The sequence below is a fragment of the Mesorhizobium kowhaii genome (assembly GCF_003253745.1).
Taxonomy (GTDB): domain Bacteria; phylum Pseudomonadota; class Alphaproteobacteria; order Rhizobiales; family Rhizobiaceae; genus Mesorhizobium; species Mesorhizobium kowhaii.
Genome location: NZ_MZXV01000062.1, coordinates 230,687 through 445,753, shown reverse-complemented (window position 1 = coordinate 445,753; position 215,067 = coordinate 230,687). Strand labels below are relative to the sequence as shown.

Annotated in this window: 208 protein-coding genes, 2 tRNA genes and 2 riboswitches (1 of these 212 running past the window's edge); of the genes, 119 read left to right on the top strand and 91 right to left on the bottom strand. The window is 63.2% G+C overall.

Going from position 1 to position 215,067, the window contains the following annotated elements:
* Positions 1-512: class I SAM-dependent methyltransferase (locus tag B5V02_RS30170; RefSeq protein ID WP_111547623.1), on the top strand; the 512-nt coding region annotated here is incomplete at its 5' end.
* Between the two features lie 43 nt (positions 513-555).
* Here B5V02_RS30170 and cobF read toward each other — a convergent pair.
* The gene (gene cobF / locus B5V02_RS30165) at positions 556-1,335 is read right to left on the bottom strand and encodes a precorrin-6A synthase (deacetylating) (RefSeq protein WP_111547622.1); all 780 of its coding nucleotides are present in this window, start codon (positions 1,333-1,335) and stop codon (positions 556-558) included.
* A 131-nt stretch (positions 1,336-1,466) separates the two neighbouring features.
* Between cobF and B5V02_RS30160 the strand changes: the two genes are divergently transcribed.
* The 6 genes from B5V02_RS30160 (at position 1,467) to B5V02_RS30135 (ending at position 7,160) form a co-directional block, all read left to right on the top strand.
* The gene (locus tag B5V02_RS30160) at positions 1,467-2,483 is read left to right on the top strand and encodes a DUF4424 domain-containing protein (RefSeq protein ID WP_111547621.1); all 1,017 of its coding nucleotides are present in this window, start codon (positions 1,467-1,469) and stop codon (positions 2,481-2,483) included.
* Positions 2,483-3,001, top strand: coding sequence for a dihydrofolate reductase (locus B5V02_RS30155; RefSeq protein WP_111547620.1), 519 nt, complete (start codon positions 2,483-2,485; stop codon positions 2,999-3,001). The genes B5V02_RS30160 and B5V02_RS30155 overlap by 1 nt, the downstream gene beginning before the upstream one ends.
* 150 nt (positions 3,002-3,151) lie before the next feature.
* Positions 3,152-4,267 carry an FtsH protease activity modulator HflK gene (gene hflK / locus B5V02_RS30150; RefSeq protein ID WP_111547619.1) on the top strand — a complete coding sequence of 372 codons (1,116 nt, stop codon included), beginning with the start codon at positions 3,152-3,154 and terminating at the stop codon, positions 4,265-4,267.
* Positions 4,267-5,235, top strand: coding sequence for a protease modulator HflC (gene hflC, locus B5V02_RS30145; RefSeq protein WP_111547618.1), 969 nt, complete (start codon positions 4,267-4,269; stop codon positions 5,233-5,235). The genes hflK and hflC overlap by 1 nt, the downstream gene beginning before the upstream one ends.
* A gap of 6 nt (positions 5,236-5,241) precedes the next feature.
* A complete protein-coding gene (locus tag B5V02_RS30140; protein WP_095087125.1) occupies positions 5,242-5,430 on the top strand; it encodes a DUF2065 domain-containing protein in 189 nt (62 codons plus the stop codon).
* Between the two features lie 212 nt (positions 5,431-5,642).
* The gene (locus B5V02_RS30135; protein WP_111547684.1) at positions 5,643-7,160 is read left to right on the top strand and encodes a DegQ family serine endoprotease; all 1,518 of its coding nucleotides are present in this window, start codon (positions 5,643-5,645) and stop codon (positions 7,158-7,160) included.
* A gap of 46 nt (positions 7,161-7,206) precedes the next feature.
* On the opposite strand, the gene B5V02_RS30130 is transcribed toward B5V02_RS30135, so the two are convergent.
* Together B5V02_RS30130 and serB are read right to left on the bottom strand one after the other, a co-directional pair.
* Positions 7,207-7,779, bottom strand: a complete 573-nt coding sequence (locus B5V02_RS30130; protein ID WP_111547617.1) for a GNAT family N-acetyltransferase — start codon at positions 7,777-7,779, stop codon at positions 7,207-7,209.
* Positions 7,776-8,663 (bottom strand): phosphoserine phosphatase SerB, encoded by an 888-nt coding sequence (gene serB / locus B5V02_RS30125; protein ID WP_111547682.1) that lies wholly within the window; start codon positions 8,661-8,663, stop codon positions 7,776-7,778. The genes B5V02_RS30130 and serB overlap by 4 nt, the downstream gene beginning before the upstream one ends.
* Here serB and miaA point away from each other — a divergent pair.
* Both miaA and B5V02_RS30115 read left to right on the top strand, forming a co-directional pair.
* The gene (gene miaA, locus B5V02_RS30120; RefSeq protein ID WP_111547683.1) at positions 8,653-9,621 is read left to right on the top strand and encodes a tRNA (adenosine(37)-N6)-dimethylallyltransferase MiaA; all 969 of its coding nucleotides are present in this window, start codon (positions 8,653-8,655) and stop codon (positions 9,619-9,621) included. The two genes, serB and miaA, sit on opposite strands and share 11 nt — an antisense overlap.
* A 129-nt stretch (positions 9,622-9,750) precedes the next feature.
* Positions 9,751-10,542, top strand: a complete 792-nt coding sequence (locus tag B5V02_RS30115) for a GGDEF domain-containing protein (protein WP_111547616.1) — start codon at positions 9,751-9,753, stop codon at positions 10,540-10,542.
* Positions 10,543-10,753: 211 nt separating this feature from the next.
* Here B5V02_RS30115 and B5V02_RS30110 read toward each other — a convergent pair whose 3' ends face one another.
* The gene (locus B5V02_RS30110; RefSeq protein WP_111547615.1) at positions 10,754-12,589 is read right to left on the bottom strand and encodes an ATP-binding protein; all 1,836 of its coding nucleotides are present in this window, start codon (positions 12,587-12,589) and stop codon (positions 10,754-10,756) included.
* Positions 12,590-12,744: 155 nt separating this feature from the next.
* Here B5V02_RS30110 and B5V02_RS30105 point away from each other — a divergent pair, with 155 nt between their 5' ends.
* The 3 genes from B5V02_RS30105 to B5V02_RS30095 are packed head-to-tail and all read left to right on the top strand — an operon-like array spanning position 12,745 to position 14,201.
* The gene (locus B5V02_RS30105) at positions 12,745-13,308 is read left to right on the top strand and encodes an XRE family transcriptional regulator (RefSeq protein ID WP_111547614.1); all 564 of its coding nucleotides are present in this window, start codon (positions 12,745-12,747) and stop codon (positions 13,306-13,308) included.
* A gap of 4 nt (positions 13,309-13,312) precedes the next feature.
* Positions 13,313-13,621, top strand: coding sequence for a hypothetical protein (locus B5V02_RS30100; RefSeq protein ID WP_111547613.1), 309 nt, complete (start codon positions 13,313-13,315; stop codon positions 13,619-13,621).
* A gap of 52 nt (positions 13,622-13,673) precedes the next feature.
* Positions 13,674-14,201 (top strand): GNAT family N-acetyltransferase, encoded by a 528-nt coding sequence (locus B5V02_RS30095; RefSeq protein ID WP_111547612.1) that lies wholly within the window; start codon positions 13,674-13,676, stop codon positions 14,199-14,201.
* A 4-nt stretch (positions 14,202-14,205) separates the two neighbouring features.
* Here the strand turns inward: B5V02_RS30095 and B5V02_RS30090 are convergent, their stop codons facing one another.
* A complete protein-coding gene (locus tag B5V02_RS30090; RefSeq protein ID WP_111547611.1) occupies positions 14,206-15,090 on the bottom strand; it encodes a LysR family transcriptional regulator in 885 nt (294 codons plus the stop codon).
* A gap of 120 nt (positions 15,091-15,210) precedes the next feature.
* Between B5V02_RS30090 and tmpA the strand changes: the two genes are divergently transcribed.
* The gene (tmpA, locus tag B5V02_RS30085) at positions 15,211-16,362 is read left to right on the top strand and encodes a 2-trimethylaminoethylphosphonate dioxygenase (RefSeq protein ID WP_111547610.1); all 1,152 of its coding nucleotides are present in this window, start codon (positions 15,211-15,213) and stop codon (positions 16,360-16,362) included.
* The gene (gene tmpB / locus B5V02_RS30080) at positions 16,359-16,943 is read left to right on the top strand and encodes a (R)-1-hydroxy-2-trimethylaminoethylphosphonate oxygenase (protein WP_111547609.1); all 585 of its coding nucleotides are present in this window, start codon (positions 16,359-16,361) and stop codon (positions 16,941-16,943) included. The genes tmpA and tmpB overlap by 4 nt, the downstream gene beginning before the upstream one ends.
* Before the next feature lie 259 nt (positions 16,944-17,202).
* Here the strand turns inward: tmpB and B5V02_RS30075 are convergent, their stop codons facing one another.
* Positions 17,203-19,005: an NAD(P)/FAD-dependent oxidoreductase gene (locus B5V02_RS30075; protein ID WP_111547681.1), complete on the bottom strand. Its 1,803-nt coding sequence runs from the start codon at positions 19,003-19,005 to the stop codon at positions 17,203-17,205.
* Between the two features lie 353 nt (positions 19,006-19,358).
* Between B5V02_RS30075 and B5V02_RS30070 the strand changes: the two genes are divergently transcribed.
* From B5V02_RS30070 to B5V02_RS30025, 10 genes are all read left to right on the top strand, one after another.
* Complete coding sequence (locus B5V02_RS30070) at positions 19,359-20,597, top strand: DUF6600 domain-containing protein (protein ID WP_245446267.1); 1,239 nt, start codon at positions 19,359-19,361, stop codon at positions 20,595-20,597.
* 256 nt (positions 20,598-20,853) lie between these two features.
* Complete coding sequence (locus B5V02_RS30065; RefSeq protein ID WP_111547607.1) at positions 20,854-22,635, top strand: acetolactate synthase 3 large subunit; 1,782 nt, start codon at positions 20,854-20,856, stop codon at positions 22,633-22,635.
* An 83-nt stretch (positions 22,636-22,718) separates the two neighbouring features.
* Positions 22,719-23,291, top strand: a complete 573-nt coding sequence (ilvN, locus tag B5V02_RS30060; protein WP_111547606.1) for an acetolactate synthase small subunit — start codon at positions 22,719-22,721, stop codon at positions 23,289-23,291.
* A 166-nt stretch (positions 23,292-23,457) separates the two neighbouring features.
* On the top strand, positions 23,458-24,054 hold the full coding sequence (locus B5V02_RS30055; RefSeq protein ID WP_111547605.1) for a LysE family translocator: 597 nt from the start codon (positions 23,458-23,460) through the stop codon (positions 24,052-24,054).
* Positions 24,055-24,278: 224 nt separating this feature from the next.
* Positions 24,279-25,562, top strand: a complete 1,284-nt coding sequence (locus tag B5V02_RS30050; RefSeq protein WP_111547680.1) for an efflux RND transporter periplasmic adaptor subunit — start codon at positions 24,279-24,281, stop codon at positions 25,560-25,562.
* On the top strand, positions 25,559-28,717 hold the full coding sequence (locus B5V02_RS30045) for an efflux RND transporter permease subunit (protein WP_111547604.1): 3,159 nt from the start codon (positions 25,559-25,561) through the stop codon (positions 28,715-28,717). Before B5V02_RS30050 ends, B5V02_RS30045 begins: the two co-directional genes overlap by 4 nt.
* A gap of 74 nt (positions 28,718-28,791) precedes the next feature.
* Entirely contained in the window at positions 28,792-29,397 is a 606-nt protein-coding gene (gene nthA / locus B5V02_RS30040) for a nitrile hydratase subunit alpha (protein ID WP_111547603.1), read from the top strand.
* Complete coding sequence (nthB, locus tag B5V02_RS30035) at positions 29,394-30,053, top strand: nitrile hydratase subunit beta (protein ID WP_111547602.1); 660 nt, start codon at positions 29,394-29,396, stop codon at positions 30,051-30,053. Before nthA ends, nthB begins: the two co-directional genes overlap by 4 nt.
* Positions 30,040-30,405 carry a nitrile hydratase accessory protein gene (locus tag B5V02_RS30030; RefSeq protein WP_167458724.1) on the top strand — a complete coding sequence of 122 codons (366 nt, stop codon included), beginning with the start codon at positions 30,040-30,042 and terminating at the stop codon, positions 30,403-30,405. The genes nthB and B5V02_RS30030 overlap by 14 nt, the downstream gene beginning before the upstream one ends.
* 144 nt (positions 30,406-30,549) lie before the next feature.
* Entirely contained in the window at positions 30,550-31,677 is a 1,128-nt protein-coding gene (locus B5V02_RS30025) for an ATP-dependent DNA helicase (RefSeq protein WP_111547600.1), read from the top strand.
* Between the two features lie 30 nt (positions 31,678-31,707).
* Here B5V02_RS30025 and B5V02_RS30020 read toward each other — a convergent pair whose 3' ends face one another.
* Positions 31,708-32,124, bottom strand: a complete 417-nt coding sequence (locus tag B5V02_RS30020; protein ID WP_111547599.1) for a SpoIIAA family protein — start codon at positions 32,122-32,124, stop codon at positions 31,708-31,710.
* A 113-nt stretch (positions 32,125-32,237) separates the two neighbouring features.
* Here B5V02_RS30020 and B5V02_RS30015 point away from each other — a divergent pair, with 113 nt between their 5' ends.
* From B5V02_RS30015 to B5V02_RS30005, 3 genes are all read left to right on the top strand, one after another.
* Positions 32,238-32,978 (top strand): pyridoxine 5'-phosphate synthase, encoded by a 741-nt coding sequence (locus B5V02_RS30015; protein WP_111547679.1) that lies wholly within the window; start codon positions 32,238-32,240, stop codon positions 32,976-32,978.
* A gap of 103 nt (positions 32,979-33,081) precedes the next feature.
* The gene (locus B5V02_RS30010) at positions 33,082-35,001 is read left to right on the top strand and encodes a potassium transporter Kup (RefSeq protein ID WP_111547598.1); all 1,920 of its coding nucleotides are present in this window, start codon (positions 33,082-33,084) and stop codon (positions 34,999-35,001) included.
* Between the two features lie 35 nt (positions 35,002-35,036).
* Positions 35,037-36,077 (top strand): SDR family oxidoreductase, encoded by a 1,041-nt coding sequence (locus tag B5V02_RS30005; protein ID WP_111547597.1) that lies wholly within the window; start codon positions 35,037-35,039, stop codon positions 36,075-36,077.
* 41 nt (positions 36,078-36,118) lie between these two features.
* Here the strand turns inward: B5V02_RS30005 and B5V02_RS30000 are convergent, their stop codons facing one another.
* Positions 36,119-37,012, bottom strand: coding sequence for an SDR family oxidoreductase (locus B5V02_RS30000; protein WP_111547596.1), 894 nt, complete (start codon positions 37,010-37,012; stop codon positions 36,119-36,121).
* 133 nt (positions 37,013-37,145) lie between these two features.
* Here B5V02_RS30000 and B5V02_RS29995 point away from each other — a divergent pair, with 133 nt between their 5' ends.
* Complete coding sequence (locus B5V02_RS29995; RefSeq protein WP_111547595.1) at positions 37,146-37,556, top strand: winged helix-turn-helix transcriptional regulator; 411 nt, start codon at positions 37,146-37,148, stop codon at positions 37,554-37,556.
* Positions 37,557-37,678: 122 nt separating this feature from the next.
* Positions 37,679-38,884 carry an FAD-dependent oxidoreductase gene (locus B5V02_RS29990; RefSeq protein ID WP_245446278.1) on the top strand — a complete coding sequence of 402 codons (1,206 nt, stop codon included), beginning with the start codon at positions 37,679-37,681 and terminating at the stop codon, positions 38,882-38,884.
* A gap of 827 nt (positions 38,885-39,711) precedes the next feature.
* On the opposite strand, the gene B5V02_RS29980 is transcribed toward B5V02_RS29990, so the two are convergent.
* Positions 39,712-40,440, bottom strand: coding sequence for a glutathione S-transferase family protein (locus B5V02_RS29980; RefSeq protein ID WP_111547593.1), 729 nt, complete (start codon positions 40,438-40,440; stop codon positions 39,712-39,714).
* A gap of 1 nt (position 40,441) precedes the next feature.
* Entirely contained in the window at positions 40,442-40,747 is a 306-nt protein-coding gene (locus B5V02_RS29975) for a Rieske (2Fe-2S) protein (protein WP_111547592.1), read from the bottom strand.
* 100 nt (positions 40,748-40,847) lie between these two features.
* Between B5V02_RS29975 and B5V02_RS29970 the strand changes: the two genes are divergently transcribed.
* The gene (locus B5V02_RS29970; RefSeq protein ID WP_111547677.1) at positions 40,848-41,309 is read left to right on the top strand and encodes a MarR family winged helix-turn-helix transcriptional regulator; all 462 of its coding nucleotides are present in this window, start codon (positions 40,848-40,850) and stop codon (positions 41,307-41,309) included.
* A 23-nt stretch (positions 41,310-41,332) separates the two neighbouring features.
* Here the strand turns inward: B5V02_RS29970 and B5V02_RS29965 are convergent, their stop codons facing one another.
* Positions 41,333-41,764 carry an anthrone oxygenase family protein gene (locus B5V02_RS29965; protein WP_111547591.1) on the bottom strand — a complete coding sequence of 144 codons (432 nt, stop codon included), beginning with the start codon at positions 41,762-41,764 and terminating at the stop codon, positions 41,333-41,335.
* Positions 41,765-41,935: 171 nt separating this feature from the next.
* Between B5V02_RS29965 and B5V02_RS29960 the strand changes: the two genes are divergently transcribed.
* On the top strand, positions 41,936-42,589 hold the full coding sequence (locus tag B5V02_RS29960; protein WP_111547590.1) for a TetR/AcrR family transcriptional regulator: 654 nt from the start codon (positions 41,936-41,938) through the stop codon (positions 42,587-42,589).
* 25 nt (positions 42,590-42,614) lie between these two features.
* Positions 42,615-43,634 (top strand): ketol-acid reductoisomerase, encoded by a 1,020-nt coding sequence (ilvC, locus tag B5V02_RS29955; protein WP_111547589.1) that lies wholly within the window; start codon positions 42,615-42,617, stop codon positions 43,632-43,634.
* A gap of 101 nt (positions 43,635-43,735) precedes the next feature.
* Here the strand turns inward: ilvC and B5V02_RS29950 are convergent, their stop codons facing one another.
* A complete protein-coding gene (locus tag B5V02_RS29950) occupies positions 43,736-44,320 on the bottom strand; it encodes a BA14K family protein (protein ID WP_111547588.1) in 585 nt (194 codons plus the stop codon).
* 185 nt (positions 44,321-44,505) lie between these two features.
* Here B5V02_RS29950 and B5V02_RS29945 point away from each other — a divergent pair, with 185 nt between their 5' ends.
* Positions 44,506-45,618 (top strand): endonuclease/exonuclease/phosphatase family protein, encoded by a 1,113-nt coding sequence (locus tag B5V02_RS29945; protein WP_111547587.1) that lies wholly within the window; start codon positions 44,506-44,508, stop codon positions 45,616-45,618.
* A gap of 7 nt (positions 45,619-45,625) precedes the next feature.
* A complete protein-coding gene (locus B5V02_RS29940) occupies positions 45,626-46,342 on the top strand; it encodes a hypothetical protein (RefSeq protein WP_111547586.1) in 717 nt (238 codons plus the stop codon).
* A 125-nt stretch (positions 46,343-46,467) separates the two neighbouring features.
* Here the strand turns inward: B5V02_RS29940 and B5V02_RS29935 are convergent, their stop codons facing one another.
* Positions 46,468-46,710 (bottom strand): hypothetical protein, encoded by a 243-nt coding sequence (locus tag B5V02_RS29935; RefSeq protein WP_111547585.1) that lies wholly within the window; start codon positions 46,708-46,710, stop codon positions 46,468-46,470.
* 167 nt (positions 46,711-46,877) lie between these two features.
* On the opposite strand from B5V02_RS29935, the gene B5V02_RS29930 reads away from it, so the two are divergent.
* Together B5V02_RS29930 and B5V02_RS29925 are read left to right on the top strand one after the other, a co-directional pair.
* Positions 46,878-47,240: an ArsR/SmtB family transcription factor gene (locus B5V02_RS29930; RefSeq protein ID WP_111547675.1), complete on the top strand. Its 363-nt coding sequence runs from the start codon at positions 46,878-46,880 to the stop codon at positions 47,238-47,240.
* The gene (locus tag B5V02_RS29925) at positions 47,221-47,739 is read left to right on the top strand and encodes an SRPBCC family protein (protein WP_208647157.1); all 519 of its coding nucleotides are present in this window, start codon (positions 47,221-47,223) and stop codon (positions 47,737-47,739) included. The genes B5V02_RS29930 and B5V02_RS29925 overlap by 20 nt, the downstream gene beginning before the upstream one ends.
* Before the next feature lie 358 nt (positions 47,740-48,097).
* On the opposite strand, the gene B5V02_RS29920 is transcribed toward B5V02_RS29925, so the two are convergent.
* The 3 genes from B5V02_RS29920 to B5V02_RS29910 are packed head-to-tail and all read right to left on the bottom strand — an operon-like array spanning position 48,098 to position 51,322.
* The gene (locus B5V02_RS29920; RefSeq protein WP_111547584.1) at positions 48,098-49,315 is read right to left on the bottom strand and encodes an ABC transporter permease; all 1,218 of its coding nucleotides are present in this window, start codon (positions 49,313-49,315) and stop codon (positions 48,098-48,100) included.
* 2 nt (positions 49,316-49,317) lie between these two features.
* A complete protein-coding gene (locus B5V02_RS29915) occupies positions 49,318-50,025 on the bottom strand; it encodes an ABC transporter ATP-binding protein (RefSeq protein ID WP_111547583.1) in 708 nt (235 codons plus the stop codon).
* A gap of 4 nt (positions 50,026-50,029) precedes the next feature.
* Positions 50,030-51,322 carry an efflux RND transporter periplasmic adaptor subunit gene (locus B5V02_RS29910; RefSeq protein ID WP_111547582.1) on the bottom strand — a complete coding sequence of 431 codons (1,293 nt, stop codon included), beginning with the start codon at positions 51,320-51,322 and terminating at the stop codon, positions 50,030-50,032.
* Between the two features lie 101 nt (positions 51,323-51,423).
* Here B5V02_RS29910 and B5V02_RS29905 point away from each other — a divergent pair, with 101 nt between their 5' ends.
* Both B5V02_RS29905 and B5V02_RS29900 read left to right on the top strand, forming a co-directional pair.
* A complete protein-coding gene (locus tag B5V02_RS29905; RefSeq protein WP_111547581.1) occupies positions 51,424-52,332 on the top strand; it encodes a PhzF family phenazine biosynthesis protein in 909 nt (302 codons plus the stop codon).
* Positions 52,333-52,438: 106 nt separating this feature from the next.
* Positions 52,439-52,514: transfer RNA gene (locus B5V02_RS29900), tRNA-Lys, on the top strand.
* A gap of 399 nt (positions 52,515-52,913) precedes the next feature.
* Here B5V02_RS29900 and B5V02_RS40245 read toward each other — a convergent pair.
* From B5V02_RS40245 to cbiE, 8 genes are read right to left on the bottom strand one after another with little or no spacing between them, the layout of a single operon-like run.
* A complete protein-coding gene (locus B5V02_RS40245; protein WP_146606174.1) occupies positions 52,914-53,333 on the bottom strand; it encodes a hypothetical protein in 420 nt (139 codons plus the stop codon).
* Positions 53,334-53,356: 23 nt separating this feature from the next.
* The gene (gene cobT, locus B5V02_RS29890; protein ID WP_111547579.1) at positions 53,357-54,367 is read right to left on the bottom strand and encodes a nicotinate-nucleotide--dimethylbenzimidazole phosphoribosyltransferase; all 1,011 of its coding nucleotides are present in this window, start codon (positions 54,365-54,367) and stop codon (positions 53,357-53,359) included.
* A 39-nt stretch (positions 54,368-54,406) separates the two neighbouring features.
* Positions 54,407-55,225: an adenosylcobinamide-GDP ribazoletransferase gene (gene cobS / locus B5V02_RS29885; RefSeq protein ID WP_111547578.1), complete on the bottom strand. Its 819-nt coding sequence runs from the start codon at positions 55,223-55,225 to the stop codon at positions 54,407-54,409.
* A 3-nt stretch (positions 55,226-55,228) separates the two neighbouring features.
* On the bottom strand, positions 55,229-56,542 hold the full coding sequence (locus B5V02_RS29880; RefSeq protein ID WP_111547577.1) for a cobyrinic acid a,c-diamide synthase CobB: 1,314 nt from the start codon (positions 56,540-56,542) through the stop codon (positions 55,229-55,231).
* Entirely contained in the window at positions 56,539-57,357 is an 819-nt protein-coding gene (cobA, locus tag B5V02_RS29875; protein ID WP_111547576.1) for a uroporphyrinogen-III C-methyltransferase, read from the bottom strand. Before cobA ends, B5V02_RS29880 begins: the two co-directional genes overlap by 4 nt.
* Positions 57,354-58,118 carry a precorrin-4 C(11)-methyltransferase gene (gene cobM / locus B5V02_RS29870; RefSeq protein ID WP_111547575.1) on the bottom strand — a complete coding sequence of 255 codons (765 nt, stop codon included), beginning with the start codon at positions 58,116-58,118 and terminating at the stop codon, positions 57,354-57,356. The genes cobA and cobM overlap by 4 nt, the downstream gene beginning before the upstream one ends.
* Positions 58,115-58,501, bottom strand: a complete 387-nt coding sequence (locus tag B5V02_RS29865; protein WP_111547674.1) for a cobalamin biosynthesis protein — start codon at positions 58,499-58,501, stop codon at positions 58,115-58,117. The genes cobM and B5V02_RS29865 overlap by 4 nt, the downstream gene beginning before the upstream one ends.
* On the bottom strand, positions 58,498-59,739 hold the full coding sequence (cbiE, locus tag B5V02_RS29860) for a precorrin-6y C5,15-methyltransferase (decarboxylating) subunit CbiE (protein ID WP_111547574.1): 1,242 nt from the start codon (positions 59,737-59,739) through the stop codon (positions 58,498-58,500). Before cbiE ends, B5V02_RS29865 begins: the two co-directional genes overlap by 4 nt.
* 1 nt (position 59,740) lies before the next feature.
* On the opposite strand from cbiE, the gene B5V02_RS29855 reads away from it, so the two are divergent.
* Entirely contained in the window at positions 59,741-60,499 is a 759-nt protein-coding gene (locus B5V02_RS29855; protein ID WP_111547673.1) for a cobalt-precorrin-6A reductase, read from the top strand.
* Here the strand turns inward: B5V02_RS29855 and B5V02_RS29850 are convergent.
* The 8 genes from B5V02_RS29850 to B5V02_RS29815 all read right to left on the bottom strand — a co-directional run bounded on the left by B5V02_RS29850 (position 60,487) and on the right by B5V02_RS29815 (position 70,302).
* Positions 60,487-61,251: a precorrin-3B C(17)-methyltransferase gene (locus tag B5V02_RS29850; protein ID WP_111547573.1), complete on the bottom strand. Its 765-nt coding sequence runs from the start codon at positions 61,249-61,251 to the stop codon at positions 60,487-60,489. The two genes, B5V02_RS29855 and B5V02_RS29850, sit on opposite strands and share 13 nt — an antisense overlap.
* Positions 61,248-62,006, bottom strand: coding sequence for a precorrin-2 C(20)-methyltransferase (locus B5V02_RS29845; protein WP_111547572.1), 759 nt, complete (start codon positions 62,004-62,006; stop codon positions 61,248-61,250). The genes B5V02_RS29850 and B5V02_RS29845 overlap by 4 nt, the downstream gene beginning before the upstream one ends.
* Complete coding sequence (locus B5V02_RS29840; RefSeq protein WP_111547571.1) at positions 62,003-62,635, bottom strand: precorrin-8X methylmutase; 633 nt, start codon at positions 62,633-62,635, stop codon at positions 62,003-62,005. The genes B5V02_RS29845 and B5V02_RS29840 overlap by 4 nt, the downstream gene beginning before the upstream one ends.
* Before the next feature lie 2 nt (positions 62,636-62,637).
* The gene (cobG, locus tag B5V02_RS29835) at positions 62,638-63,987 is read right to left on the bottom strand and encodes a precorrin-3B synthase (RefSeq protein WP_111547570.1); all 1,350 of its coding nucleotides are present in this window, start codon (positions 63,985-63,987) and stop codon (positions 62,638-62,640) included.
* Complete coding sequence (cobN, locus tag B5V02_RS29830) at positions 63,984-67,343, bottom strand: cobaltochelatase subunit CobN (RefSeq protein WP_111547569.1); 3,360 nt, start codon at positions 67,341-67,343, stop codon at positions 63,984-63,986. The genes cobG and cobN overlap by 4 nt, the downstream gene beginning before the upstream one ends.
* A gap of 18 nt (positions 67,344-67,361) precedes the next feature.
* Positions 67,362-68,399, bottom strand: coding sequence for a cobalamin biosynthesis protein CobW (gene cobW, locus B5V02_RS29825; protein ID WP_111547568.1), 1,038 nt, complete (start codon positions 68,397-68,399; stop codon positions 67,362-67,364).
* Positions 68,400-68,401: 2 nt separating this feature from the next.
* Complete coding sequence (locus B5V02_RS29820; protein WP_111547567.1) at positions 68,402-68,830, bottom strand: DUF1636 family protein; 429 nt, start codon at positions 68,828-68,830, stop codon at positions 68,402-68,404.
* Between the two features lie 39 nt (positions 68,831-68,869).
* Positions 68,870-69,073, bottom strand: a riboswitch (cobalamin riboswitch).
* A gap of 29 nt (positions 69,074-69,102) precedes the next feature.
* A complete protein-coding gene (locus tag B5V02_RS29815; RefSeq protein WP_111547566.1) occupies positions 69,103-70,302 on the bottom strand; it encodes a winged helix-turn-helix domain-containing protein in 1,200 nt (399 codons plus the stop codon).
* Between the two features lie 331 nt (positions 70,303-70,633).
* Between B5V02_RS29815 and B5V02_RS29810 the strand changes: the two genes are divergently transcribed.
* The 17 genes from B5V02_RS29810 to B5V02_RS29730 all read left to right on the top strand — a co-directional run bounded on the left by B5V02_RS29810 (position 70,634) and on the right by B5V02_RS29730 (position 88,972).
* Entirely contained in the window at positions 70,634-70,999 is a 366-nt protein-coding gene (locus tag B5V02_RS29810) for an NADH-quinone oxidoreductase subunit A (RefSeq protein WP_095087214.1), read from the top strand.
* Complete coding sequence (locus tag B5V02_RS29805; protein WP_023670824.1) at positions 70,990-71,571, top strand: NuoB/complex I 20 kDa subunit family protein; 582 nt, start codon at positions 70,990-70,992, stop codon at positions 71,569-71,571. The genes B5V02_RS29810 and B5V02_RS29805 overlap by 10 nt, the downstream gene beginning before the upstream one ends.
* 4 nt (positions 71,572-71,575) lie before the next feature.
* Positions 71,576-72,181, top strand: coding sequence for an NADH-quinone oxidoreductase subunit C (locus B5V02_RS29800; protein WP_111547565.1), 606 nt, complete (start codon positions 71,576-71,578; stop codon positions 72,179-72,181).
* 9 nt (positions 72,182-72,190) lie between these two features.
* Positions 72,191-73,381, top strand: coding sequence for an NADH-quinone oxidoreductase subunit D (locus B5V02_RS29795; protein ID WP_111547564.1), 1,191 nt, complete (start codon positions 72,191-72,193; stop codon positions 73,379-73,381).
* On the top strand, positions 73,382-74,656 hold the full coding sequence (locus B5V02_RS29790; protein WP_111547563.1) for an NADH-quinone oxidoreductase subunit E: 1,275 nt from the start codon (positions 73,382-73,384) through the stop codon (positions 74,654-74,656).
* A 10-nt stretch (positions 74,657-74,666) separates the two neighbouring features.
* Complete coding sequence (gene nuoF / locus B5V02_RS29785; protein ID WP_111547562.1) at positions 74,667-75,971, top strand: NADH-quinone oxidoreductase subunit NuoF; 1,305 nt, start codon at positions 74,667-74,669, stop codon at positions 75,969-75,971.
* 77 nt (positions 75,972-76,048) lie between these two features.
* Entirely contained in the window at positions 76,049-76,744 is a 696-nt protein-coding gene (locus tag B5V02_RS29780; protein ID WP_111547561.1) for an NADH-quinone oxidoreductase subunit E, read from the top strand.
* A 73-nt stretch (positions 76,745-76,817) separates the two neighbouring features.
* Entirely contained in the window at positions 76,818-78,899 is a 2,082-nt protein-coding gene (nuoG, locus tag B5V02_RS29775) for an NADH-quinone oxidoreductase subunit NuoG (RefSeq protein ID WP_111547560.1), read from the top strand.
* A gap of 2 nt (positions 78,900-78,901) precedes the next feature.
* Positions 78,902-79,945, top strand: coding sequence for an NADH-quinone oxidoreductase subunit NuoH (gene nuoH, locus B5V02_RS29770; protein ID WP_111547559.1), 1,044 nt, complete (start codon positions 78,902-78,904; stop codon positions 79,943-79,945).
* Positions 79,945-80,436, top strand: coding sequence for an NADH-quinone oxidoreductase subunit NuoI (nuoI, locus tag B5V02_RS29765; RefSeq protein ID WP_023812382.1), 492 nt, complete (start codon positions 79,945-79,947; stop codon positions 80,434-80,436). Before nuoH ends, nuoI begins: the two co-directional genes overlap by 1 nt.
* Positions 80,437-80,565: 129 nt before the next feature.
* Positions 80,566-81,186 (top strand): NADH-quinone oxidoreductase subunit J, encoded by a 621-nt coding sequence (locus B5V02_RS29760; protein ID WP_111547558.1) that lies wholly within the window; start codon positions 80,566-80,568, stop codon positions 81,184-81,186.
* A gap of 1 nt (position 81,187) precedes the next feature.
* Positions 81,188-81,496: an NADH-quinone oxidoreductase subunit NuoK gene (gene nuoK, locus B5V02_RS29755; protein WP_023676620.1), complete on the top strand. Its 309-nt coding sequence runs from the start codon at positions 81,188-81,190 to the stop codon at positions 81,494-81,496.
* Positions 81,497-81,506: 10 nt separating this feature from the next.
* Positions 81,507-83,480, top strand: a complete 1,974-nt coding sequence (gene nuoL / locus B5V02_RS29750; RefSeq protein ID WP_111547557.1) for an NADH-quinone oxidoreductase subunit L — start codon at positions 81,507-81,509, stop codon at positions 83,478-83,480.
* Positions 83,480-84,985 (top strand): NADH-quinone oxidoreductase subunit M, encoded by a 1,506-nt coding sequence (locus B5V02_RS29745; RefSeq protein ID WP_111547556.1) that lies wholly within the window; start codon positions 83,480-83,482, stop codon positions 84,983-84,985. Before nuoL ends, B5V02_RS29745 begins: the two co-directional genes overlap by 1 nt.
* Before the next feature lie 18 nt (positions 84,986-85,003).
* On the top strand, positions 85,004-86,440 hold the full coding sequence (gene nuoN, locus B5V02_RS29740; RefSeq protein ID WP_111547555.1) for an NADH-quinone oxidoreductase subunit NuoN: 1,437 nt from the start codon (positions 85,004-85,006) through the stop codon (positions 86,438-86,440).
* A gap of 5 nt (positions 86,441-86,445) precedes the next feature.
* Entirely contained in the window at positions 86,446-87,267 is an 822-nt protein-coding gene (locus tag B5V02_RS29735; protein WP_111547554.1) for a biotin--[acetyl-CoA-carboxylase] ligase, read from the top strand.
* A 34-nt stretch (positions 87,268-87,301) separates the two neighbouring features.
* A complete protein-coding gene (locus tag B5V02_RS29730; RefSeq protein WP_111547553.1) occupies positions 87,302-88,972 on the top strand; it encodes a ribonuclease J in 1,671 nt (556 codons plus the stop codon).
* 16 nt (positions 88,973-88,988) lie between these two features.
* Here B5V02_RS29730 and B5V02_RS29725 read toward each other — a convergent pair whose 3' ends face one another.
* On the bottom strand, positions 88,989-89,858 hold the full coding sequence (locus B5V02_RS29725; protein ID WP_245446263.1) for an MBL fold metallo-hydrolase: 870 nt from the start codon (positions 89,856-89,858) through the stop codon (positions 88,989-88,991).
* Positions 89,859-90,040: 182 nt separating this feature from the next.
* Between B5V02_RS29725 and mce the strand changes: the two genes are divergently transcribed.
* The 6 genes from mce (at position 90,041) to B5V02_RS29695 (ending at position 96,432) form a co-directional block, all read left to right on the top strand.
* Positions 90,041-90,445 (top strand): methylmalonyl-CoA epimerase, encoded by a 405-nt coding sequence (gene mce / locus B5V02_RS29720; RefSeq protein ID WP_111547552.1) that lies wholly within the window; start codon positions 90,041-90,043, stop codon positions 90,443-90,445.
* Entirely contained in the window at positions 90,442-90,726 is a 285-nt protein-coding gene (locus B5V02_RS29715; RefSeq protein WP_111547551.1) for a DUF1467 family protein, read from the top strand. The genes mce and B5V02_RS29715 overlap by 4 nt, the downstream gene beginning before the upstream one ends.
* Before the next feature lie 633 nt (positions 90,727-91,359).
* Positions 91,360-92,688 carry a proline--tRNA ligase gene (gene proS, locus B5V02_RS29710; protein ID WP_111547550.1) on the top strand — a complete coding sequence of 443 codons (1,329 nt, stop codon included), beginning with the start codon at positions 91,360-91,362 and terminating at the stop codon, positions 92,686-92,688.
* Positions 92,685-93,971: a lipoprotein-releasing ABC transporter permease subunit gene (locus tag B5V02_RS29705; protein ID WP_111547549.1), complete on the top strand. Its 1,287-nt coding sequence runs from the start codon at positions 92,685-92,687 to the stop codon at positions 93,969-93,971. Before proS ends, B5V02_RS29705 begins: the two co-directional genes overlap by 4 nt.
* Positions 93,968-94,660: an ABC transporter ATP-binding protein gene (locus B5V02_RS29700; protein ID WP_208647156.1), complete on the top strand. Its 693-nt coding sequence runs from the start codon at positions 93,968-93,970 to the stop codon at positions 94,658-94,660. The genes B5V02_RS29705 and B5V02_RS29700 overlap by 4 nt, the downstream gene beginning before the upstream one ends.
* Before the next feature lie 521 nt (positions 94,661-95,181).
* On the top strand, positions 95,182-96,432 hold the full coding sequence (locus B5V02_RS29695) for a site-2 protease family protein (protein ID WP_111547548.1): 1,251 nt from the start codon (positions 95,182-95,184) through the stop codon (positions 96,430-96,432).
* A gap of 157 nt (positions 96,433-96,589) precedes the next feature.
* Here B5V02_RS29695 and lipB read toward each other — a convergent pair whose 3' ends face one another.
* Positions 96,590-97,333: a lipoyl(octanoyl) transferase LipB gene (lipB, locus tag B5V02_RS29690; protein ID WP_111547547.1), complete on the bottom strand. Its 744-nt coding sequence runs from the start codon at positions 97,331-97,333 to the stop codon at positions 96,590-96,592.
* A gap of 237 nt (positions 97,334-97,570) precedes the next feature.
* On the opposite strand from lipB, the gene B5V02_RS29685 reads away from it, so the two are divergent.
* Positions 97,571-97,655 (top strand) — tRNA-Leu (locus tag B5V02_RS29685).
* Between the two features lie 308 nt (positions 97,656-97,963).
* On the opposite strand, the gene B5V02_RS29680 is transcribed toward B5V02_RS29685, so the two are convergent.
* The 7 genes from B5V02_RS29680 to B5V02_RS29650 form a co-directional block, all read right to left on the bottom strand.
* On the bottom strand, positions 97,964-100,648 hold the full coding sequence (locus tag B5V02_RS29680; protein ID WP_111547670.1) for a phosphoenolpyruvate carboxylase: 2,685 nt from the start codon (positions 100,646-100,648) through the stop codon (positions 97,964-97,966).
* Between the two features lie 69 nt (positions 100,649-100,717).
* Positions 100,718-101,686 carry a 2-hydroxyacid dehydrogenase gene (locus B5V02_RS29675; RefSeq protein ID WP_111547546.1) on the bottom strand — a complete coding sequence of 323 codons (969 nt, stop codon included), beginning with the start codon at positions 101,684-101,686 and terminating at the stop codon, positions 100,718-100,720.
* Positions 101,687-101,779: 93 nt separating this feature from the next.
* The gene (gene sucD / locus B5V02_RS29670; protein ID WP_111547545.1) at positions 101,780-102,679 is read right to left on the bottom strand and encodes a succinate--CoA ligase subunit alpha; all 900 of its coding nucleotides are present in this window, start codon (positions 102,677-102,679) and stop codon (positions 101,780-101,782) included.
* 13 nt (positions 102,680-102,692) lie between these two features.
* Positions 102,693-103,877, bottom strand: a complete 1,185-nt coding sequence (locus tag B5V02_RS29665) for a malate--CoA ligase subunit beta (RefSeq protein ID WP_111547544.1) — start codon at positions 103,875-103,877, stop codon at positions 102,693-102,695.
* A 46-nt stretch (positions 103,878-103,923) separates the two neighbouring features.
* The gene (locus B5V02_RS29660) at positions 103,924-104,877 is read right to left on the bottom strand and encodes an HpcH/HpaI aldolase/citrate lyase family protein (RefSeq protein ID WP_111547543.1); all 954 of its coding nucleotides are present in this window, start codon (positions 104,875-104,877) and stop codon (positions 103,924-103,926) included.
* Between the two features lie 13 nt (positions 104,878-104,890).
* A complete protein-coding gene (locus tag B5V02_RS29655) occupies positions 104,891-106,081 on the bottom strand; it encodes an aminotransferase class V-fold PLP-dependent enzyme (protein WP_111547542.1) in 1,191 nt (396 codons plus the stop codon).
* A gap of 148 nt (positions 106,082-106,229) precedes the next feature.
* Complete coding sequence (locus B5V02_RS29650) at positions 106,230-106,934, bottom strand: LuxR C-terminal-related transcriptional regulator (protein ID WP_245446261.1); 705 nt, start codon at positions 106,932-106,934, stop codon at positions 106,230-106,232.
* A gap of 364 nt (positions 106,935-107,298) precedes the next feature.
* Between B5V02_RS29650 and mgtE the strand changes: the two genes are divergently transcribed.
* Both mgtE and B5V02_RS29640 read left to right on the top strand, forming a co-directional pair.
* The gene (mgtE, locus tag B5V02_RS29645; protein ID WP_111547540.1) at positions 107,299-108,717 is read left to right on the top strand and encodes a magnesium transporter; all 1,419 of its coding nucleotides are present in this window, start codon (positions 107,299-107,301) and stop codon (positions 108,715-108,717) included.
* Between the two features lie 141 nt (positions 108,718-108,858).
* Positions 108,859-109,245 (top strand): MerR family transcriptional regulator, encoded by a 387-nt coding sequence (locus B5V02_RS29640; protein ID WP_006203215.1) that lies wholly within the window; start codon positions 108,859-108,861, stop codon positions 109,243-109,245.
* A gap of 6 nt (positions 109,246-109,251) precedes the next feature.
* On the opposite strand, the gene B5V02_RS29635 is transcribed toward B5V02_RS29640, so the two are convergent.
* Positions 109,252-109,728: a methyltransferase family protein gene (locus B5V02_RS29635; protein ID WP_111547539.1), complete on the bottom strand. Its 477-nt coding sequence runs from the start codon at positions 109,726-109,728 to the stop codon at positions 109,252-109,254.
* Positions 109,725-110,723: a heparan-alpha-glucosaminide N-acetyltransferase gene (locus B5V02_RS29630; RefSeq protein WP_111547538.1), complete on the bottom strand. Its 999-nt coding sequence runs from the start codon at positions 110,721-110,723 to the stop codon at positions 109,725-109,727. The genes B5V02_RS29635 and B5V02_RS29630 overlap by 4 nt, the downstream gene beginning before the upstream one ends.
* 235 nt (positions 110,724-110,958) lie before the next feature.
* On the opposite strand from B5V02_RS29630, the gene B5V02_RS29625 reads away from it, so the two are divergent.
* Positions 110,959-112,158, top strand: coding sequence for an MFS transporter (locus B5V02_RS29625; protein ID WP_111547537.1), 1,200 nt, complete (start codon positions 110,959-110,961; stop codon positions 112,156-112,158).
* Between the two features lie 3 nt (positions 112,159-112,161).
* Here the strand turns inward: B5V02_RS29625 and B5V02_RS29620 are convergent, their stop codons facing one another.
* Positions 112,162-113,337, bottom strand: a complete 1,176-nt coding sequence (locus tag B5V02_RS29620; protein ID WP_111547536.1) for an aromatic ring-hydroxylating oxygenase subunit alpha — start codon at positions 113,335-113,337, stop codon at positions 112,162-112,164.
* 192 nt (positions 113,338-113,529) lie between these two features.
* A riboswitch (cobalamin riboswitch) is annotated at positions 113,530-113,726 on the top strand.
* A gap of 36 nt (positions 113,727-113,762) precedes the next feature.
* Between B5V02_RS29620 and B5V02_RS29615 the strand changes: the two genes are divergently transcribed.
* From B5V02_RS29615 to cobO, 4 genes are read left to right on the top strand one after another with little or no spacing between them, the layout of a single operon-like run.
* Positions 113,763-113,942 carry a CbtB domain-containing protein gene (locus B5V02_RS29615; protein ID WP_095087280.1) on the top strand — a complete coding sequence of 60 codons (180 nt, stop codon included), beginning with the start codon at positions 113,763-113,765 and terminating at the stop codon, positions 113,940-113,942.
* Positions 113,943-113,957: 15 nt separating this feature from the next.
* Complete coding sequence (locus B5V02_RS29610; protein WP_111547535.1) at positions 113,958-114,761, top strand: CbtA family protein; 804 nt, start codon at positions 113,958-113,960, stop codon at positions 114,759-114,761.
* Positions 114,754-115,269, top strand: coding sequence for a bifunctional adenosylcobinamide kinase/adenosylcobinamide-phosphate guanylyltransferase (gene cobU / locus B5V02_RS29605; RefSeq protein ID WP_111547534.1), 516 nt, complete (start codon positions 114,754-114,756; stop codon positions 115,267-115,269). The genes B5V02_RS29610 and cobU overlap by 8 nt, the downstream gene beginning before the upstream one ends.
* A gap of 1 nt (position 115,270) precedes the next feature.
* On the top strand, positions 115,271-115,900 hold the full coding sequence (gene cobO, locus B5V02_RS29600) for a cob(I)yrinic acid a,c-diamide adenosyltransferase (RefSeq protein WP_111547533.1): 630 nt from the start codon (positions 115,271-115,273) through the stop codon (positions 115,898-115,900).
* 39 nt (positions 115,901-115,939) lie between these two features.
* Here the strand turns inward: cobO and cbiB are convergent, their stop codons facing one another.
* Positions 115,940-116,908, bottom strand: coding sequence for an adenosylcobinamide-phosphate synthase CbiB (gene cbiB, locus B5V02_RS29595; protein ID WP_111547532.1), 969 nt, complete (start codon positions 116,906-116,908; stop codon positions 115,940-115,942).
* On the opposite strand from cbiB, the gene cobD reads away from it, so the two are divergent.
* Both cobD and B5V02_RS29585 read left to right on the top strand, forming a co-directional pair.
* Positions 116,907-117,956 (top strand): threonine-phosphate decarboxylase CobD, encoded by a 1,050-nt coding sequence (cobD, locus tag B5V02_RS29590; protein WP_111547531.1) that lies wholly within the window; start codon positions 116,907-116,909, stop codon positions 117,954-117,956. The two genes, cbiB and cobD, sit on opposite strands and share 2 nt — an antisense overlap.
* A complete protein-coding gene (locus B5V02_RS29585; RefSeq protein ID WP_111547530.1) occupies positions 117,953-118,462 on the top strand; it encodes a tyrosine phosphatase family protein in 510 nt (169 codons plus the stop codon). The genes cobD and B5V02_RS29585 overlap by 4 nt, the downstream gene beginning before the upstream one ends.
* A 6-nt stretch (positions 118,463-118,468) precedes the next feature.
* Here the strand turns inward: B5V02_RS29585 and B5V02_RS29580 are convergent, their stop codons facing one another.
* Both B5V02_RS29580 and B5V02_RS29575 read right to left on the bottom strand, forming a co-directional pair.
* Complete coding sequence (locus B5V02_RS29580; protein WP_111547529.1) at positions 118,469-119,272, bottom strand: creatininase family protein; 804 nt, start codon at positions 119,270-119,272, stop codon at positions 118,469-118,471.
* 157 nt (positions 119,273-119,429) lie between these two features.
* On the bottom strand, positions 119,430-119,813 hold the full coding sequence (locus tag B5V02_RS29575) for a RidA family protein (protein WP_111547528.1): 384 nt from the start codon (positions 119,811-119,813) through the stop codon (positions 119,430-119,432).
* A gap of 265 nt (positions 119,814-120,078) precedes the next feature.
* Between B5V02_RS29575 and B5V02_RS29570 the strand changes: the two genes are divergently transcribed.
* The 7 genes from B5V02_RS29570 to B5V02_RS29540 are packed head-to-tail and all read left to right on the top strand — an operon-like array spanning position 120,079 to position 126,641.
* Positions 120,079-121,083 carry an ABC transporter substrate-binding protein gene (locus tag B5V02_RS29570; protein WP_111547669.1) on the top strand — a complete coding sequence of 335 codons (1,005 nt, stop codon included), beginning with the start codon at positions 120,079-120,081 and terminating at the stop codon, positions 121,081-121,083.
* A gap of 12 nt (positions 121,084-121,095) precedes the next feature.
* Positions 121,096-121,926, top strand: a complete 831-nt coding sequence (locus B5V02_RS29565) for an ABC transporter ATP-binding protein (protein WP_111547527.1) — start codon at positions 121,096-121,098, stop codon at positions 121,924-121,926.
* Complete coding sequence (locus B5V02_RS29560; RefSeq protein ID WP_111547526.1) at positions 121,913-122,764, top strand: ABC transporter permease; 852 nt, start codon at positions 121,913-121,915, stop codon at positions 122,762-122,764. The genes B5V02_RS29565 and B5V02_RS29560 overlap by 14 nt, the downstream gene beginning before the upstream one ends.
* A gap of 4 nt (positions 122,765-122,768) precedes the next feature.
* Entirely contained in the window at positions 122,769-124,070 is a 1,302-nt protein-coding gene (locus B5V02_RS29555; RefSeq protein WP_111547525.1) for a cytosine deaminase, read from the top strand.
* Positions 124,070-125,473 (top strand): FAD-binding oxidoreductase, encoded by a 1,404-nt coding sequence (locus B5V02_RS29550; RefSeq protein ID WP_111547668.1) that lies wholly within the window; start codon positions 124,070-124,072, stop codon positions 125,471-125,473. The genes B5V02_RS29555 and B5V02_RS29550 overlap by 1 nt, the downstream gene beginning before the upstream one ends.
* Positions 125,473-126,054, top strand: a complete 582-nt coding sequence (locus tag B5V02_RS29545; protein WP_167458723.1) for an NAD(P)H-dependent oxidoreductase — start codon at positions 125,473-125,475, stop codon at positions 126,052-126,054. The genes B5V02_RS29550 and B5V02_RS29545 overlap by 1 nt, the downstream gene beginning before the upstream one ends.
* On the top strand, positions 126,054-126,641 hold the full coding sequence (locus B5V02_RS29540; RefSeq protein WP_111547523.1) for an NAD(P)H-dependent oxidoreductase: 588 nt from the start codon (positions 126,054-126,056) through the stop codon (positions 126,639-126,641). The genes B5V02_RS29545 and B5V02_RS29540 overlap by 1 nt, the downstream gene beginning before the upstream one ends.
* A 151-nt stretch (positions 126,642-126,792) precedes the next feature.
* Here B5V02_RS29540 and B5V02_RS29535 read toward each other — a convergent pair whose 3' ends face one another.
* The 5 genes from B5V02_RS29535 to B5V02_RS29515 form a co-directional block, all read right to left on the bottom strand.
* Positions 126,793-129,243 carry a GcvT family protein gene (locus tag B5V02_RS29535; RefSeq protein ID WP_111547522.1) on the bottom strand — a complete coding sequence of 817 codons (2,451 nt, stop codon included), beginning with the start codon at positions 129,241-129,243 and terminating at the stop codon, positions 126,793-126,795.
* Entirely contained in the window at positions 129,240-130,421 is a 1,182-nt protein-coding gene (locus B5V02_RS29530; RefSeq protein ID WP_111547521.1) for a pyridoxal phosphate-dependent aminotransferase, read from the bottom strand. Before B5V02_RS29530 ends, B5V02_RS29535 begins: the two co-directional genes overlap by 4 nt.
* The gene (locus B5V02_RS29525; RefSeq protein ID WP_111547520.1) at positions 130,414-131,319 is read right to left on the bottom strand and encodes a homocysteine S-methyltransferase family protein; all 906 of its coding nucleotides are present in this window, start codon (positions 131,317-131,319) and stop codon (positions 130,414-130,416) included. Before B5V02_RS29525 ends, B5V02_RS29530 begins: the two co-directional genes overlap by 8 nt.
* Positions 131,316-133,769 carry a GcvT family protein gene (locus B5V02_RS29520; protein WP_111547519.1) on the bottom strand — a complete coding sequence of 818 codons (2,454 nt, stop codon included), beginning with the start codon at positions 133,767-133,769 and terminating at the stop codon, positions 131,316-131,318. The genes B5V02_RS29525 and B5V02_RS29520 overlap by 4 nt, the downstream gene beginning before the upstream one ends.
* 104 nt (positions 133,770-133,873) lie before the next feature.
* Positions 133,874-134,416: a helix-turn-helix domain-containing protein gene (locus tag B5V02_RS29515; protein ID WP_167458726.1), complete on the bottom strand. Its 543-nt coding sequence runs from the start codon at positions 134,414-134,416 to the stop codon at positions 133,874-133,876.
* A 224-nt stretch (positions 134,417-134,640) separates the two neighbouring features.
* Between B5V02_RS29515 and B5V02_RS29510 the strand changes: the two genes are divergently transcribed.
* Positions 134,641-135,345, top strand: a complete 705-nt coding sequence (locus tag B5V02_RS29510; protein WP_111547517.1) for a nitroreductase — start codon at positions 134,641-134,643, stop codon at positions 135,343-135,345.
* A gap of 43 nt (positions 135,346-135,388) precedes the next feature.
* Here B5V02_RS29510 and B5V02_RS29505 read toward each other — a convergent pair whose 3' ends face one another.
* The 5 genes from B5V02_RS29505 to B5V02_RS29485 form a co-directional block, all read right to left on the bottom strand.
* Positions 135,389-136,831, bottom strand: a complete 1,443-nt coding sequence (locus B5V02_RS29505) for an MFS transporter (protein WP_111547516.1) — start codon at positions 136,829-136,831, stop codon at positions 135,389-135,391.
* Positions 136,832-137,006: 175 nt separating this feature from the next.
* Positions 137,007-137,594: a sarcosine oxidase subunit gamma gene (locus B5V02_RS29500; protein ID WP_111547515.1), complete on the bottom strand. Its 588-nt coding sequence runs from the start codon at positions 137,592-137,594 to the stop codon at positions 137,007-137,009.
* Positions 137,587-140,595 carry a sarcosine oxidase subunit alpha gene (locus B5V02_RS29495; RefSeq protein ID WP_111547514.1) on the bottom strand — a complete coding sequence of 1,003 codons (3,009 nt, stop codon included), beginning with the start codon at positions 140,593-140,595 and terminating at the stop codon, positions 137,587-137,589. The genes B5V02_RS29500 and B5V02_RS29495 overlap by 8 nt, the downstream gene beginning before the upstream one ends.
* Complete coding sequence (locus B5V02_RS29490) at positions 140,592-140,888, bottom strand: sarcosine oxidase subunit delta (protein ID WP_111547513.1); 297 nt, start codon at positions 140,886-140,888, stop codon at positions 140,592-140,594. The genes B5V02_RS29495 and B5V02_RS29490 overlap by 4 nt, the downstream gene beginning before the upstream one ends.
* Positions 140,889-140,976: 88 nt before the next feature.
* A complete protein-coding gene (locus tag B5V02_RS29485) occupies positions 140,977-142,236 on the bottom strand; it encodes a sarcosine oxidase subunit beta (protein WP_111547667.1) in 1,260 nt (419 codons plus the stop codon).
* Positions 142,237-142,443: 207 nt separating this feature from the next.
* Here B5V02_RS29485 and B5V02_RS29480 point away from each other — a divergent pair, with 207 nt between their 5' ends.
* The 15 genes from B5V02_RS29480 to B5V02_RS29410 all read left to right on the top strand — a co-directional run bounded on the left by B5V02_RS29480 (position 142,444) and on the right by B5V02_RS29410 (position 160,359).
* Positions 142,444-144,933 carry a mechanosensitive ion channel family protein gene (locus B5V02_RS29480; protein WP_111547512.1) on the top strand — a complete coding sequence of 830 codons (2,490 nt, stop codon included), beginning with the start codon at positions 142,444-142,446 and terminating at the stop codon, positions 144,931-144,933.
* 177 nt (positions 144,934-145,110) lie between these two features.
* Complete coding sequence (locus B5V02_RS29475) at positions 145,111-145,374, top strand: hypothetical protein (RefSeq protein ID WP_167392187.1); 264 nt, start codon at positions 145,111-145,113, stop codon at positions 145,372-145,374.
* A gap of 227 nt (positions 145,375-145,601) precedes the next feature.
* Positions 145,602-147,035, top strand: coding sequence for a UbiA family prenyltransferase (locus B5V02_RS29470; protein ID WP_111547511.1), 1,434 nt, complete (start codon positions 145,602-145,604; stop codon positions 147,033-147,035).
* Position 147,036: 1 nt separating this feature from the next.
* On the top strand, positions 147,037-148,389 hold the full coding sequence (locus B5V02_RS29465) for an FAD-binding oxidoreductase (protein WP_111547510.1): 1,353 nt from the start codon (positions 147,037-147,039) through the stop codon (positions 148,387-148,389).
* A gap of 124 nt (positions 148,390-148,513) precedes the next feature.
* Positions 148,514-148,945, top strand: coding sequence for an EamA family transporter (locus tag B5V02_RS29460; RefSeq protein WP_111547509.1), 432 nt, complete (start codon positions 148,514-148,516; stop codon positions 148,943-148,945).
* Complete coding sequence (locus B5V02_RS29455) at positions 148,942-149,949, top strand: NAD-dependent epimerase/dehydratase family protein (RefSeq protein ID WP_111547508.1); 1,008 nt, start codon at positions 148,942-148,944, stop codon at positions 149,947-149,949. Before B5V02_RS29460 ends, B5V02_RS29455 begins: the two co-directional genes overlap by 4 nt.
* Positions 149,950-150,055: 106 nt before the next feature.
* On the top strand, positions 150,056-151,486 hold the full coding sequence (locus tag B5V02_RS29450) for an aspartate aminotransferase family protein (protein ID WP_245446277.1): 1,431 nt from the start codon (positions 150,056-150,058) through the stop codon (positions 151,484-151,486).
* A gap of 22 nt (positions 151,487-151,508) precedes the next feature.
* Positions 151,509-152,741: a hypothetical protein gene (locus B5V02_RS29445; RefSeq protein WP_111547506.1), complete on the top strand. Its 1,233-nt coding sequence runs from the start codon at positions 151,509-151,511 to the stop codon at positions 152,739-152,741.
* Complete coding sequence (locus B5V02_RS29440; protein ID WP_111547505.1) at positions 152,738-153,496, top strand: FkbM family methyltransferase; 759 nt, start codon at positions 152,738-152,740, stop codon at positions 153,494-153,496. Before B5V02_RS29445 ends, B5V02_RS29440 begins: the two co-directional genes overlap by 4 nt.
* Before the next feature lie 160 nt (positions 153,497-153,656).
* On the top strand, positions 153,657-156,218 hold the full coding sequence (locus B5V02_RS29435) for a GcvT family protein (RefSeq protein WP_111547504.1): 2,562 nt from the start codon (positions 153,657-153,659) through the stop codon (positions 156,216-156,218).
* A gap of 93 nt (positions 156,219-156,311) precedes the next feature.
* A complete protein-coding gene (locus B5V02_RS29430) occupies positions 156,312-157,160 on the top strand; it encodes a DUF1194 domain-containing protein (protein ID WP_167458722.1) in 849 nt (282 codons plus the stop codon).
* 88 nt (positions 157,161-157,248) lie between these two features.
* On the top strand, positions 157,249-157,593 hold the full coding sequence (locus B5V02_RS29425; protein WP_111547666.1) for a peptidase inhibitor family I36 protein: 345 nt from the start codon (positions 157,249-157,251) through the stop codon (positions 157,591-157,593).
* Positions 157,594-157,757: 164 nt separating this feature from the next.
* The gene (locus B5V02_RS29420) at positions 157,758-158,708 is read left to right on the top strand and encodes an ABC transporter substrate-binding protein (protein ID WP_111547502.1); all 951 of its coding nucleotides are present in this window, start codon (positions 157,758-157,760) and stop codon (positions 158,706-158,708) included.
* Positions 158,709-158,797: 89 nt separating this feature from the next.
* Positions 158,798-159,571 (top strand): ABC transporter permease, encoded by a 774-nt coding sequence (locus B5V02_RS29415; RefSeq protein ID WP_111547501.1) that lies wholly within the window; start codon positions 158,798-158,800, stop codon positions 159,569-159,571.
* Positions 159,568-160,359, top strand: a complete 792-nt coding sequence (locus tag B5V02_RS29410) for an ABC transporter ATP-binding protein (protein ID WP_111547665.1) — start codon at positions 159,568-159,570, stop codon at positions 160,357-160,359. The genes B5V02_RS29415 and B5V02_RS29410 overlap by 4 nt, the downstream gene beginning before the upstream one ends.
* Positions 160,360-160,378: 19 nt before the next feature.
* On the opposite strand, the gene B5V02_RS29405 is transcribed toward B5V02_RS29410, so the two are convergent.
* The 3 genes from B5V02_RS29405 to B5V02_RS29390 form a co-directional block, all read right to left on the bottom strand.
* Positions 160,379-161,317 (bottom strand): GlxA family transcriptional regulator, encoded by a 939-nt coding sequence (locus B5V02_RS29405; protein ID WP_378915622.1) that lies wholly within the window; start codon positions 161,315-161,317, stop codon positions 160,379-160,381.
* Positions 161,318-161,664: 347 nt separating this feature from the next.
* Positions 161,665-161,799 carry a hypothetical protein gene (locus tag B5V02_RS42320; RefSeq protein WP_013894968.1) on the bottom strand — a complete coding sequence of 45 codons (135 nt, stop codon included), beginning with the start codon at positions 161,797-161,799 and terminating at the stop codon, positions 161,665-161,667.
* A gap of 339 nt (positions 161,800-162,138) precedes the next feature.
* Positions 162,139-162,309, bottom strand: a complete 171-nt coding sequence (locus tag B5V02_RS29390) for a hypothetical protein (protein ID WP_111547499.1) — start codon at positions 162,307-162,309, stop codon at positions 162,139-162,141.
* A 223-nt stretch (positions 162,310-162,532) separates the two neighbouring features.
* Here B5V02_RS29390 and B5V02_RS29385 point away from each other — a divergent pair, with 223 nt between their 5' ends.
* On the top strand, positions 162,533-163,432 hold the full coding sequence (locus B5V02_RS29385; protein ID WP_111547498.1) for a LysR substrate-binding domain-containing protein: 900 nt from the start codon (positions 162,533-162,535) through the stop codon (positions 163,430-163,432).
* 267 nt (positions 163,433-163,699) lie between these two features.
* Here the strand turns inward: B5V02_RS29385 and B5V02_RS29380 are convergent, their stop codons facing one another.
* Positions 163,700-164,680, bottom strand: coding sequence for an alpha/beta hydrolase fold domain-containing protein (locus B5V02_RS29380; protein ID WP_111547497.1), 981 nt, complete (start codon positions 164,678-164,680; stop codon positions 163,700-163,702).
* Between the two features lie 244 nt (positions 164,681-164,924).
* Entirely contained in the window at positions 164,925-165,110 is a 186-nt protein-coding gene (locus B5V02_RS29375) for a hypothetical protein (protein WP_111547664.1), read from the bottom strand.
* A 323-nt stretch (positions 165,111-165,433) separates the two neighbouring features.
* On the opposite strand from B5V02_RS29375, the gene B5V02_RS29370 reads away from it, so the two are divergent.
* The gene (locus tag B5V02_RS29370) at positions 165,434-166,438 is read left to right on the top strand and encodes an acyltransferase family protein (RefSeq protein WP_167458721.1); all 1,005 of its coding nucleotides are present in this window, start codon (positions 165,434-165,436) and stop codon (positions 166,436-166,438) included.
* Between the two features lie 70 nt (positions 166,439-166,508).
* Here the strand turns inward: B5V02_RS29370 and B5V02_RS29365 are convergent, their stop codons facing one another.
* Complete coding sequence (locus tag B5V02_RS29365) at positions 166,509-168,578, bottom strand: ASKHA domain-containing protein (protein WP_111547495.1); 2,070 nt, start codon at positions 168,576-168,578, stop codon at positions 166,509-166,511.
* Positions 168,579-168,667: 89 nt separating this feature from the next.
* Here B5V02_RS29365 and B5V02_RS29360 point away from each other — a divergent pair, with 89 nt between their 5' ends.
* A complete protein-coding gene (locus B5V02_RS29360) occupies positions 168,668-168,910 on the top strand; it encodes a hypothetical protein (RefSeq protein WP_245446259.1) in 243 nt (80 codons plus the stop codon).
* Positions 168,911-168,989: 79 nt separating this feature from the next.
* On the opposite strand, the gene B5V02_RS29355 is transcribed toward B5V02_RS29360, so the two are convergent.
* The 6 genes from B5V02_RS29355 to B5V02_RS29330 form a co-directional block, all read right to left on the bottom strand.
* Positions 168,990-169,964 (bottom strand): methyltetrahydrofolate cobalamin methyltransferase, encoded by a 975-nt coding sequence (locus B5V02_RS29355; protein WP_111547493.1) that lies wholly within the window; start codon positions 169,962-169,964, stop codon positions 168,990-168,992.
* Positions 169,965-170,045: 81 nt separating this feature from the next.
* Positions 170,046-171,137, bottom strand: coding sequence for a methylenetetrahydrofolate reductase (locus B5V02_RS29350; protein ID WP_111547492.1), 1,092 nt, complete (start codon positions 171,135-171,137; stop codon positions 170,046-170,048).
* Positions 171,134-171,745, bottom strand: coding sequence for a methylenetetrahydrofolate reductase C-terminal domain-containing protein (locus B5V02_RS29345; protein ID WP_111547491.1), 612 nt, complete (start codon positions 171,743-171,745; stop codon positions 171,134-171,136). The genes B5V02_RS29350 and B5V02_RS29345 overlap by 4 nt, the downstream gene beginning before the upstream one ends.
* Entirely contained in the window at positions 171,738-172,040 is a 303-nt protein-coding gene (locus B5V02_RS29340) for a virulence factor (RefSeq protein ID WP_111547490.1), read from the bottom strand. The genes B5V02_RS29345 and B5V02_RS29340 overlap by 8 nt, the downstream gene beginning before the upstream one ends.
* A gap of 204 nt (positions 172,041-172,244) precedes the next feature.
* Positions 172,245-173,018: a formyl transferase gene (locus B5V02_RS29335; protein ID WP_111547663.1), complete on the bottom strand. Its 774-nt coding sequence runs from the start codon at positions 173,016-173,018 to the stop codon at positions 172,245-172,247.
* A gap of 99 nt (positions 173,019-173,117) precedes the next feature.
* A complete protein-coding gene (locus B5V02_RS29330) occupies positions 173,118-173,693 on the bottom strand; it encodes a DUF4893 domain-containing protein (RefSeq protein WP_111547489.1) in 576 nt (191 codons plus the stop codon).
* A gap of 122 nt (positions 173,694-173,815) precedes the next feature.
* Between B5V02_RS29330 and B5V02_RS29325 the strand changes: the two genes are divergently transcribed.
* The gene (locus tag B5V02_RS29325) at positions 173,816-174,739 is read left to right on the top strand and encodes an NAD-dependent epimerase/dehydratase family protein (RefSeq protein ID WP_111547488.1); all 924 of its coding nucleotides are present in this window, start codon (positions 173,816-173,818) and stop codon (positions 174,737-174,739) included.
* Here B5V02_RS29325 and B5V02_RS29320 read toward each other — a convergent pair.
* On the bottom strand, positions 174,736-175,368 hold the full coding sequence (locus B5V02_RS29320; RefSeq protein ID WP_111547487.1) for a DUF1638 domain-containing protein: 633 nt from the start codon (positions 175,366-175,368) through the stop codon (positions 174,736-174,738). The genes B5V02_RS29325 and B5V02_RS29320 overlap by 4 nt on opposite strands.
* 64 nt (positions 175,369-175,432) lie before the next feature.
* Between B5V02_RS29320 and B5V02_RS29315 the strand changes: the two genes are divergently transcribed.
* Positions 175,433-175,588 (top strand): entericidin domain-containing protein, encoded by a 156-nt coding sequence (locus tag B5V02_RS29315; RefSeq protein WP_111547486.1) that lies wholly within the window; start codon positions 175,433-175,435, stop codon positions 175,586-175,588.
* A gap of 62 nt (positions 175,589-175,650) precedes the next feature.
* On the opposite strand, the gene B5V02_RS29310 is transcribed toward B5V02_RS29315, so the two are convergent.
* Positions 175,651-176,349: a corrinoid protein gene (locus B5V02_RS29310; RefSeq protein WP_027029468.1), complete on the bottom strand. Its 699-nt coding sequence runs from the start codon at positions 176,347-176,349 to the stop codon at positions 175,651-175,653.
* 275 nt (positions 176,350-176,624) lie between these two features.
* Between B5V02_RS29310 and B5V02_RS29305 the strand changes: the two genes are divergently transcribed.
* From B5V02_RS29305 to B5V02_RS29290, 4 genes are all read left to right on the top strand, one after another.
* A complete protein-coding gene (locus B5V02_RS29305) occupies positions 176,625-178,199 on the top strand; it encodes a trimethylamine methyltransferase family protein (RefSeq protein WP_111547485.1) in 1,575 nt (524 codons plus the stop codon).
* 89 nt (positions 178,200-178,288) lie between these two features.
* A complete protein-coding gene (locus B5V02_RS29300; protein WP_111547484.1) occupies positions 178,289-178,978 on the top strand; it encodes a hypothetical protein in 690 nt (229 codons plus the stop codon).
* Positions 178,979-179,083: 105 nt separating this feature from the next.
* Complete coding sequence (locus tag B5V02_RS29295) at positions 179,084-179,821, top strand: dienelactone hydrolase family protein (protein WP_111547483.1); 738 nt, start codon at positions 179,084-179,086, stop codon at positions 179,819-179,821.
* A 202-nt stretch (positions 179,822-180,023) separates the two neighbouring features.
* A complete protein-coding gene (locus B5V02_RS29290; RefSeq protein ID WP_111547482.1) occupies positions 180,024-181,202 on the top strand; it encodes a BaiN/RdsA family NAD(P)/FAD-dependent oxidoreductase in 1,179 nt (392 codons plus the stop codon).
* 6 nt (positions 181,203-181,208) lie between these two features.
* On the opposite strand, the gene B5V02_RS29285 is transcribed toward B5V02_RS29290, so the two are convergent.
* The 6 genes from B5V02_RS29285 to B5V02_RS29260 form a co-directional block, all read right to left on the bottom strand.
* The gene (locus tag B5V02_RS29285) at positions 181,209-181,601 is read right to left on the bottom strand and encodes a DUF1801 domain-containing protein (RefSeq protein WP_111547481.1); all 393 of its coding nucleotides are present in this window, start codon (positions 181,599-181,601) and stop codon (positions 181,209-181,211) included.
* 42 nt (positions 181,602-181,643) lie between these two features.
* Positions 181,644-182,036 carry a VOC family protein gene (locus tag B5V02_RS29280; RefSeq protein WP_111547480.1) on the bottom strand — a complete coding sequence of 131 codons (393 nt, stop codon included), beginning with the start codon at positions 182,034-182,036 and terminating at the stop codon, positions 181,644-181,646.
* 88 nt (positions 182,037-182,124) lie between these two features.
* Entirely contained in the window at positions 182,125-182,574 is a 450-nt protein-coding gene (locus B5V02_RS29275; RefSeq protein WP_111547479.1) for a DUF1801 domain-containing protein, read from the bottom strand.
* A gap of 10 nt (positions 182,575-182,584) precedes the next feature.
* Positions 182,585-182,806, bottom strand: a complete 222-nt coding sequence (locus B5V02_RS29270) for a hypothetical protein (RefSeq protein ID WP_111547478.1) — start codon at positions 182,804-182,806, stop codon at positions 182,585-182,587.
* A gap of 48 nt (positions 182,807-182,854) precedes the next feature.
* The gene (locus tag B5V02_RS29265) at positions 182,855-183,280 is read right to left on the bottom strand and encodes an SRPBCC family protein (protein WP_111547477.1); all 426 of its coding nucleotides are present in this window, start codon (positions 183,278-183,280) and stop codon (positions 182,855-182,857) included.
* The gene (locus tag B5V02_RS29260; RefSeq protein ID WP_111547476.1) at positions 183,277-183,600 is read right to left on the bottom strand and encodes an ArsR/SmtB family transcription factor; all 324 of its coding nucleotides are present in this window, start codon (positions 183,598-183,600) and stop codon (positions 183,277-183,279) included. The genes B5V02_RS29265 and B5V02_RS29260 overlap by 4 nt, the downstream gene beginning before the upstream one ends.
* Positions 183,601-183,757: 157 nt before the next feature.
* On the opposite strand from B5V02_RS29260, the gene B5V02_RS29255 reads away from it, so the two are divergent.
* The 3 genes from B5V02_RS29255 to B5V02_RS40870 all read left to right on the top strand — a co-directional run bounded on the left by B5V02_RS29255 (position 183,758) and on the right by B5V02_RS40870 (position 186,937).
* A complete protein-coding gene (locus B5V02_RS29255; protein WP_111547662.1) occupies positions 183,758-184,318 on the top strand; it encodes an RNA polymerase sigma factor in 561 nt (186 codons plus the stop codon).
* A gap of 2 nt (positions 184,319-184,320) precedes the next feature.
* A complete protein-coding gene (locus B5V02_RS29250; RefSeq protein ID WP_111547475.1) occupies positions 184,321-186,447 on the top strand; it encodes a VWA domain-containing protein in 2,127 nt (708 codons plus the stop codon).
* Between the two features lie 241 nt (positions 186,448-186,688).
* Entirely contained in the window at positions 186,689-186,937 is a 249-nt protein-coding gene (locus tag B5V02_RS40870; protein WP_167458720.1) for a hypothetical protein, read from the top strand.
* A 15-nt stretch (positions 186,938-186,952) separates the two neighbouring features.
* Here B5V02_RS40870 and bmt read toward each other — a convergent pair whose 3' ends face one another.
* Complete coding sequence (gene bmt / locus B5V02_RS29240) at positions 186,953-187,975, bottom strand: betaine--homocysteine S-methyltransferase (RefSeq protein WP_167458725.1); 1,023 nt, start codon at positions 187,973-187,975, stop codon at positions 186,953-186,955.
* A 132-nt stretch (positions 187,976-188,107) separates the two neighbouring features.
* Positions 188,108-188,965, bottom strand: coding sequence for a helix-turn-helix domain-containing protein (locus B5V02_RS29235; RefSeq protein WP_111547473.1), 858 nt, complete (start codon positions 188,963-188,965; stop codon positions 188,108-188,110).
* A 228-nt stretch (positions 188,966-189,193) separates the two neighbouring features.
* Here B5V02_RS29235 and B5V02_RS29230 point away from each other — a divergent pair, with 228 nt between their 5' ends.
* Together B5V02_RS29230 and B5V02_RS29225 are read left to right on the top strand one after the other, a co-directional pair.
* Positions 189,194-190,204: a fatty acid desaturase gene (locus tag B5V02_RS29230; protein WP_167458719.1), complete on the top strand. Its 1,011-nt coding sequence runs from the start codon at positions 189,194-189,196 to the stop codon at positions 190,202-190,204.
* A gap of 82 nt (positions 190,205-190,286) precedes the next feature.
* The gene (locus B5V02_RS29225) at positions 190,287-191,114 is read left to right on the top strand and encodes a phosphate/phosphite/phosphonate ABC transporter substrate-binding protein (RefSeq protein ID WP_111547472.1); all 828 of its coding nucleotides are present in this window, start codon (positions 190,287-190,289) and stop codon (positions 191,112-191,114) included.
* Here the strand turns inward: B5V02_RS29225 and B5V02_RS29220 are convergent.
* The 3 genes from B5V02_RS29220 to B5V02_RS29210 all read right to left on the bottom strand — a co-directional run bounded on the left by B5V02_RS29220 (position 191,079) and on the right by B5V02_RS29210 (position 196,685).
* On the bottom strand, positions 191,079-192,434 hold the full coding sequence (locus tag B5V02_RS29220; RefSeq protein WP_111547471.1) for a M24 family metallopeptidase: 1,356 nt from the start codon (positions 192,432-192,434) through the stop codon (positions 191,079-191,081). The two genes, B5V02_RS29225 and B5V02_RS29220, sit on opposite strands and share 36 nt — an antisense overlap.
* Positions 192,435-192,438: 4 nt before the next feature.
* Positions 192,439-195,009: a GcvT family protein gene (locus B5V02_RS29215; protein WP_111547470.1), complete on the bottom strand. Its 2,571-nt coding sequence runs from the start codon at positions 195,007-195,009 to the stop codon at positions 192,439-192,441.
* Positions 195,010-195,107: 98 nt separating this feature from the next.
* Complete coding sequence (locus B5V02_RS29210) at positions 195,108-196,685, bottom strand: trimethylamine methyltransferase family protein (RefSeq protein WP_111547469.1); 1,578 nt, start codon at positions 196,683-196,685, stop codon at positions 195,108-195,110.
* 259 nt (positions 196,686-196,944) lie between these two features.
* On the opposite strand from B5V02_RS29210, the gene B5V02_RS29205 reads away from it, so the two are divergent.
* The 6 genes from B5V02_RS29205 to B5V02_RS29175 all read left to right on the top strand — a co-directional run bounded on the left by B5V02_RS29205 (position 196,945) and on the right by B5V02_RS29175 (position 204,385).
* Entirely contained in the window at positions 196,945-198,126 is a 1,182-nt protein-coding gene (locus tag B5V02_RS29205; RefSeq protein ID WP_111547659.1) for an MFS transporter, read from the top strand.
* Positions 198,123-199,298, top strand: a complete 1,176-nt coding sequence (locus B5V02_RS29200; RefSeq protein ID WP_245446257.1) for an MFS transporter — start codon at positions 198,123-198,125, stop codon at positions 199,296-199,298. Before B5V02_RS29205 ends, B5V02_RS29200 begins: the two co-directional genes overlap by 4 nt.
* Positions 199,299-199,366: 68 nt before the next feature.
* Positions 199,367-201,439, top strand: coding sequence for a prolyl oligopeptidase family serine peptidase (locus B5V02_RS29195; protein ID WP_111547468.1), 2,073 nt, complete (start codon positions 199,367-199,369; stop codon positions 201,437-201,439).
* A gap of 332 nt (positions 201,440-201,771) precedes the next feature.
* On the top strand, positions 201,772-203,151 hold the full coding sequence (locus B5V02_RS29185; protein WP_111547467.1) for an aspartate aminotransferase family protein: 1,380 nt from the start codon (positions 201,772-201,774) through the stop codon (positions 203,149-203,151).
* 141 nt (positions 203,152-203,292) lie between these two features.
* The gene (locus B5V02_RS29180; protein WP_111547466.1) at positions 203,293-203,658 is read left to right on the top strand and encodes a hypothetical protein; all 366 of its coding nucleotides are present in this window, start codon (positions 203,293-203,295) and stop codon (positions 203,656-203,658) included.
* A gap of 82 nt (positions 203,659-203,740) precedes the next feature.
* Complete coding sequence (locus B5V02_RS29175; RefSeq protein ID WP_111547656.1) at positions 203,741-204,385, top strand: cytochrome c oxidase assembly factor Coa1 family protein; 645 nt, start codon at positions 203,741-203,743, stop codon at positions 204,383-204,385.
* A gap of 284 nt (positions 204,386-204,669) precedes the next feature.
* On the opposite strand, the gene mmsB is transcribed toward B5V02_RS29175, so the two are convergent.
* The 3 genes from mmsB to B5V02_RS29155 form a co-directional block, all read right to left on the bottom strand.
* The gene (gene mmsB, locus B5V02_RS29165; protein WP_111547465.1) at positions 204,670-205,554 is read right to left on the bottom strand and encodes a 3-hydroxyisobutyrate dehydrogenase; all 885 of its coding nucleotides are present in this window, start codon (positions 205,552-205,554) and stop codon (positions 204,670-204,672) included.
* 94 nt (positions 205,555-205,648) lie between these two features.
* Positions 205,649-206,017 (bottom strand): four helix bundle protein, encoded by a 369-nt coding sequence (locus B5V02_RS29160; RefSeq protein ID WP_111547464.1) that lies wholly within the window; start codon positions 206,015-206,017, stop codon positions 205,649-205,651.
* A 21-nt stretch (positions 206,018-206,038) separates the two neighbouring features.
* Positions 206,039-207,208, bottom strand: a complete 1,170-nt coding sequence (locus B5V02_RS29155) for an isobutyryl-CoA dehydrogenase (RefSeq protein WP_111547463.1) — start codon at positions 207,206-207,208, stop codon at positions 206,039-206,041.
* A gap of 302 nt (positions 207,209-207,510) precedes the next feature.
* On the opposite strand from B5V02_RS29155, the gene B5V02_RS29150 reads away from it, so the two are divergent.
* Positions 207,511-208,125, top strand: coding sequence for a dimethylsulfonioproprionate lyase family protein (locus tag B5V02_RS29150; protein WP_111547462.1), 615 nt, complete (start codon positions 207,511-207,513; stop codon positions 208,123-208,125).
* The gene (locus tag B5V02_RS29145) at positions 208,125-209,600 is read left to right on the top strand and encodes a cobyric acid synthase (RefSeq protein WP_111547461.1); all 1,476 of its coding nucleotides are present in this window, start codon (positions 208,125-208,127) and stop codon (positions 209,598-209,600) included. Before B5V02_RS29150 ends, B5V02_RS29145 begins: the two co-directional genes overlap by 1 nt.
* 7 nt (positions 209,601-209,607) lie before the next feature.
* Here the strand turns inward: B5V02_RS29145 and B5V02_RS29140 are convergent, their stop codons facing one another.
* From B5V02_RS29140 to B5V02_RS29125, 4 genes are all read right to left on the bottom strand, one after another.
* Entirely contained in the window at positions 209,608-210,027 is a 420-nt protein-coding gene (locus B5V02_RS29140; protein WP_111547460.1) for a VOC family protein, read from the bottom strand.
* A 71-nt stretch (positions 210,028-210,098) separates the two neighbouring features.
* On the bottom strand, positions 210,099-210,929 hold the full coding sequence (locus tag B5V02_RS29135) for a helix-turn-helix transcriptional regulator (protein ID WP_111547459.1): 831 nt from the start codon (positions 210,927-210,929) through the stop codon (positions 210,099-210,101).
* Positions 210,930-211,032: 103 nt separating this feature from the next.
* Positions 211,033-211,203 carry a hypothetical protein gene (locus B5V02_RS29130; RefSeq protein WP_023812274.1) on the bottom strand — a complete coding sequence of 57 codons (171 nt, stop codon included), beginning with the start codon at positions 211,201-211,203 and terminating at the stop codon, positions 211,033-211,035.
* A 53-nt stretch (positions 211,204-211,256) separates the two neighbouring features.
* A complete protein-coding gene (locus B5V02_RS29125) occupies positions 211,257-212,042 on the bottom strand; it encodes a TSUP family transporter (RefSeq protein ID WP_111547458.1) in 786 nt (261 codons plus the stop codon).
* Between the two features lie 127 nt (positions 212,043-212,169).
* On the opposite strand from B5V02_RS29125, the gene B5V02_RS29120 reads away from it, so the two are divergent.
* Complete coding sequence (locus B5V02_RS29120) at positions 212,170-212,601, top strand: TerB family tellurite resistance protein (protein WP_111547457.1); 432 nt, start codon at positions 212,170-212,172, stop codon at positions 212,599-212,601.
* 46 nt (positions 212,602-212,647) lie between these two features.
* Positions 212,648-213,133: an NUDIX domain-containing protein gene (locus tag B5V02_RS29115; protein ID WP_111547456.1), complete on the top strand. Its 486-nt coding sequence runs from the start codon at positions 212,648-212,650 to the stop codon at positions 213,131-213,133.
* Positions 213,134-213,293: 160 nt separating this feature from the next.
* Here B5V02_RS29115 and B5V02_RS29110 read toward each other — a convergent pair whose 3' ends face one another.
* Positions 213,294-214,916 (bottom strand): ABC transporter ATP-binding protein, encoded by a 1,623-nt coding sequence (locus B5V02_RS29110; RefSeq protein WP_111547455.1) that lies wholly within the window; start codon positions 214,914-214,916, stop codon positions 213,294-213,296.
* Positions 214,913-215,067, bottom strand: the 3' end of a protein-coding gene (locus B5V02_RS29105) for an ABC transporter permease (protein WP_111547454.1). The gene runs 715 nt beyond the window's last position; 155 of the gene's 870 nt are visible here — the last part of the coding sequence; the start codon falls outside the window, past its right edge; its stop codon occupies positions 214,913-214,915. Before B5V02_RS29105 ends, B5V02_RS29110 begins: the two co-directional genes overlap by 4 nt.

Sequence of the window (215,067 nt, the reverse complement as noted above, 5' to 3'; positions counted from 1 at the left end):
TTGATTGTTGCCTGAGCAGTCACTGTATCGAGCATCAACCAGACCTGATCCGCCATCTGAACCAGGTCGCGAGGATTCTTGTGCCGACGGGCAGATACCTCCTGATTATCCCGGACAAGCGCTACTGCTTCGATCATTTCATTCCAGAGAGTTCAATTGCAGATTTCATCAACGCTCGGGGCAACAGGGTTCACAGCGCAAAGAGCGTCATCGAACACATAGCTCTAACCACGCATAATGACCCGGTTCGCCATTGGATCGGCGATCACGGGGTACCAAAATTTCGGCATGACCTGACCACTGTTTCCTCGGCCATGAGTGCGCATGACAATTCCGGCGGAGCCTATATCGATGTTCACGCATGGCAATTTACACCCCAAAGTTTCCGCTCGGGAATAGAGGCACTTTCCAATCTCGGCCTCATTGGGCTGGACGTGGAGCAAGTCTATTCCACGCCGCACAACACCTTTGAATTCTGCGCGATCTTGAAGCGACGGACTTCTGCAGGCTGAGACTTTAGTGCGGATCGAGATTCGGCGCAGCGATTCTTAGAATTCACCGATCATCCTCAGGCTCGCCAGGCTTGCGCAGCAGATACGTATCCATGATCCAGCCCTTATGCCGGCGGGCTTCCTCGCGGACCCTCTCAATCTCCGGGCCGATATCACCGATCCGGCCCGAGAAAATAATTTCGTCCGGCGTGCCGAGATAAGCGCCCCAATGGATAACGACTTCCTTGTCGGCAAGCGTGTTGAAGGCGCATTTCCCGTCCAGCATGACGACGGTGCTGCCGGCATTGTTGGCCAAGCCCTCCTGGGTGAGGCGGCGGCCGGTGGTGATCAGGACGGAATCGCCGATGCGGTTCAACGCCATGGCATGGCTGGCGGCAAGCGCCTGGATAGCGGTGATGCCTGGAATGACCTCCAGTTCGAACGCGACATTGCCTCTCAGGCGCACGCGCTCGAGGATGCGCAGCGCACTGTCGTAGAGCGAGGGATCGCCCCAGATCAGAAAGGCGCCGCAGCCATTTTGCGCAATCTCGTCGCGGATCAGGGCTTCGTAGATGGCGGCGATGGCCTCGTGCCAGTCGTCGACCGTCGAGCGGTAGGAGGGCGCCGGCTCGGCGCGCACCGGCACGTCGAATTCGACGCGGCGCGACTTCGGGTTGGTGACAAAGCGGTCGCAGATCTGGCGGCGCAAGTCGGCAAGGTCGTTCTTCTTCGCGCCCTTGTCGGGGATGAATAGCACGTCGGCGCGGTTGAGGCCGTTTATGGCCTGAACGGTCATATGGTCGGGATTGCCGGCGCCGATGCCGATGACGAGAAGCTTGCGCATGGTGCAAACTCCTGCCCGATCGGAACCTGTTAGTCCAGACCGCTTGGGCGCGCCCGCGGATGCGGAAGGGCTTTGAAACGCCACATTGAAACGGCTAGGGTCACGTGGGCATTCTAGCCGAGGGGGCTTCCATGTTGCGATATGTTCTGACCGCCGTGCTGGCCCTGTCGGCCGCGCCTGCATTCGCCAATGATTCAGTTGCCGAGCTCGGCACTGGCGGCCTGATCCTGTCGCGCAGCGACGCCGTGTCGATGCAAAGCGAGGACCTCTTCATCTCGCCGGAAAAGGTGACGGTCGACTACGTCTTCCACAACAACATCGACAAGGACGTCGACGCGATCGTCGCCTTCCCGATGCCCGATATTTCTGGCGATCCCGAAGAAATGCCGGCGATCCCGGAAGATCAGAGCGACAATTTTCTCGGCTTCGAGGTGACCATCGACGGTGTGGCCGCCAAGCCGCAGCTCGAGCAGAGGGTGTTCGCGCTCGGCATCGACATCGGTGCCGACCTCAAGGCGCAGAATGTGCCGTTCAACCCGTTCGGCGACGCGGCAAAGGCCGCATTGGCACAGCTGCCGCAAGCGGTGGCCGATGACTGGGTCAACCGCGGCATCATCATCGAGGACACGATTGACGACAGCGGCGGCGCGAAACCCAACTATGCGCCGTTCTGGCAGTTGCGCTCGACCTATTGGTGGCGCTCGACCTTTCCGGCCAACAAGGACGTTCATGTCTCGCACCGCTACAAGCCAAGCGTCGGCGGCACGTCTTCGGTCAGCTTTTTCTTTGACGGCAAGTTCCAGGGCCAATACGCCACCTACAAGACCCGCTACTGCATGGACGACACGTTCGAGAACGCGGTGCGCAAGGCGGCGAAGGACGATCCCGACGGCTACCCGAGGTACAACGAAAGCCGCATCGCCTATATCCTGACCACCGGCGGTAATTGGGCGGCGGGCACCATCGGCAAGTTCAAGCTGACGGTCGACAAGGGCAATCCGAAAGCCCTGGTCTCGTTCTGCGGCGACAATGTCAAAAAGGTCGGACCGACGACTTTCGAGATGACGGCGGACGATTTCTATCCCGAGCACGACATCGATATCCTGTTGCTCGAACCGTTAGACAGCAATGGTGGAGCCGCTAACTGATGCACGTCGCAATCTATGTCGCTATTGCCGAGAACGGCGTGATCGGACGGGATGGCGGGCTGCCCTGGCGGCTGTCCACCGATCTCAAGCGCTTCAAGGCCGACACGATGGGCAAGCCGATCATCATGGGGCGCAAGACCTATGAAGGCATTGGCCGGCCGCTGCCGGGCAGGCTGAACATCGTGGTCACCCGCGACAAGGCCTGGCGCGCCGAGGGCGTCGAGGTCGCGCATTCGCTCGAAGCGGCGATTCAGCTGGCGACGGTGCGCGGGCGCTGCATGGCCGGTGTGGACGAGGTCTGCGTCATCGGCGGCGGCGAAATCTACGCCCAGGCGCTGCCGCTGGCCGACCGGCTGCACGTCACCCATGTGCTGGCAACGGTCGACGGCGATGCGCATTTCCTGCCGATCGATCCCAATTCCTGGCGTATGGTCAGCTCACAGGAGGTTCCAGCCGGGGAAAAGGATAGCCACGCGACGCGCTATTCGGTTTACGAGCGCCGCCGCGACGTGCATTGAAAGACGACAAAGGGTCGCGACCGGACCAAATCGGACGAAGTCGGCAACGCATCGCGTTGAAAGCGCCTCGCGGCGTCCCTATAGAAGTAACACACTGGATTTCGCGCCGTAATACCGGCGCTTGAGGGAATTCCAAGCGAAAGGACATTCATGCCCTGGAACGACAAGAGCGGCGGTGGCGGCGGCCCATGGGGCGGCGGCGGCAACAATCAGGGACCCTGGGGGCAGGGGCCAAAGGGACCGAGCGGCCCGCAGGGCTCGCCTCCCGATCTTGAAGACATCATTCGCCGCGGCCAGGACAGGCTGCGGCGCGCACTGCCGGGTGGCGGTGGCGCAAGCCCGGCTGTTTTCGCGCTGATCGCGGCAGCACTCGTGGTGCTGTGGGCGTTCCAGGCGGTTTACACCGTGCAGCCCGACGAGGTTGCGGTTGAACTGCGCTTCGGCAAGCCGAAGGCCGAACTGTCGCAGCCCGGCCTGCATTTCCATTGGTGGCCGCTCGAAACCGTCGAGACCGCCAAGATTTCCGAACAGCTCGTCGACATTGGCGGCGGCAATACCAGCGGCAACGGCCTGATGCTTTCGGGCGACCAGAACATCGTCAACGTCCAGTTCTCGGTGGCCTATCAGGTCTCCGACCCCCGGGCCTATCTGTTCGACGTCTCCGATCCTGACGGCATGCTGCGACAGGTTGCCGAAAGCGCCATGCGTGAAGCCGTCGGCCGCCGGCCGGCGCAGGACATCTTCCGCGATGACCGCCAGGGCATCGCTGCCTCGGTTCGCGAAATCATCCAGACGACGCTGGACGGCTACAAGGCCGGCCTCAACGTCAACGCCGTTTCGATCGAGGATGCAGCACCGCCACGCGAGGTGGCCGATGCGTTCGACGAGGTGCAGCGCGCCGAGCAGGACGAGGACAAGTTCGTCGAGCAGGCCAACCAGTACTCCAACCAGAAGCTCGGCCAGGCACGCGGCGAGGCCGCACAGGTCCGCGAAGACGCGGCCGCCTACAAGAACCGGGTCGTGCAGGAAGCCGAAGGTGAGGCGCAGCGCTTCATCTCGGTCTATGACGAATATGCCAAGGCGCCGGATGTGACACGCAAGCGCCTCTATCTGGAAACCATGGAGAGGGTTCTGAAAGATTCGAACAAGGTGATCGTCGAGCAGGGCAACGGGCAAGGGGTCGTCCCCTATCTGCCGCTGCCGGCATTGCAGCCGAAAGCGGCGGCGCCGGCCGCCCCTGCTGCGGTTACGGGAGGTAACCAGTGATGGCCAACCGTCTTCCCATCATCGTCGTCGCAGCGGCCGTCATCCTGTTCCTGCTCTATTCGTCGGTCTTCGTGGTCAATGCGCGCCAGCAAGCTCTTGTGCTCAGGTTCGGCGAGATCGTCGACGTCAAGAGCGAGCCCGGCATCTACTTCAAGGCGCCGTTCTCGTTCTTCGACGCCGATACGGTGCAACTGATCGAGAACCGGGTGCTGCGCTTCGACCTCGACAACATCCGCGTCCAGGTGTCGGGCGGCAAGTTCTACGAGGTCGATGCCTTCATCGCCTATCGCATCTCGGATCCGCGCGTCTTCCGTGCCGCCGTGTCCGGCCAGATCGAACTGGCCGAAGCGCGGCTCAGGACGCGTCTCGACGCTGCCTTGCGCCGTGTCTACGGTCTGCGCGATTTCGAGGCCGCACTCTCCGAACAGCGCGCCGTGATGATGCGCGAAGTCCGCGATCAGCTCCGGCCCGACGCTACGTCGCTCGGCCTGCAGATCGAGGATGTCCGCATCCGCCGCACGGACCTCACGGCCGAGGTCTCGCAGCAGACCTTCGACCGCATGAAGGCGGAACGCCTGGCAGAGGCTGCCCGGCTGAGGGCACGCGGCAACGAAGCGGCACAGCGCATCACGGCTCGCGCCGATCGTGAAGTGGTCGAGATTGTCGCGGAAGCGCAGAAAGAGTCGGAAATCCTGCGAGGCGAGGGCGAAGCCCAGCGCAGTGCCACCTTCGCGGAAGCGTATCAGCGCGATCCGGCCTTCTTCGACTTCTACCGGTCGATGAACGCTTACGGTACGGCGCTGGACAACTCCGGGACGACCATGGTGCTGTCGCCGAACTCGGAGTTCTTCCGCTTCTTCCGCGACCCCGACGGCAAGGAGGGGCCTGCTAAGCCGGTTTCGCCTGCGCCAACCGCTCCGGCGACGGCACCTGCCGCGCCGGCGGCACAGCCCAGCACCGGCCAGTAGCGGTCGGTGCAGGATTTTCTCGCCGCCATGGGCCTCGTCCTTGTGATAGAAGGTCTGGTCTATGGCGGCTTTCCCGGCCTTGCCAGGAAGCTGGCCACTGAAGTGCTGTCGCTGCCCGAGAATGCGTTGCGGATCGCCGGGCTGGCGGCGATTGCCATCGGTGTCGGCATCGTCTGGCTGGTACGAAGCGGGTGAGGACGGCGAGCTTCGGCTTTCGGAATACGAGCTTCGATCCACGGGATACGAGGTTCGATCCCTGGATACGAGGTTCGATCCTCGGGATAACGGATGATTTATCCTCTGCCGATAGTCATAGCCGCAAACGTGCCGTATTTTTTGCCAACATGGCGCGACGCGGCGTTTTCGTCGAAGCGCTTTTCTTTTCAGGAATACCGGGAGGCTTCTCGATGACATCCAATATCCTTTTGCGCGCGGCGCGGCGAACGTTCATCGCCGGCGCGGCAGCACTTCTTGTCAGCGCCGCCGCTGTCCCATCCTCCATGACGCCGACATTTGCTGCCGACGGGCCTGCTTCGGTCGCCGATCTGGCGGAAGGCCTGCTTGGCGCGGTGGTCAACATCTCGACCTCGCAGACCGTGAAGGGTACCGAAGGTCCAGGCGCGGTGCCGATGCCGCAGTTGCCCGAGGGTTCGCCCTTCCAGGATTTCTTCGACGATTTCTTCAAGAACCGTGGCGGCGACAAGGATAATGGCGGGCAGAAAGTGCAGTCGCTGGGTTCCGGCTTCGTCATCGACGCGGAGCAAGGCATCGTCGTCACCAACAACCACGTGATCGCTGATGCCGACGACATCGAGGTCAATTTCTCCGACGGCATCACCTTGAAGGCGACGCTGGTCGGCACCGACACCAAGACCGATGTCGCGGTGCTGAAGGTCGACCCGAAGGGCCACAAGCTGACGGCGGTGAAGTTCGGCGATTCCACCAAGATGCGCGTCGGCGACTGGGTGATGGCGATCGGCAATCCGTTCGGCCTCGGCGGCACGGTGACGGTCGGCATCGTTTCGGCCCGCAACCGCGACATCAATTCCGGTCCCTATGACGACTTCATCCAGACCGACGCCGCGATCAACCGCGGCAATTCCGGCGGCCCGCTGTTCAACAGCGCCGGCGAGGTCATCGGCATCAACACCGCGATCATTTCGCCGTCAGGCGGTTCGATCGGCATCGGCTTCTCCATTCCCTCGCAGCTGGCCTCCGGCGTCGTCGACCAGTTGCGCCAGTTCGGCGAGACGCGGCGCGGCTGGCTCGGCGTGCGCATCCAGCCGGTGACCGATGACATTGCCGAGAGCCTCGGCATGGCCACCGCCAAGGGCGCGCTGGTCGCCGGCGTCATCAAGGGCGGTCCTGTCGACAACGGCACCATCCAGGCCGGCGATGTCATCATCAAATTCGACGGCAAGGACATCCATGAAATGCGTGACCTGCCGCGCGTGGTCGCCGAAAGCCCGGTCGGCAAGGCGGTCGATGTGCTGATCGTGCGCAAGGGCGTCGAGCAGACCGTGAAGGTGACGCTCGGCCGGCTCGAGGATGGCGAAAAGCTCGCCAGCGGCGAGGACGGCAGCAACACCGACCAGGATAAGGGTGACAAGGCTCCGGCTGTCTCGACGGCTTCGGTGCTCGGCATGACCGTCGGGGAGCTGAACGACGAGACGCGCAAGAAGTTCAGCATTGCCGCCGACGTCTCCGGTGTCGTCATCACCGATGTCACCAAGGACTCGGCTGCCGCCGAACGCGGCATCCAGCCGGGCGAGGTGATCACCGAGATCGCACAGGAATCGGTCGCAACGCCCAAGGACGTCATGGACCGGATCGGCGCCTTGAAAGAGCAGGGGCGCAAGAACGCGCTGCTGATGCTGGCGTCGAAGACCGGTGAGCTCAGGTTCGTGACGATCCGGATGGACTGAGGTCCGGAAAGCCTAGCAATCGATTGATCTTCAATGAAAAGGGCGGCTAGCGAGCCGCCCTTTTTCGTGCCTGCCAGTCCTGGCGCGACAGCCTGTAGAGGACATGCCGTTTGAGATGAGGATGGCTGTCAGGGACCTCAGGATGGTCGAAATCGCTGGCCGGGTCCGCGCTCATGCCGAGGCGTTTCATGACGGCGGTGGAGCGATGGTTGTCGTAGACCGCGAAAGACACGATTTCGTCCAGGCCAAGCGTTTCGAAACCGTAGGCCAGCCAGGCCTCGGCCGCCTCGGTGACGTAGCCCTTGCCCCAGAATTCCGGAGCAAGACGCCAGCCGATCTCGATCGTGCCGGCAGATAGGACGTCAATATCTTCTGTTCCGGTTATTCCGACAAAGCCGATGCACTCCCCAGTGGCCGCAATCTCGACCGCGGCAAAGCCATGACCATCCTCATCGACCCAAGCACGGACTTCGTCCATCTTAGCGTCCGCCTGCGCGCGGTCGCGGCGGAAGGGAAAGAATTCCATGACCTGTTCGTCGGAATTGATCCGGTGGAACAGTTCGCGATCGCGATCCTCCCAGTTGCGCAGGATCAGGCGCTCGGTACGCATTGGTTTCATTGCACAAACTCTTCTTGCCTGTAGCCCTGCACATAGAGCAATGCGGTCAGGTCGCCATGGTCGATGCGAACCTTTGCCTGTGCCGCCACGGTCGGCTTGGCATGGAGGGCGACGCCGGTGCCGGCCAGCCGGATCATGTCGAGATCATTGGCGCCGTCGCCGACGGCAATGGCGTCAGTCGGCGTCAGGCCGAGGCGTGTCGAAATCTCGATCAGCGCATCGGCCTTGGCGGCGCGGCCGAGTATCGGTTCGCCGACCAGCCCGGTGAAGCGGCCGTCCTGTTCGAGCAGGCGATTGGCGCGGTTCTCCTGGAAGCCAAGCATGGCAGCAATGCGCGTCGTGAACACCTCGAACCCCCCAGACACCAGCGCCGTCCAGGCGCCATTGGCCCGCATGGTCCGCACCAGCACGCTGCCGCCCGCGGCCAGCGTCAGGCGATTGGCGACGATGCGGTCGACCACGGCGGCGTCGAGGCCCCTCAACAACGCCACCCGCTCGCGCAAGGCCGGTTCAAACGCGATCTCGCCGTTCATCGATCGCGCGGTGATGGCCGCAACATGATCCTTGACGCCGATCTCGTCGGCCAACTCGTCGATGCATTCCTGGTCGATCATGGTCGAATCCATGTCGGCTATGAGGATCTTCTTGCGGCGGGTTTCCGCCTGCTGGACGATCACGTCGACCGGTTCAGTAGCGAGTGCGGTGCGCAAGGCGGCACTCGTCTCGGCGGCGTCAGCCTCCTGCGGCAAGGCAAGATCGCAGGCAATCCCGTCGGCAAGCCAGACAACAGCGCTTGCGCCGACCGACCGTGACGCCATATTCGCAAGCGAAAACGACAAAGCGCGATCGGCGGGACGGGAAACAAGCGTGGCGATAAGCGGCATGGAGCATTCCGGCGGACGGGCGGGCGAGGCCCGCGTGAAGAACACGATCCTGATAGCCGGGCCGACCGCCAGCGGCAAGTCGGGGTTGGCGCTCGAACTGGCCGAGCGCAAGGGCGCCGTCATCGTCAACACCGATTCCATGCAGGGCTATTCGGTGCTCGACGTGCTGACCGCCCGGCCGGGGGCGGCCGACCTTGCCCGCGCGCCGCATTTTCTCTACGGCCATGTCCACCCGGCCACAGCCTATTCCACCGGTGCCTGGCTGCGCGACGTGATGAAGCTGATCGACGACGGTGCGCTCTCCGGGCGACCTGATGGCACGTCCTTCGAACGGCCTGTTATTTTTGTCGGTGGCACCGGGCTCTACTTCCGCGCGCTTGCCGAGGGCATTTCGGAAATGCCCGACATTCCGCAGCGGGTCCGTGACCGCTGGCGCTATGAGCTGAAGGAGCAGGGCGCCGTCAAGCTGCACAGCCTGCTGCTGCGCGAGGATTCGGCGTCAGCCATGATGCTGAAGCCGACCGACAGCCAGCGCATCGTGCGGGCACTGGAGGTGCTCGAAGCATCGGGCCGTTCGATCCGGGAATGGCAGGCGGAGCGCGGCCGACCGGTCATCGACAGGCAGAGCGCGCGTTTCTTCGTGATCGAACCGGACCGGGCGGCACTGGTCGACCGCATCGAAAAACGGTTCGACCAGATGCTGGACAAGGGAGCGCTGGACGAGGTCAAGCGACTATCGGCGCTTGGCCTCGATCCCGAATTGCCGGCGATGAAAGCGATCGGCGTTCGCGAACTGCAGGCCGCAATGGCTGGGGAGATTGGCTTTCCGGAGGCGATCGAGCGCGCCAAGATCGCAACCAGGCAATATGCCAAGCGGCAAACGACCTGGTTCAGGCATCAATTGGGGCCGGAATGGCAAAGATTGCGCCCCGGTGATGATCTGGAAACCACGATCTGATCGCCTGTTTCCATTGCAACCTGAAAAGTTTATCTGCAAGGAAAGGTTCCCGTTGGGGTTGTCCAAATTAACCCTCCGTAAGCCCGCCCATGCCATAAGGTCACTGGGCACTTTTCCATCGGGGAGCAGATGCGTTTCCACAAGGCGGAATCAGCATTTTTCGTCTTTATCTTCGTGATCCTGGCCGCGGGCCTGGTGACGCTGCATGCCTATGGGCTGCTGCAATCCTTCGCCACCGAGCTGCATACGGCTTCGGGTATGGACAAGGTCATCTATCTCAACAAGCTGCTGTTCGCGACAGGCGTGCTTTTGGCCACGGCGCTGTTCTTCGGCATTTTCTTCATCTATCCGCTGATCCGCAAACAGGCGACGGAGGAAGGCAAACTGCGCGCCATGACGGTTTCGCTCAGCGCCCGCTCGGAGACGCTTGAGCACGCCGCCCTGACCGATGGCCTGACCGGCATGCAGAACCGGCGCTATTTCGACGATGCACTGAAGGAATATCTCGAGGAGTTCCGGCGCATCGAAAAGCCAGTCGGGCTGATGATCCTCGACCTCGACCATTTCAAGCAGGTCAACGACACCCATGGCCATGATGTCGGCGATGAGGTGCTCAAGGCGGTCGCGAGCTGCCTCAGGGACATGACACGCTATCACGACGTGGTGGCGCGATTGGGCGGCGAGGAGTTCGCCGTGGTCACGCCCAACATGGACACCGAACTGCTGGGCAAGTTTGCCGAGCGCATCCGCAAGGCGATCGCCAACATGTCGGTTCTGTCAGGCAATGTCCGCCTCAAGATCACCACCAGCGTCGGTCTGGCCGTCTGGGACCGCAAGGAAACGGCGGAGGAGTTCTATCGCCGCGCCGATCGCCAGCTCTATGAGGCGAAGAGGCAAGGCCGCAACCGCGTCTGCGCCTAAAATCCCATCATTGAATTCGTGAGGCTGGCCGTTTGATGCCGACTTCTGTGCTTCCGGTGCTCACGGACTAAAAGTCCGCTCCGCTCCGGTTCTCGACGTCGACACCAACCGACTCAGCCTGACGAATTCCCTGACGGGATTTATCCAAGCTGGCCAACGCTTTACGTGACTTCTCGGAACTGTCGGCAGTGATAGGTGACGCGCGCAGCGCTCAATCGTTTTGCGGGCGCAGGCCGAAGGTCGCGGGCTTGAGGCCGTAGCGCATGTCGAAATCGTCATCCGATTGCACCCGGGTGGTGGCTGGCGGCTTGCGGTAGTCGGGATCGCCGGCCTGGCGGCCTGAATCGACGACTTCGGCGAAGGCCATCGCCTGCTGTGTCGGTTTCGGCACGTTGCGCAGCCGCTCGACGATCGCCACCAAGTCGATATCGTCGCCTGACTCCGATGACGCGGCCTCTTCGCGCTTGGCTGTGCCGGGGAGCAATTCCGAGGACAGTTTTTCGAACTTCAGCCGCATCGTCGTCGCCACGCCTTCGCCGAAGGCAATGGCTTCGCGCTGACCCATGGACGACAGGAAAGCCAGCGTCGAGGCCGAGGAGTCGGCAATCGCCGAGCGGATGATCGCCTGGTCCTGCTCATTGGCAAGTCGCATGGCGAAGAAGGTCGAGCATTGCGACAGGATGGTCGGGTCGAGCTCGCCCGGTCGCTGGGTGACGACGCCGAGATAGCAGCCATATTTGCGGCCTTCCTTGGCGATGCGCGACAGCGCGTGCCTTGTCGGCGCGAAGCCGAGACGCGGATCGGCCGGCATGTAGCGGTGCGCTTCTTCGCACAAAAGCAGAAGCTGCAGCTTGCCCTCGCTCCACAAAGCGAGGTCGAAGGCCAGGCGCGCCAGCACCGAACAGACGGAATTGACCACTTCGGACGGCATGCCGGCCATCTCGAAGCAGGTCACCGGGCGACCATGATGCGGCACGCGGAAGAGGTTGCCGATCGTCTCGTGGATGGTATCCTCGATCAGGCGCGAGTTGAACATGAAGCGGTAGCGTGGATCGGCCGCCGCCGATTCGACGCGCGTCTTCAGGGATTTCAGCGTCGGGCGATCGGTCTTGCTCTCGAGCATGCCCATACGCTCGTCGATCTGCTTGATGAGGTCGGCGATGCGGTAAGGCACCGGCGTATCGGCGGTCAGCGCATCGCTGCCGCGCCTGATGTAGCTGCCCGAATTCGGGTTGCGGTAAAGGTTCTTGGCGGCGGGGATGAGGTCGCGCAAGGCGTCGATCTCTTCCGGCACCGTCTCGCGGCCGCGGAACAGCACCTCGGCGAACTCTTCCAGCCTGAACATCCAGAACGGAAGGTCGAGCGTCTTGGAATCGACCCTGACGCAATATTCGGGCAGCGACGCGGCGAACTCGTTGTGCGGATCGAGGATCAGGATGCGCAGGTCCGGCCGCGCCGCGATCGACTTGCGCAGCAGCAACGAGACGGCGGTGGATTTGCCGACACCGGTGGTACCGACAATGGCGAAGTGACGCGCCAGCGTATCGTCGATGGCGATGTTGGCGGCGATCGTCTCGTCCTGCGAGAGTGTGCCGATAGTGATCGAATGACGCCCGGCCAGATCATAGACCGCCTGCAGGTCACGGGTGCGGATGCGATGGGCGATGGCGCCGATATGCGGATAGGTGGTGATGCCGCGATCGAAGATCGGCTTGGCGCCCGGCTCTGCTGCGTCGCGGACTTCGCCGATCAGTTCGATGCTGACCTCGATCGGGTTTTGGCCTTCATTACTCCAGGCGCGGTCCGACTTGCCGATCCCGTAGACCAGGCCGACGGTTCGCGTGGATCCGAGATTGATGGAAATCATCTTGCCGACCGTCCACAGGCCGGTCACCGCGCCGTCAACATCGTCCGCATAGGCGCTGATGGTGGCGCGCGCACCATCGCATTGCACGACATTGCCCAGAATGCGCCTGTCGTTCTGCTCTGCGGTGCGGCGCTCCTGCGATGTCGGTTCTCCAACGGAGGCTTCGCGTTCGACATACATGGACAGGCCAATCCCCATTTCCCCTGGAGCATCAACCCTACAGGAACGGGGTTAAGGCGGGGTGAGGTCGGATGGTGTAGAGAGGATTAAGCGACCCGTGAAAATTGTCGCGAGACGGCTCTTCTCCATCGCCAGAATTTCGCTATAATGGACGTATGGATGATATAGCGAACGATATTTCCTCGACCATCGGCAGAAGAATTCATGCCGAGAGGATCATGCGGGACTGGTCGCTGGCCGAGCTTGCGGAGCGGTCCGCGGTGTCGAAGGCGATGCTGAGCACGATAGAGCGTGGCAAGACCAGCCCGACGGCGGCGCTTCTGGTGCGCATCGCGGCGGCCTTCGGCATGACGCTGTCGACGCTCATCGCGCGCGCCGAATTGCAAGGCGGCGGGCTGCTGCGCGAAGCCGATCAACCGGTGTGGCGAGATCCCGATACCGGCTATGTCCGGCGGCATCTGTCGCCCGCCTCGGACATGCCGCTGGAACTGATCAGGGTCCAGTTGCCGGCGGACGCCAGGGTCAGTTTTCCCGCCGCGTCCTATGCCTTCATCAAGCAGCAGATATGGCTGATTTCGGGGCGACTCGACTTCGCCGAGGGCGATGTGGTGCACAGGCTCGAACCCGGCGATTGCCTGGCGCTCGGCGCACCGTCGGACTGCACCTTCCATGCCCTTGAGCCCGGTGCCGACTATCTCGTCGCGCTGGTCAGGGGTTGAGCTCATGGCCAGACGACCAAAGCGCTCCCACAATGGGGGGCCGCCTCTCGATGAGTACAAGGGGCCGCCATGGGGCAACGGCGATCCCTACATCTTCCTTGCCTGGCAGGCCGCTCATGCCAAGGCGTGGAAGGCACCAAGCCGCGAGGTCATGCTGCTGCGCATGGACAAGGCCGAGCGGCTGGGCCTGACCTATGAGGAATACACGCTCGAGATTCTGGAGCGCGGGCGGCATCTCAGGGAAGAAGACACCGAACGCATCGGCGCCATCAAGGCGGCACGAAAGCGCCGCCGCGTGCGCCATCTGGACTGACGGCGATGTGCTCGCATCAGCCGTGCCATCACAATCACGGGACATCACGCGCATGAACTCGATCGAGATCGGAACACTGACCCCGGCTGCTGAGACGCAGGACATGCTGGCCGAATTGCTGGTCGCAACGGTAGCGGCCGGTGGATCGGTCAGTTTCATGCATCCGCTGGCACCGGACGCGGCAAGCGCGTTCTGGCAGAAATCGCTGGCAGCGGCGGCAAGAGGGGAAAGGGCGGTGCTTGGAGCCTGGCACGGCGAGGTCCTGGTCGGTACTGTCACCCTGTTGCTCGACTGTCCGCCCAACCAGCCGCACCGGGCCGAGATCGCCAAGCTGATGACCCGCTTCGATTACCGGGGCAGGGGTGTGGGAACGCGCTTGATGCGGGTCGCCGAAAGCCTGGCCGTCGAGAAGGGCCGCACGCTGCTGGTTCTCGATACGGCGACGGAGGAGGGTGCTTCAGGCCTCTACGAGAAGCTCGGTTTCACGCTGGCGGGCGAGATACCGGACTATGCCCTGAAGCCGCATGGCGGGCTGACCGGTACGCTCATCTACTGGAAGCGTATCGAGCCAACCTCGTAACCAGTCACGCCGACCCTGAACCGGAGAGGCGCGACAGCAGCCACTGGCGGAAATCCTGCTCGGCGCTGGTCAGGCGCGCGGTCGACGCCTTGGTCAGGAAATGCCCCGAAGTGCTGGAGAGTTCGAAGGCGGAAAGCTGGACCAGGGTCTTACTGTCGAGCGCCGCATCGACCAAAGGCCGTGAGCCCAGCAGCACGCCGGCGCCGGCGCTCGCCGCTTCCATGGCGGCGACGAAACTGTCGAAGCGATGCGATCGCCTGGGGTGGCCGGCCAATCCTGAGGCCGCGAACCATTCCGCCCACATCTCGCGCGCGCCGGCAACCAGAAGCAGCGGCAGGGAGGTCCAGTCGGCGCCGCTCGCCAGGCCGGGGGCGGCCACCGGCACGAGCCGTTCGGCGGTCAGCCTGTCGGCTTCGCGTCCGGGAAAGGCCCCGTTGCCGAAACGGATGTCGAGCGCCGAGCCCGGCAGGTCGTAGTCGGTCGGTCGGTGGATCGTCACGAGGTCGAGCTGGATGCGCGGCAGCGCCTTGGCCAGATCGGGCAGTGCCGGAACGAGCATCAGCAAGGCAAAGGAGATCGGCGCTCGAATGGTCACGGTCTGGACGGCGCGCGGCTCGAACAGTTCCGCGGTGCTGCTGCCGATGGTGGCGAAAGCCGACTGGATGTGGGGCAGGTAAGCCGCACCTTCTGGCGCCAGCGCGACGCCACGCGCCAGCCTGGAGAATAGACGCGTCTTCAGCCGTTCCTCGAGAAGCCGGATGTGCTGGCTGACCGCCGCCTGGGTCAGGCCAAGCTCGGCTGCTGCGGCGGTGAAATTCGACAGCCGCGCCGCGGCCTCGAAACTGCGCAGCCAGTCTAGCGGCGGCAAGGGCGGGATTGTTCGAGCCATTAGTTTTTTAATGTCATTGGCCAAAAAAGGATAATTTGAATTATGCCTGTCGCGCGGTCAACATGCAATCGAAACCCACGGGCCGGGCCGTGGGAACAAAACGAACAGGAACGGATCTCCATGCTTACCCACGCGCTGATCGGCGACGAAGGCGGAACAATCGAACTTGGCTGGAAGGACGGGACGCGCACCCGCTTTCACGCTATGTGGCTGCGCGACAATGCGTTGGACGACAAGACGCGCAGCGCCGGCAATGGCCAGCGGCTCATCACCATCCTCGACATACCCGCCGAGACCAAGATCGGCGCGGCGTCGATCAAGGGCGACGCCCTTGAGGTCAGCTTCGTGCCGGAAGGGAAGACGGTGAGCTTTCCCGCAGCTTGGCTGAGCGCCAATGCCTATGATCGCGCCGCAGCCCGCCAAGCTGGCTGGACAGGCGAGGACATTGTTCGGTGGACCAAGGCGACGATGCAGAATTCTGTGCCGCGCGCCGGTTACCCTGCTGCCAGCCGCGATCGCGCGGTGTTGCGGCAATGGCTGTTGGCGGTGAAAGCCTATGGCTTCGCGGTGATGGACGATCTGCCGACCGAATCCGGGGCGCTCTGCAAAGTGTCCGATCTGTTCGGCTATATCAGGGAGACCAATTACGGGCGCTGGTTCGAAGTGCGGGCCGAGGTCAATCCCAGCAATCTCGCCTACACCAATCTCGGCCTCCAGGCGCACACCGACAATCCCTATCGCGATCCGGTGCCGACGCTGCAAATCCTGTCCTGCATCGAAAATACGGTGGAGGGTGGCGAGTCCAGCGTTGTCGACGGGTTTGCCGTCGCGGCCGCCTTGCAAGCTGAGAACCCCGAAGGCTTCCGGCTTTTGAGTTCATGCCCGGCGCGTTTCGAATATGCCGGCTCGTCGGGCGTGCGGCTGCAGGCGAAGCGTCCGATGATCGAGCTCGGGCCCGATGGCGAACTGATCTGCATCCGCTTCAACAACCGCTCGCTGGCGCCGACAGTCGACGTGCCGTTCGCCGACATGGAGGCGTACTATGCCGCCTACCGCCGGTTTGCCGAGCTGATCGAGGATACATCCTTCGAAGTGACCTTCAAGCTCGAAGCCGGGCAGGCGTTCATTGTCGACAACACGCGCGTCATGCATGCGCGCAAGGCGTTTTCCGGCACCGGCAAGCGTTGGCTGCAGGGCTGCTACGCCGACAAGGACGGCCTACGGTCGACGCTCGCGGCGATCGAACACGGTTTCAAGGAGGCGGCGGAATGAGCGGTCGGGACCTGAACACGGATAACATCGTCGAGTTCATCGCCGATATTTTTGAGCGCCGGGGCGCGGAATCCTATCTCGGCGAGCCCGTCACCATGTCGGAGCATATGCTGCAGGGCGCGTGGTTCGCGGAGCAGGACGGCGCGCCGGACGAGCTGGTGGCGGCGGCCCTGCTGCACGACATCGGCCACTACACCAGCGAGTTCGGCACCTATTCGCCCGAGGATGTCGAGGACAAGCATCATGACGAAGCTGGTGGCGAGGTGCTGGCGCCGTTCTTTCCGCCGGTCATCGTCGAATGCGTCAGGCTGCATGTTTCGGCCAAGCGCTACCTCTGCGCCACCGACCCGAGCTATTTCGGCAAGCTTTCGCAGGCCTCGGTGCATACGCTGTCGCTTCAAGGCGGGCCGATGAGCGCCGATGAGGTGGCCGAGTTCCGCAAGAATCCCTTCCACGAGGAGGCGGTTCGGGTCCGCATCTGGGACGAGAGCGGCAAGATCGCCAACATGAAGACACGGACGTTCCGCGATTACGTGCCGCTGCTGCAGCGGGTCGTTCGCGACTTTCGCGATCGCGCCTGACGGCGCCTACCGGGAGGCACAGATGTGTTTCTGTTTCGACGGGCAAGGTGCGGTGACCCCACATAAGTCCGACAACTGTAGGGAGCGCGGGCATACAGCAGGCGCTCCTGCAGCGTCGCTGAGCGCCTCTCCCGGCGAGCCACGTCGTCTCGATGCGGCCAGCAAGCCCGAACGGGTCGAAGCTTTGCCCATTCGCAATTGACAACGATATGGGCTGGAGGTGCGGCATCAGCCGCACCTCGCTTGGTGCCTTAATTGACTATCCCTTGTGGTGGACTTTTTGCAGCCCGTAGACTGGCGTCGGCAGTCCCGCCTGTCTGGCCTTCAGTTGCAGCGACAGGAACTGCGAATAGTGGCGTGACTGGTGCAGATTGCCGCCATGGAACCACAGCGCCTCCTGCTGCGTCGGTTTCCACATGTTGCGCAATTCGCCCTCCCATGGACCGGGGTCCTTGGTGGTGTTCGAGCCGAGGCCCCAGCATTTTCCAACCTTGTCGGCGACGTCCCTGGAGATCAGGTCGGCCGCCCAGCCATTCATCGAGCCGTAGCCGGTGGCATAGACGATGACATCGGCGGGTAATTCCGACCCGTCGCTGAGCAGCACCGAATGCTCCTTGATCTCGGTCACGTCGACACCGCTTTTCAGCTTGATCGAGCCATCAATGATCAGATCGGAAGCGCCGACGTCAATGTAGTAGCCCGAACCACGCCGCAGATACTTCATGAACAGGCCTGAATCGTCATCGCCCCAGTCGAGCATGAAGCCGGCCTTCTCCAGACCCGTGTAGAATTTTGCATCGCGCTTCTTCATCTCGGCGTAAGCCGGGATCTGAAATTCGTGCAGGATCTTGTAGGGCAGGGAGGCAAAGACGAGATCGGCCTTGGCTGTGGTCATGCCGTTCTGAACCGCCTGCTCCGAATAGAGGGACCCCAACCCGATTTCCATCAACGTGTCGGACTTGACGATGTGCGTGGTCGAGCGCTGCACCATGGTGACGTCGACGCCTGCTTCCCAAAGTGCGGCGGCTATGTCGTGGGCGGAATTGTTCGAGCCGACGACAACAGCTATCTTGCCGGCATAGGCATCGGGGCCGGGATGCTTCGAGGAGTGATGCTGATCGCCCTTGAAGGTTTCCATGCCTTTGAATTTCGGCACATTGGCCTTGCCGGATTGTCCCGTGGCCAGAACCAGTTGCTTCGGCTTCAGCGTGATGTCCTTGCCGTCGCGGTGGACGACCACGGTCCATTCCTTCGTCTTGTCGTCATAGGAGGCGCTCCTGGCCTCGGTCGAGGACCAGTAATTCAGCTCCATCACCTTGGTGTACATTTCCAGCCAGTCGCCGATCTTGTCCTTGGGCGAGAAGACCGGCCAGTTCTTCGGGAAATCGACATAGGGCAGATGGTCGTACCAGACCGGATCATGCAGGCAGAGTGACTTGTAGCGCTTGCGCCAGCTGTCGCCGGCCCGTTCGTTCTTCTCGATGATGATCGTGGGAACGCCGAGCTGCCGCAGCCGCGCGCCGAGCGCGATGCCGCCCTGGCCGCCGCCGATAATGACCGTATAAGGCTGCGTCTTGAAGCCGAGTTCGGCGGCTTCCTTCTCGCGTTCTTCCTTCCATGTCGGGCGGTTCTTGCCCGAGCCATGTTTGGCGCCCATCGGTCGCGCGAAACCCGCCGGCTCCTCGTGACCCTTCAGCTCGACCATTGTGGTCAGCAGCGTCCAGATCTTGCCGTCCTTCAGCCTGACATGGCCGAAGCCACGCGCCACCTCTGTCTCAAAACTGATCCAGCCGTCGATCAGCCCGCCGCTCTCGGTCGCGTCCTCACCCTTGGCGATGGCAAAGTGGGAGGGCTTGGTCTTCGACAACTGGCTTTTCAGCATGTCGCGGACCTGGTCGCGACCCTCCATGGTCTTGATGTTCCAGGTGAAGGTGACGAGGTCGCGCCAGTAACAGTCCTCCTGAAAGGAATCGACCGCCTTCTCGATGTCATTGGCGGCCAGGGCGGCGCCGAATTGGTCGAGCAGGTCGGACAGTTTCTTGTTTGGGGCCTTGTCGAGCATCAGCTTTCCTCCCGTGAAATCCAGATCGTCATGGTGGCTCCGCCGGACGTGCCGGCCGGACGATGAAGTATCGGCAGAGATGACGGCCTTCGTCACGCCCCACCATAGTTTCCAGTGGTTTCAATGGTTTGTCCGGGAATTGAGGTCACCAGGCCGGTTTCGGAACGTCCTGACGGAGGGCGTTGGGACAATGCCGCGCCGGTGCTGCGCCGGTCGCGCAAACGTGATGGTCATATGCCGCAATGCGGCCACGGAGGCTAAGGACAACCGATCGGTGAGAAGGCCGGGAAGCGGTGGCGGGCAAAAGGGCGGTTCCCCAGGGATTTTCTCGATGCGGAACTCTGGAGCCCGTGATGCCCGTTAAACAAGCGTTTTCACGTCACTGTGTCGGCCGGCGCGGACGCGCCGCGGCAATGGCTCTGGTCATGGCCCTGAGCGCGACCTTGACCAGCCCGCTGGTGTTGCCGGGAATCCAGGCCGCGCATGCGGCGGAGATTTCCGTGACCATCCGCGAGAGGCTTTCAACCTATGGCGGATGGCGGACCTCCAACCGCTTCGGCGAGGTCTGGGTTCCGACGGTCCGTGCCGAGTGGCGGCCCTACACCGAAGGCCGATGGGTCTGGACCGACGACGGCTGGTACTGGGAATCCGCCGAGCCGTTCGGCGATGTCGTCTACCACTACGGCCGCTGGGCCTATGATCCCGATTTCGGCTGGGTGTGGATCGCCGGGGACCAATGGGCGCCAGCCTGGGTGGTCTGGCGCCAGGGTGGCGACGATGTCGGCTGGGCGCCGGCGCCGCCCGATGTCGACGTCGCCTTCGACGATGCCTGGTGGTGTTTCGTGCCGGTAGCGGCGATCGGCGCGGTCGATCTGGTCAGGGTGGTGCGGCCTGCCACTGAGAATGTCGTCATCGTGCGCAACACGACGATCATCAACCAGACGGTGGTGGTCAACAATGCGCCGCATGTGCGGCTCGGCAACCAGGTCGTCGCGATCAATGCCGGACCCAGGCTGCAACAGTTCCCCAAGCCCGTGATAGCCTCGATCAAGGCGGCAAAATTGGCTCCGCCTCGCAAAGGTGTGATCGCCACTGCGCGGCTCGATACGTCGAGGGGCGCGGAGATCAAGAAGCTGGCCGGCAATGGAGCGCCGAACGTGACGGCGGCCAATGCGAGCGGATCGACCGTTTCGGGCCATGGTCCGAAGGCGCTGACCGGCAACAAGGCGATTTCCCCGGGTGCTGTGACAGCGGGTAATCCTGCTGTTGTGAAGCCAGGTGTACGCAAGCGGATGGTCGCCAGCAACGGCGTGAAGGCCGATACACTCAAGGTCCATGCCAACAAGACCGCAGGCGACGGGCATGTCGTCGTAAAGTCGTCGCCCAACTCCGTTCCGCCCAAGTCGATTTCCGGGCAGCGTCTCGCGCGCGGGGGCGGGCCGCAAAAGCCGCATCAGCAGGCGCTGGCAATGCGCATGTCCCAGCACAATGGTCCGGCGAAAGTCGCGCCTCACCACCCGCCGGCAAAGATGCAGGCCAGGAAGGTGTCAAAATGTGATCCGCACGTTTCCCGCTGCAAGGCGCCGGGCTGACCACCAGAGTCGCGCCGGCATGCTCCGTGTCGGCGCGATTTTTCCCGTTGACAGGCTGCCTTTCCCGCCCTTAGTGTCCGCCACCATGAAAACGGCACTCATTCTCGTAGGAAAGCGCGTGGGCAAGGCGGTGTAACCGCCGGGCGAAAACCTCCCATGCGCAACACACAGGCTCCCTCGGGGGCCTTTTTTATTGCCTGAAACACGACTAAACGACCAGCAATCGCCAGATGGCGGACAGTACGGGACCAGACCGATGAGCAACGGACAGAGTGAGCGGCGCGAAATGACGGGCGCCGAAATGGTGGTGCAGGCGCTGAAGGACAATGGCGTCAAGCATGTCTTCGGCTATCCGGGCGGCGCGGTTCTCCCGATCTACGACGAAATCTTCCAGCAGGACGAGGTCGAGCACATTCTGGTGCGCCACGAGCAGGGCGCCGGCCATGCGGCCGAAGGCTATGCGCGCTCGACCGGCAAGGCCGGTGTCATGCTGGTGACCTCGGGACCTGGCGCCACCAATGCGGTGACGCCGCTGCAGGACGCGCTGATGGATTCGATCCCGCTGGTCTGCCTGACCGGGCAGGTGCCGACCTCGCTGATCGGCTCCGACGCTTTCCAGGAGTGCGACACGGTCGGCATCACGCGCCCCTGCACCAAGCACAACTGGCTGGTGAAGGACGTCAACGAGCTCGCCGCGACCATTCATGAGGCCTTTCATGTCGCGACCACCGGCCGCCCCGGTCCGGTCGTGGTCGACATTCCGAAGGATGTGCAGTTCGCCAGGGGTTTTTACGTCTCGCCGCAGATCGCGCCGCGCACCAGCTACCAGCCCAAGGTCCAGGGCGACCTGGAAAAGATCAAGGCGGCGGTCGAACTGATGGCCAGTGCCAAGAAGCCGATCATCTATAGCGGCGGTGGCGTGATCAATTCGGGTCCGGAAGCAAGCCATTTGCTGCGCGAACTGGTCGATCTCACCGGTTTCCCGATCACCTCGACGCTGATGGGGCTCGGCGCCTATCCGGCATCGGGCAAGAACTGGATGGGCATGCTGGGCATGCACGGCACTTATGAAGCCAACATGGCCATGCATGATTGCGACGTGATGATCTGCATCGGCGCGCGTTTCGACGACCGCATCACCGGGCGGCTGACCGCGTTCTCGCCGAACTCGAAGAAGATCCACATCGACATCGATCCGTCGTCGATCAACAAGAACGTTCACACCGAAGTGCCGATCATTGGCGATGTCGGCCGGGTGCTGGAGGATATGGTGCGGCTGTGGCGGGCGACCGCCAAGACCGACAAGAAGGCGCTCTACCCCTGGTGGGAGCAGATCGCCAAATGGCGTGCGCGCGATTCACTGGCCTTCAAGATGAACAACGACGTGATCATGCCGCAATATGCCATCCAGCGGCTCTACGAACTGACCAAGGGCATGGACACCTACATCACCACCGAGGTCGGCCAGCACCAGATGTGGGCGGCGCAGCACTATCATTTCGAGAAGCCGAACCGCTGGATGACGTCAGGCGGGCTGGGTACGATGGGTTATGGCCTGCCGGCAGCCCTCGGCGTGCAGATCGCGCATCCCGACGCGCTGGTCATCGACATCGCCGGCGACGCCTCGGTGCAGATGACGATGCAGGAGATGAGCGCTGCCGTGCAGCACGACGCGCCGATCAAGATCTTCATCCTCAACAACCAGTATATGGGCATGGTGCGGCAGTGGCAGCAGCTGCTGCACGGAAACCGGCTGTCGCATTCCTACACCGAGGCGATGCCGGACTTCGTCAAGCTGGCCGAGGCCTATGGCGGCCACGGCATACGCTGCGAGAAGCCGGACGAGCTGGACGACGCGATCAAGGAGATGATCTCGGTCAGGAAGCCGGTGCTGTTCGATTGCCGCGTGGCGACCCTTGCCAACTGCTTCCCGATGATCCCGTCGGGCAAGGCGCATAACGAGATGCTGCTGCCGGACGAGGCGACCGACGAGGCGGTGGCCAACGCCATCGACGCCAAGGGCAGGGAACTGGTGTAGTCCGCCTGGTCGAGGCAGGGCTGTCGCAAGAAGCCGTGCGAAAACAGATGGTTAGTTAAAAGTTTGAAATCGAGATTCATGTCATGAACGCACAGCTACAACCGACCGGCTCCGCCTACTTCATCGCCAAGGAAACGGAAAAGCCGGAGAACCACACGCTTTCCGTGCTGGTCGACAACGAACCGGGCGTGCTTGCCCGTGTCATCGGCCTGTTCTCCGGGCGCGGCTACAACATCGAGAGCCTGACGGTTTCCGAGACCGAACACGAGAAGCACCTGTCGCGCATCACCATCGTGACGCGCGGCACGCCGCATGTGCTGGAGCAGATCAAGCACCAGCTCGAGCGCATCGTGCCGGTCCACCGCGTGGTCGACCTGACCGTGCGTTCGCGTGAATCCGGCCAGGAGCGGCCGCTGGAGCGGGAGCTGGCGCTGGTCAAGGTGGCCGGCACCGGCGAGGCCCGCGTCGAGGCACTGCGACTGGCCGACGCGTTCCGCGCCAGCGTCATCGACGCCAACACCGAGCATTTCATCTTCGAGATCACCGGCAAGGGTACCAAGATCGACCAGTTCATCGCCATCATGAAGCCGCTCGGCCTGGTCGAAATCTGCCGCACCGGCGTGGCGGCTTTGAACCGCGGCCCGCAGGCGATGTAGGACTTCGGCGCTTTGCGCTTCCGAAGAGTTAGGCTTCTGGTCCCGCTACGCGCCAGCCGTGGCCTTTGCGTCTCCTGATATAACAAGACAATAGTGCTGACTTATCTGTGCATGTCGCCGACCCAAAACCGTTGGGCACCGAACGACATGCATTCGGGAGGATATCATGTCGTTTGACGCGTTCCTTGCCCTGCTCGTCTACGCCTTGGTGACGTCGATCACGCCGGGGCCGAACAATCTCATGCTTCTGGCATCGGGGGTGAATTTCGGCATCGTCAGAACGGTTCCGCACATGCTTGGCATCAGCATCGGTTTCCTGGTGCTGCTGGTGGCCGTGGGGCTTGGCCTTGGTGCGGTGCTGACAGCGTTTCCGGTGCTGCATACGGGATTGAAGATCGCCGGTGGCGCCTATCTGCTGTATCTCGCGTGGAAGATCGCCATGTCGCGCACGTTGACCGCCAAGGGCGAGACGAAGCGGCAGCCGATGCGCTTCATCGATGCTGCGGCTTTCCAGTGGGTCAATCCCAAGGCATGGGTGATGGCGATCACCGCCATGGCCGTCTACACCAATCCGGAGCATCCGTTCCTATCGGTGGTGTTGATCTCGGTAGCCTTCACCGTCGTCAATTTGCCGAGCGTCTCGGTGTGGGCGGGTTTCGGCACCGCGCTGCGCGGTTTCCTGTCGGACCCGGTGCGCCTGAAATGGTTCAACATCGCCATGGGCGTGCTGCTGGCGGCGACGTTGTGGCCGATGCTCCGCTAGGTGTCGACATTCAGGTGATGCCGGCCTGACCTGAAATCCGACCCACCTTAGTCGGCTGCACATCCATTGTGCAGTGCACATTAAATCTTCGTAATGCCGTGTTTTGGCCCTTTTCCGACAAAGGCGTGTCCTATCTATTCGGCGAAACTGCGGCAACGGCCGTGATTTGCGTTAGAATATGACCATCGGACCACGGCGTGTCGGATGGAGAGGGCCTTTTGACCATGCGTGGAAAAGTCGTTCTTTCGTTGCTAGCCGTCGCTTGCCTGGGCGGGGCTGCCTGGCTTTATCTTTCGCCTGACGCGCTGGGCAAGGTTGAACAGATCACCGGCCAAAAGCAGGTTGCCGCTGCGGACCAACCGGCTGCGGCCTCGGCCTCGGCTTCGGACAAGAAGGGTGCCAGCGCGGCGCGCTCCGCATCCATCCTCTCGGCCGTCGCTTCGTCCGCCGATTTCCCGATCCGGCGCTATGCGATCGGTTTCGTCTCCTCTCCGGCCGTCGTCAGCATCAATGCACGGGTATCCAGCCAGATCGTATCGATCGACGTCAAGGACGGGCAGATGGTGAAGACCGGCGACGTTCTGTTTTCGCTGGACGACCGCGCGTTGAAGGCGCAGCTCGCCAAGGACCAGGCGACGCTGGCCAAGGACCAGGCGATGCTCGCCAGCTCGAATTCCGATCTCCAGCGCGCCAAGGACCTCGTCGCCAAGCAGGCCGGCACGCAGCAGACCTATGATCAGGCGGTGGCGGCGCAAAAGGCGGCGGCAGCGACCGTCGATGCCGACAAGGCGACAATCGACGCCGACAACGTCCAGCTTGGCTTTGCCACGATCACGGCGCCGATTTCCGGCCGGCTTGGTGCCGTCAGTGTCGCGGTCGGCGACCTCGTCACCACCAGCAGTGGCAACAACAGCAGCACGGCGACCCCGCTGGTGACCATCACCCAGATCGACCCGTTGCAGGTGAACTTCAATCTACCGGAAAGTAACCTGGCGCTTCTGCATAAGGCGCTTGCCGCGCCGCAGCAGGGTGCCGTGACGCTGACCAAGGACGGCGATCCGACGCCGATCGGCAAGGGTACGCTCGATTTCGTCGATTCCAGCGTCGACACCGCTTCCGGTACGATCGCGACGCGGGCGAGCGTGCCGAATGCCGATCTGTCGCTATGGCCGGGCCAGTATGTGAATGTCGTGCTCGACGCCGGCATCATGCCGCAGATGACATCCGTTCCCACGGTCGCGGTGCAGCCCAGCCAGAAGGGGCCGTTCGTCTATGTGGTCAAGCCCGACAACACGGTCGAAATGCGGCCGGTGCAGGTGGCGCTGACCGAAGGCGAAAACAGCGCCATCAGCCAGGGGCTGAAAAGCGGCGAGCGTGTCGTCGTCGAGGGCCAGACAAGGCTGAAGAATGGCGCCGCAGTGCACGAAGGAAAGACCCCGGCCGATGGCGGCGGTCAAGCCGCTCCCAAGGTGGCTGAGGCCACCACTACCGGCGAGGCCGCCAAATGATTTCCGAATTCTGCATCCGCAGGCCGGTCGCCACGCTTCTCATGTCGTTCGCCCTCGTGTTGGGTGGACTGTTCGCCTACAAGTTCCTGCCGGTGGCGGCACTCCCCAGCGCCGAATTCCCGGTGGTCAACGTGTCGGCCCAGTTGCCCGGCGCTTCGCCGGAAACCATGGCCACATCGGTAGCGACGCCACTGATCAAGCAGTTCGCCACCATCGCCGGCATCGATTCGATCTCGACCACGAACTCGCTCGGTTCGACCTCGATCGCCATCCAGTTCGTGCTCAACCGGGATATCGACGCGGCCGCGGCCGACGTCCAGGCCGCGATCGCGCGCACGCAGAAATCACTGCCGCCGCAGATGACGTCGCCACCGAGCTACCGCAAGGTCAATCCCGCCGATGCGCCGATCCTGCTGATGTCGCTGGTCAGCGACACGGTTCCGTTGACCGACCTTGACGCTTTCGCGGAAAACGTCATCTCGCCTTCGCTGTCGACCATCGATGGGGTGGCGCAGGTCTCGATCTTCGGACAGCAGAAATATGCCGTGCGCATCCAGATCGATCCGACCGCGCTCGCGGCGCGCGGCATCTCGATCGATCAGCTGCAGGCGGCGATCGCGTCTGCGAACAGCAACACGCCGCTCGGCGTGCTCCAGAATGACAAGCAGCAGCTCACTATCACCGCCAACACGCAACTCGACAACGCCGCCGGCTTTTCCAACCTCATCATCGCCACCAAAAACGGTCACCCGGTACGGCTGGGCGAGGTGACCCGCGTCGTCGATTCGGTGCAGACCACGACGACGGCGAGCTGGTATGACGGCACCCGCGCCATCATCATGGCCGTGCAGCGCCAGCCCGACGCCAACACGGTTGACGTCGTCGACAAGGTCAAGGCGATGCTGCCGTCCTTTCAGGACCAGATGCCGGCCGCCGCCTCGATCAAGCTGCTCAACGACCGTTCGACCTCGATCCGTCAGGCCGTCGATGACGTGCAGTACACGCTGCTGTTGACCATCGCGCTGGTGGTCATGGTGATCTTCGTGTTCCTGCGCCGGGTGACGGCGACCATCATTCCGGCCGTGGCGGTGCCGATCTCGCTGATTGCCACGCTTGGCGCGATGTTCCTGTTCGGCTTTTCCATCGACAACATATCGCTGATGGGCCTGACGCTTGCGGTCGGCCTTGTCGTCGACGATGCCATCGTGATGCTGGAAAACATCTTCCGCCATATGGAGGAGGATGGGCTATCGGCCTTCGATGCGTCGCTGAAGGGCGCGCGCGAAATCGGCTTCACCATCATCTCGATCTCGATTTCGCTGGTGGCCGTGTTTATCCCCGTGCTACTGATGGGCGGCGTCATCGGACGCATCTTCAACGAGTTCGCCGTCGTGGTGACGGTCGCCATCCTGGCGTCGATGTTCGTGTCGCTGACGCTGACACCGATGCTGTGCTCGCGTTTGCTGTCGGTCACGAAGGCCGATCGCGACAAGCATGGCCCTGGCCATAAGCAGGACCTCGTCACGCGCAGCTATGACCGGATCTTGAGCTTCTGCCTGCGGCACACCTTCCTGGTGTTCCTCGTCTTTGTCGGCACCGCAGCAGCGTCGGTGTGGCTGATCCAGGTCTCGCCGAAGGGTTTCTTCCCGCAGGAGGATATCGGCCAGATATCGGTGACGACCATCGCGCGCCAGGACATCTCGTTTGACGCCATGGTGAAGCTGCAAGGGCAGGTGGCCAATGTCTTCTCCCATTCGCCCTATGTCGACCATGTGGCGTGGTCGGCGGGCAGCGGTAACAATGCGCTCAACCAGGGGCAGCTCTTCGTCCAGCTCAAGGGGAAGGACCAGCGTCCCGATATCGAGAAGGTGCTTTCGGATCTAAGGCGACAACTGGCCGGCGTGGCGGGTATCGAGACCTACATGCAGCCGGTGCAGAACCTGCGGCTTGGCTCGCGCTCCTCCGCCAGCGCCTACCAGCTCGTGGTTCAGGGCCTCGATACCGGCCAGACCGATATCTGGGCGCAGAAGATGAATGACGCGATGGCGGCCGACCATGCGACCTTCGCCGATGTCACCAGCGACCTGCAGAACAATGCGCTGCAGGCGACGCTGGTGGTGGATCGCGATAAAGCCGCCCAGCTCGGCATCGATACCGACACGCTGCGCTCCGCCCTCTATGGCGGGTTCGGCACCGACCAGGTTTCGACAATCTTCGGTTCGGCCGACAGCTACGAAGTCATCACCGAACTCGATCCCAAGATCGAATGGTCGCCCGAGCGGATGCTCGCCATCCAGATGAGGACGGCGAGCGGCAGTCTGGTTCCGCTCGGCGCCTTCGCCCGGGTCGACCGCACGGCCGGCGCCTTGACGGTCAACCAGCTCGGCCAGCTTCCGGCCGTGACCATCTCCTACAATCTGCCGCAAGGCGTGGCGCTCGGCGACAGCGTGACCCGTATCAACGCGCTCAAAGAGCAGATCGGCATGCCGACGGCGATCTCGACGACCTTTGCCGGTACGGCCAAGACCTTCCAGGACTCGCTTGCCAATCAGGGCATGCTGATCGGCGGCGCGATCCTGACCATTTATATCGTGCTCGGCATTCTTTATGAGAGCTTCATCCACCCGCTCACCATTCTCACCGGCCTGCCATCGGCGGTGCTTGGCGCCGTCGTTGCGCTGCGCTTCGCAGGCATGGATCTGTCGGTGATCGCGGTGATCGGCATTCTGATGCTGATCGGCATCGTCAAGAAGAATGGCATAATGATGGTCGATGTCGCGCTCGAACTGCGACGAGAAGGCATGTCGGCCACCGAGTCTATCCACAAGGCCTGCCTGATGCGTTTCAGGCCGATTATGATGACGACGCTGGCGGCACTGATGGGCACATTCCCGATCGCGCTCGGCACGGGCGCCAGCGCCGAACTGCGCCAGCCGCTGGGTGTTGCCGTTGTCGGCGGTCTGCTGGCTTCGCAGGCGCTGACCCTGTTCGTCACGCCGGTGATCTATGTCTACATGGAGAATTTCTCGGGCTGGCTGGTCGGGCTCATGCCAAAGCGCAAGGGCGAGCAAATCTCGCAGGAGCCTGTGACGCAGCCGTCGCTGTTCGATGTCAATGAGGAGCAGCAACTCGAACAGCGAGCGGCGGCCGAATAGAAGTCGACGTCGCGAGAGGTCTGGCCCAAGCCGTCGTGCTTGCGGCGGCATGATCGGAAACGTATTTTGCGGTCATGTCACACGATCATGACCACGACAATGAGCTCGATCCTTTTGCCGCCCGCGTGCGCGCGCTGGAGACCATCCTTACCCGCAAGGGTCTGATTGATCCGGCCGCGATCGACGTCATCGTCGATACCTACGAAACCAGGATCGGCCCGCGCAACGGCGCCAGGGTGGTGGCCAAGGCCTGGGCCGACCCGGCATTCGCAGAGTGGCTGAAAAGCGATGCGACGGCGGCGATCGAATCGCTCAGCTACACCGGCCGCCAGGGCGAGCATATGCAGGCGGTCTTCAACACCGAGGAGACGCACAACCTCGTCGTCTGCACGCTGTGCTCCTGCTATCCGTGGTCGGTGCTCGGCCTGCCGCCGGTCTGGTACAAGGCGCCGCCCTACCGCTCGCGCGCGGTCATCGATCCGCGCGGTGTGCTGGAAGAGTTCGGGCTGACGCTGCCGGCGACCAAGAAGATCCGCGTCTGGGATTCGACCGCCGAGTTGCGCTATCTCGTCGTGCCGATGCGGCCCGAGGGCACCGAGGGCTGGAGCGAGGAGCGGCTGGCCGATCTGGTGAGCCGCGACGCGATGATCGGCACCGGGCTGGCGAGGCAGCCGGCATGAACGGGCCGCAGGACCTTGGTGGGCAGATGGGGTTCGGCCCTGTTGCCCCCGAAGTGGACGAGCCGTATTTCCATGCCGCCTGGGAAAGGCGGGCGCTCGGCGTGACCTTATGCGCTGGCGCCATGGGTGCCTGGAACATCGACGAGAGCCGGCACGCGCGGGAATCGCTGCATCCCGCCGATTATTATGCCTCCAGCTACTACGAGATCTGGATCAAGGCGCTGGAAGTGCTGCTCAAGCGCCATGGCTTCGTCACGGAGCGCGATCTCGAGGCAGGCACGGTGGTGGATCCGGCCGCTGTGCCGAAACGGGTGCTGAAGGCGGAAAACGTGCCTGATGTGCTGGCCAAGGGCGGTCCTTGCGACCGGCCGGTGGCGCAACCGGGGCGGTTCAAGGCCGGCGATCCGGTGCGGACCAAAAACTTCAACCCGACCGGCCATACGCGGCTGCCGCGCTATGCACGCGGCAAGCATGGAACGATCGAGGCCGTGCACAACGGCTTCGTGTTCCCTGACAGCAACGCGCATGGCCAGGGCGAAAACCCGCAATGGGTCTACACCGTGGTTTTCGAAGGGTCGGAAATCTGGGGCGAGGGGGCCGACCCGACGCTGAGCGTGTCGATCGATGCCTGGGAGAGCTATCTTGAGCCGGCGTGAGGCAAACGGACACGCCGCCGATTTGCCGCCGGGCGTCGATGCACCGGTCTTTGCCGAACCGTGGCAGGCCGAAGCGTTCGCCATGACGGTGGCGCTGCACGACAAGGGTCTGTTTTCGTGGAGCGAATGGGCGCAGGCGCTGTCGGCCGAGGTGAAGAAGCCAGGTGCCGCGGCTGACGGCCATGACTATTACGAACATTGGCTGGCGGCGCTGGAAAGTCTGCTTGCCTCAAAAGGGCTGGCCGCCAAGTCCGATGTCGATGCGATGGCTGAAGCCTGGGAGCGCGCCGCGCATGCTACCCCGCACGGCAAGCCGATCCTGCTGGAGAACGATCCCAGTCCGACCGAATAGGTCGTGGCGGAGCGGTATCTGTTCCCTTTACGTTCTCGTTCGCGCCTGATAGCCTGACCCGTCGGCGGCACTGAAGCGCCCCGACGCGTCGATGGTGGTGGCAGCTATCTTGTCTTTCCCTTGCGAATCCGGTCTCTCGCGCTGATGGAATTCTCTCCCCAACAGGACGAGGCGCTGCAAGCGGTTGCCCGCTGGCTGAAGACTGGAAAGCCGCAGCTGTTCCGGCTGTTCGGCTATGCCGGCACCGGCAAGACGACGCTGGCGCGCTATTTCGCCGAACATGTCGACGGCCAGGTGCAGTTCGCCGCCTTTACCGGCAAGGCCGCGCAGGTGCTGCGCTCCAAGGGCGCGGTCAATGCCCGCACCATCCATTCGCTGATCTATCGGCCGAAGGGCGAGGAATCGGTATCGGACGAGATCACGGGCAAGACCTCGATGTCGCCGACCTTTTCGCTCAACCGGCAGAGCCCGATCTCGCGGGCCAAACTGGTCGTCATCGACGAATGTTCAATGGTCGACGAGCAGCTTGGCCGCGACCTGATGAGTTTCGGCACGCCGATCCTGGTGCTCGGCGACCCCGGCCAGCTGCCGCCGATTTCGGGCGGCGGCTTCTTCACCGACCACGAGCCGGATTTCCTGCTTACCGAAATCCACCGCCAGGCGCGCGACAATCCGATCCTGCGGCTGGCGCTCGATGTGCGCGAGGGCCGCGAATTCATGCGCGGCGATTACGGCACGGCGCAGGTGATCGGCAAGGAAGACGTCACCCAGGAACTGGTGCTGAAGGCCGACCAGGTGCTGGTCGGCACCAACCGCACGCGGCGGCGCTACAATCAGCGGCTGCGCGAGCTCAAAGGCTTCAATGCCGACTATCCGCAGGCCGGCGACAAGCTGGTCTGCCTGCGCAACGATCCGGCAAAGGGCCTGCTCAACGGCTCGCTGTGGAAGGTGATGACCTCGTCGCGCGAGACGGTGAAGCCCGGCATCAACCTTTTGGTGTCGCCGGAAGAGGACGATCCGGATCGCGGCGTTGCCAAGATCAAGCTGCTCAAGGCGGCCTTCGAGGATCCGGATGCCGACATCCCCTGGCAGCAGAAGAAGCGCTTCGACGATTTCGATTATGGTTACGCGCTGACCGTGCACAAGGCACAGGGCTCGCAATGGAACGAGATCGTGCTGTTCGATGAAAGCTGGGCCTTCAAGGAAACCCGCCAGCGGTGGCTCTACACCGCCATCACGCGCGCGGCCGAGCGGCTGACGATCGTCAGGTAGCAAGCATCGCCCTTGCGTGGCTGTCGTGTTTCAACCACGACCCTGTTGCTTTTCGGTCGGCCGGGCTCCAAGCCATTGCCAGGCCGAGGCTTCGTCCTCGGTCTCGAAATGCCTGAATTCGATTGACAGCGAAGCCCGCAGGAGGTGTCGCGCGTCCGCTATCCAGTTCGGCTCGCCGATCGCCGCGCAACGGCCGACATGTTCCATTGCATGGGCGGTGCCCTGTTTCAGGGTTTCTTGCGCAATATTGGCCCAGTCGACGCCATCGTGGTCGACAAGGCGCACCAGCACGTCGATGCGAGGATGAAGGGCATAGGCTGCCTCCATCAACCCGAAAAGGTTTTCGCCATCGGCCGCGGAGACGTGCCCGACGACATCGATGGCGAGAAGGTCGTCACGGCTGGTCTCGATACGACGGATAGCCGGTACGGTGTCGAGAAAATTCATGGCGCTTCCTTTCCCGGACTCAATTCATCAGGCCTGGAACACCCGAAACCCCCTGTCTGTTCCCGCCAAAGGCATTATAGGTGGCGCGTCGAATGATTTCCGAGGCCGCCTCCATGCCTGCAAAACTCTCCGTCAATCTCAATGCCGTGGCCATGCTGCGCAACCGGCGTGACCTGCCGTGGCCGAGCGTGACCGGCATTGGCCGCATTGCGCTCGCAGCCGGGGCGCATGGGCTGACGGTGCATCCGCGCCCCGACGAGCGGCACACAAGACACTCCGATCTGCCTGAGATCCGGTCCCTGATCGACGACGAGTTTCCGCGCGCGGAATTCAACATCGAGGGCTATCCGACCGAGGATTTCCTGGTGCTTGTGGAAAAGCATCAGCCCGAACAGGTGACGCTGGTGCCGGACGATCCGGCGCAGGCGACGTCAGACCACGGCTGGAACTTTGCCGCCGAGGCAGCGTTCCTGACACCGATCGTCAAGCGTCTGAAGAAGGGGGGCTTCCGCGTGTCGCTGTTTTCGGACCCGGACCCCGATTGCGTGACGGCCGCGCGTGACACCGGCGCCGACCGCATAGAGCTCTATACGGGCCCGTATGGCAGTTATCATTCCGATCCCGCCAGAGCGGCCAAGGAGCTGGAAAGACTGGGAAAAACCGCCGACGCCGCGCTTGCCGCCGGCCTGCAGGTCAATGCCGGGCATGATCTGGTGGTCAGCAACCTGCCGGCACTGGCAAAGCGCATTCCCGCATTGGCCGAAGTGTCGATCGGACATGGGTTGACAGCCGACGCGTTGGAGTATGGCATGGCCGGGACGGTGGGACGATTTCTTAGGGCTTGCGGGTGGTAGCGATGGCAGCCTCGCAGGGCAAGCAAGGCAGCCATCACGCGACGGCACTTGATATTGCATCGCAGCAAGCGTAGAGCACCGCGCGCTTATCGGAGTGTCGCCCATGGCCCTTGCCAATGCTGGTAGTGAGGCAGAACCCGTCGAACAATCGAGCCATCCAGAAGTCGAACAGCACAGCACCAAGGTTCTGATGTTGGGCGCGCTCGGTGTTGTCTATGGGGATATCGGCACCAGCCCGATCTACGCCTTTCGCGAAGCGCTGGTGGCGTCATCGGGCGGCAATGTCGCCCAGCGCGGCGATATTCTCGGCGTTCTGTCGCTGATCATCTGGTCGCTGACGATCATCGTCACCATCAAATACATCATGTTCGTGCTGCGTGCCGACAACCGCGGCGAGGGCGGCGTGCTGTCGCTGATGGCGCTGGCGCGCGGCAGTTTCCCCAAGCGCTCGGCGCTGGTGCTTGGCATCGGCATCGTTGGGGCATCGCTTTTCTTCGGTGACGCCGTCATCACGCCGGCGATTTCGGTGCTGTCGGCGGTCGAGGGTATGAATGTCGTCACCCCCACCTTCCAGCCCTATGTCGTGCCGCTGACGCTGGTCATCCTTGCCATGGTGTTCGCGGTGCAGCGCTTTGGCACGGGCGGGGTGGGATTGGTGTTCGGTCCGGTGACCGCAGTATGGTTCCTGGCCATCGGCCTTTCCGGTCTCAACCACATCATCGCCGATCCGGAAATCCTGTGGGCGATCAGCCCGCACTACATCGTCGCCTTTCTCATCAATTCGCCCGACGTCGCTTTCGTCACCATCGGCGCCATCTTCCTCGCCGTCACCGGCGCGGAAGCGCTCTATGCCGATCTCGGTCATTTCGGCCGCAAGCCGATCGTGCTCGCCTGGCTGGCAATCGTGTTTCCTTGCCTGCTGCTCAACTATGCCGGACAGGGCGCCTTCGTGCTGGCAAAGAACGGCATCGTCGGCCATCCGTTCTTCGAGATGAACGAGGGCTGGACGCTGATCCCGATGGTCGTGCTGGCGACCGCCGCAACGGTCATCGCCAGCCAGGCGGTGATTTCCGGCGCCTTCTCGCTGACCAGGCAGGCGGTGCAGCTCAACATGCTGCCGCGCCTGGAAATCCTGCACACCTCGGAAAAACAGTCCGGCCAGATCTACATGCCGCGCGTCAACCTCTTGCTGGCGCTGGCGGTGATGCTGCTGGTCGTCGGCTTCGGCGAGTCCAGCAGGCTGGCGTCGGCCTATGGTATTTCGGTGACTGGCAACATGCTGGTGACCACGGTGCTGCTCTATGTCGTCATGACGCGCATCTGGAAATGGCAGCTGTGGCTGGCAGTCTCGCTGACGGCGCTGTTTGCCTTTATCGACGTCGGCTTCTTTGCCTCCAACATCGTCAAGGTGTTCGAGGGCGGCTGGGCATCGCTGGCCGTGGCCTTCACCATCGTGTTGGCCATGTGGACCTGGGTGCGCGGCAGCCGCTATCTGTTCGACAAGACCCGCCGCAACGAGATCCCGCTCGATTTCCTCGCCGGCAATTTGTTGAAGAAAAAGCCACAGCTGGTGTCCGGCACCGCGGTGTTCCTGACCAGCGATCCCTTGAGCGCGCCAACCGCGCTGATGCACAGCCTGAAGCACTACAAGGTGCTGCATGAGCAGAATGTCATCCTTTCCGTGGTGACGGCGCCGCAGCCGGTGGTGCCCGACAGCGACCGGGTCAAGATGGAGACGGTCAACGAACTGTTCATGCGGGTGACGCTGACCTTCGGCTATATGGAGCAGCCCAACATCCCGCGCGCGCTGGCGATCTGCCGCAAGCAGGGCTGGAAGTTCGACATCATGACGACCTCGTTCTTCCTGTCGCGACGTTCGCTCAAGGCTTCGCCCAATTCCGGCATGCCGGTGTGGCAGGACCGGTTGTTCATCGGCCTGGCGCGCACGGCGGCCGATGCGACCGAATATTTCCAGATCCCGACCGGCCGTGTGGTAGAGATCGGTACGCAGGTGGCGATCTGACGGTCTCTTGCCGATGAATGGCTGAGGAGGCGGGAATGAGCGGCGAATTGGTGCTTGTTACCGGCGGCTCCGGCTTCCTCGGCGCGCATTGTATTCTCGAACTGCTGAAGGCCGGCTACCGCGTGCGCACGACCGTGCGCTCAGCCAAGCGTGAAGCCGATGTGCTCGCCATGCTCAAGGCCGGCGGCGCCGAGCCGGGCGCCGCACTCTCGTTCGCCGTCGCCGATCTGATGGCCGATGCGGGCTGGCCGGATGCGGTCGCCGGTTGCGACTATGTGCTTCATGTCGCCTCGCCATTTCCGCCCGGCGTGCCGAAACATGAGGACGACCTGATCGTTCCGGCCCGCGAAGGCGCGCTCAGGGTGCTGCGCGCGGCCCGCGATGCGCGCGTCAAACGCGTCGTGCTGACCTCGTCCTTTGCGGCAATCGGCTATGGCAAGCCGCCGCCCGACGGCCGGCCGTTCACCGAGGAGAACTGGACCGATCCGACGGCCAAGGTCAGCGCCTATGTGAAGTCGAAGACCCTGGCGGAGCGTGCCGCCTGGGATTTTATTGCCGCGGAGGGTGGCGCACTGGAACTTGCGGTCGTCAATCCGGTCGGCATCTTCGGACCGGTTCTTGGGTCCGACCATTCGACCTCCACCGAATTTGTCCAGCGCATGTTGAACGGTGCCATGCCGGGGCTGCCGCGCCTGTCGTTTGGCGTCGTCGACGCGCGTGACGTGGCGGACCTGCATGTGCGCGCCATGACCAATCCTGCCGCCAGGGGGAAGCGATTTCTGGCGGTTGCCGGCGATTTCATGACCGTGCGGGAGATCGCGCAGACTTTGAAAATGCGGCTTGGTGATGCCGGGGCGCGCGTCTCGACGCGGGAGCTTCCCGATTGGCTGGTGCGGATCGTGGGCCTGTTCAACCCGGAAGCCGCACAGCTCGTGCCGGAACTGGGCAAGGTCAAGAATGCGACCAAAGCGAAGGCCGTGCGCCTGCTCGGCTGGGCACCGCGATCACGCGAAGACGCGCTGGTTGCGACGGGCGAAAGCCTGATCCGGCTTGGGCTGCTCAAGAAGGCGAAGTAGCGCGGCGGAAAATCGAGATACGACTTCCCGCCGCACGGATTTCAACCAGCCAGAGCGGCCTTGTTGATCTCCAGGAACTGCCTCAGCGTTTTTGACTTTCGGCCGGAAAGCGTCTCGACCGCGTCCGTCACCATGGCGATGCGGCCGGCGCGCGTGTTGGCGTCGAAGGACACGATGATGCGGGCGAAGTCTTCAGGAATGCCGGCCGCCTTCACCCCTTCGGTCAGGGCTTCATCTGAAACCTGCACGACATCGAGCGGCTTGCCGGTGACCTCGCTTACCAGGGCGGCAACCTCGGCCGTGGTGTAGGCATGCGGGCCGGTCAACGTGTAGGTCATGCTTTCGTTCGAAACAGCAGCGAGGCCGCCGGCGATCGCCGCCGCCATGTCATCGCGCGCACCATGGGCGATGCGGCCTTCGCCGGCGGACGTGTACCAGTGTCCAGAGGCGATGGCCTGCGGCAGTGGCATGAACAGGTTCTCTTGGTACCAGCCATTGCGGAAAATGGTGTAGGCGATGCCACTTGCCTTGATCGCCTGCTCGGTGCCGTAATGATCATTGGCAAACAGCATCGGCGAAACCGGCTCGGGGTTGGGCATCGAGGTATAGAGAAGATGGCCGACGGCGGCCTTCTTCGCTGCGGCCACCGCCGTCTCATGCTGTTTCAGGCGCCGACCGTCCTTCAGGTCCATTTCGCTGGTCGAGATGATCAGCACTCTGTCTACGCCCTGGAACGCGTTCTCCAGCGACGTCCTATCGTTGAAGTCGGCGGCCCTGACGACAACGCCGCGCGCTGCCAAGTCGGCAAGGTTGGCCGGCGTGCGGGTGGCGGCGATGATCTGCGGCGCCGGAACCTTGAACGTGTCCAGCAGGTGGTTGATGACGCCGCGGCCGAGTTGGCCGGAAGCGCCGGTGACGAGAAGAGTTTTGCTCATGGGGTGATCCTGGCAAGGGTCAGAGGAGAGGGCATAGGTGGTCTCAAAAAGAGACCAGCACTAAAATAGGAATTGACCCGTGGCCGTAAAGAAGGCAGTTTTTCGGGAGGTAGGCACAGCCAGGGAACCAGCCGTGGACAGCACGATCGTCAATCTGAGATCCAAGCTCGAGATATACAAATCCATGAGCGATGGCGGCAACATCGCCGATTGCCCGGTCCGCGACGTGATCCAGGGTCTCAGCGGCAAATGGAGTTCGCTGTTGATGGGAGCCCTGGCCGAGCAGCCGTATCGCTTCGGCGAATTGCGGCGGCTGGTGCCCGACATTTCACAGCGTATGCTGACCCAGACGCTCTACGATCTGCAGCGCGACGGCTATGTGCATCGCGAAGTGTTCCCGACCAAGCCGCCGAGCGTCGAGTACAGCCTGACCGACCTCGGACGATCGATGTTCGGCGCCTTGCATCAGCTGATCCTGTGGGCCGAGCTCAACCATGACGCGGTGCGCGACGCGCGCGCCGGTTTTGATGCCGCCCAAGGGTGAGCCGGACAACTGCGGCTTGATTTAGTCCGCCCGCTGAAGGATTGTCCGGCCAGTTCGGCTTTGGGGGCATCGGCATTTCCTACGATATCGCGATTGCCGGGGCCGGCCCGGCGGGGCTCGCCATGGCGCTCTACCTCAAGCACGCCGGGCATAGGGTCACCGTGTTCGAGCGCTTCGAGGAGCCGAAGCCGGTCGGTTCCGGGCTGATCCTACAGCCGACCGGGCTGACGGTGCTTGCCGATCTTGGCCTGCTCGACGACATGCTGGCACTGGGCAGCCGCATCGACCGCCTGCATGGCGCCGATGCCACGACCGGCCGCACCGTGCTCGATGTCCGCTATGATGCCCAGCGCGGCGGCCGCTTCGGGCTTGCGGTGCACCGGGCGGCTCTGTTCGGCGTGGTCTTTCGCGCTGTGCTGCGCGAGTCGATCGCCATCGAGACAGGTGTCGAGATCGAGACTCTGGAGACAGGCGAACGGGCAACGCTGGTCTGTGGCAACGGGCGAAGGGCAGGGCCGTTCGATCTGGTCGTGGACGCCAGCGGCTCACGCTCGAAACTGCGGCAGTGCACTGGCAATGCAGGCGCGCCACGCCCACTCACCTATGGTGCGTTCTGGGCATCGCTTGGCTGGCGCGGTGAAGGTTTCGACGAACACGCACTGCTGCAACGCTACGACAAGGCCAGCGTGATGATCGGCGTGCTGCCGATCGGCCGGCCGGAGCCGGGTGCTGAAAAGATGGCGGCCTTCTTCTGGAGCCTCAAGCCGGCGGACGCCGATGAGGCGCGTGCCCGGGGCCTCGACGCCTGGAAGGAGAAGGTGGTTCGGCTGTGGCCCGAGAGCGAGGCGTACACCAGCCAGATCGAGGATTTCGACCAGCTTTCGCTGGCGCGCTACGGCCACCACACGATGAAGTGGCCGGCCGGCCGACAACTGGCCGTCATCGGCGATGCTGCACACTCCACCAGCCCACAGCTCGGGCAAGGGGCGAACATGGCGCTGCTCGACGCGGCGGCGCTCAGCCATGCGCTGGCGCGGACGCCAAACGTCGAGGTGGCACTTGAAACCTATGCCAAGGCGCGGCGCTGGCATGTGCGGGTCTTTCAGGCGCTGTCGCTGGCGTTCACGCCGTTCTACCAGTCGGATTCCGTGGCGCTGCCCTTCATCCGCGACAGGCTGGTGGCGACGGTGGCAAAAATCCCGCCGGCGCCGCAGCTTCTGGCCGCGATGGTGGCCGGCACGGTAATCGATCCGTTCAAGCGGATCGGGCTGGCCGAGGCGCGGTGGCCTTGGATGGGTGACCGCGACGTGCAGATCACAAGCCCCTAGTTGGCCCTAGCCGCTGCGCAAGGCTATTGCTGAGGCACAACTGGCGGAACTGAACTCCAAAATACAGGATGTGTAGGCAAGAGCTGACCACCGTTTTTGTGCACGAGTGTCAGTATCGTGTTTACGATCTCGTGCGACGGCGCGCTTAGCAAATTGCACTGTATCTGAGCTTCGCCGACTTTGCGTCGTCGCAACAATGGGTATCCAAGCCGAAAGGATCTGGGCAGGAGAGCAGACTCCCGCATCTGCAAAGACACTCCCCAAAAGCCACTCCTGCTCATTATTGGTTTAGCGCTCAAAACATCAGCCCATCTGACCGATAGGCCCGAGCGGTTATCCAGCAAGCCATCCCTGTCGATTATCAACGCGGGTTTGTGAAGACTCGCATCCTGGAAGGAAAATGCTGCTGCGACAGATAGAAACGGTGCCCAGTAGAACGCGAACAATAGGATCATGGCCAGTGCCACCTTCTCAAAGAGAGTGCGGCTGTTCTCGGGGTCCCCGAGAAAGAAGGTGAGCCCGGCCACCAGCATTAAAAAGGCGCAGAATGACCAGAAAAGCCCCATCAAGACATACATGCCACGACGGCAGCGGGCCGTTATCGGAAGCCGAACGGACAATGGCGGAACAATGGATTTTCGAAACGTCGGTATCCCTGGAATGAGGACAACGTCATCCGTGTCGAGAGATGTTCCCATTGATGGTTCCGGCTTCGCTCGGATCAAAGATCATCTTCATAGAGCGAAACTGATAAACGTTTTAGTCTCATGATTTTTCAAATGCGACGAGTCCTCTCATGGATGTGGCCGGCACCGTGATCGATCCGTTCAGGCGGATCGGGCTGGTCGAAACGCGCTGGCCGGATCGTTTCGGCGGATAATTGTCGAAAGATGCGACCCCTTCGCCTGCAGGAAGGCATGCAGGCGCTGCGGGTAGTCCGGCGCCACGGCTTGCCTGATCGACGGGCGTTGCCTCAGCGCCTGACGCCAGGCCCGGACGAACGGCTTGGCGTCCAGAATGCCGAAATCGTCGATCTGATCGAAGGCGTCGAGATATTTGAAAACAGGGCCATGGACGGCGTCGACGAGCGAGAAGCGCTCGCCGGCGAACCACGGTCCGTTCCGTTCGGTGTCCGCCAGCTCGGCCTCAAGACGATCGAACATCGCCGACAGTGCGCTGGATTCGGCAAGGAACCCGGCTTCGGTGGACGCCGAATAGAACCGGCCTATGGCGTTGAGGATGGCCGAGCCGAATTCGATCCAGGCACGATGCCGGGCGCGGGCATAAGGGTCGGCGGGGTGGAGGGGATTGGCTTGTGTCTCTTCGAGGAATTCGAGAATGACAGCGGATTCGAAGATCACCGTTTCCTCGCCATGTCGCTGCACGCGCAGCAGCGGCACCTTGCCGAGCGGCGAGATCGCCTTGAACCAGCCCGGCTTGTCGGCAAGGTCGATGTCGACGCGTTCGAACGGCACGCCCTTCTCGGTCAGTGAGATCGCGGCGCGCTGCACATAGGGGCAGAGAGGATGGCTGACGAGAACGAGCTTGTCGGTCATCTCACTCTCCCCAGACGTAGTTCAACGCGCCGTTCTCGACGCGCGTCGACAGGAACATCAGGCGGGAATTCTTGGGCGCGGGACCGTCGAGGCGATCGCCCGATGCCATGTCGAAGGCGGCGCCGTGCCATTGGCAGACCAGCCTGCCGTCCTTGCAGTCGAGCGGCCCGCCAAAGTGCAGACAGACATTGGCGGCGGCGCGGATACGCTCGCCGCAGCGGTAGACATGGACCTCACGGCCGAAGAACGGCGCGATCAGGCTGCCCGTCTGCGGAATGTCGGCGATCTTGCAGATTTCGTGTTTCATGGGATTCGCTTTCCATGGTTAATGCAATTGCATCTATGTAGATGCGGGTGCATTGATCGTCAAGCTTGATGCAATTGCATCTATTGCCTATGCTGCGGCCATGACGAAGAAAGCCACGCCTTCGCCCGAAGCCATCAAAGCCTGGGCCCGCCTGATGCGCGTTTCGCGCCAGCTGATGGAAAGTGCTGAAGACGCGCTGAAGGAGAGCAGTCTGCCGCCGCTTGCCTGGTACGATGTGCTGCACGAGCTCGCCGAGGCGGGTGAGGGCGGGCTGCGGCCGTTCCAACTGATCGAGCGCACCTTGTTTGCGCAATACAACATCTCGCGGCTGCTGGCGCGGCTCGAGGCTGACGGGCTGATCGAGAAACTGCCGGTGGCCGATGACGGCCGCGGCCAGACCATCCGCATTTCGGCCAAGGGACGGGAGATGCGCCGCCAGATGTGGGCCGTCTACGGACGGTCGATCACGGAACTGGTCGATGCCAAACTCTCTGCGGATGAGCTGACCATGGTGTCGGCACTGCTTGGCCGATTGCGCCATCCGCCCGTTGTGGACTGGTGAAGTAACGCCGGTCAGGCTGAATGTCAGCCCAGATGGCTACCCCAGAGAAAGGCCAGTGTCGCCAGCACGCCAAGGGCGCGAACCAGGTGCAGATTGCCCCATTTGACGATCAGGGACCTGGCTTGCCGATTGCCGGCGCCTGCATCCATCGCCTCCAGCACCCTGTTGGTCGGCATCATCGCGATCAGCGTCCACGGCCAGGGCAGGATGATCAGCACCGCGCCAACCAGAAAGGCGAAACCGCCAGTCTGCCACCAGGCAATGAGACCGAGAACGCAGGCGACAATGGCAATCGACGCCTGCATGGCGGCGCCGCGCTTGTAGGAAGGCTGCCATTCCTGCAGCAGAGCCTTGTCGTCGAGACCAAGCCGCGCCGGTTGCTCGGCGACACTGACGTAAATCGCGGCGCCAGAGAATGCGGCGGCGACCATCAAGGCAAGCAATCCGATCAGCATTTTCTTTCCCCGCGCAAGCCGTGCGGCGCCGACGCCGACAGTAGAAATAGGACTTGCAAGGCTCAGAACAATACGCCATAGAGGTGGCGAACCGTAACGTACGGTACGGCTCGCTGGAATGCCCGGCTGGCCTTGCCTGGCGAGAACGGCCTTGCCTGCCGAGAGAAGAGCGTGTTGCACATCGTGCCCGAGATCGACACCAGCGAAGCGCTGACGGAGCGGCAGAAAGCCGTGCTCGACGCTGCGTTGCGGCTGCTGGTCGAGGAGGGCGATCAGCTGACCATGACCGCCGTGGCGCGCCGGGCCAGCTGTTCCAAGGAAACGCTCTACAAATGGTTCGGCGACCGTGACGGGCTGCTGACGGCAACGGTGCAGTGGCAGGCGTCCAAGGTGCGGGTGGCGCAGGTCGATGGCAAGGGGCTCGATCTTGCCTCGCTGACCACAAGCCTCGAACGCTTCGCTTCCGACTGGCTGAAGGTGATCTCCAGCGACACCTCGATCGCGCTCAACCGGGTGGCGGTCAGTCATGCTGGTTCGGGCAAGGATAACCTTGGCGCCGTCGTGCTGGAGAATGGCCGCTTTGCGCTGGCCACGCGGCTGAAGCCGGTGCTTGAGGCCGGACGACAGGCCGGACTGCTCGATTTTTCGGACGCCGAGACGGCGTTCCGCACCTTTTTCGGGCTGGTCGCCCGCGATGTGCAGATCCGTCTGCTGCTCGGCGACCGGCTGGAATTGACTGAGGCGGCGATCGGCGGCGATGCCGCGCGGGCGACGCAGCAGTTTCTCGCTCTTTTTAAGAGCAACAACCGGCCGCAGGGCCTCTGATTCATAAAACGGGAAGGAAGACAAAATGCGTGTCTATTACGATCGCGATGCCGATCTCAACCTGATCAAGGGCAAGAAGGTCGCCATCATCGGTTATGGCAGCCAGGGCAGGGCGCATGCGCTCAACCTCAAGGATTCGGGCGTCAAGGACATCGCCATCGGCCTGAAAACCGGCTCGGCGACCGCCAAGAAGGTCGAGGCCGATGGGCTCAAGGTGATGAGCGTGGCGGACGCCGCCAAATGGGCCGACCTGATGATGATGGCGACGCCTGACGAGCTGCAGGCCGACATCTACAGGAACGAGATCGCGCCGAACATCCGCGACGGCGCAGCAATTGCCTTCGCGCACGGCCTCAACGTTCATTTCGGCCTGATCGAGCCGAAGGCTTCGGTCGATGTCGTCATGATCGCGCCGAAGGGCCCCGGCCACACGGTGCGCGGCGAATACCAGAAGGGCGGCGGCGTGCCGTGCCTGGTCGCGGTCAACCAGGATGCCTCGGGCAACGCGCTCGACCTGGCGCTGTCCTACGCCTGTGGCGTCGGCGGCGGCCGTTCGGGCATCATCGAGACCAATTTCCGCGAAGAATGCGAGACCGACCTGTTCGGCGAGCAGGTCGTGCTGTGCGGCGGTCTGGTCGAACTGATCCGCGCCGGCTTCGAGACGCTGGTGGAAGCCGGCTACGCGCCTGAGATGGCCTATTTCGAGTGCCTGCACGAGGTCAAGCTGATCGTCGACCTGATCTACGAGGGCGGCATCGCCAACATGAACTACTCGATCTCGAACACCGCCGAATGGGGCGAGTATGTCTCGGGTCCGCGCATCATCACCGCCGAGACCAAAGCCGAGATGAAGCGCGTGCTGAAGGACATCCAGACCGGAAAATTCACCTCGGAATGGATGCAGGAATACCGCGCCGGCATGTCGCGCTTCAAGGGCATCCGCCGCAACAATGACAGCCACCAGATCGAGGAAGTCGGTGCCAAGCTGCGCGCGATGATGCCGTGGATCTCGAAGAACAAGCTGGTCGACAAGGCCAAGAACTAAGCGAAATCCAGGCGCTAGAAGACAAGCAGCTTCGAAGTGCCTAAATCAAAAACGGCGCCACATGGCGCCGTTTTTCAATTTCTGGACTCGGCTACAGCTTATCAATAGGGCGAGTAGCACTGCTGACGTGGGCCGTTGTAGGGTTGGAACGTGTTGTCCCAGGCGCGATAAGACCGGTAGCGGTCGTAGCACCACTGGACATGGGCGCTCGAAAGCCGCTGCGTCCGGTAGGCGCGGTAGTAGCGGCGCGGCGGCGCATCGTAGTAATTGTAGTTGTTGTACATGCTGCCAAGGCCCATCCCCAGGCCGAGGCCCAGAATCGCGGCACCCGCGCCATCATCGTAGTAACGGCCGCCGCGATAATGATGGCGACCATGACGCCAACGCCAGTTGTCTCCATCGTTCCAATTGCCGCCGCCGTTCCAGTTGCCACCGCCGTTCCAGTGTCGGTGGCCCCCGTTCCAGTTGCCACCGTTCCAGTTGCCGGACCGGCGCCATCTCCAGTTACCGCCGTTGTTATTGCCGCCCGCCCAGGCGTCGCGGACCGCCATCGGCGCCGCAGTGCTGGCGGGGATCGACAGGTCCGGTTGCATCATCGGGCCAGCGGCCGACGGTGCGGTGGCGCCGGACAGAATACCGAGCGCTATAAGCCCGGATTTGACCGTGGATGAAAAGAGCGAATTCATGACACTCTCCAAGAGATACAGGCCCCACGCCTACTCTAAGGGCCTACTGTGGATGTTTGCATCTGAACGGCGGATGAACGGAAAGGTTCCGTCAACCATGGCGCGAGTGGCATCAGGACCAATCGGTCTCCGCTGGTGGTCCCGCGACCTTGTTTTCTGGAGCACTTGCGGGCAAAGGTCATGACATGTCGCTGCGCCTTGCCACCTTCAATGTCGAGAACCTGATGAACAGGTTCGATTTTTCCGGCTATCGCAACCAGCTCAACGAGGATCGAACGCTTGCGCTGTTCGATATCCAGAGCGAGGCGGAATACAAGATGCTGGAGCAGGCCCGCGCCATCGCCCAGTCCGACGATACGCGCCAGCTGACGGCGCTGGCGATCGCGGCGACCCGCGCCGACATTATCTGCATGCAGGAGGTCGACAACATCGAAGCGCTGAAGGCCTTCGAATACGGCTATCTGTTCAAGATGGTGGGGCAGGGCTACCGGCAGAAATACACCACTGCCGGCAATGATTCGCGCGGCATCGACGTCGCCGTGATGATGCGAAACGAGACCGCGCAGGGCCAGCCGATCGAATTCGTGCGTATGACCAGCCATGCCTACGTCACCTATGAACAGTTCGGGCTGCACACGCCCGAACTGGCGGCACTCGGCAACCAGGCCAATGAGCGCATCTTCCGGCGCGACTGCCTGGAAGTCGATGTGACCGTGGGCGGCGTGCCGCTGACGCTTTATCTCGTGCACTTCAAGTCGATGGGCTCGCCGCGCAACGGGCTCGACGGGCGCGAAGCGACGATGCCGGTGCGCATCGCCGAAGCCCAGGCCGTGCGACGGATCATCGAGGAGCGCTTCGGCAAGGACCACGCCGCCGACAAGCGCTGGGCGATCTGCGGCGACATGAACGATTACCGGCAGCGCGTGAAGATCGCCGGCGACGCGATCGACGGCTACCGCTTCGAAGTGGTCAACGAGAACCAGTCCTGCATCAACGTGCTGACAGAAGGCGGCTTCTGCGAAAACGTCGTCGAGCGGCGGCCGGAAATGAACCGCTGGAGTTTCTACCACACGCGTGGACCGGAAGAGCGGCATCTGTGCCAGCTAGACTATATCCTGCTGTCGAAGGGGCTCGCCGCCAGCAATGCGACGGCCGTTCCCGACATCATCCGCAACGGCCAGCCCTGGCGCACCATTTTCCCACCCGGCCAGGAGGTCGAACGCTTTCCGCGCGCCGGCTGGGACCGGCCGAAGGCATCGGATCATTGTCCGGTGGCCATCACCCTGGACATGACCTGATACGCCGATGAGTTTCGACCTGCCGCGCAATGTCATCCTGCCGGTCGACGCCGTCGACATCCGGCTCGATCCCGGCCCGCACCCCTTCGCGGTGGATAATGCGGAAGCCATCGCCGAGAACTGGCAGCGCGAGATAGCAGCCAAGCCGGCGCTGTTCGACGGTATGGTGGTGCTGCTGTCGCAACTCGCGTATCGCGACAACCGTCTCGTCGGCCGCTGCCATGCGGTCAACTACTCCACCTTCATGCTCTGGCGTAAGCGGCGTGAGAATTCGGGCGCCGAGCACGCCTATGCCCATGCCGTGCTGGCCGCCGGCGACAATGCGCTGGTGGCGATCCGCATGGGATCGCATACGGTCAATGCCGGGCGCGTCTATTTCGCCGCCGGCTCGTTCGAGCCCATCGATTTTCGCGACGGCCAGGTCGACGTCGATTTCAACATGATCCGCGAGGTGCGCGAGGAGACCGGTCTGGATCTGTCGGACGCGCCACGCGGCAAGCGCTACCACGTCCTGTCGACGGCCAGCGGTACGGTGATGTTTCGGCGTTTTCACGAGACGGCGCCAGCCGAGGAGATCGCACGTCGCATCTCAGCCTTCGTCGCTACCGAGGCCGAGCCGGAGATCGAGGGGCCGGTCATCATCCGCCATGCCGCGGACCTGCCGGACGGGCTGGCGCCGCACATGAAGCCGCTGGTCGAATGGCATTTTGCCGGAGTGGATTAGAGCAATTCCAGGACAAGTGTGAAACGGTTTTTCCCGGGAAAAGCGCGTAGCGCTTTCCCTCAGGGAATTGCGTTAAAAACAAAGAGTTAGAGCGGGTCGGCGCTTCGGTGAAACGATGAACTGCTCTAACGACGCGTCTTGTTTTGCGCCGCCTTGCGATCGTTGCTGGCGGCGACGAAGAACAAGATAAAGCCGAGACCCAGCAAGCCGCCCATCGCCATTCCCATGGTCTGGCCGACGACTGCCTGGAAATCGGCGGTGACGCGATCGGGATTGGCTATGCCGAAGCGGGCGAGATACCACCAGATGCCTGCAAGGACGGCCTCGATGATGACCATCGCCAGGATCAGTCGTGCCTTCTTGCTCATGCGTTATTCGCCCCCGACCAGAGATATCTTGCCTTAAGGGCTGGAGATCGCCGAGTCGATCGAATCTGCATCGAAATGATGTCGATTTGGGAGTGAAGGCGGCCGGCAACGCAGCGCGCTCGGCCTTCCTTGCATGCCGCCAATCCGTGTGTTACATACTGAACCATATGGTTCAGTATTCCCGGACCCGCTTGGATGCCTCGTTCGCCGCGCTCTCGGACGCCACCCGACGCGGCGTTCTGGAGCAGCTCGGACGTGCAGACGCTTCGATCACGGAGCTTGCCGAGAAGTTCCACATGACCCTCACGGGCATGAAGAAGCACGTCGGCGTCTTGGAGCAGGCGGGGCTCGTCACCACGGAGAAGGTCGGGCGCGTGCGGACCTGCAAGCTCGGCCTACGCGAACTGGAGGAAGAGGCGGCCTGGATCGAGAGGTACCGCCAGCTGTGGGACGCACGCTTCAACGAGTTGGACAAGGTTGTCGAGGAATTGAAACGGAAGGAGCAAGCCGATGGACGAAAGAAGACATAGTGAGCCCGCCCCCATGAATAACCGCGCGACGGTGGAACGGAAGTCCGAGCGTGAGCTGGTCGTTACGCGAACGTTCAATGGCCCGGCGCGCATCGTGTACGAGGCGTGGACCAGGCCCGAGCTGTTCATGCGGTGGTGGGCACCGAAGTCGACGGGCGTGCCTCTGCTTTCCTGCGAGATGGATGTTCGTGTCGGAGGCGGGTACCGTGTTGCGTTTGGCCACGATGCCTCAAGCGCTATGGCATTCTTCGGTAAGTACATCGAAGTGATACCTAACTCGCGCCTCGTCTGGACGAATGAGGAAAGTGAGGACGCCGCCGTGACCACGGTGACCTTCGAGGAAAAAGACGGCAAGACGCTGCTGGTGCTGCACGAACTCTATCCCTCGAAGGAAGCGCTCGACGAGGCCATCGCCGGGATGGAGGATGGGATGCCCGAGCAGTTCGAACAGCTGGACGAGCTTCTCGTCACCCTGGGCGCGAGCGTGGGACGATCATGAAGTCGTCAATCTCGCGGTCGGCCGCCTGGCTCGTTACTACGCGGAAGAGAGCCCCGACGAGGTCGTTGAGGGTCGAGTGCGAAGAGTTTCATGGCGATTGGAACTACGTCATCAGATCGCGCATGGAACAGCGTTGACCGGTCGACTTCGCCGTTCCCGGTCCCTTAGAGCGGTTCATCGTTTCACGGAAACGCCGAACCGCTCTATCTCCTTGTTTTGACGCAATTCCGGACGGAAAACCGTTTCACACTTTTCCCGGAATTGCTCTAGCATCGTTGATCGGACGGCGACAGCGTTGTGGGTGTCGGCAAACATCCAAGGTTGTGGATGGAGATCGCCGTGGGGTGCTGGCCCGGGCTTACTCGTGCCGCAGCGCGTCGATCGGGTCGAGCCTGGCGCCGCGCAGCGCCGGGAAGAAGCCGAACACCATGCCGATCAGCGCCGAGAAACCGACGGCGAGCAGGATCACCGCGGGGCTTGGCGCGAACGGGATGGTCAGCGTCACCGAGGCGAGGCCGGCCAGCGCCAGGCCGATCAGGATGCCGATAATGCCGCCAAGCAGCGACAGCACCGTCGCCTCGACCAGGAACTGGATGAGGATGTGCTTTTCATGCGCGCCGATGGCGAGCCGGATGCCGATCTCGCGGGTGCGCTCGGTGACCGAGACCAGCATGATGTTCATGATGCCGATGCCGCCGACCAGCAGGCTGACGCCGGCGACGGCGCCCAGCATGCCGGTCATGGTGGTGGTGGCGCTGGCCATGGCGTCGGCGATCTGCGTCATGTCGCGGATGGCGAAATCGCTCTCGCGGTCGGGGGTGATGCGGCCCGCGTCACGCAAAATGTCCTCGACGCGCGGCTGCAGTTCGCTGGTCGGCGTCGTGTCGTCGGCGGCGATGTAGATGTTGTCGATGTCGCGGTTGCCGGCGATGCGGCGCTGATAGGCGTGCAGTGGCATCAGCACGACATTGTCCTGGTCCTGGCCGAAGCCGGTATAGCCTTTGGGCTCGAGCAGGCCGATGATCTTGCAGGAGGTGCGGTTGACGCGGATGATCTCGCCCTCGGGGTCGCCGGCGCCGAAGAACTGCTGGCGCACCGTCTCGCCGATCAGGCAGACGCCGGTGCCGGAGCGGGTTTCAGAATCACTGAACGGACGGCCGGAAACCAGCTTCCAGTCGCGCGCATCGAGATAGGCGCTGTCGGTGCCGGTCACGCCCGAGGTCAGGCTCTCGGTGCCGAAGATGACGCGGACCTGCTTTTGCGAGGCCGGCGAAATGGCGCGCGCGCCGGTCAGGTGCGCGACAAGTGCCGCGAGGTCCTTTTCGGCCAGCGGACGGACCACCTGGTCGAGGCCGCCCGGACCGCCGGGGCCAGCCGGGCGGCCGGAGCGGACGACCAGCAGGTTGCTGCCGAGCTTGGAGATGTCGGCCTTGACCTTTTCGGTGGTGCCGGAGCCGATGGTGAGCATGGCAATGACGGCAGCAACGCCGATGACGATACCGAGCAATGTCAGGAACGAGCGCAGCACGTTGCGGCGGATCGAGCGCAGGGAGAGGCGGACGGTTTCCCAGATCATGGTTATGCCACCTCGAGATTCTTGGAATCGGAAGCGACGTGACCGTCGATGAAGCGAATTGTGCGCTCGGCATAGCCGGCGACGTCGGCCTCGTGGGTGACCATGGCGATGGTCAGGCCAAGCTTGGTGTTGAGCTGCGTCAGCAACTCCATGATCTCGTGCGTGCGGGCGGTGTCGAGATTGCCGGTCGGCTCATCGGCGACGAGTAGCGTCGGCCTTGTGACGATGGCGCGTGCGATCGCCACGCGCTGCTGCTGGCCACCGGACAGTTCGGCCGGCGTGTGGTGCTCGCGGCCGACAAGGCCGACCTGGGCCAGCGCCTGCATGGCAAGGTCGCGGCGCTCGCGGGCGGCAACGCCGCGGTAGATCAGCGGCAGTTCGACATTTTCCGCCGCCGTGGTGCGGGCCAGCAGATTGTAGCCCTGGAAGACGAAACCGACATAGAGGTTGCGCAGCATGGCGCGGCGGTTGCGGTCGAGCCGGCCGGCGTCGATGCCCATGAAGGAATAGGTGCCGGCCGTCGGCGTGTCGAGGCAGCCGATGATGTTCATCGCCGTCGACTTGCCGGAGCCGGACGGGCCCATGATGGCGACGAATTCGCCGCGACGGATGGCAAGATCGACGCCGGCCAGCGCATGGACCTTGGCCTCGCCCTGGCCGTAGCTCTTCCAGACCTTGTCGAAGGTGATGAGGGTCGCGCCCGCAGCCACGGCCTTAGCTCCGCTGCTGCGATGCGGTGATGACCTCGGCGCCTTCCTTGAGGCCCGAGGTGATCTCGGTCAGTTCGCCATCGGTTGAGCCGATCTTGACGTTGACCGGATGCGGCCGTCCATTCTCCAGCACGTAGAGCGTGCGCGAGCCGTCGGTGGGCGCCGTCGCGATCTGGCGCTGGCGGTTGCCGCCGGGACGCCCCATGCGGCCAGTAAACAGGTCGCTCAGGCTCCAGCCACGGGCCGCCTGCTGTGCCGGGCGATAGCGGAAAGCGGTGGCCGGTACGGTGAGCACGTCCTTGGCTTGCCGGGTGACGACCGAAACGGTGGCGGTCATGCCGGGCCGCAGCAACAACTCGTTGTTGTCGACCTCAAGCCGCGCATTGTAGGTGACGACGCCGTCGGTGGTGACCGAGGCATAGGAAATGTCGCGGATCTCGGCGTCGAACGGCCGGTCCGGGAAGGCATCGACGGTGAAACGGGCATGCTGGCCGGTCTTGACCGCGCCGATGTCGGCCTCGTCGACCGCCGCCACCAGTTCCATGTTTCTGAGATCAGCGGCGATGATGAACAGCACCGGCGCCTGCAGCGAAGAGGCAACCGTCTGGCCGGGGTCGACCGAGCGCGTCAGCACGATGCCGTCGATCGGCGCATAGATGGTGCTGTTGGCAAGGTCGGTCTGCTGTGATTTCAGATCGGCATTGGCGATGGCGAGATTGGCCTGGGCGCTGTCGAGCGCCGCCTTGGAACGGTCGCGCGTCGCGGTCGCCGCCTCGAGCGACTGGTCGGTCGCCATGCCGCGCTTGGTCAGCGCCGCTGCGCGAATAAGCGCCCTTTCGTTCTCGGTGAGTGTCACCGTGGCGTCCTCGACATTGGCAGCCGCGCCCTTGGCGGATGCCTCGGCCCGCTCGATCTGGACCTGCAGCTTGGCGGTGTCGAGGGCGGCCAGTACGTCGCCCTTCTTGACCTGCTGGTTCTCCTCGACGGACACCGAGCGGATGATACCGGAGAGCTGGCTGGAAATATCGACCTGTGTGAGCGGCTGCAGCGTACCGGTCGCCGATACCGCGACGGTGAGATCGGCTTTGGCGGCAGGCACGGTGGTGTAGTCAACCTTGGCGGGCGAGCCGGCGTACCATTGATAAAGGCCAAACCCGGCGGCGAGCACGATCAGTGTCAGCAGCGCATAGAGCCAGCCGCGGCGGCGCGTCTTGCGCAGACCTTGACTGTCGAGCCCGAGCGCGGTCTCGATGGCGGAATCCGATTCCGTCTTTGGCAGATTGACAATCTGGTCCACGTTGGACCCCTATGGTGCGCAATGTCCCTATCTGTGCACAGATCAGGCTTACTGGTTCAAATATCAAATTAAATTTCGCCCATGTTGGGATTGAGGCAGGAATGCAAACCCGGAATTACTTGCTTTACGACGTGTTCACGACCGAGCGACTGGCCGGCAACCCGCTGGCCGTGGTGTTGGATTGCAAAGGTCTGGACACGGCCGCGATGCAGGCCATCGCGCGCGAGTTCAACCTGTCGGAATCGGTCTTTGTGCTGCCGCCGGCCAATCCCAAGCACCGAAACCGCATCCGCATCTTCACGCCCGACTACGAAATGCCGTTCGCCGGCCACCCGACCGTCGGCTCGGCGATCGCGCTGGCCGAACTGGCGGGAGAGGGCGGCGCCGGCATCTTCGTGCTGGAAGAAAACATCGGTCCGGTGCGTTGCGCCGTCAGCAAGCACGATGGCAACACCTTCGCCGAGTTCGACCTGGCGAAGCTGCCGGAGCCGCTGAAGCTCGAGGCCGATCCGGAGGCGATCGGTGCGGCCCTTGGGCTGGCGCCGCATGAGATCGGCTTCGAGAATCATCGCGTCGCGTTCTGGTCGGCGGGTGTGCCCTATGTGACCATCCCGGTTGCCAATCTCGAAGCGGCGGGCCGAATCCGGCTGGACAACCAGGCCTGGTCGGAACTGGCGCCGCGCAAGAGCGAGTGGGCCTTTGCCAGCCCCTATGTCTACTGCCGCGAGACGGTGAACCACGAAAGTGCGTTCCATGTGCGCATGATCGTACCGGGCACGCCGTCCTATGAAGACCCGGCGACCGGCTCGGCGGCGGCCGCCTTCGCCGGCGCCATCATGCATTTCGATGGCCCGACAGACGGTGTTTCGCAGCTGTGGATCGAGCAGGGGCTGGAGATGGGCCGGCCGTCGCGCATCCGCCTCGAACTGACCGTGCAAGGCGGAAAACTGGCCTCGGCGCGCATCGGCGGCAACGCGGTCAAGGTCGCCGAAGGCAGACTGTTCGTTTGATCGCGAGCAGGCTCGGTCGATTTGTCGGGAAATGATTCCGGCAGGGCTGGACAGGACCGATGGTGGCGGCTATATGCCCGCCAACGCCGGTTTTTGCCGGCCGAGTGGGTGCGTAGCTCAGTTGGTAGAGCAGCTGACTCTTAATCAGCGGGTCCACAGTTCAATCCTGTGCGCACCCACCAAAATCTTCAAAGACTTGGTGGAAAGACCCTGAAAGCGGGATGTTTCGCTGCCGTTCGGTGGCGGCATTCAGTGGACGCTATTGGATAGTTGGTCGCAGATAGCTGAGGATCGCTCGCGTTATAGCGAGGACGCCGTCGACAGCTTCGAAGTTCGTCTTGCTTTTGCCGGCGACCCATTCGAGTTCCGGGGCTTCCGGCAGACGAAGCTCGCCACATCGCAACCAGCCCGAAAGCGTAAAGAGGTCTAACGATCTCGGATCGCCATCCGAATAGTAAGGAAATTGAAAGAACAACCTTATTGGGCCGCCATATCTAAGCTTGAAGGTCATTGAGAATCTAACATCGTGACCAAATCGGCCTTCAAAGGCTCCACTAAAGCTAAGGTCTCTGGCGTCGTAGCTATGTGCCATTGCCTCGCCAATCCCAAGGAGTTCCATGCCTTGAGGTATGGGCTTTCAGTTCTTTGCGGTTCGGGAATTTTGCCTTTTCAGGATCATAACGAGTGGGCGCATCGATGTAGCCTGTCTCAGTTCTCCACTCCTCCGCGGCGCTGCGAAGATCTTCGAAAACCTGATCAATTTTAGGATTCGTCTGCTCGCCAGTACAGATTGAAATCCGCCATTGAGAAATCATCTCGCACAGCGCTTCGACCGTATGGCCCGATCGCTCTGCCCAATCCTCCGTCGCCAATATCCACGGTGAATTGTATTTCAGCCCGGCAAAAGCTCCGATCCCGCGATCGAAATCTCTGATAATCAGCGCGACAGTATCGCGAAGACCCTGTTTGGGATCGCCGAAAATTTGGGAGGGCTCGTTCATCGCGCGATCCGGGCGTTGCTAGCCTACTTCTCCGAAACGCCCGCCTCGGCAAAACTTGCCATGCGGGTGTGGCACTCCAGCGCGGAACGGACGATGTTGACGGCGAGGCAGGCGCCGGAACCTTCGCCAAGCCGCATGCCGAGATCGAGCAGCGGCGGCAGGCCGAGCGCTTCGAGCAGGCCACGGTGGCCGGATTCGGCCGAGACATGGGCGGCGATGGTGTGGGCGAGGCCGGCCGGATGCAGCCTTGCCAGCGGTGCGGCGGCGGCGGTGCAGACGAAGCCGTCGAGCAGTACGGGTATGCCCAGATGGCGGGCGGCGAGCGTGGCGCCGAAGATGGCAGCGAGTTCGCGCCCACCGAGCGCGGCGGCAACTCCCAGCGGATCGCTAAGGGCGACAGCGTGGCGCTTCAGGCCGGCTTCGATGGCGACCACCTTGCGCTTCAGGCCGGCGTCATCGACGCCGGTGCCGCGCCCGGTCCATTTTTGTGCACCGCCGCCGAACAGCGCCGCCGAAATAGCGGCTGCCGGCGTGGTGTTGCCGATGCCCATTTCGCCGAAGCAAACCAGATCGAGGTCCTTCGTCACCGCGTCATAGCCGGCCGACACGGCGGCGAGAAACACCTTCTCGTCCATCGCCGGGCCTTGCGTGAAGTCGCCGGTGGGATGGTCGAGATCGAGCGGGATGACATCGAGTTCGGCGCCGGCGATGCGGGCAAGCTGGTTGATGGCGGCACCGCCGCCGGCGAAATTCGCCACCATCTGCACGGTGACTTCCGAAGGATAGGCCGACACGCCTTGCGCGGTGACGCCATGGTTGCCGGCAAAGACGAAGACCTTCACCCGGTCGAGCCTGGGCATGTCGCGGCCCTGCCAGCGCGCCAGCCATGCGGCGATGGTCTCGAGCCGGCCGAGGCTGCCTTGCGGCTTGGTCAGCGTGTCCTGGCGGCGGGCGACAGCGCTTGCGGCGGGATCGCTGCCGGCAGGTAGGTTGACGCAGGCGGCGCGCAGTTCATCGAGCGATTTGAAGGGCATGGGGCAAAGTCTCCAAAAGGGAATCAGGCCAAAGGGGAATCAGGAGAGAGCTACGGAAGCGACGAGCAGCACGGCAATTTCGCTCAGCTGCTGCAAGGCGCCGATCGTGTCGCCGGTCTGGCCATCGATCTGGTTGAGGCAAACGGCGCGGAAGGCGGCAAACAACAGGCCGAGCAGGATGAGCGCCACAATGGCGCCGCCGAGCCCTAGCAAAAGCAGCGGGATCGCGCCGAGCACGGCACCGGCGATGGCGGTTTCGATCGAAACGGTACCCGAATCCGCTGAGAGACCGTCGGACCGGGCCGGGGGCAGCAGGTACATGAAGGCGCCCAGCACGCCGCGCGAGGCCGCGTGTGCGGCGATCAGGGCGGACAGGGCCTGTGTGGGCTCGACGAATTCCGACAGTGCGCTCCAGCGGATCAGCAGCGACAGAGCCAGCGCCATGGCACCGTAGGCGCCGATGCGGCTGTCGCGCATGATCTCGAGTTTCCGGCCGCGCGATTTGCCGCCGCCAAAACCATCGGCGACATCGGACAGCCCGTCCTCATGCAGGCAACCGGTGGTGAGCACGGTTGAAACAAGGGCGAGGGTCGCCGCCGGGCCCATGGCGAGGCCAAACCGTTCCGCCGTGGCAAAGACGATGGCGCCGATCAAGCCGACCACAAGGCCAGCGACGGGTGCCGCCCAGATCGCCGCGGCAAGGCTGTGGCCGCGAAAGTCGAAGACGGGCAGCGGCAGGCGGGTGAAGAAGACCAGGCAAAGCGCGATATCGTCGAGGAGCTGCCGGGGCGAAAGGCTCAAGTTCCGGAGCTTGAGCCTGATCTTTTCCGAAAACCGGTTGCCATCTTTCGGGATCATTCTCTAGCCCCTCGCAATGGCGTGGAAGAAGGTGCCGCTGACATGGCCGCGCCGGTAACCCGAGGCGCCGATCGGACTGCCCTGGCCGTCGGCGAGGTCGGCCAGCGGCTCGTCATTGCCGGTCGCGATCATCTGCGCATAGTGGAACTCGTGGCCGCGGATCAATGCGCCTTGCTTGCCCAACGGGCAATCGGCGCGCAGCCGTGCCTCGCGGTAACCGAGGTTCATCTTGCGCTTGGCAAAGCTGGTGGAATGGCCGAGCAGGCCGAGCATCGCATGCCCTTCGCCCGACGCGTCCTCCAGTGCTTCGCCAAGCACCATGAAGCCACCGCACTCGCCATGGATGGGCTTCGTCGCAGCGAATCTTGCCATTCGTGCACGGAAATTGGTGGCGGCGGCTAGCTTGCCAGCATGGAGTTCGGGATAGCCGCCAGGCAGCCAGCAGACATCGCAGCCGTCGTGGGGTGCCTCGTCGGCGAGCGGCGAGAACGGGACGATCTCGGCCCCGGCCTTGCGCCAATGGGCCGCCACATGCGGATAGAGGAAGGTGAAGGCGGCATCTTCAGCCAACGCGATCCGCTGGCCGGGCGGCGATAGCGCGTCGTCGAAGCCGCCGGGCGCCGGGGTGAGGGGGCTCGCCAGGGCCATGATGGCGTCGAGATCGAGTGACTTCTCGGCCATGTCGGCCAGCCGGTCGAGATGCGCCATCAGGTCATCATATTCGCCGGCCTGGACGAGGCCGAGGTGGCGCTCGGGCAGGTTCAGGGTGGGGTCGCGCAGGATGGCGCCGACGACCGGCAGGCCGATCGCCTCGATCGCATCGCCGGAGAGCCGGCGGTGGCGCTCGCTGCCCAACCGGTTGAGCACGACGCCGGCCATGCGCACATCCGGATCATAGGTGGCAAACCCCTTGGCGACGGCGGCCGCCGTGGTTGATTGGCCGGAAACGTCGAGCACCAGCAGCACCGGGAGACCGTAGAGCCGGGCGAGATCGGCCGCGGAGCCGGTGCGGCCGGGAGCCGCCGGAATGCCGTCGAACAGGCCCATGGCGCTTTCGAGGATGACGAAATCGGTATCGTCGGCCGCTTGGGTGGCGAGCGCGTTGAGCAGCGATGGCGGCATGGCCCAGCTGTCGAGGTTGACGCCGGAAAGCCCCGTGGCGGCGGTGTGGAAGCCAGGATCGATATAGTCGGGGCCGGATTTGGCGCCGCGTACTTTCAGTCCACGCCGGGTGAGCGCGCGCAGGATGCCGATGGTGACGCTGGTCTTGCCCGAGCCGGAGCGTGGCGCACCGATGATGATGGCGCGAGCGGTCACGGGTTGCCCGCCAGTGCCGCGCGCATGGCGACGATGCCGCCGACGACGATCAGCGCCGGCGAGGTCAGCCCGGCAGCGGCCGCTTGCTCGGCAATGGTGGCGAGCGTGGCGACGACGGTTCGTTCCTGCGGCGTCGTCGCGGCAACGATCACTGCCGCCGGCGTCGACGGCGCCAGCCCACCGTCGAGCAATGCCGCGGCGATCAAGGGCAAATTGGCCATGCCCATATAAACCACGATGGGCTGGCCGGTGCGGGCTATTGCGCCCCAGTCGATATCGTCATCGGTGCCGGCGGCATGGCCGGTGGCCAGGATCACCGCCTTGTTGATGCCGCGCATGGTGGCCGGGATGCCGGTTGCAGCCAGTGCGCTCAGTCCCGATGTCAGGCCGGGCAGGACGCGGAACGGGATATGTTCCCGTGCCAGCGCCAGAGCTTCTTCGCCGCCACGGCCGAAAATATAGGGATCGCCACCCTTCAGCCTGACGACGCGGCGGCCTGCGCGTGCCAGCCGGACCAAAAGTGCGGTGATGTCGTCCTGCTTCATCGACGGTTTTCCGCCGCGCTTGCCGGCAAAGAAAAGCTCGGCGCTTTCGGCGACGGCGACGACGTCGGGAGAGACCAATGCGTCGTAGACCAGCGCATCCGCCTCGGCCAAAGCGGCCAGCACTTCCAGGGTCAGGCAGCCAGGGTCGCCGGGGCCGGCGCCTGCCAGCCAGACATGGCCCGGCTCCAGCCGGCGCGGCTTGAAGTTCAGCCGGGACAATGCCTGTTCGAGCGTGGCGTTCTCGCCCTTGTTCCTGGTGCTGCCGCTCACAATCCGTCCCGTCCGCGAAAACGCCGCTGGTAGTGGGCGTCGTACAATGAACTCTCACCAAAATCTTCCGCCGCCAGCGAACGGCCGACGAAGATGATCGCCGTGCGCTCCATCGGATCGGCCGCGAGCAACATTTCGATCGTTTCCAGCGTGCCGGTCAGCACGCGTTCATCCGGCCAGGAGGCGCGGAAGACGATCGCCACCGGGCAATCCCCACCATAGTGCGGCGTCAGTTCAGCGACGACGCGATCGATGGCGTGGATGGCAAGATGAATGGCAAGCGTGGCGCCGGTGCGGCCAAAGCCGGCCAGCGTTTCGCCGGGCGGCATCTTCGACGCACGGCCGGAGATGCGGGTCAGCACCAGGCTTTGCGCGACTTCGGGAATGGTCAATTCGCGGCGAAGCGCTGCGGCCGCGGCGGCGAAGGAGGGGACGCCCGGCGTCAGCGTGTAGGGAATGCCGTGCTTTTCCAGCCGGCGGATCTGCTCGGCAACCGCGCTCCACACCGACAGGTCGCCGGAATGCAGCCTGGCGACATCATGACCGGCCTTGTGGGCATCGAGATACGCGGCCTCGATCTCGTCGAGCGACATCGGCGCGGTGTCGATCAGTTTTGTCCCCGGCGCGCAGTGCTGCAGCAACTCAGGCGCGACGATCGAACCGGCATGGAGGCAGACTGGGCAGCTTGCCAGCAGCCTGGCGCCACGCAGCGTGATGAGGTCGGCGGCACCGGGACCGGCGCCGATGAAATGCACGGTCATGGCGCATCTCCGCTGATGGCGATGGCGCAGGTGACCGGGCCGAGCACCGTACGGGCTCCGAGCAGCCTCGCGCCTCTGCCGGCGACGGCTAGGGCGGATGCTTCGGAAACCGATGGCGTGCCGGCCAGATCCTGCGAGAGAACGGAATGGCTGATCGTGCCTGATGAAGCGGCCTCGATCGCGGCCGCATCGGCGACGATAATCGGAAGATTGAGCTGATGCCCGGCGGCGAAGATGGCCTTTTCGTCCTGCTTCAGGGGGGCGGTGGCCAACGCTGAAAGCGCCGTCATCGCCAGCCCATGCGTCTCGAGTGCAGTTTCTATCGCAGCCAGCACATCTTCGACGCTCACGCCTTTTCGGCTGCCGATGCCCGCGACCATCATGGCTTCACCCAGCTCCATTGGGTGACCGGCATGGCCGGCCGCCAGGCCTGCATCGAGCCGACCGGCGACGCGCGCGATATGTTTATCCGGGTAAGATCACCGCCAAGTGAGACATGGCGGGCAAGAAGCAAGGTTTCCATCTCCAGCGTCACCGCATTGGCCACGAGACGACCGCCGGCGCGCAAGGCCTTGATGGCAGCGTTCAACACGCCGGCATCGCTGCCGCCGCCGCCGATGAAAATCGCGTCCGGCGTGTCCAGCCTGGCAAGGGCCTTCGGCGCGCTGCCTTCCACCACGACAAGCCCGGGAACGCCGCAGGCGGCGGCGTTGCGGCCAATGCGGGCGGCGCGGATCGGGTCGGCCTCGATGGCGATGGCGCGCAGCGAGGGATGGCTGAGCATCCATTCGATGCCGATGGAGCCGGAGCCGGCGCCGATGTCCCACAGCAACTCGCCCCGCCGTGGCGCCAGCGCCGACAGGGTGATGGCGCGGATTTCGCGCTTGGTGATCTGGCCGTCATGGTCGAACAGATGATCGGCAAGACCAACCGTGAGCGGCAGGACGCGCGCATCCGGACCCGGTTCAACGTCGATCGCCAGCACGTTGAGCGGATTGATGTTTTCGAGATCGAAGGCATCGGCCTGGGCCGAACGCAATGTCTCCCTCCGCCCGCCTAAGGCCTCCAGAACCGTCAGCCGCGATGTCCCAAAGTCCAGTTCGGTCAGCAGGCGCGCGATTGCCGCAGGTGCTTCGGCGTCGGATGTCAGCGCCAGGATGCGCGCATTCGGCTGCAGCAACGGCCGGATCAGGTCGAGCGGCCGGCCATGCAGCGAGACGGTCTCGACATCCTGCAGCGCCCAGCCCAACCTAGCAGCAGCCAGCGAAATGGCCGATGGTGCCGGGATGACATGCATCTCCTGCGCCTTCACCTTGCGGGCGAGGGTGGCGCCGACCCCGTGGAAGAAAGGGTCACCCGAGGCGAGCACGCAGACGTTTCTGCCGGCAAGCGCCAGCACATCAGCCATCTCGGCATCGAAAGGAATCGCCCACGGTCGTGCCTCGCCCTTGGCGAAGGAGGCGACAAGGGCGAGGTGCCGCTTGCCGCCGAAGATGATCTCCGCCTTGGCGATCAGCTGCTTGGCCTCGTCGCCGAGACCCGCTAAACCGTCCTCGCCGATGCCGACGATGGAGAGCCATCTTGAGTTGAGCTTGGCGCCGCGCGGACCCTCAGCAGGCATGATGACCCACCGCATTCTGATCCTTGGCGGAACCACGGAAGCCCGGCAACTGGCCGGAAAACTGGCGGCGCGCGCCGATTGCCTGGTCACGCTGTCGCTGGCCGGCCGCACCGAAAGCCCGGTTGCGCAGGGCGTGCCGGTGCGAACCGGAGGGTTTGGCGGCGCCGATGGGCTGGCCGCCCATCTCCGGGAGACGGGCATCGACCTGCTGATCGACGCCACGCACCCCTATGCGGCGCAGATCTCGGCCAATGCCGCGCAAGCCGCGCGCGTGGCCGGTGTGCCTGTTTTGGCGTTGCGACGCCCCGGCTGGGAACCTGTCGAAGGCGACCGCTGGACGCAGGTCGATACAACAGGCGATGCCGTGCAAGCGTTGGGCCCAGCGCCGCGCCAGGTCTTCCTGGCGCTGGGCCGGCAAGAAGTTGCCGCTTTCGAAGCAGCGCCCCAGCACCACTATCTCATCCGCAGCGTCGATCCGGTCGAACCGAAGCTCGCGGTGCCGGATGCGACCTATCTGTTGGCACGAGGGCCGTTCCGCGAGACGGAAGAACGCGCGCTGCTCGAAAAGCATCGCATCGACGCCCTCGTGTCCAAGAACAGCGGCGGCGAGGCGACCTATGGCAAGATCGCCGCGGCGCGAGCGCTTGGCATCGAGGTGGTGATGGTCCGCAGGCCCGCGCTGCCGGACGTCCCTTCGGCTGAAACCGTCGAAGCGCTGGCCGCCATTGTCAACCAGTTTGGGGTCGATCATTTTCTCTGACCCGTGGACGAACGCGGTGTGTAGACCAGCGCCTGCTTTTCGCCGCGCTTGATGATCCTGGTTTCAGGCGAGCCGATGATGATGCAGGTCGCCATGTCGGCCTTTTGCGCGTCGACATCGGCCAGCAGGAAGACTTCGATGCGCTCATCCGGACGGCCGGCGGCGCGGCCGAAAATCACCGGCGTGGTGCCCGGCAGGATCGCGGTCAGGCATTCGAAAGCGCGGCCAAGCTGCCAGGGCCGCGCCTTGCTGATCGGATTGTAGAGCGCGATGACGAAACCGGCGCCGGCCGCCGCCAACAGGCGTAGCTCAATCAGCTCCCACGGCTTCAGATTGTCGGACAGCGAAATGGCGCAGAAATCATGGCCGAGAGGGGCGCCGATGCGGGCGGCGACAGCGAGCATGGCGGTGATGCCGGGCACGACGGCGACATCGACCGCACGCCATTCGGCCGGGCCGGCCTCGATCGCCTCGCAGACGGCGGCTGCCATGGCGAACACGCCGGGATCGCCACCGGAAACGACCGCAACGTCATAGCCTTCAGCGGCCTTGACCAGCGCGTCCTTGGAGCGGGCGAGTTCCTCGCGGTTGTCGGAGGCAACGCGGGTCTGGTCTCCGCGCAGCTCCAGTCGGTCGAGATAGGGCTTGTAGCCATAGAAGAATTTTGCCTGCGCCACGGCGCGGCTGGCCTCCGGCGTCACCTGATCGGCATTACCGGGCCCGAGGCCGATGACGGTGAGACGGCCGCTCATGCCTGCGCTCCCAAGACGCCCGGCCGGCCGGACCAGCCGGCGACCAGCACGATGGCGAAGTAGGGGGCCTTGTCGTCCTTTTTGTCGGTCAGCTTCATCGAGACGCTGCCGGTCATGGTGCCGCGCTCGACATAGACGGCGCGCGCCAGCTTGCCGGTTGCCTCCAGAGCCCGCCTGATCTTGGGCAGGTTGCGGCCGACTTTCATGATGACGGCGGCATCGGTGTCGGCCAGCCGGCGCGTCAGCTCGAACTCGCTCATCGTGCCCGGCAGCACCGTCAGCACGTCGTCGCCCTGGACGATCGGCAGGCCGGTCGCCGACCAGCAGCCGGACATGGCGGTGACGCCGGGAATGACTTCGGTCGGGAAGCGATGGGCAAGCCGGACATGCAGATGCATGTAGGAGCCGTAGAACAGCGGGTCGCCCTCGGACAGCACGGCGACCATTTTGCCGGCCTGAAGATGCTCGGCGACCTTCTCGGCGGACTCCTCGTAGAAACCGGTGATCTGCGAGCGGTAGTCGTCGTGATCCTTGTCGATTTCCGTGGTGACGGGATAGAGCAGCGGCAGTTCCGTCATGCCCGGGCGGAACTGCGCTTCGACGATGGCGCGCGCGTTGCTGTTGTTGCCGCGCTTGGCGAAATACGCCACGACATCGGCCTCGGCCAGGACGCGCGCGGCCTTCAGCGTCAGCAGTTCGGGGTCGCCGGGACCCGTGCCGACGCCGACGAGACGGCCTTTGGCAAGCGCGTTCACAGGCCCGGCCTCGCCAGGGCATTGAGTGCCGCGGCGGTCATGGCGCTGCCGCCAAGCCGGCCGCGCACGATGGCATAGGGCACGCCATAGGAATTCTCGGCCAGCGCATCCTTGGATTCGGCCGCACCGACGAAGCCGACCGGCATGCCGATGATGGCTGCCGGCTTCGGCCCGCCGTCGCGAAGCTTTTCCAACAGATAGAAAAGTGCGGTCGGCGCATTGCCGATGGCGACCACCGAACCGGCTAGGCGCTCGCCCCACAGGTCGATCGCGGCCGCGGAGCGGGTGTTACCGATCTCCTTGGCGATTTCGTGTGTGCGCGGGTCGCGCAAGGTGCAGATCACCTCGTTGCCGGCCGGCAGCCTGGCGCGGGTGACGCCATGCGAGACCATCTCGGCGTCGCAGAAGATCGGCGCACCAGCCGAAAGTGCCGTGCGCGCGGCGGCAACGAAATCCGTCGAAAAAACAAAATGCCTGGCAGCTTCGACCTGGCCGCAGGCATGGATCATGCGGATGGCGACATCGGCCTCGGCTTCGGAGAAGCGCGACAGGTCAGCCTCGGCGCGAATGATGGCGAAGGAGCGCTCGTAGATCGCCGTGCCGTCGTGGATGTAGTCGTAGGCGGCCATGCTCATTCCTGTCGGTAAGCTTCGGCGATGCCGGCCGCGCCAAGCCTTGTCAGGCAAGCGGCGGCTGTTTCGCCGGGAAGTCGTGCGCTGCGGATCGCTGCCGCGACGCGGCTGATGCCGCGCGCGGCGTCATAGCCCGGCCTGTAGCCGGCAGGAAGGGCCTTTGCCGTCGCGTTCACGACAAGTCCGGCTCCGTTTTCGCCGCCGACCAGGGTAAGCGCTGCTTTGCCCGGATGGGCGCAGCCCTTGGCACAGCCGGAAATGTGCAGTGTGAAGTCGAGGATGTCGGCGTTTTCAGCGGCAATCGTCTCGGCAATGTCGCGCGTGGCTATCCGGCCGGAGGCGCAGGCCGGCGTGCCGGGGCAAGCCGCAATACGTGTGCGCGGATCGTCTGGGTCGGTGACGAAGCCGAGGGTGGTTGCGGCGTGCTGAAGAGAGCGGCATGCGGCCGACTGGAGTCCGAGGAACAGCAAGGCACGGCCGGGCGCCAGTCGGATTTCGGTTGTGCCGAGGGCGAGGGCGCTCTGGGCGAGGCCGATGATCTTGTCTGCCGGCATGCTGCCATAGGGCAGGCCTATGCCGAGGGCGGTGGCTGCGGCGAGATTGAAAGTTCCGATAGGTCGGAGTTCCTTCGCGCCCCCCTCTGTCCTACCGGACATGTCCGGCAGGACAGAGGGGGGTGGGACGGAGTGCCAACTTTCGAGCGATTTGAGCTGCCTCTCCGACAAATCCCTCGCGTGGGCCTCACGACCCTTCTCGGCAACCATCCTGAGCACGGCAACGGCAATATCGCGTGCTGCATCGTCTTCCACGGTGACGAGCGGCCTCGCATTCTGCCCATCACCCGCGACAGACACCAGCCACCGAACTCCCGCATCAATCCGCGTTGCCGCAAGCCGCACATCGGCCGTTACCGCATCCAACGTCAGTTGCCCACCGCCGTCGACAACAACCGAAACCTTTGGCCCGAGCCGTTGCGTCAGCCCAGCCTCTTCGACCGCTGCTCTGATCCGCTCGGCCAGCGGCCGGGGATCGGCGACCTTCTGAGGATCGATGCCAGCCAGCGGCCCGGTCTCGACCGGCACGCCGGTGCGCACGGCGATTCCCAGAGCATCAACCTCCGTCGCCAGCAGCGGCGCGCTGTCCGGTGTCAGCCCGCGTAGCTGCAGGCTGCCGCGCGCGGTGATCTCCATGATGCCGTTGCCGTGCCGCAGGGCGGATTCGGCGAGGCCGATCAAAAGCTTCGGCGACAATCCTCCCGCAATTGGGTTGAGCCGCACCAGCAAGCCGTCGCCGGTCTGCATGGGGGCTGCCAGAGCAGGGCAGGCGCCGCGACGCGAGAAGGCGTTCATGCCGCAACCCCAAGCACTTCAGCCTCGGCAATCAGCGCGGTGAGATCGTCGTCGATGGAATTGCGCAGGGGATGCCAGAGGCCACGCCGCCGCGCCGACAGGAAGCGCTCGGCGATGACTTTGGCTGCTGCAGGGTTCTCGCGCAGGATGAAGGCGCGCACCGCGGGATCACCGAGATAGGCATCGTGAACGGCCTCGATCAATGCGCCCGATATGGCATGGGTGGTTTCGGCGAAGCCGACCAGCCGGTCGACGGTTTCGGCGAATTCGGACGCGCCGCGCGGGCCGTGGCGCATTTGGCCTGATATGAAGCGGGCGTTGACGGCGCGGGCCCGCACGACGCGGGCCACCGCCTCACTGATCGAACGCGGCTTGGGCTTTTGCGGATCCGTGGTGTCGAGCACGATCACGTCGGCGTTCCTGCCGAGCGCGGCCAACGCTGCCGAAAAGCCGCCGATGAAGGCGACGTCGGCGGAACCTTCGAGGATGTCGCGGCCGGGGTCGTCGCCGGTGTGGACGAGAAGATCGGCTTCGGCGATGCGGCCCTCGAAGGCGCCGGGCGCGGATATGCCTTCGCCTCCGGCGCCGCCATAGGCATGCGAGGTGGCGTCGAGATAGGCGCGGCCGATCTCTTCACGTGCCGCCCAGTCACCGCTTGACAACAGGTCCTCTATGCCGGCGCCGTAAGTGCCGGGCGAGGTGCCGAAGATGCGCGGGGTGATCTTGCCATCCGCGCGGGCTTTGGCTGCGAGCGGGTTTTCCGAATCCTCCTCGTCGCGGGTGGCAACGGCATTTCCGGCGGCATCGATCAGTGCGATCTGGGTCGGGAACATGTCGCGGAACAGACCTGATATGCGCCAGGTGACGTCGACACGTGGCCGTCCGAGCATGGCCGGCGGCAGCACCTCGATACCGGTGATGCGGCCGGTCGCGGCCTCCCATTGCGGCCGGCAGCCCATCAGCGCCAGGCCCTGGGCGATCTCCTCGCCGCCGGTGCGCAGCGAGGCCGAGCCCCAGAGATCGATGATCAGCGAACGCGGCCAGTCGCCATGCAACTGCATATAGCCGCGCACCACTTCTTCCGCCGCCGCCTTGCCGAGGTCATAGGCGGTCGGTGTCGGCATGGTGCGCGGGTCCGACGTGAACAGGTTGCGGCCCGTGGGCAAAACGTCGGAGCGACCGCGCGCTGGCGCGCCGGCCGGACCGGCCTTGACGTGACGGCCATCGAGTGCCGCGAGCAACGCCGTCTTCTCGGCTTCCGCGCTTTGCCGGCGCATGGCGTCAGGCTCGTTTTCGGGCGCACGGCCATAGATATGCAGCCCGTCCTTGATGGCGAAATCCTTGAGGTCGCAGAGCCAGGCGTCGATGCGGCGCAGCGCTTCGTCGGGTGCGTCGGTTTTGGCGACGCCGGCTTCGGAGGCGAGGCCGGTCTTTTGCGCGGTGTCGACGATCAGCTTGGCAAGCCGGTCGCGGCGGCGACGGTCGAGCCCGTCGGCCTGGGCATATTCGTCGACCAGCCGCTCGAGCCTGTGCTGATCCTCGTCCAGCCCGGCGCCGGTCAACGGTGGCGGCAAATGGCCAAGGGTGACGGCGGCGATGCGCCGCTTGGCTTGTGCCGCCTCACCGGGATTGGAGACGATAAAGGGATAGATCACGGGCAAGGGGCCGGTGACGATCTCGGGAAAGCAGTTTTCCGAGAGCGCAACCGTCTTGCCGGGCAGCCATTCCAGCGTGCCATGGGCGCCGACATGGACAAGCGCATGAACGCCGAGCGACTTGCGCAGCCACAGGCCGAAAGCGATCAGCGCATGGCGCGGCGGCAGTGTCGGGTCGTGATAATCGGCGCGGCGGTCCGCCGAGCGGCCGCGATCCGGGGCGAGCGCCACGGTGACGTTGCCGAAGGTGGCGGCGCGGAATGGGAATTTTGCGGAGGGGGGCGCCTCGCGCAAGCCGGTCTCGTCTTCCGTCTTCCCCCAGGCCGCCTCTACGGCAGCCATTGCCACCCTCGGCAATTCGGTCGAGAAGGACAGATAGTCGTCAAGCTTCAGCCCGTGGTTTGAACTTTCCAGCAAATCCAGCAGCTCACGCGGCGTTTGTGGAATCCCGTCGACGGCATAGCCCTGTCCCTTGAGGTCATGCAGCATCGCCAGCACGCTGGACGGCACGTCGAGGCCAACGGCATAGCCGGTGCGGCCGGGGGCACTCGGGTAGTCCGGGATCAGGATCGCCAACTTGCGCTCAGCGCGGGGCGTTTCCTGCAACTTGATGAAGGCTCTGACGCGGTCCGCGACTTGCGCCACACGATCCGGTTCCGGCCGGTTGGCAAAGGCGCGGTGACCAAGCGCCGGATCGACCTCGTTCTCGCCCTTGAAAGAAATCGCGCCGGCGAGGATGCGGCCGTCGAGTTCGGGCAGCACGACATGCATGGCAAGATCGGCCGGCGCCAGGCCGCGTTGGTTGTTTTCCCAGATGTCGCGGCGGGTGGTGGCGACGATGACCTGGAACACAGGCACGCCGGCGCGGTCGAACAGGGTCTCAATGCCGGGTTCGGCGCCGGAAGCGAAGGCGGTTGCGGTGATGATGGCGGCGGGTTTGAACGTGGCCAGTGCGGTTTCCACGAACGCAAGGGATGCCGGGTCCTTGAGGCTGGAGACGAAGATGGGGACAGGGGTAATGCCGCGCTGCCTGAGCGCGTCAAAAAGGGCGTCGATCGGCGCGACATCGGCGGCCAGCAGCATCGAGCGGTAGAACAGGATGGGGATGACGGGGGCGCGGACAAAAGCACTCAGATCATCGATGACGCCGCGGCCCGGCTCGTAAAACCCCGTCTTCGGTACGGCGACCGGCATCGAAATTGTTGCTTCGGATCCCGCCAGCCGCGCCAGCTTCTGCACCAGCGCGCTCATATTGGCCGGGCCGCCCTCGCGAAAATAGTCGAGCAGAGCGTCGAGCTCCTCGCGGGGCAGTGTCGAGGCTTCGATCAGGCGCAGATCCTCGTCGCGGCATTCGCCGGGCAGCAACGCCAGTTTTATTCCGCGTGCGCGGGCGGTCGAGGCAAGCTGGTCGCAGCCGTAGCGCCACCAGTCGTAGCCGCCGAGGATGCGCACGAGGATGATTTTGGCGTGGCGGGCGACGCTGTCGACCCAGAGGTCGACGGACATGGGATGGCGCAGGTCACGCAAGGCCGCCAGCCGCATGGCGGGCAAGCGGCCGGCATCGGCCTTCCATGCCGCCGCCAGTCCGGCAAGATCGCTGTCGGTGAAGGACAGGGCCACGATATCCGCCGGCGTCTGCCGCAGATCGACCGGCTCGGCGAGGTCGTCGAGCGAGGCGGAGGTCGTGGTGAGGATGTGCATCGCGGCCCGTGGTTTGCGTCAGCCGGCGAGTATACGCTCGATCGCCGGGCGGTTCAGCCCCTTGAGGCCGATGACGACGAGGCGCGAGCGGCGGTCATCCCCGGCCGTCCAGGCGCGGTCATAGTAATGATTGACACGCGGTCCGACGGCCTGCAGCAAGAGCCGCATCGGCTTGCCGCCGACCTCGACGAAACCTTTCACGCGCAGCACGTTTTCTTCCTCCGCGGCGGTGGCGACGCGCTTTGCCAGCTCATCCGGATTGGCGATCGAGGCGATGTCGATGACGAAGCTGTCAAAGTCGTCGTGCTCGTGGTCGAGTTCGTCGTCGTGATGGGTCTTGCGGTTTTCTATGTCGTCCTCGACGGCAAGGCCAAGGCCGAGCAGCACCGACGGATCGACCTTGCCCTGAGACGTCGGCACGATCTTCACGGCGCGTGCAATGTGCTCGTTGATAATGGCGTTGGCGCGGGCCGAGCCGGCAGCGTCCATCAGGTCGCTCTTCGACAGGATGATCAGGTCGGCGCAGGCGATCTGGTCCTCGAACACCTCCTCGACCGGGTCGTCGTGATCGAGCGTCGTGTCCTGGGCGCGCTGTGCCTGAAGTGCGTTCATGTCGTTGGCGACGCGGCCCTCGGCCAGCGCCGGGCCGTCGACGACGGCGATGACGCCATCGACCGTCACGCGGCTCTTCACTGTCGGCCACTGGAAAGCCTGGACCAGTGGCTTGGGCAGCGCGAGGCCCGAGGTCTCGATCAGGATGTGGTCGACCTTCGGCGTCAGCGACAGGATCTGGTCGAGCGCCGGCACGAAATCATCGGCAACGGTGCAACAGATGCAGCCATTGGCCAGTTCGACGATGTTTTCCTCGGGGCACGTGTCGATGCCGCAGCCCTTCAGGATCTCGCCGTCGATGCCGATGTCGCCGAATTCGTTGACGATGATGGCGATCCGCTTGCCGCCGGCTTTTTCCAGGAGATGGCGGATCAGCGTCGTCTTGCCGGCGCCCAGGAAGCCGGTGACGACGGTGCAGGGGACGCGGGAGACGGAAGCGGTCATGATCAGTCCTTCAGCAGGTCAAGGGGAGGGATGCGGGCCACGAGGCCGCGCTTGAGGCTATCGGGGCGGCCGCGCCACGGAATGAGGCCGTCCATCGAAGTGGCGAAGAGTTTGGCGCCAGTGACGAGATCGGCGCCGCTTGTCGTCGTCAGGTCGCCGAAGACGTAGCTCCAGCAGCCATCGCGCAGGATGGCGGCGCTGAGCCGGCGCTTGCAATTGCCGAGGCATTCGACGCTGCGGACGCGGACGTCTTCGCCAGCGGCGGCGCGGCGCGTGTCGTCCGCCAGCAGTTCGCCGGCGCGGGGATGGGCATCGGAACCGGTTTCATCGCGGCAGGAGGCACAGACGATGACGGTCACGCCGGCAAGGGCATCGCTCTCGCCGGACGAAACATCCGCTGTGCCAGCCGAAAAACTGCTGTCGTGGTCCAAGAATCGGGCTCCTTGCCCGGAAACCCGCCGGGCGATCGGATTCTATAGTCGCAGACGGCAGGTCTCCTGGCTCGCGGGTCATCGCCTTGGTGCCGCCTTCCCGGGACCATCCCAGTGGCTTTCGGCCTTGGCTCTTCGCTTACAGTTGCGGGGACAGCCGCGGATTTGAAATCGGAATTTCGCACCGCATTCCCTCTTGGCTCCTCTCGTTGAAGAGAAGAGACCGTCTGGACCGGATTTAGGCTTTTGCAGGCAGCGGTGTCAACGTGGGCTTACGACACGGTCAGGTCGGCCAGCGCCGGACCCAAATCACCAGCCGATGTCACTTCTATACGTTCAAGGCCAAGCCAGCCCTGCATCTGCTTCAGTTCCTCGAAGAGTTCTGCAGCGGTTTCAGGCGGCGCGCCGGGCTCGGCATAGGCGGCATGGACACGCAGCATCCCGGCTGGCCGGTCGGCCTTGAGGTCGACGCGCGCCACAATCCTGTCACCGAGCAGAAACGGCAGGACGTAGTAGCCATATTGCCGCTTATCGGCTGGGGTGTAGATTTCTATACGGTAGTGGAAATCGAACAGCCGCTCGGTGCGCGATCGTTCGAAGACGACCGGATCGAACGGCGCCAGCAGGGCGCGGGCCTCGATTTTTCGTGGCAGGCGCGCGTCCTTGTGAAGATAAGCCGGCTTGTCCCAGCCTTCGACGCGCACCGGCAGCAGCTCGCCGAGCTCGACCAGTTCTTCCAGCCGGCCCTTCATGTCGGCGGGGGACAGGCGAAAGTAGTCACGCAGGTCGCCGGCCGTGGCGATACCGTGGGCGCGGGCGGAAATGCGCAGCAACTCGCGGTGCGCGTCCTCGGCGGCGGGCACCGGCAGATCGAGGATCGCCTGCGGCAGCACGCGCTCCGGCAGATCGTAGAACCGCTCGAAACCGCGACGATGAGCGGTGGTGATGCGCCCGGCCCAGAACAGCCATTCGAAGGCATGCTTGGCATGGCTCCAGCCCCACCAGCCGCCCGAACCTTTCTGGCCTTCGAGCGCTGAAGCGGCGATCGGACCGCGCTCGACGACCTCGCGGTAGATATCTTCGATATAGGCGGCGTGCTCGCGGCCCCATTTGGCGAGGCCCAGATACATTTCATCGCCGTGCTCGGCCCGCTGCATGCGCCAGCGCATCAGCGGATATGTCTCGACCGGCAGGAAGGAGGCCTCGTGCGCCCAGTATTCGAACACTGTGCGCTTGCGCGTGACGGCGGCGTTGTCGAGCAACGTGAGCGGGTAGGGGCCAAGGCGCGAATAGAGCGGCATATAATGAGCGCGCACCACCGCACTGACGGAATCGATCTGCAGCAGGCCGGTGCGCGAGAGCACGCGAGCAAAATGACGACGGTCGGGCGAAGCGGTGGGGCGGGGGTCGAGAAACCCTTGAGCGGCAAGCGCGATGCGCCTGGCCATGGCAAGCGAGATCTTTTCCTTCATGCGGGTGTCATTCTGAGGGTGATTTGGCGTGGCCCTGATGGGTGATTCCGGCCCATGCTAGCAGGGTTTTGGCGGCAACCATGTCAGGAGACAAAAGTGGAGTAAAAATAGAAGGAAATCAAACAGGAGCGGATCGGACCAGTTTCCTCGGATATGCCGTCCAGCACCGTGTTTTGAACAAGGTTTGACTTGCTTCGCTGGAAGTGCTGCGCTAACCCTCGCCGCGTTGCAGCATAGGCCCTTAAAACGGTTCAGCGGTTAAACTGTCACGCTTCCGCATTAAGGTCCGGTGCTGTAATCAACGTGGATTGGCGCCAACGGAAAGCCGAGCATGAACGCACTTCTAGGTTCATACCTGCCCATCGTCCTGTTCATCGGCGTGGCCCTGGTCGTCGGCCTGGCGCTGCTGGCCGCCCCCTTCCTGGTCGCCTACCGCAATCCCGATCCCGAAAAGCTTTCCGCCTACGAGTGCGGTTTCAACTCGTTCGACGACGCCCGCATGAAATTCGACATCCGCTTCTACCTGGTGTCGATCCTGTTCATCATCTTCGATCTGGAAGTGGCTTTCCTGTTTCCGTGGGCGGTGTCGTTCTCGAAGATCGGCATGCTCGGTTTCTGGTCGATGATGGTCTTTTTGGCGGTGCTGACCATCGGCTTTGCCTATGAATGGAAAAAAGGAGCGCTGGAATGGGATTGAACGACAGTTCCGGAACGCTCGTCGCGCCGAAGCCCAAGGGCCTGATCGATCCCAACACCGGCAGGCCGGTGGGGTCCGACGATCCTTTCTTCCTCGAGATCAACAACGAGCTGGCCGACAAGGGCTTTCTCGTCACCTCGACTGAAGCGCTGATCACCTGGGCGCGCAGCGGTTCGCTGATGTTCATGACCTTCGGCCTCGCCTGTTGCGCGGTCGAGATGATCCACACCTCGATGCCGCGCTATGACTCGGAGAGGTTCGGTGTTGCTCCTCGCGCGTCTCCGCGCCAGTCCGACATCATGATCGTTGCCGGCACCCTGACCAACAAGATGGCGCCTGCGCTGCGCAAGGTCTACGACCAGATGCCGGAGCCGCGCTACGTCATCTCGATGGGCTCCTGCGCCAATGGCGGCGGCTACTACCATTATTCCTATTCGGTGGTGCGTGGCTGCGACCGCATCGTGCCGGTCGACATCTATGTGCCCGGCTGCCCGCCGAGCGCCGAAGCGCTGCTTTACGGCATTCTTCTCTTGCAGAAGAAGATCCGTCGCACCGGCACGATCGAACGGTAAATCCATGACCGCATCCCTGAGCGAACTGTCGACCTATCTCGGCGAGAAGCTGATCGGCCGCGTGAATGACGCGGTGATCGCCTATGGCGAACTCACCGTCCATGTCGAGCCGCGCGATCTGGTCGAGGTGATGACCTTCCTGCGCGACGATGCGCGCTGCCAGTTCATCTCGATCATCGACGTCTGCGGCGCCGACTATCCGTCGCGGGCCAAGCGCTTCGACGTCGTCTATCATCTGTTGTCGCCGAAGCAGAATGTGCGCATCCGCGTCAAAGTTCAGGCCGACGAAGAGACGATGGTGCCGTCGATCACCGGCGTCTATCCCGGCGCCGACTGGTTCGAGCGCGAGACCTACGATCTCTATGGCGTGCTGTTCTCGGGCCACCCGGACCTGCGGCGCCTGTTGACCGATTACGGTTTCGAAGGCCACCCGCTGCGCAAGGATTTCCCGCTGACCGGGTTCGTCGAGGTGCGCTACGACGACGAGGCCAAGCGCGTCATCTACGAGCCGGTCGAGCTCAAGCAGGAATTCCGCAATTTCGATTTTCTCTCGCCATGGGAAGGCACGGATTACGTCCTGCCGGGCGATGAAAAAGCCAAGACGAATTGAGGCGCCAGAATGGCTGAGACCTCCGTCCGCAACTTCAACATCAATTTCGGCCCGCAACACCCTGCGGCGCACGGCGTTTTGCGCCTCGTGCTGGAGCTTGACGGCGAAGTCGTCGATCGCGTCGATCCGCATATCGGGCTGCTGCATCGCGGCACCGAAAAGCTGATCGAGGCCAAGACCTATCTGCAGGCGATCCCCTATTTCGACCGGCTCGACTATTGCGCCCCGATGAACCAGGAGCATGCCTTCGCGCTGGCCGCCGAGCGCCTGCTCGGCATCGACGTGCCGAAGCGTGGCCAGCTGATCCGCGTGCTCTACTGCGAAATCGGCCGCATCATGTCGCACATCCTCAATGTGACGACGCAGGCGATGGACGTCGGCGCGCTGACGCCGCCGCTGTGGGGCTTCGTCGAGCGCGAAAAGCTGATGGTGTTCTATGAGCGCGCCTCCGGCTCGCGCATGCATGCGGCCTATTTCCGCCCCGGCGGCGTCCACCAGGATCTGCCGCAGAAGCTGGTCGAGGACATCGGCAAGTGGATCGATCCGTTCCTGAAGTCGATCGATGATCTCGACGCGCTTTTGACCGGCAACCGCATCTTCAAGCAGCGCAATGTCGATATCGGCACGGTCTCGCTGGCCGATGCCTGGGCCTGGGGCTTTTCGGGCGTCATGGTGCGTGGCTCGGGAGCGCCCTGGGACCTGCGCAAGTCGCAACCCTATGAATGCTATTCGGAAATGGATTTCGACATTCCGATCGGCAAGAACGGCGACTGTTTCGATCGATACCTCGTGCGCATGGAAGAGATGCGCCAGTCGGCGAAGATCATGCGCCAGTGCGTCGACCTTTTGCTCGGCAAGGAGAGCACCGGCCCGGTGTCGAACCTCGATGGCAAGGTGGTGCCGCCGAAGCGCCAGGCAATGAAGCGCTCGATGGAAGCGCTGATCCATCACTTCAAGCTCTACACCGAAGGCTACCGCGTGCCGGCAGGCGAGGTCTATGCTGCGGTCGAAGCGCCGAAGGGCGAGTTCGGCGTCTACCTCGTCTCAGATGGCTCCAACAAGCCGTACCGCTGCAAGTTGCGCGCCCCCGGTTTCGCGCATCTGCAGGCGATGGATTTCCTCTGCCGCGGCCACATGCTGGCCGACGTCACCGCCGTTCTCGGCTCCCTCGACATCGTGTTTGGTGAGGTCGATCGCTAAATGTCAGTCCGCCGTCTCGCAGAAGCCAGTGTCCAGCCAGCATCCTTCGCCTTCAACCGGGCGAACGCGGCAGCGGCGAAGCAATGGCTCAAGAAATATCCCAAGGGCCGCGAACAGTCGGCGATCATTCCGCTTTTGATGCTGGCGCAGGAGCAGGAAGGCTGGGTGACGAAGGCGGCGATCGAGACGATTTCGGACATGCTCGGCATGCCCCGTATCAGGGGGCTGGAAGTCGCCACCTTCTACACGCAATACCAGCTGAGCCCGGTCGGTACCCGCGCCCACATCCAGGTCTGCGGCACCACGCCCTGCATGCTGCGCGGCTCGGAAGCGCTGATGGATGTGTGCCGTTCAAAAATCCATCACGACCAGTTCCACACCAACGACAAGGGCACCTTGTCGTGGGAAGAGGTCGAGTGTCTCGGCGCTTGCGTCAACGCGCCGATGGTCATGATCTTCAAGGATACGTTCGAGGATTTGACGCCTGAGCGGCTGGCCGAAATCATCGATCTCTATGACGCCGGCAAGGGCGCCTCGGTGACGCCCGGACCGCAGGACGGCCGCACCGGCTCGGAGCCGGCCTCCGGCCTCACGACCCTGAAGAGCGAAAAGGCGATCCTCAAGTCGACCCGCGACAGGGAAGCCAGGGAGGCCGCCAAGGCCGCCAAGGCGGTGCCCGATGCGATAATCGCCACGGTCGCTCCGGCTGTCGCGCCGTCCAATGCCAGCAAGCCGAAGACCGATGCCCCGGAAACCAGCCCGGCATTGAAGACGCCTTCAACGACCAAGGTCGCGCCGGCAGTTGAAAAGGCGGCGAGCGTTTCGGCCCCGCTGCATTCGGCCGCCAATGCCAACAAGGCAGCCCCCGAGGTCGAGCAGGTTTCCAAGCAGCGCAACGGTCCGAAGACCAAGGCCGAGCCGGCCACCGCCTTCAAGGCGCCGGAGATCAAGGCGCCAGCCGCGAAAGCCGCCAAGCCGACCAAACCGTCACTCGAGGACAAGAACCGTCCGGCTGGCATCGACAGGCCGGCGCTGGTCGATGACCTCAAGCTGATTTCCGGCGTCGGCCCCAAGATCGAAGGCATCCTGCATTCGCTGGGCATCTTCACCTTCGCGCAGGTTGCGTCCTGGAAGAAGGCCGAGCGCGATTGGGTGGACGGTTATCTCGCTTTCCACGGCCGCATCGATCGCGACGACTGGGTCAAGCAGGCCAAGGCGCTCGCCAAGGGTGGCGTCGCCGAATACATCCGCGTCTTCGGCAAGAAACCGGTCTGAGGGACGAAAAATGCTTCAGGACAAAGACCGCATCTTCAACAACATCTACGGCCTCTTCGACAAGTCGCTGGCCGGCGCGATGGCGCGCGGCGCCTGGGACAACACGCCCGGTATCGTCGCCAAGGGGCGCGAGTGGATCGTCAACGAGATGAAGGCGTCAGGCCTGCGCGGACGCGGTGGCGCCGGCTTCCCGACCGGCCTGAAATGGTCGTTCATGCCCAAGCAGAGCGACGGCCGGCCGAGTTACCTCGTCATCAATGCCGATGAATCCGAGCCCGGCACCTGCAAGGATCGCGACATCCTGCGCAATGACCCGCACACGCTGGTCGAGGGTGCGCTGCTCGCCGGCTTCGCCATGGGCGCGATTGCCGCCTACATCTATGTTCGCGGCGAGTTCATCCGCGAGCGCGAGGCGCTGCAGCGGGCCATCGACGAGGCTTACGAAGCCAAGCTGATCGGCAAGAACAACACGTCCGGTTATGACTTCGACATCTACATGCATCATGGCGCCGGCGCCTATATCTGCGGCGAGGAGACGGCGCTGCTCGAAAGCCTCGAAGGCAAGAAGGGCCAGCCGCGGCTGAAGCCGCCATTCCCGGCCAATGTCGGCCTCTATGGCTGCCCGACCACGGTCAACAATGTCGAATCGATCGCCGTTGCGCCGACCATCCTGCGCCGCGGCGCAGCCTGGTTCTCGTCCTTCGGCCGGCCCAACAATGTCGGCACCAAGCTGTTTTGCATTTCCGGCCACGTCAACAATCCGTGTACGGTCGAAGAGGCGATGTCGATCCCATTCCGCGAGCTGATCGAGACGCATTGCGGCGGCATTCGCGGCGGCTGGGATAATCTCTTGGCGGTCATTCCGGGCGGCGCCTCGGTGCCGCTGGTGCCGGCCGAGCAGATCATCGACACGCCGATGGATTTCGATGCGTTGCGCGACCTCAAATCCGGCCTCGGCACGGCGGCTGTCATCGTCATGGACAAGTCGACCGATATCGTGAAGGCGATCGCGCGGCTTTCCTACTTCTACAAGCATGAGAGCTGCGGCCAGTGCACGCCGTGCCGCGAAGGTACCGGCTGGATGTGGCGGGTGATGGAGCGGCTGGTGCGTGGCGAAGCGCAGAAGCGCGAGATCGACATGCTGCTCGACGTCACCAAGCAGGTCGAAGGCCACACGATCTGCGCGCTGGGCGACGCGGCGGCATGGCCGATCCAGGGCCTGATGCGGCATTTCCGCGGCGAGGTGGAACGGCGCATCGACGAGTTTTCGCGCAATGCGCACCGGGCCGAACCGGTGATGGTGGCGGCGGAATAGAGAATTTGTGAATGCGGGCGAAAGCCCGAAGCGAGACAACCGGGGCGGGCGAACGAAGAAACGACCAGGAGATATCTATGGCGCCGTATTCGACACCCTACTCATTGATGCCCAATGTGGACCAGTTCGACAAGATGAACCAGGACCTGACCAGGATGATGCCGAAGGAGATGGTAAGTGCCGTCAACCTTTTCGCGCACCCCGTGGCGGGTGCCGCGGCGATGTCGGCGCTCGGTATCGGGCTGGTGAATCACGCCTTCGGCGTCTGGTTGGGCGCTCTCTCGGGGGCGGCCGAAGCCTCGCAACGGCTGCTGCAGCCGATCGTCGATGATTTCGAGGCGCGCACCGAGCGCTTCTCGGAGACGGAAAAGAACGCTTCCAAGGCTCGCGCGGCGACCAAGACCCTGATCGCCGAAGCGCAATCCTTCGCGCAGGACGTGACTGACATGGTTGCCAGGGAGGCTGCCGACACAGTGCCGGTCGTCGACGCAGGCCCGATGGCGGGCGCGGCTCCAGCCGGGTTGATGCCGGAGGATTTCAGGCAGCCAAAGGCTATGGACAAGCCCGCGAAGCCGTCGGACCTCAAGGCGATATCGGGCATCGGCCCGAAGCTGGAGACGGTTCTCAATGGCCTGGGTATCTGGACATATGCCCAGATCGCGGCATGGGCGCCGGAAGAGGTTGCCTGGGTCGAGGACTATTTGTCGCTCACCGGCCGCATCGGCCGTGACGATTGGACTGCCCAGGCGGCGGCACTCGCCGTCAGGAAATGAATGAAATGCCGGCTACGGTTTCGACCGCGCCCGGGACAAGAGATTGCGGGAAATCCGCAGGGGTTTGAGGCGAATGGCAAAGCTCAAGGTCGACGGGAAAGAGATCACTGTACCCGACCACTACACGCTGCTGCAGGCGGCGGAAGATGCTGGCGCGGAAGTGCCACGCTTCTGCTTCCATGAGCGGCTGTCGATCGCCGGCAATTGCCGCATGTGCCTGATCGAGGTGAAGGGCGGGCCGCCGAAGCCGCAGGCCTCCTGCGCCATGGGCGTGCGCGACCTGCGCCCCGGCCCGAATGGCGAGCTGCCGGAAATCTTCACCAACACGCCAATGGTCAAGAAGGCCCGCGAGGGCGTGATGGAATTCCTGCTGATCAACCACCCGCTGGATTGCCCGATCTGCGACCAGGGCGGCGAATGCGACCTGCAGGACCAGGCAATGGCCTTCGGTGTTGATTCCTCGCGCTATCACGAGAACAAGCGCGCGGTCGAAGACAAGTATATCGGCCCGCTGGTCAAGACGGTGATGAACCGCTGCATCCATTGCACGCGCTGCGTCCGCTTCACCACGGAAGTCGCCGGCATTTCCGAACTCGGCCTGATCGGCCGTGGCGAGGACGCCGAGATCACCACCTATCTCGAACAGGCGATGACCTCGGAGTTGCAGGGCAATGTCATCGACCTTTGTCCAGTTGGCGCGCTGACCTCCAAGCCTTTCGCCTTCCAGGCGCGGCCGTGGGAGCTGACCAAGACCGAATCCATCGACGTGATGGATGCTGTCGGCTCGGCGATCCGCGTCGACTCCAGAGGCCGCGAAGTGATGCGCATCCTGCCGCGCGTCAACGAGCAGGTGAACGAGGAGTGGATATCCGACAAGACCCGCTTCATCTGGGACGGTCTGCGCACGCAGCGCCTCGACCGCCCCTATGTGCGCAAGGACGGCAAGCTGGTTCCCGCGAGCTGGGCCGAGGCTTTTTCGGCGATCAAGGATGCGGTGTCGAAGGCGGCACCCGAGAAGATCGGCGCCATATCAGGCGATCTCGCCGCGGTCGAGGAAATCTACGCGCTGAAGCTGCTGATGGCTTCGCTCGGTTCGAAGAACACCGACTGCCGTCAGGATGGCGCGGCACTTGATCCGGCGCTCGGCCGGGCGAGCTATATCTTCAACCCGACCATCGAGGGCATCGAGCAGGCGGATGCAGTGCTGATCATCGGCGCCAATCCACGCTATGAAGCTTCGGTGCTCAACGCCCGCATTCGCAAGCGCTGGCGGATCGGCAATCTGCCGGTCGGCGTCATCGGCGATATCGGCGACACCCGCTACGACTATGAACAGCTGGGCGCCGGACCGGATTCGCTGAAGGATCTGGCCGATGGCAACGGCAAGTTCTTCCAGACGCTGAAGAAGGCGACGCATCCGCTGATCATCGTCGGCCAGGGCGCGCTGGCGCGCGCCGATGGCGCGGCTGTGCTCGGCCAGGCGGCGAAACTCGCCGCCGCCGTCAACGCCGCAAGGGCGGACTGGAACGGCTTTGCCGTGCTGCACAATGCGGCCGGGCGCGTCGGCGGCCTCGATCTCGGCTTCGTGCCGGGCGAGGGCGGCAAGAACGTCGCCGGCATGCTGGGCGAGATGGAGCTGCTGTTCCTGCTCGGCGCCGACGAGATCGACATGGCCAAGACCGGCGGCGCCTTCGTCGTCTATATCGGCACGCATGGCGACCAGGGCGCACACCGCGCCAATGTCATCCTGCCGTCGGCTGCCTACACCGAAAAGTCGGCCACCTACGTCAACACGGAAGGGCGCGTGCAGCAGACCAACCGTGCCGGCTTCGCACCGGGCGACGCGCGCGAGGACTGGGCGATCCTGCGGGCGCTGTCGGATGTGCTGGGCAAGAAGCTGCCGTTCGATTCGCTGCCGCAGCTGCGTGCGAAGCTCTATGGCGAATACCCGCATCTGGCCCGCATCGATCAGGTCGCGGCCGCCAATGCCGAGGACATCACTGAGGTGGCGAAGCTCGGCGGGCGGCTGAACAAGGGCACCTTCACCTCGCCGGTCACGGACTTCTACCTGACCAACCCGATCGCGCGGGCATCGGCCGTGATGGCGGAATGCTCGGCACTGGCCAAGAGCGGCTTCAAGCAGGCGGCGGAATAAGCATGGACACTTTCTTCTCCTTCTACGTGCTGCCGGCGCTGCTGATCCTTCTCAAGTCAGTCGTGCTGATCGTCGTGCTTTTGATCTTCGTCGCCTACATCCTCTACGCCGATCGCAAGATCTGGGCGGCGGTGCAGCTGCGCCGTGGCCCGAACGTCGTCGGCCCCTGGGGTACACTGCAGGCCTTCGCCGACCTGCTGAAGTTCGTCTTCAAGGAACCGGTCATCCCGTCCGGCGCCAACAAGGGCGTGTTCCTGCTGGCACCGCTGGTCTCGGCGGTGCTGGCGATCTCGGCCTGGGCGGTCATTCCGGTCAACCAGGGCTGGGCGATCGCCAACGTCAATGTTGGCATCCTCTATGTCTTCGCCATCTCCTCGCTCGAGGTCTATGGCGTGATCATGGGCGGCTGGGCGTCGAACTCGAAATATCCGTTCCTCGGCGCGCTGCGTTCGGCCGCGCAGATGGTGTCCTACGAAGTCTCGATCGGCTTCGTCATCGTCACCGTGCTGCTCTGCGCCGGTTCGCTCAACCTGTCCGACATCGTCTTGTCGCAGCAGGATGGGCTGGGCACCAAGCTCGGCCTGCCCAACACCTTCCTCGACTGGCACTGGCTGTCGCTGTTCCCGATGTTCATCATCTTCTTCATCTCGGCGCTGGCCGAGACGAACCGGCCGCCTTTCGATCTGGTGGAAGCCGAATCGGAACTGGTCGCCGGCCACATGGTCGAATATTCGTCGACGCCGTTCCTGCTGTTCTTCCTCGGCGAGTATGTCGCCATCGTGCTGATGTGCGCGCTGGCCACCATCCTGTTCCTCGGCGGCTGGCTGCCGCCCTTCGACTTCGCGCCGTTCACCTGGGTGCCGGGCGTCATCTGGTTCGTGCTGAAGGTCTGCTTCGTGTTCTTCGGCATCTCCATGGTGAAGGCCTTCGTGCCGCGCTATCGCTACGACCAGCTGATGCGGCTCGGCTGGAAAGTGTTCCTGCCGATCTCGCTGTTCATGGTGGTCGCCACCGCCGCCTTCCTCAAGATCACGGGGTTTGCGTGATGTCCGCTCTGTCTCAAGCCGCAAAATCGCTGCTGCTGCAGGATTTCGTCAGCGCCTTCTTCCTGTCGATGCGCCAGTTCTTCGCACCGAAGGAGACGATCAACTATCCGCACGAGAAGGGGCCGACCAGCCCTCGCTTCCGTGGCGAGCATGCGCTGCGCCGCTATCCCAACGGCGAGGAGCGCTGCATTGCCTGCAAGCTGTGCGAGGCGATCTGCCCGGCGCAGGCGATCACCATCGAGGCCGGTCCGCGCCGCAATGACGGCACGCGCCGCACGGTGCGTTACGACATCGACATGGTGAAGTGCATCTATTGCGGCTTCTGCCAGGAAGCCTGCCCGGTCGACGCCATCGTCGAGGGGCCGAATTTTGAATTCGCGACGGAGACGCGCGAGGAACTTTACTACGACAAGGACAAGCTTTTGGCGAATGGCGACCGATGGGAGCGCGAACTGGCGCGCAACATCTCGCTGGACTCGCCGTATCGCTGATATTTGACGCATGGACGGGGCGAGGGGCCTCGTCTAAGGACAACGCGGCTTCGGTACACCGGAGGCGGAACGAAGCCAAAGAAGCGGACATGGCGAGAGCCGGTCCGGACAGGAACCCGGGGGAACCCCATGCTGAGTGGACTAGAGGCGGCCTTTTTCTACCTCTTCGCCTTTGTCGCGGTGGCGTCGGCGTTCATGGTCATTTCGTCGCGCAACCCCGTGCATTCGGTGCTGTTCCTGATTCTGACCTTCTTCAACGCCGCCGGCCTGTTCATGCTGACGGGGGCCGAGTTCCTGGCGATGATCCTGCTCGTCGTCTATGTCGGCGCGGTCATGGTGCTGTTCCTGTTCGTCGTCATGATGCTCGACGTCGACTTCGCCGAGATGAAGGAAGGCGCGCTGCAGTATGCGCCGATCGGCGCGCTGGTCGGGCTTGTCCTGGCGGCGGAACTGATCGTCGTGCTCGGCGGCTACACATTTGCGCCGCGGCTCGCCTCCACAGTCTCGAAACCCATTCCGGACCTCGCCACGCGCTCGAACACGGCCGCACTCGGCGACATCCTCTACACGGACTACCTCTACTACTTCCAGATCGCCGGCCTCGTGCTGCTGGTCGCCATGATCGGCGCCATCGTCTTGACGCTGCGCCACAAGGAAGGGGTCAAGCGGCAGTCGATCTCAGCCCAGGTCGGCCGCACCGCGGCGACCGGCATGGAAATCCGCAAGGTCAAGTCGGGCGAAGGAGTCTGAGATGGTCGTCGGCATCGCACATTATCTGACCGTATCGGCGATCCTGTTCACGCTCGGCGTGTTCGGCATCTTTTTGAACCGCAGGAACGTCATCGTCATCCTGATGTCGATCGAGCTGATCCTGCTCGCGGTCAACATCAACTTCGTCGCCTTTTCGGCGGCACTCGGCGATCTGGTCGGCCAGGTGTTCGCGCTGTTCGTGCTGACGGTCGCGGCGGCTGAAGCCGCCATCGGACTTGCCATTCTCGTCGTCTTCTTCCGCAACCGCGGCTCGATCGCGGTCGAAGACGTCAACATGATGAAGGGTTGACGGAACCACCATGTATCAGGCCATCGTCTTCCTCCCCCTCATCGGCTTCCTGATCGTCGGCCTGTTCGGTACGTCGCTCGGCGCCAAGGCATCCGAATACATCACCTCAGGCTTCCTGGTGATCGCCGCGGTGCTGTCGTGGGTTGCCTTCTTCACCGTCGGCTTCGGCCATGGCGAGGTGTTCACCGTGCCGGTGCTGCGCTGGATCCAGTCGGGCGGGCTTGAAGCGTCCTGGGCGCTGCGCATCGACACGCTGACGGTGGTGATGCTGGTGGTGGTCAACACGGTGTCGGCGCTGGTCCATATCTATTCGATCGGCTACATGCACCATGATCCGAACCGGCCGCGCTTCTTCGCCTTTCTGTCGCTGTTCACCTTCGCCATGCTGATGCTGGTGACCGCCGACAATCTGGTGCAGATGTTCTTCGGCTGGGAAGGGGTGGGTCTCGCCTCCTACCTGCTGATCGGCTTCTGGTACAAGAAGCCGTCGGCCAATGCCGCCGCCATCAAGGCCTTCGTCGTCAACCGCGTCGGCGATTTCGGCTTCGCGCTCGGCATTTTCGGCCTCTTCGTGCTGTTCGGCTCGGTCAATCTCGGCACCATCTTCGCCAATGCGGCGACCTTCATTCCCGCTGAAGGTGCGCCGCAAGGTGCCGCCGTGCTGACCTTCCTCGGCCATGCGCTCGACAAGCAATCGGCAATGACGGTCGTCTGCCTGCTGCTGTTCATGGGCGCCATGGGCAAGTCGGCTCAGGTGCCGCTGCACACCTGGCTGCCGGACGCCATGGAAGGCCCGACGCCGGTGTCCGCGCTGATCCATGCCGCCACCATGGTGACGGCCGGTGTGTTCATGCTGGCGCGGCTGTCGCCGCTGTTCGAACTGTCGCATTCGGCGCTGACGGTCGTCACCTTCATCGGCGCCTTCACCGCCTTCTTCGCGGCGACCGTCGGCCTCGTCCAGAACGACATCAAGCGCGTCATCGCCTATTCGACCTGCTCGCAGCTCGGCTACATGTTCGTGGCGCTCGGCCTTGGCGCCTATGGTGCAGCGATCTTCCACCTGTTCACCCATGCCTTCTTCAAGGCACTGCTGTTCCTCGGCTCGGGCTCGGTCATCCATGCCGTCTCCGACGAGCAGGACATGCGCAAGATGGGCGGCCTGCGCAAGCTGATCCCGACCACCTACTGGATGATGGTGATCGGCACGCTGGCGCTGACCGGCGTCGGCATTCCGGTGACGGTCATCGGCACGGCCGGCTTCTTCTCCAAGGACGCCATCATCGAGAGCGCCTTTGCCGGTCACAATTCGGTTGCGGCCTTGGCCTTCGTGCTTTTGGTCATCGCCGCCTGCTTCACCTCCTTCTATTCCTGGCGGCTGATCTTTATGACCTTCCATGGCAAGCCGCGGGCGAGCCATGAGGTGATGCACCACGTCCATGAATCGCCGCCTGTGATGCTGGTGCCGCTGTTCATCCTGGCCGCCGGCGCGCTGTTCGCCGGCATCATCTTCCACAACGCCTTCATCGGCGAGGGCTATGCCGAGTTCTGGAAGGCATCGTTGTTCACCTTGCCGAACAATCACATCCTGCACGAGATCCACGAACTGCCGCTGTGGGTGGAACTGGCGCCGTTCATCGCCATGCTCATCGGTTTTGCGATCGCCTGGAAGTTCTACATCCGCTCGCCGGAAATGCCCGTCAATCTCGCCGCGCACCATCGCGGGCTCTACGCCTTCCTGCTCAACAAATGGTACTTCGACGAGCTTTACGACTTCCTGCTCGTGCGGCCCGCCAAGCGCGTCGGCCATTTCCTGTGGAAGACCGGCGACGGCACCATCATCGACGGTCTTGGTCCTGATGGCATCTCGGCGCGCGTCGTTGATGTCACTGACCGCGTCGTCAAGCTGCAGACCGGCTACCTCTACCACTATGCCTTCGCCATGCTGATCGGCGTTGCCGCACTCGTCACCTGGATGATGCTCTGATGACCGCCTGGCCAATCCTCTCGCTGGTCACCTTCCTGCCGCTGGTTGGTGTGCTGCTTATCCTGTTCATCAATGATGACAGTGACAATGCGCGCCGCAACATCCGTGCCATCGCGTTGTTGACGACGACGTTCACGTTCATCATCTCGCTTTTCATCTGGACCGGCTTCGACAATTCGCAAGCCGGCTTCCAGTTCGTCGAGAAGGTTGCCTGGCTCGATTCCGGCATCTCCTACCATATGGGTGTGGACGGCATTTCGATGCTGTTCGTCATCCTGACGACCTTCCTGATGCCGCTCTGCATCCTGGCCTCGTGGGAAGCCATCGAGAAGCGCGTCAAGGCCTACATGATCGCCTTCCTGCTGCTCGAGACGCTGATGATCGGCGTGTTCTGCGCGCTGGACATCGTGCTGTTCTACGTCTTCTTCGAGGCCGGCCTGATCCCGATGTTCATCATCATCGGCGTCTGGGGCGGCAAGCGGCGCGTCTACGCCTCGTTCAAGTTCTTCCTCTACACGCTGGCCGGCTCGGTGCTGATGCTGCTCGCCATCATGGCGATGTTCTATCAGTCCGGCACGACCGACATCCCGACGCTTTTGACGCACAATTTCCCGGCCAACATGCAGACCTGGCTATGGCTCGCCTTCTTCGCGTCCTTCGCGGTGAAGATGCCGATGTGGCCGGTGCATACCTGGTTGCCGGACGCGCACGTCGAAGCGCCGACGGCGGGCTCGGTGATCCTGGCCGCAATCCTGCTTAAGATGGGCGGGTATGGCTTCCTGCGCTTCTCGCTGCCGATGTTCCCGCTGGCGTCGGAAATGTTCGCGCCGCTGGTGTTCACACTGTCTGTCGTCGCCATCATCTACACCTCGCTGGTGGCGCTGATGCAGGACGACATGAAGAAGCTGATCGCCTATTCCTCTGTCGCCCATATGGGCTTCGTGACCATGGGCATCTTCGCCATGAACCAGGAAGGCGTGCAGGGAGCCATCTTCCAGATGCTCAGCCACGGCCTCGTCTCCGGCGCGCTGTTCCTGTGCGTCGGCGTCATCTACGACCGCATGCACACGCGCGAGATCGACGCCTATGGCGGCCTCGTCAACAACATGCCGAAATACGCCACCGTGTTCATGGTCTTCACCATGGCCAATGTCGGCCTGCCCGGCACCAGCGGCTTCGTCGGCGAGTTCCTGACCATGCTCGGCGTCTTCCGGGTCAACACCTGGGTGGCGTTCTTCGCCGCCACCGGCGTCATCCTGTCGGCGGCCTATGCGCTGTGGCTCTATCGCCGGGTGATCTTCGGCGCGCTGACCAAGGACAGCCTGAAGGGCTTGCTCGATCTGTCGCCACGCGAGAAGGTGATCATCTACCCGCTGGTCGTGCTGGTCATCTTCTTCGGCGTCTATCCGGCACCCGTCTTCGACGCGACGGCCCAATCGGTCAAGTCGCTCGTCACCAATGTCACTGCATCCATCGGCGCCGCGCAGACCGCGGCGGCGAACTGACCAGGGGTTTTGCGAACCATGACGCCGGACCTTCTCTCCAGCCTGTCGCTCTCGACGCCAGAGCTGATCCTTGCCATCGGCGCGCTGGCGCTGCTGATGGTCGGCGCCTATTCGCGCGCCAACACCGTCAACACGGTGACCGGCCTTGCCGTCGCCGTGCTGGTGATCGCCGGTGCCTGGCTGATCTTCCACACCGGGCAGGGCAGCGCCTACGGCAACGCTTTCATCCAGGATTCCTTTGCGCACTTCATGAAGGTGCTGGCGCTGACCGGCTCGGCGGTGACGCTGGTGATGTCGATGCGCTTTGCAAAGGCGGAGCATTTCGACAAGTTCGAATATCCGGTGCTGGTGCTGCTCAGCACGCTCGGCATGATGCTGATGATCTCGGCCAACAGCATGATCGGGCTCTATCTCGGCCTCGAACTGCAATCGCTGGCGATCTATGTGTTGTGCGCGATCAATCGCGACAATCTGCGTTCGACCGAAGCTGGCCTCAAATATTTCGTCCTCGGCGCGCTGTCGTCGGGCATGCTGCTCTACGGCATCAGCCTGGTCTACGGCTACACCGGCAACACCGGCTTCCAGGAGATCGCTTCGGCGCTGGGCAGCGGCGAGCGCCAGCTTGGCCTTGTTTTCGGCCTGGTCTTCGTGCTGGCCGGCCTTGCCTTCAAGATCTCGGCGGTGCCGTTCCACATGTGGACGCCCGACGTCTACGAAGGCGCGCCGACGCCGGTGACGGCCTTTCTGGCTGCGGCGCCCAAGATGGCGGCGATGGCGCTGATGGTGCGCGTCACCATGGGCGCGTTCAAGCCGATCGCCTCCGACTGGCAGCAGATCATCGTCTTCATCTCGATCGCCTCGATGGCGCTCGGCGCCTTCGCGGCGATCGGCCAGACCAACATCAAGCGGCTGATGGCCTATTCCTCGATCGGCCACATGGGCTACGCGCTGGTCGGCCTTGCCGCCAACAGCCAGGCGGGCGTGCGTGGCGTTGCGATCTACATGCTGATCTACCTGGTGATGACGCTCGGCACCTTCGCCTTCATCCTCGCCATGCGGCGCAAGGAGGGCAATGTCGAGCAGATCAGCGACTTGGCCGGCCTGTCGTCGACCAACCCGATCATGGCGACGATCCTGACCATCCTGATGTTCTCGCTGGCCGGCATTCCGCCGCTCGCCGGTTTCTGGGGGAAATGGTACGTCTTCCTCGCCGCCATCAACGCCAATCTCTACGCGCTGGCGATCATCGGCGTGCTGGCCTCGGTGGTAGGCGCCTATTACTATCTGCGCATCATCAAGATCATGTGGTTCGACGAGCCGGTTGGCGGCTTTGTGCCGATGGCGACGGAATTGCGCCTCGTGCTCGGCGTCAGTGGCGCCTTCGTGCTGTTCTATGTGCTGATCGGCGGGCCGATCGGCACCTATGCCGAAGCCGCCGCCAAGACATTTTTCTAAACGGCATGGCATTTCGGCTGGCTCCAACCTCGGCGTCGGAAGGGTTCCGGCTCGAGGCGCATGACAGCGTCGGCTCCACCAACGCGCTGGCGCTGGACCATGCCCGGGCAGGCGACCCGGGCAGATTGTGGGTCGTTTCCAAGAAGCAGGAGAGCGGGCGCGGACGGCGAGGCCGCGTCTGGGCGACGCCGGAAGGCAATCTGGCGGCGACGCTGCTTGTCATCACCACTGCCGAGCTTCGCCTTGCCGCGACGCTTGGCTTCGTTGCCGGGCTGGCGTTGGCCGATGCACTCGACGCGGTCGTGCCGAAGGGGCGGATCGCCATCGGCCTCGACGGCGCAAGTGCGGGCAAAAACCGTTTCGAGCTGAAATGGCCGAACGACGTGCTTGCCTCCGGCGCCAAGCTGGCCGGCATCCTGCTGGAATCGGCGATCCTGGACGGCGGCCGTTTCGCGGTGGCGGTCGGCATCGGCGTCAATGTTGTGGCATATCCTGAGGATTTGCCTTATCCGGCAACATCATTGCGCGCGCTGGGCGCGACATGCGATGCGGAAACATTGTTTCTGGCGCTGTCGGATGCCTGGAGCGAGAATGCCCGGTTGTGGGATGAAGGGCGCGGACTTGCCGCCGTCAGGCGACGCTGGCTAGCACGCGCGGCGGGGCTAGGCGGCGAGGTTGCTGTCAGAATTGACGGTAATGTGGTGCGTGGGGTGTTTGAAACCATTGACGAGGACTGCCGTTTCGTGATCCGCGACGATGAAGGTTCTATTCTGACGATCGCCGCCGGCGACGTGCATTTCGGCGCGGTCGCGTCTGCCCGCGTCTAACGGGCTTGGCCTGAGGGCCAGGAAGGGAAAAATCATGGCGAAAGCCGAAAACGCCGAACTCGTCTTCGTGCCGCTCGGCGGCGTCGGCGAGATCGGTATGAACTTCGCCCTCTACGGCTACGGTCCGCCGAGCGCGCGCGAGTGGATCGTCATCGATGTCGGCGTGACCTTCCCCGATGCCAGCCTGCCCGGCGTCGACCTTGTGCTGCCCGACACGCGCTTCATCGAGGAGAACCTCGCCAATCTGCGCGGCATCATCATCACACATGCGCATGAAGACCATTATGGTGCGCTGCTCGACACCTGGCCGAAGCTGAAGGCGCCGGTGTGGATGACGCCGTTCAGCGCCGGCCTGCTCGAAGCCAAGCGGCAGGGCGAGCAGGGCGCGCCGAAGATCCCGCTGACCATTTACAGGGCGGGCGAGAAATTCACTGTCGGCCCGTTCGAGATCGAGGCTATCCCGGTCGCACACTCCATCCCCGAGCCGATGTCGCTGGCCATCACGTCGCCGGCCGGCACCGTCATCCACACCGGCGACTGGAAGATCGATCCGGAGCCGACGATCGGCCCAAAGACCGACGAGGCGCGGTTCCGCGCCTACGGCGACAAGGGCGTTCTGGCGCTGATCTGCGATTCGACCAATGCGCTGCGGGAAGGCGAGTCACCCTCGGAAGTGGCCGTCGGCGAGGGCCTGAAGGGCGTCATCCAGGCCGCCAAGGGCCGCGTCGCCGTCACCACTTTCTCCTCCAATGTCGGCCGCATCGTCTCCATTGCCAAGGCGGCGCGCGATGCCGGCCGCCAGTGCCTGGTGCTCGGCCGCTCGCTGAAGCGGGTCATCGATGTGGCTGATGAACTCGGCTACATGGACGGGCTGCCGGAGTTCATCGCCGAAGAGGATTTTGGCTTCATCCCGCGCGAAAACCTGGTGATCATCTGCACCGGCAGCCAGGGCGAGCCGCTGGCGGCGCTGGCCAAGCTGTCGCGCGAAGAAATGAAGTCGGTGTCGCTGACGGCTGGCGACACGGTGGTGTTTTCGTCGCGCACGATTCCCGGCAACGAAAAGGCGATCCTCGAGATCAAGAACCGCCTGATCGACCTGGGCATCAAGATCATCGAGGACGGCGATGCGCTGGTGCATGTTTCCGGTCACCCGCGGCGCAGCGAATTGCGCAAGATGTATGAGTGGGTGCGCCCGCAGATCGGCGTTCCCGTGCATGGCGAGGCGGCGCATCTGGTGGCGCAGGGGTCGCTGATGTCGACCTCCGGCATCGGCCAGGTGGCGCAGGTGCGCGACGGCGACATGCTCAGGCTCGCTCCCGGCCCCGCCACCATCATCGACCAGGTGCCGTTCGGCCGCATCTACAAGGACGGCAATTTGATCGGCACCGATCAGGCGATGGGCATTCGCGACCGGCGCAAGCTGTCCTTTGCCGGCCATGTCGCGGTCAATGTCGTGCTCGACGACAAATATGAGCTTGCCGGCGATCCCGATCTGGTCGCCATCGGCGTCGCCGAGGCCGATGCGAGCGGTGAGACGCTCGAGGATCTGATGATCGATGCGGCTGTCGGCGCGGTGGATTCGATCCCCCGTCAGCGCCGAAAAGACCTCGACCTGGTGCAAGAGGCGGTACGGCGCGCTGTGCGCGGCGCTGCCAACGAAGCCTGGGGCAAGAAACCGCTGGTGACGGTGTTTGTCACCCGGTGAGGGTGGCAGCCGGTCGCTACACGTTCAGCTGGTAGCTGACGGGAAGCCAACGAAAAGAACCGTTCACTGGCTCGATGTAGCCCAGTCCTGGAAATGGCATGTGATGGCCAGCGATCAGCAGACGCTGCTCTGCGGCCATCTTTAGCAGTCGCTTGCGGGTCTCGACGGCTTGCTCTTTGTCATCATCCAGATCAGCACGCCACTCCGGCCGTTGGATGGACACGACATAATGCAGGAAGGCGTCCGACCAGATGAGCAATTGCTGGCCGTCGCTTTCGACGAGAAACGCCAGGAGCCCGGGGGAATGACCGGCTGCGTCGATGGCGGTAATGCCTGGCACAACCTGATCTCCGTGCGCTATGAATGTCACCTGGTCTGTAAGGCTGCTGCAAATTCGTCTGAATAGATCACGGTTGGCCAATCTGGCCTCGCGCACCGCATTCCCCCCGGTCCAGAAGCTGAATTCCGCCGCGCCGAATACATAGCGTGCCCGCCTGAAAACGGGTTCGCCATTCTTCACAAGCCCTCCGATGTGATCCGGGTGCCCGTGGGTGATAATCACCACATCGATGTCACCCGGTCCGAGCCCAAGGTCCTGTAGGCATTCCAGAAGTGAACTGTCCTCGTCTCCGCATCCGGTGTCGAACAGGATCTTTTCGGAACCGGTGTCGATCAGCGTTGGGATGAAGCAGTGCTCGTAGCGATCGCGGTCGATGAAGTTCGAGGCGGCGAGTTCGTGCACTGCGGTTGGCGAGTGTCCGGGTGCCAGGGCCGATGCAAGGTTGTCGCGAACATCGACGGCATCGAGCAAAGTGGCAACTTTGAATGAGCCAAGGCTGAATATGAAAACGCGTGGGCGGGCAGGGCGGGTGTCGAACATTGCCATTTGTACTTCGCAGTTGCCGATTGGAACAGCCTGGGTCGCGATTTTGAAACTTTCCACTCGTTCGAGGGAATTCGAAGACGGCTCGTCAAAGTGCGACAGTGCGCGCCTCGTGAAAGGCTGTTGGTATCCGTCGATTTGACGTATGACGCCAGCCATCGGGACCCAGGAGGGAAAGCTCGGATATGCTCGGACGCCTGAACCATGTCGCGCTTGCCGTGCCGGATCTGGCGGCGGCCGTTGCCGCCTATCGCAACACGCTCGGCGCCGAAGTGACGGAGCCGCAGGCACTGCCGGAGCATGGTGTGACGGTGGTGTTCGTCAATGTCGGCGACACCAAGATCGAACTTCTGGAGCCGCTGGGCGAGAACTCGCCGATCGCCGCCTTCCTGGGGAAGAACCCTTCCGGCGGCATGCACCATCTTTGCTACGAGGTCGACGACATCCTGGCCGCGCGCGACCAGCTCAAGGCCGCCGGCGCGCGCGTGCTGGGCGACGGCAATCCGAAGACCGGGGCGCATGGCAAGCCGGTGCTGTTCCTGCATCCGAAGGATTTCTTCGGCACGCTGATCGAACTGGAGCAATCATGAGCTGGGTTTCGTTCACCGCACTTTTCTTCGCCACTTGGTGGATCGTGCTGTTCGTCGTGCTGCCGTTCAGCATCAGGACACAGGACGATGATCACGACGTGACGCTGGGCACGGTTCCAAGTGCGCCGCGCGGCCCGCATATGCTGCGCGCCGTCCTTCGAACCACCGTCGCCACGGCGGTTCTCATGGGCATTTTCTATGGCCTGACGAAAGGGTTGGGATACAGCCTCGACGAGGTGCCGCACATCATTCCGGAATTCAGTCAGACCCCAACGAAATAGACCGTTTTCCGGCCCGCGTTTCAGCACATTCGAGATCGACACGAGATCGCCTGGAGGCCCACGGCGATTCTGGCCTTACGCCGGTTGACGCAGGGTCATCCAGTTTGTCAATCTCTGCTGCTAACCAGATGTTTGCACAAAAAAAATGCAAGGCACGAGGCCTTGCAATTTAAACGCGTCCGATCTGTTTCCGGTTTCCGGCGGCAGCGAGTAACCGCGCCTAGATCGCATCCTCCCAAGACTTTGACCGCGTAGGAGAGCAGATTTTTCTCTACCCTCTCGGTTATCGGGGCACATTAGACCAACGCGAATGAAAATGTCACGAAGAATTTTGCCTTGAAACGGGCATTCTCGTGCTGCACTGCACAATAGTGTGGCAGGCTTTGCTTGGGAAACGACCAGTAAGATGCGTACGGCACTGCGGCGCCCTTGGAGCGCCGCGCGTCCGCGGGCCGCGCAAAGGACCTCCGACACGTTCGACCCCACGCATCGTGCCCTTCCGAAAGCCGATTTCCGATTTTCGGGCCGATGCGTCCGGGTTTCCATTCCGCCATGAAATGGCTATGAAGCCGGGGCAAGCAAGCCCGTGTCGCGCCGATTCCCGCGCGGCCATCCTCACTCACGGACCAGTCCATGCGTTTGTCGCGCTATTTCCTGCCGATCCTCAAAGAAAATCCGCGCGAGGCCGAAATCGTCTCGCACCGGCTGATGCTGCGTGCCGGCATGATCCGCCAGCAGGGGCAGGGCAGTTTTTCGTGGCTGCCACTCGGCAAGCGGGTGCTGGACAAGGTTTGCCGGATCATCCGTGAGGAGCAGAATCGCGCCGGCGCGCTGGAAATCCTGATGCCGACCATCCAGTCGGCGGATCTGTGGCGCGAAAGCGGCCGCTATGACGATTACGGCAAGGAGATGCTGCGCATCAAGGACCGGCAGGACCGCGACATGCTCTACGGTCCGACCAATGAGGAAGTGGTCACCGAGATCGTGCGCGCTTACGTGAAGTCCTACAAGGACCTGCCGCTCAATCTCTACCACATCCAGTGGAAGTTCCGCGACGAAGTGCGGCCGCGCTTCGGCGTCATGCGTTCGCGCGAATTCCTGATGAAGGACGCTTACTCCTTCGACCTCGACTTTGAGGGCGCCAAGGCGGCCTACAACAGGATGTTCGTGTCCTATCTCAGGACGTTTACGCGCATGGGGCTGCAGGCGATTCCGATGCGGGCCGACACCGGGCCGATCGGCGGCGACCTCAGCCATGAATTCATCATCCTCGCCGACACCGGCGAGAGCCAGGTTTTCTGCCATCGCGACTATCTTTCGCTCGATGTGCCCGGAGAGAAGACCGACTTCGCCAACGACGCCGAGATCGGCGACATCGTCAAGACATGGACGACGCCCTACGCCGCCACGGACGAGATGCATGACGAGGCGGCGTGGGAAAAGATCGGCGACAACGACAAGGTTTCGGCGCGCGGCATCGAGGTCGGCCACATCTTCCATTTCGGCGACAAATATTCCAAGCCGATGGGCGCCAAGGTTACCGGGCCCGACGGCAAGGATCATTTCGTCTCCGGCGGCTCCTACGGCATCGGTCCGTCGCGCTTGGTCGCAGCGATCATCGAAGCCAGCCATGACGACAACGGCATCATCTGGCCGGAAGCGGTGGCGCCGTTCGACATCGGACTGATCAACATGAAGGCGGGCGACGCCGAGTGCGACCACGTCTGCGACGAGTTGCATGCCGCATTCGTCGCCGCCGGCAAGGATGTGCTCTACGACGACACCGACCAGCGGCCCGGCGGCAAGTTCGCCACCGCCGATCTGATCGGCCTGCCGTGGCAAGTCATCGTCGGACCGCGCGGCGTGGCTAGCGGCGAGATCGAGATCAAGAATCGCAAGACCGGCGAGCGCGAGACGCTGCCTATCGCCGATGCGCAAAAACGATTCGGTGTCGCCGCATGAGCGAAGTGGCGGCAGCAAGAACAGCGGGCGCCGGGCCCTTTTCCATCTTCGAGCGCATGGTTGCCTGGCGCTACCTGCGCTCGCGACGCAAGGAGACGGTGATCTCGGTGATCGCCTCGATCTCCTTCCTCGGCATCATGCTGGGGGTCGCCACGCTGATCGTGGTGATGGCAGTGATGAACGGCTTCCGGGCGGAGCTTTTGACGCGCATTCTCGGCGTCAACGGCCATCTGATCGCGCAGCCGCTCGATTCGCCGCTTGAGGATTATGCGCAGGTCGCCGGCCGCATCAACGGCGTGCCCGGCGTCAAATACGCCATCCCTCTGATCGACGGCCAGGTGCTGGCGCAGGGCAATGTCGGCGGCGGAACCGGCGCGCTGGTGCGCGGCATCCGCGGCGAGGATCTCAGCAAGATCGCCATCGTCGCCGCCAACGTCAAGCAGGGCTCGATCGCTGGTTTCGACACCGGCGAGGGCGTCGCCATCGGCAAGCGCATGGCCGAGAATCTCGGCCTGGCGCTCGGCGACACCATCACTTTGATCTCGCCCGACGGCGACGTGACGCCGCTCGGCACGACGCCGCGCATGAAGGGCTATCCGATCACCGCGATCTTCGAGGTCGGCATGTCGGAATATGACAGTTCCATCGTCTACATGCCGTTCTCGGAGGCGCAGCTCTATTTCAACATGGACGGCCGGGCGCAGACGATCGAGATTTATGTCGACAATCCCGACGACGTCGACGCGCTGAAACCGAAGGTGGAGGAGGCGGCGCAGCGGCCGATCGACCTCGTCGACTGGCGCCAGCGCAACGAGACCTTCTTTTCCGCCCTGCAGGTCGAGCGCAACGTCATGTTCATGATCCTGACGCTGATCGTGCTGGTGGCGGCGCTGAACATCATTTCGGGCCTGATCATGCTGGTCAAGGACAAGGGGCATGACATCGCCATCCTACGCACCATGGGGGCGTCGCGCGGCGCCATCCTGCGCATCTTCCTGATGACGGGGGCTGCGATCGGCGTGACCGGCACGATCGCCGGCGTTCTGCTCGGCGTTCTGATCTGCACCAACATCGAATCCATCCGCCAGTTCTTCTCCTGGATGACCGGCAAGGTGCTGTTCAACCCGGAACTCTATTTCCTCAGCCAGCTGCCGGCGAAAATGGATCCGCGCGAGACGACCTATGTCATCCTGATGGCGCTCGGGCTGTCCTTCCTGGCAACTGTATTTCCGGCGTGGCGGGCCGCCCGGCTCGATCCCGTTGAAGCCTTGAGGTATGAATGATGGCCGAGGCCATTATCGAGCTGAAGAGCGTTGAGCGGCACTACGTTCAGGGGCCGCGCAAGCTCACCATTCTCAACGGCGCCGATTTCTCGCTGAGGCGCGGCGAGATGGTGGCGCTGGTGGCGCCGTCGGGCACCGGCAAGTCGACGCTGTTGCACACTGCCGGCCTGCTTGAGCGTCCCGACGCCGGCGACGTCATCCTGGCCGGCCGTGCCTGCGGGCGGCTCTCCGATGACGAGCGTACGGCGATCCGCCGCAACGATGTCGGCTTCGTCTATCAGTTCCATCACCTGCTGCCGGAATTCTCGGCGCTGGAAAACATCATGATGCCGCAGCTCATCAAAGGGCTGAGCCGCAAGGAGGCGTCCGAGCGCGCGGCGCAGCTGCTCGACTACATGCAGATCGGCAAGCGCGCGTCGCACCGTCCGTCCGAGCTTTCCGGCGGCGAGCAGCAGCGCGTCGCCATTGCCCGTGCGGTTGCCAATGCGCCGCTGGTGCTGCTGGCCGACGAGCCGACCGGCAATCTCGACCCGGTCACCGCCTCCTATGTGTTCGAGGCGCTGGCGGCGCTGGTCAAGCAATCGGGCCTCGCGGCGCTGATCGCCACCCACAATCACGAACTGGCCTCGCGCATGGACCGGCGCGTCACGCTGGCCGACGGCAAGGTGGTGCCGCTCGGCTCGGGCTGACCTCAATCTCGACAGACCTTGGCGGGCTCGCCAGGAGTCCGCCACCAGCGCGCGTTTTCGCTCCATTGATAGCCGACGCACGCCCGTCAACCTTTCCTTAACCCTGCCGATTTGTTCGCCCGGAATTCCGGATGCCGCCGGATTCCGGTCGTTGACATTCGAACAAAATTAGAACAAAATACGAACATATCAACAACAGGAGAGAGTTATGACCGATCTGGTTCAGGATGTCGTCTCGCTGGTTTGCATGAGCACCTTTCTCATTTCCATGGCGATCTGGATCGGAGCCATGTGATTTGGCGTTGAGGGCGTGGCGCGAACGCACGCGTCCCTTCGTCGCGCCGCCCCTCACGCTTACCCTCTCCCCGTCAAAAACGGGGAGAGGGTACTTCAACGCTGGCGTCATGCCTTTCATTGAACGCTGACGCGGATGGCTTGCGACCGGGAACCGAGTTTTCCTGTTAAGCTTTTCTTGCCGCCACGACGTTAGGGTGTGCCTCCAAGACAGGGAGCAACGTCGCGTGTCGCCCATCGTCACGGCCATCCTGGTGGCCAGCAATCTCGGGCTGATCTTTCTCTTGATGACCGTGCCGCTTGGTTTGCGCACGATCAGGCTCAGCCGTGTCGTGGCAATGGACCGGCAGCGCCTCTGGCAGGCGCTGTGGCCACTCGGCAGCGATGCCGGCTGGTCCGGTGAGATTCTTTCGGCCGAGGCGCTGGACAGCGAGGGCATGGCCCGCATCATGCTGTCCTGGGAAGGCCGCGACGGCAAGCCGATCGAGCGCAAGTCGCGGTTTGAAGACGTTGTCGAGGGCAGCCGGTTCTCGATGCGCGTCATCGAGGATACCGCGCTCGATACCTCGTTCTGGAAGGATTTTCGCGAGACCACCGAGCTCGTTTCCGAAGGCAGCGGCACGCGGGTCACGCTTGGCCAGACCGATCGCTATCGCGGCTTTGCCTTCCTGGTGTTCCGCTATTTCGCCATGCGCCGTGAACTCTCCAAGCTGCAGCGCTGGGCAAGGACCGGACAGTATCGCAAGGGCGGCTGGTTCGAGCATCCGCTCAGCCAGGTCGGCTTCGCCGCACTGTCGGCGTTGATCCTGTGGCCGTTCTTCGGTCTTCACCTCGGCGGGCTGGCGCTGGCCGCGATCCTGACGTCGGTGGTGGCCCTGCACGAACTCGGCCATATGGCCGCGTTTCGCCTGATGGGTCACAGCAAGGCGCGCATGATCTTCATTCCGCTGCTCGGCGGCATCGCCATTGGCGGGCGGCCGTATGACAGTCGTTTCGAAGTGGCCTTCGTGGCATTGATGGGCGCCGGCTTCTCCGCCTTCCTGGTGCCGGTCGTCATCGCCGCCAGCACCTTTGCAGGCGCGGAGGGACATCGGCTGGCGGCGCTGCTGCTGGCGGCGCTGGCGGGCTTTGCTGCCCTGTTCAACATCGCCAATCTGGTGCCGGTGTGGAAGTTCGATGGCGGCCAGGTGCTGCGCCAGATCTGCCCGGGGCCGATCGTGCTGGCACTGGCTTCGTTCTCCCTGCTTTCGGCCTTCCTGGCGCTCGGCCGACAGGCCGGCTTCTCCCCAGGCTTTCTGCTCGCTGCGGGCGCGGTCTTTTCAATCCTCAGCCTGCTGACGATGAGCAGCGGGGTCAAGCCGCGCCACGAGTTGAAGCCGATCCGCACCGTCGACCGCTTCGTCATTGCCGGCGCATTACTGGCCGTGTTTGCCATCCATGGTTACGGCGTCCTGTGGGCATCCGCGCGGCTCATCTGAGGTGTGTTGATATTCAGGTGATGCCGGCCTGCGAACGGCGGCTTCCTGCGCTTCCGTACCCAAAGGTACGCTCCGCTCCGGTTCTCGGAATCCGCCATTCTCGGCGCGGCCTGACCTGAATCTCAACACACCGTAAGCAGTTCTCAGGCGGGAAGCTTCAACCGGCCTTGCGGGCGGCTTCGACAGGCGAAGCCGTGGCTGGACCGAACACGTCCTCGAAAGCGGATTTCAGCGCCAGGTCGAGATCAGCCATCGTCAGGGGAAGGCCAAGGTCGACAAGGCTGGTGATGCCGTGGTCCTGCACGCCGCACGGCACGATGCCGCTGAAATGGTCGAGGTCCGGCTCGACATTGATGGCGATGCCGTGAAAGCTTACCCAACGCCGCAGCCTGATGCCGATGGCGGCGATCTTGTCTTCGGCCGGCGAGCCGTCCGGCAGGGCAGCGCGATCCGGCCGCACCACCCAGACGCCGACCCGGTCCTCGCGGCGCTCGCCCTGCACGTTGAAGGCGGCGAGCGTGCCGATGATCCATTGTTCGAGTGCCGCGACGAAGGCGCGAACATCCTCGCGCCGCCGCTTCAGGTCGAGCATGACGTAGGCGACCCGCTGGCCCGGCCCATGATAGGTGTATTCGCCGCCGCGCCCGGCCGCAAACACCGGAAAGCGGTTGGCGTCGATCAGGTCCTCGCTGCGGGCGCTGGTGCCGGCGGTGTAAAGCGGCGGATGTTCGACCAGCCAGACCATTTCGCCAGCGGCACCGCTTCGGATCGCCTCGGCGCGCGCCTCCATGAAGGCAAGCGCATCGGGATAGGCGGTGAGGCCAGGCTCGATGCGCCATTCGACCGGTGCTGAACCGGGGAGCGGCAGGAACGACGTGGCGATCTGGCTGCGTTCTGGCATGGTTTTTCGTTTTTTCGTTTATGCATGTCGTGATCCCAAAACCGGCTTGCACTTTTGGGCGACATGCATTTGCCTCCCATATGGCGATATCGGGCCGAAACGTCCAGTTCCGGCTACGCATTCCAATCCTGTGGAGCGTTATGCCAATCGCTGGCGATTATTGCTTGCCGCGCACTTGTTTCGCCGGAAACGATTTGCTACACGCCGCGAGCCGGTCGGTTCCGGCTCCTACCACGTGCGGTCGTGGCGGAATTGGTAGACGCGCAGCGTTGAGGTCGCTGTGGGGCAACCCGTGGAAGTTCGAGTCTTCTCGACCGCACCAAAATTTCCCTGACAGATTGCTTCTGGCAAGCCGGGGCGGCAAGCGATGACACGTCGCGGCCACAGGGCTGCCCGAGGATCGAAACGACAGCGGCGGCGCGTCATTCAGACCACGCCGCCGCTTCGCTTTTTTCAATTGCCCCGAAAGCCAGCCTGATCGTGGAAATCAGGCGGCTTCTTCATCCGGGTCAGGGTATCGGCCACGACCTACCCGAGGACGATGGCGTCGGCACGATGACGACGCCGGCCTCCTTCAGGATTTCGACCTTTTCCTGCGCCGACTCATAGGTCGCTCGGCAAAAGCCGGACCTATCCCGTCCACCCAAGGCCAGCCGAGATGCAATTGATCGATACAAGCAGAGCGTCGGTCGACCGCTTTTGATCCGCCGTGCCGGTATTTGCCCGAACTTCACGCAGCAGATCGACCTGCAGTCGGTGAATGTCATCCATCTGTCGCCGCAGATTGTCGAAGCGCCGCTTGAACATCGGAAAACGCGCGGAAAGATCGCCTCCCGTGACGTCACCAATCAGGCGTCGCGTCAACTCGTATTCGGCGGCGATGCGGGCGTAGATTCGTCGGGCCGCATCGCTGTCGGACACCAGGCGGGCGTAAAGCCCCGCGATCTCCATGTCGGACTGGTAAAGCGTCTTCTCGGCCTCGTCGACGATCAAGCGGAAGAAGCGCGAGTGCTCGAACATGCGAGCCAGAAGTTCGCGCCCGGCCTCGCCGCGCACAGCGACGAAAGAGCTAAGCGCGCTGCCGATGCCATACCAGCCGGTCAACAGATGACGGTTCTGGCTCCAGGCGAACACCCATGGAATGGCGCGCAGGTCAGCAATGCCGCTGGCGCCGAAACGGCGCTCCGGCCGTGACCCCATTTTCAGGAGCGCCAGCTCCGCGACCGGGCTCGCCTGGTTGAAATAATGGAGGAAACCGGGCTCAGCCATCAACCTGGCGTAGGATGCCTGCGACATGCCTGCCAGCGCTTCCAGCGCTTCGTCGAACTCCGGCGTTTCCTTCGGCTCGACATCACCGGGCGATCCGACACCGTGGGCCAGCACGCCGGCGGCGAGAACCTCGAGCTGGTTGAGGCCGGTGCCGCGATTGGCGAATTTCGACGATACGACCTCGCCCTGCTCCGTTACCCGCATGGTTCTGGCGACAGTGCCTTCCGGTTGTGCCGCGATCGCCCGGCCGGTCGGCGCGCCGCCACGGCTGACAGAGCCGCCGCGACCGTGAAAGAAACTGATCCTGACGTTGTGCTTGCGCCCGACGGCAGCGAGGCGCTTTTGCGCTTTTGCCAGTTCCCAATTGGAAGCCAGGAAACCGCCGTCCTTGTTGGAATCTGAATAACCGAGCATGATTTCCTGGCGCGCGCCGAAATCCCGCACCGTCTGCCTCACCAGCGAAACGCCGAGCAATCCATTCAGGATGCCCGGTGCGGCCTGTAGATCGGCGATGGTCTCGAACAATGGCACGATCCGCAGCCTGATTGTGCCGCCGCCACCGGGCGCGGTTGAAAGTCCGCAATATTGCGCCAGCAGATAGACCGCGAGCAGATCGTCGGCCGAGCGGGTCATGCTGAGAACGAAAGAGCCGACAGCGTCGGCATCCGAGCTGGAGATGTGCTCGCGGATAACGGAGAATGTCGAAAGCAGTTCACCTGCTTCAGGCGAGAGCCGGCCTGCGTCGATCTCCAGCCGATCGCCCTGGCTGACGGCTGCGCGAATGCGCGCCGACCATTGCGGCGTGCCGGCTGCGACCGGATCGGCGGGATTTGTCAGCGCAAACAGCTCGGTCAGCACCCGGTTGACGACCGTGGAGTTCTGCCGGATGTCGAGCGAGACCGTACGGAAGCCGAAGCTTCCGATTTGCCAAAGCAGAGGCTGGATGAAACGCTTGGCTACCGCGCGCCCTCCGATCGCTTCGAGAACGGAAGACAGCCGGTTCAGATCAGCACGAAACGCCTCTGCCGAGAGATACGCCGCCGTACCGCCGTCTCGCGTGGCCACCAGCCGGGCAAACAAGGCCGAAGCGAACTGGCGAAGCGGTTCGTCAGGGTTGCGGGCGGCGATCACGTGCGCCAGTCCGCTTTTATCAAGCGCCGTTTGCAGCACCGGCTTGAAGCTGGCCGGCAGGTCGATGACGTTCGAGCTGGCGCTGAGCACCGTCACCAGCCGCTGTACCTGCGTCAGATACCTGCCTATGGCGGTATTGCGGTATTCGGCCATGGCATGGGCGGTGACTGCGGCAGTCACATTTGGATTGCCATCGCGGTCGCCGCCGATCCACGAGGCATAGCGTATGAATGAGGGAATTCTGATAGGCTCTCCCGGATAGTGACGCTCGAAGGCGCCCTGAAGCTTGCCATAGAGCTGCGGCGTTGCCTCGAAGATGACTTCGCGAAAGAAATGCAGGCCCCAGGCGATTTCGCGTTCGACCGTCGGGCGCTCCAGCCGCAGCTCGCCCGTCATCCACAGAAGCTCGATCTCGCTTTCCAGATCGGCGACCAACAGGGAGCGTTCGCGCGGAGCCCAGCGCGGCTGGTCGAGCTCGGTCAGCTTGCGATAGATACGGCGGTGGATCTCCAGCACCGTGACGCGTTTGGCCTCGGTCGGGTGCGCGGTCATGGTCGGGCCGACGCAAAGCTCATCGAGCGTCGCCTGGACTTCCTCCGCTGAGTGGCCGTTCGCTGCCATCTGCGCGATCACGCTAGCGAAGGACCCGGGAACTTCGTCGACACCCGCGCCTTGTTCGAGTTCGCGGCGCGCCCGCATGGCAAGCAACTCGTCTGCTATCGCCAGCAACTGGAACCATACGCCGCTCGCCTGAAGCGCCGGAATGCGCTGCTCCGCGGCGAGGGAGACAAGCGACCTACGTCCGGTCAGAACGGCGGCGATCTCGGGCTCACGCGCGCTTGCGACCTGAAGCAGCAAGCGCAACAGAAGGCTGCGCTCGTCCTCACGAAAGTTGATGCGTCTGCTCTGTTCCAAACCGTTTTCCTGAATCGTCCGCATCGATGTCCAAGTAGCCGCGCCCTGAATCGAGGGCGGTGGCTGCTGTCAGGCGACCCGATCGGGGACCGGGCGACCCTCGAAAAAGGCGGTCAGGTTCTCGACCACCTTCATGCCCATTGCCACCCGCGTTTCCTCGGTCGCACTCCCGAGATGCGGCAACAGCACTACGTTCTCCAACTGCTTCAGCGCCTCCGGAACGGCCGGCTCGTCGGCAAAGACGTCGAGACCCGCCCCCGCGATTTCGCGCCTTTCCAGTGCACCGATCAGGGCATCCTGGTCGACGACGTCGCCGCGCGCCGTGTTGATCAGGAACGCGTCGCCTTTCATCAACTGCAAGCTTCGAGCATTGATGAGATGGCGGTTTTCCGCACCGCCCGGACAGTGCAGCGACACGAAATCAGATGCTGTGAGCATATCTTCCAAAGTTGCCGTCTGCACCGCGCGCATGGCGCGCGTCTCGTCATCATCGACCGGCGACCGATTGAAGAACACGATCTTCATACCGAAGCCGAAATGCGCGCGCCTGGCTGTCGCCTTGCCGATGCGCCCCATGCCGACAATACCCAAGGTTTTGCCCGACACCTTCGCGCCGGCCATATGCGTTGGCGACCAACCCCGCCACTCTCCGGCCCGCAGCTGCCGCTCGCCCTCACCGGTCCGGCGCGCGACAGCCAACAGCAAGCTGAGGGCGAGGTCGGCGGTGCAATCGGTCAGCACGCCCGGGGTGTTGGTCACCACGATGTCGCGTTCGCGGGCTGCCGCGACATCGATATGGCTGAAGCCGACGCCGAAATTGGCGATGATCCGGGTGCGGGCGGCGTTCTCGGGAAACACCGCAACAGGCAAGCGGTCGCTGACCGTTGCCAGGATCGCGTCAAAATGCGCGAATGCCGATGTCATTGCGGCAGGGCTCAGCGGCGTATCGCTGGCGTTGAGCGTCGTGTCGAAGCGCTCGGCGAGGATCGCTTCAACGGGGGCCGGCCATCTCCGGGTGACAATCAAACGCGGTTTCATCGAATTTCCTGCCGATCGATGGGCCGCGATGCATTCGCCAACCCCGAAACAGACTTCACATTTTGCGCTATGCGCCCTTCGCCCGGTCGGCCATCACGCCGCCTTCTTCATCCCGGCCAGAGTATCGGCCACGACCTCCCCGAAGGACGATGGTGTCGGCACGATGACGACACCGGCCTCTTTCAGGATTTCGACCTTTTCCTGCGCCGACTCGCCGAAGGCCGAGATGATGGCGCCGGCATGGCCCATGCGCCGGCCCTTCGGGGCGGAAAGCCCCGCAATATAGGCGATCAGCGGCTTGCGCATGTTGTCGCGCGCCCAGATCGCGGCTTCGGCTTCCTGCGGTCCGCCGATCTCGCCGATCATGACCACGGCATCGGTTTCGTCGTCCTGCTCGAACAGCTTCAGCATGTCCTTGAAGGACGAGCCGTTGATCGGGTCGCCGCCGATGCCGACGCTGGTCGAGACACCGATGCCAAGCGCCTTCATCTGCGAGGCGGCCTCATAGCCGAGCGTGCCCGAGCGTCCGACGATGCCGACGCGGCCGGGGAGATAGATGCTGCCCGGCATGATGCCCATCAGTGCCTGCCCGGGCGTGATCACGCCGGCACAGTTCGGCCCGATCAGCCGCATGCGGTCCTCGAAACGGTAGCGAAGCATGTAGCGCTTCACCTGCATCATGTCTTGCGAGGGAATGCCGTCGGTGATGCAGACGCAGAGCTTTATGCCGGCATCCGCGGCTTCCATGATCGAGTCGGCGGCGAAAGGCGGCGGCACGAAGACGATGCTGGCCTCGGCGCGGGTTTCGCGAACGGCGCCCTTGACGGTGTTGAAGATCGGCAGGCCGAGATGCTTCTGCCCGCCCTTGCCGGGCGTCACGCCGCCGACAAGCTTGGTGCCATAGCGCTTCATGTCCTCGGCATGGAAGCTGCCGATCTTGCCGGTGAAGCCCTGGACGATGACCCGCGTGCCGCGGTTGAGCAGGATTGCCATGTCTTGAACTCCCTCAGCTTGCTTTTTTGAGCGTTGCCGAACGCCAGGCGGCGACGGCTTTTTCGGCGGCTTCCGCCAACGTTTCGGCGACGATCACCGCCTCGCCGGAATCGGCCAGGATGCGGCGCCCTTCCTCGACCTTGGTGCCGGCAAGCCGCACCACCAGAGGTACGTTGACGCCGACTTCGCGGATCGCCTTGACGACGCCCTCGGCGACCCAGTCGCAACGGTTGATGCCGGCAAAGATGTTGACCAGGATGGTCTCGACATTCTTGTCGCCGAGCACGGCGCGGAACGATTTCGCGACCCGCTCCGGCGAGGCGCCGCCGCCGATGTCGAGGAAGTTCGCCGGCTCGCCGCCGGCGATCTTGATCATGTCCATCGTCGCCATGGCGAGGCCGGCGCCGTTGATGATGCAGCCGATATTGCCGTCGAGGCCGACATAGGAGAGGCCGCGGTCGCTGGCGAAGGTTTCGCGTGGGTCCTCCTGGCTCTTGTCGCGCAGTTCGGAGATCTCCGGCCGACGGAACAAGGCGTTCTCGTCGAACGACATCTTGGCGTCGAGCGCGACGAGGTTGCCGTCGCGGGTCACCACCAGCGGATTGATCTCCAGCATCGAGGCGTCGTAGTCGCGGAACACCTGGTAGCAGCTGAAGATGGTTTCGGTCGCCTTGCCGATCAGGTTCTGATCCAGGCCGAGCCCGAAGGCGATCTCCCGCGCCTGGAAGCGCTGCATGCCGACTCCCGGATCGACCGTGGTCCGGATGATGGAATCCGGCGCCCTCTCGACGATATCCTCGATTTCCATGCCGCCGGCTGCCGACGCCACGATCATGACGCGCTCCTCTTTGCGGTCGAGAACGAAGCCGACGTAGAGTTCCTGCGCGATGTCGACGGCCTCCTCGAGATAGAGCCGCGATATCAGCTTGCCCCGCGGGCCGGTCTGCTGGGTCACGAGCTTGCGGCCGAGCATGGCTTCGGCCGCGTTGGAGATCTCCTCGTCATTGGCGCAGAGCTTGATGCCGCCGGCCTTGCCGCGGGCACCGGAATGAACCTGCGCCTTGACTACCCATTTGCCGCCGCCGATCTCACGCGCCCGATAGGTTGCCTGCTCGGGGCTGTAGGCCAGGCCGCCGCGCGGAACATGAATCCCGTGGCGGGCAAGCAGTTCCTTGGCCTGGTATTCGTGAATGTCCATCTTGTCCTCCCAGAAAGCTTCAGTGCGTGGCGGCGTGCGGCTATTGTTAGCTATCAAGTTGGCCGGCGCGTTCGATTGCTTCGTTGACCACCAGCACATTGCGCGCCATGCGTTCCGACGCTGCGTCGATCATTTTGCCGTCGAGCGCCGCCGCGCCCTTTCCGAGCGCCTCGGCTTCCCTGAGCACTTCCAGGATGCGCCTGGCACGGACGACTTCCTTTTCCGGCGGCGAGAACACGCTGTTGGCAAGCGCGATCTGCGAGGGGTGGATTGCCCATTTGCCTTCGATACCAAGTGCCGCCGCGCGCCTTGCCGCCGCCGTGTAGCCCTCAGGGTCCGAGAAATCGCCGAACGGCCCGTCGATGGCGCGCAGGCCGTAGGCCCTGCAGGCAACCGTCATCCGCGACAAGGCGAAATGCCACTGGTCGCCCGGATAGTCGGGATTGAGGCCGCCGATGTTGACGGTGCGCGCCTTGTTGCTGGCGGCATAGTCGGCGACGCCGAAATGCATCGCCTCCAGGCGGCCGGGCGTAGCGGCGATCGCCTCGACATTGGCCATGCCGAGCGCCGTCTCGATGAGGGCTTCGAGGCCGACGCGGGTCTTGTAGCCCTTGGCCATCTCGATCTGGTTGACCATGGCCTCGACCATATAGAGGTCGGCCGGAACGCCGACTTTCGGCACCAGGATGGTGTCCAGCCGGTCGCCGGCCTGTTCCATCACGTCGACCACGTCGCGGTACATGTAGTGCGTGTCGAGGCCGTTGATGCGCACCGACACGGTCTTGCCCTTGGCGCGCCAGTCAATGTCGTTGAGCGCCTGGATGATGTTTTTGCGGGCGCGTTCCTTGTCCGGCGGCGCCACCGCATCCTCGATGTCGAGGAAGACGAAGTCGGCGGCGCTGTTCGCCGCCTTGTCGATCATCTCCGGGCTGGAGCCGGGAACCGCGAGTTCGCTGCGCTGCAGCCGGAGTTTTTTCAGATGGTTGATCGTGTGACTCATGGTCGTGTTCCTCTCACGCCGCCTCGGCGACAGATGCCTCGGCCGAGGCACGGAAGTGCTGGATGGCGGCGCCGACGCCCGAGCCCGGCGCCAGCCGGACGCCGCAATCGAGCAGCGCCATTTCCGCCGCCGACAGCGAGGCGAGCACCATCACCTCGTTCAGCCAGCCGAGATGGCCGATGCGGAAGACCTTGCCGAACACCTTGTTGAGACCGCCTCCGAGCGAGGTCCGGTAGGTCTGGTAGGCGCGTTTGACGACGTCGGCGCTGTCGATGCCTTCCGGCACCAGGATGGCGCTGACGGTGTCGGAGTGCCATTTCGGTGCCTTCGCGCAAAGTTTCAGGCCCCAGGCGTCGACCGCCTTGCGCACGCCTTCGGCGAGGCGATGGTGACGGACGAAAATGTTGTCGAGCCCTTCCTCGGCGATCAGATCGAGCGAAGCGCGCAGGCCGCGCAGCAGTTGCGTCGCTGGCGTATAGGGGAAATAACCGGCGTCGTTGGCGCGGATCATGTCCTCAAACGAGAAGAAGCAGCGCCGGTGGGTCGCGACCCTGGAAGCGACGAGCGCCTTCTTGCTGACTGACAGGAAGCCGAGGCCGGCCGGCAGCATGAAACCTTTCTGCGAGCCGCTGACGGCGCAGTCGACACCCCATTCTTCCTGACGGAAGTCGATCGAGCCGATCGACGACACGCCGTCGACAAAGAGAAGGGCAGGATGGTTCGCCGCGTCGAGTATGGCCCGGCAGCCGGCGACATCGCTGGTGACGCCGGTCGCGGTCTCGTTCTGCGTGCAGAAGACTGCCTTGATGCGGTGTGCCTTGTCCGCCTTCAGCCTTTCCGCGTAGAGGTCGAGCGGCACGCCGGTTCCCCACTCGCAGTCGATCACGTCGACCTCGAAGCCAAGGCGCTCGGCCATGTCGACCCACAGATGCGAGAACTGTCCGAAGCGCGACATCAGCACGCGATCGCCGGGGCTGAGCACATTGGTCATGGCCGCCTCCCAGGCGCCGGTGCCGGACGATGGGTAGATGAAGACCCGGCCGGTTTCGTTCTTGAAAACCGTCTTGATGTCCTCGAACAGCGGCAGCGTGAAATCAGGGAATGATCCGGCGCGCATGTCCTCCATCGGGAGGTTCATCGCTTGCCGGACCTGCTCCGGAATGTTGGTGGGTCCTGGAATAAAAAGGTGGGTGAACCCAGCCATGCGCGAACTCCTCCGAATGTTAGAAATTTGTGGAGGGAGTGTCGTCTCGACGGCGAGGGGCAACAACACCTTGATGGGTAAGTTCTCGCCGCGCGCGGGTGGGGCTCGCCTACCCACTTGGCCTACCCACTCGGCCTACCCGGTCGTCCTACCCGACAGGCTGTTTGGGACTGCGACGCTTCTCGCTCGAATAGAGGGCGACGGCCATTGCCCGATTGCGGACGTCAAGCTTGTCATAGAGATTCTTGAGGTGGTATTTCACCGTATTTTCGGAAATTCCCGTACGTGTCGCGATCTGAAGGTTGGTCCAGCCGTCGGAAAGCACTGCCAGCAACTCGCGCTCGCGCACCGTGAGCTGCGCCAAAGGCGTGTCGTTGACCTTGTTGATGTCGATGTAAGGGATGCAGATGCGGCCGTGTGCGACCGCCAGGATCGTTTCGAAGATGATATGCGGATCGTCGAACTGGAAGCAGTAGCCTTGAGCACCAAGCCGCACGCACTGCTTCAGGATGCCGATGTCATGGTCGTTGGAAAACACCGTGATGCGCACATCGAGCTTGCGGCTCTGGACCTCGGCCAGAACATCCGCGCCGTCCATATCGGCGAGCCTCCAGCCGATGACAGCGACATCGAACTTGGTCTTCACGGCCAGTTCCAGGAGTTGCTTGCCGCTCTGCACGGCGCCCAGCAATTCGAAACGTCCGTCGCATTCCAGCATTTCGCGAAGCGCCGATATGACAAGCGGGTTGCGCTCGGCGACAACGACGCGAACGCGTTGCTGTCCTGATGGTGCCTCGTTCGTTCTCGCCGACCTTGCGTTCAAGGGCTTCCGTTCTGGACTGGTTGCGGACATGGGCGGATCCGGCTGATATCCGGACCCTGTGCCATGACAATCGTCGCAACCGCGCAAGGGTGCTCTTTCCCCAGCGACATGCGCTGTCGCGCCACCTGAACCGGTATCCAGTTGGTTTTGACAGGATCGGCATTGTCGGCCAGGGCTCGGCGCTGTCCGTCTCTCGTGAAGTCAAGCTGGCAGGAGAGAGCGTATTTCGTTTGATATTCCGTGCGTTAGAGCCATAGGTTCGCAAATCGAATCGTGCAGCCGCGCCATCTCTGGATTGAGCGGCGGATTTCCCCAAAACCGGTTTCCACTTTTGAGCCCGATGCTCTAGACCTGAGACGCACCTTTTCCGGGATTGCGATGGCGGGAGGCGCTGGTGGAAGGCCAGGACGAACGGACGACCGGCGCCAGAGCCGCTGACGACGCCCACGCCGATATCTATGGCGAGGACGGCGCCGTCCTTTCGTCCTTCCTTGCCCAGATCGGTGCGGCGATCGCCGACCGCGACACGCTCACGCTCAAGCATGAAGTCGACCACCTGCACCAGTCGGAACTCGGCGACCTGCTCGAGGCGCTGCACCCTGAACAGCGCCGCGTGCTGGTCGAGTTGTTGGGCGCCGACTTCGACTTTTCTTCGCTGACCGAGGTCGACGAGGCGATCCGTATGGAGATCGTCGACAATCTGCCCAATGCGCAGATCGCCCAGGCGGTGCAGGAGCTCGATTCTGACGACGCGGTCTACATTCTCGAAGACCTTGAAAAGGAAGACCAGGACGAGATCCTGTCGCAGCTGCCGTTCACCGAGCGGATCAGGCTGCGCCGCTCGCTCGACTATCCGGAAGAGACGGCCGGCCGCCGCATGCAGACCGAGTTCGTCGCGGTGCCACCGTTCTGGACGATCGGCCAGACCATCGACTACATGCGCGAGGACAAGAACTTGCCTGAGCGCTTCAGCCAGATCTTCGTCATCGATCCGACCTTCAAGCTGCTCGGCGCCATCGACCTCGACCAGATCCTGCGCACCAAGCGCACGGTCAAGGTCGAGGAAGTCATGCATGAGACGCGGCACGCCATTCCCGCCACCATGGACCAGGAAGAGGCGGCGCGGGAATTCGAGCAGTATGACCTTTTGTCGGCCGCCGTCGTCGACGAGAACGAGCGGCTGGTCGGCGTGCTGACCATCGACGACGTCGTCGACGTCATCCAGCAGGAAGCGGAAGAAGATCTCTTGCGCATGGGCGGTGTCGGCGACGAAGAGCTTTCCGACAGCATCCTTTCGACTTCGCGCTCGCGCGTTCCCTGGCTGCTGGTCAACCTCTTGACGGCGTTCCTGGCGGCGTCGGTGATCGGCCTGTTCGACCGCACGATCGAGCACATCGTGGCGCTGGCAGTGCTGATGCCGATCGTCGCCGGCATGGGCGGCAATGCCGGTTCGCAGACCATGACCGTCACCGTGCGGGCGCTGGCGACGAAGGATATCGACATCTACAATGCCGGCCGCATCATTCGCCGCGAGATGGGCGTCGGCTTCATCAACGGCATCGTCTTTGCCATCCTGATCGGCATCGTCGCCGCGACCTGGTTCCATGACAACAATCTGGGCGGCATCATTGCGGCGGCGATGATCATCAACATGTTCGCGGCCGCCTTGGCCGGCATCCTGATCCCGCTGCTGCTCGACCGTTTCAAGGTCGATCCGGCCGTCGCCTCGGCGGTCTTCGTCACCACGGTCACCGATGTCGTCGGCTTCTTTGCCTTTCTCGGCATTGCCACGTGGTGGTTCGGTGTGCCGTGAAGGGGTGCCTCAATTGACTTTTACGTAAACGCCGTGCGAGGCTTGCGCGGGGCGTCGTGTCGATTCCGGCATGGGTTTGGTTCGGGACAGAAGGCGACGCCGTAGGTTGATCGCCCGGGGGGCCGGCGTGTGGGAGTGACAATGCGGGAATATTATTCGATCACCGAGCTGACCCGCGAATTCGACGTGTCGACGCGGACACTGCGCTTCTATGAGGATGAGGGGCTGGTGCAGCCGGTGCGGCGTGGCCGCACGCGGCTGTTTCGCCCGTCCGACCGCCACCTCATCCGCCAGATCATGCGGGGAAAAAGGCTCGGCTTCTCGATCAACGAGATCCGCGAAATCATCCAGATGTACAAGGAGCCGCCCGGCGAGGTCGGTCAACTCAAGCTGATGATCAAGCGCATCGAGGAAAAGCGCGAGGATCTCCGGCAGAAGCGCCGCGACCTCGAAGAGACGCTGGCCGAACTCGACCAAGCCGAGGAATCTTGTGTCGAGCGGTTGGTCGAGCTCGGCGTCAATACGTAACGCTTTTCAAATCCACCGCCGCACTCTTTTGGCGTAGTCCCGGTACTTCTTGCCGAACTTCGCCGCCAGCACCTTTTCCTCGCCCTCGATGGCGACTTTCTGCGTGGCATAGGCCGCGATGAATGCCAGCGGCAGGAACCATGCGATCCCCGAGACAAAGGCGACGCCGATCAACAGCAGCGTGTTGGCCAGATACATCGGATTGCGGGTGATGCCGAAGGGACCTGTGGTGACCAGGTGATCGGGCACCGCGTTGGGGTTGAGCGTTGTCTTGGCCCGGATCATGGTGCGGATGGCGGTGAACCAGAGCGCCGCGACGCCGAACAGGGCCACCCAGCCAGCGGCGAAAAGAATATCACCCAGAAGGTCGCCGATCCAGGGCAGGGGATAGAGCAGGCCGAGTGCGATGCTGATGGCTATGGCGGCAGTGTAGATCAGCGGCGGCCACGGTATGAGCCCTGCCTTCGGCTGGTTCTCGGTCATTTGACCCCTTCCTCCATCATCTTGCTGTCGGTCTTGGCGGTGCACATGCCGGCGAGATCACTTAAGTGCGCCTTCCATTCGGCAGTCTGGTCGTTGTTGTAGAGCCGATCAAGCGAGGCCTCGCCCTCCAGCGTATCGAGCATGCAGACACAGTAGCTCGAACAGAACTCGGTGTCGCGCGACTGCTCGCAAGACAGCTGGCAGGTTTTCAGGAAATTCACCTGCGGGGTTTCGACCTGCGCCGGCATGATTTGCGAAAACAGCCACACACAGCCGATCAGCAGCGGCTGGTGGATCAGATAGAAGGCCAGGCTGTGGCGGCCGATGAAGACCAGCGGGTTGGCCCAGCGACCGGGTGCCAATTCGGCAAGCCGGGCAAGCAGGCCCGAAGCGGAGGCGAGTTTCGTCACCGCGACACCCGCAAGCACGGCGCCGAACCACGGAAACAGCGGAACGTAGTCGTTGGAACGCGGATTGACCGCTGACAGGCCGACCCACCACAGCCACGGATGGTCGAAGGCCTCGAAGCGCAGATAGACGGGCGCTGCGATGACCAGCGCTGCCACAAGCAACGTCAGTAGCGCCGGCAGCCGCAGGAAGGCGAGGCCGAGCAGGCTGGCCAGCGCAATCTCGTGCAGGATGCCGAAGAAGATAAAACCGTCCGGCGTGGCGATGCGGGTGACGACCGAGATGGCGATCGCCGCTCCGGCGACCATGGCGAAACGCCTCCAGAAGCCATTCCAGCGGATTTTTCGGCCATGGGCGAGGTACAGGCTGACGCCGACCAGGAACAGGAAGGTCGAAGCGATGCAGCGCGCGTAGATCTTCCACCAGCCGAAGGCGGTGAGGCCGGGATCGGTATAGCCGAAGAATTCCAGATCCCAGGTGAAATGGTAGCTCGCCATGGCGATGAGCGCGATGCCTCGCACGATGTCGATGGCGACGATGCGCTTCGATTGATCCTGGACGGGTGCGGTCGGCGTGTGGATGCTCATGGTCTCGGATTCTGATTCAGCCCCGCAAGACGACTATCACGGTTGCCCCGGACAAAAGAAGGCCGGGCGCTTCGGTATGGGCAGCGCTGCAGACGCCGGATCAGGCGCCGCTTTAGGCCAGTGCCGGAAAGCCTTTGGCCGACTTCGCTTTTTGCCGGGTAGGCGTCGGTTTCCTGTTACCGGCCCAGGAATCACCACGGCAGATTTGACCCGGTGATTCTGCTTTGGGGAAGCAATGTCCACCCATGTGCGCCATCCGATCTGGCTACCGGCCCTCAAGGCCGCGGATGCGCGCACCTTTGCTTCGCTCTATGCGGTCGAATCCTTCGCCCGCGCCACGGTGTCGAGCGTCATCCCGATCCAGGCCTACGAGATCCTCCACAACGAGCAGATCGTCTCGATCCTCTATACCATTGTGGCGATGCTGGGCCTGTCAGTGACGTTGTTCATGCCGATGCTGATCCGCCGCTTTGCCCGGCGCTGGGTCTACACCGCAGGCGCCTGCCTGCTGGCGATCGGTTCGCTGTTCTTCGTCACCCATACGCTTGCCGGGCAACTTGCCGGCATGCTGTGCCGGGTGATGGGCGCCAGCGCACTGTCGATCACGCTCAACCTCTACATCATGGACCACATCCGCAAGACCGACTTCATGCAGGCCGAATCGCTGCGCATGGCGTGGTCGATGTTCGCCTGGACCGGCGGGCCAACGCTCGGCATTTTCCTCTACACGCGCTTCGGCATCTATGCCGCGCATGGTGCAGTGGCGGTGTTCGCGATGGCCTTGCTGGCGCTGTTCTGGACCTACCGGCTTGGCGACAACCCGTCGATCCGCCCCGGCAAGACGCGGCCGGCCAACCCGCTCGCCAATATCGGCCGCTTCGTCGCCCAGCCCAGGCTGAGGCTGGCCTGGCTGATCGCCTTCGGCCGTTCTTGCTTCTGGACGACGTTCTTCGTCTACGGGCCGCTGTTCATGGTCATCACCGGAGAGGGCAAGCTGGCCGGTGGCCTGCTGGTTTCGGCCGGCAATGCGCTGCTGTTCATGGCCATTTTCTGGGGCAATGCGGGAAAGCGCTTTGGTGGCCGGCGAACCATGACATTTGCCTATTTCGCCATGTCGGCCATGCTTCTGGCGGCGGGCGCGGTTGGCGAAACAGTGCCGCTGCTTACCGGTGCCTTCCTGCTCTGCGGCGCTTTCTTCACCATTGCGCTCGACGCTCTGGGCTCGACCGCCTTCATGCGCTCGGTGCGATCCTATGAAAGGTCGCAGATGGCGGCGGTCTACCGCACCTATCTCGACTTTTCGGAGCTGACGCCACCGCTGGTCTATTCGGTGGTGCTGGCCTTCTTCGGGCTGGGCTCGGTGTTCGTCACGCTCGGCCTGCTGGCGGCGGTTTGCGGCTTCGTGACCTGGCGATACCTGCCGAAATCGCTGTGATCTTCAGGGCTTGGGGGTAACCGCTGTGTGCCGTTCGCGGACCCAGTTGTGGAAGCGGTGCAGGTCGTATTCCTCGGGCATCAGCACACCGGCTTCGTGGCGCATCGAGCGCAGGCCTTTCTGGTTGATTTCGCAGATCGCCGCATCCTCCTCCAGCACCTGTTTGCCGAAGGCGACGATGTTGTCGATATCGGTTGCCATCAGTGCCTCGGGCGCAAACAGCCATTCGGCGACAAGCTCGGTCTGCTCGGGGCCGAGCGGTACCAGCCGCACGGTTCTGACATAGTCGACATGGCCGACGACGAACATTGACGGCAGGTTGGTGGCATAGGTCTGGCCGGCGGCGCGCTCGGCTGGTGTGAGACCGGCAAAGACCGGCCCATGCGCCTGGCCGTCGCGCGACCATGTCTCGGCGCCGGCGCGCAGGCCGCCGGAAAACTCGGGCGCGTCATTGTCGGCGTGGCGAGACCATTCGGGATCATCATGGCGGCCCATCAGGCCGCGGCCATAGATCGGCACCAGCCGCGACAGATCCTTGTGGACGCCCGGACAATGCAGGCACTCGTTGAAGTTTTCCCAAAAGATTTTCCAGTTGCAGTTCATCACCTTGCGCAACGCATGGCCGGTAACCAGCGTTTCCAGCGGCCAGTTGGCGAGACTGCCGGACGCCGGATCGAAAGATGTTTCCGCCGAGCCGGTGGCGTCCTCGGCGAGATTGACGAAGACAAAACCGCGCCACACCGAGAGTGCGACGCGATAGAGCGGATGATTGGCCTTGTCGAAGCCTTCCGGCAGCGATTTCGACGGCACGCGCACGAGATCGCCACGCAGCGAATAGGACCAGGCGTGGTAGGGGCAGGTGATGAGCCGTGCCTTCAGCCGACCTTCGCTTTCCTGGCAAAGCTGCGAGCCGCGATGGCGGCAAGTGTTGTGAAAGGCGCGCAGTTCGCCGGTTTCGTCACGCAGCACGACGATTTCCTGCGTGCCGACGCGGAAGGTGCGGAAGCAAAGCGGCTGCGCAAGGTCGGCCTCGCGGCAGACGAGCAGCCAGCTTCTGTACCAGATGGCGTCGAGGTCTCTTTGATAGCTCCCTGGATCCCAATAGGCGGAGGACGGCAGCGTCGGTTCGGCCCGGGTCAGGCCCTTGTAGGGATCGCGCTCGCTGGCAATGGGCTGCATGGCTGGCTTCCTGTGAAATTGTCAGCCGACACCCGACCGCGGGAATTGTCAATTGTCGTGCCGGTGACCGATTTGCGCACTTTTCGGCGACATGCATTCTTGCTTACGCAGGTCGTTATTCCGAAAACCGCTGTGCACTTTTCGGCGACATGCATTGTCGGAATTTGGTTTGCCGGTCGCGGCGATTTTCCCTATAGTCGCGCTGTCGTCGGTTCCGTTTGGAGCCAAGAGGGAATGCGGTGCGGGCTGACTTGTTGCCCAATGCCGTGGCTGCCCCCGCAACTGTGTGCGGTAGTCCTCTCCATATGCCACTGAAGGTTTTTCTTCGGGAAGGTGGAGAAGGGCGCTGATCCGCGAGCCAGGAGACCTGCCGGCGACAGGAAACTGACTTCGATGCCCTCGGGTGGAGGGCGAAAGGACAAGACATGACTACCGCTTCCGTCTCCCTCGGCGCCTCCGTCTCCTCGCAGTCGCGCTTCATGCAGCTTGCGCTCGTGGCACTGCTCGGCATCTTCGTTGTCGGCTTTGTCGGCTTCTCGCATATCGATGCGGTCCACAATGCGGCTCACGACTATCGCCATTCGATGGCGTTTCCCTGCCACTGACGAGGATTTGACATCATGAACCTGTTTCGCAACGTCGTGTTCATCGCGGCGATCGCAGGGCTCGTGGCTGGCGTCGTTCTCGCCTGCATGCAGGCCTATGCCACCGTGCCGCTGATCCTCAAGGCGGAAGTCTACGAGCAGGCCGGCGGCGGCCATCACCATGACCATGCAGCTCCGGCCGCAACGGATACCAATGCCATGAGCACAGCCGCTCCGGCGGCGAATGCCATGAGCTCTGCCGCCCCGGCGCCGGCGGAAGCAGCCGCTCCGGCAGCGGAAGACGAAGGCTGGGCGCCGGCCGACGGTTTCGAGCGTTTCGCCTTCAGCGTGGTTGCCAACATCGTCACCGGCATTGGTTTCGCGCTGATCCTGGTTGCGGTTTCCGAATTCGCCGGTGGCATCGGCAATTGGCGCCAGGGCGTGTTCTGGGGCCTGGCCGGCTTTGCCGTGTTCACGCTGGCGCCTGGTCTCGGTCTGCCACCGGAATTGCCTGCCATGCCGGCGGCCGATCTCACGCAGCGCCAGATCTGGTGGTGGGCAACCGTGGTGGCGACCGCGGCGGGTCTCGGCCTGATCGCCTTCCGCAAGTCGCTGCCGCTTGTGATCCTTGCCGTCTTGCTGATCGTCGCGCCGCATGTTGTCGGCGCACCGCAGCCCGACAGTTTCGAGACGCCGATCCCGGAAGGCCTGCACCACCAGTTCGTGGTTGCGGTGACCGTGACCAACCTGGTGTTCTGGCTGGTGCTCGGCGCGGTCGTCGGCGTGGTGCGCGGCCGCTTCACCGGCACCGCGACCAGCCTGCGCGACAGCTTTGCCTGATCGCAGCACGCTGACCTTCATCATCGGTGGTGCGCGCTCCGGCAAGAGCGCGCACGCCGAAACCCTGGCGACGACCTCGCCGCCGCCATGGGCCTATATCGCCACGGCGGAAGCCTATGATGACGAGATGCGTGAGCGCATCGCGTTGCACCGCTCGCAGCGCAGTGAGGGCTGGACGACCATCGACGCACCGCTCGATCTCGCAGGTGCGCTCGAGGCCTTGCCGGACAATCAGCCGGTGCTTGTCGACTGCCTGACACTGTGGCTGACCAATCATATGCTGGCCGAACACGACCTCGATCTGGAATACCGTCGGCTGGCTGACGTGCTGTCGCAGCCGCGCGGGCCCTGGTTCGTGGTGTCCAACGAAGTCGGGCAAGGCATCGTGCCGGACAACGCATTGGCGCGCCGATTTCGCGATGCCGCCGGCCGGCTCAACCAGCAGGTGGCCGCTATCGCCGATACGGTGCTGCTGATGGTGGCGGGACTGCCGCTCAAGGTGAAATGAGATGACCGATATCGACAACAAGCCCATCGAAGGCCGGGATGAAGAACGCCACCGCGCCAAGATGGCCAAGCGCAAGGCGGTGCAGGACGCCGAGGTGGCGAGCAAGACGGTCGAGAAGGGGCTGCTGATCGTCAACACCGGGCCCGGCAAGGGCAAGACCACTGCTGCCTTTGGTCTGGCGCTGCGGATGCTTGGCTACGGCAAGCGCGTCGGCGTCGTCCAGTTCATCAAGGGCAAATGGCACACCGGCGAGAAGGAAGCCTTCGCCGCCTTTGGCGACCGCGTCGTCTGGCACGCGATGGGCGAGGGGTTCACCTGGGAAACCCAGGATCTGAAGCGCGACATCGCCGCGGCCGAAGCCGCATGGGCCAAAGTGCTCGAGCTGATGGCCGATCCATCGATCAGCCTGCTGGTGCTCGACGAACTGAACATCGCGCTGCGCTATGATTATCTCGATCTCGACAAAGTGGTTGAGGCGTTGAAGACTCGTCGCGAGGGCCTGCATATCGTCGTCACCGGCCGCAACGCCAGGCCGGCGCTGGTCGAGGCGGCCGACCTCGTCACCGAAATGGGCGTGACCAAGCACCATTTTTCCGCGGGCGTGAAAGCGCAGCAAGGCATCGAATTCTGAGAGCTTTACCCTCCCCACGTGGGGAGGGTTAAGGCCCAATCACGCTACAATGACGATTGCCGAGACCAAACCGAACAGCGCGATCAGCAGATAGTCGGCGATGCGGTAGAGTTTCAGCGCCTGCCTTATGTCGATGCTGTCGGCTTCGCGCCGGCCGCCTTCGCCCATGAAGACGTCGTCGACCAGCACGCCGCCGTAGCTGCGCGGTCCGGCGAGCGCCAGGCCGAGCGCGCCGGCCATCGCGGCTTCCGGCCAGCCGGCATTGGGCGAGCGGTGTTTTTTCGCGTCGCGCCACACTGCATGCCAGGCATTTTTCGCATCCGCGCCTTTGACGAGGAACGCAGCCGATACGATCAGCAGCGCCGTCAGCCTTGACGCCGGCAGATTAATCCAATCGTCGAAGCGCGCCGCCGCCCAGCCGAAGGCCTCGTGGCGCGGGGTGCGGTGGCCGATCATCGAATCGGCGGTGTTGGCGGCCTTGTAGGCAGCCCCGCCGGCCAGCCCGCCGACGCCGGTCCAGAAGGCGGGAGCGACAATGCCGTCGGAAAAATTCTCGGCCAGGCTCTCGATCGCCGCACGGCAGACACCGGCCCTGTCCAGCGCTTCCGGATCGCGGCCGACGATGCGCGAGACGGCGACACGGCCCAGAGCGAGGCCACCGGTGTCGAGTGAGTCGGCCACGGCCTCGACATGCTCGTAAAGGCTCTTCTGCGACAGAAGTGATGTCGCCAGAAGCGCGGCAATGATCAATCCCATGGGAACGAACCAGAGCAGGACCTGTACGCCGAGCCCGATCGCCGCTGGCACCAGCACGATGACCAGCAGCGCCTGGACACCACGCTTGCGACGCAGCGCGTCGGGATCAGTGGCGCGGTTGAGCCTGCGGTCGAGAAAGGATATCAGCCTGCCGAACCACGTCACCGGATGGCCGATGGCGCGAAACAGCCAGTCCGGGTAGCCCAGGACGAATTCGACGGCCAATGACAGGAAAGCGATCAGGATTGACATGAAGCTTCTTGATGGGGCGGCGGTGGACCATGGTGGAAGTCTTGGCCGGGCGAGGGCGCTTTTCCCCAACGCCGTGCTGCCTTTCGTCGACCTCTCGACCGGTATCAATCCGCACTCCTACCCGTTTTTCGACTTGCCCGCCACCACCCTGTCGCGGCTGCCGGAATCCGGGCGCGCCCGCGACCTCACGGAGGTCGCGGCAAGCGCCTATGGCGCGCCTTCGCCCGCCAACGTGGCGGCGGCACCCGGCACGCAGATCCTGTTGCCGCGCGTCGCATCGCTGATCGCGCCCGGCAAGGCGCTGGTGCTGGGTCCGACCTATGCCGAACATGCGCGGGCAGCAGTGATCGCAGGACACGAGGTGACGGAGGTCGGCGACTTCGAAGTTTTGGCGGAGGCCGACCTTGCCATCATCGTCAATCCGAACAATCCGGATGGGCGCATCATCGAGCGCGACAGGCTGCTGGCGCTGGCCGCAGGGCTGCGCGCCAAGGGCGGGCTGCTGGTCGTCGACGAGGCGTTCATGGATGTCGGCCCGCGTCAGCACAGTCTAGCCGGCGATGTCGGCCTAGGCGGCATCGTCGTGCTGCGCTCGTTCGGCAAGTTCTTTGGCCTGGCCGGGCTACGGCTCGGGTTTGCGCTGTCCGATGCAGCGACGGTCGACCGGCTGGACACGCAATTCGGACCATGGGCCGTCGCCGGCCCGGCGCTGGAATACGGCATTCGCGCGCTTGCCGACATCGACTGGCAGCACGCGATGCGGGCATCCCTTGCGGAGGCATCGGCGCGGCTCGATGCGCTGTTCGGCCGCTTCGGCGCTCCTGTCGAGGGCGGCACCACATTGTTCCGCTATCTCCGCTTGCCCGATGCCGACGATCTGTTTTCCGCACTTGGCGAGCGCGGCATCCTGCTGCGCCATTTCGCCGACCGTCCGGGTGTCTTGCGCGCCGGCCTGCCGGGGAGTCAGGAGGAATGGCAGCGGCTCGACTCCGCTCTTGCCGAATGGGCATCGCGGCGCGAGGATCGATCGAAGGGTTCGAAACAATGATCCATGTCTGCTCGCTGGCAAAGGTCGAGGAAACGGTGGCAAGAACCGGCGCCGACCGCATGCTGTCGCTGCTCGCCGCCGGCACGGAGGTGATCCGCCCGGCCTCGATCGCCCGGGAAAACCATCTGCATCTGGTCATGCACGATATTGCGGTGGCGCAGGACGGTATGACCATGCCGGGCGAAGAGCATGTCCGCAACCTGCTCGATTTCGCGTGCCGATGGGACCGGGCAAAGCCGATGGTCGTGCATTGCTATGCCGGCATCAGCCGCTCGACCGCCTCTGCCTACATTATCGCCGCGGCATTGGCGCCGAAACGCGACGAAGCCGAACTGGCGCAGATGCTGCGGGCGCTGTCACCTTCAGCGACGCCCAATCCGCGGCTGATTGCGGTGGCCGACATGTTGCTCGACCGCAACGGCCGCATGATCGAGGCGATCCAGGCGATCGGGCGCGGCGCCGACGCGTTCGAAGGCACGCCCTTCGCGCTGAAGATCGACAACTAAAACCAGCTACTTCAGCCACTCGGCGAGCTTTGCCTTGCGCACATCGCGCAGCAGGCTGATGAAACCATCGGCCTGATGTTCGGCGGTCAGCCGGCCTTTCTCTGCCGTCGCAATGCTGGCGTCGCCGACAACGCCGTTCGGGTTGAGGTCGCTGGCGATCCAGGCAAAGGCATGGGTGCCGGTGTGGCGCAGCAGCGAAAATTCCTTTTCGGCCTTCGCGACATTGGAAATGAAATTGTCAGCCTTGCCCATGTCGACGAGATCCGGTCTGAAATGCAGCATCAGCGACGTCTCGACATCGCCGCCATGGATGCCGTGGCGGTCCTCGAGTTCGGTGTACATGCCGGCGGGGCGGCCAAAGCGCTGCCAGCTGGTCTTCGCCGCCAGCATGTTTTCGCGCACGCGCAATTCGCGCGTGATGATGCCCATGATCTCCTCATTGCCACCATGCGAGTTGACGACGATCAGCTTGCGCACGCCGGCCCGCGCGATCGACAGGCCAAGTTCGGTCCAGGCCTCGACCAGCGTCGTTGCCGGCAGGGTGAGAGTGCCCGGTGCGTGAAGATGCTCGTTCGACTTGCCCACCGCCTGCACCGGCAGGATGCGGATGTCGAGATCGTCAGGCAGGCGGGCAATCACCGTGTCGAGCATGCCGTTCATGATCGAGGTGTCGGTCGAGACCGGCAGATGCGGACCATGCTGCTCGATCGCCGCCAGCGGCAGCACGGCGATCGTCGCCTCCGGATCGATCGAGGCGTATTCGGTTGTGCGGTAGTCGCCCCACCACACGCGCTTCTTCGCAACAGTCATGTCATGCCTCTTCGATGAACGGGCCAGACCTAAAGCGTTTCACCGTTTCACGGAAACGCCGAACCGCTCTATCTCTTTGTTTTAACGCAATTCCGGACGGAAAACCGTTTCACACTTTTCCTGGAATTGCTCTAGCGCGGCAAGGGCGGCCTGTCGATCACCCAGCCGCGATGGCCTCGACCTCGACCTTGAATTCGGGTCGGGCGAAACCAGAGACGATCATCAGTGTCGAGGCCGGCGCCGGGGTGGAAAACAGCCGGTCGCGGACATCCATATAGGGTCGCAGGTGCGCGCGGTCGGTGACATAGGCGTTGATGCGGACGATGTCCTGCAGACTCAGCCCGGCCTCGCCGAGCACTGCTTCGATGTTGCGGAAGCAGAGTTCGGCCTGAGCGCCGGCGTCTTCCGGAATCTGGTCGTCCGCCGTGATGGCGACCTGGCCCGAGCACAGCACCAGCCGCTTGCCTGCGGGCACCTCGACGCCGTGGCTGTAGCGGGCAAAGGGTGGCTTGATCGACTTCGGGGTGAGGAACTTGAACATGGCAATCTCCGGTTTGTCGGTAGCCTAAGACCGGATGCACCGTACCTTCAAGATGTCGGTGCATGTCGCTGGGGCGATTGTGGACAGGCGTTCAAAAAATAGGCACGATGCCTCCGGTGCAGCACGACCCGTCCGGCTTTCACAGATGGCTGTGGTGCAAGCGGGTGGTCCCGGCGCAAGACGCCGGTGGCATGTGTCTTGCTTCTTGAATCTCTGGTGTCGAGCCTGGCGCGTGGCGCGCCGGAGCAAACAAAGGGTGGTGTCGATGTACGGAAAACAGAAGATCTCGGTGGCGGTGGTGGCCCTGCTTGCGGCCAGCACGCTGGGTGCCGCGGCGAATGAGAAAGTCACCTTCGGCACCAACTGGTTGGCCGAGCCGGAACATGGCGGATATTATCAGGCGGTGGCTGACGGCACTTACGCCGCCTGCGGCCTCGACGTCACCATCATGCAGGGCGGTCCGCAGGTCAGCGGCCGACCGATGCTGCTCGCCGGCAAGATCGATTTCTACATGGGCGGCAATCTGCTGTCGGCTTTCGACGCCGTCCAGCAAGGCATTCCGATGCGCGTGGTGGCGGCGGATTTCCAGAAGGACCCGCAGGTCATGATGTCCCACCCCGGCGAGGGGCTCGACAAATGGGAAGACCTGAAGAACGCCGACCAGTACATATTGGGCGACGAAGGCGTACAGACCTTCTTCCAATGGATGGTCATCGAGCTCGGCTTCGACGCCGCCAAGCGCGCGCCCTACACCTACAACACCGCTCCCTTCCTTGCCAACAAGAAGTCGATCCAGCAGGGCTACGTCACCTCCGAGCCGTTCGCGGTCAAGAAGGAAGGCGGCTTCGTACCGAACCAGTTCCTGCTTGCCGACTATGGCTGGGACACCTACTCGACGACGATCGAGGTGATGCAGGACACGATCGACAAGAAGCCGGAGGTGGTCCAGTGCTTCGTCGATGGCTCGGCCAAGGGCTGGTACAAATATCTCTACGGCGACAACAAGGCCGCCAACGACATGATCAAGAAAGACAATCCTGACATGAGCGACGAGCAGATCGCCTTCTCGATCGAGCAGATGAAGAAGTTCGGCCTTGCCGATTCAGGCGACACCGAGAAGCTCGGCATCGGCGCCATGGCCGACGCGCGTATCCAGAGTTTTTACGACAAGATGGTCAAGGCCAAGGTCACGCCAGCCGGTATCGACATCAAGAAGGCCTACACGCTGACCTTCGTCAACAAGGGCGTCGGGCTCGACCTGAAGAAATAGGCCGGTTCCGGCATGATGCAGGAGAATGTGGCGCAAGCGCCGGCGAGCGCGTCGGATGTCGCTCCGACATTGCTGGCGCTGCGTGGCGTCGGCAAGGTCTTTTCCAACGGCGTGACGGCGCTCAGCGATGTCGATCTGACGATCCGGGAAGGCGATTTCCTCAGCCTGCTCGGACCGTCCGGCTGCGGCAAGTCGACGGCGCTGCGGCTGATCGCCGGCCTGTCGACGCCGACCTCCGGCGTGCTCGACTGGCGCGGCGGCGGCTCGCTTGACCGCTCGAACATCGGCTTCGTGTTCCAGGAGCCGACGTTGCTGCCCTGGGCCAGCGTCTTCGACAATGTCTGGCTGCCGCTCAGGCTCAAAGGCGTTTCGCGCGCCAGGGCGGCGCCGGCGGTGACGGAAATGCTGGCGCGGGTTCACCTCACCGGCTTCGAAGACGCGGTGCCGCGCGAACTGTCCGGCGGCATGAAGATGCGCGTTTCGATCGCGCGCGCCATGGTGACCAAACCGCGCGTGCTGTTGATGGACGAGCCGTTCGCCGCGCTCGACGAGATCACCCGCTTCAAGCTCAACAACGATCTTCTGGAGCTGTGGCAGGACGAACGCTTCACCGTCGTCTTCGTCACCCACAGCGTCTTCGAAAGCGTGTTTCTCTCCAACCGCGTCGTCGTCATGGCGGCGCGGCCGGGCAGGGTGTTCAACGAACTGGCGATCGAGGCAGCCTATCCGCGCGACGAGGCGTTTCGCACCTCGCCGGACTATGCAGCATTGTGCCGGCAGGCCTCCGACGTGCTGGTCAAGGCCATCAATTCAACGGCGGGCGCCCATCATGACGGCCATTGACGAAGGGGTGCTCAAACTCGATCCCGAGGAAGCGCGCCGTGTGCGCCAGGAGCGGCTCGAGCGGATCGGCCGCTGGGTTCTGCCGCTGGCGATCATGATCCTGGCGATCTGGCTATGGGATCGCATCTGCGTGTGGAACGCGATCCCGCAATACATCCTGCCGCGCCCCGGTGTGGTGCTGTGGACGCTCTACAACGATGCCGGCCTGCTGTTTTCCGCGCTGCTGGTCACCTTGCGCATCACCTTCCTCAGTCTGCTCCTCGCTGTTGTCGGCGGGGTCGGGCTGGCGGTGCTGTTCGCGCAATCGAAATGGGTCGAGATGTCGTTCTTCCCGTTCGCCATCGTGTTGCAGGTGACGCCGATCGTGGCGATTTTTCCGCTGATCAACATCTATGTCGACAACCAGACGACGAAGCTTCTGCTCTGCGCCTGGATCGTCGCCTTCTTTCCGATCCTGTCCAACACCACGCTCGGCCTCAATTCGGTCGACCGCAATCTGCGCGATATGTTCAAGCTCAATGGCGCGACGCGCTGGCAGCAGTTGCGGTATCTGCGGCTGCCGGCGGCGATGCCGTATTTCCTCGGCGGGTTGAAGATCGCCGGCGGCCTGTCGCTGATCGGCGCCGTGGTGGCCGAGTTCGTCGCCGGCACGACCGGCCAGTCTTCGGGGCTTGCCTCGCGCATCATCGAGGCCGGCTACCGGCTCAACGCGCCGCGGCTGTTCGCGGCGCTGTTCCTGATCTCGCTCACCGGCATCCTGATTTTCCTCGTGCTGTCGCTGATTTCGCATCTCATTCTAAGGCGCTGGCACGAAAGCGCGCTGAAGCAGGAGCGGTAGTTTCTTGGTACCGAACACAGGTTCATACCGCCTCGCCAACGCCCGGCTTCACGTGTCGCTGACGCCGGGACTTAGCGCTGCTTTCGACAGCGATGGCTTTGCGCTTGCCGACATCGCCGTCGCTGACGGCAAAATCGCAGGCATTGCCGAGCATGGCCGAACAGCAGTGCCGGTGGACGCCGTCGACCTTGCCGGCCGCATCATCCTGCCGTGCTTCGTCGACTGCCATACGCATATCGACAAGGGTCATATCTGGCCGCGCAAGCCCAACCCGGACGGCACCTTCATGGGCGCGCTGAACGCCACTGGCGCCGACCGCGCCGCGCGCTGGAGCGCCGAGGACGTGGCGCGGCGCATGGATTTTTCCCTGCGCTCAGCCTATGCGCATGGCACCAGGGCGCTGCGCACCCATCTCGACAGCGTCGCGCCGCAAGAGGAAATCTCCTGGCCGGTGTTCGAGACGATGCGCGAGACATGGCGCGGCCGCATCGAGTTGCAGGGCGCGTGCCTGATCGGAATCGAGGGCGTGCGCGACAGGAAGTGGTTCGACAGGCTGGCAAAACGGGTTGCCGCGGCCAAGGGTGTGCTCGGCGTCGTCACCTATATGGTGCCGGATCTGGAAGAACTGCTCGACCACGTCTTCGCGCAGGCGATCAAGCATGGCCTCGATCTCGATTTCCATGCCGACGAGACCGACGACATCGCCGCGATCTCGCTGAAGAAGATTGCCGAGGCCGCGCTGTGGAACGGCTTCGAGGGCAACATCCTCGTCGGTCATTGCTGCTCGTTGGCGCGCCAGCCGGACCTCAATGTGCTCGACACGCTGGACAAAATGGCGAAGGTGGGACTCGCTGTCGTGTCGCTGCCGATGTGCAACCTCTATCTGCAGGACCGGCGTGGTGACCATACCACGCCGCGCTGGCGCGGCGTGACGCTGCTGCATGAGATGAAGGCGCGTGGCATTCCGGTGGCGGTTGCTTCCGACAACACACGCGACCCGTTCTATGCCTATGGCGATCTCGACATGCTGGAGGTCTACCGCATGGCGACTCGCATCCTGCATTTCGATCATCCTGTCGCCGACTGGCCGCAAGCGGTGACCGCGACACCGGCCAAGGTGATGCGGCTCGACGGTTTCGGCACGCTGGCCGCTGGCGGCGATGCCGACTTCGTCGTGTTCAAGGGCCGGAGCTGGACGGAATTGCTGTCGCGGCCCGAATCGGATCGCATCGTCGTGCGCGGCGGGCGCGCGATCGGCCGGCAATTGCCCGACTATGCCGAACTCGACGGACTGATGGTGGAATGATGGACGTTTCGGCGCTCAAACGCGATCTCGACGGGCTGAAGCTCGACGACAATCCGGCCATCGTCCAGCAGAAGAGCCGCGATTTCTACTGGTACAGCCCGGTGCTGAAGCAGCAGCTCGACCACGTCACCGGCGACCTGATCGTGACGCCGAAGGACGAGGCTGAACTGGTCCGTGTGCTTGCCGCCTGTCATCGGCATGGCGTGCCGGTGACGCCGCGCGGCAGCGGCACCGGCAATTACGGCCAGGCGATGCCGCTCTCCGGCGGCGTGGTGCTCAACCTTGCCGAGATGAACGAGATCAAGTCGATCGCGCCGGGGCGCGTGGTGACCGGACCGGGTGCGGTTCTGGCCGACATCGACAGAGCAACGCGGGCGCATTCCGGCCAGGAACTGCGGCTGTCGCCGTCCACCTACAACACGGCCTCGATCGGCGGCTTCATCGCCGGCGGTTCGGGCGGCGTCGGCTCGATCAATTTCGGCGGCCTGCGCGATTTCGGCAATGTGTTGCGGCTGCGCGTGGTGACCATGGAGGCCGAGCCGAAGGCGCTCGAACTCACCGGCGAGGATCTGCACAAGGTGACCCACGCCTATGGCACCAACGGCATCATCACTGAAGTCGAGATGCCGCTGACATCAGCCTATGACTGGGTCGATGTCATTGTCGGCTTCGACGCCTTCATGGATGCGGCCCGCTATGGCAATGCCCTGGCCTGCCAGGACGGCATCCTGACCAAGCTGATCACGCCGATAGCGGCACCCGTGCCGCAGCTCTATTTCAAGCGGCACCAGAAGTTCCTCAGCGATGGGCAGAGCATCTGCGTCGTCATGGTGGCGCAGCATGGGCTGGACGCCTTCCTGGCCTTCACCCGCCGTGCTGGCGGCGAGGTGATCTTCAATGCCGCCACAGCAACGCCGGAGGATAAGAAGGGTCTGCCGCCGGCCTATGAGCTGGCCTGGAACCACACCACGCTCAGGGCGCTGCGCGTCGACCCCTCGATCACCTATCTGCAATCGCTCTATCCCTTTCCCAACCAGCTGGCGCTGGTCGAAAAGATGGATGCTATGTTTCCCGGCGAAGTCTTTTCGCATCTCGAATTCGTGCGGCTGGACGGCAACATCACCTGCTTTGGCCTGCCGCTGGTCAAGTTCACCACGGAGGAAAGGCTCGACGAGATCGTGCGTCTGCATGAGGAGAATGGCTGCCCGATCTTCAACCCGCACCGCTACACGCTGGAAGAGGGCGGCATGAAGCAGACCGACGCGGTGCAGCTTGCCTTCAAGCGCGAGACCGACCCGCAAGGCCTGCTCAACCCCGGCAAGATGATCGCCTGGGAAAACCCGGATTACGACTACCGTTCAGGCCGGACATTCCTGTTCAAGGGGCTGCAAAAGGCCGGCTGATGAACATCCTCGTCCTCCACGCCCATCCGGTCGAAGCCAGCTTCAACGCCGGCCTGCACGGGATGATCGTCGAGCGGCTGACGGCAGCGGGCCATACGGTCGATGATTGCGATCTCTATGCCGAGGATTTCGATCCGCGGCTGACGCGCCAGGAACGGCTGGACTATCACAATCAGCGCGGACGGGCTGACCCCGTGGCGCCCTATGTCGAGCGGCTGCTGCGGGCCGATGCGCTGGTGCTTTCCTATCCGGTCTGGAATTACGGCTTTCCGGCGATCCTGAAGGGCTTCTTCGACCGTGTCTTTCTGCCCGGCGTGTCGTTCAAACTGGTCAATGGCAAGGTGCAGCCGTCGCTGCATAACATAGTCAAGATCGCGGCGGTCACCACCTATGGCGGCAGCCGGTTCCGTGCCATGCTGATGGGTGATCCCCCGCGCAAGCTGATCAAGCGCATGCTGCGCGCCACGGTAAGACCCGGCGCGCCGGTGAGCTACCTCGCGCACTATGCGATGAACCTGTCGACCATTGAGACGCGTAAGGCTTTCATGACCAAGGTAGCGGCCACCATGGACGCCTTCTGATGCGCGCGCTGGTGGTCTACTGCCACCCGGTGCCGGAAAGCTTTTGTGCCGCAATCCGCGACACTGCTGTCGACGTGCTGAAGGCACGGGGCTGGGAGGTGCGGCTGCTCGACCTCTATGCCGAGAAATTCGACCCGGTGATGGGTTGCGACGAGCGGCGCTCCTACAATGACCAGGCGCCGCAGGATCCGGCGCTGAAGCCGCATTTCGAGCTGCTCAACTGGGCCGAAGCGATCCTGTTCGTCTATCCGACCTGGTGGTACGGGCTGCCGGCGATGCTGAAGGGCTGGCTCGACCGGGTGTGGGCGACGGACGTCGCCTTCAAGCTGCCGGCGGGCAAGGGGCGGATCAAGTCGCTGATGACGCATGTGACCAAGGTGGGTGTCATCACCACCTGCGGCGCGCCGACCTGGTGGAGCGTCGTCGTCGGCCAGCCTGGACGCAAGACCCTGCTGCGCGGCATGCGGGCGCTGTGCGCGACGCGCTGCCGGACCTTCTTCCTGGCGCACTATCTGATGGATGCCTCGACGCCACAGACGCGGGCCGCGTTTCTGGCGAAAGTGCGAGGGAAGCTGGAGCGGTTTTGAGGGGTTAGTCTAGCGTCCTTCTCCCCGTTCACGGGGAGAAGATGCCGGCAGGCAGATGAGGGGCGGCACAAACTCTCCGGACTCTGACGCCGCCCCTCATCCGGCCCTTCGGGCCACCTTCTCCCCGTGAAACGGGGAGAAGGGAAGAGCGCTACATTCTCGTCCGTTCCGACTTCGGATCGTACATCGGCTTCAGCGATGATTCCGCAGCAAAACGTTCGCCGGCGATCTCGATCTCGTAGGACGAGGCCAGCACATCCGCTTCGCTTTCGCCATGACACGGCACATAGCCAAGCCCGACGGCACCGCCGAGATGATGGCCGTAATTGCCTGAGGTGATCGGGCCGACGATCTTGCCGTCGCGCAGGATCGCCTCGTTGTGGAAGAGCAGGGGTTGCGGATCCTTCAGGCGGAACTGCACCAGCTGGCGTGACAGGCCGACTTCCTTCTTGCGCAGCACCGCATCGCGACCGATGAAGTCGCCCTTGGCCGTTTTGACCGCGAAGCCGAGGCCGGCTTCCAGCACATTGTCCTCATCGGTGATATCGTGGCCGAAATGCCGGAAGGCCTTTTCGATGCGGCAGGAATCCAGCGTGTGCAGGCCGCAGAGTTTTAGCCCGACATCCACGCCAGCCTCGTCGATTGCCTCGAAGACGTGGGCTGCCTGGTCGGTCGAGACATAGAGCTCCCAGCCGAGTTCGCCGACATAGGTGACGCGGTGCGCACGGGCCAGGCCCATGCCGATCTCGATCTCCTGAAACGTCCCGAACGGGTTGGCTTCGTTGGAGAAATCGTTGGGACTGACCTTCTGGATCAATTTTCGTGCGTCCGGTCCCATCAGGCAGAGCACGGCTTCGGCGGCGGTGACATCGGTGATGACCACGAACTCATCGGTCAGATGCTTGCGCAGCCAGGCGAGGTCGCGCTGCAGCGTCGCGCCGGGGACGACGAGGAAAAACGCCGTCTCGGACAGCCGCGAGACGGTGAGGTCGCTCTCGATGCCGCCGCGCTGGTTGAGCATCTGGGTGTAGACGATCTTGCCCGGTGCCACATCCATGTCGTTGGCGCAGAGCTTCTGCAGAAAGGCACAGGCGTCACGGCCCTCGACGCGGATCTTGCCGAACGAGGTCATGTCGAACAGGCCGACGCCGTTCCTGACCGACAGATGTTCCTCGCGCTGGTTGTCGAACCAGTTCTGCCGCTTCCAGGAATAGCGGTATTCGCGCTCCTGGCCGTCACGGGCAAACCAGTTGGCGCGCTCCCAGCCGGCGACCTCACCGAACACGGCGCCACGCGCCTTCAGATGCTCATGCAGGGGTGAGCGTCTGATATTGCGTGACGTCGCCATCTGCCGATAGGGGAAATGGTCGGCATAGAGCAGGCCCAGCGTTTCCGAGACGCGCTCCTTGAGGTAACGGCGGTTCTTCTGGAATGGCTGGGCGCGGCGGATGTCGACTTCCCACAGATCGAAGGGTGCTTCGCCGTCATTGATCCACTGCGCCAGCGCCATGCCGGCGCCGCCGGAGGAGACGATGCCGATCGAGTTGTAGCCGGTCGCCATCCAGTAGCCGGACAGTTCCGGCGCCTCGCCGAGATAATAGCGGTCGTCGGGGGTAAAGCTCTCGGGACCGTTGAAGAAGGTGTGGATGCCGGCGGTCGCCAGCATCGGCATGCGGTTGACGCCCATTTCGAGGATCGGCTCGAAATGGTCCATGTCCTCCGGCAACTGGTCGAAGCAGAAATCCTCGCGGATGCCGTCCATGCCCCAGGGCTTGGCCACCGGCTCGAAGGCGCCGAGCATCATCTTGCCGGCGTCTTCCTTGTAGTAGGCGCACTCGTCCGGCACACGCAGCACCGGCAGACGAGAGAGGCCGGGGATCGGCTCGGTGACGAGGTAAAAATGTTCGCAGGCGTGCAGCGGGATGGTGACGCCGTTCTGAGCGCCAAGCTCACGCGCCCACATGCCGGCGCAGTTGACGACGATGTCGGCCTCGATGGTGCCTTGTTCTTCGCCTTGCGCCCACGACACGCCGGAGACACGACCGGCCTTGGTATGGACCTTGGTGACCTTGACATTCTCGACGATGGTGGCGCCACGCTGGCGCGCGCCCTTGGCCAACGCCATGGCGATGTTGGCCGGGTCGCACTGGCCGTCGAGCGGCAGATGCACGGCGCCAACGACGTCGGACACATTGAGATGCGGGTACATCTCCTTGACTTCATTCGGTGAAATCTCGCGCACGTCGACATCGAAGGCACGGGCGAGAGACGCCTGCCGGTAGATCTCGTGCTTGCGCTCCTCGGTCAATGCCACAGTGATCGAGCCGACCTGGCGCATGCCGGTGCCGACTTCGGTCTCGGCTTCCAGCTTGACGTAGAGGTCGGCCGAATATTTCGCCAGCCGCGTCATGTTCTGCGAGCCGCGCAACTGGCCGATCAGGCCAGCGGCATGCCAGGTCGTACCCGACGTCAGCTGCTTGCGTTCCAGGAGCACGATGTCGGTCCAGCCGAGCTTGGCCAGATGGTAGGCGACTGAACAGCCTGAGACGCCGCCGCCGATGATGACGGCTCGGGCTTTCGTGGGTATAGCCTTGGCGGTCATGCGGCCTCGCGGCGATAGCTGGAAGCAAAACGGCGCAGCCGAAGCGCTGCTTCTTGCAGCACGGGCTCCGGCTGGCAGAGGCTGATGCGAATGTGACCGGCGGCCGCCTCGCCGAAGCTGGAGCCGGGCATGACGCCGACGTTTTCCTTGTCGAGCAAGGCCCAGGCGAATTTCTCGTCGTCGGGTTCGACGGCTGATATGTCGAGCATGACGTACATGCCGCCTTCAGAACCGCGCACGGTGACATCGTTCATGCCGCGCACGGCATCGAGGAAGACCGTGCGGCGCGCGGCGTAGCGTTCGGCGATCTCCTTGACGCCATAGCGGTTCTCGAGCGCCTCGGCGCAAGCGATCGAGATGAAGGCCGGCAAACCATAGGTCGTCACCAGATTGAGATTGATCAGCAGCGAGATCATCTCCTGCGGACCAGTCAGCCAGCCCATGCGCCAGCCGGTCATGCCGTGGCTCTTCGACATCGAATTGATGACCAGGGTGCGCTCGGCCATGCCGGGCAGCGAGCGCGGAGAGACGTGCTCGCCGCCGCCCAGTGTCCAGTAGACTTCGTCCGACAGCAGCCAGAGGTCATGCTCCCTGCAGACCTCAGCCAGCTGTTCCAGCCGCTCTCGCGAATAGACCGCACCGGTCGGGTTGTTCGGCGTGTTGATCAGAATGGCGCGCGTGTTCGGCCGAAGCGCTGCGCGGATCATGTCGGCGTGCGGCTGGAAGCCATCCTCGGCTGGCGTCTCGACCACGGTGAAACTGGCACCGGCGGCGCTGAACGTGTTGGGATAGGTGGCGTAGTAGGGCGCCACCACGATGGCATGGTCGCCCTGATCGAGCACAGCTTGCACGGCCGCGTAGAGTGCGGCCTGGCCGCCCGGCGTGGCGATGACCTGATCCGGCGTCGTCTCGACGCCGGTGCAGGCGCTCGAGGCTGCCGCCATTGCCTTGCGCAGGCGCGGCAGGCCGGGAAGCGGGGTGTAGTGGTGATTGCTGCCGCGAACCGCGGTCACACAGGCTTCGATCGTTTCGGAAGGCGTGTCGAAATCATGGTCGCCGACTGACAGCATGATGATGTCTTCGCCGGCCGCCTTGCGGGCCCAAGCGGCCGAATGGACTTCCCAGCCGTCCTTGCCCGAAGGCACGATGCCGGAAATGCGCGACGATGGTCTAGGCATGTGTACCTCCAGAAATTTCGTAACCGGCCTGTTCGAGCCGGTCGCGCAGCGCGGCGATATGCGGCGGTCCGACTTCGCAGCAGCCGCCGACAATGCTCGCGCCGGCCTCCACCCAGCCGATCGCCTGGTCGGCATAGGCGTCCGGACCAAGGTCGTGGCGTGCGTGCAGCACATCCACCGTGCCGCCATGCTTGAGCGCTTCGGTGGAGGTGAAGCCATTGGCATAGGCGCCGACCGGGCCGCCGAGGTCGATCAGTTCAGGCAAAGCCGCGGCGATCGCTTCCGGCCGGCAGCAGTTGAGCAGCCGCGCGGCGACCGCCAGGCCGTCGAGCGCGCTTGCCGCGTTGGCTATTGTCTCGCCACTGCGCAGTCGTGGCTTGCCGTGATCGGCCAGTGTCCACGATACCCATATGGGTTTTCCGCTTTCCGACGCGGCTGTGACCGCCGCGCGCGCTTCCTCGGCCGACGCCATGGTCTCGCACAGGAACAGGTCGACGCCATCCGCCTGCTCGTCAACGATGCGGCGATAGATGTCGAGCGTATCCTGATATGAAATGGTCAGCGCGGGCGCGTAGCTGCCGAAAAGCGGTGACAGGCAGCCGGCGATCGCTGCATCGCCGGCCTGGTCGCGGGCCTGCTTGGCCAATTCGATGCCGCGCTTCTGTAAAGGCTTGAAGAGGTCATCCGCGCCCTCGCGCGCCAGGCGTTCGGGTGTCGCCGAATAAGTGTTTATGGTGATGACGCGGGCGCCGGCACGGATAAATTCGGCGTGCAGGTCGCGCACCAGATCCGGCTCGTCGATCAGCACCCTGGCCGACCATAGCGGCGTCGGCTCGGATTTGCTGCGGCGGACCAGTTCCTGGCCCATGCCGCCATCCGTGAGGATGATTTTCTTCATGCGCGCAGCCTCTCGTTCTTCGGATCCCACAAAGGCTCATCCTTCTGCACGACCGCCTGAAAACGGTCGCCGAAGATTTCCACCTCGATCGCTGTTCCCGGTTCCGCCAGATCGGCGCGCAGCATGCCGAGCGCGATCGATTTGTCGATCCGGTGACCCCAACCGCCTGATGTCGTTTCGCCGACGATCTTGCCGTCGTGCCAGAGTGTGGAAACAGAAGGGGCGTCGCAGTCACCGGGGTTCTCGACGACCAAAGTGACGAAGCGCTTCTTCACGCCTTGCTGCTTCTCGTTCTGCAGTGCCGCCTTGCCGCGGAAGTCGGGCTTGTCCCATTTGACGAAGCGCTCCAGCCCGCCCTGCAAGATCGAATAGTCGGTCGACAGGTCGCACTTCCAGGTGCGGTAGCCCTTTTCGAGCCTGAGCGAATCCAGCGCGTACATGCCGAACGGTTTTAGACCATTCTGCTGTCCTGCCGCGCAGATGCCGTCGAAGATGGCGGCGGTGTCGTCGACCCTGGTGTGGATTTCCCATCCGAGTTCGCCGGCGAACGAGACGCGCACCAGCTTCGCCCAGCGGCCGGCAATCTTCGTCTCCTGATGCGTCAGCCACGGCAAAGTGAGGTCGGCGTCACAGACATCGGCGAGGATTTTTCGCGAGTTCGGGCCGGCCAGGATCTGGGTGGCGAATTCCTCGGTGCGGTCGATCAGCTTGAACGGCGCATCCTTGGGCATGCGCGATTTCAGCCACTCGAAATCATGCCATTGCGCGACCGCCGCGGTGATGAGCGTCATCAGGTTCTCGTCATGGCGCACGACGGACATTTCGGTGACGATGCGGCCCTTGTCATCAGCGAAATAGACGAGGCCGATGCGGCCGGGCTTTGGCACCAGCCCGGTGACCTGCAGGCTCAGCCATTCGGCAGCACCCGGACCGTCGAGGTTGAAGCGGGAGAAGCCCGGCAGGTCGAGAATGCCGGCCGCGTCGCGGACGGCGAGACATTCCTCGCGGACGCGATGCTGCCACGGCCCTTCGCGACGGAAGGTCAGTGTCGCTTCCTCGGAGATGTCGTCGCCGTCTTTCGCGTACCAGGTGGCGCGTTCCCAGCCATTATAGGCGTCGAAGCGGGCGCCGAGCGCCTTGATGCGATCATGGATTGGCGACAGCTTGCGGTCACGGCCCTCCGGCCAGGCATGGCGCGGGAACTGGATGGCGTATTCGTTGCCGTAGATCTCCATGCCCTTGGCGACGCAGTAGTCCGGCGCCGCAGCAAAGGAGGTGAAGCGGCGTGGGTCGCACGACCACATGTCCCATTCGGTCTGACCTTGTGTCACCCATTCGGCCAGCACCTTGCCGGCGCCGCCGCCCTGGGCGATGCCGAAGGTGAAGACACAGGCCTCGAAGGCATTGGGAACGCCGGGCATCGGGCCGATCAGCGGATTGCCGTCCGGCGTATAGGGGATCGGACCGTTGATGATCTTGGACAGGCCGGCCGTGCCCAGGATCGGCACGCGGGCGACGGCATCGGCCAGATAATGTTCCAGCCGATCGAGGTCGTCGGGGAACAACTGGAAGGAAAAGTCATCCGGCATCGGATCGTTGTGGGTCGCCCAATGCGCGCGGCAATTGCGCTCATAGGGGCCGAGATTCATGCCGTTCTTTTCCTGGCGCAGATAGTAGGAGGTGTCGACGTCGCGCAGCAGCGGCAGCTTTTTGCCCTGTTCTCTCGACCACGCCGCCAGTTCGGGGATCTCCTCGAACAATATGTACTGATGGCTCATCACCATCATCGGCACCTCGCGGCCGAACATCTTGCCGACTTCGGCGGCGCGGTAGCCGGCGGCATTGACGACGATCTCGCAGCGGATTTCGCCTTGCGCGGTCTCGACCACCCATTCGTCATTCTCGCGGCGCACACCGGTGACCGGGCAGAAGCGGATGATCCTGGCGCCCATGTCGCGCGCCCCCTTGGCCAGCGCCTGGGTCAACTGCGCCGGATCGATGTCGCCATCGCTCGGATCGTAGAGCGCGCCTTTCAGATCATGCGTCTCGATGAAGGGGTAGCGGCGCTTAATCTCGTCGACGCCAACGATGTCGATGTCCATGCCCTGATAGCGGCCCATGCCCTTGGCACGCTGGAACTCCTGCATGCGCTCTTTCGTATGGGCAAGCCGCAGCGAACCGGTGACGTGGTAGTTCATGGGATAGTCGACCGCTTCGGCCAGCCCGCGATAAAGCTCGGTCGAATAGCGCTGCATGTTCATCAGCGACCAGGACGAGGAGAAGGTCGGCACATTGCCGGCGGCATGCCAGGTCGAGCCGGAGGTCAGCTCGTTCTTTTCGAGCAGCACGCAGTCGGTCCAGCCCGCCTTGGCGAGATGATAGAGCGCGGAAGTGCCGACCGCACCACCGCCGATGATCACCACGCGTGCCGTGCTCGGCAAACCCGCCATGTTCTTCTCCCTGACAAAACCCAAAGCGCGTTGCGCTTTCTATTTTTTGTTTTTGATGCGTGTCGTTATCCCAAAAGCGCTGCACACTTTTGGGCGACCTGCATTCAATAGACTGGCGGCGAAACCACCCAGATGACAACCGCCGGCTCGGTACCCGGATTGCGCCAGCGGTAGGGCTTGCCTTCGAAGCGAAAGGAGTCGCCTTCGCCAAGCCGATGCCAGACGCCTGATATCTCGATGTCGAACAGTCCGGACGCGACGTATCCGGCCTCCTCGGTCGGCCTACGCGCCTCGGCCTTCAGCTCCGCGCCCGGCGCGAAGACCGAACGCACCATCTCGAAGCTACCGCCGAGATCGGGCGACAGAAGCTCCTCCACCAGGCCGGATTCGCTTGTGCCAAGCGTGCGGCGCCTGCCGGCGCGCACAACCACGCCACGCTCGCTTTCGACCGGCACGTCATGGCTGAAGAACAGACTGATCGGCACGCCGAACAGTTCGGCGAAGGCTCTGAGATCGCTGAGCGAGGGCGTCGAGAGGCCACGTTCGACCTGGCTGACCCAGCCGACCGAACGGCCAAGTTTCAGGGCGATCTCGGCAAGCGTCAGCCCGCGCGCCTTGCGCAGCGCCCTGATATCGCTGGCCAGCACGCGTTCGTCAGGTCCCTGCAATGTTCTTGGGATAGGTGAAGGCAAAACGCTCACTTCATGAAAAGTTCCAGTCAAATTTCATGAGAAAACAAGCTCATGAAAAAATCAAGTGGATTTTCACCAATGCTCAAGATTTGCTTGCAGGATTTTGGCGGTTCATGCAAAGGCTCGGCCACGAGCGGCGAGTGGGGATGTCCGATCGAGACAAAGGGTAAGGACGGCCCATGCTGGAAAACAACACCCTAATTGCGGACGAAGCCGAGATTGTCGACGAGGCGATCCTGTCGCGCCGCTCGGTGCGTGCATTTCTGCCCGACATGGTCGACGACGACACCATCCGCGCCATTCTGGCGGTTGCGGCGCGCGCTCCATCGGGCACCAATATGCAGCCATGGAAGGTCTACGTCACCAAGGGCGAGATCAAACAGCAGATCACCGACGCCATTCTCAACTCGGGCATCCGCGCCGAAAAGGCCGATTGGGACGAATACCGCTACTATCCGACCCAGTTCTTCGAGCCGTATCTGACCCGCCGCCGCGCCAACGGTTTCGGGCTCTATGGCGCGCTCGGTATCGGCCGCCGCGAGGTCGACAAGATGCGTGCCCAGCACGACCGCAACTTCGTCTTCTTCGACGCGCCGGTCGGCATGATCTTCACCATCGACCGCCGGCTCAATCAGGGCTCTTGGATCGACTATGGCATGTTCCTGCAGAACATCATGGTCGCGGCGCGGGGCAGGGGTTTGCACACCTGCCCACAAGCAGCGTTCGCCCCCTATCACCGGCAGATCCGGCCGGTGCTCAACATCCCCGACGAGGAGATTGTCGTCTGCGGCATGGCGCTTGGCCATGAGGACACGTCCAAACCCGAAAACGCCTTCCGCACCGACCGCGTGCCGCTGGAAGAGTGGGTGACGTTCAGCGAATAGCCACCTTGAGTAGGGCCGGCGTGGTGGCCCAAGTCTGGCCTTGCTATTCGGTGTTCATCTGTGCGCCGTGGCCGCTGACATGGGCGCCGTCCTGCGGCGTCAGCTTGAGATAGGCGAGCAGCGCGCACAGCGTGATGACGCCCTCGATCACGAACAGGATCCGGAAATCGTTGGTCACGGCCGGGCCGCCGCCGGCCAGAAACGACAGTGCCGCGGCGGCCAGGCCGACGCTGATCGCCACTGCCAGCTGCCACAGGATGTAATAGAGCGCGCTGAAGCGGGCGAGCTGTTCGGGCGCGATGTCGGAATAGGCGAGATTGCCGGTCGAGGCCCATTGCGCGGAGCGGAAGACGCCGAAGATGAAGATGTAGGCAAGTACGATCCAGACCGGCGTGGTTGCCTGCATCAAGGCAAAGCCGGCGACCATGGCGGCGACGATCGGTGTGTTGTAGACCAGCACGCGGCGGAAGCCGAAACGGTTGAGAACGCGCGGCATGAGGAACCGCATCGCCACCGAGCCGACCGCGGCGACGAAGGTCAGCGATCCCGCCTGCACCGCGCTCATGCCGAAGCCAAGCTGGAACATCAGAGGCAGCAGGAAGACGACCGAGCTGAGGCCGATCGTGTCGAGCCCGCCGCCAGTCAGGAAAGAGATGCGGAAGGTGCGGATGCGCAAGAGCTTGAGGTCGAGCAGCGGATTGCGCACGCGCAGACAGTAAAAAGAGGCGACGGTCAGGATGACCAGCGCCAGCACCAGTTCACCGGCGATGACGCCGCCGGCAGCGTCCTTGGCGGCAAGCGAATCCATGCCGAAGACCAGAAGCACCATGCCGCTGCCAACCAGCAGAAAGCCCGGAAAGTCGAACGGCGTGCGCACCGGCTTGGTCACTGTCGGAAACAGCGAGGTGGCAAGGAAAGCCGCCGCCAGTGCGAACGGCACGTTGATGAAGAAGATCCAGCGCCAGGAAATGTAGGTGGTCAGCGCGCCGCCGACGAGCGGGCCGACCAGCGGCCCGGACTGGCCGGCCAGCGAGATGTACATGTTGATCTTCAGCGTGCGGCTGCGCGGAAAGGTCTGCAGGATGACGACCTGGCCGAGCGTGCCCATCAGCGCGCCGCCGAACCCTTGCAGCGCGCGGGCGCCGACCAGCATCCAGATGCTATCAGACAGACCGCACAGGGCCGATGCGGTGGCGAACACCAGCAAGGCAAAGCAATAGACATTGCGCAGACCGAAGCGGTCGGCGGCCCAGCCGCCAAGCGGCATCGAGATGATCAGGCTGGCGACATAGACGGTGATCAAGAGGCCGAGCTGGCTGGGTGGGCGGCCGAGGCTTTCGCCGATACCGGGCAGCGCCGTCACCACGACATTCTGGTCGAGACTGGTCATGAAGACGCCGCAGGCGACCGTCAGCGGCAGCAGGAGCATGGCTCTGGCCGACACATCGGCGCGATCGGTGGCGCCGGCGGATATTTCTGCGGTCATAGGGATGTTCGAACCAAACGAATGTGCCGAGCCTGAGACGGGATTTTCATACCCCTTGGGCCGGTCTGGCGGCCACGTTTCCCATCATGGCCGCCTGCGGCGCGATTCTCTAGCGGCAGAACCGGCTGGCCTTGATGCCAGAAGCAGAGGCGATGCGGCCATCCGACCGCGCCGCCTATTGCACCTCGTAGCCGACTTCCTCGCTGGCATGGCAGAGAGCCTTCCAGAACGAGCGCGCGAACGAGCGAAAGACATAGATATCGAACTGGTCGGAGCCGGTGCGCTGGATCTGGGCGAAGACATCGTGATGGGTGGTCGAGCGGCCGGCGCCGACCGGAAAGGCCGGCAGCGCGAAGTCGATGGCGAAGAATTTCGCCAGCACCCATTCGGCCTTCGGCCCGGCGATGCGAATGGCGGTGCGGCCATGCGACAGGTCGGTCACTGTGCCGATGGCCGGGGTGACCACCTTGGCAAAGGCGTCGGCCAGGCCTTCGGCTTCATCGGCAACGGTGAATTTTCCCGGCGCGAAGCCGAACACCGACTTCACGCCGTCACTTAGGCCGCCGCCTGCGCCATCGGGCAGCGCAAGCCCGGTGACGGTGCGGATGGCGGCGATCAGCTTCTTTTCTTCGCCCGGCCAGGCGGCGAGCTGCATGATCGAGCCCGGCCCGGTTTCGGTCAGGATGATCTCGACGCCATGTTCGAAATTACCATGCGAGCCGACGTGAAACTCCGGCTCAAGTGGAGATTGGCGCTCAACCATGCATGCGGCTCCCATCCGGATCGAAGAAGTGGTTGGAGACGATCTCGACCGGTCCGAACCGGTTGCGCAAGGGATCGGAGACATTGGCGCGCGTGCCGTGTCGTGCCTTGCCGCCCTTGACCAGCGCCAGCGCGATATGCTTGCCGAGTGCCGGTGAGTAGCAGCAGGCGGTGATGTGGCCGATCGAGCCGTGCGGATTGACCTCGTCGATTTGCTCGACGATGTGCGCGCCGCCATTCAGCGGCCGGTTGTCGAGCGCGATCAGGCCGACGAGTTCCAGACGGTCAGACGCGATCAGACCCTCGCGGTCCATCATCGCCGAGCCGATGAACGGCTTCTTCTTCGACAGCATCCAGTCGAGATGCAGGTCGCGCGCCGTGGTGCGGCCGTCGATCTCAGCGCCGGTGACATGGCCCTTTTCGATGCGCATCGTGCCCAGTGCCTCAAGTCCGTAGGTGACCAGCCCGAACGGCTTGCCGGCCTCGATCAGCGCCTCCCAGACATGAGTACCGTAGCCGGCACCGGAATAGACCTCGAAGGCCATTTCGCCGGAGAAAGAGAGCCGGCAAATCATCACTGGGACACCCGATATCTCGCCGCGCACGATGCCCATGAAGGGCAAGGTGGCGTTGTCGACTGATGTGCCGGTGACACAGGCAGCGAGGATCTGCCTTGCCTTCGGTCCGCCGATCGCGGCGCCCGCCCATTCGTCGGTCACCGAGGTGACGTGGACCTTGAGTTCCGGCCAGATCACGTCAAGGAAATATTCCAGATGCTGCATCACCTTGCCGGCGTTGGCCGTGGTGGTGGTCATCAGAAAATCCTGCTCGCCAAGCCGCCAGGTGGTGCCGTCGTCGAAGGCGAGGCCGTCCTCGCGCAGCATCAGCCCGTAGCGCGCCTTGCCGACGGCCAGCGTCGAAAACATATTGGTGTAGACGCGGTCGAGGAATGCGGCGGCGTCGGGCCCTTGTACGGCGATCTTGCCCAGTGTCGAGACATCGACGATGCCGGCGCTCTCACGCGTCACCTTGGCTTCGCGCACATAGGCCTGCTCGACCGTCTCCCCGGCATGGCCGTAGATCATCGGACGGTACCAGAGACCGGCCGAATACATCGTCGCGCCATTGGCGAGATGCCAGTCATGCATCGGCGTCAGCCGCTCAGGTTTCAGGTCGCCGAAGCGTTCCGCCGCCAGCGAGCCGATCGATACCGGCGCAAAGGGCGGGCGGAAGCGCGTCGTGCCGACCTCGGGGATCGGCTTGCCCAGTGCCTCGGCCATGATGGCAAGGCCGGGAACATTGGAGCTCTTGCCCTGGTCGGTCGCCATGCCGAGCGTGGTGTAGCGCTTCAGGTGCTCGACCGAGACAAAGCCTTCGCGATGCGCCAACCGCACATCCTCGGCAGTCACGTCGTGCTGGAAATCGACAAAGCTCTTGCCCTTGGCCCTGATCTCGAACACAGGCGCCGGATCGGGATCGCAAGGGATGGCTTCGACAGTGGGCAACGCCGCCGGCGTGCTCGTTCCACCGGCGGCGGCAAGGCCGGCGGCGCGGCCTTCGGCGATGGCCTCAGTGGTGGAAAAACTACCGGTGAAGGCGCCGGCGCCGATCCAATGCTGTGTTGGCCACTGCTGCGTCGACTTCGGCGGCAGGAAAGCCTGCCGCGCGGCATTCCATTCCGCCTTGGCACCGGCCTGGCTGGCCAGATGGATGGTCGGCGACCAGCCGCCCGACATCAGCAGGCAATCGGCATGGATACTGCGGGCCTCGCCGGTAAGCGAGCCATTGGCCATGTCGAAGCGCTGCAGCTTGAGACCGGACAGCGCCTTGCCGCCCTCGGTGGCGACGACCGCATGGCCGGCGAAGATTTCGGCTTCGGCTTCGGCGGCCAGCTTGCGCATCTCGGCTGAAGGCTCTGGCCGGACGTCGGCAATGGCGACGACCGCGGCCCCTGCCTTCTTCAAGGCCACGGCCGCTCGATAGGCACTGTCATTGTTGGTGAACAGCGCGATCCGCTCGCCCGGCAGCACGCCGAACTCGTTGGCGTAGCGCTCGGCGGCATGCGCCAGCATCACGCCCGGCCTGTCATTGCCCGGAAACACCAGCGGCCGTTCGAAGGCGCCGGTGGCCAGGACCACGGACCGGGCGCGGATCGCCCAGTAGCGATGGCGCGGCTCACCCTTGCCGGGCTGCTCCTTGTGGTCGCTGACCCGTTCGAGCGCGGCAAGCGTGTTGTTGTCGTAGTAGCCCCAGACCGTGGTGCGCGGCAAAAGCCGGACATTGTCGCGGCCTGCGAGCTGGGCGACGGTGCGGCGGGCCCAGTCGGCCGCCGGCGCGCCATCGATGGTTTCATCAGACCAGTTGGCCGAGCCGCCGAAACGCGGCTCGAGATCGGCCAGCATGACGCGGGCGCCCTGATCGGCGGCGGCCTTGGCGGCCATCAGACCGGCCGGGCCGGAGCCGACCACCAGCACGTCGCAAAAGGCGTTCATGCGTTCGTAGCGCGCCGGGTCCTTCGCCGATCCGGCGCTGCCTAGGCCGGCGGCACGGCGGATGAAATGCTCGCAGAACATCCAGAAGCGCGTACCTTTGAGCGGACCGATCACCGGCCCCATGAAGGTCTTGTAGTAGAAGCCGGCCGACAGGATCTTGCCCCCGAGCTGGTTGACGGCGTTGACGTCCCAGGCAAGCGAGGGAAAGCGGTTCTGGCTGATGGCGACCAGCCCGTCATGGATCTCGACCATGGTCGCCGGAATGTTGGGCTCGCGAACCTCGCCCTTCAGCACCGTCACCAGCGCGTTGGGCTCCTCGACGCCTGCTGTGAGCAGGCCGCGCGGGCGGTGATATTTGAATGAGCGCCCGTAAAGCGTGACGCCCTTGGCCAGCAGCGCCGACGCCAGCGTGTCGCCGGCATGGCCGGTATAGGCCGCTCCGTCGAAGGTGAAGCGGATGGTTTTCAGCCGATCGATGCGGCCGCCGGTGTCGGTGCGGCGCGGGCTCATGACTTGTCCTCCGCCTTGCGGCGCGCGGTCGAGGTATGAGTGCCGCGCATAAAGGCGACGCTCAAAATCTCATGCGTCAGCGTGTTGCGGACGACCCGCAGATGCGCGCGGCAACCGCCGGAATGCTGCCAGATTTCGTTGTGGTCGCCGGCCGGGTTCAGCCGGTCGTAGACATAGGCGTTCCATGCCTCGAAATTCTGCGAGGCAGGGTCGGGACGATCGCGGTTGCCGTCACCTTGATAGGTGAACTCGATGACGTCGCGCGGGCCGCAGTAGGGGCAGGTGATCAGCATCGAATTGTATCTTCTTGTTTGACCATGATCTTGTCCGAAAACCGGTTTCCACTTTTCGCTGGCGCGGTCCTTCGGTTCCGGATCATGTCTAATGAAGCCTGGGGTTGGCGCCCTGGCCCTTGTCGTCGATCAGCAGGCCGCGGTGGAAGCGGTCGAGCGTGAAAGGGGCGTTGAGGTCGTGCGGCTGATCCTTGGCGATGGTCCAGGCAAAGCACCAGCCCGAGGCCGGCGTCGCCTTGAAGCCGCCATAGCACCAGCCGCAGTTGAGATACATGCCGGGCAGGGGGCCGGTGGTGATGATCGGCGAGCCGTCCATCGACATGTCGCAGACGCCGCCCCAGGAGCGCAGCATGCGCACGCGGGCAAGGCCCGGAAACAGCGCCAGCATCTCGCTCATTACCTCGTCGACGATCGGCAAATTGCCGCGCTGGGCGTAGCTGTTGTAGCCGTCGATGTCGCCGCCATAGATGAGGCCGCCCTTGTCCGACTGCGACATGTAGAAATGGCCCATGCCGAAGGTGACGACGGTGTCGATAAAGGGTTTTAGCGATTCGGTGACGAAGGCCTGCAGCACGTGGCTCTCGATCGGCATCGTCTCGACGCCGGCCAGTTGCATGACGCGTCCAGTGCTGCCGGCGACCGCGACGGCCACCTTTTTGGCGCGGATGTCGCCGCGCGACGTCGCGACGCCGGTGACGCGGTCGCCATCGCGCAGGAAGCCGGTGACCTCGCAATTCTCGATGATGTCGACGCCGCGCCGGTCGGCACCGCGCGCATAGCCCCAGGCGACGGCATCGTGGCGGGCGGTTCCGGCGCGCCGTTGCATCAGGCCGCCGACCACCGGGAAGCGTGCGCTGTCGGAGATATCGAGCGCCGAGATCAGGCGTTTGATCTGCGCTGGCGTCATCAATTCAGCGTCGACGCCGAGATGGCGCATGGCATTGCCGCGCCTTGCATAGTCGTCGAACTGGGCCGGCGTGTGCGCGAGGTTCAGGCAGCCGCGCTGCGAGAACATGACATTGTAATTGAGCTCGTGCGACAGGTTCTCCCACAGCTTCATCGAATGCTCGTAGAAACGGGTGTTGGCGGGCAGCAGGTAGTTCGAGCGCACGGCCGTGGTGTTGCGGCCGACATTGCCGGACCCGAGCCAGCCCTTTTCCAGCACCGCGACATTGGTGATGCCATGTTCCTTGGCGAGATAGTAGGCGGTTGCCAGCCCGTGACCGCCGCCACCGATGATGATGACATCATAGGATGCCTTCGGATCCGGCTTGCGCCAGGCCGGCTTCCAATCCTTGTTTCCCTTGAGCGCGTTCGCGAGCAGCGAAAAGGCCGAGTACTCTGCCATAATTGTCATCCGGTTCGGGCGATGCGGCAGACTATAGAGCAGGCCGCCTCCGCAAAGCCAATATTGCGCCATCGCCTTTCGACTGGCCGACGCCCGCGATCGGATGAGGTGAGCGATCGGATGCGACGGCTTGCCCCATGATATGGCCGTCTTTATCAAGGACAGGCTTTCAAATTGCCTTTGCCGCCCGTGAGTCGCCAACAAATCATGCTTTTCCGATTGCTTCGCCTCATTTTGATCCTCGCGCTTGTTGTCTCGGCGCCGCCTTCGTTTGACGCGATGGCGCAAGCGCTCGGTCAGGGCGCTGCCGGATTGATCACCGATCAGCAGAAAGTCATCCAGGGCCTGACGGCCAAGACTGACGATCTCGAAAAGAGAATACAGCAGGACGGTGAGGACGATGCCGCACTCGTTGATATCCGTCTGCAACTGGAGGATCTGTCGCGGGCGGCACTTACCAGTGCGCTGGCGTTTCGTTCGCGCCTTACCGACATCAACAATCGGATCGAGATGCTGGGTCCGCCGCCGGCGGCGGGGCAGCCGCAGGAGCCCGACATAGTGACCGGCGAACGCCAGGCGCTGGCGTCGGAAAAGGCCGAGATCAACGCGGTCGTCGCCAGCGCGCAGAACCTGTCGATCCGCATCAGCGGGCTGATCGACAAGATCGGCAACATGCGCAGCGCGCTGTTCCGCAATGTGCTCACCAAGCGCTACGTGCTGTCCGACGCGCTGAGCCCGCAGGTCTTCTCCGACGCCCAGGACGAATACGCCAACCTGTACAAGGCGGTGTCGTCCTGGCTGACCTTTGCCTTCAAGTTCAAGTTCAAGGCCATCCTGGCAGCGACCTTCGTGGCGCTCGGCTTGGCGCTGGTGCTGCTGGTCGGCGGCCGGCGCCTGTTCGGGCGGGTGTTCGAAGCCGACCCGACGGTCGAGGACCCGTCCTATCTCAGCCGCCTGTCGGTGGCGTTCTGGTCGACCTTGCTGCCGTCGCTGGCGGTCGGCGTATTCCTGGCCTCCACGGTGTTCTTTTTCAACTATTACAATGTGTTGCGCGGCGACATCGGCGTCTTCCTGAATGCGCTGGCGGCCGTCATCGCGGTGGTGTTCTGCGTCAATCGGCTGACCAATGCGGCGCTCGAGCCGCGGCTGCCGAACTGGCGGCTCATTCCCGTCGAAACCGGCCCGGCACGCTGGCTGGTGCGGCTGACGACTGCCATGGCCGTGGTCATCGGCGTCAACTATTTCCTGTCGATCGTCAACGACAAGATGGGCTCGCCGCTGTCGCTGACCATCGCCCGCAGTTTCGGCTCCACGATCATCGTTGGCGTCATCCTGATCCTGATGGCGATGCTGAGACCGTTCAAGGCGCATGACGGAAGCTGGCGGCCGTGGCCGGCCTGGCTGCGCTACATGGCGATTGCGCTCGGCCTGTTCACTATCGTTGCGGCGCTGCTCGGCTATATCGGCCTTGCCCTGTTTGTCGCGCTGCAGGTCGTCGTCACCGGCACCGTATTAATCACTGCGTATATCGGCTTCCTGTCGGCGCGGGCGATCGGCGAGGAGGGCGCTTTCGCCGACACCTCCGTCGGGCGCTGGCTGTCGGCCAATTCGAGTTACGAAGACGCCGCCCTCGATCAGCTCGGCCTCGTCGTCAGCGTCGCCATCAATCTAATGATCGTGCTGGTTTTTCTGCCGCTGATCCTGCTGATGTGGGGCTTTCAGCCCGGCGACATCGAGGCTTGGGCCTACAAGCTGGCAACCGGGATCACCATTGGCTCGGTGACGATTTCGGTCACCGGCATCCTCTCCGGCATCGTCGTCTTCATCATCGGCTATTTCCTGACGCGCTGGTTCCAGGGCTGGCTCGACGGTTCGGTGATGGCGCGCGGCAAGGTCGATACCGGGGTGCGCAACTCGATCCGGCTGGCGGTCGGCTACTCCGGTGTTGCGCTGGCGGCACTCGTCGGCATCTCGGCTGCGGGCATAGACCTGTCCAATCTTGCGCTGGTCGCCGGTGCTCTTTCCCTCGGCATCGGCTTTGGCCTGCAGAATGTAGTGTCCAATTTCGTCTCCGGCCTGATCCTTTTGACCGAGCGGCCATTCAAGGTCGGCGACTGGATTGTCGCCGGCGATGTCAGCGGCACCGTCAAGAAGATCAGCGTGCGCGCCACCGAGATCGAGACGTTTCAGCGGCAGTCGGTGATCCTGCCCAATTCGAACCTGATCAACAACGCCGTCGGCAACTGGACGCATCGCAACAAGCTCGGCCGCGTCGACATCAAGGTCGGCGTCGCCTATGGCAGCGACGTCAAACAGGTTCACGCCATCCTGCTGGACATCGCACGCAGCCACCCGCTGGTGCTGAAGAACCCGGAACCCTTCGTGCTGTTTTCCAATTTCGGCACGGCCGCACTCGAATTCGAGATCCGCGTGTTCCTGGCCGATGTGATGAACGGCAATATCGCGCAGAACGACATCCGGTTTGCCGTGCTCGAGAAATTCAGCGGCGAGCACATCGAGATTCCCTCGACGCCGCGCGCCGTCGTCGAGGTCCACAAGCCCAAGGCCTGGCCGACCGACGACGACAAGATCGAAGCCGATTTCGTTGAACAGGAGCAGGCCAAGGTGGAGGCCGCTGCAGAGGCGAAGCGGCTCGCCAAATCGGGACGCAAGGTGCGCAAGCCCGATCCCGACTAGGGCGTGCTGACAGTCAACTGGCCTTCGAACAGGCGCGCTCGCAACCGGCCAAAGCCAATTGCGGCATGAATGCGGCATTCAGTTGCGGTTCAGCTTCCATCTCATATAAGCTCCCATGCAAAGGCGAAAATGCCTTGCGAAATGCAACAGAGGCGGTGGGAACACCGATATTGCAACATGTGGAAGTCTCTCGTCGCTGCCGTCGCCCTGGCCGCCGCCATCGGCTCGACCCATGCCGCCAGCGCGGTCAACAAGGACGCCGAGACCCGCACGCTGATCGTGACGGAGGGCGGCAGCAAGTCTGACCTTGCGCTGGCTGCTGGCGAAACCGTTGAATTCTGCCCGAACGGCTGCTTCGTCACCTTGCCCAATGGCGATCTCGAAGCTCTTACCGGCTCGGAAACCGTCGAGATCTCGGGCGGCGTTGCCCGCATCAAGTAGTTCCGACGGCATGACAGGAAAGGCCGGGCATTTGCTCGGCCTTTTATTGTTTCCGGTCATTGCTGCTTAACGATGACGGGGGAAATACCGTGATCCGGACAGGCCCGCACCGGGCGTTTTAACATTCGCTATGCCGTTCCCAGCTATACCAGCTTCAAGACGCCGAGACGCGGCGCGCAACGAGATTCCGGTTTTCCGGATCACACGCTGGCAGGGCAGGACGGGCTATGGATGCGCGGTCGGACAGGAACGCAATACCGTTTGCGGTCGATCTCGACGGCACGCTGATCGCGACCGACCTGTTGTGGGAAGGGCTGTTCATCCTTCTCAAGAAGAACCCGCTCTATATCTTCCTCGTGCCTTTCTGGGCCGCCGGCGGCGCGGCCCAGTTGAAGCAGGCGATCGCTCAACGCATCGACATCGATCCGGCATCACTGCCCTATCGCGAGGGGCTGCTCTGCCGCCTCCGGACCGAGCACGCCGAAGGCCGCAAGATCGTTCTGGCGACCGGCACGCCGCGCAAGTTCGCCGACGCCATCGCTGCCCATCTCGGCATTTTCGACCGGGTGCTGGCCACCGACGGTTTCGACAATCTCACCTCCGGCAAGAAGCGCGCCTCACTGATCGCAGCCTATGGCGACGGCGGCTTCGACTATGCCGGCAACAGCCGCCACGACCTCCAGGTCTTCGACGCCGCGCGCACGGCAATCGTCGTGGCGCCCGACCGTCATGCCGCGCGCTGGCAGGCAGCACACGGCGCCGAGACGATGCCGACGCCGAAGCCGACGTTGCGGACTGTCGTCAAGATGCTGCGCGTGCATCAATGGCTGAAGAACTCGCTGATCGCCGTGCCGATGGTGCTCTCGCATGAATATTTCAACACCGACATGATCTGGGAATGCCTGCTGGCATTCGTCTCGTTCAGCGCGGTGGCGTCGGCCATCTACATCCTCAACGATTTCTTCGACCTCGCGCTCGACCGCAAGCACGCCACCAAGCGCAACCGGCCGTTCGCCAGCGGCGCGCTGACGATCCCGTTCGGTCTTGGCGCGATCGCAGTGCTGCTGGCGATCGGCATCGGCACCGGATTGCTTTTGTCGCCCGAATTCCTGGCCGTGCTTGGCGGCTACATGGTGGTCACGACGGCCTATTCGCTGTCGTTCAAGCGCATGCTGCTTGTCGACGTGCTGACGCTTGCCGGCCTCTACACGATCCGCGTCCTGGCGGGTGCGGCCGCGACCGGTGTCGATGTCTCGTTCTGGCTGCTCGCCTTCTCGATCTTCTTCTTCCTGTCGCTGGCGCTGGTGAAGCGCTTCGTCGAACTGCGCACCACCGCCATCCCGCCTGGCGAGCGCATTGCCGGCCGCGGCTACCGCACCGAAGACCAGGAGATCGTCGCCCAGGCGGGCATGGCTTCGGCCTTCTCCTCGGCGCTGGTGCTGGCGCTTTACATGGACAGCGTCGCGGTGCGCGAGCTCTATCCGCATCCGTGGCTGATCTGGCCGCTGGCGCCGATCGTGCTTTATCTCACCATGCGCGTCTGGATCCTGGCGCGCCGCGACGAGATGCATGACGACCCGGTCGTCTTCATCATCCGCGACTGGCGCAGCCAGATCGTGGTGCTGATCGGCGCGGTGATGCTGGTCATCGGAGGCTGGTAGGATGGCCGCCGAACGCTTCCAGAGCTTTGGCCTTGCCACGCCGCCGGCGCCACGCGCGATCGGTGCCGACGATGGCATTGCGCTGCTGAAGGGCGGCCAGGCCAAGCCAGCGTCGCTGCTCGCCTATGGTAACGGCCGTTCCTACGGCGATTCCTGCCAGAACGAGGCCGGCACGGTCGTCGACATGCGATCCCTGAACCGGATCCGTGCCTTCAACGCAGAGACAGGCCTTCTTGAAGCCGATGGCGGGGTGCTGTTGTCCGACATCATCGCACACGCTGCCCCTTACGGCCTCTTCCCGGCGGTTATTCCAGGCACCCAATTCGTCACGCTCGGCGGCGCCATCGCCAATGACGTGCATGGCAAGAACCATCACCGGCGTGGCACCTTCGGCTGCCATGTCGAGACCTTGACGCTGCTCAGGTCTAACGGAAAGACTTATCGCTGTTCGGCGACCGATAATGCCCGGCTGTTTCGGGCGACGATCGGTGGCATGGGGCTGACTGGTCTCATCCTCTCGGCCTCGATCCGGCTGATGCGGGTGCCTTCGCTCGACATCGTCGAGACAGCGACGCCGTTTCGCGATCTCGGCGAATTTTTCGATCTGGCCGAGGCGGCCGACCAGGTCAATGAATACGCGGTCGCCTGGATCGATCAGCTGGCCGGCGGCCGCAACAGTGGTCGCGGCCTGCTGTTCACCGGCAATCACGCCGAGCACGGCTCGCATGCCGCCTCGCGCGCCGGCGGCACCCTCTCGGTGCCGGTCCGGCCGCCTTTCAATGTCCTCAACCGCCCGTTCCTGACCGCCTTCAATGCAGCCTACCGGTGGAAGAAGGGCCGGTCTGCGGCGCCGCGCCAGGTCGGATACCAGGGCTTCTTCTTTCCGCTCGACGGGGTGCGCGACTGGAACCGGCTTTACGGACCGAAAGGGCTTTTCCAGCACCAGAGCGTGGTGCCGGAAGAGGCGGCGCGTGAGGCGGTGCCGGCACTGCTGGCGGCTGCAAGGCGAGCCGGGCAGGGGTCCTTCCTCACCGTGTTGAAACGCTTCGGCTCCATCCGTTCGCCGGCGCTGCTGTCGTTCCCGCGTCCTGGTTACACGCTGACGCTGGATTTCCCCAACAGGGGATCGGCGACGCTGGCGCTGCTGCAGGAGCTCGATCGCATCACGGTCGAGGCCGGCGGCGCGGTCAACCCCTACAAGGATGCCCGCATGGGCGCCGACATCTTCGCTTCGTCCTTTCCCGAATGGCCACGGCTGGAGGCGCTTCGCGATCCCGCCTTCATGTCGTCATTCTGGGCGCGGACGGCAAAGAAGCTCGACATGCGGCGCAGTGCCGTCGAGGCTGCGGAATAGATAAAATTTGAAATAAGCTTGGTTAGCGTATCGCTAACTCTACAGTTCACTCAAAACATTCTTGTGGCTTCACGAAATGTTTGCGGGTTTGTAATAGGAAGCGTGAAGGGGTGGTTGGGAACACATGAAATACATCGTCTTCATTCTCTTTACGGTCATGACCAATGCCGCTGCGCAGCTGATGCTGAAGCAAGGCATGATGTCGCTCGGGCCGATCTCGTTCGAGGGCGTCAATCCCCTGGTCAAGCTGTTGCAGATCGTCTTCAGCCCCTGGGTGTTCCTCGGCCTGTGCACCTTCGTCATCTCGATGGCCTCGCACCTCTATGTGCTGTCCAAGGTCGAGCTTTCCTTCGCCTATCCGTTCCTCAGCCTCGCCTATGTCGCCGTTGCCATCTTCGCATATTTCGTCTTCCGCGAGGATCTCAATGGCTGGCGCATCGCCGGCATCGCCTGCATCTGCGTCGGCACGGTGCTCATCGCGCAAAGCGGGCGCGTGCATGAGGAGGAAACGGCTTCGCTTTCGTCCGATAAGATTCACAGCGAGATCATTCGATGAGACATTTGATTTTCGGTGGCGACGGTTTCGTCGGCCGCCACCTTGCCCCGAAGCTTGTGGCCGATGGTGAAGAGGTTGTCGTCGCAGACATCGCCAGGAGCGACCTGCCGCATTACCGCACTGTCCGCTTTATCAAGTGCGATGTCACCGATCCGGCTTCGGTCGCCGCGGTTGGGCTGAAGGCCGACGACATGGTCTACAACCTGTCGGCCAAGATGCTGTCGCCGATCCAGGTGCGGGCCAAGCGGCACGATTTCTTCTTTCCGGTCAATTTCCATGGCACCGAGCACATCATGCAGGCGATGGACAAGGCCGGTGCGCCCAAGCTCGTCCACTACACGACCGATATGATCTACGGCCACACAGTCACCCAGCCGATGACCGAGGAGCATCCGGTCGCGCCGCTTGGCGAATATGGCTGGTCGAAGCAGAAGACGGAGGAACTGGCAGCCGAATGGCGCAAGCGCGGCATGTCGATCTCGCTGTTTCGCCCGCGCCTGATCATCGGCCCGGGCAGGCTCGGCATTCTGGAAAAGCTGTTCAAGCTGATCGACTGGAGTTTTCCGGTTCCTATGATTGGTTCGGGCAAAAACCCCTATCAGTTCATCTCGGTGTTCGACTGCGCCGAGGCCGCGCGTGCCGCCTGGAAGGCGGGTGTGCCGAACGAGGCTTATAATCTGGGCTCGCTCAACCCACCGCCGGTGAAGAAACTGCTCGGCGACCTGATCAGGCATGCCGGTTCGAAATCGATCCTGATCCCGACACCGGGCTGGGCGGTGAAGCGCACGCTCGACCTGCTCGACCTGATGAACATGCCGATCATGGATCCGGAGCAATATCTGATTGCCGACGAAGAGTGCGTGCTCGACGTCTCCAAGGCGGAGCGCCAACTCGGCTGGGTGCCGCAATATCGCGACGAGGACATGCTGATCGCCGCCTACAGCGAGTACCGGGCCAAGAAGGCCGGTCACGCCGTCGCCACCAAACATGTGCCCGCCGAATAGCGGGCTCGCAAAAACAGCTTTCGTTGCGCACGATCCTGGTCATGCGCGCAGACAGGAGATTGAAATGACCATCATGGCCAAGCCCGAACAGACCAGCGCGCGCACCATGGTCGGCGCGCCGGCGCTGTCGCCCGTCACCATCGCCAAGCCCGACCTGATCAGCGTCGAGCAGGCCAAGGCGATGGACGTCGCGCGCATGACCGACCTGTTCAAGGCGCATCTCAACCCTGGCCAGCTGCATTTCATGAAGCTGCTGGGCTTCCACAAGATCAAGATCGAGCGTGCCGAGGGCATGTTCTACATCGACCAGAACGGCCGCAAGATCCTCGACTTCTTCGGCGGCTTCGGCTCGCTGGCCTTCGGCCACAACCATCCGCGCATTCTGGAAGCGCGCAGAAAATTCCAGGAGGAGAAGCGCCAGGAGATCGCCATCGCCTTCATGTCGCAATATGCGGCGGCGCTGGCGCACAACATCGCCAAATGCTCACCCGGTGATCTCGACATGGTGTTCCTGGGCTCGTCGGGCTCCGAGGCGATGGAAGCGGCGGTCAAGCTCGCCGAGCGCGCCGCCGGTCCGAAGCGGCCAAAAATCGTCTATGCCGAGAATTCCTTCCACGGCAAGACCAAGGGCGTGCTGGGCATCACCGACGGCCAGCTTTATCGCGCCGACTTCAAGGTGGCGGACAATACGGTCCGTATTCCCTTTGCCGACATCGAGGCGGTCGAGCGCCTGTTCCGCTCCGACCCGGAGGTCGGCGTCATCGTGCTCGAAACCATCCAGGGCGGCGGCGGCATCATCCAGGCTCCGGCCGAATACTGGCAGAAGCTGCGCGCGCTCTGCGACCAGTATGGCGTGCTGTGGGTCGCCGACGAAGTGCAGTGCGGCTATGGCCGCTCGGGCCGCTTCTATGCCTTCGAGCATTATGGCGTCGTTCCGGATGTGACGGCGCTGGCCAAATCGCTTGGCGCCGGCAAGGCGGCGGTCGGGGCAATGATTGCCCGACGCGAAGTCTATATGAAGGCCTATGGCACGCCGAAGACGGCGATGATCCATGCCATGGCGACCTTCGGCGGGATGGGCGAGGCCTGCATCACCTCGATCGAGGGGCTCAACGTGCTCTATGACGAGGGGCTGATCGACAACGCCGCCGTTACCGGCGACTACCTGCTGCAGCGGCTGCAGGCGCTCAAGGACAAATATCCCAAGATCATCAAGGACGTGCGCGGCAAGGGTTTCATGGTCGGGCTGGAGTTCCATGACTTCTCGCAGACCTTGCCGATGGTGCTGCGGCCGATCGTCAGCGTGCTCGACGACAAGCTGAAAGGCTCGCTGTCCGGCTTCGTCGGCGCGCTCTTGCTGCGTGACTACGACGTGCTCGTCGCCTTTACCGAATACAATCGCAACGTCATCCGGCTCGAGCCGCCGCTGATCTGCCAGCGCGAGCATGTCGACCGCTTCGTCGATGCTTTCGACAGCCTGCTGTCGCGCGGCATCGTGTCGATCGTCAAGGATTTCGTCAAAAGCCAAGTCCGTTAAGCGAAGGTCGCTGAGCAAAATCATGCTGACCAAGTCTCCCGCTGCGAAAAACCCGCTCGACCGGCTCACCGAGGCCGGCCTGGCGTGGGGCGAGGGGACCTATGCGCGGCTGGCAGCACCCATCGGCGCGGCGGCTTTCGCGCTCTACATCCTGTTGACGGCGTTCACGGCATGGGTGATGCCGGACGCCAACTGGGACATGCTGCCCTATCTCGCTATCGCCGAGGAAGGCGCCTATCCCGATGCGCAGGCGCTGCACGACTATGCCTACAGCACCGTCAAGGCCGGCGTGTCGGCGGGCGACTACAAGACGCTGACCGACGATGGCGGCGGCTTCCGCAACCATATGGCGGAGAATGCCGCCGACTTCCATTCGCTGCTCGGCATGTACCGGATCAAGTTCCTCTATGCCGAGATCCTGTCGACGATGAGCTCGGTGATGTCGCCGGTCGAGGCGATGCGGCTCGTCTCGGTGTTCTCCGTGCTGTTGTTCGGCGCGATCGCACTGCTCTGGCTGCGCTCGGAGCGGGCATTGGCGCTGGCGCCTCTGGTCGGCGCGGTGCTGATCATGGCCGATTTCGGCGACGTGGCGCGCGCCTCGACGCCCGATCTGTTGTGCTCGGCGCTGTTCCTCGGCGGGCTTTACGCCTATGTCCGCGGCCGCGAGGCGGCAACAGCGATCCTGCTCTTCCTCGCCTTCATGGCGCGGCCGGACAACATTGTTTTCCTTGCCATTTTCGCCGTGTTGCTGGTCGTGTTCCGGCAGAAGGCGTGGGGCGCTCTGGCCGGCTTTGCCGCGTCCTTCGTCGCCTATTTCGCCATTTCGCACTGGGCCCATCATCCCGGCTGGTGGCCACATCTGTGGTTCTCCAGCATCGAGCAGCATTACAATATGGATGGGTTCGAGCCACCGTTTTCGATCGTTGCCTATCTCAGGGCGTTTGCCACGTCCCTGCTGCGCGCCGTCAGCCTGAACAGCTGGGTCGGCGTGTCGGTGCTGGCGTTGGCCGGCTGGCATGCGGCCGGCCGCGCCGGCTTCCGCCTCGAGCGCCGCGCCGGCATTCTGTTTGCGGCGCTGGTGCTCGGCGTGCTGGCGAAATTCGCCGTGTTCCCGATTCACGACACACGCATCTATTTCCCCAATCTGATCCCGCCTTTCCTGCTGCTGGCAACGCCGCTGATGGCGCTGTGGGCGACAGTGGCGCGTGGCCAGCATCGCCCCGCCCTGCACGTCATTCCCGGAGACAAGTCATGAGTTCCGTATCCAACCTGGCGCGTATTGCTCTGTCGCTCGGTCTTCCCAGTGGACTTCTCGATCGCGGGCCGTCGCTGCGCGGCACAAAATTCCTGGCCAAGGCGGCGCTGAAGGCGCGCTTCGGTGGATCGGGACGACCGTTCCAGATGGTCAATGTCGGCGCCTGCGACGGTGCGCTGTTCGACGACGTCACGCCGTGGCTGCACCGCATAGCTGGCGCACGCGCCATGCTGGTCGAGCCGATCCCGTACAATCAGAAACGGCTGCGCGCCAACTATCCCGACACGAGCCGGTTCATCATCGAGCCGGTGGCTGTCACCAAGACGAAGGGCACGATCACCGTCCACACCTTCGATGCCGCCGCGCTCGAGGCCGGCGCGTTGCCGATCGAGTTCATCGGCTGCTCGTCGGTGACCGACACCAATCTGATGTCGGGCAAGAATGCCTGGGGCGAGGCTGACGCCAACTTCAACAAGTTCGCGCCGCATCTCAGGGATATCGAGGTGCCGTCGGAAACGCTGCAGACGCTGCTCGACCGCAACGGCATCAGCCATATCGACGCCTTCCTCGTCGACTGCGAGGGCGCCGACTGGGTCGTCTTCGAACAGCTCGACCTCAAGCGCTATCGCCCAGGCATGATCAAGGTCGAGGTCGGCGCGCTGCCGGCCGCCGAAATCGGCCAGGTCGTCGTCAAGCTGAAGACATCAGGCTATCAGGTCGGCTTCCAGGCCGAGGATGTGTGGGCCTTCGCCTGAGCTGATCTTTTCGAGCGAAAAGAGAACCGCCCAAGGCGCCCGATGTGAAGCATTCGCCTGTCTGGTCGCTCGGCTTTTTGCCAATGTCGCAAACAGGCTTCATCAGGCCCATCGCTCCGCCCTATAGTCCGCCCGCTTTATCACTTTGGAGTCGCGGGCAATGGCAGAGTTTCCGAAAAAGGCGAAGGTCGTTATCGTTGGCCTGGGCGGCATTGTCGGCGCATCGATCGCCCATCACCTGATCGAACGCGGCTGGGACGATATTGTCGGCATCGACAAGTCCGGCATCCCGACCGATATCGGCTCGACGGCGCATGCCTCCGACTTCTGCTACACGACCAGCCATGATTTCCTGTCCTGCTGGACGACGCTCTACTCCATCGATTTCTATGAGAAGATGGGCCATTACGCGCGCATCGGCGGCCTCGAAGTGGCTCGCGTCGGCGACGACAGCCGCATGGAAGAGATCAAGCGCAAGATCGCCTCGGCCAAGGCTTTTGGCACGCGCGCCCGCCTGATCGAACCCGCCGAGATCAAGCAAAAATTTCCGCTGATCGAAGAAGAGATGGTGCAGGGCGGCCTGTGGGATCCCGATGCCGGTCTCGTCATCCCGCGCTCGCAGACCGTCGCCGGCAAGCTGGTCGACCAGGCGGAAGCCTCCGGCAAGCTCAAATCCTTCGCCAACACGCCGGCCAGATCGCTGGTCGTCAAGAATGGCCGCATCACCGGCGTGGTGACCGACCGCGGCACCATCGAGGCCGATTACGTGGTCGTCTGCGCCGGCATTTGGGGCCGGCTGATCGCGGAGATGGTCGGCGAGGATCTGCCGGTCATGCCAATCGACCATCCGCTCACCTTCTTTGGCCCGTACAACGAGTTCGCCGGCACCGGTAAGGAGATCGGCTGGCCGCTGCTGCGCGACCAGGGCAACTCGGCCTATATGCGCGACACCGGCGATCCCAAGACCGCCGAGGGCGGGCAGATCGAATGGGGCTATTACGAAGAGACCAATCCGCGCCTTTGCCATCCGCGTGACCTGCTGGAGAAGGACCAGGCCCGGCTTTCGCCTTCGCAGCGCGATCTCGACATGGAGCAGATCCTGGGACCGCTCGAACGCGCCATGGAGCTGACGCCGATCCTGGGCGAACTGGGCTACAACGAGAGCCATTCCTTCAACGGACTTCTACAGGTGACGGCGGATGGCGGCCCTTCGATGGGCGAAAGCCAGAAGGTGAGGGGCCTGTGGTACGCCGTCGCCATCTGGGTCAAGGACGGCCCCGGCATGGGCAAGCTGATCGCCGACTGGATGACCGACGGTCGCACCTCGATCGACCACCACGCCATCGACTATGCGCGTTTCTATCCGCACCAGACCAAGGAGCAGTTCATCTGGGATCGCTGCACCGAGACGGCGATGAAGGTCTACAATCCCGCTGTGCATCCGCGCGAACCCTTCTCCAAGGCCCGCAACATCAGGCGCTCGCCGTTCTGGGAGCGCGAGAAGGAACTTGGCGGCTATTTCATGGAACTCGGCGGCTGGGAGCGCGCCCACGGCTATGCCGCCAACGAGCATCTTTTGGAAAAATACGGCAACCGCGTGCCGGTGCGCGAGAACGAGTGGGACAATCGCCATTTCTGGCGCGTCTCCAATGCCGAGCATCTCGCCATGAGCGAGGATTGCGGCATCGTCAACCTGTCGCATTTCGCCATGTACGACGTCGAAGGTCCGGATCATGTCGCGCTGCTGGAATGGCTGTGCGCGGCCAAGATCGGCGGCGACAACAACATCGGCAAGGGCATCTACACCCACTTCCTCGACGAGGAAGGCATGGTGCGCGCCGACTTTACCGTCATCCGCATGGCCGACCGCTGTCGTTTGATCGACGGCGCCGATGCCGGCCCGCGCGACTTCCAGTACATGCGCCGCACGGCGCAGGACAAAGGTTTCGACGTCACGATCACGGATGTGACCGAGCAATTCGTTACCATCGGCATCTGGGGTCCGAACGCCCGGGCGACCTTGCAGAAGGTGGTCGAGACTCCGGACGGGCTCTCGCTTGAGAACTTCCCGTTCGCGGCGATCAAACCGGTCAGGATCGGCGGCAAGGACGTCACCGCCTTCCGCATCTCCTATGTCGGCGAGCAAGGCTGGGAACTGCATATGCGCTACGAGGACGGCTTGGCCGTCTGGGACGCGTTGCGCTCGACCGGCGTGATGCCCTTTGGCGTCGAGACCTATGCCAACACCCGCCGCATGGAAAAGAGCCTGCGCCTGCAGAATGCCGATCTTCTGACCGAGTACAATCTGGTCGAAGCCGATCTTGCTCGCCCGAAGGTCAAGGAGAACGATTTCAGCGGCAAGGCCAAGCATGTCGAGTACCGCGCCCGCGAGCACCAGCCGGCCATGCTGTGCACGCTGGTGATGACCAGCAATGTCGATGCGAAAGGTGTTGCCCGCTACCCCGTCGGCACGATGCCGGTGATGGACCCGAAGACGGGCGAAACGCTGGTCGACGAACTCGGCCGCCGGTCGTTCACGACGTCGATGGCGTATGGCCCGACCATCGGCAAGAACATCGGTCTCGCCTATCTGCCGTGGGCGTATGCCCAGGAAGGCCGCAAGCTCGCCATCGAGTATTTCGGCGAGACCTATCCGGTCGAAGTCGCCGCTGTTGGCTACAAGCCGCTCTACGACCCGGAGAACCTCAAGCCGCGCAGCTGATCGCCGGGCAAGGCGAAACGGCGTGAATGCAAAGCCCGGCTCATGGCGGGCTTTTCTCTTTTTAAACCGGCGATTCTCGCTTACCGTTGCGGCATGTCTGCTTTTGCCTGTGCAAGACATCTCCTGTCGGGCAGCGCCGCGATGGCGCTGACGCTCTGGCTGACGCCGGTGTCCCTTGCGGATGAGCCGGTCGATGTCGAGCTGGTGCTGGCCGTCGATGTTTCGCTGTCGATGTCGCCGGATGAACTCGAGATCCAGCGGCACGGCTATGCGGCGGCGCTGACGCACGACAATGTGCTGCAGGCGATCGCCGATGGTGCTCATGGCAAGATCGCCGTTACCTATGTCGAATGGGCCGGCACCACCTGGCAGCGCGTCATCGTGCCGTGGACGGTGATCGCCAGCCGCGCCGACGCGGAGCGGGTGGTTGCGCAATTGTCCGCCCAGCCGCCCGGCAGCGCGCGGCGCACCTCGATCTCCGGCGCGCTGGAGTTCGGCTACGATCTTTTCGCCGAAAGCGGCTACCAGGGAGACAAGCGGGTCATCGACATTTCGGGTGACGGTCCCAACAACCAGGGCGCGCCGGTCAATCTCACCCGCGACGGGCTGGTCAAGCAAGGCATCGTCATCAACGGACTGCCGCTGATGACCCGAGGCGGCTTTTCCGGCGCCTACGACGTCAATAATCTCGATCGCTACTACAGCGACTGCGTCATCGGCGGCCCCGGTGCCTTCATGATCCCGGTCAACGACTGGACGCAATTTCCCGAAGCCATCCGCCGCAAGCTGGTGCTGGAACTTGCCGGTCCGGCCTCACCGCAATGGGCGGCGGAAGAAGCTGCACATCCGCCGGTGGTGCTGGCGCAGGACACGCCGGCCAGTGACTGCCTGGTCGGCGAAAAGATGTGGCGCAACCGCAGCTGGATGTTCGACAGCCGCTAGGCTTGCCTCTCCGGCCGAAGCAATGGCAAACTGGCCAGGCCGCGCGATCGGGCGGCGGGGCCGCGGTCAGAACCGAGGAAAACACCAGATGAAATGTCTTGCCATCCTGACTGCTGTCGCATCCGTGCTTTGTGCTGACGGCGCCAGCGCCCAATACAATGATGAGCCCGCCTGCATCATGTTCGAGCATGCAAATTTTCGCGGGCGGTCTATCGGTATGGGGTCCGACGATTCCGTGAATTTTCGCGGCGGTCAGTTTTGGAACGACCGTGTGTCGTCGGTGATCGTTCGCCGTGGCTGCACGCTTGTTGCCTATGAGGATTCGCGGATGGGCGGCCGTTCGATCGAGATCAGGCGCAGGATCCGCGATTTCGGCGGCAGCGAGTGGAACGACCGCATCTCGTCGGCGGAGTGTTATTGCGACGGCTACTGAAGCCGTTTTGGATTTCCGGCGGCTGATGCCGTTTCGGCGGCCGGCGCCGATCCAGTGGGGGCTATCAGCGCTGGGTCTGCCTTGCGCCTCACCATCCTGTTCATTGACAAGCCGATTGGCGTCTGTGAGACAATTTCCTCAGAGAAAACAAAAGGGGAACTGACATGATCAGGATCGCAATTCTTGCGACAACATTGACGCTTGCCGCCGGCTTGTCCGCACCGGCGATGGCCGCCACATCGGTCACCATCGGCATCAGCGGCTGGACCGGCTTCGCGCCGCTGACGCTTGCCAAGCAGGCAGGTATTTTCGAAAAGCATGGGCTCGACGTGACTTTGAAGAAGGTGCCGCAAGCGAGCCGGCCGCTGGCCATCGCCAGCGGCGACCTGCAATGCGCCGCCACCACGGTCGAGACCTGGCTTGTCTGGAATGCCAGCGGCGTCACCACCAAGCAGATCTTCCAGCTCGACAAATCCTATGGCGCCGACGGCATCGTCGTCCGCAACGACATCAAGACCGTCGCCGATCTCAAGGGCAAGAATGTCGCGTCCTCGGCACCGGGCACGTCGCCCTACTTCATGCTCGCCTGGGTGCTGAACAAGAACGGCATGTCGACCAAGGATGTCACCGTCGTCAATTTGGAGCCGGATGCGGCGGCACAAGCTTTCCTCGCCGGCCAGAACGATGCCGCCGTCACCTATGAGCCGTTCATCTCGGCGGTGCGCGACAAGTCCGACCAGGGCCACATCCTGGCGACGACGCTCGACTATCCGATGGTGCTCGACACGGTCGGCTGCACGCCTGAATTCCTCAAGGCCAATCCTGATGCCGCAAAGGCACTTGCCGACAGCTATTTCGAAGCGCTCGACCTGATCAAGAACGATCCGCAGAAATCCTACGAGATCATGGGCGCGGACGTGAAGCAGTCGGCCAAGGAGTTCGAGGATTCGGCGAAGTACCTGAAATGGGCCGACAAGGCCGACAACAAGCAGTTCTTCACCAAGGAATTCCAGGACTTTTCCAAGACCGCCGGCGATCTGCTGCTGCAGATGGGGCTGATCAAGGAAGCGCCCGACGTCAGCACGCTGGCCGATACCAGCGCGGTGTCGAACTGACAGTCCGGCGTTTGGCCATCACGCGGCGGCGCCTGGCGCCGCCGTTTCTCCTGGACAAATGACGATTTGAAGATGGGGACGATTTGAAGATGCGCCCCTTGTATCCAGTCTCGCCGGGCATCCGAACCGTGCTCGGCATTTCCTTCTTCGTGCTGTTCGTCGCCTTCTGGGCGTGGATCACGCTCGGCGGCCACGTCAACCGCATCTTCCTCGCCGATCCGCTGTCGATGCTCCGGGATGGCTGGCGGCTGCTGGTCGAGGATCGGTTCTGGCTCGACATATTGATCACCATCTGGCGCGTCTTCGGCGGCTTCCTGCTGGCCTCGGTCGTCGCGGTGCCGCTCGGCATCGCGATGGGCGCCTGGAAGCCGGTGGAGGCATTTCTGGAGCCATTCGTCTCCTTCGCCCGTTACCTGCCGGCCTCGGCTTTCATCCCGCTGCTCATCCTGTGGGCGGGCATTGGTGAGCTGGAAAAACTGCTCGTCATTTTCGTCGGCTCGGTGTTCCAGATCATCCTCATCATCGCGGTCAAGGTCGGCAGCACACGGCGCGACCTGGTCGAGGCGGCCTATACGCTGGGCTCCACCAACAACGGCATCGTCAGCCGCGTGATCATGCCGGCCAATGCGCCGGAGATCGCCGAGACGCTGCGGCTGGTGCTTGGCTGGGCCTGGACCTATGTCATCGTCGCCGAGCTGATCGGCTCGTCCTCCGGCATCGGCTACATGATAATCAACAGCCAGTCGCGGCTGGCGACGGGGCAGATCATCTTCGGCATCATCGTCATCGGGCTGATCGGACTGTTGTCCGATTTCGCTTTCAAGGCCTTCAACCGCTGGCTCTTTCCGTGGAGCCTGGCGTGAGCAAGCTTCTCATCGAGGGCGTCTCGCGCACTTTCGCCGGCGTGCGTGGCGGAGAGCCGGTCAAGGCGCTGATGCCGGTCGACCTGGCGGTCGCCGCCAACGACTTCATCACCATCCTCGGTCCATCGGGCTGCGGAAAGTCGACCCTGCTCAGAATTGTTGCCGGCCTGGAAGCGCCAAGCGAAGGTCGGGTGCTGCTCGACGGCAAGGCGGTGACCCGGCCGGGGCCGGATCGCGGCATGGTCTTCCAGTCCTACACGCTGTTTCCCTGGCTGACGGTGGCGCAGAACATCGCCTTCGGCCTGCGTGAGCGCGGCATGGCCGAAAAGGAGCGGGACGGGATTGTCGCTTCCTATGTCGATCTCGTCGGCCTGAAAGGGTTCGAGAACCATTGGCCGAAGCAGCTTTCCGGCGGCATGCAACAGCGCACGGCGATCGCCCGGGCGCTGGCCAACGATCCCGAGATCCTGTTGCTCGACGAGCCGTTCGGCGCGCTCGACAATCAGACGCGCGGTTTGATGCAGGAGCTGTTGCTTGGCATCTGGGAGCGCCGCAATAAAACGGTGCTGTTCGTCACCCACGACATCGAGGAGGCCATCTTCATGGCCTCGCGCGTCATCGTGATGACGGCGCGGCCCGGCCGCATCAAGTCGGATGTCGCCATCGACCTGCCGCATCCGCGCCATTACACGCTGAAGACCAGCCCGGAATTCTCGGCGCTGAAGGCGCGGCTGACCGAGGATATCCGCGTCGAGGCGATGCGGACGGTGCAGACGCAGCCGGCCTAGGCTATTTTGATGTGCCGGCTCAGGCCGCCAGCAACTGCTTGCGGTCAACGCGCTCCTGTTGCGGCGAGCGGGCGTAGAGTTCGCGGTAGCATTTGGAGAAATGCGAGGCCGAGACGAAACCGCAGGCGACCGCCACCTCGACCACCGGCATCGACGACTGGATCAGCAGGTGCCGGGCGCGGTCGAGCCGGATTTCGAGATAGTAGCGGGCAGGGGAGCGTCCCATCTCGGTGCGGAACAGCCGCTCGATCTGGCGGCGCGACAGGTCGACATGGTCGGCGATCTCGATCAGCGACAGCGGCTCGGACAGGTTTGCCTCCATCAGCTCGATGATGGTCAGCACCTTCGAGTTCTGGACGCCGAGGCGGGCGCGCAGCGGCAGGCGCTGGCGGTCGGTCGGGCTGCGCACGCGGTCGGTCAGCACCTGCTCGCAGACACGGTTGACGAGGTTATCGTCGAAATCGTCGCCGATCAGCTTCAGCATCATGTCGAGTGCGGCGGTGCCGCCGGCGCAGGTGTAGATGTTCTGGTCGATTTCGAAGAGGTCGGCAAAGACATTGGCCTTCGGGAATGCCTCGGAAAAGCCCGGCAGGTTCTCCCAGTGGATGGCGCAGCGCTTGTTGGACAGAAGGCCGGCGGCAGCAAGGATATGCGCGCCGGTGCACAGGCCGCCGACGGCGACGCCGCGATTGTACTCCTCGCGCAGCCAGGCGAAGGCCGACTTGTTCTGATAGCGCTCGACATTGATGCCGCTGCAGACGATGGCCATGTTCGGCCGGTCAGGGCCTGCCATCTTCTTGCGCTCTTCCTCCAGCGAGGTGTTGACCGCGCATTCGACCCCGTTCGAGGCGCGCACCGGCTTGCCGTCGATGCTGGCGAGACGCCAGCGATAGGCCTCATAGCCAAGCATGCGGTTGGCCGAGCGCAGCGGGTCGAGCGCGGTCGCAAAAGCGATCATGGTGAAATCGGGAACAAGGAAGAATACAAACGATCGCTTGATCGGATGCTTTACGGCGTTCAAGGGAACCTCACGCAGCCATGGCGCGAACAGGATGTCGCGAATAGCATAGCGACATCAGGAAAAACCATGTCTGTCAATTGGCTACGCCGCCAGGTCACGAATAAATTTGCGACATGGGTCGCAAATGGGCAATCGGCGTGCAGTGAGCCCTGGAAGCGGCGCCCAGCCGTTCAAGGGACAGGCAAACATGCGTCCTGCGGCAGAACAAAAACGCCGCCTTGGCTGGAGCCAGGCGGCGTTACAGTTTTATAAGCAGCGGCAGGGAAGCGCTGCCTGGAAAAAGTTCAGGCGACGAAGCCGAGGCGCGCCGCAGCCATCGCGCCGGTCTGGCCGGGCATGGTGTTGGCGAGGCGCTGACGCTCGAGAGCGGTGGTCAGGTTCATTTCGCGGCGGGCGAAGAGGCGGGCAAAAAGCTTCATGATCATCTCCATTCGGTTGCTCAGACGGGTCGCCTTCGCTTGATGGAGTGGGGCAGCTCGTTTGCTGCCGCTGATATAGGCTTGTGCTGCGTAAAACTAAATCGCAAAAGCGAAGCGCTTGATATGAAATGCGACACCGATTGCGACAATTTTGGGCAAGGTGCTCGAAATTTGCAATTGTTTACAAGGCACTAATTGGACAAACGGGTCGCCATGCGGCTTGCTCATATGCGTCATGCGCTGGCGGCATGGCTTCAAAACTCATTTGAATACAAATAAAACAGAGAAGGCCTGCCGGGCGGGCTGCGCGGCAGGCCTTCAGCACATGGTACACACGATCTACTTTGCTCCAGCCCAGGACCCGACGCCATTGCGAAGACCGGTCTTGGTGTCGGCAGCTTCGGGCCAGCCGATATCCTTCTGCAGTTCGATCGGCAGGGAGCGGATGGCGCGTTCGGTCTGGTAGCGGGCGCGGGCCGCGCTGAATTCGGTCGCGAATAGACATTTCATTCTCCTTTGATGCCGGGCCGGAACAGTCCGACCCTGGATGTGAGGCGTTGCACGCTGCGTGTTTCAACCCCATTTCATGTCGATTGCAGGTTTGTCTCGTGGCCGTTTCGGGGCCACTTCCAATGCGTCCTGCCTCGATGGTGTTGACTATCCTCCCAATCTGATGTTCAATCAAACGAAATGGAATGATGCTTTGTATCAGAAAAATTGAAGGTCACTTCCCATGAACGCCCCACTCAACCATCCACTGCCACTGCTCGATCTCGACGTTTTGCGCACTTTCGTGGCGATTGCCGAGACCGGCAGCTTCACCACCGCCGCCAATGCTGTGTTCCGCACGCCGTCGGCCGTCTCCATGCAGATCAAGAAGCTGGAGGATATTCTCGGCCGCTCGGTGTTCGCGCGCGATGCCCGCTCGGTGTCGCTGACCACGGATGGCGAAATGCTGCTCGGCTATGCCCGCAGGCTGCTGTCGATCAACCGCGAGGTGGTGTCGAAGTTCATCATTCCCGAGATTGTCGGCGTTGTCCGGCTCGGCTCGCCAGACGACTATGGCGAGCGTGTGCTGCCGCATGTGCTGAAGCGTTTTGCGCAATCGCATCCGTCGATCGCCGTCGATGTCACCATCGACCAGAGCAGCAATCTGCGTCGGCGCATGGACGACCGGGCTCTCGACATCACGCTCCTGACCAACTCCTACAAGACCAGTGCGCTCGGCGCCGAGGTGCTGCTCACCGAGCCGATCGTCTGGGCCGGTGCCAAGGGCGGCTGCGCGCATCTGCGCGAACCCTTGCCGGTATCGCTGTGGGAAGAGGGCTGCGCCTGGCGGGCCGGCGCACTTGACGCGCTTGGCCGCGAAGGCCGCAACTACCGTATCGCCTATATGAGCGCGCACACGGCCGGCCAGCGCGCCGCGATCATGTCCGATCTCGCCGTGGCGCCGCTACCGAAGTCATTCCTCGGCAACGACATGGTCGAGCTCTCCCCGAAGGACGGCATGCCCGACATCGGCACCTACAATCTGGCGATGGTGGTGGCGCCGGACGCCAGCGCGCCGGTCAAGGCCGTCGCCGATCATATCCGCGCGACCTTCGAAGTGTTCCGGGAAACCGGCAAGTTCTGATGGGCCTGCTGTGAGCCGCGTTTCAGTGCTCACCGATCTTATCACATGCGGGAAGCCGATTGATGTTCTGGCTGCAATCGTAAGCGACCTGGGTTGGTCCGAGACGCCAGTAGTCGTCCTGACCACTGATCATATTTTGAGTGTGCTCCGACGGTTCCAGGCAGGAGAACTCACCGCTGCGGACGTGGAGGCGTGGGCAGACCTGATCGAATGCAGGGAAGATATCGACTACCAGCCAGAACGAGATGAAGAAATACTGGAAGCAATTTACGTGCTGGCCAATCCGGTCTTGAATGGCTCGCTAGATGAAGCCTTGACCGACCAGGTGATCGCCTCGATCTCGGCTTGACCAAGGGTTTTTTCCCCGACCAGGAAGGTCACGATGCTGTCGCGCGCCCGCCGTGCTTCAGGCATGTCGATCAGTGGCCAGACATGGAACATACCTTCTTCGTAGACGACCTCGACCTCGACGCCGACGGCGCGCGCCTTTTGCGCGAAGATCAGATTGTCAGGACTGAGGAGGTCGTGCGAGCCGGTTAGGAGCAGCGTTTTCGGCAGCACCGAGAGGTCGCCATAGAGCGGGCTGATGTGCCAGTCGCTGCGATCGAAGCCGGCGCTGTAGAGCCGGACTGCCTCCATCCCGCCCGAAATGCCCAGCCAGGGGTCGCGGCGTTCGGCCTCGAACACTTCGGGGTTGGAAAGCGACATGTCGAGGCCGGGTGAAATCAGCACATGGCGCGACGGCAGGGGCAGGGCCTGTTCCGCGGCCATCATGGTCAGCACCACAGCCATGTTGCCGCCGGCGGAATCGCCCATGAAGACGATATCCTCGGCCTCCGTCTCGTCGAGCATCTGGCGGTAGACATCGCCGACCATACCGAACATGGCGTGGAAATCGTGTTCGGGGGCGATGGGATAGATCGGCACGGTGATGCCGTAGCCCAGCCGGTCGGCCATGTCGGCGATCAGGTGCCAATGATAGGGCGTGATTTCAAAGACATAGGCGCCGCCATGCAGATAGAGAATCCGCTTCTGCTCGCCGGCCTTGGGGGCGATTTCATAGACGGGAAAGCCATCGACCGTATGCATCTCGATGTCGAGACGCTGATGCAGCGAGGCGGGCGGCTGGTGGTTCTCGGTCTTGCGCGCGGCAGCGATCCAGCGCTGCAGGTTTTCCGGGCTGGAAAACGCCTTCTTGCGGCTGTGCCGGAGCACGAACGACACGACGTGGCTTTTCAAACTTGGCATCCGGATACACGAACTTCGGCTGCAGCCGACTAAGAGAATTCCCCTCACCTGCGAAGATCGTGCCGTGGCCGAAAATGTCAAGTTTTACGCTATGTCTACACGGTGGTGTGATCCGGGCCTCGGTGCTTCTGCGGCGGTCAACGCCGCGGCAGAAGCGCGGCGCGCAGCCGGGTGTTGCCAGGCGCCGAGGCCGCATGTGGGCTCCGACGCCTGACGAGCAGCTTGCATTTGTCGGCGAATGTCATCAGCGCGCCGTACCCAGAAGCAGCGAGATGAGCGCGGCCTGCGGGTCGTTCGGCGGCGATGCCGGCCAACCAATGTCCTTCTGGACATGCGCCGGCAGGTTGTTCAAGGCCCGGATCGACTTCTTCCTGTCGTGGGCAATCTTGATGGCCACACCATAGCGGCCGAGGCTTTCGAACATCGACATTTTGGTCTCCTCCGGAAGGTCACTGCGGCAGGAAGACATTTCCGGCCAGCCTTCGATGGCGGCTTAAATGCGCCGCGCATGTTTCCAGCGGATTTCACGAAAACAGCGTTTCGGTTTCCGGATCAGCCGATCTGGAAACATTTGCATACAAATGAAATTGCATTTGATCGACGCCGGGTCGGGCTATCGTCGGATGCGTGATAAACGATCAAAAGGAATGCTGAAATTCTACCTTAAGATTTGCCGAGTTGACAAATGGCGGCAGATATTCGCTATTGTGCAGTGCAGCATTTTTGGTGGGAGGGGCGTTAAGGGGTAAAAGCGTGAATGAAATCCATAGTATTCAGTATCTTCGTGGGTTGGCCGCTTCCGCAGTAGTCTGTTTTCATATCAACGAGCAGTTCAACGGCCCGTTCGCGATTGGTGCAGCAGGCGTTGACATCTTCTTTGTAATTAGCGGTTTCATCATGTGGGTCTCGACGGTCGATCGCCCTGTCGCTGCACAGCGCTTCATGTGGCAGCGAATTGTTCGCATCGTGCCACTTTATTGGATAGTTACGTTGCTGACTGCGCTGGCAATTTTCGTCAAGCCGCAGTTTCTCTTCGGACACGTGTTGAGCCCTGCTAATTTTTTCGGGTCGCTGTTGTTTTTTCCAATGATGCAGAACGGGTCACTTCATCCCGTGGTGATCCAAGGCTGGACGCTATGCTATGAAATGATGTTTTACATCGTTTTCGCCTTGTCGCTCTTGCTGGCCAAGAAGCAGCGTTTTGGCGCGCTGATCGGCGCGATGCTGGCGATGGTCGCGATGAATTTTTTCCTGCTGCAAGGGTACCCCGGGGCCTTTACCTCTCCCATCGTGCTCGAGTTCGCGGCCGGTGTTGTCGTCGGGCGGCTGTGGATGAAGGATATTCGGCTCCAGCTTATGCTGGCGCTGGCGCTGTTTGTTGGCGGATTTCTCTTGCTGATGACGGCCCAGATGCTTGACCCTGAAATGCCCCGCGTCTTGCGTTGGGGCATTCCGGCGACCCTGGTCGTTGCCGGCGCGGTTTTTGCCGAGCGCGCGAGCCCGTTCAGGCCCATGGCCTTGCTCACATTTTTAGGCAATGCCTCGTATTCGATCTACATCTGGCACGTGCTGGTGGCTGTCGTGGTGACCGGTATCATGCTGCGGTTTGGAGTTCCGTCAATCTGGCAGCAGGCGTCGATTGCCTTTGTAAGCATTGCGATTTCCGCGGCGCTCTATCTGATTGTTGAAAAACCGCTGACCGGTTTGCTCAAATCCGTCACGCGCCAAAAGCCTGCCGCAGGTCAGGCCGCAGTCTGACTTGCGTCTGCCGCAGATTGAAACACAGGTGTAAGGCGCGGTACCTGAATCCGTTGTAACGCCGCACTTTCTATTCCCGGCCGCGCCGGGCCGCGTGGCCTTCGCGCGAACGCCGGCGCGGGGCGGCGTCGCCGGCGACGCCATCCTCGCTGACCGTCTTGCGCGGCGGCAGTTTCACCGCCGCCGACAGTTTCGGGAACGGATCAACCTTGTTCGGCAGCGCCATGGCGTAGACGAAATGCTCCTGGAATTTTGGTTCGAGCGCTGTCTCGATCTTCTCGATCTTGCTGACCGTGTCCTCGATCTCGCGACGATAGCCGCGGTTGAGCAGCGCCATGCGCGCACCAGCGCCGGCGGCGTTACCGACGGCCGAAACCTTGTCGAGATCGCAATCCGGGATCAGGCCCAGCACCATGGCGTATTTCGGATCGATGAAGGAGCCGAAGGCGCCGGCGAAATGGATGCGGTCGACATGGTCGGTGTTCTGCTTTTCCATCAACAGCTTGGTGCCGGCATAAAGCGCTGCCTTGGCGAGCTGGATGGCGCGCACATCGGTCTGGGTGATGGTGATCTTCGGTTCGCCTTCCTTCAGCACGTAGGAGAAGGTGCGGCCGTTGGCGGTGACGCGCGGCGAGCGGGCGGCAAGCCCGCCATCGATGACGCCGTCCTCGGAGATGATGCCGGCGAGGTACATCTCGGCCACGACCTCGATGATGCCGGAGCCGCAGATGCCGGTGACGCCGGTCGCCTGCACGCTGTCGAGGAAACCCGGCTCGTCGGACCACAGCTCCGAGCCGATGACGCGGTATTTCGGCTCCAGCGTGTCGGGGTCGATGCGCACGCGCTCGATGGCACCGGGGGCGGCGCGCTGGCCGCCGGAGATTTCCGCGCCCTCGAAAGCCGGGCCGGTGGGCGAGGAGGCGGCGACGACGCGCGTGCGGTTGCCGAGCACGATCTCGGCATTGGTGCCGACGTCGACGATCAGCATCATCTCGTCCTGGCGGTGCGGGCCTTCCGACAGCGTCACCGCCGCCGCATCGGCGCCGACATGGCCGGCGATGCAAGGCAGCATGTAGAGCCGGGCGCCCTGGTTGAGCTTCAGGCCGATATCGGATGCCTTGATGTGCACCGCGCCCGAAACGGCCAGCGCGAAGGGCGCGCCGCCGAGTTCGGTCGGGTCGATGCCGAGGAACAGATGGTGCATGATCGGATTGCCGACGAAGACGGAATCCAGGATGTCGTTGCGCTGGACGTTGCCTTCGGCGCAGACCTTGTCGACAAGACCGGAGATCGCCTCGCGCACGGCGACCGTCATGCCTTCGCGGCCATCGGGATTCATCATCACATAGGAGACGCGGCTCATCAGATCCTCGCCGAAGCGGATCTGCGGGTTCGACGTGCCGGAGGAGGCGGCGACGCGGCCCGACAGCAGCGACACCAGATGCATGGCGATGGTGGTCGAGCCGATATCGCAAGCCAGCCCATAGGCTTCGTTCTTGAGACCTGGCCACAAAGCGATGACCCGCGCGGTCTCCGAGTCGGCATCCTTGTAGATGGCGGCGGTGGCGGTCCAGTTGCCTTTGCGTAGAATGCCTTGCACTTGCGGCAAGAGATAAAAATCGAAGTCCAGGCTCTTGAGGTTCCAGTCCTTCATCAAAGCGATCTTGAGGCGGTCGAGATCGCCGAGCGGCTTGTGCATGTCGGGCTCTTCGATTTCGACATAGCACATGCGGATCGCCGCATCGCGGGCGATCACCCTGGTGTCGGCATCCTTGCGGATGGTCTGCGCGTTGATGACTGTATCCTGCGGCACGTCGATGACGAGGTCGCCGAGGATCTGCGCCGAGCAGGAGAGGCGGCGCCGTTCGGGCAGGCCGCGAACGCGCTCATAGCGCTCTTCCTTGGCACCCTTGGGCGTGATGTGGTCGTTGGAGGAAATGATCTTGTGTTTGGCGAAATTGCCTTCCTGCACTTCGATCTGGCAGCGCCCGCACGTGGCACGCCCGCCGCAGACGCTTTCGACATAGACGCCGAGCTGGCGTGCGGCATCCAGCACCGGCGTGCCGACCGGAAACCGCCCGCGCTTGCCCGACGGCATGAACAGCACGAGCGGATCGGTGATGTTGGCAGGTGAATTCATGCTTGCACGCGTCTCGATGACGATTGTCGATGCCGTTTAACGGATCGTTTCACTAATGGGCGGAGTGTCTGATGGTCCAGAGGCCAGTCATGTCCGATCTCCTCGTGTCCGCCATACTCACTGCTTTTACCATGGTGCGCCTGCTGCGCGGCCCATGGCTGCGCAATCCGCAATATCTGGCGTCCGGTATTGTCGGTGCGATTGTCGGAGCCTTGCTGCTGCACGGGTTCTGGCCGGCCGCCGACGATGACTTCATTGTCGGCGGGCTGACCGGCATTTTCGGGTCGTGGGCGGGAATGGTGCTGTTCGACGCCATTTTGGGCATGGCCTGACCGAAACGCACACCGGCCCGACGGCATCATCTGCACGATCGGTTCGGTGAGGTTTGCAGGACAGTCCACGATTGCGCGCTTATCCCCGAGCCATCCGGGCTTCACGGCCGCCACGGCGGCGGCCACCATTGTTGGCGCCTTCGCCCGGCGCATTGACCTGCGTCGGGGCGGCGACAGCCTGGCCGCCTTCGGCCGGCTTGTAGTCCTTGTAGGTGCGGATCCAGTTGGTGCAGTTCTCGTCGGTGCCGTTAAGCACATTGGCGCCGCGCACGGCTTCCATTTCCTGCGGGCGCACCGGGTTCATGATGGCGCTCGTCATGCCGGCGCCGATCACCATCGGGATGAAGGCGGCGTTGATGCCGTGGCGGTGCGGCAGGCCGAAGGAGATGTTGGACAGGCCGCAGGTGGTGTTGACCTTGAGCTCTTCGCGCAGCCGGCGCAGCAGCGCGAACACCTGGCGGCCGGCATCGCCGAGCGCGCCGATCGGCATCACCAGGGGATCGACGACGACGTCATGCGCGGGAATGCCGAAATCGGCGCAGCGCTGCACGATCTTCTTGGCGACGGCAAAGCGCACATCCGGATCCATCGAAATGCCGGTCTCGTCGTTGGAGATGGCGACGACAGGTACGTTGTACTTCTTGACCAGTGGCAGGATGGCTTCGAGCTTTTCTTCCTCGCCGGTGACGGAATTGACCAGCGGCCGGCCCTTGGCGACCTTCAGCGCGGCCTCGATCGCGGCGGTGACCGACGAGTCGATCGACAACGGCAGGTCGACCAGGCCCTGGACGATCTCCAGCGTCTGCACCAGCAGGCCGGGTTCGGTCTCGTTCGGGTTGACCGAGGTGACGCCGGCATTGACGTCGAGCATGGTGGCGCCACAGGCTGCCTGCTCGAGCGCGTCCCTGATGACGGTCTCGAAATTGCCCGCGATCATCTCTGCGGCCAGCTTCTTGCGGCCGGTCGGATTGATGCGTTCGCCAATCACGCAGAACGGCTGGTCGAAGCCGATGATGATTTCTCGTGTCGCCGAGGCGACGATCGTCCGGGTCATGAATTCTCTCCGCCGTGATATAAAGATTTCTTTATATCGTTGTCTGGTTTCGTTCAAGCGAATGGGTGGCCGTCCGCGCCGTCAGTGCGCGGTCTTCACCATATCCACCTGCGTTTCGGTAATGTCGTCGTGCAGTATGTGCTCGAGCCGGTCGGCGACCATCTGGTCGTCGTGACGGATCTCGCGTTTCCATGGCTGGCGGCCCTTCAGCACGCCCGATTCATCGACGATCTCGGCGACATATTCCTCCTGGCGATAGGCCATGACATGGACGCCAGAGACGCCGGAGATTTCCTTCACCTCATTGATGATGTCGATGCAGAGCTGCTTGCCTTCCTTCTTCTGGTCCTGCGCGCCCTCCAGCCGCTTGATGACCGAATCGGGGATGTGAATGCCCGGCACGTTGGAGCGGATCCACTTGGCTGTCTTGGCCGAGGCCAGTGGTCCGACGCCAACCAGGATGAAGCACTGTTCGGTGTAGCCGAGGTCGCGCACCTTCTGCATGTAGGTGCGGAACATCGGCACGTCGAAACAATACTGGCTCTGCACGAATTGCGCGCCGGCGGCGATCTTCTTGCCCAGCCGATGCGGGCGGAAGTCGATCGGCGGCGCGAACGGGTTGATCGCCGCTCCGAGGAAAAGCTGCGGCGGCGTCGTCAGCTTGCGGCCGGACAGGAACTTGCCATTGTCGCGCATGATGCGGCAGGTTTCCAGGAGCGACATGCAGTCGAGGTCGAACACCGGCTTGGCGCCGGGCTGGTCGCCAGCCTGCACGCCGTCGCCGGTCAGGCACAGCATGTTGGCGACGCCCATCGCAGCCCCGCCCAGCACGTCACCCTGGATGGCGATGCGGTTCTTGTCGCGGCAGGCGATCTGCATGATCGGCGCATAGCCCATGCGGGTCAAAAGTGCGCAGATGCCGACCGACGACATGTGACAGTTGGCGCCCGAGGCGTCGACGGCGTTGATGGCATCGACCCAGCCGTCGAAGATTTTCGCCCGGTTGTAGACGTCTTCCGGATCGGCGCTGTCGGGCGGGTTGAGTTCGGTCGTGACGGCGAATTCGCCGCGCCTCAGGACGCGTTCCAGCCGGCCGCGCGAAGTGTGGCCGGGCAGGGGGTCGAGCGGCAGATGGATGCCGGCCGGGTTCTCGTCGCGCTGGCCTCCGATCATGCCGATGCCCCGGTGTTTGCCGCCCCATTCTTGGCGGCAGCGGCTGCTTCGCGCGCGGCGGCCGCCTGCGCGGTGACCCGCAGCCAGGCCGAGGTTTCCCGCAGCGACTGGTCGACCGGCTTCTGCACGGTCAGGATCCTGTCGCTGTGGACCATGTTCTGCGAGCCTTCCCAGGCCTTGACCCAGACGCAGGGCATATCAGGCTCGACCTCGCAATTGCCATTGGCGCGTACGCCGCCGCACGGGCCGTTGCGCAATTGCTTAGGGCAGTTCATCGGGCACGACATGCCGGTCGAGGACAATATGCACTGGCCGCACATCCGGCAGTCGAACATGAAGCCCTTGACGCGCTTCTCGACAAATTTGACCGGCCCTTCGACACGGCCGTAGCCAAGACCCTTCCACAAGGGGTGGAGGAGCAGGAACATGTCGGCGAATCTGGCGTAGAACCATTCGAGCAGGCGCGAGTGCCGCACAGACCATAGCCTGACCGCGAAGGAGCGCTGCACGCGCCGCTGCGGCGACACATCGGCCGGCTTGTAGTCGGATTTCGGCGCTGCCTTCTTGACCAGAGTGGCCTGGGTAACCGCCGGCTGGGTTTCAGACATTTTCTTTGCCGCCTGCCTTGACCAGAGCGACCAGCCGCTCGCGGTCGTATTTCGTGTCGATGTCCTGGAAGGCCTTTTCGACCTCGGCTTCGAGGTCGTCGCCGACCGGAACAGGCTCGGCCTTGCGCCATTCGGCCAGATAGTCGTCGGTGCCGCCGGCGCCGGTGCGCATGGCGCACATGTCGATCGCCTCGGTGAAGCGCAGCGGCAGTTCGCGCTTGGCGTTCTGCCGGCCCTTCTTGACGATGATTTGGGCAGGGATGTCGCGCCAGTAGACGACAATCAGATCGGCCATGAATTCTCACTCCTCAATGAAGCGAGCATTGCCGGAAGCGCAGTTGGGCCGCTTGTTATGGGACGACGCGCGCGCATTCAAAAGCGACGCATTTGGATGTCGTAAAATGAAAGGTGCGTTTATTCGTTTGCGGCGTGTGCCGGCGGCAGGTTCGACGCGTCGGAAAAGCCTGCGTGGTGCGCGCGATCGCGGACCAAGGATGCGCTACCAGATGCCGGTTCTCAGGCCTGTCCAGAGATAGAACCAGATCGTCGGGTGATACCATTGTTGTGACGGCAGGCCCGGGTCGATGGTGGCGAGTTTTCCGGCCAGCACGTCGCTGACCGACTCGACGCAGATGTCGCGCGAGAACGAAGCCTGCCGCAGCGCGTAGCTCGAGATGCCGTCGCCGCGCTCGGGCTTGCCGCGCACCTGCCTGAGCGCGCCGCCGGTGTCGACACCGGCATCGACCAGCTGCACGGTGGTGCCGAAGTTTTCGGCATCTCTGGTCGCCAGCGCCCAGTAGCCGCCGTTCATGCCGCGGTATTTGGGCGTGATGCCGGCATGGTAGTTGATGACGGGGCAAGAGATTTTCGACAGCGTTTCCCGCGTTAGCATGCGGCAACCCGCGAGAAACACGACGCCTGGCTGGATCCGTGCGATGGCGTCCAGACATTCCGGCGCATTGGCCGAGGGAACGTGGATGATGGACTGGCCCGGCCGCGGTTCCGTCTCCAGCTTCTGCTCGGCGATCATTTGAGCCGCGTGGCCGGCAAAGAAGCGCTTTCCCAGACGCGTCAGCACCATCGTGCCCAGCTGGCCGATGGCTGATACCCAGCCCAGCCGGCGGGCACGCCTGAGCAGCAATTGTTTTTTGGATTCAGGAGCTTCGAGGATGACGCTGACCTGCCCCAACCGGTCGACGATGGCGTTGATGACCGCCCAGATGTGCGGCCCGCCTTCGGTGACGACGACGATGTTCGACTTCAGGGGATCCATGGTTCGCGACGCACCGTTGGACAAGATGCGGCCGGTAACGGCCTTGGCTTGTGGCATGCTAGGGCGTGCGGGTTAATCCTTGGTGATTGTGGTGCAGGATCAGCGCTTGAATTCGAGGATGTCGAGCTTCGATTCGTAGTAGGGTGCGGGAAATTCGATGCGCCATTGGCTGGCGCTGTTGCGGAAGGCATAGCCGACCTGGTCGGTCTGCGGGCCACTGCCATAGGGTTTTGCCGGATCGCTGTTGACGTAGGCCGAGCCGAGATAGATCGCGCGTTTCTCGCCATCGTCGAAGAAGCGGCCCTTGGTGCGCTGCGAGCCGCTGATCTTTTCCAGACGCCAGCCGGAACCGTCGTCGGTCACCTTGCATTTGAACCAGCCATAGATGACGAGCGGCAAAGGTCCGCCGGCCTTGATGGTGCGGCACTGCCAGTTGCCGGTCAGGTCCTTGTCGGAAAAGGCCACCAGCGGTTTTGCCAGCAAGGCGTCGAGCTGCTTGACCTCGGCGGGATCTCCCGCTTTCGCCTCGGCCAGCGCCGCCTTGCGGGTCTCGCCATATTTGTCGAGCCGTGCCTTGTCGGCGGCAGTGATGAGTTTCTGCACCTCACCATCGGCAAGGGCGGGAAGGGTGCAGCAGAGCAGACCGATAGCGGCGAGCAGCGGGCGAAGGATCATAAGAGGCCTCCCTGTTGATGTCTGGAGCAGCGCCAATGCCACCCTGGTGCATAACTTATCGGGTCGCTGGCGCCTGTCATCCGTGCTTAACAGCGTCACGGTCAGAAATCATGGTGTGACAAATGCGAATCTTGCTCACGGGATCGTCGGGTTGGCTGGGCAGCGCGCTGGCGCCGCGCCTGCGGAAACTTGGCCATGAGGTGATCGGCCTCGATCCCGTTCCATCAGCAGAGACCCAGATCGTCGGCTCGATCGCCGATCGTGATCTGGTCCTGGGCACGGTCAGCGAGAACCGCATAGAAGCCATCATCCACAGCGGCGCGCTGCACAAGCCCAATATCGAGAACCGCGCCAACAGCGATTTTGTCGCCACCAACGTGCAAGGCACGCTCAACCTGCTCGATGCAGCGATGGCGGGCGGCGTGGACCGCTTCGTCCTCACGTCGACGACCTCGCTGATGATTTCGCAGGCGATACGCGACGGGTTCAAAGGTGGTGCGCGCAAGGCCGCCTGGCTGACGGAGGCGGTGTCGCCCGAGCCGCGCAACATCTACGGCGTCAGCAAGCTTTCGGCCGAACATCTTTGCCGCCTCTATCACATCGAGCTTGGGCTGCCGGTGGTGGTGCTGCGCACCGCCCGCTTCTTTCCCGAAGCCGACGACATGGCACATGCGATCGAGCAGTCGGATGCCAACACCAAGGCCAATGAACTGCTGTTTCGCCGGTTGACGGTGGAGGACGCGGCCGCTGCCCACATCCTTGCCCTCGAAAAGGCGCCGCAGCTTGGTTTCGACATTTTCATCGTGTCGGCGCCGACGCCGTTCCGGCCCGATGATTGCGCGGCACTGATCGCCGACGCCCCGTCGGTGGTCGCGCGCTATTTTCCGGAATTTCCGGCGCTCTACGCGCGAAAAGGCTGGACGATGTTTTCCTCCATCGACCGCGTCTATGACGCGTCGCGGGCAAGCGACAGGCTGGGTTTCGTCTGCAAGACCAGCTTTGCCGATGTGCTTGCGGAGCTGCGGGCGGAGGAAGGGGCGACCTAGTCGGCGTGTGCCGCTGCCTGCGCCATTCCCGCCGTCAGGTCGCCATAGCCCGTCGCGCGGCGCTCATAGGCAAGGCCGAGCATTTTTGCGGCTTTTTCAGCGACCTTGTCGAGCTCCGGATCGTTGGTCTGAGCGAGATAGATCAGCTTCTCGTAATTGCCGAAATAGTCCTTGATCAGCTCCGGGTGCTTGTCGAGGCCGAGCGGCTTCATGAAGAAGGCGTCGAACTGACGACACAGGAAATCGGTCATGTAGAAGGACATCATGTCGTCATCGGCGATTTTCGCATAGGCCTCCATGCCTTGATAGAAGGCGAAGCAATGCGGGCCGGCCATGCGCTCGACGCCGTGCTTCTCGCAGATCCGGTCGAGCAGGCCACCAGTGCCGCAATCGGCATAGCCGACGAAGATGTGTTCGTAGCCCTCCGCCTTGGCCTTTTCGATAGCCTTGTCCATGGCCGGCGCGATGCGGTCCGGATAGAAATGAAATTCCGCCGGCAAACAGGTCAATTCCAGGTGATTGAGTCCGAGCTGTTCCTTGACGGCCAACACCTCGCGCGCAATCATTCCGCAGGCGATGACGAGCAGCCTGTCCGCTTGGTCTGGTTTCCTTTTTTGTGTCTTGGCCATGGAACCAGCTGAGCCGGCTTTCGTTGCTATGGGGCGAGTCTACCGAGAGAGGGATAAACCGTCCATGAAAACATCCACATATGCAGTCATCGCGCTGCTCGCCAGTGCGCTTTTGGTTTCGGCCTGCGCAAACACAATCCGTGGCGTCGGCAAGGATGCTGCCAACACCGTCAACGCTACCCAGAACGCCGGCAAGAGAGTTGCCACCGCCGCGAACTAGCCTCGCGGGAGCCAGCTCTGCCCAAGTGAAACGGCCGCCATGATTGGGCGGCCTTTTCTTTTTCAGGCCGAAGCGCGGACGTTGTGCTTGCGCTTCATGAAGTCCTTGGCGGTCTCGACCGCCACCGCCGCGTCGCGGCAATAGGCGTCCGCGCCGACGGCCTTGCCGAATTCCTCGTTCAGCGGCGCACCGCCGACCAGCACGACATAGTCGTCGCGGATGCCCTTTTCCTTCATCGTGTCGATGACGACCTTCATATAGGGCATGGTCGTGGTCAGCAGTGCCGACATGCCGATGATGTCGGGCTGGTGCTGTTCGATCGCATCGAGATACTTTTCGACCGCATTGTTGATGCCGAGGTCGATGACGTCGAAGCCGGCGCCTTCCATCATCATGCCGACGAGGTTCTTGCCGATGTCGTGGATGTCGCCCTTGACGGTGCCGATGACCATCTTGCCCTGCTTGGGCGCGCCGGTGGCGGCAAGCAGCGGACGCAGGATGAACATGCCGGCCTTCATCGCGTTGGCCGACAACAGCACTTCCGGAACGAACAGGATGCCGTCGCGAAAATCCTCGCCGACGATGCGCATGCCTTCGACCAGCGCTTCCGTCAGCACTTTGTAAGGCACCCAGCCGCGCTCGAGCAGGATGTTGGTGCCTTCCTCGATTTCTTCCTTCAGCCCGTCATAGAGATCGTCGTGCATCTGCTGCACCAACTCGTCGTCGGAAAGTTCGGAAAGGATGATCTCGTCGTCGGACATTTGTATCGAGCTCCTGCCGGCATCGCGACTGCGTCGCAAGGCACACAATATTCGCGTTCATACCTAACCCGCTGGGGGCATGTATCCATAGCTGATTTGCGACTTCCCGCAAAAGGAAAGCGACCGTAACTCTCTTGGAATTCTTGTCGATTTTGCGACAGGCGTTGGCGCTGGCGGGCCGTTTCGAATAGGGTACATGGCTACGATCCGGCAAGAAGCGGCGATACGCTGCCGCAATGGATTCCGGGTAAGAACAAATTCAGGGAAGAGCGATCATGAGCGAACACGCGGCAGTCGATCAGGAAGCGTCAAACGCGCGACGCGGGCGCGGCGCCAGCGGCGGAGCGGCTGCCCGGCGTGCAGCACGTTCGGGCGGCGGGCCCGGCACCCAGCTCACCTACATCAAGCGCAAGATCAACGTCTACGAGGTGCTGGACGAGGAAGGCCTGGCGCTGATCGAGAAGAACACCGACACGGTGCTCGAAGAGATCGGCATCATTTTTCGCGACGATGCGGAAGCATTGCAGTTGTGGAAAGAGGCCGGCGCCGACGTCAAGGGCGAGCGTGTGCACTTTCCCAAGGGTCTCTGCCGCTCGCTGCTGAAGACCGCGCCGTCAGTCTACACCCAGCATGCCCGCAATTCCGAGCGCTCGGTGCAGATCGGCGGCAACGCCACCGTTTTCGCTCCGGTCTACGGCCCGCCCTTCGTGCGCGACCTCGACGGCGTCAGGCGCTATGCGACGATCGAGGATTTCCAGAATTTCGTGAAGCTCGCCTATATGGCGCCGTCGATCCACCATTCGGGCGGCACGGTCTGCGAGCCGGTCGATGTGCCGGTCAACAAGCGCCATCTCGACATGATCTACAGCCACATCAAATATTCGGACAAGCCGTTCATGGGCTCGGTGACCGCGCCGGAGCGCGCTGAAGACACCGTCGCCATGGCCAAGATCGTGTTCGGCGACGACTTCGTCGAAAACAACACGGTGCTCACCAGCCTGATCAACGCCAACTCGCCGATGGTGTTCGACGAGACCATGCTCGGCGCGCTGAAAGTCTATTCGCGCCACAACCAGGCCTGCATCGTCACGCCATTCATCCTCGCCGGCGCGATGAGCCCGGTGACGGTCGCCGGCACGCTGACGCAGGTTCTGGCAGAGGTGCTGGCCGGCGCCTCGTTCACCCAGCTGATCCGGCCGGGTGCGCCGGTGCTGTTCGGCACCTTTGCTTCATCCATCTCGATGCAATCGGGCGCGCCGACCTTCGGCACGCCGGAGCCGTCGCTGGTGTCGTATGGCGCGGCACAGCTTGCCCGTCGCCTCGGCCTGCCGTTCCGCACCGGCGGTTCGCTCTGTGCGTCCAAGGTTCCGGATGCTCAGGCGGCCTACGAAAGCGCCAACACGCTGAACTCGACGATCCTTGCCGGCACCAACTTCGTGCTGCACTCGGCCGGCTGGCTCGAGGGCGGGCTCGCCTCCTGCTATGAAAAATTCATGATGGACATCGACCAGCTCGGCATGACGCAGAAGTTTTCCGAGGGCGTCGACCTGTCGGAAAACGGCCAGGCGATGGACGCCATCCGCCAGGTCGGCCCGGGCAGCCATTATCTCGGCTGCGACCACACCCAGGCCAATTTCCAGACCGCCTTCTACCGCTCCAACATCGCCGACAACAATTCCTACGAACAGTGGCTGGCCGAGGGCGAGAAGACCGCGCCGCAGCGCGCCAACGAACTCGCCCGCCGCTGGCTGGAAAGCTACGAGGCGCCGTACCTCGATCCAAGCATCGACGAAGCCTTGAAGGACTTCATCGCCAAGAAGAAGGGGTCGATGCCCGACGCCTTCACTTGAAAGGAGCCCGAGTCAGGCGGGGCTAAAGTCGCCAACATCATCCACAAGGAAGTCTGGCGGAGCGCTTTCTCCGATCCGGTTAAGAAGGAATGATTGCGCCCGCCGGCAGCGTTGACCGTATCGCTTCGGCGCTTCTCGCCAACGGCCTTATTCTTCGTGGCGGCTTCAATTTCACACTGGGCGATGTGCCGCCACCGGGCCAGTCAGGCGCTCCCGCCAAATCCGTGCTGCTGGTGGGGCAGGCGGGTGCTGCGCCCTGGCCGCATTTCCTGCGCTGGCAGGAAAAGCAATCGCGGATCATCGCCAATCCGCTCGATACCTGGTCACGCGACGTGATCGGGGCGGTGGCGGAGACATTCGGGGCGCGGGCCGTTTCGCCTTCCGACAAGCCCTATCTGCCTTTCCAGCAATGGGCGATGCTGGCGGAGGGGCTGAAGCCGTCACCGCTCGGCATCCTCATGCATCCACGATACGGGCTTTGGCACGCCTATCGTGGTGCGCTGCTGTTCGAGCAACAGCTTCCGATTGAAGCCGCCGAGGCGCCAATTCACCTTTGCGATTCATGTGTCGAAAAACCCTGCCTGAAATCCTGTCCGGTCGACGCATATTCCGCGCAAGGTTTCGCCTACCAGTCCTGCCTGGCGCATGTGCGGGGAGCGAATGGCGGACCGTGCCGGACTGGCGGCTGCCTCGACCGCAACGCCTGTCCCTACGGGACGGCCTATCGCTACCCCGCGGAGGTCCAGGCGTTTCATATGGCGGCATTCGCCGATCTGTAGTCGTCGCGCGATCCTGCACGAAATGTTGACTGCCAGGTTCAGGGAACGCCTTGCTCTGGCGGCTCGCGCGGATATGTATCGCGCATCTGACGAACGGAGCAGGCAATGACGAAGCAGGACCTTCAGATCAACACCAGGGACGGTACGGCAACAGCAGAGCTTTTCCGCTCTGCAAACGCGTCCCCGGCCAAGGCCGGCGTCATCCTGTATATGGACGCGTTCGGGCCGCGCGCTGCGCTCGATGGCATGGCGGAACGGTTGGCGGGCGAAGGCTATGCGGTGCTGGTGCCGGACCTGTTCTACCGCAATGCGCCCTACGGGCCGTTCGACGCCAGGACCGCCTTCACCGAGGAAAAGACCAAGGCAGCGCTGATGGCGCTGGTGACCGGCACGACGCAGGAGATGACCATCAGCGACAGCGGTGCATTCCTCGATGCGCTGGCGGCTGAAGGTGTTGCCGGGCCGATCGGGACGGTGGGCTATTGCATGGGTGGCGGCCGCGCATTGAACGCCGCTGCATCCTATCCCGGGCAGATAAAGGCGGCCGCCAGTTTCCATGGCGGCAATCTGGCCAGCGACGCCGCCGACAGCCCGCATCGCAAGGCGGCCGCCATCAAGGCGCGTGTCTATGTCGGCGTTGCCGGCGTCGACCGCAGCTTCCCGCCGGAGCAGTCGGCACGGCTTGCGGAGGCGCTGCGGGTTGCGGAAGTCGACCATGTCATCGAGAACTATGTCGGCATGGCGCATGGCTGGTGCGTGCCGGATCACAGCGTTTTCAATGCCGCGGGTGCCGAGCGCCACTGGAAGCGGTTGACGACGCTGTTTGCCGAGACGCTGATCTAAAGCCCGTTCCATCCCGATTGAATCGGGATGGGGCTCTATCCGTTTGTGGAGCATGATCTTTTCCGAAAACCGGTTCCCACTTTTCGGGATCATGCTCTAAAACGCCGATCGAGGCGTTGCCTGCAGTCGCACCGAACGGGTAGAGACTGCAGAATTGGCGCGCCTGCTAAAAGGGCGCCGTCAGCGGGAACGATTTAGCCTGATGCAATCCTATGATGTCGTGATCATCGGCGCGGGTGCTGCCGGAATGATGTGCGCCTTGGAGACGGCAAAGCGCGCCCGTTCGGTGCTGATCCTCGATCACGCGGCGATGCCTGGCGAAAAGATCCGCATCTCCGGCGGCGGCCGGTGCAATTTCACCAACATCCATGCCAGTCCGAAGAACTTTCTCTCGGGCAATCCGCATTTCTGCATCTCGGCGCTTAGCCGCTACACGCAGCGCGATTTCATCGCGCTCGTCGAACGCCACCGCATCGGCTATCACGAAAAGACGCTGGGGCAGTTGTTCTGCGACGGCTCCGCACGCCAGATCATCGACATGCTGGTCGCGGAAATGCGCGGCAGGGGCGTGGAGCTGGCACTGTCGACAGAGGTCGGGGATGTCCGCAAAACCGCGGAAGGGTTTGTGCTCACCCTTTCCACCGGCACGGTCACTTGCCAGTCCCTGGTCGTGGCGTGCGGCGGCAAGTCGATCCCCAAGATGGGGGCGACGGGCTTCGGCTACGAACTTGCCGAACGGTTTGGCCTTGCCATTGTCGAAACGCGGCCGGCGCTGGTACCGCTGACCTTCGACGCAAAAACACTCGAGCGGCTGGCGCCCCTGGCCGGCAATGCCGTCGAAGCGGAAGTCGCCTGCGGCAAGACGCGGTTTTCCGAAGCGATGCTGTTCACGCATCGCGGCGTCAGCGGACCGTCCATCCTGCAGATATCGTCCTATTGGCGCGAGGGCGACGAAATCCGTATGGCCATGCTGCCGGGGGTGGATGTAGCGGACCTCATTCGTACCGCCAAGCGCGGCAACGGGCGGCAAGCGGTGCAGACGGTGCTGGCAAATCACCTGCCGAAACGGCTCGCACAGTCGATCGCCGAGCGCACCGGGATCGACGGCAACCTCGCCGATCTTTCAGACGCCCAGACCAAAACCATCGCCGCGGCGGTCAACGACTGGCGCATCAAGCCGGCCGGTTCGGAGGGCTACCGTACAGCCGAAGTGACGCTTGGCGGGGTCGACACCAACGGACTCGACCAGAAGACGATGCAGGCGAAGTCCGTGCCGGGCCTGTTCTTCATCGGCGAAGTCGTCGATGTCACGGGCTGGCTGGGCGGCTATAATTTCCAGTGGGCGTGGTCGTCGGGCTGGGTCGCGGGGCAGGCGGCCTAGTTTCGCTCAGGCGCCCGACGGCACTTTCTTCTTCTTCTTTTTGCCCTGGTTGTAATCGATGGCGGACCGGACGAGGTCTTTCAGTGCGCGCTCATCCAGCGCATCGCCCTCTGAAAGATCGATCGCCCGCCACACCTTGCCGCCAAAACCCGCATTGAAGAGCTTTTCGGGATCCGGCAGGCTGGCGCCGTGGGAAAAGGTCAGCTTCACCTTGTCCTTGTGGGCGTTGCCGACGGCAATCATTCCGTCGCGAGACCACACCGGGCTGCCCATCCACTTCCACTCCTCGATGATCTCGCCATCGACTTCAAGAATGGCCTTGCGGACGCCGGCGAGCGTCTTGCCACGCCAGTCCGTGAGGCCTGCGATCAACTGGTCGATCTGTTGCGATGCAGTCATTGGGTGCCTTCCTCTGTCTCGACGCGTTTCAACTGCCGACCGTTACCAGCGCGCCAGCTGGGTGATCTGAACGAGGTTGCCGCAGGTGTCGTTCAATTGAGCGATGGTCGAGCCGGTCACCTCGGTCGGCGGCATGGCGAACTCGCCGCCGCTCGCCTTGATGCGCTCGTAGTCGCCCTTGACGTCGTCGGTGAAGAACATGACCGCGGGCTGACCCTGCTTGAAGATGGCTTGCTGATAGGCCTTGGCGGCCGGGTTGTCGTTGAGCGCGAGTTGCAGCTCGGTTCCATCAGGCTCTTCGGCCGAGGCCACGGTCAGCCAGCGATAGGGCCCATTGCTAAAGTCGGCCTTCTTGGTGAGGCCCAGCACGTCGGTATAGAAGCGCAGGGCGTTTTCCTGGTTGTCCACATAGATGCTGGTGAGCTTGATCTTCATCGCTATTTCTCCTCTGTAGTGTTCGCCCTGTCGGCAGGGCGTGGTTTTGAATTGTGCTGGCAGGCTTCAATCAAGTCCGCTGCTGCGGCTACGAGATCCAGCCGGGCAGGGCGGCGGCCTGCTTCACCCAGTCCGCCATCTGCGCCTCGTCGAACTCGTCGCCTTCGCGGATGTCGATCCAGCGTGCGTCCTTGCTTTTCGCCGTTCCGCCGGGCGGGACCGGTCGCAACGACATGCCGCTGAAGAAGGTCACCTTCACGTAGTGGGTCAGGACATGGAACGTGACGAACCAGCCTTGGCCCTCGATGCCGTAGAACGGCGAATTCCATCTCACGGCTTTGCGTGCATCAGGCACATTGCGCACGATGACTGCGTCGAGGCGCTCGCCGAGGCCGCGCTTCCAGCCCGGCATTGCAGCGATGTAGGCCTGCACCGGGGCGTCGCCATCTCCCTTCGCGATTTGCGGGTTGCCGCCCGAGAGCAGGACCGGTGCAGCCTTGGCTGCGACCTTGGTCGATTGCCCCTGCGTCTTGGCCATTCTACCCATCCTATCCGCCCGCACGCTGCCCGCTGCGCCCCTTGGCGGCATACGGCAGCACGAACATGTACAAGCCACTGAACAGCAGCAAGAAGAGCGGCAAGAGCGGCGAGTAGACAATCCAGGCGGGAGGTTGTCCCAATGCCATGGCGACGAAGTTGGCGATGACGGTCAGCGTAAATATGATCGACAGCCAGCGATGAATTTGCCGAACCCACTTGTTCCAGTCCAATGGAACCTCCCATCAAAACGAGCCGAGCCCAGCTATCCGCCCGGCGGTTCAATCTATCCGCGCCAGGACCTGATTCAGGTTTGCAAAGTACTGCCGCCACCCAATCGTCGCGCCCCGGTACGCTTGCTCCTGATCCGGCCGGAAGCCGGACTGTTCCATGCGCAATCGGGTGCCCGTGCTGGTCGGCATGAGAGTCCAGGTGACGACACTCTCGAGGCCATAGGCCTGCCAGGTGTAGGACAGTGTTTTGTTCGGCTCGACTGCTGTTACCTGACAGTCAACAACAATGCTCACGTCAGGCTGCGGGTCCTTTCGCAGATTGAAACGGTGACCCGCGACTGGCTTGAAATCATTCTTCATCAGCCACTCCTCGATCAAATGCGGTTGGGTGAGCGCGCGCCAGATCTTTTCCGGCGGATGAGGTATCTCCCGTTCGACAACGACGGAGCGCGTTTCGGTCGCAATGTTGGTCATTGGTCCATTCTTTTTAGCAGATCTTCGAGGTCGTCGAACCGGCTTTGCCAGAACGCATTCATCTGGTTTGTCCAGTCAGTCAGCGGCGCAAGCGCGCCGAGTTGGGCGCTGTAATGGGTCTGCCGTCCCTCATGGCGGTCGCGGACCAGTCCGGCCTGCCTGAGCACGCCGAGATGCTTTGACACGGCCGGTTGCGAGACCCCGGACTGAGCTGTCAGAGCGCCGACCGTCTGCTCGCCTTCCCGGCACAGGCGTTCGAAGATCGCCCGACGCGTCGGATCGGAGAGCGTTCTGAAGAGGACATCGTGAGCGTTGGTCATTTTGGGATCGATAACTCGGCGGCTATTGATTGACGTATAACCGCGGAGATATGTATTTGTCAAGCAGAGGCAGCGATGGCCGCTATCTGCCCGTTTCCAAAAAAATCTTTCCATTGCCCCAAGGAATCGCCATTAGCCTTCGTCCAACAGGCAAATGATGGCGATGATGCTGGATGAGAGCGAAGCCTCCGACGCCGAACTGATCGGACGGGCGAAGGGCGGAGACAGGGGGGCCTTCGGCAAATTGCTGGAACGGCACTACGACTTCGTCTATCGCGCCGCCTATCGCTGGTGCGGCAAGAAGGCCGATGCCGAAGACATCGCCCAGGAAGTCTGCGTCCGGCTCGGCCGGGCGATCCGCGACTATCGCGGCGGCGGCGCCTTCACGACATGGCTCTACTCCGTGACCCTGAACGCCGCGCGCGACATGATGCGCAAGTCCGCCCGCGACATGGCCAAGACAGAGGCCTACAGCGTTCACGCGCTGATCTCGGGCGAGGCTTCGGCCGAACCGGAAGACCCGGCCGAAGCATTGTGGGTGGCGGTGCGGCAACTGCCGGACAAGCAGCGCGACGCCGTTCTGCTGGTCTATGGCGAGGGCTTGAGCCACGCGGCCGCCGCCGAGGCGATGGCGATCTCGGAGACGACGGTTTCCTGGCACATCCATGAAGCGAAGAAACGGCTGAAGACGCTGATGCGCTCGGCCGGGGAAGTGTGACCATGGTCGACGACAACGAACTCAACAGACTGCGCGGCATCGCGGCACCGGCGCCCACCCAGGACGCCAAGGCACGTGCCTTCGAGGCCGCCCTGCGCGCATACGATCAGGAAAATATTTCGGCGCTCACCCAAGGATCGGTTGGCGGGCTTCGTCTCACAGAGCGAGCACAAAAGCTCCGGAGCGAGATCATGCAAAAGAAACTCATTGCCGCGCCGGCCCTTGCCGGGCTCGTCGCCCTGCCGATCGCCGGATACGCCACCTTCCATATGCTGAGGGAACAGCCGCCCAAGTTCGGCGGCGACGAGAAGATCACCGAAACGCTGGCCGACAAGCCGGCGACCCTCAAGCCGACGACCACCGAGCCCAAGCCGGTCCGCACCGAGCTGGAGAAAGACAAGAAGGCCGACGCGGATGTGGAAAGCCGCGACGCCACCGATGCGCTTGTCGCGCCGGCCTCGCCGCCGAAATCCGAATCGACCGTTGCTGTCGGCGGTGCACAGCAGAATGCGCTGGGACGTGGTGTGGCGCGCACTTTGCAGGCTTACAAGTCGGCGCCAGCCCCGACGGGCGAGTTCGCGCTGGATGGCACTGTGAGCGCGCCCAGGGTGTCAGGGGGTCTCAAGCCGGCCGAGTCCAAGCTGATGGCGCCGCAGCAGCCTGCGATGACGCCGGCCGATCAGGTGCCCCAGCAAGAGGAAAACCGCGACCGCATCGAGGATTTCAAGACCAATCCGGTGCATGCCGCGCTCGAAGACCCGGTCTCGACCTTCTCGATCGACGTCGATACCGCTTCCTATTCCTTCGTGCGGCGTTCGCTGAAGGAAGGGTTCGTGCCGCAGGCCGACACGGTTCGCGTCGAGGAGATGATCAACTACTTCCCCTATGACTGGAAGGGGCCGGACTCCGCCACGACGCCGTTCAACTCGACGGTCAGCGTCATGCCGACGCCGTGGAACACGCATACCAAGCTGATGCATGTCGCCATCAAGGGTTTTGACGTCAAGCCGACCGAGCAGCCGAAGGCCAATCTGGTCTTCCTGATCGACGTCTCGGGCTCGATGGACGAGCCGGACAAGCTGCCGCTGCTCAAGTCGGCTTTCCGGCTGCTGGTCGGCAAGCTGAAGGCAGACGACACGATCTCGATCGTCACTTATGCGGGTGACGCCGGCACCGTGCTGATGCCGACCAAGGCTGCCGAGAAGGACAAGATCCTCAATGCCATCGACAATTTGCAGCCAGGCGGCTCGACGGCCGGCGAGGCCGGCATCAAGGAAGCCTACAGACTTGCCCAGCAATCGTTCGTCAAGGACGGCGTCAACCGGGTGATGCTCGCCACCGATGGCGACTTCAATGTTGGCCAGAGCGACGACGACGATCTGAAGCGGTTGATCGAGAAGGAGCGCAAGACCGGTGTCTTCCTGTCGGTGTTCGGCTTTGGCCGCGGCAATCTGAACGACCAGATGATGCAGACCATCGCCCAGAACGGCAATGGCACCGCCGCCTATATCGACACGCTCGCCGAAGCCGAAAAGGTGCTGGTCGAGGATGCCTCCTCGACGCTGTTCACCATCGCCAAGGATGTGAAGATCCAGGTCGAGTTCAACCCGAACAAGGTCTCGGAATATCGCCTGATCGGCTACGAGACCCGGGCTTTGAACCGCGAGGATTTCAACAATGACCGCGTCGATGCCGGCGATATCGGCTCCGGTCATTCGGTCACCGCGATCTACGAGATCACGCCGAAGGGCAGCGGTGGCGAGCAGATCGATCCGCTGCGTTACGGTCAGGCGTCGGTGGACAATGGCGGCGTCGCCAATGCGGGCGAATATGCCTTCGTCAAGATCCGCTACAAGCTGCCCAACGAGGACGTCTCGAAGCTGATCACCACGCCTGTGACTTCGGCCAACGAGGTAGCGTCCTTCGACCAGGCCAGCACCGACCAGCGCTTCTCCGTGGCAGTCGCGGCCTTCGGCCAGAAGCTGCGCGACGAGGATGCGACCGCGAAGTTCGGTTACGACAAGATCATGGAGATCGCCACTGCCGCTCGAGGAGCCGACCCGTTTGGGTACAGGTCCGAGTTCCTCTCGCTTGTGCGCCTTGCCTCGGCGCTGGGCGGTAATCGGTAGTGGTGATGACGGCCGGTTTCTTTCAGATGGGATCGTTCTGATACGGGAAACCGACCCACGGGCGGGTGAGGCAGGCCGGCGAGGGATTCTTCCCTTGCCGGCCTTTTTTTGCGGATTGTTAAATTGCGTTGGATTTCCGGTACATGATCGCAATTTCCTCTTGTTACGTAGAGGCTGATGTTTGGGCTTGAGGGGGCCGGAATTGCTGATCAGGACTGTTGCGAACTCGATATCACGAGATATGCCGGCACTAGGATCGGCGGCTTCGTCCGCGCCGTCGGCGGAATCCAGGCGCATCAGCGACGATGTCGCACAAGCGCGTCACACCGCCTTGTCAGCGCTGAACAATGACCGCTTTCGCGTCATGCTGGAGCAGATCACCGACCCCAGCGCATCCGGCGCGCTGATGACGATGCGCGGCGATACAGCAGCTGGTGCCAGCACCGATTTCAAGTCGGCGCAGTCGAGCTACGCCGACAACAGCGAATAACCAGAGACGACAAGGTCAGGCCCGGCTGCGACGCCGCTCGCGGCGGGCTTCGCTGGTCTCGGCGGTGTTTTCCGTCGCCACCTTGTTGCGCATCGGACCGATACGCTCGACAATGGCGCCAACAGTCGGACGGTCTGCCTTGGTGTGCGCGTCGAGTGCCTTGCGCATCGCGGCAAGGTGCTGGAACGAGGTGCCGCAGCAGCCGCCGACGATCTTCGCGCCGGCATCGACGGCAAGCCTGACATAGTCGGCCATCAGTTCCGGGGTGCCGGAATAATGGATTTCGGTGCCGCGGAATTCGGGAATGCCGCAATTGCCCTTGACGATGACAGTCGCCTCCGGCTTCGCCTCGGTCATGTCGAGCAGCGAGGCCAGGATGTCGGAAGCGCCGACGCCGCAATTGGCACCGACGCCGAGCGGCGCCTGCGACAGCCCGTCGGTGACGCCATGGATGTCCTTCGGCAGCAGGCCCATCATGGTGCGGCCGGCGGTGTCGAAAGAACCGGTGTAGGTGTAAGGCAAGCCGACACGAATAGCGGCCTCTGCGGCGGCGCGGATCTCGTCGGGAGCCGACATGGTCTCGATCCAGGCGACTTCTGCACCACCGGCCTTGAGACCCTCGATCTGTTCGGCAAAGGCATCGACTGCCTCGTCATAGGTCATGGCACCGAGCGGTACCAGCAATTCGCCGGTCGGACCGACGGAGCCGGCGACGATCACCTTGCGGCCGGCCTTATCGGCGACGGCACGGGCGAGCTCGGCGGCGCGCTTGTTCAGCACATGTGCGCGGTCCTGCGCATGGTGCAGCTTCAGCCGGTGACGGGTGCCACCAAAGGAATTGGTGAGGATGATGTCGGCACCGGCATCGACGAAATTCTGATGCAGGCTGGTGATGGTGTCGGGCGCCGTCTCGTTCAGCAGCTCCGGCGCTTCGCCAGCTTCGAGCCCCATGGCGAAGAGGTTGGTGCCGGTGGCGCCATCGGCCAGCAGCACGCCCTTTTCAGCCAGCAGCGCATCGATAGGGTTGGTCGTCGTCATCGGATTGGCTTTCATGTTTTGAATTCGAATAAGGATATAAAGAAGTCTTTATGTGTAGTCAATGAAATAGCGGTGGCGCCCTCGGCCATTTCGATGGCCAAGGGCCATTCAGACGACCACGATTGCCGTCGATCAGGCAGAGCCTGATGCGAACGACATGTCAGCCAGATTGCGCGCGAAGGCGGCGGCCTCATGCGGGTTGACGTCGGCGGCACGGATCAGATTGTCGAAATGCTGGGTCAGGGCCTGGACCGGCTGGGTAGCGTTCAGCACCACATACATGTCGCCGACATAAATGGCCGCCCGATAGGGGCCGAAGATGGTGAGGGGAATGGAGTAGCGCATGCGGCCGTCATAGAGAAACAGGCGGAAGGTCGGGTAGAGATCGTCAAGCAGCGTTGCCATATGGGCGAGTTGTTGTCGGCGGTCGACCTCCGGAAAACGGTCCCACACGCCCAGGCCGCGGGCGAAGATCTCCAGCGTATGGCGCGGCATGCAGACTTCCATGTCGGTTTCCGGGCGCCGGTTATAGTCGATGCGGTATTGGGTTTCGTTGGCCTGCGTCAGACGGCTTCTGTTGGTGATGTTGGCTTCGTAGTCGACGAGCGCGTGTGTTCGCAGAAGATCGGGAATGCCGGCCGGTACATAGCGGATCTTGGTGCCGGCCGCCTCGGCGAACCATTTTGCCAGCAGCGTGCGGTCGAAACCATCGCGCGCTTCCTCGATCTCCAGGCTTTCGCGGATTTCACCGGTGACACCCTCGTCCTGGCTGAGGCCGAGCAGCCAGTCGAGCGACACCTTGAACTCGGCGGCGATGTTGAGCAGCGTTTCCGCCCGGGGCAGGCGTGTCGAGGCGCCCGACAGCAGCTGCGACAATGCCGACCGATCGATGCCGACCGCGGTCGCGAATGCTGACTGGTTAAGATCGGACCTTGTCAGGAGCAGCTTCAGACGCTCCCGAAAGACTGCCGACAGATCTCGTTTGTCCATCACCTGACTCCGCGAATCGGGAGGAAAAATTTGCGCCAAAGCTGCCGAATGGGCGTCTCAGGCGTAAATGAATCCCTAAGGTTGTTCACAATGTGTAACATGTGCGGTCAAAAATGCGCAATCGCAACATTTTGTACACTTTGTCTCGTTGAGTGGAATCACTTCTCCTGACACAATGATGTCAGGAACCAATTGGGGTTCCGGCGACTGAGGACAGTGGTCGATAGCATGACGGGCAAGAGCATCAGACAGCGTAGCGTACCAGCCATCGAATGGCCGACCGTGGTTCTCGCTTTCTTCTGTTACGCAACATGGTTCGCCACCGGTTTCCTGCTCTGGCCATCCTACCCGATCCCAGCGCTCGCCGTCCTGGCCTTCACCGCCGCATTGCAATCCTCGATCATGCACGAAGTGCTGCACGGTCATCCGACGCGCAACGCGCGGGTCAACGAAGCCTTCGTCTTCCTGCCGATCGGCCTCGTCTGGCCATTCCGCCGCTTCAAGACCATTCACCTGCGCCACCATGCCGACGAGCGGCTGACCGATCCGCTGGATGATCCCGAGAGCTACTACCAGGCGCTCTGGCAGCATGACGACCTGCCGCCGACGATGAAATTCCTGCTCAAGATCAACAACACCATGGCCGGCCGCTTCTTTCTCGGCCCCTGGCTGTCCTGCGTCGGCTTCTTCATCGACGACGCCAAGCACATGATCGCCGGCGACAAGGCGATCCGCAAGGCGTGGCTGCTGCATGCGATCGGCCTCGCCATCGTGATGCCCATCGTCCAGTTCGGCTTCGGCATCCCGCTGTGGCTCTACATCCTGGTGCCGGTCTGGCTCGGCCAGTCGCTGATCTCGATCCGCACCTTCGCCGAGCATCAATGGTCCGAACACCCGGAAGGCCGCACGGTGATCGTCGAGCGCTCGCCGCTGTCGTTCCTGTTCCTCAACAACAATCTGCATTTCGTCCACCACAAGAGCCCGACTGTGGCCTGGTACCGGCTGCCGAAACTGTTTCGCGACCGTCGCGACGAATGGCTGCGGATGAACAATGGCTATGCCTATCCGAACTATTTCGCGCTGATCAAAGCCTATGCCTTCAGGGCCAAGGAGCCGATCGTGCACCCGGTGCTGCGGCGTGCGCCGGAGCCGGGCAGGGCGTTCAAGCCACGCATCAGGGCGCGCAGCATCAATGGCCTCGGCACCGCGCCGGTTCCCGCCGAGCCGCCCAAGGAATGAGTTTTGCGGCAGGCAGGCACAGCCTGCTAGACTGGCTGCGGTCGGTTCCCTTCAATCCCAGATATAACGGTCAGATCCCGGCATGAGCGAATTGGTTGCGGCGTTGCCGATGTATGACTGGCCCGAAGCGCGCGACGAGGTCGACGCCCAATGGGCACTGTTGCGCGACGCTTTCCGGAAAAAGGGGATCGACGCGCCGCAAACGATCGTGCGCCGCAATGGTGACCTGCCGCCGGTGCCGGGTGGCATTCACGATGCCCAGGGAAAGCTGATCGCGCCAGACCCGGCGACATTGCCACCTGACGAACTCGATTTTCACAAGCTTTGGCTGCACCCGGCACTGCTGTTCGCGCAGACCTGCTGGGGACCGATGGAGCTCGGTCTGTCCAGGCAGGTTCAGGTGGTCGGCCAGCCGAGCTACGACGCCTATGAAGGCGGGCAGGGCGAACTCTATTCGAGCGCGCTGGTGATGCGGACAGGCGAGGGGCAGGAGGTTCGATCGCCTGCGGATGGCCGCGCTCTCATCCCGCTCGATCTGATCCGCGGCAAGCGCTTCACCTTCAACAGCCTCGATTCCATGTCGGGCATCATTGCTTTGACGCGCGACTTGCAAGCGGCCGGCGAAAGCCTGGACATTTTCTCGACGCGCAGCGAAAGCGGCGGCCATCGCGGCTCGATCGTCGCTGTGGCCGAGGGTAAGGCGGATGTCGCGGCCATCGACTGCGAAAGCTGGGCGCAGGCGCAGCGTTTCGAACCTGCGGCGCGGGAAGTCGTGATCGTTGGCTGGACAGGGTGGCGCAAAGGCCTGCCGTTCATCACCGCCGCAACGACGCCGGAAAAGACGGTCAGGGCGCTGCGCGAGGCGCTAGCGGGACTAGCCGAGCAGCCTCGCATCCAGCGGGTAGGTTGAAAGTTTTTCGTTGCCGGTTTCGGTGATGAGGATCTGCTCCTCGATCTTGACGCCTTCGCGCCCGCCAAGCCTGCCGATATAGCTTTCCACGCACAGCACCATGCCGGGTTCCAGTACACCGTCCGGAGTGTCTGATGTCCAGTCGCTGGCATGCGGCAAGGTCGGGTATTCATCAGCCAGGCCGACGCCGTGATAAAGCACGCCGTAGCGGGTCGGAAAACAATCTCCGGGCGGTACCGCCGAGCGCTCGACAAGGTCGCGGTACGAAATGCCGGGCTGCATCAATTGCGTGTTGTACCCGATCTGATCGGCGGCGATGCGGAACAGGTCGCGCTGTTCGTTAGTCGGATTTGCATCGCCGCACAGCCAGGTGCGCGACAGGTCGGCACAGAAGCCGTAGGGGCCGATCAGGTCGGTGTCGAAGGCGACGAGGTCGCCGGCTTCGATCTTGCGCGACGAGCATTCCTGGAACCACGGATTGGTGCGCGGGCCTGACGTCAGCAGCCGCGTCTCGATCCATTCGCCACCACGCGCAATGTTGCCGCGATGCAGTTCGGCCCACAGCTCGTTCTCGGAAATCCCTGGCTGCAAAGCCCGCTCCATCTCGCCCATCGCCGCCTCGCAAGCGACGATGGCGCGGCGCATGGCGAGAATTTCGTCTGATGATTTGATCAGGCGCGCATTTTCCATCACCGCTTCGCCATTGCCGATCGTCACACCCAGGCGTGCGAGTTCCTCGAGGCCTTCCGGATTGATGTGATCGACGGCGATGCGGCTGTTGCCGCCGCCATGTTCCCTGACCAGATCGGCGATGCCGGCAGCCCAGCGGCGGACTTTTTGCTCGGTCAACTCGCCGCCATAGAGATACATCCATGAGACAGCCGGCCGCACCTCATCGACGACGCCGGAATGGTCAGACAGGTGCTCGCAGGAAAAATAGTCGAACAGCACCACCGGTCCTTCGGTGGCGACGAAACAATGCCGCGTCGGATTGTGCGCTACCCACAGCTGCATGTTGGTGGAATCGGTGGCGTAGCGGATGTTGACGGGGTCGTAGAGCAGGGCGCCGGCATAGTCTCGGCGCTTCAGCTCGGCGCGGATGCGCTCCAGCCGGTATTGGCGCATCGCCGGCAGATCGGGAGCGGCAATACCTGCCGCTGCCCATTCAGCTTCCGCTTGCGCGCCATAGCCCAGCACATGCTGGTTGAGCGAAGCCGCCTTCTGGCGGGAGGCGTCGCGCAGCGCCTCGATCGAGCCAGGCTCGAACGGCATGATCTTGCGATGGCGGCCAAAGTTGCCCTTTGGCCCCGCGCTGTCCATGGGCTCAGGTCCGCATCTTCTCGCCGCTCGGGTCGAACGGCGCTTCGACGTTGATGCGGGCCGGCCGGCGATGTCCGAGGATCTCGATCTCGAACAGTCCCGCACTTTCGTCCTCGGCGAGTGCTGCCGGAACGTAGCCCTGCGCCATCGACTTCTGCACATAGTGTGCATAGCCGCCTGAGGTGACCCAGCCGACCACGCGCCAGTCGCCGTCGACGATGCCGCGCACGGCGGAAGCGCCTTCAGCAGCCTTGGAGCCGCGTATTTCCTTGCCGCCTGTGTCGAAGCGCGGCGCGCCGTAGCCATGCGGCTTTTCCACCGTGCCGTAATCCTTGCTGACCTTGGCCCAGATCGGCTCGTCGCCCATCACGTCGGCGTCGGCGGCATCGACGATGAAGGAGACACGGCGCAGTTTTGGCCCCTCCGCCTGTTCCTTGGCGGCAGCCTCCCGGCCGATGAAGTCGTTCTTCTCGAGCTTGATGAAGCGGTCCATCGCTCCTTCGAACGGTCCATAGATCGGGCGCAACTCGCGGAACCAGGTCGGGAAGTTCTTTTCCAGGCGCATCGACAGCAGAGCGCGCATGCCGAAATCGACGAGACCGAACTCCTCGCCGGCATCCTTGATCGCCTTATAGACGAGGCGCTGGTAGGCCGGCGCCATCCAGATCTCGTAGCCGAGATCGCCGGTGTAGGTGATGCGGTTGACCAGGCAGGGCGCGCCGCCGACCGCCATCTCGCGGAAATCCATGAAGCGGAAGGCTTTTGTCGAGATGTCGACATCGACGAGCTTCTGCAAGAGGTCGCGGGACTTAGGCCCGGCGATAGACAGACCGACCAGCGTCTGGTCGAAACGGTGGATGCGCACTGAATCATCCTTGGGCAGATGTTTCTCGAACCAGCGCATGTGATATTTCTGCGCGGCCGACGAGCCCCAGATCATGAAGCGGTCTTCGCCCGCCTTGGCGATGGTGAAGTCGCCGATCAGCTTGCCGAATTCGTTGATCATCGGCGTCAGCACGATGCGGCCGGTCTTCGGCATGCGGTTGGTCATCAGCCGGTTGAGGAAATCTTCCGCCCCTGGTCCCGACACTTCGTATTTGGCGAAGTTGGCGATCTCGGTGACGCCGACGCGCTCGCGCGTGGCGCGCACTTCCTCGCCGATCGGCCCAAAATCGTTGGAGCGATGGAAGGAGACGATGTCCTTCGGCTCCTTGCCCTGCGGCGCGAACCACAGCGGGGTTTCGAGACCCCAGCTGTCGCCCATGACGGCGTTGTTGGCGAGCATCGTGTCGTAGAGCGGCGTCGTCTGCGCCGGGCGCGCCGCCGGCAGTTCCTCATTGGGGAAGCGGATGGAGAAGCGTCGCGAATAGTTTTCGCGCACCTTGGCGTTGGTGTAGCGCAGGCCGGCCCATTCGCCAAAGCGGGCGACATCCATGCCCCAGACGTCGAAGCCGGGATCGCCATGGACCATCCAGTTCGACAGCGCCAGACCGACGCCGCCACCCTGGCTGAAACCGGCCATGACGGCGCAGGCGCACCAGAAATTGGTCAGGCCCTGCACCGGGCCGACCAGCGGGTTGCCGTCGAGTGCGAAGGTGAATGGGCCATTGATGATCTGCTTGATGCCGGCCTTCTCGATGCCGGGGAAATGCTTGAAGCCGATCTCCAGCGATGGCGCGATGCGGTCGAGGTCCGGCGGCAGCAGTTCATGGCCGAAATCCCAGGGGGTGTTGACCGGCGACCACGGCTTGCAGGCCTTTTCATAGGTGCCGAGCAGGATGCCGTTGCGCTCCTGGCGGGTGTAGATCTCGCCCTTGAAGTCGAGCACGCCGATCATCTCGCGGCCGGTCGACTTGTTGAATTCCTCGACTTCCGGCATCGGCTCGGTGAGCAGATACATGTGCTCCATGGCCAGCACCGGTAGTTCGACGCCGACCATGCGGCCGATCTCGCGTGCCCACAGGCCGCCGCAGTTGACGACATGTTCGGCCTTGACCGTGCCCTGTTCAGTGACGACGTTCCAGGTGCCGTCGACCTCTTGCGTCAGCTCGACGACGCGGTTGCGCAGCACGATCTCGGCGCCGAGCTTCTTGGCCGCCTTGGAATAGGCGATCGTCGTGCCGGACGGATCGAGATGGCCTTCGACCGGATCCCACATGGCACCGACGAAATTGGTCTCGTCCATCAGCGGGAACATCGCCTTGGCTTCGGACGGCGTGATCAGTTCGGTGTCCATGCCGAGATAGCGGCCCTTGGCGTGGGCGAGGCGCAGGAAGTCCATGCGCTCGGGCGTATCCGCCATCATCACGCCGCCGGTCAGGTGCAGCGAGCAGGATTGGCCGGAAATCTCCTCGATCTCCTTGTAGAGCTGCACCGTATAGGCCTGCAGCTTGGCGACGTTGGGGTCGCCGTTCAGCGTATGGAAGCCGCCTGCCGCATGCCAGGATGAGCCTGAGGTGAGCTCAGAGCGCTCGATCAGCATGATGTCGGTCCAGCCGGCCTTGGCCAGATGGTAGAGAACCGAGCAGCCGACGACGCCGCCGCCGATGACAACCGCTTTTACATGAGATTTCATCAAGATAGGTCCGTTTTTGCGTAAACTGTATCAGGTTTTTTGGGTCGGCGGTGGGGACGCCGCGGTGCTGAAGTCAAACACGGCGCGCCGCGTGCCGTTTAGAAATCGGTCGGCGCACCGCCCTCGGACCGGCGCTTTTCGACGAAGGCGTTGAGCTCCTCGCGGATGGCCGGGTCCATATAGGGCTCTTCGTAGGAGGCCAGCCGCTCCTTCCACACCTTGTTGGCCTTTTCCAGCGCTGTCGGAGAGCCGGCTTCCGCCCAGGTCTCGAAATTGCGCCAGTCGGAGAGGATCGGCGAGTAGAAGGCGGTCTTGTAGCGGTCCTGCGTGTGCTGGGTGCCGAAGAAATGGCCGCCGGGGCCGACCGACTGGATGGCGTCGAAGCCGAGCGCTTCTTCGGACAGGTCGAGCGGGGTCAGGAACTCCGCCACCATCTGCAGCAGGTCGATGTCCAAAATGGTCTTCTCGTAGGAGCAGCGCAGGCCGCCCTCGAGCCAGCCGGCGGCATGCATCATCAGATTGCCGCCGCCCTGGATGGCGCCCCACAGCGAGAACACGCTCTCATAAGCCGCCTGCGCATCGACCGTGTTGGCGGCGCAGGTGTTGGAGGTGCGGTAGGGGATGTTGTAGCGGCGGGCAAGCTGACCACCGACCAACTGCGCCTTCATGTATTCCGGCGTGCCGAAGGCCGGCGAACCGGACTTCATGTCGACATTGGAGGTGAAGCCGCCATAGCCGACGGGCGCACCCTTACGCACCATCTGGGCGAAGGCCATGCCGGACAGCGCCTCGGCGTTCTGCTGCACCAGCGCGCCGGCGATGGTGACCGGCGCCATGGCACCCGACAGGGTGAACGGCGTGACGACGACGACCTGGCCCTTGCTCGACATCTGGATGATGCCTTCCATCATCGGCACATCGAGCTTGAGCGGCGAATTGGTGTTGATGATGGTGAAGACCGATGGCTCCTCCAGCATCTGCTCGTGGCTGATGCCGCGCGCGATCCTGGCGATCTCGATGCCGTCGACGTTGCGCTCCTTGCCGAGCGAATAGATGTGGAACACCTTGTCGGTCAGCGTGGCGAGATCGCGTATGCATTCGAGGTGCCGGACGGACGGATGGATATCGGTCGGCTCGACCGGGTAGCCGCCCGTGCAATTCAGGATGTTGTGCATCTGCGCGAGCCTGAGGAAGTTGCGGTAGTCCTGCTGGTTGCCAGGCCGGCGACCGCGATCGATGTCGGAGCAATTGGGCGCCGAGGCCATCATCGAGATGATCAAATTGTTGCCGCCGAAGCACACATTGTGCGCGGGGTTGCGGGCATGGATGGTGAATTCCGACGGGCAGTGCGACACCAGCTCGAGGATCATGTCGCTGTCGAAGCGCACCCGCTCGCTGCCGTCGCGCACGTCGGCGCCATGCGCCTTCATGATGCTCCGGGCCTCGTCATGCAGAACGTCGACGCCGATTTCCCTCAGCACGCGCAAGGAGGCGAGATGGATCGATTCCAGCTCGTCGTCCGAAACCAGCTTTGTTGGCGTCAGCGGGTTCTTCAGCTGGCGGAAAGCCGGCTGCTCGAACGCCGCCGAGCCGCCGGCGCGCTTTCCGGCGCGGCCGCCGCGACGGGCGCGGTCGGTGGCCAATGCCGGTTCTGCAGGTTGTAGGGCGGCGGTCATGATGGTCCTCGTACGATGCGATAACGGGCGGCATAATGGACCGGCGACCCGCCGACCATTGCGGAGGCGGCGACCACTAGGGCGAGGGAAGCGACATGCCGGAACGGCAGTTGCCTGGCTGCGACATCGCCCTGATCGCGCCGTCCCATTGGCGCAAGCGGATTTCGCCGTCCGGCCCTTCCTTTCCCCGGATCGAACCAGTAGCTAGTCGGGCTTGCCGGCCGGATGGCCAGCACTTCACATGGACGACAGTATCAGCATGGTCGCGACCGGCTCGAGCGAAGGCGAAGCGGGAACGCAGTGGGCAGCGCTTGCCGGCGTCACCACAGCACTTGCTATGTTCGGTGCCGCGCAAGGGCTGAGCTCGCCGCTGTTCACGCTGCTGATGCAGAAGCAGGGCATGTCGCCGGCGCTGATCGGCCTGTCGGCGGCGATGATGCCGCTCGGCCTGATTCTTTCGGCGTCCTTCGTGCCGGCGGCGGTGCGGCTGGTCGGTGCGCGCACGCTGGCGGTCGGCTGCTCGCTGATCGGCGCGCTGTGTTTTTTAGGCATCGGCTATCTGCAGGACTGGGTGGCCTGGTTCGTCATCCGCTTCATCATCGGCGTGGTCATCAACCCGCTCTACATCCTTGGCGAGGTATGGGCGCTGTCGCTGGCGCCGCCATCGCGGCGGGGCCGGGTCATGGGCGTGTTCAACACATTGATGGGCGCCGGCTACGCGGCCGGGCCATTCGCGCTGACCCTGCTGGGCACGTCGGGCTGGGCTCCCTTCCTGGTCGGTGTCGCCGGCTTCACGCTCTGTGCGGTGATCCTGCACGCCGTCTCTTCGAAGCTCACCGGTTTCGAGGATGATGGCCAGCCTGCCAGCGGTCTTGTCGGCTTTGCCAAGGTGGCGCCGGCGCTGCTGCTTGCCGTCCTGGTTTCGGCCGCGGTCCAGCAGAGCACCTACGCGCTGGTGCCGGTCTTCGGGGCAAGCTACGGCCTGGCCGAAGCCGTGCTTGCCTCGCTGGTGATGGCGCTTTCGCTGGGCAACATCCTGCTGCAGATTCCACTCGGCCTGCTGGCGGAGCGTTTTGGTGGCCGTGCCATGATCATCGTCTGTGCGCTGGCAACCGCCACCTGCGCGCTTTTGCTGCCGCTGCTGATCATGACGCCGCTGATCTGGGTCGTGCTGCTGGTGATGAGCGCCGTCGGCTACGGCGTCTACACGATGGCGCTGGTCGAGCTGGGCAGCCGCTTCAAGGGTTCGGTGCTGGTCGCCGGCAACGCCGCCTTCGCGCTGATGTGGGGCGCCGGCGGTATTGTCGGCCCGCCCGGTGCCGGCCTGCTCATGCAAGGCATCGGCCCGCTTGGCCTGCCGGTCGTGATCGCCGGCCTCGACGCATTGCTGGTGATGTTCGCGCTGTATCGCTCGTCCGTGCGCCGGAGCGGCAAGGCATGATCGCGAACGGTTCGAGCAACAGTGAGACGGGGATGCAGTGGGCGGCGATCACCGGCGTGATCGCGACCGTGTCGGTGTTCGCCATCGCGCAGGGGCTGTCCTATCCGCTGCTGAGCTTCATCCTGCAGCGCCAGGGCGTCTCACCGGCAATGATCGGCCTGTCGGCGGCAATGACACCGATCGGCTTCATCGTCTCGTCACCGTTGATCCCGGCGCTGGCGCGCCAGTTCGGGGCAGGGCGCACGGCGCTCACCTGCGCGGCGCTTTCGGCGATCGTGCTGGCGCTGATCGGCTGGTCGCAGGATGTCTATCTGTGGTTTCCGCTGCGCTTCCTGATTGGCGTCGTGACCAACCCGCTTTACGTGCTGAGCGAGATCTGGGTGATCGCACTGGCGCCGCCGGCCCGGCGCGGCCGCGTCATGGGCGTCTATTCGACGATCATCTCGGCTGGCTTCGCGGCTGGGCCGTTGTGCCTGCTTGCCGTCGGCACGGAGGGCTGGCCGCCCTTCCTCGTCGGCATTTTCGCTTTCGTGCTGTGCGGCATCTGCCTTGCCTCGGTGCTGCCGCGCTTGCCCAAGGTCGACGAGGCCGGGCATCAGGTTTCCGTCTTGGGCTTCGTGCCGCTGGCGTGGCTGCTTCTGTTTGCCGTTATCGTTGCCGCAGGCTTCGAACAGGGCGCGCTGGCCTTGCTGCCGGTCTACGGCACCCATTATGGCATCACTGAGACCCGCATGTCGGCGCTGCTTTCGGTGATGATCGCCGGCAACATCGCCATGCAGGTGCCGCTCGGCCTGCTGGCGGAAAGGCTGTCCGCGCGTCTGGTGCGGCTTGCGTGTGTCGCGATCACGGTTCTCGGGTGTGTCCTGCTTCCGCTCCTCATCGAGTCGACGGTGATCTGGCCGATGATCTTTGTCTGGGGTGCTCTCTCTTACGGCATCTACACGATGTCGATCATCGAGCTCGGCGAACGCTTCACCGGCTCGACACTGGTTGCCGGCAACGCTGCATTTTCCTTGATGTGGGGCGTTGGCGGCATTGCCGTGCCGCCGCTGGCCGGCGCTGCCATGGATATTCTGGGCGCAAGAGGCCTGCCGATCACGCTCGGCCTGATGTGCCTGGCGCTGGCGGTTGCGAGTCTCATTGGCCGACGGAAAGCCTCAATCATCGGCTGAACATTGAATATCGGATACGGGATATCGATGTTGGCAGTGCCAAAAGCGACGTGTTTATCGGAGACCTTATGACCAAGCCCATCACCAAGACGCCAAATTCCACCCCTTCGGCCGAAGATACCTTTCTCTGGCTGGAGGACAGGACAGCCAAGCAGTCGCTCGACTGGGTGCATGGTCAGAACGAGGTCACTACAGGTGAGTTGCAGGGCGATCCGTCCTATCAGGCATCCTTCCAGACCGCGCTCGACCTGATGACGGCCGAGGACAACATCGCGGTCGGCGCCGCCATTGCCGGCCATGTCTACAATTTCTGGCAGGACAAGACCAATGTGCTCGGCCTGTGGCGCCGCACGACGGTCGCTTCCTACAAGACCGAGAAGCCCGACTGGGAAACGATCATCGACTTTGACCAGCTTGCGGCGAAGGACGGGATCAAATGGGTATTCAGCGGCGCCAGCCGGCTCTATCCGGACTTCAACCTGTGCCTCGTCTCGATGTCACCGGATGGCGGTGACGCCAGCGAGATGCGCGAATTCGATATCGAGACGAAGTCGTTTGTCAAAGATGGGTTTCACGCGCGAGCTTCCAAGTCGGGTTTCAGCTGGCTGGACAAGGACACCGTCATCGTCTCGGCGGCATTCGAAGAGGCGGACAAGACGCAATCCGGCTATCCGCGCGTGGTCAAGCTGTGGAAGCGCGGCACCAAACTGGAAGATGCGACACCGATCTTCGAGGCGCAGAAGGAGGATCTCGCTGTTGGCGCCGCCGTCGAGTTCGACGGCGACAGGCGCTATCTGATCCTGGCTCGGACGCTCGATTTCTTCGCCTCGCACATCTTCCTGCGGCTGCCTTCCGGCGAGAACAGACGTCTGCCGCTGCCTGACGACATGACCGATACGGCGATCTTCAGGGATCAGCTCGTCTTCGGCGTGCGCAGCCTGTGGACGGCGCCCGACGGCACGTCGTGCAAGCCTGACGGTCTCTATTCGCTGGACCTGGCGCATTGGATCGAGACCGGCACGCTCGGCCTGGTGGAGACCTTGCTGGAGCCGGCATATCGCGTGTCGATTGCCGGCATTGCCCGCACGCAGGACCGCCTGTTCATCAATTTGATGGACAATGTGCGTGGCAACGTCGTCGTCTGCGAGCGCGAGGAGGGCGGCTGGTCGCTGAAGCCGGTCGGATTGCCCGAGAACGGCAATGTCGGCATCAGCCATGCCGAGCATTTCGGCTCCAGCGTTTCTTTCTCCTTCACCGACTTCCTGACGCCGAGTTCGATCATCTGGTCGGATGACAATGGCGAGACGCTCGCCACCGTGAAGTCGCAGCCGGCCCGCTTCGATGCCTCGCCGCTGATCTCGGAGCAGTTCGAGGCGCGCTCGAAGGACGGCACGATGATCCCTTATTTCGTCGTCCGGCGGCGCGACCAGAAGGGTCCGGTGCCGACGCTGCTCTATGGCTATGGTGGGTTCGAAGTGCCGCTGCTGCCCGGCTATGCCGGCGTGCGCGGCAGGCTGTGGCTGGAGAAGGGCAACGCCTATGTGCAGGCCTGCATCCGCGGCGGCGGCGAATTCGGTCCGGCCTGGCATCAGGCCGCTCTCAAGGGCAATCGCCAGAACGCTTTCGACGATTTCGCCGCGGTCGCCCAGGATGTCGTCAAGCGTGGCATTGCCACGGCCGCTTCGCTCGGCATCCAGGGCGGCTCGAATGGCGGCCTGCTGACCGGCGTTTCCTTGACGCAGCATCCCGAGCTTTTCGGCGCCGTCATCATCGAGGTGCCGCTGCTCGACATGCTGCGCTACACCGAATTGCCGCCCGGCGCCTCGTGGATGGCCGAATACGGCGATCCGTCGAAACCGGAAGATGCGAAGTGGCTTTCAGCCTACTCGCCCTACCAGCATGTCAATGCCGGTGCCGCCTATCCGCCGGTGCTGCTGACCACCTCGACCGCGGACGATCGGGTCCATCCCGGTCATGCGCGCAAGATGGCCGCCCGCCTGCAGGAGGCCGGCCATGCGCGGACGCTGTTCTTCGAGGAGACCGAAGGCGGACATGGCGGCCGCGGCGACCGCCGGCCGCAGGCGGCGCAGACGGCGATGAAGTATGTGTTTCTGCAGCGGGCGCTGAACGGCGGGTCCTGAGTCGAAGTCTGGGCGTCGCCGACGCAAAGGGTGTTCACCCCGACCGCCCTTTGCTCGCTCTTCTGCTTTGACGCAATTCCCTGAGGGAAAGCGCTACGCGCTTTTCCCGGGAAAACCGTTTCACACTTTTCCTGGAATTGCTTAAGGTGCCGCCCATGGCTCTCGTCAGGATATCGGCTCGTGCATTCCGGGTCGCGGTGACACCGTCACCGCGCACGCTGCGCGCCGAGCTTTTGCGGCTGTGCGCCCGCATCGGCTATTCACCACCTGCTTGCCTCTGACGCATTCGCCTCCGGCACGGCCGGATAGAATCCAGAGGAAAGATCAGATCCATGACCTATCAGAACTATTCGCTGAAGCAGCTTCAGCAGATCGATGCCGCGCACCATCTCCACCCGTTCACCGACCACAAGGAATTGCGCGAAGCCGGCTCGCGCATCATCACCCATGCCAACGGGCCGTTCATCTACGATTCCGAGGGGACTGAGATCCTCGACGGCATGGCCGGGCTGTGGTGCGTCAACATCGGCTATGGCCGCGACGAGCTGGCCGAGGCCGCCTATGCGCAGATGAAGGAATTGCCCTACTACAACTCCTTTTTCAAATGCTCGACGCCGACGCCGGTGCTGTTGTCCAAGAAATTGGCCGAGATCGCACCGAAGCACGTCAACCAGGTGTTCTACGGTTCGTCCGGCTCGGAAGCCAACGACACGGCGCTGCGTCTCGTGCGCCACTACTGGGTGCTGGAAGGCAAGCCGGAGAAGAACCGCATCATCTCGCGCAAGATGGCCTATCACGGCTCGACCGTTGCCGGCACCTCGCTCGGCGGCATGGATGCCATGCACAAGCAGCTCGGCGGCGCGGTGCCCAACATCGTCCATGTCATGATGCCCTATGCCTACGAGCTGGCACTGCCGGGCGAGAGCGATCATGATTTCGGCCTGCGCGCGGCCAAGGCCGTCGAGGATGCGATCCTCGAAGCCGGCGCCGACAAGGTTGCGGCTTTCATCGGCGAGCCGGTGATGGGGGCAGGCGGCGTGAAGATACCGCCGGTCAGCTACTGGCCGGAAGTGCAGCGCATCTGCCGCAAATACGATGTCCTGCTGATGCTGGACGAGGTCATCACCGGCTACGGCCGCACAGGCGAGTGGTTCGCAGCACAAACACTCGGCATCGAGCCGGACACCATCACCACGGCCAAGGCGTTGACCTCGGGCTACCAGCCATTGTCGGCATTGCTGGTCGGCGACCGCATCGCCGCGACGCTGGTCGAGAAGGGCGCCGAGTTCAATCACGGCTACACCTATTCCGGTCATCCGGTGGCCTGTGCCGTGGCGCTGAAGAACCTCGAGATCATCGAGCGGGAAGGGCTGATCGATCGCGTCAGGAACGATACCGGCCCGTATTTCGCCAAGGCCTTGCAGGAGCGCATTGCCGGGCATGATCTGGTCGGCGAGGTGCGCTCGATCGGGCTGATGGGCGCGATCGAGATCGTCAAGGACAAGGCGACCAAGGAGCGGTTCCTGCCGTCGGGAAGTGCGGCGCTGACCGTGCGCGACCATGCGATTGCGCATGGCATGATGCTGCGCGCAACCGGCGACACGATGATCCTGTCGCCGCCGCTGATCTGGACCCGCGACACTATCGACATGGCCTGCGACCGCATCTCAAAGGCGCTGGATCTGGCGCAGGCGGATCTGCGCAAGCGGTAGGATCAGAACCTCGACCGGGCGTTCTTCGACAGGAACGCCCGGGCTCGAGAAACATGCCGTCGCGATGGGGAACGAATTCCATCCCCAGCGCGTAGTATGTGGGGCAGCGGCTGATTCGGCCGCGACAAGGGGTTTGTTTCCATGAGAAAGACCGGCAACAGCCGACGCGTGCAAGAAGCAGCCAGCATCGGCGGTGACCTGATGCTGGCCCCGATGGTGGCGCTGATGCGACTTCCGTTGATGGCGATGGATGCCGGGAGCAGCCAGCCATGGGGCACGGAGACGGCGCACGCGATCAACGAAAAGACCGTGGCGGTGGCCGAAGGCGCGTTTGCGGCGCAGATGTCCTTCCTGCACTCGGCATCGCGGTTCTGGCCGGAAATCTTTGCCGGCCGCACGCCGTCGCTGTTCAACGGCGTCGCAGCGGAACGGTCGATCAGCGCCGCGCTGAAGCCGGCCAGCCGTGCGGTGAAGGCGAATTTTCGCCGGCTTTCCAACAAGGCCTGACGGCCGGCCCGGAAAAACCGATTCCCGTTTTTCGAGGCCATACGCTAGAACCCATCAAGCACATCTGCCGATGGGGAACATCATGGCCGGACAACCGCTCAATCAGCCCGCCGAGATTCCGGCTGAACTCGATCGCTGGAACTGGGGCGCGTTCTTCCTCAACTGGATCTGGGGCATCGGCAACAGCACCTTCATCGCGCTGCTGGCGCTGATCCCGTTCGTCAATATCATCATGATCATCGTGCTTGGCGCGCGCGGCAGCCGCTGGGCTTGGCAGAACCGCGCCTGGCGCGACGCGGAACAGTTCCGCAAGACGCAACGCAACTGGGCAATCGCCGGGCTTGTCGTCTGGGTGGTCGGGATGGGCGGCGTTGCAGCCATGTTCGGCACCATTCCTTACATCCTGAAAGGCGGCGACGCCTATCACATGACCATGGATGCCATTCGCGCCGACGATCGGGTGAAGACAGCGATTGGCGAGGATCTGGCCGACAATTTCTGGGTTGGCGGCAGTGTCTTCATCAATGCAAATGGCTCGGGTGACGCCCAGTTCAGCATTCCGGTCCATGGTGCCAAGGGCAGAGGTACAGCATATTCGCATGCCGTTCGTACGGCAGGCAAATGGAGCATGCGCCTGCTTGTCGTCAGGGTGGAGGGGGCCGATGCGCCGATCGTGCTGATCAACGAAGATCATGTCCCGATCCCGAATGCAGCGATCCGAATATAAAACCCGGCTGCACAGATAAACCGGCAGAAACGCAAAAACCGCGCTCCATCGGGAACGCGGCTTTGCCAGATACGCATGGCGCTTCGCTACTCAAACAACTCGGCGAAACTTACGGGCTCCGGTACGCGAGACCTGATCCGGAGCGCCGGGCGGACGCGATATGTCCGCCTCGCATTCCGTTTTACAGAGACATCGTTACCGGGGGGTTATCGAGAGCTTAAGCAAACCTAAATTTGACGGGGTTTTTTCTCAAATTCTGCGAAAAGCCCAATTATTTTAGGAGCTTATGGATTGGCTCCGCGCAGAAAATTAATAATCCCGGAAAAATCGGCGCCGGCGTGCCCCTGGGCGTTGAACAGCGCATAGAGCTGAGCCGCCTCGGCACCAAGCGGGGTCACCGCGCCGGAACCTTGCGCTGCTTCCTGCGCCAGCTTCAGGTCCTTCAGCATGAGTGCGGCGGCAAAGCCGGGCTTGTAGTCGCGGTTGGCGGGCGAGGTCGGCACCGGGCCGGGAACCGGGCAGTAGGTGGTCAGCGACCAGCACTGGCCTGACGAGGTCGAGGCGACATCGAACAGCGCCTGGTGCGAGAGGCCAAGCTTTTCCGCCAGCACGAAGGCTTCGGCGACGCCGATCATCGAAATGCCGAGGATCATGTTGTTGCAGATCTTGGCTGCCTGTCCGGCACCGTCGCCACCGCAATGGACGATGCGCCCGGCCATCGGCTTCAGGATCGGCTCGGCGGCGGCGAAGGCATCGTCGGAGCCCCCGGCCATGAAGGTCAGCGTGCCGGCCGCCGCGCCGCCGGTGCCGCCCGAGACGGGCGCATCGATGGACAGCAGCCCGTGCTTGGCGGCGATGGCATGCGCCTTGCGGGCCGATTCGACATCGATGGTCGAGGAATCGATGAACAACCCGCCTTTTCTGGCCTTGGGCGCGATGTCCTCATAGACCGACAGCACATGCTTGCCGGCCGGCAGCATGGTGATCACCACATCGGCGTCCTTCACCGCGGCCGGCGCGTTGGCCATGATGACGACGCCATGCTCGCGCGCGACCGTGAGATTCTCCGGCATCAGGTCGAAGCCATGCACGGCATGCCCGGCCTTGACCAGGTTGGCGGCCATTGGATTGCCCATGTTGCCGAGGCCGATGAAGGCGATGGTGGTCATAGTGGTGCTCCGGGATTGGCAGTAGGCAGTAGGCAGTAGGCAGTAGGCAGTAGGCAGTAGGCAGTAGGCAGTAGGCAGTAGGCAGTAGGGCTGTCTATTCTGGCGTAAGTCTGAGAATGAGTTGGCGAAGCATTTTGCCGATGCCCTCGGTCGATGTCAGCAAGTGATCAGCTTGATCATGCGTGGAAAGGCCAATGCGTTCGGCGATCTGAAGGTGTGTCTCGAACTCCTTCAGTGAGCCTTGGGCGATCCGGAGAAATTGCTGATAAGAGCCTCTGTTGTCTCGGCCATAACCTTCGGCGATGTTTGCAGGGATAGAGGTCGCTGAACGGCGGATTTGGCTGGTCAACCCATACAATTCTTCCTTTGGCCACGCCTTGGTCAACGAATAGGTGGCGACAGCCAGATCCATCGCCTGCTGCCATACAATGAGATCCTTGTACGAATCGATCTTGCCGGTCATCTTTTGCCTACTGCCTACTGCCTACTGCCGTCCAACCAACGCCCGCGCGATGATGACGCGCATGATCTCGTTGGTGCCTTCGAGGATCTGGTGCACGCGCAGGTCCCGCACCAGCTTCTCGATGCCGTAGTCGTGCAGGTAACCATAGCCGCCGAGCAGCTGCAGCGCGTCGTTGGCGACATTGAAACCGGTATCGGTGACGAAGCGCTTGGCCATCGCCGACCATTTGCCGGCATCCGGCGCCTTGCGGTCGAGTTTCGAGGCGGCGGCATAGAGGAAGATACGCGCCGCCTGCAGCTCGGTCTCCATGTCGGCCAGCCTGAACTGCAGCGCCTGGAACTGGTTGATCTTGGAGCCGAAAGCCTTGCGCTCGGCGGTGTAGGACAGTGCCTTGTCGAGCGCCGATTGCGCGCCGCCCAGCGAACAGGCGGCGATGTTCAGCCGGCCGCCGTCGAGCCCCGCCATGGCGATGCCGAAGCCGGCGCCTTCGCCCGACAGCAGGTTTTCCGCCGGCACCTTGCAGTCCTCGAAAATGACCTGGCGGGTCGACTGCATGTGCCAACCCATCTTGTGCTCGTTGGCGCCGAAGGAGAGGCCGGGCGCGTCCTTGGGCACGACGACGGTGGAAATGCCTTTCGGCCCGTCGGCGCCAGTGCGCACCATGACGGCGTAGACATCGCTGTCGCCGGCGCCCGAGATGAACTGCTTGGTGCCGTTCAGGACATAGTCGCCGCCGCTCTTCACCGCGCGAGTCTTCAGCGCCGCTGCATCCGACCCGGAGCCCGGTTCTGTCAGGCAGTAGCTCGCCAGCCATTCCATCGACGTGAGTTTCGGCAGAAAGCGCTGGCGCTGCTCGTCATTGCCGAAACGGTCGATCATCGAGGCGACCATGTTGTGGATCGAGATGAACGACGAAAAGGCCGGATCGGCGTGCGAGAGCGCCTCGAAGATCAGCACAGCGTCGAGCCGGCCGAGCGCGGAGCCGCCGACATCGTCTCGGATATAGATGCCGCCGAGGCCGAGCGGCCCGGTCTCGCGGATCACGTCGGCGGGGAAGTGTTTCCTGCGGTCCCAATCGAGCGCATTCGGCGCGACGCGGTCGGCGGCGAAGGCCTGCGCCATCTCCTGGATGGCGCGCTGCTCCTCATTGAGTTCGAACTGGTTGGTGCTCGCATCGACCGCGGCGTCCATGGCGTGCTCCCTATGTGTTGGCCAGCTAAGTTATGTTGATATTCAGGTGATGCCGGCCGGCAAACGCTGGTTTTCTGCGCTTTCGGTGCTCACGTACTTTAAGTACGCTCCGCTCCGGTTCTCGAAAACCGCCGTTTTCGGCTCGACCTGACCTGAATCTCAACACACCTTAAGCCCGCTGGCCTGTTGTTTTTGGCTTTGCGCGCGCACCAATCTAGACCAATGATGCCGCCGCGCAACCCAACCCCGTCAACCGGCCATTTGGGGAGCGGCTGTGCACCAATGCATGTCCGGAGCGAGATGTGACGACAAAATTTGATGAACTGCTGGGACGGTTCCACGCCTATCTCGCTTCCGTGGATGACGCCCTGGTGCGCGACGCCTCGGCGCGGATCGCCTGGGACATGCCAGCCCGCGCGCTGGAGCCATATCCACTTGGGTGCCTACGCCACCTCGATCGCGCCGCCGAATTGGCGCCGCCGGATGCGAAGCCGCTGGTGCGATTGCTTGCGGAGCGTCGGAATGACCTCCGCTGGGGGCAGACCTATAGCGAGGCGGATTTCGGCAAGACGTTCATCGACAATTATGGCTGGCTGGAGGTGTTCGGCACGCGTGGCCACTTCGCCAATGAAGAGGTCGCTGCTGGCCTGCTGATCCTTGGCCCCAATATCGTCTATCCGGACCATCATCACGTTGCCGAGGAAATCTACATTCCGCTGACCGGCGGGACCGAATGGCGCATGGGTGAGGGCGGCTTTCGCCGGCGCGCGGCCGGCGAGGTCGTCCACCACGCTTCCAACGTCAACCACGCCATGCGAACGGCCGAAGAGCCATTGCTGGCGCTTTTCATCTGGCGCGGCGGGCCGCTGGCGCAGAAATCGAACATCACCGGAACCGTGGCGCAGGGCAGGGGCTGATGGCCAAGGCGATCATGCTGCAAGGCACGGGCTCGGATGTCGGCAAGACGGTGCTGGTCGCAGGCCTCTGCCGGGCAGCAAAAAAGCGCGGGCTTAAGGTGCGGCCATTCAAGCCGCAGAACATGTCGAACAATGCCGCCGTGGCCGACATTCCCGGCGACAACAATGCCGGCGGCGGCGAGATCGGCCGTGCGCAATGGCTGCAAGCGATCGCTTGCGGTGTGGCGCCATCGGTCCACATGAACCCGGTGCTGCTCAAGCCGCAGACCGATGTCGGCGCGCAGGTCATCGTGCAGGGCAAGGTGTTTGGCGAAGCGCGGGCGCGCGACTATCAGGCGCTCAAGGGCCGGCTGATGGACGCCGTGCTGGACTCATGGGACAAGGTCGGCGAGGGCGCCGACCTGGTCATCGTCGAGGGCGCCGGCTCGCCGGCCGAGATCAACCTCCGCAGCCGCGACATCGCCAATATGGGCTTTGCGACGCGCGCCGACGTGCCGGTGGTGCTGGTCGGCGATATCGATCGCGGCGGCGTCATCGCCTCGGTGGCCGGTACGCATCTGATCCTGCCGGAAGAGGACCGGCGCATGATCGTCGGCTACCTCATCAACAAGTTTCGCGGCGACGTCTCGCTGTTCGATGATGGCATAAAATCGATCGAAAGATTCACCGGCTGGCGCTGTTTTGGCGTCGTGCCGTGGCTGAAGGCGGCAGCACGCTTGCCTTCGGAGGATTCGGTGGTGCTGGAGCGGCTGGCGTCCGGCGATCCGCGCGCCCTGAAGGTGGCCGTGCCGATGCTTGGCCGCATCGCCAATTTCGACGATCTCGATCCGCTCAAGGCCGAGCCGCGGGTCGAGGTGGTGTTCGTGCCACCGGGAAAGCCGCTGCCGGCCGATGCCGGACTGGTGGTCATTCCCGGCTCCAAGTCGACGATCGGTGATCTCTTGAAATTCCGCGAGAACCGTTGGGACCGGGACCTTCTTGCCCACCGCAAGCGGGGCGGTCATGTCGTCGGCATTTGCGGCGGCTTCCAGATGCTTGGCCGCACGGTGCGCGATCCCGACGGCATCGAAGGCAGCGTCACCGAGGCCGAAGGGCTCGCCCTGCTCGACGTCGAAACGGTGATGGAACCGGAAAAGACGGTGCGCAATGTCAGCGCGCGCTCGGTACAATTCGACCTGCCACTTGAGGGTTACGAAATCCATCTCGGCCGCACCACCGGACCGGACACGATGCGACCGTCGGCAATCATCAATGGCGTCGAGGATGGCGCTGTCTCCGCCGACGGCAAGGTGATCGGCACCTATATGCATGGCCTGTTCGGCGCCGACAGCTTTCGCGGGAAATTCCTCGAAAGCCTCGGCATCAAGGGCGGCGGCAGCGACTATCGGGCCGAGGTCGAGCGGGCGCTGGACGAGGTCGCAGCCGAGCTGGAAACCCACCTCGACTGCGACGCGATTTTTGCTTTGGCGCGCTAGACCTTGCCTATGCCTTTTCGCCGGCCTTCGGCCAGTAGGTGCCGAACGACCAGACACTGCCTTCCGGATCGCGGCAAATGAACTCGCGGCTGCCATAGTCGCGGTTGGTCAATTCCTGGATGATCGTGGCGCCGGCCTTCCTGGCTTTGGCATAGGCGGCATCGGCATCGTCGACGGCAATGTAGATCGACTTGCCGCCGCCCGAGCCGGGCTCGCCGACCATCTTGCCGTAGTCGTCGTCGCGCACCGTGCCCAGCATGATCATGGAAGAGCCGAAAACCAGTTCGGCATGGTGCACAACATCGCCTTCGCCATAGCGGGCTCGGACGCTGAAGCCGAAGGCATCGCACAGCCAGTCAATCATTTTTGCCGCGTTCTTGTAGCGCAAAGCGGGGTAGAGGCGGGGCGCTTCCGTGGTGGTGGGCATGGGAACTCCTTCATCCGGGTTGGTCGATATCCCAATTTGGTCGAAGGCCGTTCCACCGTCTTGAAGAAATGTTACCTGACCGAAAGTGCGGTCGGCGTCTCGCCGGCAAGGTCGCGGAACTCGCGCACCAGATGCGCCTGGTCGGCATAGCCGCAATCGGCGGCGATATCCGCCCAGTCGGCTGCCTGCTGCCTCGACAGGCCAAGCGCCCGGTTGAAGCGCACGATGCGCGACAGCGTCTTGGGACCGATACCGATCGCATCGGAAAAGCCGCTGGCGAGATGTTTGCGGCTCCAGCCCAGTCTTTCGGCAAGCGATGAGATGCGGGTCCGGCCACCAGACGTGATGATGCGGTCATAGGCCCAGGCGATTTCGAGCAGCGTTTCGGCGGCATTCTCGATACGGGCGGCGACGAAGGCTTCGGCAAGATCGAAACGCACCGTCCAGTCCGGCGCGTTGCCAAGCCGTTCACGCAGTGCCATGCCTTCTGCGCCAAGCACGTCATCGAGGACGACCATGCTGTCGGTCAGTTCGCTCATCGGCTGGCGGAAGAACCGGCGTGCGCCGAGCGGCGTGAAGTTGACCTGGACGCAGCAGGCGCCACCGAAGGACTCAATCACCACCGGCCCGGCATAAAGGCCGGCAGCGAAACTGGCGAAGCGGTCATTGTCGCCCGGCGCCTTGCCGAGCCCGATGGCGAAGGGTTCGGCAAAGCTGATCACTAGCGGCACGGTCAGCGATGCATATTCGACATTGTGGAAATGGCCCGGCGCCGTTTCGCGATAGCCGCAAATGTCGGTGACGATGCCTTCAAGTGGAGCATTGGGAAGACGCCGGCGCATCTCGAACCGCCCGGCGATGGAGTGGTCCTGTTCCTTCCGGCGTTGCATCTCAACTGGCATTTGCCATCCTTCCGCGGAGAGAAATCTAGCAGACCCCAGACCAGAATCAAAAGCGCCCGGCTTTTGGCCGGGCGCTCCTGGTCCCCACTTCAAGGGAAACGTGTCAGGCGCCGCGCATCAAGCAGCCGCCGGCAAGCACGATGAAGGCAATAAGAACGATCCACACCGATGCGAGTGGAATGAACGCAAGAACGCCAAGCGCGGCGAGAACGCCGATGATGGCGATAACAACGGAAATGATAAAAACGATCTGAGTGGGTGCGCTAAGATTCATGTCTGGTTCCCTCCAACATGATTCGAACAGCGGCATTCTATCAGGGCGCGTGATCACACACCAATCATGACGCGCAGCGGGTTCGCCGGGTCGGCCAAGAGCTTCACGGCCAGCGCCAGGCAGACGATTACCAGCAATGGCTTGATCAGTCTTGCACCGATGCGCATGGCCAGGCTGGCGCCGACGCGGGCGCCGAGGAACTGGGCAACGCCCATCATCAGGCCGATCTTCCAGTAGACGACGCCGACGGCGGCGAAGACGATGAAGCCGCCGATGTTGGAGGCGAAATTGAGCAGCTTGGTATGCGCCGTCGCCTTGAGCACGCCGTAACCGGCAAGTGCGACGAAGGCCAGCATGTAGAAGGAGCCGGCGCCGGGTCCAAACAAGCCATCATAAAAGCCGATGGCGGGCACCAGGGTCACTCCGAACAGGAATGGCGACAGGCGTTCGGCCCGGTCAACATCGTTCATGTTGGGCTTGAGCGCGAAGTAGAGCGCGATGGCGATCAACACCAGGGGCAGGAGGGCGCGCAAGAGATCGCCTGGAACGATCGTTGCCAGCAACGCACCGACGGCACTTCCGGCAAGCGCGAGCAGCGCCGACGGCAATTGCCGTCGCAGGTCGACATGGCCCTTTGAGGCATAGTGGATGGTCGCCGACCCGGAGCCGAACATGCCTTGCAGCTTGTTGGTTCCAAGCGCTTCGACCGGCGAGAACCCGGCAAGCAGCAGCGCCGGGATGGTGATCAAGCCGCCGCCGCCGGCGATCGAGTCGACAAAGCCCGCGGCAAAGCCCGCGAACGCCAGCATGGCGACGGTCTGGGTGGTGAGATCGATCATCTGATGTATGGAAATGTCCGGTGGGCTGAGATATCGGGCGTTCGACCACGACCGCCCTGTTTGCGCAAGGCCGATTCCGCGCTACCTATTCCAACCGCGTCGCATCTGAATCGGAAAGAGGCTCCTGATGGCATTCGCATTGCTGGACCAGATACGCTCGATCTTCGACGGCGACCCGGGCGTGCGCAAGGTGGCGGACGATCCGGTCTTGTCGGCGGAACTTCTGATGCTCTTCCGTATGATCCTGGCCGACGGGTCGGTCAGCGAGAGCGAGATGGTTGCCTTCCGGCGCATCTGCAAGGAAGCCTTCGGCATTGCCGAAACCAGCATCGACAGCGTCATCGAATATCTCAACGAGTTCGGCTACGAAACCAACGGCTCGCAGGCGATTGCGCTGTTCCGCGACCTCGACATTGAGCGGCGCCGGCAACTGGCCCGCCATATGGCGGAGATCGCCAAGGCGGATTCGCAACTGGCCGAGAGCGAGGTGCGGCTGCTTCGCCGCACGCTCGACCTGCTCGACATCAGTCCGGTCGACGTGGTCAAACCGGGAGGCTGAGGCGCTGCATGGCAGAACCAATCGCCGGCGCTGAGGGATCGTTTGTGTGAGCTTTGCCGATAGCTATCTGGGACAATTGCGGGCGCTGATCGGTGATCGCCTGGTGCTGATGCCGGGCGCTCGCATCGTCATTGAACGCGCCGACGGCTGCATCCTGTTGCAGAAACGAACCGATTTTGGCTTGTGGGGCCTGCCAGGCGGCAATGCCGAGGAAGGCGAGGGCCTGGAGACCGTGGTGATCCGAGAGGTACTCGAGGAAACCGGGTTGATCGTCAGCGATGTCGAGCCGTTCGGGTTCGGCTGTGACCCGCACTATGAAACCTTCCAGTTTCCGAATGGCGATCGCGCCCAGTTTTTCGCGCTGATGTTCTACACGCGCTCCTTTGAAGGCGAACCGGCCGTCACCGATGACGAGAGCAGTGCCGTCGGCTGGTTCACGCCCGACGGCTTGCCCGAAATGCTGCCCAACATGGCGCGCAGCATCGACGCCTATCTCCGGTTCAAGACCACCGGAAAATTCCAGATGATCTAAGAGACTGTTTGGAAATTCTACTCCGGTGGCCATCTAGCGGCGTTTTCTGCGCTTCCGGTGCTCACGGACCCAAATGTCCGCTGCGCTCGTCGCTCCGCGACCCCGAAACAACCACCATATGGCTCGCCAGAGCGAATTTCGAAACAGTCTCTGAGACGCTCTAACCTTGTTCCTGCATCCGCCGGGTGATTGCCCGGTGCAGGTCCGGGGCAGCCGTGACCAGCGCCTTGGCCGCCTCGGATTGCGGGTGATCCAGCACCTCGTTCGTCTTGCCGCGCTCGACGATCTTGCCGTCATGCATGACCAGCACTTCGTCCGTGATGGCGCGGGCGACGGTTAGGTCGTGGGTGATGAAGAGATAGGCGATGCCGAGTTTTTGGTTGAGCTCGGCAAACAGGTCGAGGATCTGCGCGCGGATCGAGACGTCGAGCGCCGAGACCGGCTCGTCGGCGACGACCAGCTTGGGGCGGGTGATGATGGCGCGGGCGATCGACAGGCGCTGGCGCTGGCCACCGGAAAACTCATGCGGATATTTGTCCATGTCGCGCTGGTCGAGGCCGACTTCGTGCAGCGCATGCGCAACCATCTCGCGGCGCTCGGCGCGCGTCGGCTTCTTGTCCAGCACATGCAGGGGTTCGGCGACCAGTTTTTCGACCTTCTGGCGCGGGTCGAAGGAGCCGTAAGGATCCTGGAAGACGACCTGCATGTCACGTCGGGCAGGCTTCAGTTCCGCTTCGCTCTTGCCGGTGATGGTCTCGCCGCGAAACCGGATCGTGCCCGAGCTCGGTCGGTCCAACGCCAGGATCATGCGGGCGAGCGTTGACTTGCCGCAGCCGGAGCGGCCAACCAACGCCACTGACTGGCCCGGCGCCATCGACAGGGACACGTCATCGACGGCGCGGATCGCTGGCGCGCGCTTGAACAGCGAAGTGCGCCGGCCGTGATAGTCGCGGGTCACGCCCTCGACCTGGAGCAGGGGTTGGCCCGATCCAACGCCATGCGGCCTGGTGCGCGCCGGCACATGCATCGAGGCCTGCGCCAGCTGGCGCGTGTAGGGGTGGAGCTGTTCGGACAGCGTGCGCGCCGTGTCTCCGGCTTCCATCACCTCGCCACGGCGCAGGATGGTGATGCGGTCGGCCATCTCGGTCACCACCGCGAGGTCGTGCGAGATCAGGAGCAGGCCCATGCGGCTCTCCGCGACGAGGTCGCGCAACAGGTCAAGGATCTGCGCCTGCAGCACCACGTCGAGCGCCGTCGTCGGCTCGTCGGCAATCAGCAGCTTCGGCTTCAACGCACAGGCGATGGCGATGACGACGCGCTGACGCTGGCCGCCGGACAGTTCGTGTGGATAGCGCGACAGTGGGAATTTTGCCGAGGGCAGGCCGACGCGGTCGAGCATTTTTCGCGCCCGCTCCTCGGCCTCGGCGCGGCTTGCCCTGGTGTGCCAGCGTATGCCTTCGGCGACCTGTTCGCCGATGGTCTTGACCGGATTGAGCGCCGTCATCGGCTCCTGGAACACCATGCCGATGTCGTCGCCGCGCAGCGCGCACATCTGGTCCTCGGTTGCCGCGAGGATGTCGATGCCGTCGAACGAGACGCGCCCGGTGGCGCGCGCGGCATGAGGCAGAAGCTGCATCACCGTCAGCGCGGTCATCGACTTGCCCGAACCGGACTCACCGACCAGCCCCATCACCTCTCCTGGCGCAACGGATAGCTCCATGCCTGTGAGGATCTGCGTGTCGCCGATGGTCAGCGACAGGTTCTCGATGTCGAGCAGGCTCATCGCTGCCGCCGTGATTTCGGATCGAGGATGTCGGCGATGCCATCGCCCAGGAGGTTGAGCCCAAGCACAGTGACGACGATCGCCATGCCGGGAAAGATCGCCATCCATGGCGCCACCACCATGCGGGTCTGCGCGTCGAACAGCATGCGGC

What these genes read in the sequence shown, in the direction of transcription:
- cobF (WP_111547622.1), bottom strand. Translation starts at nt 1,335, where the DNA reads ATGCGCAAGCTTCTCGTCATCGGCATCGGCGCCGGCAATCCCGACCAT.
- B5V02_RS30160 (WP_111547621.1), top strand. Translation starts at nt 1,467, where the DNA reads ATGTTGCGATATGTTCTGACCGCCGTGCTGGCCCTGTCGGCCGCGCCT.
- B5V02_RS30155 (WP_111547620.1), top strand. Translation starts at nt 2,483, where the DNA reads ATGCACGTCGCAATCTATGTCGCTATTGCCGAGAACGGCGTGATCGGA.
- hflK (WP_111547619.1), top strand. Translation starts at nt 3,152, where the DNA reads ATGCCCTGGAACGACAAGAGCGGCGGTGGCGGCGGCCCATGGGGCGGC.
- hflC (WP_111547618.1), top strand. Translation starts at nt 4,267, where the DNA reads ATGGCCAACCGTCTTCCCATCATCGTCGTCGCAGCGGCCGTCATCCTG.
- B5V02_RS30135 (WP_111547684.1), top strand. Translation starts at nt 5,643, where the DNA reads ATGACATCCAATATCCTTTTGCGCGCGGCGCGGCGAACGTTCATCGCC.
- B5V02_RS30130 (WP_111547617.1), bottom strand. Translation starts at nt 7,779, where the DNA reads ATGAAACCAATGCGTACCGAGCGCCTGATCCTGCGCAACTGGGAGGAT.
- serB (WP_111547682.1), bottom strand. Translation starts at nt 8,663, where the DNA reads ATGCCGCTTATCGCCACGCTTGTTTCCCGTCCCGCCGATCGCGCTTTG.
- B5V02_RS30115 (WP_111547616.1), top strand. Translation starts at nt 9,751, where the DNA reads ATGCGTTTCCACAAGGCGGAATCAGCATTTTTCGTCTTTATCTTCGTG.
- B5V02_RS30110 (WP_111547615.1), bottom strand. Translation starts at nt 12,589, where the DNA reads ATGTATGTCGAACGCGAAGCCTCCGTTGGAGAACCGACATCGCAGGAG.
- B5V02_RS30105 (WP_111547614.1), top strand. Translation starts at nt 12,745, where the DNA reads ATGGATGATATAGCGAACGATATTTCCTCGACCATCGGCAGAAGAATT.
- B5V02_RS30100 (WP_111547613.1), top strand. Translation starts at nt 13,313, where the DNA reads ATGGCCAGACGACCAAAGCGCTCCCACAATGGGGGGCCGCCTCTCGAT.
- B5V02_RS30095 (WP_111547612.1), top strand. Translation starts at nt 13,674, where the DNA reads ATGAACTCGATCGAGATCGGAACACTGACCCCGGCTGCTGAGACGCAG.
- B5V02_RS30090 (WP_111547611.1), bottom strand. Translation starts at nt 15,090, where the DNA reads ATGGCTCGAACAATCCCGCCCTTGCCGCCGCTAGACTGGCTGCGCAGT.
- tmpA (WP_111547610.1), top strand. Translation starts at nt 15,211, where the DNA reads ATGCTTACCCACGCGCTGATCGGCGACGAAGGCGGAACAATCGAACTT.
- tmpB (WP_111547609.1), top strand. Translation starts at nt 16,359, where the DNA reads ATGAGCGGTCGGGACCTGAACACGGATAACATCGTCGAGTTCATCGCC.
- B5V02_RS30075 (WP_111547681.1), bottom strand. Translation starts at nt 19,005, where the DNA reads ATGCTCGACAAGGCCCCAAACAAGAAACTGTCCGACCTGCTCGACCAA.
- B5V02_RS30070 (WP_245446267.1), top strand. Translation starts at nt 19,359, where the DNA reads ATGCCCGTTAAACAAGCGTTTTCACGTCACTGTGTCGGCCGGCGCGGA.
- B5V02_RS30065 (WP_111547607.1), top strand. Translation starts at nt 20,854, where the DNA reads ATGAGCAACGGACAGAGTGAGCGGCGCGAAATGACGGGCGCCGAAATG.
- ilvN (WP_111547606.1), top strand. Translation starts at nt 22,719, where the DNA reads ATGAACGCACAGCTACAACCGACCGGCTCCGCCTACTTCATCGCCAAG.
- B5V02_RS30055 (WP_111547605.1), top strand. Translation starts at nt 23,458, where the DNA reads ATGTCGTTTGACGCGTTCCTTGCCCTGCTCGTCTACGCCTTGGTGACG.
- B5V02_RS30050 (WP_111547680.1), top strand. Translation starts at nt 24,279, where the DNA reads ATGCGTGGAAAAGTCGTTCTTTCGTTGCTAGCCGTCGCTTGCCTGGGC.
- B5V02_RS30045 (WP_111547604.1), top strand. Translation starts at nt 25,559, where the DNA reads ATGATTTCCGAATTCTGCATCCGCAGGCCGGTCGCCACGCTTCTCATG.
- nthA (WP_111547603.1), top strand. Translation starts at nt 28,792, where the DNA reads ATGTCACACGATCATGACCACGACAATGAGCTCGATCCTTTTGCCGCC.
- nthB (WP_111547602.1), top strand. Translation starts at nt 29,394, where the DNA reads ATGAACGGGCCGCAGGACCTTGGTGGGCAGATGGGGTTCGGCCCTGTT.
- B5V02_RS30025 (WP_111547600.1), top strand. Translation starts at nt 30,550, where the DNA reads ATGGAATTCTCTCCCCAACAGGACGAGGCGCTGCAAGCGGTTGCCCGC.
- B5V02_RS30020 (WP_111547599.1), bottom strand. Translation starts at nt 32,124, where the DNA reads ATGAATTTTCTCGACACCGTACCGGCTATCCGTCGTATCGAGACCAGC.
- B5V02_RS30015 (WP_111547679.1), top strand. Translation starts at nt 32,238, where the DNA reads ATGCCTGCAAAACTCTCCGTCAATCTCAATGCCGTGGCCATGCTGCGC.
- B5V02_RS30010 (WP_111547598.1), top strand. Translation starts at nt 33,082, where the DNA reads ATGGCCCTTGCCAATGCTGGTAGTGAGGCAGAACCCGTCGAACAATCG.
- B5V02_RS30005 (WP_111547597.1), top strand. Translation starts at nt 35,037, where the DNA reads ATGAGCGGCGAATTGGTGCTTGTTACCGGCGGCTCCGGCTTCCTCGGC.
- B5V02_RS30000 (WP_111547596.1), bottom strand. Translation starts at nt 37,012, where the DNA reads ATGAGCAAAACTCTTCTCGTCACCGGCGCTTCCGGCCAACTCGGCCGC.
- B5V02_RS29990 (WP_245446278.1), top strand. Translation starts at nt 37,679, where the DNA reads ATGGCGCTCTACCTCAAGCACGCCGGGCATAGGGTCACCGTGTTCGAG.
- B5V02_RS29980 (WP_111547593.1), bottom strand. Translation starts at nt 40,440, where the DNA reads ATGACCGACAAGCTCGTTCTCGTCAGCCATCCTCTCTGCCCCTATGTG.
- B5V02_RS29975 (WP_111547592.1), bottom strand. Translation starts at nt 40,747, where the DNA reads ATGAAACACGAAATCTGCAAGATCGCCGACATTCCGCAGACGGGCAGC.
- B5V02_RS29970 (WP_111547677.1), top strand. Translation starts at nt 40,848, where the DNA reads ATGACGAAGAAAGCCACGCCTTCGCCCGAAGCCATCAAAGCCTGGGCC.
- B5V02_RS29965 (WP_111547591.1), bottom strand. Translation starts at nt 41,764, where the DNA reads ATGCTGATCGGATTGCTTGCCTTGATGGTCGCCGCCGCATTCTCTGGC.
- ilvC (WP_111547589.1), top strand. Translation starts at nt 42,615, where the DNA reads ATGCGTGTCTATTACGATCGCGATGCCGATCTCAACCTGATCAAGGGC.
- B5V02_RS29950 (WP_111547588.1), bottom strand. Translation starts at nt 44,320, where the DNA reads ATGAATTCGCTCTTTTCATCCACGGTCAAATCCGGGCTTATAGCGCTC.
- B5V02_RS29945 (WP_111547587.1), top strand. Translation starts at nt 44,506, where the DNA reads ATGTCGCTGCGCCTTGCCACCTTCAATGTCGAGAACCTGATGAACAGG.
- B5V02_RS29940 (WP_111547586.1), top strand. Translation starts at nt 45,626, where the DNA reads ATGAGTTTCGACCTGCCGCGCAATGTCATCCTGCCGGTCGACGCCGTC.
- B5V02_RS29935 (WP_111547585.1), bottom strand. Translation starts at nt 46,710, where the DNA reads ATGAGCAAGAAGGCACGACTGATCCTGGCGATGGTCATCATCGAGGCC.
- B5V02_RS29930 (WP_111547675.1), top strand. Translation starts at nt 46,878, where the DNA reads ATGGTTCAGTATTCCCGGACCCGCTTGGATGCCTCGTTCGCCGCGCTC.
- B5V02_RS29925 (WP_208647157.1), top strand. Translation starts at nt 47,221, where the DNA reads ATGGACGAAAGAAGACATAGTGAGCCCGCCCCCATGAATAACCGCGCG.
- B5V02_RS29920 (WP_111547584.1), bottom strand. Translation starts at nt 49,315, where the DNA reads ATGATCTGGGAAACCGTCCGCCTCTCCCTGCGCTCGATCCGCCGCAAC.
- B5V02_RS29905 (WP_111547581.1), top strand. Translation starts at nt 51,424, where the DNA reads ATGCAAACCCGGAATTACTTGCTTTACGACGTGTTCACGACCGAGCGA.
- B5V02_RS40245 (WP_146606174.1), bottom strand. Translation starts at nt 53,333, where the DNA reads ATGAACGAGCCCTCCCAAATTTTCGGCGATCCCAAACAGGGTCTTCGC.
- cobT (WP_111547579.1), bottom strand. Translation starts at nt 54,367, where the DNA reads ATGCCCTTCAAATCGCTCGATGAACTGCGCGCCGCCTGCGTCAACCTA.
- cobS (WP_111547578.1), bottom strand. Translation starts at nt 55,225, where the DNA reads ATGATCCCGAAAGATGGCAACCGGTTTTCGGAAAAGATCAGGCTCAAG.
- cobM (WP_111547575.1), bottom strand. Translation starts at nt 58,118, where the DNA reads ATGACCGTGCATTTCATCGGCGCCGGTCCCGGTGCCGCCGACCTCATC.
- B5V02_RS29865 (WP_111547674.1), bottom strand. Translation starts at nt 58,501, where the DNA reads ATGATGGTCGCGGGCATCGGCAGCCGAAAAGGCGTGAGCGTCGAAGAT.
- cbiE (WP_111547574.1), bottom strand. Translation starts at nt 59,739, where the DNA reads ATGCCTGCTGAGGGTCCGCGCGGCGCCAAGCTCAACTCAAGATGGCTC.
- B5V02_RS29855 (WP_111547673.1), top strand. Translation starts at nt 59,741, where the DNA reads ATGACCCACCGCATTCTGATCCTTGGCGGAACCACGGAAGCCCGGCAA.
- B5V02_RS29850 (WP_111547573.1), bottom strand. Translation starts at nt 61,251, where the DNA reads ATGAGCGGCCGTCTCACCGTCATCGGCCTCGGGCCCGGTAATGCCGAT.
- B5V02_RS29840 (WP_111547571.1), bottom strand. Translation starts at nt 62,635, where the DNA reads ATGGCCGCCTACGACTACATCCACGACGGCACGGCGATCTACGAGCGC.
- cobG (WP_111547570.1), bottom strand. Translation starts at nt 63,987, where the DNA reads ATGAACGCCTTCTCGCGTCGCGGCGCCTGCCCTGCTCTGGCAGCCCCC.
- cobN (WP_111547569.1), bottom strand. Translation starts at nt 67,343, where the DNA reads ATGCACATCCTCACCACGACCTCCGCCTCGCTCGACGACCTCGCCGAG.
- cobW (WP_111547568.1), bottom strand. Translation starts at nt 68,399, where the DNA reads ATGACCGCTTCCGTCTCCCGCGTCCCCTGCACCGTCGTCACCGGCTTC.
- B5V02_RS29815 (WP_111547566.1), bottom strand. Translation starts at nt 70,302, where the DNA reads ATGAAGGAAAAGATCTCGCTTGCCATGGCCAGGCGCATCGCGCTTGCC.
- B5V02_RS29810 (WP_095087214.1), top strand. Translation starts at nt 70,634, where the DNA reads ATGAACGCACTTCTAGGTTCATACCTGCCCATCGTCCTGTTCATCGGC.
- B5V02_RS29805 (WP_023670824.1), top strand. Translation starts at nt 70,990, where the DNA reads ATGGGATTGAACGACAGTTCCGGAACGCTCGTCGCGCCGAAGCCCAAG.
- B5V02_RS29800 (WP_111547565.1), top strand. Translation starts at nt 71,576, where the DNA reads ATGACCGCATCCCTGAGCGAACTGTCGACCTATCTCGGCGAGAAGCTG.
- B5V02_RS29795 (WP_111547564.1), top strand. Translation starts at nt 72,191, where the DNA reads ATGGCTGAGACCTCCGTCCGCAACTTCAACATCAATTTCGGCCCGCAA.
- B5V02_RS29790 (WP_111547563.1), top strand. Translation starts at nt 73,382, where the DNA reads ATGTCAGTCCGCCGTCTCGCAGAAGCCAGTGTCCAGCCAGCATCCTTC.
- nuoF (WP_111547562.1), top strand. Translation starts at nt 74,667, where the DNA reads ATGCTTCAGGACAAAGACCGCATCTTCAACAACATCTACGGCCTCTTC.
- B5V02_RS29780 (WP_111547561.1), top strand. Translation starts at nt 76,049, where the DNA reads ATGGCGCCGTATTCGACACCCTACTCATTGATGCCCAATGTGGACCAG.
- nuoG (WP_111547560.1), top strand. Translation starts at nt 76,818, where the DNA reads ATGGCAAAGCTCAAGGTCGACGGGAAAGAGATCACTGTACCCGACCAC.
- nuoH (WP_111547559.1), top strand. Translation starts at nt 78,902, where the DNA reads ATGGACACTTTCTTCTCCTTCTACGTGCTGCCGGCGCTGCTGATCCTT.
- nuoI (WP_023812382.1), top strand. Translation starts at nt 79,945, where the DNA reads ATGTCCGCTCTGTCTCAAGCCGCAAAATCGCTGCTGCTGCAGGATTTC.
- B5V02_RS29760 (WP_111547558.1), top strand. Translation starts at nt 80,566, where the DNA reads ATGCTGAGTGGACTAGAGGCGGCCTTTTTCTACCTCTTCGCCTTTGTC.
- nuoK (WP_023676620.1), top strand. Translation starts at nt 81,188, where the DNA reads ATGGTCGTCGGCATCGCACATTATCTGACCGTATCGGCGATCCTGTTC.
- nuoL (WP_111547557.1), top strand. Translation starts at nt 81,507, where the DNA reads ATGTATCAGGCCATCGTCTTCCTCCCCCTCATCGGCTTCCTGATCGTC.
- B5V02_RS29745 (WP_111547556.1), top strand. Translation starts at nt 83,480, where the DNA reads ATGACCGCCTGGCCAATCCTCTCGCTGGTCACCTTCCTGCCGCTGGTT.
- nuoN (WP_111547555.1), top strand. Translation starts at nt 85,004, where the DNA reads ATGACGCCGGACCTTCTCTCCAGCCTGTCGCTCTCGACGCCAGAGCTG.
- B5V02_RS29735 (WP_111547554.1), top strand. Translation starts at nt 86,446, where the DNA reads ATGGCATTTCGGCTGGCTCCAACCTCGGCGTCGGAAGGGTTCCGGCTC.
- B5V02_RS29730 (WP_111547553.1), top strand. Translation starts at nt 87,302, where the DNA reads ATGGCGAAAGCCGAAAACGCCGAACTCGTCTTCGTGCCGCTCGGCGGC.
- B5V02_RS29725 (WP_245446263.1), bottom strand. Translation starts at nt 89,858, where the DNA reads ATGGCAATGTTCGACACCCGCCCTGCCCGCCCACGCGTTTTCATATTC.
- mce (WP_111547552.1), top strand. Translation starts at nt 90,041, where the DNA reads ATGCTCGGACGCCTGAACCATGTCGCGCTTGCCGTGCCGGATCTGGCG.
- B5V02_RS29715 (WP_111547551.1), top strand. Translation starts at nt 90,442, where the DNA reads ATGAGCTGGGTTTCGTTCACCGCACTTTTCTTCGCCACTTGGTGGATC.
- proS (WP_111547550.1), top strand. Translation starts at nt 91,360, where the DNA reads ATGCGTTTGTCGCGCTATTTCCTGCCGATCCTCAAAGAAAATCCGCGC.
- B5V02_RS29705 (WP_111547549.1), top strand. Translation starts at nt 92,685, where the DNA reads ATGAGCGAAGTGGCGGCAGCAAGAACAGCGGGCGCCGGGCCCTTTTCC.
- B5V02_RS29700 (WP_208647156.1), top strand. Translation starts at nt 93,968, where the DNA reads ATGATGGCCGAGGCCATTATCGAGCTGAAGAGCGTTGAGCGGCACTAC.
- lipB (WP_111547547.1), bottom strand. Translation starts at nt 97,333, where the DNA reads ATGCCAGAACGCAGCCAGATCGCCACGTCGTTCCTGCCGCTCCCCGGT.
- B5V02_RS29675 (WP_111547546.1), bottom strand. Translation starts at nt 101,686, where the DNA reads ATGAAACCGCGTTTGATTGTCACCCGGAGATGGCCGGCCCCCGTTGAA.
- sucD (WP_111547545.1), bottom strand. Translation starts at nt 102,679, where the DNA reads ATGGCAATCCTGCTCAACCGCGGCACGCGGGTCATCGTCCAGGGCTTC.
- B5V02_RS29665 (WP_111547544.1), bottom strand. Translation starts at nt 103,877, where the DNA reads ATGGACATTCACGAATACCAGGCCAAGGAACTGCTTGCCCGCCACGGG.
- B5V02_RS29660 (WP_111547543.1), bottom strand. Translation starts at nt 104,877, where the DNA reads ATGAGTCACACGATCAACCATCTGAAAAAACTCCGGCTGCAGCGCAGC.
- B5V02_RS29655 (WP_111547542.1), bottom strand. Translation starts at nt 106,081, where the DNA reads ATGGCTGGGTTCACCCACCTTTTTATTCCAGGACCCACCAACATTCCG.
- B5V02_RS29650 (WP_245446261.1), bottom strand. Translation starts at nt 106,934, where the DNA reads ATGTCCGCAACCAGTCCAGAACGGAAGCCCTTGAACGCAAGGTCGGCG.
- B5V02_RS29640 (WP_006203215.1), top strand. Translation starts at nt 108,859, where the DNA reads ATGCGGGAATATTATTCGATCACCGAGCTGACCCGCGAATTCGACGTG.
- B5V02_RS29635 (WP_111547539.1), bottom strand. Translation starts at nt 109,728, where the DNA reads ATGACCGAGAACCAGCCGAAGGCAGGGCTCATACCGTGGCCGCCGCTG.
- B5V02_RS29630 (WP_111547538.1), bottom strand. Translation starts at nt 110,723, where the DNA reads ATGAGCATCCACACGCCGACCGCACCCGTCCAGGATCAATCGAAGCGC.
- B5V02_RS29625 (WP_111547537.1), top strand. Translation starts at nt 110,959, where the DNA reads ATGTCCACCCATGTGCGCCATCCGATCTGGCTACCGGCCCTCAAGGCC.
- B5V02_RS29620 (WP_111547536.1), bottom strand. Translation starts at nt 113,337, where the DNA reads ATGCAGCCCATTGCCAGCGAGCGCGATCCCTACAAGGGCCTGACCCGG.
- B5V02_RS29615 (WP_095087280.1), top strand. Translation starts at nt 113,763, where the DNA reads ATGACTACCGCTTCCGTCTCCCTCGGCGCCTCCGTCTCCTCGCAGTCG.
- B5V02_RS29610 (WP_111547535.1), top strand. Translation starts at nt 113,958, where the DNA reads ATGAACCTGTTTCGCAACGTCGTGTTCATCGCGGCGATCGCAGGGCTC.
- cobO (WP_111547533.1), top strand. Translation starts at nt 115,271, where the DNA reads ATGACCGATATCGACAACAAGCCCATCGAAGGCCGGGATGAAGAACGC.
- cobD (WP_111547531.1), top strand. Translation starts at nt 116,907, where the DNA reads ATGAAGCTTCTTGATGGGGCGGCGGTGGACCATGGTGGAAGTCTTGGC.
- cbiB (WP_111547532.1), bottom strand. Translation starts at nt 116,908, where the DNA reads ATGTCAATCCTGATCGCTTTCCTGTCATTGGCCGTCGAATTCGTCCTG.
- B5V02_RS29585 (WP_111547530.1), top strand. Translation starts at nt 117,953, where the DNA reads ATGATCCATGTCTGCTCGCTGGCAAAGGTCGAGGAAACGGTGGCAAGA.
- B5V02_RS29580 (WP_111547529.1), bottom strand. Translation starts at nt 119,272, where the DNA reads ATGACTGTTGCGAAGAAGCGCGTGTGGTGGGGCGACTACCGCACAACC.
- B5V02_RS29575 (WP_111547528.1), bottom strand. Translation starts at nt 119,813, where the DNA reads ATGTTCAAGTTCCTCACCCCGAAGTCGATCAAGCCACCCTTTGCCCGC.
- B5V02_RS29570 (WP_111547669.1), top strand. Translation starts at nt 120,079, where the DNA reads ATGTACGGAAAACAGAAGATCTCGGTGGCGGTGGTGGCCCTGCTTGCG.
- B5V02_RS29565 (WP_111547527.1), top strand. Translation starts at nt 121,096, where the DNA reads ATGATGCAGGAGAATGTGGCGCAAGCGCCGGCGAGCGCGTCGGATGTC.
- B5V02_RS29560 (WP_111547526.1), top strand. Translation starts at nt 121,913, where the DNA reads ATGACGGCCATTGACGAAGGGGTGCTCAAACTCGATCCCGAGGAAGCG.
- B5V02_RS29550 (WP_111547668.1), top strand. Translation starts at nt 124,070, where the DNA reads ATGGACGTTTCGGCGCTCAAACGCGATCTCGACGGGCTGAAGCTCGAC.
- B5V02_RS29545 (WP_167458723.1), top strand. Translation starts at nt 125,473, where the DNA reads ATGAACATCCTCGTCCTCCACGCCCATCCGGTCGAAGCCAGCTTCAAC.
- B5V02_RS29540 (WP_111547523.1), top strand. Translation starts at nt 126,054, where the DNA reads ATGCGCGCGCTGGTGGTCTACTGCCACCCGGTGCCGGAAAGCTTTTGT.
- B5V02_RS29535 (WP_111547522.1), bottom strand. Translation starts at nt 129,243, where the DNA reads ATGACCGCCAAGGCTATACCCACGAAAGCCCGAGCCGTCATCATCGGC.
- B5V02_RS29530 (WP_111547521.1), bottom strand. Translation starts at nt 130,421, where the DNA reads ATGCCTAGACCATCGTCGCGCATTTCCGGCATCGTGCCTTCGGGCAAG.
- B5V02_RS29525 (WP_111547520.1), bottom strand. Translation starts at nt 131,319, where the DNA reads ATGAAGAAAATCATCCTCACGGATGGCGGCATGGGCCAGGAACTGGTC.
- B5V02_RS29520 (WP_111547519.1), bottom strand. Translation starts at nt 133,769, where the DNA reads ATGGCGGGTTTGCCGAGCACGGCACGCGTGGTGATCATCGGCGGTGGT.
- B5V02_RS29510 (WP_111547517.1), top strand. Translation starts at nt 134,641, where the DNA reads ATGCTGGAAAACAACACCCTAATTGCGGACGAAGCCGAGATTGTCGAC.
- B5V02_RS29505 (WP_111547516.1), bottom strand. Translation starts at nt 136,831, where the DNA reads ATGACCGCAGAAATATCCGCCGGCGCCACCGATCGCGCCGATGTGTCG.
- B5V02_RS29500 (WP_111547515.1), bottom strand. Translation starts at nt 137,594, where the DNA reads ATGGTTGAGCGCCAATCTCCACTTGAGCCGGAGTTTCACGTCGGCTCG.
- B5V02_RS29495 (WP_111547514.1), bottom strand. Translation starts at nt 140,595, where the DNA reads ATGAGCCCGCGCCGCACCGACACCGGCGGCCGCATCGATCGGCTGAAA.
- B5V02_RS29490 (WP_111547513.1), bottom strand. Translation starts at nt 140,888, where the DNA reads ATGCTGATCACCTGCCCCTACTGCGGCCCGCGCGACGTCATCGAGTTC.
- B5V02_RS29485 (WP_111547667.1), bottom strand. Translation starts at nt 142,236, where the DNA reads ATGGCAGAGTACTCGGCCTTTTCGCTGCTCGCGAACGCGCTCAAGGGA.
- B5V02_RS29480 (WP_111547512.1), top strand. Translation starts at nt 142,444, where the DNA reads ATGCTTTTCCGATTGCTTCGCCTCATTTTGATCCTCGCGCTTGTTGTC.
- B5V02_RS29475 (WP_167392187.1), top strand. Translation starts at nt 145,111, where the DNA reads ATGTGGAAGTCTCTCGTCGCTGCCGTCGCCCTGGCCGCCGCCATCGGC.
- B5V02_RS29470 (WP_111547511.1), top strand. Translation starts at nt 145,602, where the DNA reads ATGGATGCGCGGTCGGACAGGAACGCAATACCGTTTGCGGTCGATCTC.
- B5V02_RS29465 (WP_111547510.1), top strand. Translation starts at nt 147,037, where the DNA reads ATGGCCGCCGAACGCTTCCAGAGCTTTGGCCTTGCCACGCCGCCGGCG.
- B5V02_RS29460 (WP_111547509.1), top strand. Translation starts at nt 148,514, where the DNA reads ATGAAATACATCGTCTTCATTCTCTTTACGGTCATGACCAATGCCGCT.
- B5V02_RS29455 (WP_111547508.1), top strand. Translation starts at nt 148,942, where the DNA reads ATGAGACATTTGATTTTCGGTGGCGACGGTTTCGTCGGCCGCCACCTT.
- B5V02_RS29450 (WP_245446277.1), top strand. Translation starts at nt 150,056, where the DNA reads ATGGTCGGCGCGCCGGCGCTGTCGCCCGTCACCATCGCCAAGCCCGAC.
- B5V02_RS29445 (WP_111547506.1), top strand. Translation starts at nt 151,509, where the DNA reads ATGCTGACCAAGTCTCCCGCTGCGAAAAACCCGCTCGACCGGCTCACC.
- B5V02_RS29440 (WP_111547505.1), top strand. Translation starts at nt 152,738, where the DNA reads ATGAGTTCCGTATCCAACCTGGCGCGTATTGCTCTGTCGCTCGGTCTT.
- B5V02_RS29435 (WP_111547504.1), top strand. Translation starts at nt 153,657, where the DNA reads ATGGCAGAGTTTCCGAAAAAGGCGAAGGTCGTTATCGTTGGCCTGGGC.
- B5V02_RS29430 (WP_167458722.1), top strand. Translation starts at nt 156,312, where the DNA reads ATGTCTGCTTTTGCCTGTGCAAGACATCTCCTGTCGGGCAGCGCCGCG.
- B5V02_RS29425 (WP_111547666.1), top strand. Translation starts at nt 157,249, where the DNA reads ATGAAATGTCTTGCCATCCTGACTGCTGTCGCATCCGTGCTTTGTGCT.
- B5V02_RS29420 (WP_111547502.1), top strand. Translation starts at nt 157,758, where the DNA reads ATGATCAGGATCGCAATTCTTGCGACAACATTGACGCTTGCCGCCGGC.
- B5V02_RS29415 (WP_111547501.1), top strand. Translation starts at nt 158,798, where the DNA reads ATGCGCCCCTTGTATCCAGTCTCGCCGGGCATCCGAACCGTGCTCGGC.
- B5V02_RS29405 (WP_378915622.1), bottom strand. Translation starts at nt 161,317, where the DNA reads ATGATCGCTTTTGCGACCGCGCTCGACCCGCTGCGCTCGGCCAACCGC.
- B5V02_RS42320 (WP_013894968.1), bottom strand. Translation starts at nt 161,799, where the DNA reads ATGAAGCTTTTTGCCCGCCTCTTCGCCCGCCGCGAAATGAACCTGACC.
- B5V02_RS29390 (WP_111547499.1), bottom strand. Translation starts at nt 162,309, where the DNA reads ATGAAATGTCTATTCGCGACCGAATTCAGCGCGGCCCGCGCCCGCTAC.
- B5V02_RS29385 (WP_111547498.1), top strand. Translation starts at nt 162,533, where the DNA reads ATGAACGCCCCACTCAACCATCCACTGCCACTGCTCGATCTCGACGTT.
- B5V02_RS29380 (WP_111547497.1), bottom strand. Translation starts at nt 164,680, where the DNA reads ATGCCAAGTTTGAAAAGCCACGTCGTGTCGTTCGTGCTCCGGCACAGC.
- B5V02_RS29375 (WP_111547664.1), bottom strand. Translation starts at nt 165,110, where the DNA reads ATGTCGATGTTCGAAAGCCTCGGCCGCTATGGTGTGGCCATCAAGATT.
- B5V02_RS29365 (WP_111547495.1), bottom strand. Translation starts at nt 168,578, where the DNA reads ATGAATTCACCTGCCAACATCACCGATCCGCTCGTGCTGTTCATGCCG.
- B5V02_RS29360 (WP_245446259.1), top strand. Translation starts at nt 168,668, where the DNA reads ATGTCCGATCTCCTCGTGTCCGCCATACTCACTGCTTTTACCATGGTG.
- B5V02_RS29355 (WP_111547493.1), bottom strand. Translation starts at nt 169,964, where the DNA reads ATGACCCGGACGATCGTCGCCTCGGCGACACGAGAAATCATCATCGGC.
- B5V02_RS29350 (WP_111547492.1), bottom strand. Translation starts at nt 171,137, where the DNA reads ATGATCGGAGGCCAGCGCGACGAGAACCCGGCCGGCATCCATCTGCCG.
- B5V02_RS29345 (WP_111547491.1), bottom strand. Translation starts at nt 171,745, where the DNA reads ATGTCTGAAACCCAGCCGGCGGTTACCCAGGCCACTCTGGTCAAGAAG.
- B5V02_RS29340 (WP_111547490.1), bottom strand. Translation starts at nt 172,040, where the DNA reads ATGGCCGATCTGATTGTCGTCTACTGGCGCGACATCCCTGCCCAAATC.
- B5V02_RS29335 (WP_111547663.1), bottom strand. Translation starts at nt 173,018, where the DNA reads ATGGATCCCCTGAAGTCGAACATCGTCGTCGTCACCGAAGGCGGGCCG.
- B5V02_RS29330 (WP_111547489.1), bottom strand. Translation starts at nt 173,693, where the DNA reads ATGATCCTTCGCCCGCTGCTCGCCGCTATCGGTCTGCTCTGCTGCACC.
- B5V02_RS29325 (WP_111547488.1), top strand. Translation starts at nt 173,816, where the DNA reads ATGCGAATCTTGCTCACGGGATCGTCGGGTTGGCTGGGCAGCGCGCTG.
- B5V02_RS29320 (WP_111547487.1), bottom strand. Translation starts at nt 175,368, where the DNA reads ATGGCCAAGACACAAAAAAGGAAACCAGACCAAGCGGACAGGCTGCTC.
- B5V02_RS29315 (WP_111547486.1), top strand. Translation starts at nt 175,433, where the DNA reads ATGAAAACATCCACATATGCAGTCATCGCGCTGCTCGCCAGTGCGCTT.
- B5V02_RS29310 (WP_027029468.1), bottom strand. Translation starts at nt 176,349, where the DNA reads ATGTCCGACGACGAGATCATCCTTTCCGAACTTTCCGACGACGAGTTG.
- B5V02_RS29305 (WP_111547485.1), top strand. Translation starts at nt 176,625, where the DNA reads ATGAGCGAACACGCGGCAGTCGATCAGGAAGCGTCAAACGCGCGACGC.
- B5V02_RS29300 (WP_111547484.1), top strand. Translation starts at nt 178,289, where the DNA reads ATGATTGCGCCCGCCGGCAGCGTTGACCGTATCGCTTCGGCGCTTCTC.
- B5V02_RS29295 (WP_111547483.1), top strand. Translation starts at nt 179,084, where the DNA reads ATGACGAAGCAGGACCTTCAGATCAACACCAGGGACGGTACGGCAACA.
- B5V02_RS29290 (WP_111547482.1), top strand. Translation starts at nt 180,024, where the DNA reads ATGCAATCCTATGATGTCGTGATCATCGGCGCGGGTGCTGCCGGAATG.
- B5V02_RS29285 (WP_111547481.1), bottom strand. Translation starts at nt 181,601, where the DNA reads ATGACTGCATCGCAACAGATCGACCAGTTGATCGCAGGCCTCACGGAC.
- B5V02_RS29280 (WP_111547480.1), bottom strand. Translation starts at nt 182,036, where the DNA reads ATGAAGATCAAGCTCACCAGCATCTATGTGGACAACCAGGAAAACGCC.
- B5V02_RS29275 (WP_111547479.1), bottom strand. Translation starts at nt 182,574, where the DNA reads ATGGCCAAGACGCAGGGGCAATCGACCAAGGTCGCAGCCAAGGCTGCA.
- B5V02_RS29265 (WP_111547477.1), bottom strand. Translation starts at nt 183,280, where the DNA reads ATGACCAACATTGCGACCGAAACGCGCTCCGTCGTTGTCGAACGGGAG.
- B5V02_RS29260 (WP_111547476.1), bottom strand. Translation starts at nt 183,600, where the DNA reads ATGACCAACGCTCACGATGTCCTCTTCAGAACGCTCTCCGATCCGACG.
- B5V02_RS29255 (WP_111547662.1), top strand. Translation starts at nt 183,758, where the DNA reads ATGGCGATGATGCTGGATGAGAGCGAAGCCTCCGACGCCGAACTGATC.
- B5V02_RS29250 (WP_111547475.1), top strand. Translation starts at nt 184,321, where the DNA reads ATGGTCGACGACAACGAACTCAACAGACTGCGCGGCATCGCGGCACCG.
- B5V02_RS40870 (WP_167458720.1), top strand. Translation starts at nt 186,689, where the DNA reads ATGCCGGCACTAGGATCGGCGGCTTCGTCCGCGCCGTCGGCGGAATCC.
- bmt (WP_167458725.1), bottom strand. Translation starts at nt 187,975, where the DNA reads ATGACGACGACCAACCCTATCGATGCGCTGCTGGCTGAAAAGGGCGTG.
- B5V02_RS29235 (WP_111547473.1), bottom strand. Translation starts at nt 188,965, where the DNA reads ATGGACAAACGAGATCTGTCGGCAGTCTTTCGGGAGCGTCTGAAGCTG.
- B5V02_RS29230 (WP_167458719.1), top strand. Translation starts at nt 189,194, where the DNA reads ATGACGGGCAAGAGCATCAGACAGCGTAGCGTACCAGCCATCGAATGG.
- B5V02_RS29225 (WP_111547472.1), top strand. Translation starts at nt 190,287, where the DNA reads ATGAGCGAATTGGTTGCGGCGTTGCCGATGTATGACTGGCCCGAAGCG.
- B5V02_RS29220 (WP_111547471.1), bottom strand. Translation starts at nt 192,434, where the DNA reads ATGGACAGCGCGGGGCCAAAGGGCAACTTTGGCCGCCATCGCAAGATC.
- B5V02_RS29215 (WP_111547470.1), bottom strand. Translation starts at nt 195,009, where the DNA reads ATGAAATCTCATGTAAAAGCGGTTGTCATCGGCGGCGGCGTCGTCGGC.
- B5V02_RS29210 (WP_111547469.1), bottom strand. Translation starts at nt 196,685, where the DNA reads ATGACCGCCGCCCTACAACCTGCAGAACCGGCATTGGCCACCGACCGC.
- B5V02_RS29205 (WP_111547659.1), top strand. Translation starts at nt 196,945, where the DNA reads ATGGTCGCGACCGGCTCGAGCGAAGGCGAAGCGGGAACGCAGTGGGCA.
- B5V02_RS29200 (WP_245446257.1), top strand. Translation starts at nt 198,123, where the DNA reads ATGATCGCGAACGGTTCGAGCAACAGTGAGACGGGGATGCAGTGGGCG.
- B5V02_RS29195 (WP_111547468.1), top strand. Translation starts at nt 199,367, where the DNA reads ATGACCAAGCCCATCACCAAGACGCCAAATTCCACCCCTTCGGCCGAA.
- B5V02_RS29185 (WP_111547467.1), top strand. Translation starts at nt 201,772, where the DNA reads ATGACCTATCAGAACTATTCGCTGAAGCAGCTTCAGCAGATCGATGCC.
- B5V02_RS29180 (WP_111547466.1), top strand. Translation starts at nt 203,293, where the DNA reads ATGAGAAAGACCGGCAACAGCCGACGCGTGCAAGAAGCAGCCAGCATC.
- B5V02_RS29175 (WP_111547656.1), top strand. Translation starts at nt 203,741, where the DNA reads ATGGCCGGACAACCGCTCAATCAGCCCGCCGAGATTCCGGCTGAACTC.
- mmsB (WP_111547465.1), bottom strand. Translation starts at nt 205,554, where the DNA reads ATGACCACCATCGCCTTCATCGGCCTCGGCAACATGGGCAATCCAATG.
- B5V02_RS29160 (WP_111547464.1), bottom strand. Translation starts at nt 206,017, where the DNA reads ATGACCGGCAAGATCGATTCGTACAAGGATCTCATTGTATGGCAGCAG.
- B5V02_RS29155 (WP_111547463.1), bottom strand. Translation starts at nt 207,208, where the DNA reads ATGGACGCCGCGGTCGATGCGAGCACCAACCAGTTCGAACTCAATGAG.
- B5V02_RS29145 (WP_111547461.1), top strand. Translation starts at nt 208,125, where the DNA reads ATGGCCAAGGCGATCATGCTGCAAGGCACGGGCTCGGATGTCGGCAAG.
- B5V02_RS29140 (WP_111547460.1), bottom strand. Translation starts at nt 210,027, where the DNA reads ATGCCCACCACCACGGAAGCGCCCCGCCTCTACCCCGCTTTGCGCTAC.
- B5V02_RS29135 (WP_111547459.1), bottom strand. Translation starts at nt 210,929, where the DNA reads ATGCCAGTTGAGATGCAACGCCGGAAGGAACAGGACCACTCCATCGCC.
- B5V02_RS29130 (WP_023812274.1), bottom strand. Translation starts at nt 211,203, where the DNA reads ATGAATCTTAGCGCACCCACTCAGATCGTTTTTATCATTTCCGTTGTT.
- B5V02_RS29125 (WP_111547458.1), bottom strand. Translation starts at nt 212,042, where the DNA reads ATGATCGATCTCACCACCCAGACCGTCGCCATGCTGGCGTTCGCGGGC.
- B5V02_RS29120 (WP_111547457.1), top strand. Translation starts at nt 212,170, where the DNA reads ATGGCATTCGCATTGCTGGACCAGATACGCTCGATCTTCGACGGCGAC.
- B5V02_RS29110 (WP_111547455.1), bottom strand. Translation starts at nt 214,916, where the DNA reads ATGAGCCTGCTCGACATCGAGAACCTGTCGCTGACCATCGGCGACACG.